Below are 230,686 nucleotides of genomic sequence, written 5' to 3'. Positions count from 1 at the left end.
CCATTGCTGTAGTCTTATTTTTATTAACTATAAAGGTAAAATCGGCAACAGTCATACAAACAAAGTCAGACTTTGGATTGCTACTGTTTAAATAATTCGTTGCGTTAGTTTGGTTTACAACTGTTTTAGAAACTCCATTAATATCATACACAGCAATACTGCCATTACTAACAACCACAATGTATCGTTCATTTAAATCCCTATTAATTGTATGAATAAAAGCATTGCCTAAAGAACTACTTGATAGCTTTGCTACATATTCTGTTGGTGGTCTTTTTTTCAATCCCTCAACTACTGAAGAAAAACCATTTATCTGTTCACCTGCTTGTGAATTAAGTCTTAATACCTCTGGTTGTTGCGAAACACCCTGTACTAAATTTGGAATGGTACGACTTACTAGAGCCATTAGTGACCTCTTATAATTGTGTAAGCCTGTTCTGGTGTATCAAATATTGAGTAATCACCAGTATGACTTTCAGCTTGTTTTAAAATACTTAAAGATTTTGCTTCGTCTTCTTGTGAAAATTTGTGAATTGTATTTGCACCTAAAGTTCTATCGTGAAATATTCTTGCACTTCTTATTGTAATATATCTTTTAGCTTGTTCAGGTATTTCATCAAAAGGTAATAAATATACTACAGTTGCATCTGTAAAATTTGTATCGAAAGTTTCTTCATTTTTAGCAAGATTATAAAGTTCATTATTTCTTTGAACAATATCATAACTTACTTTTGAATATTTTCTTGGGTCTATCTCTACTCTAACAATATTAGTTGCTAGTGGAATTTTGTTATTAGTGTCTCTACTTAAAGTCACTTTATAATGTGTATTAAAATGCCAACCTTGTGATTGCACTTCTCTACTTACTTCAGATAAAACATTTTTAGCTATTGTTCCATCTACAGGTAAAGAACCACTCAATGAGTTCAATGGACTTTCACCAATTGTAGAAAGAATTGTATTAACAGCTTCTAATTCTGAAGTTCTTGTTTGTGTTGTCATATTATTTAAAACACAGGCGGAGATTGTCTGTGTTAATCTCTCCGCCTATGATTGGTTAGTTATTATGCTTTCTTAATTGAAACAACTGACTCAGGTCTAAGAATATTAGAACCCATTAACATTCTAGCTGTCATAAGTGTTCCAATTCTTCTAGGGTCGTAAGTTGATTCCATAACTAAATCTTTTCTTTTTATGCTACCGATTCCACTATTGTGCATAACAACCGCAAAAGTATGCGTGAAGTCACCATTGTAAGTGTTATTAGTACCAGAAATTGAAGCAGATAAGTCAGTAGCAAATACTTCTTGTGCTGTGTTTGATTTTACAATCGGCACACCACCTATTGATAATACTGTACCTCTACCGAAGTCACCATTATCTCTAGAGAAGTCTCTGTTTACTAGCTTGTCTACGTTAGCTAATTGGTAGTATTGGTCTGGTCTTACGATACATACACGACCATCACTAGGTACATTATTTTCGTCTAGCTTTTGAATTGCTTCAAATACGCTGTCGATTAATGATGTAGCATTAGTGTGGCAGTCGGCATCTGTAATTTCAGAACCAACATTTCCACCAGTCACATTAGGTGTAGTCACTCTAGAAGCTAAGATAGCTAAAGATAATAAATGTTTATCTACCTTGTTCGCAAGTGCAGAACCCATCTGTCTGCTGTACTCTGCTCTCACATCGTAAGCTGATTTTAATTCCTCAACTTCAGCTACAAAGACATCTGCTAATAGCATATCGTCTAGTGAGATTACTTTTTCGTTGTGTTTAATAGCTTGACCAGTAATCTCATTACCTGCTGTATGATAACTTGCGTTAACAAAGCCTGTCACAGGGAAAGCACTTGATTTCGCACCTTGACCTAAAGTTCTTACAGTCGACATTCCTAACATCTGGTTCTCTCTTATGAACTGAGTTAAAACCTCATTACTGAAAACTTTAAGAAACAATGCGTCTGCTGTTCCTGCTGAGTTTACCTGACCAATGCTTGATATTGTTGCATTTGACATATTATTTTTCTCCTTAAATATGTTTGGTTGGTTGTTAACAAACTACTTTTCATAATCAGAAAGTTGTCACTCGTAAGTGGCTATCGTTTTTGAATTTGGTTAGCACCTCTCTTATGAGAGATGGTACTATTTATCTTTTCTATTAGTCATTATATTCCAAAAATCTTTTTCAGAAATTTTCTTAGGTTCACATTTACATTCATCACAAGTGCAAGTTCCATATTCATCTGCGTGTAAAGGCATCTGACAATGACAATCGTGATGACAAAGTTTACACTTTTTATATTTTTGTACCAAGACGCCAAGACCTCAATGCCCAATAAACTGGTGATAATTTTTTATTACCTTTTACTTTAGCCAATATTGGTTTCATTCTATCGTTAAATGCTTTTCGTCTTACTGGGTCGTCTTTTTTGATGCTCATATTTGCATCACCGAACCTTACTGTTTTAATTTTCTCACCATCTTTAACAAATACTTTAAATTTTTTGCTACCTTTCGTTTCACGAATAATTTTATTTAATGGTTTATTTTCCTTGTCCGACATATTTTTTAAAAGTTTTTTTCTTGTTCATCATTGCACTACTAGGTCGTCTACCAATGCTTGTTTTCTTAAATTTTGCTCTTGTCTCATGTGTTGTTGTATTGAGAAGATTGTTTTTCTTCTTGGCCACTTAGGCTTTCTTTGGAAAACCTTTTTTCATATTATCGTAATTCTTTTTAGAAATTGTTGAGTCTTTCTTTTTTCTAGAAATACCGAGCTTTTTGCGTCTGTTGATGTTCCTGTAAAGCGACATTATTTTTTACCTCTTATGTTTTTGATTGTTGATAAGCCAAAACTTCCTGAATAGACGATTAAAACTGCGTACCAAAATTCGGTTGTGGCGTTTGATAAAATTTCAAAACCTCTTTCCATATAAGGTTGTGTGTATGGTAAGAAGCAGAATAAAAAGATAAGTGCTATTTTAATTGTTAACACCTCATCTTTAATACTGTTATTACTAGAACGTATTTGTTCTATTGAAACCTGTTTAATACTTTCAATTTCTTTAGCTTTGATGATTTTGTCTTTTTCCATTTTATGCTGAATACCGCCAATAACCTTTGAACCAATCATTCTTGTTAAAGGATTTTTTAATAATGGTAATACAAAATTAAGCATTTCTAGACCTATTAAAACTTTTAGAAACTACTCTTAAATTAGAAGAACTATTGTTATTTGGGTTTCCATCTAAATGGTGAATATCTTTACCATTAATAGAATTACCTAATTTACGTTTCATAAGTCTTCTAGCTAAATTTCGTTTTGCTCTGTTTTTCTTTTGAAGTGGTTGAGAATGATAATTCTGGTATTCAGACTTATAATCTCTACCTGCCATTATACTGCTGTACTCCTAGCAATCTTTTCTTCTACAAGTTTTCTAAATGCAGGGTCTTTAGCGTATCTTGGGTCATTCATAGCATCTATAACTTGTGCTGAACTTTCAAATACATCTGAATTAGTTTCTATACTGTCACCATTAATCATTGATTGTGGTTGTTCAGAACTTATACCTGCTCTTGAAGCGATACCTTGTACTGCAAATTTAACTTGTTCAATACTTCCAGTTTCTAAAGTATCATTAAATGCTTCTTGTTCTACATCACTTAAATTAGTTTTAGCGTACTCAATTACTTTATTATAATTGTTTGAACCACCAACTAAATTATGAACAGCTTGTACTTCTGTGTTTGCTATTGCTTCTTGTCCAGCGATATAACCATCAACTAAACTTTTATCTAAACCCATCTTATTTAATTCTTCATAAGAATTTTCAGATAACGAACCTTGTTCTTGGTATTCAGAATAAAATTTATCCATACCTTTTTGATTAGTTTCATTTTCATAAGTTTTATCTTCAGCAGGTTGTTCTACTGGTTCAGATTGTTTCTTCTCTAACTCTGAATATGCTTTGGCCATATCTTCGGCACTTTTAAATTTTTCAGGCAACCAATCAGGTCTAACATCATCAGTAGACTTATTTGTATTATCTACTTCGCTAACCTCAACTCTTGTTTCATCATTGGCTACAACTGCTTGTGTTTCAGTTTGTAATTTAGCTTGTTCCTCTAAAGACATATTAGATTTGTCTAAAGATATTTCTTGTTTTTCTGTACTCATATTTTTTACTCCTCAGTTTCAATTTCACCATTCGCATTAACAGTAGCACCAGAGTTAGCTAAACTTTTTCCTGCTTCAATTGCTACTCTTGGGTCTGCTAACGCTTGATTAGCAAACTGTTGCTGTTGTTGTGCTTGGGCTTCTTGTTGGATTTGTTCTTGTGATTTGATTAGACCACCTGTGTCTATTCCATTTGCAACTGCAAATTTCTTAATCGCATCATCAAGGTTTATGTATTGGGCAAGTCTTTCTGCACCCAAAGTATTTGCAAGGTCAGACATAAATTGAAGCAATCTTAATCTATCTGAAGCCCTGCCTAATGCTTCCATTCCTACAATAATTTTAGTTTTAACTAATTCTTTTGGTAGGTTTGGAAGTAATTTCTGTTCCTTTAACATATTCAATTTAGTGTTTATGTAAGGAAGTTGAAATTCTGTTGTTAAAATTCCATATACACCGCCTAGTGCATCGTTTAATTCATTAGCTACTAATTGTACTTCTGTAGCTGTCACTCGTTCTGCCTGTCTTTGAACTGAAGCATTTAGTAGAAAAGCAAACTGTAATCGTTGCTCTATTCTACCCATCATTTCATAGCCAACTCTAAAGTCAGCAAACTTATTGGCCTGTAATACTGAAACATCTTGTGCATTACCCTCAATAATTGCACCATTAGGTGCTTTAGCTATGCTTGATGCTCTTGTTGAACCATTTGGTGAAATCATAAAAAGCATCTTAGAAGACGCACTACTGCCCTCTAAGATTGCTCTAGTCAAACCCTCTAAACTTCGTAAGTCTCCCTCAAAAGTTTCACAATGACCTCTCCCATAGTTCATACCATCTATTCTATTAAATCGAAGTGCGATGAATGGAAGTTTGTCTAAATCGTAATATTTTTCAAAAACTTTTTGTTTGCCACATTCTTGGTGAACGTAAAATCTTTTCTTTTCTCTATAAACACAAGTATATAAATTTAGTGTTTTGTTTTCGTCTGTAATTTTGTCTCCAATATTTCTTCTTAATTTTTCAGATAAGGTATTAGGAGATATTCCCTCTTTAATAATAATTTTTAAAATCTTTCCTTGTGGGTCTCTTTTAACTACATAATTATTTAATGGATATGTTCTCAATCCATCTTCTGACATTTTAAGTAATACATTACCTGAAACAATTAAATGTTTAAGTGCTTCGTAAACTGCTACTCTGTCATTATTACTTTCTATGCTGTCCATAACAGCTTTTTCAATTTTAGCTAACCCTTGTTCTATTGTAGCTTTTTGATTTGGGTCACCCTCAATTTGTTTGTAGACTAATTCATCAACATCTAATCTAAAGAATGGTGCTTGTGGTGGAAACAAAGCTAACATTAATTTACTAGCTAAGTTAGTGACACCTCTTGAACCTACACTTTGATATGGTGTTGGATATTCAGTTGCTTCATTAGCACCTGTTGGTGGATATAAATGTGGAATAGTTAATTTAGCTACTTCCCTTGCACGTTCCAAGTATTGTTCTCTGTCTCTTTCCATCTTTGTGTACTGACTTTCCACTAAAGATTTATCTAAAGCGACAGTAGATGTATCTAAATTATATTTTTCCATTATTAAGAAGTTGGAAAGTTAGTACCACTCTGACTTAATCCTGATGAAGTTAAAGGTATTCTTAAACTTCCTCTACCACGTCTTTTCTTCATAGCTGTATTTTGACTTACTGCTGAAGTAGATGATGCTTGTTTAGGTGCATCTTTAGTTGTAGTAGCATTTGTCACCATAGGTGGCGTTTCAGGAATAGGCTCAGGCTTAGGTGGGTCGATTCTCGGTCTAGAAAATGAACACATATTAGTCTGTCTCCTTTTGTAATTTATATTTTTCGATTAAGTGTTTAACGACTGACCTTTGTCCTGATTGATAAAATATTTCTTTATCATTCTGAGTTAGGTCAGCACATTTTTCTGGAAAAAGCGTATCCAAATAGTCGATTAGTTCTTCACTAAGAGTTGGTGTTTCTATCTTTTTTGGCATTGTTTTCTCCTAAAGTGGCACTTATTTCAGTTCGTTTCTCAGCAATCTCACCTGCAATTGCTGAGTACCCACAGGCATCTACATAATCATCAATGTTATGTTGACCTGCTTGTGTTCTAGCTATCTTCAATAATGCCATCATATTGGCGACATCTTCAGGAAGTAGCTGAATGTTTAGCTTTGTTTTGTTTTGAATAAAGCCTGACCAAAGCCTAGCAATGTTTTCGTGATTAGCTACTTTATCACCATGCTTATCTTCTCTGTCAGTACTAACTAGCTTTTTTGTCTGCTCTAGTATCTTTGTAGTGTTCATATCTATAACTCCATAGGTTAGGTTTACTTGTGCCAAAATCGTACTCATCTTTTCTAAGTATTCTGGCTAATCTTGCTTGATGGTATGCGTCTTCAAATGTTTGACCTGCACGTTCATATTCTCTAACGACAGCTTCCCACATTTCATCAACACCTTTTTTATCTAAAAGAACTCTTGATGCTTTTACTGCACCACAACCTTTCAAGCCTGAGTACCCATCACTTGCATCACCAACTAAACATTGTGTGAAGAAATTATAATTTGCTCTTTCTTCATCAACGTATTCCAATTGGTCATCACCTATAAAACAATGCCAAGATGGTATTGTTCTCATATCTTTATCGCCACTAATGATTACATTATTAGTTTTATAATGTTGCGTAGCTAGAATACCAATTACATCATCACCCTCTAAATTAGGTAAAGTATAAAAATTATAAGTTTGCTCTGCCCACTTTCTTAATGGTGCATAACAAATTGGTTTTCTAATTTTCTTACGATGTGATTTGTAAGTCTTATCAAATTCTTTTCTGAAATTATTTTTATCAGAAAATGCAATGATAACTTCTTTAGATTTTGTTTTGTCTTTATAATGATTAATAGTTTGTTGAAGTATAGTTTTACCTTTTCCTAAATCAGAATGTAAAGTCCATACGTCATCTCCCCAGTCAATAGGTTCTTCTAAACTAGAAGCAATCTTGTATATAACTAGGTCACCATCTACTATCATCACTTTGTTTGTGTTATCAAAAAAGTCATTCATATTTTTCATTCTTGCTTTATTTGCTGAATGAAGTTCAAAATGAGCTTCGTCTAACTGTGTCATAGCTTTATCTCCTTTAGTTTTAGTATGTTTGATTTTGGGATTACTGTTGAGTTCCCACCCTCATTTACTGTGCCATCATCATTGAAGTTAATGTCACCAACAAAAACAAATTTATTTTTAGATGAATGGATTAACCAACCCATCGTTATACAAATTGCTGTCTTTGATTTTTTTATTTGTTGAAGTGGCGACCAACTGCTATCGCTAATTATGTCACTCCACCAACACTTATAAAATTTATATGGAAAGTCATTTTCATCTATGTCTGGTAAGATGAGTTTATTTTTTAATAACTTCTTCATATTAATAAATTTAGTAAATCTTCTTTTGGAATGATGTGACCTCTTGAAGTCCATCTATCTCCACCTGCCTTAACTGGATAAGACTTCATTAATTTTTTGAGAATTTTTGTAGGCACTAATACCCACGTTTGGTCTTTACGTTTTTCGACCCATAAACAAATAGCGTAATACTTAGATTTAGTAGTATGTATACCTGATGGTTTTCCTCTACTTTCTATCTCTATATAAACATTGCCTGTCTTCTGACATAACCTGTCAGTCTTACATTCGACTTTACCCTCTACTGCTTCTTGAAATTCGTTTTCGTATTTCTCGCCAAATTTTAAATCTTTGTCGAAGTCAGGTTTCGCTTTAGTGAGTGTCAGACCAATTTACGCCAACTTTGATTTCACCATCTAACTGTGTTCTAAAATCAAAGAAGTCCTGTGTTTTCTTAAATATTGATTGTGCTATTGTTTTAAATTCTTCTAGTCTTTCTTTCTTAACTATGAACTGCATTTCATCATGGATATGTAAAACCATTGCATAGTCTTCTTTCCATTTAAAACCTGCTTTATGTAATTCTTCATTAAGAATGATTGTTCCCTGCTTTACCAATAAAGCCCCACAAGATTGAATCAAAGTATTAAGCGAACTGAACTCTGCTCTACAAATTAATCTTCTGCCATCAATTCCATTTAGATAACCTACGTTTCTAAATTTATGTTTTACTGCATCTATTAATGTAGCAAGTGCAGGTAAACTTTTGGTAAATCTTTGTCTTACTCTTTTGGCTTCTTCGTGAGTGACATTAAGTATTTCACCGAGCTTCTTATCTCCGCAACCATAAATGAAAGCATATATAAAAGTTTTAGCTTTAGCACGAGTGGAAAGTCCTGTAGCTTTTTGATTGGCGGTATGAATATCATCTTCAAGAAGTGTCTTCGAAAAATTCCCATTGTCATAATTATGCAAATAATGCCCCAACACACGCAACTCCAAACCAGAAAAATCAATACCACACATAACCATATCGGTAGGAGAATAAAATAAGGAACGAAATTCTTTACCATACTCCGAACTACTCGAAACACATTGTGCCAGATTTGGTGAGTGATGAGTACATCTGCCTGTGACCGCACCATTTGTAATAACCTTTCCATAAATTTTTCCTTTGTTGTTTAATTTTAAATATGCTTGTTGACCATCGCTTAACTGACCTAATCTTTTCTGTACCATCAAGTACTGTGAAATAAGTTTAGCTTCAGGATAAGGAAGTGAATTAAGAATTTTTTCGTTTACCTCTGGAACACCAGTAGGTGTGAAAGTCTTTGGCTTCCAATTTAAAACTTTAATTAATCTATCTGCTATATGTTGTCTTGAACTTGGATTAAATAATTCAGTTTTATAAATAGGTACAGGTACACCTGCTTTAATACCTTTTTTTCTATTGTCTCTTTTGTAAACTTTCTCTCCACAAAACTTTTCCCAAGCAGGAAAAGCTAGAGCAAGTTTGTCTTCCAACTCTAGTTTCCGCTTGGTTAGGATAGTATGTAGCGACTGAGCAGTCGTCTCATCAAAGTACACACCATGCTGTTCTTGTTTGATTATCCAATGTGCAAACTTATGCTCTAGTTCTATTGCATTATTAGAATAGTTTTCTTTGATTATTTTATCATAAAGTAGATGTGTGACTTCTACATCTCTTTCACAATACTCAAACATATCCTGATTAAATTCAGTAAAGTCTGAGTGTTCTTGATAATCACCTTTTCTTAAACCTAATCTATAACCCCAAGATTCTAAGGAATGTCTTCCATATAATTTTGCAGGTAATTCTTTATATTTATAATCGTGGTCTAAAAGATTAGTCCATATTAACCTACTCATTAACAAGGTATCGAATACCTTTTCTTTATAAGTAAATCCTAAGACTTTCTTAATTACTGGAATATCAAAACCTAAAACATTATGTCCAATAATTGCTTTAGCTTTCTTTAATAGGTCTAGGCAATCAGTTAAGTTATTAGGATTATATCTGTAGACTTCGTGTGTCTCTATATCCTTACAAACTATACAATGAATGACTAAGTTATCTTTATCTAGAAACCCATTGGTTTCTAAGTCTAGTACGATGTTCATAATATTAATGTATTAAATGTATTTTGATTTTCTCTACGCTTGGTAGGTATTCTGATACTGAAGCAATAGATTTTTGAATTACTTTAAATGCTTCAACATCACCACACATTATAACTGGAAAAACATTTTCATATTTTATTGCGTTATAAATTGCAGTCATAATAGTTTTACAAGTTTCGAAAACTATTGTTTGTTGTTCTTGTGTTAAAGAGAGGTAGTCTTCTTTTTCAATTAGAAATGAAAGAATGAACTTCGTAAGAAGTTTATCATTCATCAAAAGTTCCCTCTGTTAATCTTCCTGTCTCTTTGTTGTAAATTAAATTACAAGCAATCCCTGTATCACCTGAGTACCTATTCTTCAGCACTCTAACTTTCATAACATTGTTTTGAATTTCATCTTGTTGGTCACGTTCAAAGGCCACTACTGCGTCTGCTAAACTAGCAAGACTTGAACTTCCCCTCAGTTGAGAAAGTGAAACTTGTGAACCCTCCTCGTGTCCTTTACCCTCTGGTCTTTTTAAATGTGAAACAAGAAATAAAGCACAACCTAATTCTTCAACTAATTTTCTTAGTTGTGTCATTGTGTTATCTATTAATCTTCTTTCATCACCCTCACCTATTCCTGAAACTACAATTGAAATATGGTCTAATATAATTGTCTTACAATCTAATGACTGAACCATATATCTAATTCTGTTCATTAAGTCTTCGGTATCAGAACTTCCAAAGTGGTCGTAAAAGCAAATATAATTTTTTACTTTATCAAACTCCTCTAAAATTTTTTCTTCAGAAATCTTTTCTCTTACATCTGGTAAATGTATTAATTTATTTAATCCTACAGAAACAATTCCTCTGATACTTCTTTTAACGCTTTCTTCTAAAGCTATGTATCCAACCTTTTGTTTCTTACTAATTAAATGATGTGTAATTTCTCTACAAACTTGTGACTTACCTATTCCTGTACCTGCGGTAAGTAAGACAAGTTCACCTTGCCTTATCCCACCGAGTTTATTATTAAATCCATTCCATTGATATGGAACAGTCTCAACAAAGTCGTCTTTAAGTAATAGTTCTTTTGTATCAGAACCCTCAATAATTCCCTGTGGTGTGTAGCTTTTAGCTTCCCACATAGCACTAATGATTTGTTCACCTCTACCTGATTGTAATAATTCGCTTGGGTCTTTTGCAGGTAGTGTTGCTATCTTAACTTTTTTTACTGGAAGAATACTTGCACATTCGATGACAGCTTGTTTCCCTGCTTCATCTTCATCGTACATCAAAATAATACTGCTAAATTTTGAAATCCAACTAAGTTCTTTTTTAATATATTTTTTTGCTGAAGTAGCACCTGATGGTACTGAGACTACAGGATATTTATTACCCTGTACTTTACTTACACTAAGTGCATCTAATTCACCCTCAGTAATTATTAGCTTTGATTTGTCTCCACCATCTCTCCAAAGGTTTTGACCAAACAAAGTTATCTTGTCTGTATCACCAAGCCATGTAAATTTTTTATCTTGAAATCTTAATTTCTGTGCAACGATATTATAATCTTTGTCATAGTAGTTAGCTATATGAACAGGTTGTCCATTGTATTCGCCAGTCTGATAATTAAACTTCTTACAAGTTTCGCTATCTATTTTTCTACTTGGTAATGCTTCTACTATTCCATCAATCATATTTTTAAATTCTTTTGGTTTTATATATTCAGGTAATTCTCCATTTAATGTTTTGTACTGTCGGCAACCGAAACAATATGTGTGATGTAGTTCATCGTTTTCATCGACAAAAACACCAAGATTGTCTCGGCTACCACAGTTCTCACAAGGACTATGATGGAGAAACTTATTCGTCTTGGTCATCTTCCAATTCCGCTAAATCAGCTTCATCAGTCAAACCATCTTGAAATTTGTAATTAGGTATATCTTCGTGAAGTAAGTATTCTCTTACATTCATATTTGGACAAGTCTTACTTTCGTCTAACTCATAGTGTCCAACAATTCTTGCTTCAGGATATTTAGCAACAAGTTCACCTAAAACTTTATATAAACTTTCATACTGTTCTGCTGTGAAGTTATTGTCTGGTTGTTTCCAATCTTCTTCTTTAGCACCACCTATTAAACAAAGTCCATAAGCTGTGTGATTGTATCCCTTAACATGAGCCTGTACTGCATCATCTTCTCTACCTTGTTCAACAGTTCCATCTCTTTTAATAACTTTACCATAACCAATTTTAGTCCACCCAAATTCTCTATGTACTCTATCAATCTCTTTCGCACCCCACTTTTGTGATGGTCTCGTTTGAGAACAATGAATAACTATGTATTTAGTTTCTTGTCTTGCCATTTTGTTTTTCCTTAATTTCTTTGAGCCATTCTTTTGGGAATGTTTGTTGTGTTGAATAAATACAATGATAAGGAAAGTTATTAAGTTCACACCACTTGCCATAAGTAGTTAAACTTTTCTTTCCTATCTTTGTCTTTGCATTTGAAAAAATAAACCTAATATCTAATTCAGGATTTTGCTTCTTCACTAGCTTCATCTTCTTCCTATCGGCACTATTAAAAGCACCTTTAGTTTCTATGATAAATGAACCCTTGATTGGAAAATCAGGTCTATATGTTTTCTTAATTGCAGGTTGGAAGTAAGTGACTTTTAAACTTTCATATTTAAAAACACATTTAGCATTAGTTAAATAATGATAAACAACTTCTTCCAATCCTGATTTTAGAATAACGTCTTTAGAAATCTGTACTCGTTTGAACTTCTGTCTGTGGTACATTATTCATCTCCTCTGGTGACGTTGTATTTTCGTAGCCATCTTCTTTAGCAAATAAATCCATTTGCTTACCCTCGACTAACTCTATGATTTGAACTGCTTTTAATTGTGCTGTCACTCCTGCACCTAACGCAGGTGAGTAATAACTTCTTAACACATAAGCTATCTTCATCTTAGAGCCACCCCAGATATTACAAGATGATGGATTGAGAGGATTTTTCTTAGCATCGAATAACGCAGGTCTTTGACTAAATGGTTCTTTAGTCTTCCTGTTTATTCCAGTAGCTTTCATTTTATATTTGAAAACTGCAAAGCCATCTTCAACTGAATATGGTTTAGGTGCTAACTTCACCTTTTTACCATTTAGTTTTTGTTCAGCTTCAGAAATACTACTTTGTATAGCTTTCTCATATAAAGCAATCATACCTTTAGCTTTATCTTCAGGTACTTTTAGGTTTACTTTGTATTCACCATTTTCGTTAAACTTAACGTCAGGTCTATTTAAGTGTGGATAAATAGCTTCACCCAGTTCACTTATGTTTGTGGCATCATTCATTTATAACCTCCTATGGTTTATTGTTTGGTTAGCCATAGGTGGCACTTAATCAACACAGGTGTCGATGACTGAAGTTTAAAAAAACTACACACAAAAAAATACAGACTTTTTTACTAGGTCTAAATCAAGGTTTCCTTTTGCAGGTATAGGTGGAAACTTTTTCTGATTTTTTTCAGATAACATTTGTTTCATTTCCATTGCCCAATTTGCTAATACATCTTTGCTATAGATTTCACAAAATGCTTCACGCAATGCTAAAGACATTTTATCTGCATCAGGTGCAAGTACACCAAAGCTGTCATGTATTAAACTGAAGTTATCTATTCCACGTTCAGAACCTTTAACTACTGATAAACTTAATACAGAACTATCAAGTTGATGAATAAGATTTGGACATATAGATTGTTGTACTTTACGTCTATCTATTTCATCAGTCTCACTACTTACAGAAAGTTTAATTATACTGTCACCCATTTTAGTCTTAACTCTTTTACTTTCTTTTTTATAAGAACTCATAAAGATTGGTAAACCTAATGGTGAAGTCCAAGCTACAGGTAAGTTTTCATTAGCAACTAATTTAGCTACATCTTTTAAAAACTTCATAATATCTTTAGCACCAACAATTACATCATTAATACTTTTCCAAACTATAGCTGTTAACCAATGAGTAGACTTAAATAAATCATCACCAAACTCATGTTGTTTATTACGTTCAACTAATTCTTTTTCAACATGGTCTTGTATGTATTGCCTACAGGAATATTGAGTTAAACTATAAGGTAAACACATGACAGGTTTCTTACATATCTTTCTGTCTATTCCATAATCTAACCATTTCTTAGCTAGTGGGTCTGAACTTTCTTTAAGTCTTTCAATAACTTTTTCAGCAACAATACCATAGACATCATTAGGTTTATTAGATGGTACAAGATTAGTTGCTTTACCACCTACTTCATCTCTCATCATTGCTGAGTAATGTTGTAGGCCAGAATTAGAGCAATCAGAATGTATTGGTAATGTAGTTATAAACTTTGGGTCAAAATCTGTATTAGCAAAATCTCTATACTCAATGCACCATGCTAAGAAACTAAATGGTTTATCAGCTTCACACCAAAAGGTATCAGTCAATGGATTGTTAGCAGTACTAATTATTTTATCTGCATTATCAATTACCCATTGTCTTCTTATAGCTAATTCTTCTTTATCAGTTTCACCAAATAAACCTGCACCTGCTACAGCAAAATTATTAAATGCTTCTTCAGTTGCCATTGGTTTACCAAACTTAAATTTAAGTAATGCTCTTGCATAGTCAGCACTTTGTGGTGAGAGCATAGGACTTTTAGGATATATCCTACCTCTAAAGTCTAATTGATAAGGATACCAGAAACCAATATCTAAAAATAATTTAGCTTCTTCTTGTATCTGTCTTACCTGAATAAATTTAGATTTGGCCTTTGCTCTTTCCTTGTAGACATTTGATGCTTCTCTTTTCCATTTAGTCTTAGCTTCTTTGTTTGTAGCTATATCAAATGGTTTAGGCGGAAGTGGTATATCTTCAGGATTAATTGGTAGTTTACCAAGAGCAAAACTATTTTTTACACAAGCATCTAATACATCGAATACAGGTCTATTTATAACCCATTCAGTTCTCTGCATTATATTGACTGCATTGCTAACTACAGGAAACTCATGCCACCTGTTGTTAAGTTCTTCTAAATATCTTTTATTGCTTTGCTTTATGAAATTGTAGTGCATTTGCTATCTCCTCTGGGTTATTTTCTTTGTTAAATCTTTTGCCATAGTATCCGCCTGTAAATGGTGACGACCAATCTCTTGGTGGTGCGACCATCATTAAAAACTTGGGAAACAATAGTTCGTTCTTGATGTTGAAGTTCCTAATTTCTTCTATGATTTTAGGTGTAGCTTCTACATAGGTAATAGTCTTATCTTTCCTATGCTTTCTATTTTGATGTTTAACTAATCCTAGTTTCTCTAAGTAGCTAATCATCTTTACACCTAAGTGTAGCTTTTCAACATTAGTCCAATCATCAAATCTAAGGTCATTTTTATTCATCATATAAGTCCAAACTCTAGATTTATATTGATACCTATTTGCGTTTTGTGGAATGTTTTTACCTGCAAGTTTCCTAGCAGTTTTATTGTAGCTTTCTTTGTTCTGCTCTTTGAATTGAGTAATCCTTGCTTCCTGCATTAATCCAGTAGCAATTTGAATAGATAGTTTATTAATAGTTATTTCATCAGAAATACCATCAATTACATTCTTCAATATAATCAATGAACAAGTATCCCATATACTAGGTCTGTTATCTAAAAAGACACCCTTATCAAAAGCTGTAGATGGAAGACATTGACATATAATTTTAAGTGCAGTTTGGTGATTTCCTGCTTTACCAGAAGACATCAACCTGACATCTTCATTAATCATATCTGATACATCAGTTATGTATTTCTGCTGTAATACTAGGCCATATAAAGTCGTACTTTCCTGACCTTTAGCTTTTGCATCTACAACAGTCTTATTATACCTATTTGAACCACCTCTAAGCATAGCTTCTTCATGCTCTAGTTCTTCTTGTATAACTTTAATGTAATTAGCCTTATCTTTGTATTTACCACCTACTCCAACTTTGACTAATTCTTCTAATTGTAGCTGTAGTGGTGTCTTGTGAGTTTCTGCGGACATTGTGAGAACATCTCCTTATTTGATACCAACACAGGTGTGCGTCTACGAGTGGTTTTTGTAAATCGTCTACAAGACCACCACACAAGTGTTGATGAAGTTAATTTAAGAAAACACCTAGTGCTTAAAGAATAATTTGCACAAGTGTTGTTGAGATGAAAAGTGTGGTTCTTCCTAAGACCAGCGCGTCTACCAATTCCGCCATTCGCCCACAATTCTTGTGGCTTTATATAGGATAGTTTCTATTTGTCCAATGACAATAATAATGAAATATATTAATAATCAATTATATTTACTAGTAATTTAAAAAAAATGATTATTTCTCCATGTATAAGTATATGTAAAACAGATCCTCAAACAGGATATTGTTATGGATGTGCAAGAAATAATGAGGAAAAAAAAATGTGGAAAATGCAAGAAACTACAGAAGAATGGAAAAAATCAAACTTAACAATCATTCAAGCACGTCTGAGTGGCTGGCAATTAGAGAGTTTTAAAGAATCTTATGGTCATAAGATTGAAAATGGAATTTCACTTTATAAAAAGAATTTAAATAATGAGTAAATCTACTTTAGCTATATTAATTTATGTTGCGGGGTTAATCTTTGGAGCGTTGGTTTTAAATATATGGAGTGCAGAAACTGGACCCAAAGCTTTTATAGGGATAATTTGGACAGCAATTTTATTAATTGCACTTTTTTATGCTGACAAGCATGAAAAAAAATAAATATAAAAACATTAATTAAGATTAAAACAGTAATAAATAGAGAGACAGGTATCTCCAAAATTTAAAAATTAATAAGTGGGAGTTTTTATAAAAAAAATTAAGTTTTTTTATTTTTCTTATTAACTTTACTTGTAAAATTTATTTTTTTTGAACCAAATCTGCTATTAGTTATATTACTTCTATGTTTAGCGTAGGCTTGCTTTTGTGCTAACTTCATTGCTTTTTTTGATGACATTTTAAATAGTTTATATTTTTTAAAAATTTTGTCGAGCAAGAACATCAAAATTTTTATCTGAAATGATTATCTCTCCAGAAGAAGGTGAAATATTTAGTACTTCTTGAATTGTTACATAATGTGTAACTAACACCAAATTGTTATCACCGTTCCATTCGTTAATATATTTTTTTAAATCATAAATTTGTTTATTTTTATTACTTGCAAATTTTGCACTGAAAAATGAATTTAAAAAACTTTTTGTTTCATATTTATCAAAAGCATGTTGAGCTGTTTGTTTGCACCTACACCACTCACTTGATAACACCTTATCAATTTTAATATTATTTTCTGAAAAAAACTTCCCAATGTTTTTAGATTGTTCAATACCCTCTATACTTAAATTTCGTTGAGTTTCACATTTTAATATATCAAAATCTAACGGATCACCTCCACCTGGTGCAATTGCATGTCTTATAAATATTAATTTTTTACCTTCTTTTAACAAACTTTGTATTTCATCATTTGAATTTGCTTTTACTGAAATATTGAAAGATAAAAGTATTAATAAAAAAAATTTTATAAATTTCATATATGAGTATAAAATTCAAAAAATTAAATAATTCAATAGTTAAATGTAAAAGTTGTCCTAGGTTAATTGCATTTAGTAAAAAAATTTCTATAGAAAAAAGAAAACAAAATATGAAAGATACTTATTGGGCTAAACCAGTTACGGGATTTGGTGATATTAAAGCTAAATTATTAATTGTAGGTCTGGCGCCTGCAGCTCACGGAGGTACTAGGACAGGCAGAGCGTTCACTGGAGATAAATCTGGAGATTTTCTATTTAACTGTTTATTTAAAGCTAACATATCGAATATATCAACTTCTAAGCATATTGATGATGGTTTAAAATTAAATAAAACCTATATTACAAATATTCTTAAATGTGTCCCTCCAGAAGATAAACCTTTAAAAAATGAATTATCCAACTGTTCAACATTTTTTAAAAATGAATTGACCTTATTAAAAAATTTAAAAGTTATTATAGCATTAGGCAAAGTTTCATTTGATAATTGTATAGAATTTTATAAAAAAAATTATCATTTTGATAAAAAATTAATCTTCATTCACGGTGTAAAATATTTATTACCTGATAATAAAATTCTAATTCCTAGTTATCACCCTAGTCCAAGAAATGTTAATAGAAAAATAATTAATACACAAAAAATGGTAAGCTTGTTAAAGAAGGCTAAGAAAATTATTTAATTTTTATACTATCGCAAAAATAAGGTTTAAAAACTTTAAAAATGTCCTCTGGAACTTTTATAGGTTTTCCATTTTTATCTACAAAAACTAAATGTACTTTTGCCTCAACAATTAATTCGTCATCTCTAGAAATAAATTGTGACATAAAAAAAGAAGTCTTTGTAATAGATTTAACAAAGGATCTAATTTTTAACTCATCTTCAAGATAGGAGGGTTTTTTGTACTCAATGTTACAAGATTTAACAACAATTAAAGCTCCATAATCTTCTTTAATTTTTTTATTATTAAATCCGATTGTAAACAATGCTTCTGTTCTTGCTCTTTCAAGAAACCTCAAATAGTTCGCATAATAAACAACACCACCAGCATCAGTGTCTTCATAATAAACCTTTATATTGTGAAAAAAATTTTCGTGCATGAATTTATACTATCAAAAATAAATATTTTTAGCATCAAACTAAGATATAATATAACAATGAAAGTTTATATTATTTGGCTTTTAGGTGTAATTGCTTGGAATTATTTGGTCCCTAATGCTGCACCCATTGAAGATGTAATTGTTGCAGTACTTTTATCTTTTTTAAGTATTGGTCTTAAAAAAGTATTTAAATAATCTTATTCAGCTGAAAAATAAATATCTTGATAATAAGAGATAGCTTTTAATTTCGAATTATCAGTGTCAGTCATTATAGCTATACCTGAAATTTCTGTAACATCAATTTCATGAAGTTTCTTAAAATCTTTTTGCACATTTGCTTTAACAGTAACCCATGTATTTTTGTTATTTTTTGTAGTTGAGAGAACATAATCAATAGATTTTTTTGTATATGGACTTGGCCAATATTTTCCAACATCATTATTACTTGAAAAAACATAATTAATTGCCCTGTTAGATAATGGTGTAGAACCTGTTTTTTTTATTACAAAAACTCTAGCAGCATAATCGTGCCCTTTTTTACTATTTTCAATAATTCCAGATAAATCTTTCTCAACTTTCCATGTAATATTAATAATAGGAGTTTTATTAAGATCAATTCTAATTTCTTTTCCCAAGCCTGACCCAACACCTTCAGCCTCTGCTCTTATAAAGTTACCATTTTCGTTAGACCCAACAGCCCAGCTGGTCTCTCCTTTAACTTTTTTAACTTTTAATGTATTTAGCTCATCGTTAGTAAAATCAAAAACATAAACATTTTCAGCTAACAAAGGTTTTGTTATTAAAAATAAATATCCTAATAATATTAAAAAAAATTTCATCAGTCTGAGGGTATATCTAAATTTAATTTTAAAACAATATTTGAACACACTTTAAGCATTAAATTATCAATATTGGATACTATATAAATAGAATGAAATTAATTTCTATATTTGTTTTATTAATATATTGGTCCATAATTCTACTGGCACCAGTTATTTCTAAAGAAAGTAAGTCTCTTAATGTTGATTCTAAAGTGCTAGTTAGTAAGTAGAACGACCACCACTAATATCAAAAACAGCTGCTGTTGAAAATGAGTTTTCTTCTGAAGCTAGCCAACAAATTAATGAAGTAAATTCTTCTATCTCTAAAAATCTACCTCTAGGAACCTTGGAAAGCATTCTGGCAACATGTTCTTTTGACATTTGGTCTAATATTCTTGTTTTAGCTCCTGCTGGAGTGACAGCATTTACAGCTATATTCTTATCAGCCAATTCTTTTCCTAACGATTTTGTTAAACCAATAACACCCGCTTTTGCTGAGCTATAAGCGCTTGCATTTGCATTACCATCTTTTCCGGCAACCGAAGCAACATTAACTATTCTACCATAATCATTTTTAATCATGTAAGGCACCACACATTTACAACAGTTAAATGTACCCATTAAGTTAATTTCTATTATTTTATTCCATTCAGCTACATCGTAATCCCAAAGTGAAGACGTAGACCCAGTAATACCCGCATTATTAATTAAAATATCAATATTTGAAGATTTTGCTATTTCATCAACTGTATCTTTAACATTTTTGAAAACAGATACATCAACAACATTATATGAAAGATTTGGATCATTCACAGCTTTAACAGCTTTTTTTAATTCTTCTTCATCGATGTCCCAGATAATAGCTTTTGTTCCTGACTTTAAAAACCTTTTAGCAATATCTAAACCAAAACCTTGTGCTCCACCTGTGATAATTGCTGTTTTATTTTTTAAATCAAACTGATGCATGAAATTATTTACTTGTTAATAAATTGTATGTCAATGAAGAGATAAAAGCACCAATTAACCAAGAGTAAGAATTAAAATTCATTAAACTTTCATTCCAAATTGTTGAAGCAGCAAAAATAAAACCTAGGGTTATAGAGTATACGGCTTTTATATGCCATCCATTAGTGTAAAAGTAAACTCCATCAGGTTCTGCTGAAAATATATCCATATTATTTAAGTTTGATTTTTTAACTAAATAATAATCTATGATTATAACACCAAAAAGAGGTCCAAAAAATGCAGCAAATGTATCGACAAAAGATAAAATTCCTATCTGACTTAATAATGGTAACCAAAAAATACCAATTATAAATCCAAAAATAATAATTATATAAGAGGAAGTTTTTAGATTAAGTTTACTTGGAAAAAAATTTAACAAAGAATTTTGAGCAGGCACATAATTTGCAATTAGATTAGTAGATGCTGAAGCTACAATAATAAAAAATAAAACTATTACAGTTAAAATAGTGTTATCTAAAGTTCCTATAATATCTGTAGGATTTGTAAGTATCTTTCCAATTTCCTCAAGTTTCTGATGAAAAATTACATCAGCCCCGACAACTATAAATACAGCAAAAAATGAAAATATAATAAGATTTAAAAATAAACTCAAATTACCTTTTTTTAATTCCTCTTCATCTTTAACGTAACGGGCAAAGTCTCCAAAATTTACAAGAATAATTGAAAAGTAAGCAAATACTATTCCAACTACAGTAATCAAGGGAGCAATATTACTCTTAAGAAATATATTGCTATAAGTAAAAATGTCAGCAAATGATCTTGAAACCTCCTTAACATCTAAGAGAAGTACAACAAAAAAAAATAATAGCATCCCTGTGTAAACTGTTATTGCTGAATAATTAATAATTAGCTTATTAAATTTATGACTTTTACTGAATAAAAAAGATTGTAATAGAATTGCTATTAAAAAAGCAGCCCAATCAATAATGTTAAGACCTGAAACAAAAATTAAAAAAATATCATGCTGAAGGAAAGTATTATCAACAGAAAAGAAAAATATTCGAATTAAATAACTAAATGCTTTTGATAAAAAATATGTTTGAATTCCAAACATGAAGATACCAACAAGACCTCTTATTAAAGAAAAATATTTTGCCCCAAACACACCCAATGAAGTCCTTAAGATAACGGGAAATGGAAGACCATATTTTTGAGAGGGTTTTCCTATCAAGTTAGCTAAAAAATAAACTAGAAGAGAACCAATTAAACTTCCTAAAAAAACAACTGCAATGTTTAAGTCATAAACAAGATACAATGATGCTATTAAGGAAAAAGCAATAACACTTTGTATATTAATGCCCCAAAAGCAAAAAATATCCTTCCAATTCCAAGTTTTATCATTTGGGTTAACTGACACTAATTCCCAGTTAATAAGATTAATTTTATTTTTACGCTGAATCACTAATAAATAATAAACTAATAAGTTAAAATGGAATATCTTTTTTTTTCATTTGTAATAGTATTTTGGATCTAATGCTCTTTCTTAAAAAAAATATTGGTTACTTGGCAATGTTTCTTGCTGTAATTGGTTTTGGCTCAGGTCCTCCGTTTGTAAAACTTGCTCTAGAAGAATTTCAAATTGTTGATTTACTAGCTGTAAGGTTTGCAATTGCTTTTTTGCTTATGTTAACTTTTGCTTTAATAATGAGAGTTGACTTGTCAATTAAAAAAATAGGTCTAGCACCTTTCTTGATGGGTTTGCTAAACCCTTTTCTTGTAACATTAGCATTCCATGTAGGTTTAATGCTTACGTCGCCTATTAATGGTGTTGCTATTATAAGTACAATGCCAATCATGCAACCTTTTGTTGCTAAAATATTTTTAAATGAAAAAATTGAGATAAAGGTTTTAATAGGAGCTTTTATAACAATTATTGGAACTTATATCCTCTTATCAAGTCAAACTATTATTGGTCAGGGAAATTATATTGGGGACTTTATTATTTTTGCAGGAATGACTTTGGCTTCAATTAATGAAGTTATTGGTAGAAAAAAAATGCAAACTAATGTTAACCAGCTAGGTGTAAATACTTACCAATATTTTACTGGTTTCATTTTATCATTTTTAATATTATTTATTATTTGGCCTAACTCTACCTTTGGATATTCATTTCATTTAGAATTTACACCATCAGTAATAGCTGCAATCACTTTATCTTTTATAACTTTTGGTTCTTATTTATTTTATAATTATGCCTTGAGAAGGGTTCCAATAGGAAGAATTAGTCTTATGTATCCTTTAACAGGGCCCATAGGAGCTTTATCTGCCTGGGTAGTAATTGATGCAGAAATTACTTTAAAGATATTTATTTCATTGGGAATTATTTTAGTTGGAACTGTAATTCCTTATATAAATAAAAAATAAACTCTTAAGGGTACATTACACTAGGTAACCAAAGTGCAATTTGAGGAAATGCGATGATCAAAATTAAACCTAAAAGCTGTATTCCCATAAACTGCATCATACCAAGATAAATATCTTTAAGTTCCCATTCTGGCACAACACCTTTTAAAAAATACGCAGATAGAGCTACAGGTGGAGATAACCAGGCGGTCTGTAAATTCACAGCTACAAGTATTGCAAACCAAGTCAAGTTGAAGTCTAATTCTTTAATCAATGGAACAAATATTGGTAATACAATAAGAACTATTGGTACCCACTCTAAAGGCCAACCTAACAAGAAAATTACTGCCATTAGTATAGCTAAAATAACATATCTGTTAACTTCTAAGTTTAATAAAAATTCAGTTAATAAAGATGGTGTTCCTAATTTTGAAAAAACTGCTCCAAAGAAATTCGATGCAGCAACTAAAAACATTATCAATGCAGTAATCTCTAAAGTTTTAATTAAAGAATTTTTTAAAGTTTTTAAAGTTAATTTTTTATATGCTAAAGCAAGTAACAAAGATCCAATAGCTCCAATACCGGCACCTTCAGTAGGTGTTGCTAAACCAAATAATATGCTACCTAGAGCAAAAAATACTAATCCCGCAGGCGGTACTAACCCTAAAAAGAATTCTACCCAAACTTTACCCATACTTTTTGGTTGCATACTTTTTGGTAAAATTGGACCAAGTTTTGGATCAAAATAACATCTAACAGTGGTGTAAAGAGCATAAAGAACTGCCAACATTATTCCTGGAATTATTGCTGCAGCAAATAAATCTGTTACTGGGATTTCTAAAACAGGCCCCATTACCACTAACATAATGCTTGGTGGAATTAAAATTCCAAGAGTTCCTCCGGCACATATTAAGCCTGCAGATAATCTAGTATCGTATCCAGATTTAATCATAGTTTTACCTGCCATGATTCCAAGGATTGTTACTGATGCCCCAACTATTCCTGTTGCAGCAGCAAAAATTGTAGACACAAACATAACTGCATAAAATAATGCACCCCTTGTTCTAGATAGCATTAATTGTATGGCTGAAAATAGTCTTTCCATAAGACCTGCAGATTCCATTAATATGCCCATAAATATAAAGAGTGGGACGGCAACCAGCGTACTTTCCGTCATAATCATATTAAACTGTAGGGTCATTAAATAAAAAACTAACTTTCCAAAACCCCAATAACCAAACACAAGACCTAAAAATATTAATGTAAATGAAATAGGAAAACCAATAAAGATAGCAAATAGCATTACTCCTATCATTATTGCTCCAATTAATTCTTGTGAAAAAATTTCCATTATGGCCATCTACCTTTCACAAACGCATAATATGTTTTAAATAATTCTGATATCCCTTGAATTAATAACAAAAAAGCTCCAATTGGCATGCAGCTTTTTAATGGCCACATTACTGGCATCCAAGTAGTATCCATTGCTCTTTGAATTCTAACTTTTCCATCTAAGCATTCTGCTAAAATAGATCTCCCACATATAGAAGTATAAGCATAATCAAAACTTACCCAAAAGAAGACTATGAAACCTGGAAAGAAGAATAATAAATATAAGAATAGATCTACTTTTGCTTGAGTTTTAACATTCCAATTTCTATATAAAAAATCAGCTCTTATATGAATACCTTTTGATAATGCGTAACCAGCACCCAACATAAAAAATGCTCCTGCAATCATTCTGGTTACATCATAAGCCCAAAGAGTTGGTCTATTAAAAAAATGTCTACCAATAACTTCAAAAGTCATTGCAAAAATTAAAGGAATTACCATCCAACAAATTACTTTACCAATTCTCAACATGTTAAGGTCGATAAACTCTATAGTTTTTGCCATCCAAGGAACCATATCCTTAGGCATTTTTAAACTAGTTCGACGTTCTGCTATTAACTCATCAGTAATATCTAGAGTTTCTTTAACACCAGCAGAATGTGATTTTTTTTTGACCATTTTATTGATTGGTAATGTCGATTAAAATTTTTTCTATTTTAAAAAAACGGGAACTTAAAAATATTAAGTCCCCGTTTAAATTATTTATTTACTTTTGCGCTTTTGCAAATGCAGTTCCAATTGATGCATCAGATGTTTCCATTTGAGCAATAAAAGGTACTACGATTTTTGCGTGAGCAGTCATGTGCTGGTAAACTTCATCAAAGAACTTATTTTCTTTTGAGTTCTTTTGAATAGTAGCTTTAGCAGCAGCCATATACTCAACAAAGTAATCAGCTGGTGTATCATGAAGGATAACACCATGCTTAGATGTTAATTCAATTAACGCTTTTCCATTTTCAACAGCTCTGTTAGTGATGTTTCTAGTTATCATCGCTTCAGAAGCAATTTCCATTGCATATTTCTCTTGGTCAGTTAACTTATTATAAACATCCTTGTTAAAGAACACATCTCCATTTACAACGTTTTGGTGTAAGCCTTGAAGGTAGTAATTTTTCAATACCTTTTGGAAACCAAATACTAGATCTGGTTTTGGACAACACCATTCAGCAGCATCGATTGTTCCTTTTTCAAGTGCTGGTAGAATATCTCCACCACCCATTGAAACTGATGCAACACCAATGTCTTTGTATGTTTGACCAGGAATTCCCGGAGGAGTTCTAAATCTGTATTTTCTGAAATCAGCCATACTGTTGATCGGCTCTTTGAACCAACCTAAAGCCTCTGGACCAGAAGATGCCATGATGAAACCTTTTACGTTCATACCCATTTCATCCCATAGTTGATCGTATAAAGCTTTTCCACCGTTATCAAAATACCAAGCTAACCAAGATTTAGTACTTAAACCAATACCACCACCTGCAACTGGCGAACCAAATAACATTGCAGCAGGGTGATAGTTAGACCAGTAATGAGTCCAAGCAGCACCACCATCAACAAGACCCTTGTCAACAGCTTCTAATGTTTCTTTAACACCTACAACTTCTCCAGCTCCTAGAAGTTCAAATTTTAATGAACCACCAGTAAGGCCAGTAACTCTTTCAGCCCACATTCCTACGATTTGCGCATCATAAGAAGTTTTTGGAAAGGTCATTTGTATTTTTAAAGTTTTAGCAGAAGCAGAAGCAATAATAGATACTGCAAATACTAAACTTAAAATCAATGATGTGATTTTTTTCATGTTTATCCCTCTCTGTTTTTTTATTTAGTCTTAATAAATTTGAAATAAACATTATTGTAGGAGAAAAGTAAACTTAAAATAAGTTAAATATAGACGATACAACCTATAATATACTACAATCAATTGAATTGTTTGGTATACTTTTAATACTGTTAAGTAAATTTACAAATATTGTTTTTTATTTATTTCCTTTTGGATCAAATGGATAATTCCAAGCATCACCACCAATCATTTTAGATATACCTGAATAGTCAGTGTCACTATCACCCTCATCACAGAATTTTGAAAAAATTTCTAAAGCAGCTTTACCTAATGGTGTAGAGGCATCTACAGACTGAGCGGCATCCATGGCTAGCCTTAAATCCTTTCTCATCATTGATGCTGTAAAACCTGGTCGGTATTTATTATTTGAAGGAACTCCATCAGTAAGATTTGGTAAAGGTGTATAATTAGTCATAGCCCAATTATTTCCTGAAGCTGCTTTTATTATTTCATGAACCTTTTTAATATCCATTTTTAATCTTTTAGCTAACATTAAAGATTCAGATGCTGCTATCATAGAAATTCCTAAAGACATATTGTTGCAAATTTTTACACCTACTCCACTTCCTTGAACACCTGCATGTAAAATTTTTTGTCCCATAATATCAAATAAAGGTTTTGCTAATGCTACAGCTTCATCACTTCCACCAACTAAAAAATTTAATTTTCCAATTCTTGCTCCCATCACACCACCAGTAACTGGTGCATCTATCATTTTAATTCCAAGTTTTTTTGATTCATTACCTAGCTCTAGAGAAGTCTCAATATCAATTGTTGAGCAATCAATTATCAAACATTCTTTTGGAATTTTATTTAATATTCCTTTGTCTCCTAAATAAAGAGATCGAACATGCTTTCCCTCTGGTAGCATAGATATAACAGTACTAGCGCCATCTAATAATTCATCAATAGTGGATACAACGTTTAAACCTGACTCTTTTGCAATTTTTATTACCTCTGGTGAAACATCAAAAGCTTTTACTTCTTTGCCAGCTTTTACTAATTGATCAGCCATAGGGTTTCCCATATTTCCAACACCTATAAATGCAATGTGATTAGTCATCTAAATTTGATTTACCTCTATTAATTAAAACTGTTTTACTTTGTGTAAAGTGGTTAATCATACTATCAAAAGCATATTCTTTACCTAAACCACTCATTTTAATTCCTCCATAAGAAACATTGGCTCTTGGAGCAACGCATTGATTTACCTGAACAAAGCCAGCTTCAATTTCATCTACAAATTGCAATGCTCTAGATAAGTTTTGAGTCCATAAAACGGCTGATAAACCAAAAGGTGTGTCGTTAGCGCTTTTCATAACTTCATCAAAACTCTTAAACGGAATTGCGCAAGCAACAGGGCCAAATACCTCTTCTTGACATACAGGAGATTCTACAGGAACGCCTGACAATAAGGTTGGTTCATAAAAGAAACCTTCCTTATAATCTCCTCCTTTAGGTTGATTGCCACCATGTAAAACCTTTGCAGATGATGTTTTTTTAGCAATGTCCATATAATGTAAGGTTCTTTTGAGTTGTTCATTAGATATTATTGCGCCAATATCAGATTTACTATCAAGTGCATTTCCCATCTTAAGTTTACTTAATTTAGAAACTACACCTTCTAAAACTTTATCATAAATTTTTTCGTGTATATAAACTCTTGATCCTGCGGTGCAAGCCTGTCCTTGACGAGTATACCTCATACCATCAATTACGCCTGGTATTGCTATATCTAAGTCAGCATCACTCATTATAATATTTGGATTTTTTCCACCTAATTCTAATGTAACTGGACATAATTTTGGAGCAGCTTTTATTGCAATAATTTTTCCAACAGAAAACGATCCTGTAAAAGTAACCTTTCTAACTTTAGGATGATCAATTAATGGTTCACCACACTCTTCTCCATAGCCTGAAATTACATTTAAAACTCCAGGAGGAAGTTCTTGTTGTAATATTTCACATAAGAGTAAAGCACAAAGTGGTGCTTGCTCAGCAGTTTTTAACACTACAGTATTTCCCGCTACAATAGCTGGTGCAATTTTTGCAACAGTCAAAAATAAAGGAGCATTCCAAGGAATAATTGCACAAACAACTCCAATTGGATCTTTGGTTGTGTAATGAATTGTATTTGGAATGTTTGGTGGATAATTTTCACCTTTTATTTCTCCTGCAAGTCCAGCAAACATATGAGTTAATTCAATTGATGCTGCTGTCTCCGGTATGGCTTGAGTTCTAAGTGCGTTACCAGTATCTAAAGCTAATAATGTTTCAATTTCATTTTTTCTATCTTCTAATTTTCTAGCAGCAGCCGTCATTATTTTACCGCGTTCTCTCGCAGGTACTTTTTTCCATTTTTGAAATGCAGCTTCTGCTGCATCAACCGCTATATTCACATCAACCTTATTGCACTGTGGAGCTTCACCAATATTTTCACCTGTACTTGGATTTAATACGCTAATTTTAGCTTCAGCTTTAGCAGGTGACAATTTTCCATTAATTAAAATTTTATTAGATAATCTTTTTGCATTACCTAGTGCTAGTTCTAAATTATTTTTAAAATCATCACTCATTAATTACTTATTTCACCTTTTCTAGTTTTTGCTGCTAACCATCCACCATCAATTTTTATTTCAGATCCATTTATAAAATCTGCATCATCGCTAGATAGAAAAACAGCTGCACCAGATATATCAGATGGCAAACCCCAACGTCCAACTATAGTTTCTTTGCCCCAAGCTTTACCGTGAGTAGGATCTTCAGCAAATTTTTGATTGAAAGGTGTTGAAATTAACCCAGGACAAATAGTATTTACGTTAATATTTTTCCCAGTTAAATCGACCGCTAAGGCTCTCGTTAAACCTAGTATACCAGATTTTGCAGCAACATAGGCTACTCTATCAGGTCTACCCATAAAACTTGCAATAGATCCAAAATTAATAATTTTTCCTTTACCATTTTTTATCATATGAGGAATAACAGACTTACAGCATAGATATGGTCCGGTTAAGTTTACCGATATCATGTCATCCCATTGCTGTTTTGTATGATCTAGAATATTGTTAATATGTCTTATACCAGCATTATTAACAAGAATATCAATCTTACCAAATTTTTTAATAGCAACATCAGCCATGTTATTTGCACTATCTTCTTCGGCAACATTTGTTTCTACAACAATTGCTTCACCATTATTACCTTGAATTTTTTTAGAAATTTTTTCACCATTTTCAATATCCATTTCAGCTATAACAATTTTTGCTCCCTCACTTGCTAGTCTTACACAAATCTCTGCACCAATTCCTTTTCCACCACCTGTGACTATTGCTATTCTATCTTTTAGTTTCATTGAAATCCTGTTATAAAAATTTTTAATTTTAATTAAGTTATTACTTTTTAAAATATTAATCAAAAGAATTATTAAATATAAAATTTTTTTGGTATTAAAACTAAACTAGTATATTAAACATACCATGGTAAATAAATTAGAAATAAATAAAGATCCATTAAATAATGCTTTAAAATTAATTAGTGGAAAGTGGAAAATTAAGATACTTGAAAAGTTAATTAATAAACCAATAAGATTTGGTAAACTTAAGAAAGATTTAAATACGATAACTGCTCAAATGTTGTCTAAACAATTAAAAGAAATGGAGAATGACACTCTAGTAAAAAGAAAGGTTATTAAATCAAACCCAATAACTGTTGAATATTCTTTAACACAATTTGGCAGCTCTAGCTTACCAATAATTAGAGCTTTAATTAAATGGGGAAGTATTAATAAAAGGAAAATGTCAAGCGTTATTGGAAAAGACCAGGAAAGAGCAATTGATTTATTAAATGATGAAATTAGATTTAAAAACTTACAAAGAAAAAACTTTTATCGATAGAATGATATTACTTATGAGGGCCAAGTTTTTTATTTTCACTCTGCCAAGCTTTAATTCCACCTTTTAAAACCGAAACATTAGTAAAGCCCAAGTCTTCAGAAAATGAATTAGCCAACATTGATGCCGTTTCTCCATCATGACTTATAAAAATCAAATTAACATCTTGAGATTGAGAAGCAGCTAGTGCTCTAATTTTATCCATAACATACACTTGAAATTTACCATTTTTATCAAAAGCTGTTTCTGGGAATGAACCTTTGATAACACCTGTTTTATCCCACTCTTCTTCTGTTCTAATATCAAGTGCCACGGCATTATTTTCAATCATGTCTATTAACTCATCTGATGAAACTGATTTATAACTAGGATCTAAAACGTCAATTACTTCAAATTCAAATATTAGATCAGTATTAGGTGGTATAATATCTCCACCACCCTTTTTTCCATAGGCTAATTCAGCTGGAATTTTAATTTTTCTTTTAGTTCCTTTGGTAGTTCCCATTATTCCTTGTTCAAAACCAGGAATTACCTCTTTCATACTCATTTGTACTACTAAAGGTCTATCTTTACCAATATTTGTATCAAAAACTTTTCCATTTTCAAATGAGCCTGTGTATTCAAGCTGAACCCAAGAATGCTTTATAATTTTTTTTCCCGTACCAGGCTTATCATTAATAATTTCAATTTCAACAGACTGAACGTGAAATGATAAAGATAAAAAAATTGTACATATAAATATTAATATTTTTTTCATTATTTTGTAGTTGTTCAAATATCAGAAATAAATATGCTTTTCTATATATTATTAGATTATTAATAAAAATTAATTTATAAAAATATATATGGATAATTTTGACTACATTATTATTGGAGCTGGATCAGCAGGTTGTGTTCTTGCAAATAGATTATCTGAAAATCCAAAAAACAAAGTCCTTTTAATTGAGGCTGGTGGTAAAGATAATTACCCATGGATTCATATACCAGTAGGATATTTCAAAACTATGCATAACCCCAATGTTGATTGGTGTTATAATACAGAACCGGATGAAACTATGAACAATAGGTCCATAAGGTATCCTAGAGGAAAAACTCTTGGAGGTAGCTCATCAATAAATGGTCTACTTTATGTTAGGGGTCAACACAGAGACTACGATGTTTGGAGGCAGCTAGGAAATAAAGGCTGGAGTTGGGAAGATGTATTACCTTATTTCATCAAAGCTGAAAATCAAGAACGAGGAGAAAGTGAATTTCATGGTGTAGGAGGTCCTTTGTCTGTTTCTGACCAACGAATACAATTGCCTTTATTAAATCAGTTTCAAAAAGCGGCTGAGGAATTTGGAATTCCAAAAACTAAAGATTTTAATACAGGAGACAATCATGGCTGTGGTTATTTTCAAGTAACAGAAAAGGATGGCTTTAGATGTAGTACTGCTGTTGGTTATTTAAACCCAGCTAAGAAAAGACCTAATTTAAAAATAGTTACAAAAGCTCATGTTAAAAAGATTAATTTTGAAAACAAAGTTGCTAAAGAAGTTGAGTATTGGATTGAAAATGAAATATTCACTGTAAGTGCAAATAAAGAAATTGTCTTATCTTCAGGAGCAATAGGTTCTCCACAATTATTACAAGTATCTGGAGTTGGAAATTCAGATAAATTAAAGGAACTAGGAATTGAAATGGTGCATGAATTAAAGGGTGTAGGTGAAAATTTACAAGACCATTTAATGTTTAGACCAATATATAAAATACAAAATATAAAATCTCTTAATAAAAAAATTAATAGTTTATTTGGTAACTTGTTAATTGGATTGGAATATATCTTTAATAGAAGTGGGCCCATGACTATGGGTGCAAGTCAAATGTGTATGTTTGCAAAAAGTGATCCTTCATTAGAGCTGCCTGATTTACAATGGCATGTTCAGCCAATGAGTATGGATACATTGGGAGCTACCAAAAACCATGATTTTCATGGTTTTACTCCAACAGTTTCACAAATTAGACCAACTAGTAGAGGTCATATTAGTATAACAGATAAAGACTCACGAACTTACGCAAAAATAAAAATGAATTATTTGTCGACAGATGAAGATAGAAAAATTGCAGCAGCTGGTCTTAAATTAACAAGAAAAATTGTTTTAGAATCTGAGACATTTAAAAAATTTAGCCCAGAAGAATACCGACCTGGAATTCATTTAACAGAAGATGAAGATATTTTAAAAGCAGCAGCAGATTATGCTCAAACTATTTTTCATCCTGTTGGAACATGTAAAATGGGTCAAGATGATATGGCCGTTGTTGATGATCAGCTAAAAGTTCATGGAATTAAAAATTTAAGAGTAATAGATGCATCAATAATGCCCAATATCACCTCTGGAAACACTAACGCACCCACAATAATGATTGCAGAAAAAGGTGCTGATATGATACTAAGCAGCTGATGTTTGCAGAATTATTCGGGCCTGAACAACTTATAATTTTAGGCCAAATTATATTTATCGATTTAGTATTAGCTGGTGATAATGCCATTATTATTGGAATGGTTGCCTCTAAATTTCCACCCGAACAAAGAAAAAAAGTAATTTTTTGGGGGATAGGTGGTGCAGTAATTTTAAGAATTATCTTAACCATGTTAACTGCTTATTTATTACAAATAACAGGATTAAGATTAATAGGAGGATTGCTTCTTCTTTATATAGTCTACAAACTCTATACAGATGTAATCAAAGGTCAGTCAGGTGATGAAGATATTAAAGTAGATAATTCAAGCTTTATGAAGGCTATATGGACAGTTTTACTTGCTGATTTTACGATGAGTTTGGATAATGTTTTAGGTGTAGCTGGTGCTGCTGGTGATCACTATGTATTATTAATATTTGGTTTAGCTTTATCAATAATTCTTATGGCAACAGCTGCTACTGTAATATCAAGATGGATTAATGAATATAAATGGATAGCCTGGATTGGTTTAATTGCTATACTGGTTGTTGCTATCGAATTAATTTATACTGATTTAAAGTTATTTATTTAAATGTACTTACAAAAAATAAATCTTAAAAACAAATATGCATTAGTTACAGGTGCAGGTAAAGGATTGGGAAGAGCTTGCTCAATTGCTCTTGCTGAAGCTGGAGCTACAATCATTGCTTTAAGTAGAACTCAATCAGATCTTGATAAACTTGAAAAAGAAATAAAAAAGATAAAAGGTAAAGTTATCAAAGTTAATTGTGATGTAATGAATTATGAAGATCTTAAAGAAAAACTAGATAAGATTAAGATTATAGATATTTTAGTTAATAATGCTGGGACAAATATTCCAGAACCTTTTGAAAAAATTAAACAAGAAAACATGAACTACTTAGTAGATTTAAACCTTAAAGCTGCTTTTAATGTTGCTCAATTAGTTGTTAAAAAAATGTTAAAGAATAAAAAAAGAGGTGGATCTATTATTAATATGTCATCTCAACTTGGTCATGTTGGAATGTCTGGTAGAAATGTTTATAATATGACAAAATTTGGTATTGAAGGTTTGACTAAAGGTATGGGTGTTGAGCTTGCAAAAAACAATATTAGAGTAAATACAGTGGCCCCTACTTTTGTAGCAACACCGATGGTTAAAAGATTTTTTAAAAACAAAGAATTTAAAAAACTAGCTTTAGGCAATATTCCTATGGGAAAATTAGCAACAGAAAGTGATGTTGCAACAAGCGTTTGTTTTTTAGCTTCATCCGCTTCATCGATGATTACAGCCACATCAATCCTAGTAGACGGTGGATGGACAGCAAAGTAATATATAGATTACTTTCATTAGTAGCGTTATTTTTTTCAACTCAATCTTTTGCAGTAGAGTTTCAGGGAAAATTCATTCAAGGACATTACATTATTGGAAAAACTGAGCCTGGTTCATCAATTTTTGTAGATAAAAAAAAAGTTAAAGTCACAAAAGATGGTTATTTTGCATTTGGAATTGAAAAAGATAGAAAATTTGACATTACAATTACTGAAAATAATAACAAAATTATAAAAAAAATTAAAAAAAGAAAATATAATATTCAAAAAATTGAAGGCTTACCTAAAAAAAAAGTTACACCACCTGAAGAATTTTATGCAAGAATAAAAAAGGAAAACAAATTAATAGCTGATGCAAGAGAAATTGAAAGTGACTTACAGTTTTTTAAAGAAAAGTTTATTATCCCAGTTGATGATGCAATAATTACTGGTGTTTATGGTAGTCAAAGAATTTTAAATGGCATACCCAAATGGCCTCATTACGGTTTAGATTTTGCTCAAAAAAAAGGCACACCTGTTAAAGCAATGAATAACGGTGTTGTTACTCTGGCTGAAAAAGACTTATTTTATACAGGTGCAACTTTAATATTTGACCATGGTCATGGTGTTTCAACTCTCTACATGCATATGGATGAAATTTTTGTAAATGTAGGTGATCATGTTAAAAAAGGAGATATCATTGCTACAGTTGGTTCCTCTGGTAGGTCAACTGGACCACATCTTGATGTAAGACTTAATTGGTTTGGTACTAGACTAGATCCTGCAACTATATTAAACATTCAATAATGAAAAAAACCATATTAGAAAAAACAGCAGATAAATTAGTTAATGCTTTTGTTAACAATAAAATAATTGCACCACTTCCAATAAAATTTACAAAAACATTAAGTGAAGCTCAAAAGCTAAGAAAATTATGTGAGAGTAAAGTTAAAGATCCAATAATAGGATTTAAAGCTGCAGGGACAGGTATACCTGTCATGAAAAAACTTAAAGAAAAAAAACCTTTCTATGCTGCAATCTTTAAAAAGAATTTTATAAAAAGTGGAAAAAAAGTAAAAATTAATAAATCAACTTTAGGGATAGAACTTGAGGTTTGTTACCTAATTAAGAAAAACTTTTTCTCATCAAAAGGATTAATTACAACGAAAAATATAACAAAACATATTTCTCACATGGCAGCTTGTATTGAGGTTATTGGTTACAGGCAAAAGAAAAAAGGCATTACTAGTTTTGGAGATTTATGTAGTGACTTTGGTGCTAATGTTAAGTTTTTAATTGGGCAAAAGAAAAAATATAAAAAAATTAATATTGGAAATTTAAAGACAAATATTGCTAATAAAAAAATTGGACAAAGCGTTAATGGAAATACAAATACCGTTTATATAAACCCATTAAACTCACTTAGATTTGTTTTGAATGAGTTAAAAAAAGATAAAGTCACTCTTGATAAAGATTTTTATGTATTTACAGGATCGACTGTTGGTGTTGTTCCAATCCTAGGTAAAGGTCTTTATACTGGAAAAGTTGATCAACTAGGTTCAGCTAAAGCTATTATTCATTAATTTTAGATTATCATTTAAAAAACCTTAATAATTAACAATAATTTGGGTTCGTTTTACCAAAAAAAATCTTAATTTATGGCTACTTGTGATTAATATTTTTAAAAGTTATAGTTTTTATTATGGCACTTCATTTTAGCAAACAAGAATTTGAGAAAAGAAAACTGGCTACATTAAAATCAATGAAAGAGCATAATCTTGATGCTCTTTTAATGTTTCGTCAAGAGTCTATGTTTTGGCTTACAGGCTACGATACCTTTGGTTATGTTTTCTTTCAAACATTAATACTTGACAATAAAGGAGATATTATTCTTTTAACAAGGGCTCCAGATTTAAGACAAGCACAAAACACATCAAACATTGAAGACATAAGAATTTGGGTAGATAAAGACCAGTCTAACCCTACAGATGATCTTAAAATAATTTTAAATGAATTAAATCTAAAAGATAAAAAAATCGGAGTTGAATACGAAGCTTACGGTATGACAGGTCGTAATGCTTTAAGACTTAATAAATCGCTAGAAGGTTATTGTGAGGTAGAAGATCAATCAGAATTAATCACCAAACATAGGGTTGTTAAATCTACTGAAGAAATTGTTTATGTAAAAAAAGCTGCAGAACTTGCAGATCAAGCACTTGATGAGGCTTGGAAATATGCAAAAGCTGGTGTTGGTGAAGCAAAAATTTTAGCTGAAATGCAAAAAGTTGTTTTAGAAGGTGGCGGTGATTATCCAGCAAATGAATATATTATAGGCTCTGGACACAATGCATTATTATGTAGATATCAATCTGAGAAAAGAATTTTGTCAGATACCGATCAGTTAACTATTGAATGGGCTGGGACTTATAAACATTATCACTCTGCAATGTTTAGAACTATTCCTATTGGTAAAGCTGATCCAAAGCATATTAAGATGCATGAGGCTTGTCTTGAGGCTTTGACTAATTGTGCAAAAACTCTAATACCAGGAAAAACCGCAGGAGATGTATTTGATATACATGCTAAAACTTTTGATGATCTTGGGTACAATAAATCAAGAATGAATGCTTGTGGCTATTCATTAGGGACAACCTTCTCACCCAATTGGATGGACTGGCCAATGTTATACACGGGTAATCCTTATGTTATAACTCCTGGTAATGTCTTCTTTATGCATATGATCTTAATGGATTCAGATAGTAAACTTGCTATGAATTTAGGTGAGACCTATCTTGTAACCGAGAATGGTAATGAGAGATTAGGTAGGCAAAAGTTGGATTTGATTGTTCTTTAAATTAAATCATATTGATACTGTCTAGCTTTAACAACATCTCCTGGAAGACTTAACTCCACATCATCTAATCTTATAGATTGATCTTTATTAATATCTTTCTTAACAATTGCTCCATCAGTTAAACCAAGAGGTAAAATTTTTTCATCTTTTGATTTTTTAGAGGTAATTAATTTCCCTCTTGCACAAAAACCGCCCTCACCGTCTAATCGATCTCCAATTTTTAAATCTTTTTTAGCATAAGCTGCAACATCTGCATTATAATTTATAGTTTGACCTGTTGCTTTTTGATCAAGTGCAATTGCATATATTGATTGAGCAAGTTCTAAACCAATATAATGATATGGCCTCCATATAGCTGAATAACTGCCAGATGAATCGGTCACCATTCCATAATCTTTGAAACAATTTTTGACATATTGATTTTGAGCTTTAATTACTATGTAAACACCCCATCTAAGATCATTTGGAACATCTTTTTGATTTAAATCAATGCTAGATATCACCTCCACTTGACCTTCATAATCAATTAATCCTCCTTCTACTTTTGGAATTAATTTTTTAGCAATGTCATAAACCCCAACAGGTGGAAAAGTTAATCCATTACTTGGGCATTTTAAATTTGATGCATTACTGACTGCACACATTTCAATTGCAGATTTATCTCCACATAAAAAACTATTAAACATTTTAGGATTCATACCAGATTCAATTTCAGCACGTTCTTTGCTTAAACCGTAGTGACCCCAAACAGTGTCTGGTGTTGAGTATTCAAAATCTGGGTGGTACTTCGTTCCTTTTCCTGCACAAACTACAGAAAAACCGTTTAACTGAGCCCATTCAACTTGCTCCATAATTAATGAAGGTTGATCACCATATGCCATTGAACAAATAACACTGTTTTCTTTTGCAAGATCAGCAAGGTATTTTCCACAAGTAACATCAGCTTCAACATTTACTAATATGATGTGTTTCTTGTTTTTAATAATTTTTACAGCATGAACTGTTCCTATAATTGGATTTCCAGTAGCTTCTATAAAAACTTCAACATCTCTATCAAATGCCTCATCTAAAGTAGTTACAAAATTTATTTTATTAACTGTCTCTGTAGTTAAACCGCTCTTAAGACAGTTTTTTTTGGCGTTATCAATATTAATATCAACGATAGTATCAATAGTAATTTTTTGTAATTGATTGTATTGAGCAAGAAACATGCTTACAAATTTTCCACAGCCAATGAATGCAACTTTTATCGGTTTTTTTCTGGATTGTAGTTTAGTATTTAAAAACATTTGATCACGATATACTATTTTTTTATAAAATTGATGATACTTTTTGTAAGTGTATCACTTATAATTATAGTTCCTTTTTCATTTGGGTGCATACCGTCTTCTTGATTAAGTTCAGGTTTTAAAGCAACTCCCTCTAATAAAAAAGGAATTAAATTTAACTCATATTTTTGAGCTAAACTTGGATAAATATTATCAAATTTTTTTTTATAACTAATTCCATGAGTTGTTGGTGCAATCATTCCTGCTAAAATTATTTCTATATTTTTTAATTTTGCTGTTTGAATAATTTTTTCTAAATTTTTTTCAGTCTCGATTGGGCTTATTCCTCTTAACATGTCATTAGCACCCAATCCTAAGATCATTAAGTCAATATTCGGTTGAGATAAAGACCATTCAACTCGATTTAATCCTCCAGCAGATGTGCTTCCAGATACACTTCCATCAATAATTCCAAGATCATAACCACTATCATTAAGGTTATTTTGAAGGACAATGGCTAAATGTTTTTCCTGTGGAAGACCATAGCCTGCCATTAAGCTATCACCAAATAAGATAACGTTTTCTAGAGCATTGACGTTTATGCTCACTAGACAGACGGCAATAATTTTAATAATAAATCTTTTAATCATGGATAGTCTTCTTAAGCTAAAAAACGTTAATCTTAAATACCAAACTGGTAATGATACTATTAAGGTTTTAAAGAATATTAATTTAGAAACTAAAAAAAATGAGTCTATTTCAATAGTGGGTGAAAGTGGATCTGGAAAAACTAGCTTAATCATGCTTGCTGGGGGACTAGAGAAAGCAACCTCTGGTAAGATATTTTTTGAAGATCAAGAAATATCTAAAATGAGTGAAGATGAAGTTTCTAAAATTAGAAGAAAAAATATTGGTATTGTTTTTCAATCTTTCTATCTTATTCCAAATTATACTGCTGTTGAAAATGTTGCTCTAACCTTAGAGTTAAATAATTTAAAAAACCCTACTGAACGAGCCAAAGAGTTGTTGGATCGATTTGGACTAAAAAATAGATTTAATAATTTACCTAGTCAACTTTCAGGTGGTGAACAACAACGTGTAGCAATTGCTAGAGCTATAGCCATGAAACCTAAGCTAATTTTGGCAGATGAACCTACGGGAAATTTAGATAGTGAAAATTCACAAATGATTGCAGATATTTTATTCAAATATATTAAAGAAGAAAAATCATCTTTAATTATGGTCACCCATGACCCAAAACTTGCAAATAAAGCAAAAAGAAAAATTAAAATCAAAGATGGAAAAATTGTCTAAGCTTTCAGAGTACAAGTTAACTTTGATATATGCCTTAAGAGACTTGAGTAGAAATTATAAAAAAATTTCTAGTATTATTCTAACACTTTTTATCAGCCTATTTATTTTAAGTTCAATTTTCACCATTGAAGATAGTTTGAATAAAGAATTAAATAATAATTCAAGAGCACTTTTAGGTGGAGATATTGAAATTGACTATAATCGTAATGTTGGCAACTTAGAATTAATTAACCAAGTTAAAGAATTTGCTACTGTTTCACAAATGGTTGAGTTTAGCACCATGATCTCAACTACCAACCAATCTAAAAATAAATCAATATTTTCTAGAATTAAAACAGTAGATCAAAATTACCCATTATTTGGCAAGGTAGGTTATGAACCAAGTGGTGCATTTGAAAAATTACAAACTATAGAGAATACAATCCTTGTTAATGAAAACATTTTCAAAAATCTCAATTTAAAAATTAATGATAAAATCAAAGTTCAAGATCAGTTATTTACTGTAATTGGTATCGTAAAATCAGTACCTGATATTGGGGGTGCTTTTGTATTTGGTGATTTTGCTTTAGCTGGCAAACAAACATTAGAATTATTAAAACTTAATAATCTAGGGAGCTTTTTAAATTATGAGTATAAAGTAAAATTTAATGAGGGAGATAATCCAAATACTTTATCTAAAAAAATTGAGCAGTTATTCAAAAATGAAAAGAAGGTTAGAATTAGATATCACGAAAAATCTGACGGTCCTTTAAAGAGAATAATTGATAATTTCTCTCAATTCTTATCTCTTGTATCAATCAGTGCAATGTTAATTGCAGGAATTGGAATTGCTAACACTCTACTTTCATTCATTAATCAGAATAATATGTCTATTGCAGTTAAGAAGTCTTTAGGCTTTTTCTCAAAGGATATAAAGATAGTCTACTATTTACAATTGCTCATTCTACTATTCATAATATCAACTGCCGCCTACTCTTTTAGTTTCTTTCTAGTCCCTATTGTTGATGTTTATCTGTCAGCTGGTCTTGGATTAAATATTGAAGGTAGTTTTTCTATTCTTAATTATTTCAAAGTTTTTTTAGTAGGGTTATTAGTATTAATCATATTTTCTATACCAACCATTAATGCAATTGATCAAGTTAAGGCATCAAACTTATTTAGAAATGTATTTCAAAACCTTCAATTTTATTATTCAAAAAAATCAATTCTTTTAAGTCTGTTACTATTATCAATTTTAATTTCTTTATTTACCATCGGTTCTGCTCGACCTGTTTATAGTTTGGGTTATTTTGGAGCTTTCTTTGTTTGTTTATTAGTCTTCTACTTATTATCAAACTTAATCATTAAATTGTTTAAAGGACTTAAAGAGCATCCAAATATTTCAATTAAAGTATCAGTTAAAAATATTACTCAAACTAAAAGTATTACCCCTATAACTATTATGTCTTTAGGTTTGGGGGTCACTTTACTATTAACTTTAGCTTTTGTAGGTTCAAATTTTAAAAGAGAAATTGCTAAATCTATACCAGAACTTGCGCCTGATTATTTTTTCATTGGTATTCAAAGTGATGAAAGACAAATATTTGAAGATTTAATTTTTGACATGGATAAAGAAGCTAACCTTGAAATTGTTCCAATGGTTTCAACAGGTATTGTAAAAATAAATGGAATAGATCCAAATACTTATATCGATTCAAGTAATGATAGCCACTGGGTGATCAGAAATGACAGAAGGTCTTCTTGGGCTGATAAAGTTTTAAAAGATAACCCAATTGTAGAAGGCAAATGGTGGGATCTAGATAGACCTGATAAACTTCAAATTTCACTTGATAGTAAAATTGCTAAAGATTTTGATATTAAAATTGGTGATATTTTTACTCTTAATATTTATGGACGTGAAATTGAAGGTGAAATAGTAAATTTTAGATTAGTAGACTACAGAGATTTTTCTATTAACTTTGCAATGTTATTAAATCCTCAATTTGCAAAAAATATACCTCACGAATATTTGGCTACTTCAAAGTTTAAAAGTTTAGAGAATTTTAACGAAACTGCTTTACTAGATAAAATGCCTAGTCTTTCTATTATAAAAATTACTGATTACTTGGAGAAAGTAACAGATCTTTTAAACAAAGTGTTTATTGCTGTAACCGTTATCTCTGCAATAACTATAGTCATTGGTTTAATTGTCATTTCAAGTGCAATTATAGTTCAGGGTAAAATTAAAGAATTTCAAAATTTAATATTCAAAATTTTAGGTTTTTCCAAAGTTGAGGTTATACTTTCTTCAATTATTGAGTTTTTTATAATATTCACATCCATAATTCTAATAGCTCTCTTTTTTGCGGTCATAGGTTCACAATTTATCATTGAAAATATTTTTCAAATCACTTGGAAGTTTGATTTAGCAATATTTTTACAGGTAACTATTGGAATTGGGCTTGCAACATTAATCTTAATTATGATTACTAATTTTAAGTATTTAAGCCCTAAAGTTTATCCACTTATAAGAAATCAATAACTACACATCAGATCGAGATCTAAACCTCTCAAACATCAATCTTGTTTTAACCCCAATATTTAAAAAAGGCTGAGGTGGAAGCCAAGTAGGTTTAGTTCTAGATTCTATTATATTAATTTCATCACTATTTTCATTACTTGCTTTAATTGCTATCTGTTCACCAAATAAAGTTCCAACTCCAATACCAGAACCGTTATAGCAGCCTGCCACAAAAACATTGTCTTCTACTTTTTCAAAAATTTGTGAACTATTTCTAGTTCTAGATACAACCCCAGACCAACTAGATTCAATAATATTATCTGCTAAACTTGGAAATCTTTTTTTTATTCCAAGTTTTTGAGTTAAAGATCTTTCATCCAACTCTGTTTTAGACATTTTAAAAGGACTATGAACTTCAGCAGTGTTTCTAATTAAAATTCTTTTATCTTTTGTCATTCTAATGGTTGCGCCCATTGGTCTAATAGGTAGCACACCCCACTCTCTAGGCTCACCAATAGACTTAAATTCTCTATCAGTTAATGGTCTTGTCATGCTTGCAGTTAAAGTTAAGGGAAAATTATAATTTTTTTTTACACCAAGTGATTTTAAAAAACCATTAGTACAAAAAATAATCTTTTTAGTAATTATTTGATGCTTATTAAATTTACAAATAATTCTATCAGTATTTTTTGCCCATTCATTTAGCTGAGAATTCTCAAGCAACTCAACATTATCAGGTAAGGTATCAATCATAGCTCTGACTAATTTTCCCGGATGCAATAACACTCCACCTTTGGTATAAAGGGCAAGGTTATAAAAATTTGTACCTAATCTTTTACTTAAATCATCTTTTTCTAAAATATTATGTCCGAAGTTTAATTTTGACAAAGTTTTACTAAAATTTTCTAATATCTTTCTATCTTTTTGATTTGATGAGGCAAAATATTTTCCACTTTCATTCCAATCACAATCTACCTGATGTTCTTTAATAAACTTTTTTACAACATCAATTCCCAATTTATAAATGTCTGTTTTCTTTCTATATTTAGAAAGTTCTTTGTTAGACGTGAAACCATCATTAAGTGTAGTATCAACTAAATAACCAGAGTTCCTTCCACTTGCACCCTCACCTGCTAATTGGGCATCTACAACAATAATTTTTTGATCTGGATGAAGTTCTGATAATTTTCTAGCAGCAGACAAACCTGTATAACCAGCACCTACTATTAACCAGTCACAAGATTTATCTTTATCTAAATTTTTTATATTAGATCTTCTATCAAGGTCACTAATCCAGCTACAGCCTAAGTCGTTTACTATCCTCATATTTTTAGTATGTTGCTCTTCCGCCCGTAAGATCATAAACGGCACCAGTAGCAAAAGAATTTTCTTCACTAGAAAGCCAGGAAACTAAAGAGGCTAACTCTTCAACTTTAGCAAATCTTTTTCTAGGAATTTTTGAAAGCATATAGTCTATAAATTCAGGTTCCATTTCATCAAAAATTCTTGTTTTTGCAGCTGCAGGTGTAACACAATTAACAGAAATATTTTTATCAGCTAATTCTTTTCCTAAAGATTTAGTTAAAGCGATAGTTCCAGCTTTAGCAGAACTGTAACATGCTGCAGTTGGGTTTCCTTCTTTTCCAGCATTTGATGAAATGTTAACAATTCTTCCATAATTATTTTTAATCATGTGAGGAACAACAGCCTTACAGCAGTAGTATGTTGCTGTTAAATTAATTTTTAAAATCTTTTCCCATTCATCAATTGGGTAATCCCATGTATTTGCATTTATCCCATGGTATCCAGCGTTGTTAACAAAAATATCTATCTTATTACAAATCTTTAAAACTTGTTTGATGCCTTCTTTAACTTTTTTATAATTTGTTATATCAATTGGAAAAGCATAACATTTCTTTGAATTTATAATTTTTATTGCGTCTTTAGTAGCTATTGAATCTATATCCCAAATTACAACAGTTGCACCAGATTCTATAAAGCGTTTTGAAATAGCCAATCCAAAACCTTGAGCTCCTCCAGTTACTACTGCAATTTTATTTTTTAAATCAATTTTATTCATAATTATTAAATAATTTTAATGCTTATCAAAATTAAAACCTTCATAGTTTTTTAAAACAATGTCTTCACAAATCTTTTTATACTTTGGGAGTCCAGATGGGTAAGGCATAAAAACTTTGGGTTTTCCTTCAATATTACCACCATACAACCATGAGCTTTTAGACTCTGGTATTAATGTTTCTTCTACAGCTTTATCAATTACCCCTCTCCACTTTAAAGAATAATCATTATTAGTTTCAATTGTTGAATATTTATTTTTTTCCATATGTGAAATACAATCAGTTATAAACTCGACATGTTGCTCTATAGCCATTGGAACATTTGTTAATACTGAGGGACTTCCAGGTCCGGTAATGGTAAAAAAATTAGGAAATCCAGGTATCTGTAGACCTAAATAAGTTAATGGACCATTTTTCCATAATTCACTTAGTTTGATATTATTTTTACCCACCATATCAATTGATAATAGTGCACCTGTAATAGCGTCATACCCTGTTGCAAATACAATTATATCAAATTCATAGTTATTTTCTATGGTGCTGATTCCAGTTTCAGTAATTTCTTTTATTGAGTCTTTCGAGATATCAATTAATTCGACATTATCTTTATTAAAAGTTTCATAATAATCAGTATTTAAAGTTGGTCTTCTAGTTGCAAATGGATATTTAAAATCTGTCACAACTTTAGCATAATATTTATTTAGCATTGTTGTCTCTACCTTTTCTTTAATAAAATTAACAATTGTTTTATTAGCATCCAAATTTGTTGTTATATCTTTAAAAAGACCGCGAAAACCCAACCCACCCTTTTGCCACCCGTTTTCATAAATTTTTTTTCTATCTTCATTACTGACATCAAAAGTGGACTGACTTGAAAAATGAAAAGCGTGACCAGTTGGTGTTGACTTAATTAAATCTCTAATTTCTTGATAATTATCTTTTATCTTTTTCTTATATTTATCATTAACAATTTCATTTCTTGCTGGAATACTAAAATTTGGTGATCTCTGAAAAATTGAAAGCTTCTTTGCTGATTTAGCTATCTCGGGTGCCAACTGTATTCCAGTAGAACCAACACCAATTTGTGCAACTCTTTTATTTTTAAAATCTACACCAGTATGAGGCCATTTTCCTGTATGGTACCATTTACCTTTAAATTTTCTTAAACCATTTATTTTTGGAATGTTTGCTGCTGATAAACAGCCAACAGCACTAATTAAATATTTGCATAAAAAAGTTTTGTCTTTATTGGTTTTGATGTTCCATAAATTACTTTTTTCATCGAAATGTGCTTTAATAACTTTATTATCAAAAAGCATATCTTTTTTTAAACTTAATTTTTCAACAACATAATTTAAATATTCTAATATGATGTCTTGCTTTGAATATCTTTCTGGCCATGACCAATTTTCAAATATCTCTTTTGAAAATGTAAAGTTGTAAGTATGACTTTCTGAGTCACATCTGGCCCCTGGATATCTATTCCAATACCAAGTACCACCTAAGTCCTTACCTGACTCAATTACTAGAGTGTTAAGTTTTAATTTATCTCTTAAGCTATGTAATTGATAAATACCTGAAAAGCCTGCACCAATTATTATAGCATCATAACTAACCATAATAGAATATTATGGTATTTTATTTGATATTAAAACAATTTATGAAACTAGCGAAGGTTGCTTGATCATGTCTTCTTTTTTGATCCCTGCAACTTTAACTGGTCTTTTCATAGCATCTCTTCTGAAAGGCTCTCCCAGTTCTTGGTTAAGAATTACTTCAATAAATGTTGTAATCCCTTTCTTTTGATCTTCACATGATTGCTTGATAGCAACAGTAGTCTCTTCCATGGTTCGAACAGTGACACCTTTTAATCCACAAGCATCAGCAACTTTTGCATAACTTAATTCTGGATCAAGCTCTGTTCCAACGAAGTTATCATCAAACCATAAAGTAGTATTTCTTTTTTCAGCACCCCATTGGTAATTTCTAAAGATTACCATTGAAATTGCTGGCCATTCTGGTCTAGCACATGAGCTCATTTCGTTCATGCTAATACCAAATGCACCGTCACCTGCAAAACCAATTACTGGTGTATCAGGACATCCAATTTTTGCTCCAAGAATTGCTGGAAAACCGTAACCACAAGGACCAAATAATCCTGGTGCTAAATATTTTCTACCTTTTTCAAATGTTGGATAAGCATTTCCAATTGCACAGTTATTACCAATATCACTTGAGATAATTACATCATCAGGCATACCTGCTTGAATTGCTCTCCATGCTTCTCTAGGAGACATTCTATCTGCATCTCTTTTTCTTGCTTCTGCATTCCAAACTGTACCTTCATCATCATCTTCGTGATCTAAACTTGATAACTCTTGTAACCAAGCAGATTTAGTTTGGTGAATTGTATTTTTTCTCTCTTCTCTATTTGTATCTCCTGCTGTTGAAGAAAGTTGAGCTAAAATTTGTTGTGATACTAATTTTGCATCCCCACAAATACCAACTGTGACTTTTTTAGTTAAACCAATTCTATCTGAATTCATATCAACTTGAATGATACTTGCATCTTTAGGCCAGTAATCCATTCCATAACCTGGTAATGTTGAGAAAGGATTTAATCTTGTACCAAGTGCAAGAACAACATCAGCTTTCTTAATTAATTCCATTCCAGCTTTTGATCCGTTATACCCTAAAGGTCCAGCTGCTAATGGGTGACTTCCTGGAAAACTATCATTATGTTGATACCCTGAACAAACTGGAGCATCTAATTTCTCAGCTAATTTTTTACAATCTTCAATTGCCCCACCAATTACAACACCTGCGCCAGATAATATTACTGGAAACTTAGCGTTTGACAATAAGTCCGCTGCTTTTTTAATTGCATCAACACCACCTGCTTGTCTTTCAAGTCTAACAATTGGAGGAAGATCAATGTCAATTACTTGTGTCCAATAATCTCTTGGAACATTTATTTGTGCTGGAGCTGATCCTCTGATTGCTTTTTCAATTACTCTATTTAATACTTCTGCCATTCTTGAAGGGTCTCTAACTTCTTCTTGATAGCAAACCATATCTTTAAATAAGTTCATTTGTTCTACTTCTTGAAAACCACCTTGACCCATAGTTTTGTTAGCAGCTTGAGGTGTTACTAATAATAATGGTGTGTGGTTCCAGTATGCAGTTTTAATTGGTGTTACAAGACCGGTAATTCCAGGACCGTTTTGAGCAATAACCATTGACATTTTTCCAGTAGATCTTGTGTAACCATCAGCAATTAATCCACCGTTTGTTTCATGAGCAACATCCCAAAAAGTAATTCCAGCGTCAGGAAAGATATCTGAAATAGGCATAAAAGCTGAACCGATAATTCCGAATGCATGTTCAATTCCATGCATTTGTAAAACTTTTACAAAAGCTTCTTCTGTTGTCATTTTAGTCATAATAATTAGGCCTTCCTGCTTAAGTTGTTAAAAAAATCTATAAATAATTTGTTAATTTTTAAGATTAATATATAAGATTTAAAAAATTTCAAACAAACAAATCGACACAATTATGGCTACAGATATTATTATACACGACGAAAAAGACAACGTAGGAGTAGTTGTTATTGATAAAATTACTCCAAAACAAGATTGCGCATGTTGGATTATGGAGAATGATAAAACAGTTCAAATTCAATCAGTAGATGAAATTCAATTAGGACATAAAATTGCAATGGTTGACCTTAATGAAGGTGATACTATTTTAAAATATGGTCATGATATTGGAAAAGTAGTTAAATCAATCAAAAAAGGTGAGCATGTTCATGTTCACAATGTAAAAACGAAGAAGTGGTAAAAAATATGGAAATTCCAAAAAGTTTTTTAGGTTATAAAAGAGAAAATGGCAGAGTTGGTACTAGAAATCACGTAATCATCTTACCTGTAGATGATATCTCTAATGCTTGTGCTGAAGCTGTAGCAAATAATATTAAAGGTACGATTGCCCTTCCACACTCTTATGGAAGACTTCAATTTGGTGCTGATTTAGATCTACACTTTAGAACAATGATTGGGACTGGAAAAAACCCTAATGTTGCTGCTGTAATTGTCATTGGAATTGAACCTAAATGGACAAAAAGAATTGTTGATGAAATTGCTAAAACTGGAAAACCAGTTGAAGGATTTCATATTGAAAGAACTGGTGATATTGGAACAATCATGAAGGCTTCTAAAAAAGCTCAAGAATTTGCAATGTGGGCTTCTGAAAAACAAAGAGAAGAGTGTCCTTTAAGTGATTTATGGATTTCAGTTAAATGTGGTGAATCTGATACAACATCAGGTCTTGCTGCTAACCCAACAGTTGGAAACTTAATGGATAAATTAGAGCCATTAGGAGTTCATTTATGTTTTGGTGAAACCTCAGAATTAACTGGTGCTGAAAAAGTTTGTGCTACACGTGGTGCCACTCCAGAAGCTTCAGAAAAATTCATGAAAACTTGGAGCGATTACAACGACTTTATTTTAAAAGAAGCAACAGATGATCTTTCCGAAAGTCAACCAACTGCAGGAAATATAGCAGGTGGATTAACTACAATTGAAGAAAAAGCATTTGGAAATTTCCAAAAAATTGGAAATTGTAAGTTTATTGATGTTTTAGAGCCAGCTGAAGAACCTACTAAAGGAAAAGGATTATACTTTATGGATACTTCATCCGCTGCAGCAGAGTGTATTACACTTCAAGCAGCTGCTGGATTTAACATTCACTTATTCCCAACAGGTCAAGGTAATATCGTAGGTAATCCAATTGAACCTGTTGTTAAGTTAACTGCCAACCCATTAACTGTAAAAGGTATGGGTGAGCATATTGATTGTGATGTATCAAAAATTCTATCTCGTGAAATGAATTTATCACAAGCTGGTGATGAATTAATCAAATCAATGATTAGAGTTGCTAACGGTAGATTAACTTGTGCTGAAGCTTTAGGTCATAAAGAGTTTGTTATGACTAAACTTTACAGAAGTGCTTAAAAATTTATCTATAAAGTAATGTTATTTAAAAAATATCTGGTCATTTTGCCAGGTATTGTTTTAGCGTTTGTTCTCTACAGTTTATCTCAAGGATTTAATAATATTATTGGTATTGAATTATTAGGTTACGATAAAAGTCCAATATCGACAGCCATGATTGCTATTTTACTTGGAATGCTTTTTGGAAATATATTCAAAATGAGAGATAACTTTGTAAAGGGTTTGGACTTTACTCAATCATATATTCTCAAACTTGGAATAATTTGTTTAGGAATTCAATTAAAACCTTTTGAGTTTTTAGAATTTGGAGCTGTGGCTATACCTTTAATTATAATTTGTATTGTAACAGTACTAATAGTTATAAAACTGTTAATTAAAAAACTTAAAATCCCAACAAGAATGGCTTACTTAATATCTATTGGTAGCACAGTTTGTGGGACAACAGCAATTATGGCAACTGCTCCAGTAATTGGTGCAAAAAAAAATGAAGTATCATATGCAATTGCTAACATCACTTTGTTTGGAATTTTATCGATGCTTATATATCCTTATTTTGCTAATTATTACTTTGATGCTGAACCAATGTTTGTTGGTTTATTTTTAGGTACATCAATTCATGAAACATCGCAAGTTGCTGCAGCTGGACTTATTTACGATCAACAGTTTAACAGCCCAGAAACATTGAATATTGCAACAGTCACAAAATTAATAAGAAATACTTTTTTGGTAATAATGATTCCATTATTTGCATTTCTTTATAATAGAAACAATGTTGTTAAAAAAAATTACTCAATATTGGCTATTTTCCCTTATTTTGTAATAGGTTTTGTAGCTATGATAATTTTAAGAAATATTGGGGATCAATTTTTTTTAAACTCATATAATAATTTATGGCTAGAGACAGTTGATATTATCAAATCATCTTCAAAAGTATTTTTAACAATGGCAATGGCTGCTATTGGTTTATCTACAAATCTGAGAGATCTTAAAAGCATGGGTTACAAACCTTTTTTAGTCGGATTTATAGGGATGGCGACAGTAGGTTTGGTAAGTATTTTGAGTATAGAATTCTATATTAACTTTTTAAACTAAGACTTCTTCAGTAACATCTTTTTTTTGAAATTAGAGAAAATACGTCTAATAAGAGCAGCACCTACACCCAACAGAATTGCAAACATAATTGAAAATAACCCGTAAAAGAATGGCATGTCTTCTGAAAATTCTAAAATAAATAATGAGAAAAAATTCAAATCTGCATTTAAAACTTGTATTATTTCTTTTTCAGTTTGTTCTGCAAAAAAAGTTTCATAGGCAATAGCTATTCCAACTATCAATAATAAAATTGCCAGTAATGCTTTTAAACCAGAACTATCAATTTTTTCACCAAGTTTCTGTCCCGCTTGAACCCCTACAATTGATCCAATAACTAACATAAATACCAACATTAAATCTATAGAACCAAAATTAATTGAATGCAAAAAAGTAACTATGACACTGACAAAAATTGTAACAAACAAAGAAGTTCCTGGAACTAATTTTGTTGGCATTTTAATTATATAAATCATTGCGGGTACTAATATAAAAGCACCACCTATCCCCATTATAGCGGCAATAAATCCTACAACTAAACCAATTATAATTGGAGTAAAAATACTTTCGTATAATTTTGATTTTGGAAACCTCATTCTTAATGGAAGACCATGTATCCAATAATGAACGTGTAATTTTTTTTTAACTACAAGATTTCTTTTTGCTCTGTCTATTTCTCTAAGACTTTCAACCAACATTAATGTACCAATAATTGCAAGTATATACATGTAGGCTAAAGAAATAACCGTATCAATCTTTCCAATACCTTTAAAATATGTAAAAGTATAAATACCTAAAGCTGTTCCAATTGATCCACCAATTACAATCATAAGACCCATTTTGTAATCTAAAGTATTTTTTAAATAATGAGTTGTTGATCCTGATACTGATGTTGCAAGAATATTGTTAGCTTCATTTGCAACCGCATATGCAGGTGGCACACCTAAAAAAATTAAGAATGGCGTCATTAAAAAACCACCACCAACACCAAATAAACCAGAAAGTACTCCAACGATTGCACTCAATAAAAGTATTTCAATCGGGTTAACAAATACTTGAGCTATTGGTAAAAATACATCCATAAAAAATTATTAGTTGTTAAAAAACAAACTAATTAAATGTGATAAAAGTTCCAACTAAAATAACACCCCAATAAGCAGCTAAGCTAACAAAGATACCTGTTTTGATAATAGTTGCCTTAAAATCTAAAATTTTTTTTAATATTTTTATGTTGGAAATTGACATTACAACCGTCAATACACCCAGTTAATTATTTGTCAAATAAATATTTAATATAAAGTGATTTTTTTTTATTAGTAGATTGTTGCTCCAAAAACCTTAACATCATCACCCTCGATACCAAGAACCAATCTACCAAGGAACTCACCTTCAATCTCTTTACTTCTTTGTTTAAATAGAACGGTGATGTTTTGACCTCGTCTTAAACAACCAAATGCTTGGTAGTCTTCTTTTAGGCTTGTTAAAAGTTTATTATTAGCCCACTGTTTTCCAAGCTCTACTTCATTTGCTCCAAATAACATTTGAGTTCCAAAATCTTTAGTAAAACCACCATAATCTTTCATATTGGAAGTTTTAACAAGATTATCCCAAATAGGATTAGCAATTGCTATAATCTCATCATCAGATTTCTCTAAAAGACTCATAATTTAAGTTTAACTGTTTTAAGAAGCTTTTTTCTTCTCGTTCTCGTCAACTATGTGGTAAACCGGCACTTTCTCAAGAGAGAATTTACCAGTTTTAGGATCACGTCTAGAAACTGTTAAACAATGCCAATTATCATCATCAAGTTTCATATGATCACCTCTATAATAGTAACCAGGCCAACGTGTTTCTTCACGGAACATAGTGTGTTCAGTTACACATTGAGAAGTTAAAGCTCTGTGTTTTAATTCCCAAGCTCTCATAAGTTGGTGCAAATCTTCAGCTCCTACTTTTTCTAAATCTTCCTCTAACCAAGCAAGTAATTCTAGGCCTCTTTTAAGCATATTACCATTTGTCATGTAGTTAGTTGCAATACCTCCAACATATTCGTCCATAATTCTTTGTAAACGTTGAAGACCTTGAATAGGAGAAATATAACTTGGTGAAACTGTTCCACCTGTGATCTCATTTTGAGCTACTTGGTATGTCTCTAAAGGTTTGAATACAGCAGTTTTAAAGTCTTCACATTGTTTATCAGTAACTTTAATACCTTCTGCTTTTTTATCTTGAATATATTTAACAGCAGCTTTTGCAGCTAAACGACCTTCGGTAAACGATCCAGAAGAAAACTTATGGGCACTTCCACCTACAGTATCACCTGCACCAAAAAGACCATCAATTGTTAACATTCTGTTATAACCCCAGAAATATTCTGGTGGAGATAAATCTTCAGGTCCACTAACCCAAGCTCCAGAGCATGTTGCATGAGAACCCATAACATATGGCTCAGATGTAGTTAATTCTGGATTTGTGTATTTAGGATCTATGTTTTGAGATGCCCAAACAACAGCTTGACCAACGGTCATACCTAAAAAGTTTTCCCAACCAACTGTTTCTAAATGTGGATCTTGGAATGCTTCAGTAGTCACCATATGAATAGGTCCACCGCCTGCAATAGTTTCTTGTATAAATGCATGGTTTCTTAAACATGTTGGTGTTGGATGGTGATCAATATACTCACCAACTAATTCTTTAGTTTGGTCATACCATTTCTTTTCATAATTCTCTCCATTTGCATTTTGAGTATATGTTTTAAGGTGCAAGAAATATGCTCCAACTGGACCATAACCATCTTTAAATCTACATAACACAATTCTGTTTTCCATTTGTGTCATTTTAGCTCCAACAGCGATAGGTAATGCATAAGCTGAACCATTACTCCATGGTGCATACCAAGTTCTTCCCATTCCTTCTCCGACTGCTCTTGGTTTGAAAATGTGAGATGCTCCACCTGCTGCAACGATTACAGTTTTTGCTCTAAATACATGGAAATCACCAGTTCTCATATTAAAACCAACAGCTCCACCTACTCTATTTTCTTGAGCCTCATCCATTAAAAGATGAGTAATCATTATTCTATTGTAAATTTTATCAGCTGATTTTTTTGCAGCCTCTGCAACGATTGGCTTATAACTTTCACCATGAATCATGATCTGCCATTTACCTTCTCTAAGGTAACGACCTGTTTTTTCATTCTTCATCATTGGTAGACCCCACTCATCAAACATATGAACAGTTGAATCAACGTGACGAGCCATGTCATAACCTAAATCTTCTCTAACCATACCCATCAAATCATTACGTGCATATCTTACGTGATCTTCAGGTTGGTTTTCACCCCACTGCATACCCATATAACAGTTAATAGCGTATAAACCTTGAGCAACCGCTCCACTTCTATCGATGTTAGCTTTTTCAACACAAATAATTTTCATGTCTCTTCCCCAGTGCCTAGCTTCAAAAGTAGCACCAGTTCCAGCCATTCCACCACCAACAACTAGAACATCGCAATCTTCAAAATGTGTTTTATGCTTAGCCATTAGTAGTAAACCCCTTTTTTAAATGAATCTTTTGGTACTACCGGTAATTTACCATCAATATTTAAACCATTAGGCTCGGTGTAAAGCATTTGAGAATTGATCTCACCTTGATTAGGTTTTTCACCTTCTGCTAATTTAGGAATAAATTTTCCCCAAGGTTTTGTTGTAATTGGAGATACAAAATCTTTTGTAGTTCCATTTCTAAATTTAATTTTCCAAGAAATAGTTCCTTTTTCTTCTTCACGTCTAACTCTTACACTGTGACCCATAGGAGCAAAGTCAGCATAACCACGAACATCAATTGCATGATTAGGACAAGCTTTTACACAAGAATAACATTCCCAACAAAAATTTGGTTCAATATTTACTGCTCTTCTAATATTTTCATCGATGTGCATTATATCTGATGGACAAATATCCACACAGTGACCACATCCATCACATCTCGTCATGTATACAAAAGTTGACATATTATTTTACCTCTCTCTTTTTAATAATGTTTTGGTTGTTCTCTTTTAATTCCTAGTCCAAATTGTTTTGGTGCATCTGCAAGTGGAGGAAGATTGTCTCTTGATCCGTCAGCTTCTGCTAAGTTTTTTTGGATTGCTGCACCAGGTTTATAAAACATATGTGCAAATTTTGACCAATAAACTCCCCCAAATAAAACAATGTTTGAGGTAATAAATAAAATTAAAAATAAATATCCTAATCCAGCTGATCCTGAAGATTGAAAGTATGACCAAGCAAGTCCAGTAGTAGCACATGCAAGAAGTGCTAAAACAAATAAGTCAGCTTTAATAATTCTATACCAAGGATGAGCTTCGGCTAACACATCCACTCTTAAAAATAACCAAAACCAATATCCACCTACACAAGTCATAATTGCTCCGACATGCCAAATTATAGGCCAAACTGTCGGTGTGGTAGTTCCTTGTGCTGTATAACAAAAAACCATTACAACAGATGCAACCCAAAATAAAATAGTTCCATACATTCCCATAACGTGTGCAACTCTTCTTTTACCAGCTCCAAGCTCTGCAGTAGTTGCGATATCATGAGCTACAGTTTTTAAAATAATTGATGTTTTTTCTCCAGCTCCTAATTCTCTTTCAGCTGCTAATTTTGCTTTTTTTGCATTATTAAAAAAGTAAGTTACATTTTTATGATGGATCATCTGAACTATTGTTCCAATAATAATTAAAGCAATCATAGCTAAAACAAAAAATTGTATGGCTGCAGGAGATATTGTTTCAGCTAAAACTGAAAAAGGGTTAATTGACATCATAATTAGTAATACCTTTATTTAGAATCTATGTTGATTGTGATTATTTAGTACAGATGAAATAATAGATCAACCGTTTTGTATGGGTTATTTTACCATATAAGATTTTACACCTTACGCTTGTAATGCTGTTTCTTTGGTATAACCGACCGAACTCCTCCTTGTGGGTTATCAACATCGCCTTCTCTACGAGGAATTAGATGAATATGACAATGCAAGATTGATTGTCCAGCAATAACTCCAGCATTTGTTCCAATATTAAAACCTTTAACTGCCGGATCTTTTAACAATATTTCCTCTTTAATTTGTTTGATTAAATTATTGCAAGCAATCACTTCATCGTCATTTAAATCAAAATAATCCACAACATGCCGTTTTGGAATAATTAAACAATGGAATTCGGACACTGGATATGTGTCATAACTAGCATAAGCCAAATCATTTTCAGCAACTAGTCCACTTTGTTTGGAGTTGCAGAATAAACAAGGATTATTTGGGTCAAACATAATTTTATCTATAGATAGAGCATTTGTTAACTTCATTTTTATAAAAATTAGATAGTTTTTTATAAAATTTAAAACTTTTTCTCTTCCACTTGATTTCATTAATATTTTTTATTGAAGCAACACCTTTTCCAGAACCAATGAGAAGAATTTCACTAAATTCAGATAAAGTTTTTATCAATATATCTTTGTTAATAATCTTACCTAATTTTTTATTAAAAAATTTATAGGTAATGCCCTTATAAATATTATTAATTGGAGAGTACACTTTATCATCTTTTATAAACAGCATATTTGAAGTTCCACTTTCTAAAATTGTATTCTTGTAACAAAGACCAACATCTGAAGTGGTATTATCCATTTTAGATAAATGCTTTAATATAAAGTTATATTTAAGATTTTTAAATTTAGGGTCAAATCGTTTGTGACGGATAAGCTTTAAATTAAAATTTAATTTAGGAGTTTTTCTGTTTCTCAAAGAAATTGATATCATCTTTTTATTCACTGCAACTCTAAGAAGATGATTATAAGATCTTTTTTTATCAATATTCAGTTTGATTAATTTAAGAATATTTTTTTCAAGATTTGGGTTATTTAATTTATAAACTTTTAAAGATTTTATTAAATTTTTAATATGTTTTTTAAAAAAAAGTATTTTAGCAGGTTTTCCAAAAATCCACATTGTAGTGAATACACCATTATCCCCCCAAAGATCTTTAAAATTAATCTCTTTGTAAGTTTTATGCTGATAAGATTTTTTTAATAAGTAAGTTACCATTTTCAGTTAAAAAAGATTCAGGATGAAATTGAAAGCCAAATATTTTCTCTTTATTATTTTCTATTGTCATTGCTGTATTTGAAATAGCACACCTCATTGTAATTTCAAAATTTTTTGCAGCAAACGGCTCTTTTAATTTTAGAGAGTGATATCTACCTACAGTAAATTGACTATTTTTTTTAAACAATGAATTTTTGCTAGTTACTTTTATTTTAGATTGGAAACCATGGTAAATCTTTTTTTGTTCAACTATTTTTCCATTTTCACAATGAAGAATTTGTTGAAACCCAAGACAAATTCCAATAATTTTTTTTTTACCTTTAAATTTTTTATAAATCTCAGAACTAATTGGATAATCTTTTGGAGCACCTGGACCTGGTGAAAAAACAATAATATCTGCTTTTTTTAATTTATTTTGATTTATTTCATTAAAATTAGTGCAAACAACTTCATCAAAATTTTGAAATTGATGTACTACGTTTTGAGTAAAAGAGTCATGATGATCGATAATGTATATCATTTATAAAGATCCATTAATGACTTTGCTTTAATATAATTTTCATTAAATTCATGAGCTGCATTACTGTCAATTACAACACCAGATGCCACAGAAATTTCCGATTTACCTTTAAAATTTAATATTGATCTAATAATGATATTAAACCTCATATCTCCATTGAACTTTAAGTAACCAAAGCTACCTGTATAAATATTTCTACTTTGTTTTTCCTGTTTGTTTAACAAATTTAATGTACTAATTTTAGGACATCCTATTACAGATCCTCCCGGCATCATTGCCTTTATAATCTCTAATGAGGTAACTCTATTTTTGAGTTGTCCTCCAATTAAACTCACATAATGATAAAGATCTTTATATTCTTCAACTATCTTTTTTTTAAAAATTTTTACTGAACCTGGTTTACAAATTTTAGATAAGTCATTTCTTTCCATATCAACAATCATGTTGTGTTCTTTGGATTCTTTTAAGTTTTTTCTAAAAAAAGTAAGGGCTTTATTTTTATTTAATTTTTTAGTTTTCTTTAAAGTGCCTGCAATTGGTTTTGTTGTTATAAAATTATTTTTTTTTGTTATCAAATTTTCAGGAGAACAACTTATTATTGAATAATTTTTATCCTTAATCATAAATGCTTCAGGCGCCATATTGCTTTTTACAAGTCTACTAAAAAAATCTAAAGCATCTATTTTTGATTTATTACTATATTTAGTACAAATTTTAATCTGATATGTTTCTCCAGATTTTATTTTCTTTTTAAATTTATCAAATATTACCTTATAGGATTTTTTATTAATATTTATTTTGAATAAATCATTAGAATTTAATGATCTTGTTTTTTTATACTCAAGGTTGTTTGGAAGTTTTATTTTTGTTTCAGGTTTATAAAATATGCCTTTAGGGAAATTTATTGTTTTTTGTTTTTTTATTTTTACTTCAATTAAATTATTTAATATTTCATAGCCAAAAAAACCAATAAACAGATCAGTTTCTTTATAAGGAAGTTTTAACCTATTATTTTCGTTAATAAATTTTTCAATATTATTATTGTTTAAAATAATCTTTTTTGAAAAGTCTGTATAAAGATCAAACCCTTTATCTGATTTATAGATTATAAAGGGTTTCTTTGAATTATTTAAATCCAGTAAGTAGTTTTTCTTATTCAATTTTTATTCTGTTTTTAGTCTTAGAACTGCTTCTTCTTTAATTGGTAGATGTATTATTGCTGCAAAAATAGATAAAACAATTGCTAAATACCAAGCATAATCATAAGAGCCATATAAATCATGAAATAGTCCTCCAAGAAATGCTCCAAAAAATGAGCCTACTTGATGACTTAAAAAAACTATTCCATAAAGAATACCAAGATATTTTGTTCCAAAAATATGAGCAACTATTCCACTTGTAGCAGGCACTGTTGATAGCCATAAAAAACCAAAACTTGCACCAAAGATAAATGCATTAATGTTACTTGCGGGTAAAAATATGAATAAGATAATTGAAATTCCTCTTAATGCGTAAATAGAACTTAAGATAATTTTTTTACTAATTTTCGTAGATAAGTATCCACTTAATAAAGAACCAAATATATTAAATAATCCAATTAATGACAATATTGCAGCAGCCGTCCAGCTTTCTAAGCCTCTATCTATTACGTATTTTGGAACGTGTGTTCCAACTAAAGTTATATGAAAACCACATACAAAAAATCCAGAGACTAGAAGTATATAACTTTTGTTTTTGAAAGCTTCCTTAAATGCCTCTATGGCGCTTTGGTTGTTTGGTTTTTCAATAGACTGAGCAGCAGATGGAGATCTTACAAAAAAAGCTATTATAAGCCCGATAAATAAGAATATTGTGAATACAAAAAGTGTATCCACCCATCCATTTTTAATTAATGAATAGCTCGTATAAAGTGGAGAGATAAAATAGCCCAAAGAACCAACAGCTGTAACAATGCTCATTGCTATTGTTCTATTTGATAATGGAAAATGCTTTCCAACAATTGACATTGGAATACTAATTGCAGTTCCACCTAAACCAATTCCAACTAAAAGTCCTAAATCGATTTGAAAAAAAATTCCAGTATTTGGACCAGCATACAAAAAATAAATTCCCAAAATATAAAAAACAAAAGCTAAACAAATTGCTTTGTGTCCACCATATTTATCTGCAATGGCTCCAAATATAGGACCTGATAAACCCCACATTAACATTTGAATGCCTATTGCTAATCCAGATTGAGTTATTGAAATATCTAGGTCATTTTTAAAATCCATGAAAAACAAACCAAAAGTTTGTCTAACACCAAGAGAAATTAAAACTACAATACAGGCTGCGATCAGCGTTATTAAAGCTGTTTTATTTTGAATAAATTTTTCTGAACTCATTTTATATATTTAAGAGATTTTTTTAAATCATCAATGAGGTCTTTTGGGTCTTCTAAACCAATATGTAATCTTACTAAATGTTCATCTTTTGTTAATTTTAGATACTCTCTATTACCTTGTTCACGTTTATCTTGATATAAAGCAAGGCTTTCAAATCCACCCCAACTATATCCATAACCAAATAATTTTAAAGAATTAACAAACTTAATTACAGAGTTTTTGTTTTTTGATTTAATTTTCAGACCCATCAATCCTGAGGCACCAGAATAATATTTTTTCCACATTCTAAAATTAAAGGAATCTTTTTTATGCGGGTATAATAGTTTTATATTTTTATAATTAGATAAAAACTCAGCTACTTGTTTTGAGCTTTTTTCATGTTTGTCTAATCTAACATCTAAAGTTCTAAGTCCTCTTGTTATTAAATACGCATCATCAGGACCAAGTCTTAAACCTGTTATCTTATACGCTTTATCAACTTGTTTAAAAACTTTTTTATTAACAGCTAAACTTCCACCCATAACATCTGAGTGACCTGAGTAATATTTAGTAGCAGATACAATGGACATATCAAAACCAAGTTTAATTGGTTTTAAAAAATAAGGAGTTCCCCATGTATTATCAATTACAGAAAAAATTTTATTCCTTTTTGCAATTGATACTATTTTACCTAAATCTTGAAAATCAAACGTATTACTTCCAGGATTTTCAACAAAAATTAATTTTGTTTTTTTTGTAATTGCTTTTTCTAAAGTTTTCAAATCATGTGGGTCATAAAACACAGATTTTACATTAAATTCTTTTAGAAAGTCTTGAGTTAAAATTCTCGTAGGTGAATATGTTGGATCTGCCACAATAATCTCATCACCAGGACGAACAATACTAAATATAGACAAGAAAACTGATCCAAATCCAGTTGGTGTTAAAAATACATGATAGCACTCTTCCATTTCTTTAAGTATTTGTGACAAAACATGAGTTGTTGATGTTCCTTGTCTTCCATAATCAAAATGTCCACCTGTTGGATCTTTTTTGCTCTTATCCTGCATTTTTCTAATATCTTGCATGGATTTGAAGATAATAGTCGACGCTCTTACCACAGGGGGGTTAACTGACTGATTATGGTAATCTTTTGCAGTATGTTTAAGAAAAGTCTTGAATGATTTAGTCATAAAAAATTTGATAAGTTAAAGGGAGAATGCTATATCCCTCCAATAACGTCAATAAAATTATAAATAGGATAGTATGGGTTACCCAAAAAAACATAGAGGTCGAAGAAAACAGGGCTCTAAAAAAAGAAGAGCTAAAAGAAAAAATAAGAAAAAATAGTCTCTTAACTTTTATATCTCAATAATACCTAACTTTTTATCCAACCACCACCAAGAACCTTATAGCCATTATTGTTTTTTGCATAAAACACACACGCTTGACCAGGCGCAATACCGTGCTCTTCTTCCAATAAATTAACGTTTGCATTAGTATCATTGATATCTATCTTGGCTTTAATTAATCTTCCAGTAGACCTTACCTTTACGAACAATTCATTTTTAAAATCATTTTGATCGTTTGTAATGATATTCAAATCTTTTAAATTTATTTTTGTTTTAACAAGGTGTTCCTTGGCTCCAACAATAATTTCATTTTTATCAGCAATAATCTTTACTACATACAATGGGTTCTTATCAGAAACTCCAATTCCTTTTCTTTGACCAATTGTATAATTAATAATGCCGTCATGAACTCCTATCACTTCACCATTCATATTTTTAATATTACCTTTGCTAAAAGAGTTTGGTCTAAATTTTTCTATAACTGAAGCATAGTCTCCATTTGGAACAAAACAAATATCTTGACTGTCAGGTTTGTCTGCAACATTAAGATCAAGTTCTCTTGCAATATTTCTTGTTTCATCTTTAAGAAGATTGCCTAAAGGAAATCTCAAAAAATTTAATTGATCTTTTGTGGTATTGAATAAAAAATAACTTTGATCTCTATTTAAATCAATTCCTCTGTACATATCTGTATTATCTTTTTCAGTAATACTTTTAACGTAGTGTCCTGTTACTAAAGCATCAGCGTTAAGTCTTTTGGCTTCTTCAAATAAATCTGTAAATTTAACTGTCTTATTACATTGCACACATGGAATAGGTGTTTCTCCATTTAAATAGCTATCAATAAAATTATCAATAACTCCTTCTTTAAATTTATTTTGATAATATAAAATCTTATGTTCGATCTTTAATTTATCAGCTACTCTTTTTGCATCCATAATATCTTGACCTGCACAACATTGTTTTGAAGAAGCTGTCTCTTTACTGTCATTATAAAGTTTAAGAGTAATACCGATGACATTGTAACCTTCATTTTTCATCATAGCTGCAACTGTTGAAGAATCTACTCCACCTGACATTGCAACAATAACTAAGGTGTCTTTTGGGTCTTTAGCTATTCCAATAGAATTCAATTTTGTCATATTTAATGATATTTATTAGTATATTAACTATAAGTAAATTAATGATTTTAGATTTTGAACCAGGTGACAAAGTTATCAATCCGAACAACAAAGAATGGGGAACTGGACAAGTTCAATCAATAATTAATGGTAAAGTTACTGTAAATTTTGAAAACGTTGGAAAAAAAGTTATTAATTCAAAAGTAATTCAATTAGAAAAATTATATAAATGAACATTGAAGAAAAGAAGAAAATTACTCTTTCACTGATAGAAACTTTTAATAAAGCAAGTCAGGTAGCCTTAGATTTAAGAGGAGCTGGTTTAAAAAAAGAAATTAAGTCAGACAATACTCCTGTAAGTAACGGAGATATTGAAGTTAATAAAATTTTAACCAGTAAGATCCAAGAAATAACTCCAAATATCCCTATTGTTTCAGAAGAGAGTGCAAACCATAAGATGGATAATGATTTAAATACTTTTTGGTTAATCGATCCAATAGATGGCACTAGAGATTATATTAATAACCGTGATGAATTTACTTTAAATGCAGCATTAATATTGGATAAAAAACCTGCTATTGGGATCATAACAGTTCCGGCAAAAAAAAGAGTTTTTTATTCTTACGGTTTGTCTCACAGTTACGAGTTAATTAACAATCAAGAAATTTCATTAATGAATAAAGAGAAAAACTATGTTGGACATACAGCAGTAAGTTATTCTAACGATCTTAAACCTGAAATTTTAGAAATTCATAAAAAATATAAAATAAGTTCTTTTCAAAAAATGAAAAGCTCACTAAAATTTTGTGTTATTGCAGCAGGTGAATTTGATATGTATGTTGCTGAACCAAGAGCTTGTGAGTGGGATATTGCAGCTGGTCATGCAATCCTTGAGCACTCAGGAGGGAAAGTGACTGACTTTAATTATAATGAAATACTCTATGGAAAAACTGAATTTAAAAATCCAAGTTTAATTTTAAAAAGTAAAAACATATTATAATGGATGAGCAATTAAGAATAATTTTAATAATTATAGTATCAGTTTCTATCTTTGGTTTATTAGTTTTTGTATTTGTCAAAAATGTTATTAGAAATAGAATTCAGTCTCTTGTTGAACAGGAAGAAAAAGAAAAAAAATTAAAGTAATCTAATTATTTTCATATAGTCAGCTTGATCAATATCCATGATCCTTTTAGAGGTTTCAAAATCAAAACCATTTCTTGCTAGTAAAGCAATATCCTTTTTATAAAATAGGGCTCTATTATCCTCTACTCTTGCTGGTCCAATTCTCTTTTTTTTACATATTTTTATTCCAGAAAAAAAATCTTGGTCAGAATTATCCTCTTTAATCTTATCTATTGTTTCTTTAATGTAGCGATCATTAATTCCTTTAGTCATTAAATAGTTTCTAATTTTATTAACTGAACTTCCTCTTTGGATTAAGCTTCTAGATTTACTTTCAGAATAGAATTTATCATTAATAAACTTAGTTTTTTCAAGATCTTGCAAAACAACATCTATTAAATCTGTAATATCTTGTTTTTTAATATTTTCTAAATTAGCTTTTAGATACTTCTTTAATAGATAGGTTCTAAGCTGTTGTTTGGATGGTGCGTATCTTTCGATATAGGCAAATGAGAAATTTCTCATTTCCTCTACCGTCACTTGTAATGTTTTTTTTCTATTTCTCATATGAATCTTAATAGCTTGTTGTATAATACACTAAAAAATGATCGATCAAATCTATACATATTTTACAATTGAAATGATTTTTCTTTGGTTAAATCTAGGTGTCTTACCTTTTTGGTTAATATTAGTCTTCTTTCCGCAATCACAAATATGTAGAGTTTTTATTACATCTATTTTTCCTTTTATTATTTTAAGTTTCGCCTACGGTTACTTAACATATGTGCTGTTTAACGAAGGCTATGACTTTATTAGAAATTTTGAACTATATTTAGGCTTAGACTCAATTAGTTATTTGTTTAAGGATAAATCCTTCTTAATTTTATTTTGGACTCATTTTCTATCTATTAATTTATTTTGTGGTGGATGGATTGTTAAAGATTCACAAAAATTTGGTATCAATAAAATAATAATGTCTTTTCCACTATTAATAACATACTTTATTGGTCCTATTGGACTTACTCTTTATTGGATTGTAAGAATTTTTTACGCAAAAAGAATTAATCTATATGATTAAAGAAATAGATTTCTATTTTGATTTTATTAGTCCTTACGCATATTTAGCTTACAAAAAAATCCAATCGTTACCAAAAGATATTCGAATAAATTATAAACCAATTTTATTAGGTGGTCTTCATAACTTAGAAGGTATAACGGCACCAGCGTTTATTAAACCTAAATTAAAACATATGATTAATGATTGTTTGTTAATTGCAAAAAAAAATAATTTTGATTTTAGGTGGAACTCTAAATTTCCTATTAATTCACTAAATATAATGCGTGGTTATTTAAGTGTTAATTCATTAAATAGAGATCAATATATTAAAACAATGTTTGACGCTTATTGGAAAGATGATCTGGATATCTCTAAAGAAGAAATTTTAATACCACGACTTGAACAATGTAAGATTGATAAAGATATTTTTTTTGAAACAATTAAAGATCCTGCTATTAAAGAAAAGTTAAAAGATGCCACAAAAAATGCCTATGAAAAAGAAGTTTTTGGAGCGCCCACATTTATTGTTAATAATAAATTATTTTGGGGACAAGATCGATTGGAATTTGCCTTAGATGAGTATAATAAAATAGATTAAACTATTTTAAAATCACTTTGGCTAATTGCTGCAAAGCCACCATCAATGTGCGAAACATTTTCAAAACCCATTTCTTTTAATGATTTAGCTGCAAGTGCAGATCTTAAACCACCAGCACAAAATAAGACAATTTCTTTTTCCATATCCAGCTTACCATTTTTAAAATAAGGACTCTCAGGATCTAGCCAAAACTCTAACATTCCTCTTGGTATATGGTGAGAATTTTCAACACGTCCTGATTTATCAAGTTCACCCTTTTCCCTAATATCAATTAAGTTACATTTGTTCTCGTTTGATAGTTTTAAAGCCTGCTCAGGACTTATAGTTTTAATTTCTCTTAAGGCTTCAGTTACTAGAGTGTGAGATGATTTTATATTCATATGATAATAATAATATATATAAATAAATAAAAAAATACAAAAATAGTGATCAAAAATTTTAAAAATAAAAATAAAATTAATTTTTTTAAAAAAAATTTTATTAAAATTACAAGAAAACTAGGTTTTGAAATTATCGATCAAAATAATTTCACAATTCCTACAAGCAATACATCTTTAAATAATAATATCAGTGTAATAAACAAAAGAAATATAACTCTACCACTTGGTGAAGTTAAAATTACAAGAAAAGTTAAAAGCTTTTTGATTATATTCAGATCTTTTACCAATGAAAATACACTGCTCAGTCAAAATAAAAAAAGATTATTTGAAAAGCAAAAAAAAGAATACAGTTTAAGATCTTTAAATTCCATATGTATTAATATTAAAAATGCTCAAAAAAAAATGAGTAATATTAAATTTTTTTTAAAAATTATAGATGATAACTCAAAACCTAGCGTAATTAAATTACAGAAAAAAATTGCAACTCAAAACAGTATTTTATTTGAAATATCTAATCTTGATATTAATAAATATAAAAACAAAATGAAATTTTCAAATAACAAAAGAATGCTTGCTCATAATTCACATATTTACCAATCAAAAGAATTTGCTCTTAATTCAAATTATGACTTAATATATTTTGTTGAAGACGACTATTTGCATCATCACGATGCTATTGAAGAAATGATTTTTAGTTATGAGAAATTCTCAACTATCTATAAAAAAGATATAATTATGTGTCCTACTGATTATCCATTTTTATACAATAAATTTGAGCAAACAAATATTTTAGCTGGTCATAAAAAACATTGGCGTAGAGTAAACGAATCTCTTTGTACGTATTTAATTTCTCATAATATACTTAAAAAAAATTGGAAGACTTATGAAAAAATGTTTTTAAATAATTTTGATCCTTATGAAAAACCTCTTCATTTGCTTTATAAAAAAACACAATGTTTTTCACCAATACCCTCTCTATCACTGCATATGACAAATGTTAATTCTGCTTATGGATTATCACCAATGGTAGATTGGCTTGATGTTTGGAAAAAAAATAAATATTAATAATGTTTAAAATAAATTCTAAAGCACCTTTGTTTAAATTAAACTCAACAGATGGTGAGATTTATTCTTTAAAAGATTCACTTGGCAAATATGTAGTTCTTTATTTTTACCCTAAAGATGACACTCCAGGATGCACAATTGAGACTAATGATTTTAACAAATTATTACCTAAATTTAAAAAACTGAATTGTGAAATATTTGGGATTTCTAAGGATGATCTAAAAAGCCACCACAAATTTAAAGAAAAATTTAAAATCAAATTTGATCTTTTATCTGATGTAGAGCTTAATATTTTAAAAAAATACAAAGTTTGGGCTAAGAAGAAATTTATGGGTAGAGAGTTTATGGGAATAGTGAGAACAACTTTCTTAATTGATCCAAATGGTAAAATAGTAAAAATTTGGGATAATGTAAAAGTTAAGGATCACGCTAAAGAAGTGTTTGATACCCTAAAAAACTCTAGAAATTAAAAAGGCCCCAATTAAGGGGCCTATTTTCTAACTATAAGAGAGATAGTTTTTTATTAGTCTCTGATTGCGTAAGCAATAACTCCTGTTTCAGTAACATCTGTACCTTTGGCTTGAGCTTCTTTACTCAATCTAATTCCAAAGAGACTATTCATAATCGACCAGACTATGTAAGCCACTACAAAAACAAAAATATTAATTGATAAAACACCAATTAACTGTGCTCCGAATGTTGCATCTGCATTTGTGATCGGTACTATTAAAGTTCCAAAAATACCCGCAAACATGTGAGCTGGAATTGCACCCACTACATCATCAAGTTTAAATGAAAATAGTAGTTTAGTTCCAAATACAACTATCACACCACCAACAGCACCAATTAATATTGCTGCTAATGGAGATGGTGCTAATGGTTCAGCTGTTATTGCAACTAACCCACCAATTGCACCGTTTAACATTTGTATTACATCAGTTTTACCAAACAATAATCTTGTAACTACGGCTGCAGCTAATACACCACCACATGCTGCTAAATTAGTGTTAATAAAGATTGTTGAAATAGCTACTGCATCAGCAAATGAACCTAATGCTAGTTGAGAACCACCATTAAATCCAAACCAACCTAACCATAATACAAACACACCAATAGTTACTAATGGAATTGATGATGCTGCAAATGGTTGAATGGCTTTTGGATTACCTTTGCTATCAAATCTTCCAAATCTTGGACCAAGTATTATAATACCAGCAAGTGCAGCAGCACCCCCAGTTGAGTGAACTAGAGTTGATCCAGCAAAATCAGAAAATCCGATAGTTGCTAACCAGCCTCCACCCCATTGCCATCCCATTACTATAGGATAAATAACACCAGATAAAATTGCTGCAAATAAAAAGAATGGCCACAACTTAATTCTTTCAGCCATTGCTCCTGAACAAATTGAAACTGTTGTTGCACAAAATACCATTTGGAAAAACCAGTCTGATCCAGCAGAGTAACCTGCCTCCAGTGAACTAGAGTCTGACCAAGGTGTAAAAGTACCTATATATCCGCCTTCTGGTATACCGTATGCTAAATTGTAACCAACTAACCAAAACATAATTCCTGAAATTGCATACAAACCAATATTTTTTGCACAAATTACAGAAACACTTTTAGAAGTAACCATTCCCGACTCAAGCATTGCAAAGCCTGCCGCCATGAACATTACTAAAAAACCACAAATTAAAAATAGGAGTGTATTAAATACAAACCCTACTTCAGCAGAAATAGTTGTTTCTGCTATTCCAGCACTACTCATGTTTATTAAAAAAAATAAACTAATAAGTGGAACTGATATTTTTTTTATTATTTTTATCATTAAGACCTCCATGTTTAAGTTTTCACTTATATTTTAGATGAACTTAAAAACTAATGTTGATTGGGAAATTTAGGTATGCAGTGATTGCATATAGTAACAGCCTTATTACATTTCTGTAAAAGGCTGTTAATGAATTTACTATTTAATTACTTATTAAATATTTCTTTAAGTGCCTTAGCTGGTAAGAACTTAACTTTTTGAGAAGCACCGATTTGGATTTGCTCTCCAGTTCTAGGATTTCTTCCAACTCTAGCTTTTCTTTTTGCTACTTTGTAAGTTCCAAATCCAGCAATTTTCACTGTATCGTCACCTTTTAAAGCATCTAGAATAGTGTTTGTAATAGTATCAAAAGTACGCTCAGCATCAGCTTTACTTAGGTTTAAAGAACCTGAAAGTTGTGCTATTAATTGTTTTTTGTTCATTTATTTAGCTCCGGTTTTATTGGTTATTTTCACATAATTGACATTAAACCTCATAAATCAAGCTTTTTATTAGTGTCTACTAAAATAAAAACCTCAATATATAGTGATTTGTTAAATAAATGTTGATTTTAAAGGATTATTTAAAAAATATAATTATTAAAAAACTTAAATAAACCAACGTCTTTTAGATCATTAAACGTTGTAAAAAACATCAATGATAGCAATAAAAACATTCCGATTCGAAAAAAACCTTCTTGAGTTTTTTGTGATAATGGACGCCCTAATACCTTTTCAATTCCATAAAACATTAAGTGCCCACCATCTAACATTGGAATTGGGAACAAGTTTATTAAACCTAAACTAATAGAAATATAAGCCATAAGGCTTATAAAAGGTAAAATTCCAAATTCTGCAACTTGTCCGCTAATTTTTGCTATTCGAATTGGCCCACCCAACTGTGAAGTATCACCATTTCCAGTGAGCATGCTTCCAATATATTTAAGAGAAGAAGTGCTTACATAATAAACTTCATTAACCGCATAAAACAGCGCTTTGGTAGGACCGAGTTTAACGTGATTTACCTCATTGTTATAAGCACCAAGTTTAATACCAACCATTCGTTTGCTGATTTTGTTTCCAAGATTATCTTCGCCTTCAACAATATTCGGTTTTACTCTAAAGGTTAAATCTTGATCAAATCTATTTACTGTAAAATTGATAAATTCATCAGTAGACATCATAATATATTTTGAAACATCCATAATGCTTGTAACCTCGTTGCCATCAATAGAGACCACAATATCATTGTCTTTAAGACCAGCTACCATTGCAGGACTATCCTTTTGAACTTCGTTAATTACAGCTGGTGTAAAATCTTTTCCAAAAAAGGTATAAACTGAAAAAAATATCAGAATTGCTAATAAAAAGTTAGCTAAAGGACCACCAAATACAATTAAAGCTCGTTGATATAAAGGCTTTAGTACAAACAGTTTATCCTGATCTTCTTTACTATATTCTTTTATAATTTTGTCATTATCAGCTTGGCTATAAACATTTCTATCACCAAAAAACTTAACATATCCCCCAAGAGGTATGACACAAACCTTCCAACGAGTTCCTGATTTATCATTCCAACCAAACATTTCTTTGCCAAAACCAATTGAAAAATCAGTAACTCCTACACCGTATCGTTTAGCGAAATAATAATGTCCATATTCATGGATAAATACCACCACAACAATTAAAGCAATGAAAGGCAATATATAAGATAGCATAATAATTATATTCTAACTGACTTTAAGGCTGTTCTCAATAGTCAATTCATTTAAAAAATAAACAAATTAATGACAAATAAAAAAAAATTTTGTATTTAAATTTTATTAATTAATTTTTATGCAAAAAAAATTTAAAGCAATGGTTCTTTCTTGTATGGATCCAAGGTTCCAATCCCTAGTCTATAAATTTACTAAAAAAAAGAACTTAACTGGAAAGTATAGCTCATTTACTATTGCAGGTGGAGCTATCGGGGTTACTCATAATAAATTTAAAAAATGGCATCAAACATTTATTGATAATTTATCAGCTTCAATTGAGCTTCACAAAATAAGCAAACTCATTGTTATAAATCATGAAGACTGTGGGGCGATTAAAATTGCCGAAGGTAAAAAAGATTTAGATGAAGATGAAATTCACAAAACTTCTTATCAAAAACTAAAACAACTATTAAATAAAAAATTTCCTAAGCTTCGATTAGAATTTCATATCATGAAATTAAATCAAACAATTATAAAACTTTAGTAGTTATTAATCTTAAAATGAAAGCGAATTAACTTTTAATATTATAGCCTTTTTTAAGCAAGATAGACACAAGGGTAATACAAACAATTAAAAAGAAAACCATCGAACTAATACTAATCCAAATATCAAAATCAGAGACGCCGTAGAAAGAAAATCTTAAGCCATCAATTAGATAAACTACTGGATTAAAATATGAAATTGTTTGCCAAAATGGTGGCAACATATCAAGAGAGTATAAACTGCCCCCTAAGAATACCATTGGAGTAATGACTAATGATGGAATAATCGACATCTGCTCAAAGTTTTTACTAACTACACCAATTAAAAATCCAAATAAAGCAAAAGTAAAAGAAACTAATACTAATAAAAATATCATTAACATTGGATGCATAACACTCACATCAGCAAAAAAAGAGGCGGTTGCATAAATTACAGCACCAACGACTAAAGTTTTAGTGGCTCCTGCCCCTACAAAAGCTAGAACGGTTTCAAGTGTTGAAATGGGTGCTGCTAAAATTTCATTAATAGTTCCATTAAATTTTGGAAAAAAGATTCCAAACGAAGTGTTACTAATTGATTGAGTAAGGAGTGTTAACATTAATAAACCTGGTACAATGTAAGACCCATAACTAACCCCATCAATTTTTTGAATATAATTTCCAATAACTGAACCAAAAACAACAAAGTATAATGATGTAGATATTACAGGTGAGAGAAGAGATTGACCTATAGTTCTTATAAATCTATTCATCTCATGAACATAAATAGCTTTAAAGCCGTAATAGTTAAATTTCATTATTCTCCTTTACTAAATCAACAAATATTTTCTCTAATGTACTTTGTTCTGTTTTTAAATCTTTTAACTTTAAGCCAGTATCTTTTATATCTTGCAATAAATCAGTAATACCCGTTTTTTCAGCCTGAACATTATAAGTATAAATTAATGACATCTGCTCTTCACTTATTTCAAGATTATACTTAGATAAATCTTCTGGAATTTCTGTAATTTTTTTCTGCAATTCAATGGTTAGTTTTTTGTGTCCCATTTTCTTAATTAATTCTTTTTTATCCTCAACTACAATAATTTCACCTTGATTAATTACAGCTACACGGTCCGCTATAGCCTCAGCCTCCTCAATGTAATGAGTAGTTAAAATAATTGTGACCCCTTTTTTTCTAAGGTCATCAACAACCATCCACATATCTCTTCTAAGTTCAACATCAACTCCGGCTGTTGGTTCATCAAGAAATAATATTTTAGGTTCATGAGATAAAGCTTTTGCAATTAAAACTCTTCTTTTCATTCCGCCTGATAATTGTCTTAATCTTTGATCTTTTTTATCCCACAAACTTAAATCTTTTAAAATTTTTTCAATGTGTTCTGGTTTAGGTGCTTTTCCATACAGTCCTCTTGAATAAGATACGGTATCAAAAACAGTTTCAAAAGATTCTAAATTTAATTCTTGAGGAACAAGGCCTATTCTTGATCTTGTCTCTCTATAATCTTTTATAATATCATAGTTATCAATTGTGACAGTTCCTGAAGTAGGTTTAACTATTCCACAAATAATACTGATTAAACTAGTTTTGCCCGCACCATTTGGTCCAAGCATTGCAAGAATTTCACCTTGTTTTACTTTAAGGCTAACATTATTTAGGGCTTTAAAGCCATTATCATAAACTTTTGATAAGTTGTTAATGGATATTTGAATCTCAGACATTTGTAAGGGTGTATATAGTTACTTATACACCTTTTACAAATTATTAGGTCTATTTTTTAGATCCTTTTATTTTCCAAAATATTACAGGCAAAAAAGTTGCGATTATAAAAGATAAAAACAACAATGATTGAGAGACAAAAGCTGGAAAAGTATCTGCTGGTAAAATTATACCAACTAACAAACTCTTTGAAAAATCAGGAGCTGGAAATAAAAGAAACCCTCCAATTAATCCAATAATAATTGAGATGTATGCTGTTTTTTCATTCAACTTCTTATTATAGAAACTATAAAAAACAGTAAGTACAAACGCACAACAAAATAAATCGGCAAGCAAAAATAAGTATAAAACACTAAATCCTTTGGAAGCGATTGCAAAAGCTATGATTGAAAGCAATACTATAAAATATTTTGAAAGAGTTAAATAATTAGTTTTTTTATTTAAATTTAAAGTTGCTTTACCATCAACTACTATTAAGCTTGATATTGCATTGACCAATGTATCAACTGTACTAATTGTTAATGATAAACCAAGAATTACAATTATTAATGATAAAAATTCCGTCTGTTCACTTAACAATAGAGAAAAGAAACCAAGATCAGGAATAACTTTTGGATTAGCTGATACTGCAACTAAACCACTAAAACCCATAAAAAAAACAATTGGAATAATTACAATAAATGCAACAATTAAACTTTTCTTTAAAACTTCATTGTTTTTTGCAGCATAAACTCTTTGCCAATTTCCTTGGTGAAAAAGATTGGTTGCAGCAACTGCAATAAAGAAAGTTAATCCTGCAGTATAGTTTGGAATATAACTCGCACTTAGTAAGTGAGGACTTCTTTCTTTAATAAATGAGAAAGAAAACTGATCCCCTGTAAATGATGTCAGATAAAATACTGAAATTAATAATAAAGCTACAATTACCATCATTTGAATATTATCTGTAAAAATTGAAGCTCTTAATCCACCGTATAAGGTGTAAGCAAGTGTTGCGATTAGAATAATTAAAGAGGTAACCCAAAGTTCAGTGCCTGAAATATAATTTATCAATATTGCAACTGCTGTAATTTCAGCGCATAAAAAAACAAACATATAAAATACTGTCATAAGCAAAATAAGTTTAAATAAACTCTTTCCAAATCTTTTTCTTAAAAATTCAATTAACGTTGAACCTTTTGGAAAGTCAGTTCTTATTTTTTTTCCAAGTGAAATTAAAAAGATCATAGGAAATGCTGTTCCTAATGCGTAACCAATTACAGCTCCTATTCCACCCCATGTTGCAGCAGATGCTGGACCAAATAAAATCCAAGCCCCAAGCGCAGATGCAATTAGGCTTGTTGTTAGTGAAAAGAAACCAATGTTTCTATTCGCAGTTAGATAATTGTTAATCCCTTGATATTTTTTAGAGTAAATTAATCCAACAATTGTAAAGATTAAGCTTATAGTTATGACAAGTGTTAATGATGTTGATTGACTTATAAAGTATGTTTTATCCATTGTTCTCCCTTTCTGAATTACCGGACAGGTTATTAGGGTTTATTCTCAGTCAGTTACGACACCCCTTACAATTTTTATAGACTATAATTTAGATTATTAAAGAGAAACTTAGTGTTTAGTATCTAATATTTCTAGTGGTAATGGAGCTTCTGGATACTTTTCTTTACATAATTTTTCATAGTTTTTACAAAGAGTGCTTACTGTGTCGTGCGCTTCATCTTTAGAAGTTAAAAATTTAATTAAAGTATCTCTCTCAAGTTCAATTTCTTTGATATCCATTCCACTTAAATATTCACCAGTCTCTACTTCCCAGTAAGTGTCATTTAATTCTTCAATTTTTAAAGTGTTAAGCTTTCTTTGAAGTTCAATAATAATTTCATCTTCCGTTTTACTATCTTTCATTGGGGAGTTTACTAATTTTCCTAAACACTTATCTTTAAGATCATCTAAAAAAGTATTGTAGGGTTTACCTTCTGCTAAACCTGTAAAATGATTGCTTTCAAAATATTTGCTAATTGCAGCATTAGTTGAGATTTTATTTTTACCTTTAGCAACAGCTACTTGAACGTAAACTTCCTGACTAATGTATTCGTTTAAATAATCTTTAATTTTATCCGATAACATTAGTTTAAAAAAATTATAGAGTACTTAAAGGATCAACGTAATCATGTCCAAAAACATCAGCAACCGCTTTATAGGTTACTTGACCTTTGCAAACGTTTAATCCAGCAAGTAGATGTTTGTCATCACTTAATGCTTTGGCGTAACCATCATTTGCGATTTTAACTAGATACGGAAGTGTTGCGTTGTTCAATGCAATCGTTGAAGTTCTTGGAACTCCCCCTGGCATATTTGCTACACAGTAATGAATAACATCATCAATAATATAAGTTGGATCACCGTGAGTTGTTGGTTTACTTGTCTCAACACAACCCCCTTGATCAATTGCAACATCAACAATTACTGATCCTCTTTTCATTAATTTCAACATTGGTTTAGTAATTAGTTTTGGAGCTTCTGCACCTGGAATTAAAACACCGCCAATTAAAAGATCAGCTTCTGCAACTAATTTATTTAAATCAATTTTATCACTTTGTTCTGGGATAATTTTATCACCAAACATTTCAACCAGTTGTTTTAATCTTGCTTCAGATTTATCAACGATATGAACTTTAGCCCTCATACCAGTTGCAATAACTGCAGCGTTTTCACCAACAACACCGCCACCTAAAATAACAACTGTTCCTCCTTCAACTCCAGGAGCTCCTCCTAATAAAAGACCTCTACCATTTTGATTTTTTTCCAAGCAATGTGCTCCTGCTTGAACAGACATACGTCCAGCAACTGCACTCATTGGTGCAAGTAATGGTAATCTGCCATTGTCATCTGTTACTGTTTCATAAGCTATACAAACACCTTTAGATTTAATTAAACCTTCAGTTAGCTCTTTAGCTGCCGCTAAGTGTAAATAAGTGTAGATGATCTGATTTTCTCTAATCATCTTAACTTCAACTGATTGAGGCTCTTTTACTTTAACAATAATATCTGCATCATTAAAAATATCTTCAGCTTTATCAATGATTTTAGCACCAACGCTTATATATTGTTCGTTTTCAAAGCCGGCTTCATATCCACCATTATTCTCAACTAAAACCTCATGACCCTCTGATATTAAAGTCTTAACACTGTCAGGAGTTAGTCCAATACGATGCTCTTGTGGTTTGATTTCTTTAGGTACGCCGATCTTCATAACACTCTCTCCCTTTTCAGTACTTTAAATTTTATTAAAGTTTTTAGTTTTTTTGATTTTTTTGATAGTTAGTAATACCAGTTCTTAACTTTTCAATAATCTCATCAATGTGTTTTTCTTCACAAATGAATTGAGGAGCTATAATTAAACAATCTCCTGTAGCTTTAAAGTTAACACCAGCTTCATAACATGCTTTAAAACATTCATAGCCAGCTTTACCAGGTTTAGTGTTTAGCTTCATGTCTATTCCACCCATCATTCCATATCCTCTAATATTATCCACAGACTCTAGATCTTGAAGAGAGAATAATCCTTTTTGGAAATAAGGAGCTAAATTTTTTGCTCTATTAAAAATATCATCTTTTTCAAAAATGTCTTGCACCGCAAGAGCAGCTGCTACTGCAACTGGAATTCCTGAATAAGTATAACCATGAAATAATTCAACTGCACCCGTTGGTGAAGCATCCATTACCGCATCATAAATATAATCACTACAAGCAACAACACCCATTGGCACAACACCATTAGTTGTAGCTTTAGCCATTGTCATAATGTCTGGAGTTACTCCAAATTCATCAGCGCCAAATTTAGAACCTGTTCTGCCCCATCCTGTAATTACTTCATCAAAAATTAAAAGTATTCCATGCTTGTCACAGATCTCTCTTAGTTTTTGTAAATATCCTTTTGGTGGAACCAATGTTCCAGTTGATCCAGCAATCGGTTCAACAATACAAGCAGCAATGTTTTCACCACCAAAGTTTTGACAAATAGTTTCTAAATCATTTGCTAAATAGTCTCCAGTTTCTGGTTGACCACTCACAAACTTATGTTCTGGTAAATGTGTATGTCTAATGTGTTGGACACCTGGCATTAAAACGCTTGCAAACGTTTTAACATTATTTACCATTCCACCCACTGAAATACAACCAATGTTCATTCCATGATAACCACGCTCACGTCCAACAAATCTAAATCTTTCTGCATGTCCTTTTGCTCTGTGATATGCAACAGCAATTTTAATTGCAGTTTCTACAGCTGTAGATCCACAAATTGTAAAAAACATTTTATTTAAATCACCTGGTGTGTGTTTTGAAATTTTTGTAGCTAATTCAAATGAACCACCAAAACCTTGTTGAAATGGTTGTGCGTAATCTAAAGTTTCTAATTGCTTTGTAACAGCTTCTGTGATTTCTCTTCTTCCATGGCCTAGTGGGTTACAAAATAACCCTGAGCTCGCATCTATTTGTGTTTTTCCATGGTGAGTTTTTAAGTAAACCCCCTTAGCTTCTGTAATTAGTCTTGGGTTTGCTTTGAAATCTTTATTAGATGTAAACGGCATCCAATGTTCATTTAATGAATTAGGTACTGAAGTTCTGTTTTCTGAGCTCATAAATATTCTCTCTCTAAGTATGTAGTGTTATAATTTTACTCCTAACTATTAGACTAAATCAAAAGGTTTTCTATAATTATTTTTTTCTTTAAGGCTTATAATTTTACAACTTATAGGTGTATAAAAATTAAAATTTGTTTTACATCAATTCCAAATTCTATTTAAATACAGATAATTTAATTAAATTACTAACAAAGGAATAATAATGAAAAAAATAATTAGTTTTATTCTTGGTGCTGTAGTTGCTCTTAACTTATCAATGTCAGTTGCTAACGCTGCTGCTAAAGAAGTTAGAGTTGCATTCTTTTTAGAATGGCCTACTCCAAACCAAGAAGACAAAGTTAAAAAGATGTTTGATAAAGCTCTAGGTGTTCCAGTTAAATGGACTAACTTTTCAAACGGTGGTGCTATGACTGATGCTATGTTAGCTGGAGATATTGATATTTCTTACTCACAAGGCTTAGTGCCATTCATCAATGCTGTTAAATCAAAAGCTCCGCTAAAACTTGTAGATATTGCTATGGAATACGGAATGGGTGGAACAACTTGTGTTACATCTAATGCTTCTGGAATTACAAAAGCTAACGCTTCTGAATTAGAAGGTAAAAAAGTTGCTGTTCCTCTAGGAACAATGGCTGAGTATGTTTTTGATGAAAGTATGAAAGTTGTTGGCGCTGATAAAAGTAAAATGACAGTTATTCAAATGGATCCTGAAGAAGGTGCTGCTGCACTAGTTTCTGGTGATGTTGTAATGGCATGTTTATTTGGTGGAAATTCTATTAAAGCTGCAACTGCAGTTGGAAGTAGATTACTAACAGTTCAAGAAGCGCGTGATGCTGGTATCTTAGGTATTGACATTACATCTGTTACTGACAAATTTATGAAAGAGAACCCAGGTATGCTGAGAACTTTCATAGAAGTAACTCATGAAGCAAATGCTAGATATGCAGCAGGTAAAAGTGATTTAAATGTTATCGCTAAAGATGCTGAGATGAAGCTTGGTGATATGAAAGAAACTTTAAGCGGATTTAAATTTCTTACACCTGCAGAGACTGAAAAATCTATGACTTCTGGAAATCTAAGTGGATTTTTAAAAGGAATGGGTACTCCTAACGGAGCAGTTGATACAAGCTTTTTACCTCTTTAATTTAGAGAGTTAAATAAATTTAAATAGGCGCCAATTTAATAAATTGGTGCCTATTTTTTTAAAAAAATTCTAATATAGTATTATCTTATGAGTGATTTAATTTCTCAGAATTTAAACATGATCTTTAAAACTCCTAAAGGAGAAACAGTTCATGCATTAAAAGATGTAAACTTTACACTTAAAAAAGGTGAACTTTTAACTGTTCTTGGTCCTTCGGGCTGTGGAAAAACAACTTTGTTAAACATTACTGCTGGATTTCTACGACCTACTTCTGGAGTTCTCACTCTTAACGGAAATGAAATTAATGGCCCTGGTGTTGAACGGGGAATGGTCTTTCAACAAGGTGCTTTATTTGAATGGCTAACGGTTGCAGAGAATGTTGACTTTGGTTTAAGAATGAAAAAAGAAGACCCAGTTAAAACTGCTAAGAAAGTTGAAGAATGGTTAAATATAGTAGGCCTACAAGGTTTTGGAAACACTCCTACTTATCAATTATCTGGAGGTATGCAGCAAAGAGTTGCTCTTGCTAGATGTTTAATTAATGACCCTGATTTAATTTTAATGGATGAACCGTTAGGAGCATTAGATGCATTAACCAGAGAGAAGATGCAGTCTTTAGTTTTAAAAATTTGGAAAGAAACAGGAAAAACAATTATCTTAATCACCCACTCAGTTGAAGAAGCTTTACTACTAGGTGAAAGATTATATGTAATGGCACCAAGACCTGGTCGAATCCATAAAGAATATAATCTTCCTTTTGCATCAATGGGAATTGATGGTGATTTAAGAGAGATAAAAAAATCACCTTACTTTGTAAGCACTAGAGAAGAAATTCTAACTATGATTTGGAATATGGAAGAAGAAATTATGGGTAAAGATATTTAGTATGCTAACAGGTATTATAACATTCGTAGTAATTTTTGCAGTTATTGGATCTATTTTGTATGGAAGAAAATTAGCAAAAACTGAAAAATTAGATGCTGTATTTGGTAACCCTGAAAGAGCTAAAGGTGGAGTTCATTGGGTTATTGTTGGTAGTAGTTTTTTACTATTAACTTGGCTTTACTATTCTTGGGATATGGCGAAATCATTTTATCCCCAGTCTGCAAATGAACTTTGTCAGGTTGCAAAAGTAAACGACTCTTTACTTTCATTAAAATATTTATTTCCAATTGAGGAACGTGAATTTAAGAGTACTTCAATAATTAAAGGTGAAAACAAAAATATACAAAAACTAGCTAATGAAATTAAAAATTCACCTAATATAAGAGAACAAGACAAAACTACTCTTTTAAAATTTATTGCAAAAACTCAACAATCAATTCCATTGTTAACCAATATTGATCTTTTAGAAGAAGAAACAAAAAGTCAAATTCGAGATTTAACAAATAGAATTACTTGGTTAACAGAAGATTTTCAAAAAATAAGCTATCCACCAATTAAAAGTATTGAAGAAGAGAACGCAAGAATTGAAGCTTTAAAAAAACAAGGGAAATGGGGAGCCTCTGCAACCGCTGTAGAAAATACAGTTGAAATACCAACTATTCCTGAAACAAAAATGGGTTTAAAATTTGATGCAGCTGCAAAAGAATTAACTCTTATTAGTAATGACTTTTTCAAATTAAGAAATCATAACTATAAATATAAGCAGTTAATGAAAGAGATTAAGGATGAGATTAAAGCTTATCGATCTAGTTTAGATGATACCCAAGAAATAGCTTCTGCATTAGCAAAAGATGTTTTAAAAATTGCTCGAAGAATCGAATACGCAAGTATTTTCCCACCTAATACTCTTGATGATATGCAAAAATCAATAATAGAGTTTGATGAAGTTCAAAAGAAAGAGCAAGGTGTTTTAAGACTAGTTGATATTTTTTTATTTCCTGCTGGTACAATTGTTTCAAGTGGACCAAATTGTTCTGAACAAGGATCTGGAAGATGGTTACCAAAACCGTCTGATACCTTTAATAAATTTGTGCTACTCCTTAAACCCAGTATTGGATTTAAAAACGTACCTCTAATTTGGTATGAAATGATGGATGTAAGTAAAATAGTTGGTTTTATATTACCTGATTGGATTGCAGATGCTATGCCTGGGGCATATCCAATTCATAATGCTGACGGAACTGTTACTCCAAACTTTAAGAGTAAAGTCTTAAGTGTTGTTACAGGTGAGTTTAAATTATTTAAGATACCAGTTCCGATGGGTCATATCTGGGATTCTTTTTTAAGAGTTCTCCTAGGTTTAGTACTTGGAATTATTTTTGGTGTACCACTAGGATTATTTATGGGTTTAAACAGATTTGCTAAAGGATTTTTTGATCCATTAATTGAACTATATAGACCGGTACCCCCATTAGCTTGGGCTCCTCTAGTTATTACTGTATTTGGAATTGATAATGTTGGGAAAGTTTTCTTATTATTTATGGTTTCATTTTCAATTATGATCATCTCTGCTAGAGCAGGAGCTGCTGGTACGCAGTTGTCTAAAATTCATGCTTCACACTCACTTGGTGCATCTAAATGGCAAATATTAAGACATGTAATATTTCCAAACTCATTACCAGAAATTTTAACAGGGGTTAGAGTTGCTGTTGGAATGTGTTGGGGAACTTTGGTTGCAGCTGAATTTTTAGCCGGTACTACAGGTATTGGATTTGTTGAAAACGTTGCTAAAAAATACTTCCAATATGAAGTTATTTGGATCACTATTTTTGTAATGGGTATGTTAGGTTTATTATTTGATGTTGCTTTAAGAAAAATAATTGACAAAACAATTCCATGGCATGGTAAAGGTTAATCAAACTTTTATTAAACTATGAAATCTTCGAAATTAAAAGCAATCATCAAAGATATCTTTATTAAGTATAAATTAAATAAAGATCATGCCACTATTTGTGCTGAAGCCTTAATCAATGCAGAATTAGTTGGTGCTCCATCACATGGTTTATCTAGACTTAAGATGTACTGTGACCGTATTTCTAAAAAAGTTATTAATCCAAAAGCTAAAATTAAAGTTAAAAAAATTTCTCAATCCATTGCCCATGTTGATGGTAACAATAGTATTGGCTTTGTTGCAGCAGATACCGCTATTAAAACTGCTATAAACAATGCTAAAAAAACTGGAATTGGCTTAGTTGCAGTTAAGAATAGTGGTCATTATGGTTTATCTGGTTATTACGCAGAGCAAGCAGTTAAAAAAGGTTTAATGGTAATGGTATTTACTAATGCACCTCCAGCAGTTGCACCTCATGGAGCTTTAAAAAGTTTATTTGGAACAAACCCTATTTGTTTTGGAACACCTACTGGATCAAAGGTTCCTTTTATTTTAGATACTTCAATCTCAATGATTAATAGAGGAAAAATTAGAGTTGCAGCAAGAGAAGGAACTAAAATTCCTGAGGGAGTTGCTTTAGATAAATTTGGTAAACCAACAACGGATCCTAAAAAAGCATTAGAGGGTGTTCAATTACCAATAGCTGGTTTTAGGGGTTCTGGATTAGCTTGGATGGTTGATATTTTAAGTGGTGTATTAACAGGTGGTAATCATGCAGGTAGAGTTAAAGATCCATTTACTGATTTTAGTGGTCCACAAAATATTGGTCACCTATTTTTTGTTTTAAAGCCTAATTTATTTGTAGGAAAATCTTTCAATAAAAGAATAAAAGACAATATCAAAACTATAAAAAAACTACCTAAGATAAAAGGTGTTAAAGAAATTCTTTACCCAGGACAAAGTAAGTTTAATAGGTTTAAAAGTAATCTTAAAAAAGAAATTAATATTTCAAAAGCTGTTTTAAAAGACTTGGAATATTTACAAAGTATCTAACTATCGTACAGATCTTGAAAACTTTACAAGATCATTAACAAGAAGTTCAGGTTCCTCAAGGGCTGCAAAATGTCCACCCCTCGACATCTCTGTCCATTGAGTAATATTAAACATTCTATCTACATAAGATTTTGGTGGCCACTCAGACATTTCTGCTGGAAAAATTGCTGCAGCTGTTGGAATTTCTATTTTTTTAAAATCTTTAGGAAAAAAACGTCCACCCTCTTCTCTTCTTCCGTAATAAATCCAAGTAGCTGTGTTGAAAGTTTTTGTAACTACATAAACCATAATATTAGCTAAGAGTGTATCTTTTGAATAAACACTTTCAATATTGTTATCTTTTAAATCAGACCATGAGTACATTTTTTCAATAATCCATGCTGCAATTCCAACAGGACTGTCCATCATTCCATAACTTAAAGTTTGAGGTTTAGTTGCTTGTTGAGTTCTATATCCATCCTGCATTATTTGGTCTGTGTTAAATCTTTGTTGCCATTCTTCCTCTTGTTTTGTTTGTGGACCATCAGGGTGGCGCATTGTTAAACAATTAATGTGAATTGCCTTACATGATTTTGAATGATCATAACCAATCCAGTTTGCAATAGTTGCTCCCCAATCACCTCCTTGTGCTAAATATTTTTTATAACCAAGGTTTTCTGTCATCAATTTATTTAAAGTATTGGCTATTTTTCTTGGTCCCATGGGTCTTGAAGGTCTCCCAGAAAAACCAAAACCAGGTAATGATGGGACCACTACATCAAAGGCATCGTCAATGTTTCCACCAAATTTTTCAGGGTGTGCAAGTCTTTCTATAATATGTAAAAACTCAATTACCGATCCAGGCCATCCATGCATAAGAAGTAAAGGTGTTGGGTTGGACCCACTTCCCTTTTCATGAATAAAATGTATTTCGATATCATCTACAATAGTTGTGAAATTTAGAAATTGATTTATTTCTGCCTCATGTTTTCTCCAATCAAAATCTTTAATCCAATAATTTGAGATCTCTTTCATATAATCAAGATTACTTCCATATTTCCAGCCACCATCATCTGGCATTTCATGCCATGGGTAATTTTTTACTTTAGTGTATATTTCTTGAAGTACTTTATCGTGAATATCTAATTTAAAAGGCTTAATCATTATCAATTTACAGTATATACTTTTTAAAAATTCAGACTAAATATACCTCATGCTTTCAAATAAAGAAATTGTTTGTCCTAATAACCTTCTGGATCATGCACATAAGAAAAAAGGTGTTAATGCTGCAATTGTAAATGCAGGGTTGCCTTTACCAATGCTTTCAGTTCAAGATGCTGTTAATGAAAATTTAATAACACCTATCTTTATAGGGAATAAAAAAGAAATTCTTAAATGTGCTGAAGATTTAAAATGGGATATTTCAAAATTTGAAATCATTGATGAACCTATTGAAAATAATACTGCTGCTATTGCTGCAAAACTTGCTAGCCAAGATAAAGTAAAAATTATTGTTAAGGGTCATATTCATACAGATGTCTTAATGAAAGAAATTTTAAAAAGAGATTACAATTTACTTGGTAAAACTAGACTTAGTCACATATGGCATATGACAAATACTAAAGATGACAAGCCACTTATAATTACTGATGGTGCTTTAAATGTTTTACCCAACGTAAAAACAAAAATGCATATTTTAAGAAATGTAATTGATTTTTCAAACCGTATAGGAATTGAAAGGCCCAAAATTGCAGTTCTATCAGCAACAGAAGAAATTTTAGATAGTGTACCAAGCTCTATCGATGCAGATGAAATTACAAAACTTGCAAAAGAAGAAAATTTAAATGCTGATGTTTTTGGTCCCTTGGCATTTGATAATAGTATTTCAAAAAAATCTGCCGCTATAAAAGGTGTTAAAAATATTGTAGCTGGTAATGCAGATGTATTGCTAGTTCCAAGTGTTGAAACCGGAAATAGTTTGGTTAAAATGATGATTTATTTTATGGGAGCTTGTGCAGCTGGTGTAGTAGTAGGTGGTAAAGTTCCAATAGTAATTACTAGTAGATCTGATGAAGCACAAGCTAGATTAGCCTCTATTGCTGCAGCTGTTGTTGCTTTAGACTAATTCTTCATTGAAATAATGGCATTAATGTTTTAAATAAAGCTTCAAAATTAGAGAGGGAAACAATGGCTATAACGTACTTAAAAAAATCACCTAAAACATCTTCAACGGACGATACTAAAACAACTGGAATTGTTCAGGATTTATTAAAAAATATCGAAACTACAAAAGAACAAGGTTGTATCGATCTTACAAAAAAATTTGATAAGTACGATGGAGAAATCATCGTTTCTAAAGAAAGAATTGAAGAAATTAAAAAAACATTAGATCAAAAAACAAAAGATGATGTTCAATTTTCATATGAAAGAGTTAGAAAATTTGCTGAAGCTCAATTAAAAAATTATGGTCAAGATTTTGAAGTAGAGCTTTCAGATGGACTTTTTGCTGGTCAAAAATTAATACCTGTTAATACCGCTGGATGTTATGTACCAGGAGGTCGTTATGCACACATTGCATCAGCTGTTATGAGTGTAACAACAGCAAAGGTTGCTGGTGTAAAAAACGTTATTGCCTGTAGTCCTCCAAAAGAAGGAGTGGGTGCACATCCAACAATTATTTATACCGCAGATCTTTGTGGTGCTGATGTAATTTTAAATTTAGGTGGTGTTCCTGCAATTGCAGCAATGACTAATGGCTTATTTAATAACCCTCCTGCAGATATTATCGTTGGTCCTGGAAATCAATTTGTTGCTGAAGCTAAAAGAATTTTATTTGGAAAAGTGGGCATTGACTTGTTTGCTGGTCCTACTGAGATTGGAATTATTGCTGACGCTAAAGCTGACCCTGAGATAGTTGCTGTAGATTTAGTGGGTCAAGCTGAGCATGGTTATAATTCACCTTGTTGGTTATACACAACGAGTAAAGAGCTTGCAGAGAAAGTAATGAAAAGAGTTCCAGAATTAATTGCTGAACTACCAGAAGTTCCAAGAACAAACGCAGATGCAGCGTGGAGAGATTATGGTGAAGTTATCCTTTGTGATACTGATGAAGAAATGGCAACTATTAGTGATGAGTATGCTCCAGAACACTTAGAAGTTCAGACAGAAAATTTAGAGTGGTTTCACAAAAGACTTACAAACTATGGTTCTTTATTTATTGGAGAAGAAACAACTGTTGCTTATGGAGATAAATGTTCAGGAACTAATCATATACTTCCAACTAAAGGTGCGGGAAGATATACGGGTGGATTATTCGTTGGTAAGTTTGTTAAAACTTTAAGTTTTCAAAGAATGACAAAAGAATCTACTGAATTAGTTGGTGCTGCAGCTGCAAGAATTTCTAGATACGAAGGAATGGAAGCACATGCAAGAACAGGCGACGTTAGGCTTAAAAAGTACGGTTATTCTAGTTAAATTATATAATTTCCATTAGCACTGTTAAAGCCAAAATAGACATAAAAAGAATAATCAAATAATTTATTCTTTTCCACACTGTTGCACTTTTAAGATATTTAGAAAAATATTTTGAAAGATATCCTATTATAAAAAAAAATAGGAATGAAGAAATGGCTGCCCCAGCACCAAAGTAATACTTATCCACTTGACTAAGGCTTTTAGAGAAGTTTCCTAGGAAAAACACAGTGTCTGAATAAACGTGTGGATTAAGAAAAGTAAAACCTAAAGTTTTAACTACAATGTTAGATAAATTATTAGTTTTACTATCCACATCAAATGAAGTTTCTGAAACTTTAGTTTTAATTTTTCCCCAAATAAAATGTAATAAAAATATTAAAAGTAAAATATTAAAAACTAACTCAATAATTGGAGTAAAAAAATAATTCAGATACTGAAATAAAAAAATTCCTAAAAAAATTAATAAAAAGTCTGAAATTGAACAAATTAAACATACAATAAAAATATATTGTTTTTTTAAGCCTTGTTCTATGACAAATATATTTTGAGCACCTATTGCAAGAATTAAACTTAACCCAGTTAAAAAACCTAATATTAAATAATCCATTAAGTTTTATTAAACTCTTTTTTTACCCTGAACAACCCTATCAAGTATTAATGCAACAAATAAAATAGCTATACCTGCAAGTATACCTTGTCCAACATTAGCATATTGTAATGCCTCGAGAACATCTTGACCTAAACCTTTTGCACCGATTAGAGATGCTACAACAACCATGGCTAAACTTAACATTACTGTTTGGTTCACACCTGCCAAAATTGAAGGTGTAGCTAGTGGCAGATCTACTTTTCTCAGCAAATACCATTTAGTTGCACCGTATGCGATAGCAGCTTCTCGAATTGTTTCTGGCACTCCACGTAACCCTAAAACTGTAAGTCTTACAACAGGTGTACCACCAAAAATCATTGTAATAATTACTGCTGCAACCTTTCCAGTTCCAAAAAACGCTATTACTGGAATCATAAATACAAAAGCTGGCATTGTTTGCATGAAATCCATTATCGGTCTAATTAATGAATAAAATCTTTGTCGTCTTGCACAGAAAATTCCAAGCGGAATTCCAATTGCTATACTTAAAACTGCAGCAGTTCCTAATAAGGCAAGTGTAGTCATTGCTTTAACCCAGAAACCTAAAAAACCCATGTAACATAAAAATCCTGTAGAATAAATTGCAGCCCTGGGTCCTGCAGATAACCCAGTTAAAGTTACAATTGCAGTTATAATTACAATCCAAGGAGTTTTAACAAACAATAATTCTAAGAAATCTAATACGGACCTAATACCAATTGTTATAGCTGTAAAAATTAAATCTCCTTTAACAACGGCATAATCAAAAACAATTTCTATCCATTTAATTGAAAATAATCTTATTTCAGGATGTGTTGGGAACGTATCCATTATCTGAAGTAAGCCCGGAAAACTGTAATGGATAACTGTAAAAATCATTATAACAGTGGTAAAAACACCACTTAAAATGTAATTTTTCATCTGCATCCCTGGATGAATAGATTTATCGGATAACCATTCAGAATATTTCTTTTCTAAAATTGAATTTGCCAAAACACCCTGAACAATTTTAACTCCTATCAATAAAATAAAACCAAAAATTGCTATCCAAATTGCTGAAGCTTCTATTCTCGTAATTTCATCTAAATAACCTTGCATAGCATCCTCTAAGGATTTTATGTTTCTTTCAAAGACATCAATTTTGTCTGGATTATTTTCTATCGCAGCTTCTAATTGTTTATTTCTAAAGGCTATAGTGCTTTTTACTTGTTCAACTTTAGCAATGGCCTCTGCCGTAATATTACCAAATAAACCTCTGATTATTTGTACTACTGAAAAAGTTTCAATAATTAAAAAAGCTAAAGTCCAATTCCAAATATTACGCATTCCAAACCAAATTGGTCCAAATATGAATGCAAATAAATTAAATGAAAATGAGTAAGTAGGCTTGCTACCAATTTTTTTAAACTCTTTAATATAATAGTCTGGATTACTTTTTACAAAGTCAGTAATTAATTCATCTCTTGATGGGTTTCTGTTTGCTTTATTATCCATCACTACCCTCTACAACAGCTTTTAATAAGTCTGCCTGTGTTATTATACCAATATTTTTGTTTTCATTATTAATTACTAATATCGGCTCATCCTTAATAGAAGATTTTTCTATCAACTTATTTAGTAAATCATTTTCATGAACGCTTTCTAAATTTTTTGATATTAATCCAAATTCTTTTTCAAATTTATCAACAGGCTGCATAATAGATTTTGCTTGAATAATTTTTAATCTAGATATTCCTTTTACAAAATCAGCAACATAATCATCTGCTGGTTTCATTACTATTTCTTCTGGTGTTCCTATTTGGATAACTTTTCCATCTCTCATGATAGCAATTCTATGACCCACTCTTACTGCTTCATCTAAATCATGAGTTATAAATACTGTAGTCTTTTTCATTTGTTTTGAAAGTTTGATAAATTCTGCTTGAAGCTGTCTTCTTATTAATGGGTCTAGTGCACTAAAAGGTTCATCCATTAATAAAACATCAGGATCCGCTGCTAAAGCTCTAGCTAATCCTACTCTTTGTTGCATTCCACCTGAAAGTTCATGGGCAAATTTATTTCCCCAACCTTGAAGTTCCACAATATCTAAAATCTTATTAGCAGCATCCAATCTATCATTTTTACTAATGCCTCTTATTTCAAGCGGCATTGCTATATTGTCTAAAACTGATCGGTGAGGCATTAGAGCAAAATTTTGAAAAACCATACCTATCTTTTTATTCCTTAAATCTTGTAAACTTTTTGGATCAAATTTCATCACATCTTCATTATCGATCAAAATTTGTCCTGAAGTAGGTTCTAGTAATCTATTAATATGTCTCACTAAAGTGGATTTACCACTCCCTGAAAGACCCATTACACAGAATATTTCTCCTTTCTTAACGTCAAAAGAGACATCTGATACACCAATTACTGAATTATATTTTTCTAAAGCTTCTTGTTTTGAAATACGATTATTTTGAATGGCATTTAATGCTTCCACAGAAGTGTTACCAAAAATCTTCCAAACATTTTTTATTTCTATAGCAGAGTCCATCAGATCCGTTCGAAAATTTAATAATTTTTTAAAGAAATATACCCGGCAACAAATTTGGTTGCCGGGTAAAATTTAGTTTAACTTAAAGGCCTAACCAACCATCAACTTTAGACTTATTGTTTTTCATCCATGTTCTAGCAACATCAGCTGGATCTTTTTTCTCAACTGAAATTTGAAAAGCCATTAATGAAACATCGTCTGCTGACAATTGAAAGTTCTTAAAGAAATCAACAATCGCTGGTGACTTTGCTTCTAAAGAAGTTCCCCAACCGATTTGGATTTGCTTAAGAGCATCTTTTGATGCAACATAAGATTTTTTGTACCAATCAGCATCTTCTTTAGGCTGAACCATTTTGTATTTTGCTTCATCGAACTTAGGTTCGGTTAACATAACTACATCAGCCATTCCCCAAATTGCATGTGGCTTGTAACAATAAAATGCATAACCTTCACCTTTTTTAATAGAGTCAAGCACTCTTGCATTTTTTACAGCTTCAGCAGCTCTGATTGCTTCAATGCCTGCATCGTATAAACCGTAATCTCTAAGTTTTACTTGGTTTACATTTGCAGAAGCCCATCCATCAGCACCAATCCAAAACTCACCTTTACCATTTCCGTCACTGTCCATTGCTTTTACAACTTCTGGTCTAGCTAAGTCTTCAATTGCTGTAATATTCATTTTTTTAGCAAATTGTTGAGACACACAATATCCTTGGTTTCCTTCGTAAGGTTTTGAACTTAACTTAAGAGTTCCTTTAGGAACTAGATCGTTAGTATAAGCCTGTTGATTAGGTAGCCAGATATCAGGGTGAACTTCTATCTCACCTTTGCTTCTATCAATTGCCGCGTAGATTGCAGTATTATTTCCTGGAACTAATTCTGCTTCTCCACCCATTTTGTCATTAACAACTGCTGCTAATAAATTTGCAATAGCCGTAGCACCTGTCCAACCTGGATCTCCTATTTTAACTTTCTCAGCAAATGTTGAAAAAGTAGCAAATAAAGAAATTAAACCAGCTACAAGTGTAGTTTTTATTATTTTCATTATATCCCTCTCGATTAATTTAAAAAACGAAGCATAACTTATAACTTTTGAACAAGTCAAAGAAAATTAGCTACTTATTATGATTGCTATGATTAAGTTTTAAGAGTGACTAATCCAAATAGTCTTAGTTTGAAGGTATTGATCTAGTGCTTCTGTACCTTGATCTCTACTCAATGATCCTGACTGTCTGTATCCACCAAATGGTGTTTTTATATCACCTTCAGAAAAAGTATTAACTGAAACAGTTCCACATGGAAGGCTTTTAGCCATATGAAAAGCTCTATCAATATCTTGAGTGAAAACACTTGCATGCAATCCATACTTTGAATTGCTTGCAATTTTTAATGCCTCTTCATCACTATTAATTGTAAGAACCCCTAAAACTGGTCCAAAAATTTCTTCTTGGGCAATTGTCATGTTTTCTTTTAAATCATCAAATAGAGTTGGTTTTGCAAAAAATCCTTTTTGATCACCGCTTGAAATTCCTCCAAATAATAATTTAGCTCCTTCATCAATTCCTTTTTGAATATATCCATCAACTGTTGCTAGATGTTTTTTAGAAATCATTGATCCCATATTACTTTCTGGATCAAGTGGATCTCCAGCTTTAAGAGCTTTAACTTTTTTTGAAACTTTATCTAAAAATTCATCTTTAACTTTACTGTGAATTATTTGTCTCATGTTTGCAGAGCAATTCTGTCCACCATTCCAAAAAGCTGAATTAATTGCATTATCAATTAAATCATCTGTAATCTTTGCATCTTCTAAAACTATAAACGGACTTTTTCCACCCATCTCTAATCCAATTGTTTTTAAATTACTTTCTCCAGAATATTTCATGAATAGTCCACCTACTTCTGTTGAGCCTGTAAATGAAACCGCATCAACATCATCATGTCTGCCAAGTGCTTCACCCACATCGCCAAAGCCAGGTACTATATTTAAAACTCCATCAGGTATACCTGCTTCTTTAGCAATTTGAGCAACTCTAATTGCAGTTAAAGGTGTATCTTCTGCTGGTTTAATTATAACTGAACATCCAGCAGCTAATGCTGGTGCCATTTTCCAAACTGCCATCATTAAAGGAAAATTCCAAGGAACAACTCCTGCAACAACACCTATTGGTTCTTTAACAATTAAACTAGTTAGTGATGGTTCTGTTGGTCCAACTTTACCAAATACTTTATCTATTAATTCTCCATACCACTGAAAATGCATTGGAGCATCATTTGCAACCTCATTAATACAGTCTCCAATTAATTTTCCTGTATCTACGCATTCAAGAACAGAATTTTCTTCTCCAGTTTGTCTTAGTAGTTCCGCAAATTTCAGTAAGACATCTTTTCTAAATTCTGGAGATGTTCTAGACCAAACACCACTATTAAAAGCTTCTCTTGATACTTTTACAGCAAGGTCTACATCCTTATGATTACATTTTGCAACAGAACAAAGAGTTTCACCCGTTGCAGGGTTTATATTTTCAAACTTTTCACCATCAATGGCATCGACATATTTACCGTTAATAAAAGCTCTACCTTCAAATTTTAGATTTTTAGAAATTTTTTTATAGTCGATTGTCATTTAAGATTTAAAGCTAATATCTTAAGTGTGCTAAAGCAAGATTTATTTCATCTCACCAAAGAAACCAAACTTCTCTCCAGACTTTGCAAATTTTCCAGTCCAGTCTCTCCAATTGCAAGTTGGTCCAATTCTATTTGAATACCATTTATTTTTTTTCTCAGCTTTCTGCATTATCTTAACCAACTTAGGATGTGTGTATTTTCCAAGATTTCTCTCACACATTATTTCATAAGGGTTGTAAGGATCTTCTGAGGTTGGTGTTAGATAAACGCTATCTATAAGCTGAGGGCATCCTTCAATATTATGAGTGTACAAATTTCTATTAAGCTTTGTTCCATAACTTAACTGATGACCACTTTTATCATCTTTTTGATTTGAATAATGAATTTTTCCCATGCCTTTAATGCATTTAATTCCCATTAATTGAGTATGCAAAATCTCATGAAGGTTAATATTTAAAAAATCTTTTTCATGTTTCATTACATCTCCAGATCTACCATTACTTTTAACAAATATTCCACCTATTCCAACACCAGCATCTCCACCATGATTTCCTCTATCAACATCGGTCCATAGGAAATATGTTTTCTTTTTATTGTTAAAACCACCAACTTGATTGAAATAATGACCCATTTGAGTGTTAACACTTTTATCTTGTAATTCTTTCCAGTTTTTAATGGTTCTAATAAATGTGATATCTAGTTTTCCATCTTTTCTGTAATCATATCTGTATTTTTTACCTACCCCACCTGAACCCTTATTTGCTTTTGTAGCTTCAAACATTGTATTGTTTACTTTTTCTAAAATACTTTCCATGCTACCATTTATATCTAGCTCTCTGTCTTCACCATCAGATGGTAATAAATATATAAAGTGAATTTGATGTTCGTCTGTTACATCTGGCTGGTCTTCAAAAAATCTACCTGGTTTTTCGTCTGCTGATGCTAGCAATGTATTAAGAAGTAAGGAAAAAAAAAGAATTAATAAAATTTTCATTTTTATCAATAATGTTATTCTGGATTTGCAGTCAGTGTTTTAATTTCTAAAATATTTTCATTAGGATCTTTAACAAAGAATGTTTCTTGTTCATACTTCGTGCCTTTAAATCTTAAATATGGCTCATCATAATATTTGGTATTGTTGTCTGTTAATCTCTTTTTTAATGAATTAAAATTTTCTCTAGATAAATGTACACCGAAATGGGGAACAGAAACATTACCCATATCAACATCATGTCTTTCGCTTTCAAGTTTGTGCTCGCTTGCGTGAAGAGTTAATTCATTTCCCCAAAAATCTACATCTGCCCATTCTTGAGCTGAGTTATCTAATCGGCACCCTAATATTTCACTGTAAAAATGTTTTGCTTTCTCTAAATCGCCACAAGGTATTGCTAAATGAAAACAGTTGGTGTTTTTGTACATAGATTTTCCTCTTTAAATTACTTATTTAAAGCTTATATAAACCAATATAAATTTATAATCAACATTAGCAAATAATGAACGACTTTTTACAATCTATAATTGATAGAGATCCTGCGGCAAAATCTAAGCTAAGTTTAATTTTAACTTATCCTGGTGTTAAGGCAGTTTTTTTTCATAGAATTGCTAATTTTTTTCAACTAGCCAAATTTTATTTGGTTGCAAGAATGATTTCTCAACTCTCTAGGTTTTTAACAGGAATAGAAATTCACCCAGGTGCTAAGATTGGAAAAAATTTATTTATTGATCATGGTATGGGTGTTGTAATTGGTGAAACATCTGAAATTGGAAACAATGTAACTATTTATCATATGGCAACATTAGGTGGTATTGCTCCAAGTATTAATTCAAATAATCAAAGACAAGTTAAGAGACACCCAACATTAAGCGACTGCGTGGTCGTTGGTTCTGGTGCTCAAATATTAGGCCCTGTAATAATTGGTGCTAATGCTAAAATTGGAGCTAATGCAGTAGTTACAAAAGATGTTCCTGAAAATGCAGTAATGGTTGGAATACCTGCTAAAAATGTTGGAACAGCGACTGAAGAATTTAAACCTTATGCTGTAGAAGAGGTGGATAAAGATACTTCAAACTAATGAAAAATATTCAAGACAACTTTATTTCTGGAATTGGTAATACTCCTTTAATCAAACTTAGAGCTGCATCAGAAATTACTGGTTGTAATATTTATGGTAAAGCCGAATTTATGAATCCAGGTGGCTCTGTAAAAGATAGAGCGGCACTTGCTTTAATTAGAGATGCTGAAGACAAAAAATTAATCTCTAAAGGTGGAACAATTGTTGAAGGTACTGCTGGTAATACTGGTATTGGCTTATGTCTACTTGGTAATTCACTTGGTTATAAAACAATCATAGTAATGAATGACAACCAAACACAAGAAAAAAAAGATCTTCTTAGAAATATTGGTGCTGATTTAAGGCTGGTTACAGCTAAACCTTATAAAGATGATGCTAATTTTGTAAAAGTTGCAGCAAAACTTGCTGATGAATTAAGACCTTCAAATAATAATGGAGTTGTTTGGGCTAATCAGTTTGACAATGTTGCAAATGCTAAAGGTCATTATGAAGGAACAGGACAAGAAATTTGGGAACAAACCGAAGGTAAAGTTGATGGCTTTGTATGTTCATCTGGAACAGGTGGAACGATTTCAGGAGTAAGTAACGCTCTTAAAGAAAAGAATAAAGATATAAAAATATTTTTATCTGATCCAAAAGGCTCTGCTCTTTACAATTATATAAAAAATGGAGAATTAAAATCTGAAGGTGGTTCAATTACTGAAGGAATTGGCTCAAGTAGAGTAACAAAGAATTTTGAAAATGCTAAAATTGATGATGCTTATTCAATTGATGACCATGAAGCACTACCAATACTTTATGATCTAATTCAAAATGAAGGTTTAAGCCTTGGTACTAGTTGTGGAATTAATATTGCTGGTGCAATTAGACTAGGTAAAGAGCTTGGTCCTGGAAAAACTATTGTAACAATTCTTTGTGATAAAAGTGATAAGTACGCTACTAAAATGTTTAACAAATCTTTTCTTGAAGAAAAAGGATTACCTTTTCCTAATTGGATTGATTAAATTTAAATAAAATTATGACTGGTCAAAGACGTTGGTTAAAAATTTGGGCAAGAACTGTTGGAATGCCAATAGGTATTAATGACAAAGATAAACCTGAATTTTTACCTATAAAACAAACCGATGTTAAAAAAGCATTAGCTTTTAGAACATTTTGGATAGCGCTTCATGTGTTAACTTGCCTATTAATTATTGCTGGTAACGGCCGTGTAATGGGTTGGTGGTAATATCTAAATAATTATATATCTCTAACAATATTTCATTTAAGATAATTAGATGAATCTTACTGGCGGCTACATATTTCTAGTGTTAGCAATAATACTTGGTATTTCATCCAATGGTTTCTTAAAAGCTACAGAAGGCTTTACAAATATTTATCCTACTATTTTTTGCATTATTACAATTGTTGCATGTATCTTTTGTTTATCTAAGGCAATGACCATTATACCCGTTGGCTTTACTTACGCTACTTACGGGGGGCTCACTATTACAGCTGTAACAATCTTTGGTGTTGTAAAATATAATCAAACACCAAACCTTTATGCTGTTCTTGGAATATCTTTAATTATTATTGGTGTTATATTATTAAACACAATGGGAAAAACTAATTAATGAATATGACAACTTCCTACTTATTTCTAGCTTTAGCAGTAGTACTAGGTGTTGCTTCAAATAGTTTTGCAAAAAGCGCTGAAGGTTTTACTCTACTTGTTCCAAGTATTATTACGGCAATTACTATAGTTTTATGCATGTATGCCTTATCAATGGTGATGAAAAATATTCCAATGGGAATTACTTACGCATCATTTGCGGGTCTTGCGATTATCTCAACTGTAGGTGTTGGCATAATCAAATATAATCAAGTTCCAAATCTTTATTCGATAGTTGGTTTATGTTTTATTATTGTGGGTGTACTAATGGTAAATCTTTTAGGGAATAATTAATAAAATTATTTAAATAAAGCTAGTTTGGAGAGTTTCTAAAATTATCGAAATCCTACAGTTTTGCTAGGTTGCATTCAATAAATATATTTAACATAAAGTGAAATAAATATTTTGAATACAATATTCAAAAATGTTACTCTATAAATATCAATAAAGGAGGATGATTATGAATTTATCACCACCTGACACATAACTGGTGTGATTAAATAATCAAAGACTAGATAAGACCAATAAAATATGAATCTATTATTATAGATTTTAGCGTATACCGCTCACTTACAGGGGAACTCTTTTGGAGTTTACCGAAAGGGTGACCCCCTTAAAAAAGCGGTCAAAAAATATCCGGCAACACATGATTGCCATCATCATTTAAAATAATATCAAATTCATCAACTACATTAGAAATATCTAGTGGCGAATATAAATGTGGAAACATAGTTCCATCTGATGCTTGTTCCCAAACTAAATGATCTAACTTTAAAGTATCAACCTTTAATAAAATTAAATCTTTTTGATTTTGGTAAAATTTTTTAAGAGTTCCGGCAACTTGATCATCACCTGAAAAATGAATATAGCCATCTTCCAAATCTTTTTTAGAACCTGTTAATTGACCTTTGCTCTTAATTTCATGCCATTCAGATTTGGTACATATTTTATAAACAAATTTGAAATTCATTTAAAATTTATATTATTCAGTGGGGATATTAACAATAAGAAACTTCCCTCTTTCGAGGGAAGCTAATATTAACTATCTAATAGAGAGAGAAGATAATGTTAATTTTTGAATTTTGTAGGCTCCTTATAGACGGCACTTTAAGATATTAAAATGACTTATTGTCACTACAGCAATGCAGAGATTGAATAGCTTATTTTATTTGTTCATTTAGTGAACATTTTACCAGGATGAATTTGGTTGAGCTAGAAACTCTATTTCCTCAGGAGTAGATTTTCTAACTAACACTAAGTTTCGATGAGGATATCTATGAAATTTCTTTATTACTAAGGTGTGATCTTTCCAAGATTTTTTTATAGAGATTAAACCTGGATGATCTTTTAAGAATTTATCTAGTAGATAATAGGCCATATCATGATCTGTGATCTCTTCACTGTGAATTAGTGGTAATATCATAAACAATCTTTGATCTTGATCCATTTCATCTAAAAAGCCTGCATAAACAGAATCGTTAACTATCAACCTTGCTTTATGATCTTGGATAAAAGCTTTCGGATCATCTCTAAACATATTTCTTGAAAATTGATCAAATAAAATAACTAGAGCTAAAGAACCAAGGGGACTATCTTGCCAATCATCATACTCATTTGAACCTGCTAACTCATAATCTTTTAAAAAATTCTTTTTTATTAGCGCATCAAAATCTTTATGTCTTTGAAATCTTTTTTTTGGTGGGGTTTCTTTAAACCAAAAATCTAATATCTTTTTAGTTCTTGTATGCATTTATTTTGAAACTGGTTTTAAAAGCTTAAGCATTTTATTATGAATAGATTGATTAGCTGAAACTAAAATATTTCCAGCATTAACTGCGTCTCTATTATCCCATGTTGAAACAATACCTCCTGCAGCTTTTATAATTGGCATCAATGGGTGAATATCCCAAATTTTATTAGTAGCCTGAAAGACAACATCAATTTTCCCCTCACATAAATGGGAGTAACTTAATGCATCTGCAGTTGGAAATTGCATTAATTTTAAAACTTTTGGAATTGTCATTTGTTGTTTAAGAGAGACCGCTCCATGAAATGCTCCTGATACTTTTATCTGACTAAATGGTATATTTTTTGAAACAGAAATTTTTATTTTTTTACCCTTTTCAAAAACAAAAGAGTTTTTATTATCAAAATTTAAATAGTATTTATTTAGTATTGGAAAGTTTGCTAATCCTAGAACAGGGTTACCTTTAAAATTTAAAGATATCAAATTACTCCATGTTGGATTACCTATTACAAATGATCTTGTTCCATCAATTGGGTCTATGACCCATGTGTAATCACTAGTTGATTTTTTGTGACCAAACTCTTCACCTATAACTTGATGACTTGGAAATTTTTTTTTTATCTTTAATCTAATAAATTTTTCAAATGCTTTGTCAGATGTTGTTACTGGGTCATAGCCTTTACCTTTAAGTTTGTTAGATATCATGAAAGTTTTATTAAGTTTTGAAAAATAAAATTTATTTAAGTCTTTTGCTAAGGTATTTAGAAAATTAGAATATAACTTGTAATCCTTTTTATTTAATAAATTCATTAAATTATATTTTCAATTTGTTTTTCAGCTTCTTTAATTGATTTCTCATAATCTAACGCCATTTGATCAGCACTTATTACTTCAACTTTTTCAATTCCAAAGAAATTTAATATAAATTTTAACCATGGAGTTAAAAAATCCTCTGAGCTATTTAATTTAGTTCCACCTGAAGTAATTACTAAATAAGCTTGTTTATTTTTAAGTAATCCCTCTCTTCTCCCATTAGGTTTAAACTTGAAAGTTTCACCAATTCTTGCTGCTAGATCACACCAAGCTTTAAGAGTTGCTGGAGGGCCATAGTTATAAATTGGCGCTGAAATTATAATGATATCACTTTCTTTTAATTCACTTACAAGTTTATCTGATAGTTCAAACATTTTTTTATGCTCTTCAGTTTGGTCTTTTTCTGCAATCTTCATTCCAGACTCAGTTAAACCACTAACAAAAAGCATATCGTCATCTAAATCTCTATAAATTACTTCATCGCCTGGTTTTTTGATTTTATTTAATAATTTTTTTGCTAATGCTCTTGAACTTGATCCTTCTTTTCTGGCACTTGAGTCAATTTGATAAATTTTCATAAGTATAGATTGTTATTAACCTATTAACCGAAGTTTTGCAAAAAGGGTAAATAGTTTAAAATATAGTAGCCAAGAACTTGTAATTGATTTGTTAAAATTAAAATTCCTGTAATTAAAAGTATTATACCACCACCTTTTGTGACTAAATTAATATTTTTTTTGAAGTTTTTTGAAAATAATAAAAACTTTTGCATCAAATAACCTGATAAAATAAAAGGTATCGCTAACCCAAGTGAGTAAAAACTTAAAAGTAAAATTGCTTTGTAAATAGTTTCTTCTGTAGAGGCTAAGGCAAGTATCGACCCTAAAATAGGCCCAATACATGGTGTCCATCCAAAGCCAAATGCCATTCCCACAATAAATATAAAGAAAATATTATTTGATTTTTTTGTATAAAATTTCTTTTCAATGTTAAGAAATTTAATATTTAAAACACCAATTAATTGAAGAGAAAATATGATTATTATAACTCCAGCAATAATTCTTAAAATTTGAGAATTTTGTAAAAGAATTTGCCCCAAAAAAGAAGCAGTTGCACCAAAGATAATAAATACAAAAGAAAACCCTAATGAAAAAACTATCAACGGTAATAAATCAATTTTCTTTTTTTCTAGAATTTCACTTAATGTACTGCCAGTAATAAAGGAAACATAACCAGGTATTAAGGGTAAGACACATGGAGACAAAAAGCTGATTAAACCAGCCCCAAAAGCTATAATTAATTCAATCATATTACCCTGTGTTTTTCATGGCTGCAGATATACCAGCAATAGAAGTCATTAACGCATCATCAAGATATTGTTTTTTATTTTTATTTAATTTTTTTAATGTAAGTTTTTTCATAACTATTGATTGAGTTATGTGTAACACCTCAGAATAGATATTTCTAATAATAACAGATGTTCTAAATACCTTTCTTTGTTTTCTTATTTGAGATGGCGTGATTACTTTATTTAATCTTTTTAATGTTTCAAATTGCAATCTTAACTTTTTTCCTACTATTTTAAGCTTTTTATCTGCTAGTTGGTTTTCATATACTTTTGATATTTCTGGATCAACTTTAGAAATTACCATATCTAAAATATCCATTGTTGAATTAAAAAAAGGCCAGTTTTTTTCCATATCTACTAATGTTTTTTTAAATACCTTGGATGACGCATAATTTAACGCTTCTGTTGTGCCAAGCCATGCAGGTAAAAATAATCTAATTTGTGTCCATGCAAAAACCCAAGGGATAGCCCTTAAACTTTGTATGTTATCAACATTTTTTCTTTTTGAAGGTCTAGAACCAATTGAAAGTTTACCCAAAGCTTTGTGAGGGGTTACAGTTCTAAAATATCTTATAAAATCTGATTTTTCATTAATGTTACTTCTGTAAGATTTCATAGAAATTTCTGACATTTTTTCAATTAATTGTTTCCATTTTACCTTAGGTTCTGATGGAGGGTTTAATGTTGCTTGAACCACCGCACCTATATAACTACATAAATTATATTTTGCTAATGGTTCATAACCATATTTTTGCTGGATAACTTCACCTTGGTCTGTAATTCTAATTTTTCCATTAACTGAATTTGCTGGCTGTGATTTTAATGTTGCTTGAATTGGTCCTCCACCACGCCCTGCAGATCCACCTCGTCCATGAAAAAAAGTAATGTCAATTTTGTACTTCTTGGCCAATTTCAAAATTTCATCTTGTAATTTATATTGATGCCAACTAGCAGATAATTTACCAGCATCTTTACTCGAGTCTGAATAACCAATCATAATTTCTTGTTTATAATTGATCGATTTTCTATACCAAGGCAACGAAAATAAACTGTTCATTATTGATTTGGCATTTCTCAAATCATCCAAAGTTTCAAATAAAGGAACTACTCTTAATTTATTGACAATTTTGGCTTCTTTTTGCAAATAGGCAACAGATAATATATCTGATGCCGCTGAAGTCATTGAGATAACGTAGGCACCCAAACATTCTTTAGGTTGATCAACAAGTACATTAAATGTAGACCAAACTTCTTTATTTTCTTTGTTTTTAAGTAAAGAATTTTTTATTAAATTTTTTTTACTTTTAATTCTTGAAGATAGAAAAGCAAGTTTTTCACTTTCATTCCATAAAAAATAGTCTTTATTGTATTTCTTTTTTACAATTTCTGAGATTAATTTGGTATGTCTTGATGATTCTTGTCTAATATCTAATTTAGCTAAATTAATTCCAAAACATCTAGCCCTTCTAATTAAGTCCAGTAAATCACCTTCAGCAATATTTTCACTTTGGTTTTGGATTAGTGAGTCTCTTACAACTCTAAGAGGTGTTAAAATTTCACCAGTATTAGATAAAAGTTTTTTATGATCCAATGGTTCTTTATTAACCAGATGTTCTTTTATCAAAATATGTGTTGCTCGTAATTTGTCCCTCAATGGTCTTAAAAAAACCCTATAGGGTTCAAATGTTTTACCTGTTATATTTAATATTTGTGTAGAGCACTTTTTCATAGACAATGAACGTATTAAATTCGTTAATTGTTTTTCATATAGTTTTGCAGCTTCCCATCTAGATAAAAGTAAGGCTTCGCTAGTAACTTCTGCTGTAACATTTGGATTGCCATCTCTGTCACCACCCATCCATGATCCAAATTCAATTGGATTAAAGTTTCTAGGAAGTGATTTTCCCATATTTTTAAGAAAGATGTTATTTAGTCTTCTATATACTTTGGGAATAGAGTCCCAAAGACTGTCTTCTATTACTGCCAATCCCCATCTTGCTTCTTCAGACGGTGTAGGTTTCGATCTTTTAAGCTCATCAGTGTTCCATATAATGGTTATTTCATTATATAAATCTTTATCTAAGGTTTTTAATTTTGATAGATTTTTTTTATATAAATCTCTTTGTTCTAAAATTTTTATAATTTTGTTATATTTTTGTATTAGTGTTCTTCTTTTAACTTCTGTTGGGTGTGCTGTTAAAACAATTCCAATATTTAGTTTTTTTGCAACATCATAAATTTTTTTATTGGTAATCTTTTTATCTTTAAAAAGTTTTTCAAATATTTCTTCAATAAAAATATTTTTATTACTGTTTTTTTTATTATTTTCATATTCATCAAGTTTTCTTGATGCATCTGTAGTTTCTGACAGATTTATAAAGTTCATGAAATGATTAAAAGCCCTTGCTAACTTAAAGGTATTTTCAGGGTTTAGATTTTTAATTTTATTTAAAATATTCTTAAAAGGATCTTTGACATGTTTGTTGGCTAAATTTGCTTTAGAAAGTAATCTCGTATCCTCTACTAGTTTAAAAAAACTTTGTCCTTCTTGTTTTTTTATTACTCTTCCTAAAACATCACCTAGATATCTAACATCTTCTCTTAATGATTTTGTTGGTATTCGTTCGTAATAAAGGTCTCTTTTGATCATCTTGTCTTAATTATTGTTCTAAAATAACTTTTGAATTTTGAGAGCCCAAACTGTCAATATTTAGCTTCATCTCATCACCTTCTTTAAGAAAAACAGGAGGATCCATTCCAAGTCCAACTCCAGGAGGAGTTCCTGTAGTCACTATATCACCAGGCATTAACGTTATAAAACTTGTAATATGAGCTACCAAGAAGTTAAAATTGAAAATCATCTGATTGGTGTTACCTGTTTGATGTCTGTGACCATTAACATCTAGCGTTAAATTTAGATTATTAACGTCTTGAATTTCATCTTTAGTTACTAAATAAGGCCCTAAAGGTCCAAATGTATCACCAGATTTACCCTTTACCCACTGACCTCCTTTTTCTTTTTGCCATTCACGTTCACTGATATCGTTACAAATACAATAACCAAAAATATAATCTTGTGCATCTTTTTCTAAAACTCTTTTTGCTTTTTTTCCTATGACAAAAGCAATTTCAACTTCATGATCTAATTTTTTTGAAGTCTTAGGAATAATCACATTATCGTTTGGTCCAACTATAGAATGAACTGACTTATTAAATAGAACTGGGTTGTCAGGTGTTTTTGCTCCTGTTTCTTTTGCATGCTCAACATAATTTAAGCCAATTGCAAAAAAATTTCCTGGTTTAGAAATACAAGACCCTATTCTTTCATTTTGATTTACCTCTTCCAGGTTCTCTAAATTTATATCTTTAATTTTATCTAAAGTTTCAAAATTAATAGTTTCTGAATTTAAATCTTTAATAATCGATGATAGATTTCTATATTTTCCATTTCTATCTAGTGCTACAGGAATTTCTTGACCTGCCTTTCCAATTCTTAAAAATTTCATTTTTTATTTATTTTTTCTATTGCTTTATATAAAGAGCTATGATCTGTATTTCCCTGACCATCTGCTACTAAATCTTTATACATTTCTTTAACTAAACTAGAAATAGGCAAATGAGTTTCAGCTGCTTTTCCAGCATTAATAATGTTAGTCATATCTTTTAGTTGTGTTGTAGTTTTTCCTTTTGGGGTAAAATCTTTGTTGATCATTCTTTTTCCATGAGTTTGCAATATTTTACTATCAGCCCAACCCCCTGATAAAGCTTCAATCATTTTATTTGGGTTAGTGCCTGATTTCTCACATAATGTAACAGCTTCTGCTACAGCTCCAATGGTAACACCAACAATTATTTGATTTGCTAGTTTTGAAATTTGACCAGAGGAAACAGGTCCAACTAAAGTTGGGTTGCCTAATATTTTAAGAAGATCATAACATTGTTTAAATGTTTCTTCATCACCGCCTACCATAATAGCAAGAGAGGCTTCTTCTGCACCAATTGTTCCGCCAGATACAGGTGCATCTAAATAATTAATATTTTTTTCTTTTAAAATCTTAAAATATTTTTTTGTAATAACGGGGTTAACTGAGCTCATATCAATTACAGTCGCTCCCTCTTTAATATTAGATATAAACTCATCACTGCCCATTACCTTTTCTACTGCAGCATCATCTGTAAGCATCGTAATAATTACATCAGAATTTGTAACAACGTCTTTGATGGATGTGGATATTTCTGCTCCAAATTCTTTTAATCTATCTGCTTTATCTTGAGATCTATTATAAGCTCTTAAGTTAAAGCCTGATTTAAGAAGGTTTTTTGCCATTGGAAACCCCATAAGACCAATTCCAATAAAGCTAATATTCTGCATATGATTTATTATATCCTATAATATTTTTAAACTACACTTAATCACTTTGTAATTTTTATATTTTAAAGGATTTTGACTTAATCCCCTTAACATTTGTTTTAATTTTAAAAAAAGAGCCTGAAAGTTTATATTTCTTAATTTCATTTTTAGTCATACCCTTTAAGGCAGTTGATATATAAATTTCATTATTACTCAATCCACCAAACGTACAATTAGTAATATTTTTTGCTGGTAATTCAATTTTGTGAATTTTTTTACCTCTTGAATTATAAACAGAAATACATGCTCCACCATAATGACAAATCCAAACATTTTTTTTTGAATCAATTGTCATTCCATCGGGTGAGCCATCTATTTTTGAAAATTTTAAAAATTTTGTCTTTTTAATTATCTTGTGTTTTTTATTTATTCTAATTTTATAAATTGTTTTACTTCGACTATCAGTATGTAAGAAGTTTTCAGAGTTAATAAAAGCAGGACCATTTGTAATATAGTATTTTGTATCGACTTTATGAATATTAAGTTTTTTATCTAAGCAATATAAAGATCCATTTTTAATGTTTCTCTCAAGATTATCCATAGTACCAAACCACAATCTACCTTCAGGATCAATTTTTCCATCATTTATTCTATTTAGAGGTTTGTCTTCTTCAATTGGAATAGATCTAATAGTTTCTTTATTTTTTAGATTAACAATTCTAAGCTCTGATTGTAAACCAAGTATAAAGATATCTTTTTTAATGTGAGCTAGAAACCCAATTTCTTTATTAATCTTTATAATTCTTCTTTTATTAGTTTTAACATTTAAAGTAAAAATCTTTTTTTTCTTAATATCAACAAAGTAAATTGAATTATGTGATGGCACCCATAAGGTGCCTTCACCTAATATTGTTTTCGAATTCCATATAACTTTGGGCTTTGAAGTTATGATATTCAAATTATTCAGCTACAACTTTTGAGTTTTGTTCACCTAAATTATCAATTGATAATCTAATTGTGTCACCTGCTTTTAAAAATACCTGTGGTTTTTTTCCCATACCTACTCCTGGAGGTGTTCCAGTCGTAATGATATCACCCGCTTGTAACGTCATGTACTTACTTAAATATGAAACAATAAAGAACACATTAAAAATCATTTTATCTGTGTTTCCAGTTTGCATTCTTTGCCCATTAACATCTAAGCTTAAATTAAGACTGTTAATGTCGGAGATTTCATTCTTGGTAACTAAATAAGGTCCAATTGGTCCATAAGTATCATGTGATTTTCCTTTAACCCATTGTCCCATTTTTTTAAGTTGCCATTCTCTTTCACTCACATCGTTTACTAAACAATATCCAAGAATGTGATTTTCAGCCTCTTTTTCACTAATATTTTTAGTGTCTTTTCCGATAATTATTCCCAATTCTACTTCCCAATCAAGCTCTTTTGAATCTTTTGAAATTTCAATATCATCGTTAGGACCATTAATTGAGCTTGTCGCTTTCATGAATACAATAGGTTCTGATGGAGCATCCATACCAGATTCTGCTGCATGGTCAGAATAATTTAAACCAATTGCTACAAACTTTCCTGGCTTATTAATACAAGCTCCTATTCTCTCAGAATTTGAAATTTCAGTTAAACTTTCTAAATCTATACTTTCTAATTTTTTAATAGTTTCAAAATTTACAGTATCTGAATTTAAATCAGTAATATGAGAACTTAAATCTCTAAATTTTCCATTTTTATCTAATGCTGCTGGTTTTTCTTTTCCTTTAACACCTACTCTTAATAGTTTCATAATTTACCTTTTCTTAATTTATTAAATTGAAATTCCACCATCAACAGAAATTGTTGTTCCTGTAGTAAATGTTGCATCGTCTCCAGCTAAATAAACTGCTACAGCAGCTATTTCTTCTGCTGTTCCCAGTCTTCCCATTGGTTGTCTTGCTATAAAATCTTTCTTTGCTTGTACCGGGTCCGGGCTTTGATTAACTCTATCTTGCCAAGAAGGTGAAAATACTGTTCCTGGTGCAATAGAATTGCATCTAATATTTTGTTTTACAAAATCTGCAGCTATTGATTTAGTTAAGCCAATTACTGCTCCTTTTGTAGTTCCGTAAACAAATCTATTTGGAAAACCTTTAAGGCTAGAGGCGCATGACGAAACGTTAATTATACTTCCACCATTTTGCTTAACCATTAAAGGTAAAATTGCTTTACACATTTGATACATAGATTTGACATTTACATCAAAAGAAAAATCCCAATCTTTTTCTTCACATTCTAGAATAGTTCCATGGTGAACAAAGCCCACTGCATTGAACAAAACATCAACTCTATCTACACTTTTCATAAATTCCAAGATAGCATTATTGTCTGTTGAGTCTAGAGTGTGAACTTTAATTTTAGGATATTCTTTATTTAATTCAGCTAAAGTTTTATTATTTAAATCTGTTGCAGTTACATTTGCTCCTTCATTATGAAGTGCTATAGCCGTTGCTTTACCAATTCCCTGGCCTGCAGCTGTTACAATAATATTTTTACCTTCTAGTCGATTGCTCATGTTTTTCCTTTTTAATGTGAATGCCTGGGCATCCCTTTTGTGTTTGTTATATCTAAATATAAAGATTCAGTTTCTAGGCAAGCACCCGTTTCTAATTGACCTACCATTTTTCTGGAAATTTCCTGCCATGGTGTTTGGTTTGTTAATACTGGGATCTTGGTATTTTTTTTTCTGTCAGCAATCTCAGTCTCTGATACTAATAAGTCAATTCTTCTATTGTTAAGATCAATCTTAATTTTATCTCCTGTTTGAACTATCAATAAATCCCCACCAATAGCCGATTCTGGTGAAACATTCAAAATAGATGGACTTTCTGAAGTGCCACTTTGTCTGCCATCTCCTAATGTAGGAAGAGTGTTAATGCCCTTTTTCAACAATCTATCTGGTGGCTGCATATTCACAACTTCTGCTGATCCAGGATATCCAACAGGTCCACAACCTCTAATCATTAAAATTGAATTTTCATCTATATTTAACTTTTCATCATTAATTCTTGCATGATAATCTTCCGGACCTTCAAATATTACTGCATTAGCTTCAAATACATTTTTATTTTTGGGATCTGATAAGTATCTTTTTCTAAACTCCTCACTAATAACTGATGTTTTCATAACAGCAGAATTGAAAAAATTACTTCTCATAACAATATAGCCAGCATTTTCTACTAATGGATTTGCAAATGATTTAATAACATCAGTATCCACATCTATGTTAATCTTTAAATTTTCTTCTACAGTTTTTCCAGAAACTGTAAGTACGTTTTTATGTAATTTATCATTTTTTAATAGTTCTTGCATAATTGCAGGAACCCCTCCTGCTCTATAAAATCTTTCCATCAAATGTTCGCCAGCTGGCTGACAATTTACAAGTAATGGTATATCGTGACCTAGTGTTTGCCAATTTTCTATATCTAATTCTAAACCCATATGTCTCGCTATTGCGGCAAGATGTGGTGGACAATTACTTGAAGCTCCTATTGCACTCGCAACTAATATTGCATTTTCGAATGCTTCTTTAGTCATAATTTTTGAAGGTGTTAAGTCTTCATGAACCATATCAACAATTCTTTTTCCTGTTTCAAATGAAATTTGTGATCTTTCTCTATATGGAGCGGGTATCACCGCACAACCTGTTAAAGACATTCCTAATGCTTCAGCAATAGAGTTCATAGACGAAGCAGTTCCCATTGTATTACAATGTCCTACGCTTGGTGCTGAGGCAGCAACCATATCCATAAATTCATCATATGTTATTTCTCCTTTAGCATGGAGTTTTCTTGCTTCCCAAACAACAGTTCCTGATCCTACTTTTTTTCCTTTATAATTTCCATCAAGCATTGGACCACCTGACAATACTATTGCTGGAATATTTACAGTTGCCGCAGCCATCAGGGCTGCTGGTGTTGTCTTATCGCAACCAGTTGTTAAAATTACTCCATCTATAGGATATCCAAATAAAACTTCTACTAAAGACAAGTAAGATAAATTTCTATCCAAACCTGCTGTAGGTCTCTTGCCTGTTTCTTGAATAGGATGAGTTGGAAATTCAATGGGTATTCCTCCAGCTTGTCTAATCCCATCCTTAATTCTACTACTTAATTCTTGAAAATGTCTATTACATGGTGATAGATCACTACCTGATTGTGCAATTCCGATTATAGGCTTTCCAGATTGCAATTCTTGCCTTGTCATACCATAGTTTAAATATCTCTCTAGATATAAAGCTGTAAGAGCTGGATCATTTGGATTATCAAACCACTGTTTGCTTCTTAATTCTTTTTTTTTCATTTTTGTGAATTTTATTATAACCAACCTTTATCGACTACATAATCTTGATTAGTACATCCAGATGAAGCATCAGAACCAAAAAATAGAACTGTTTTAGCTATATCTGAGGGCATTAACTTATGTTTTAAACACTGTTTTTTTAACATATCTGCCTCAGACTCAGGTGTTAACCATTTCTCAACTTGTCTCTCTGTCATCACCCAACCAGGAACTACTGAATTTACTCTTATATCAAACTCACCAAGGTCTCTTGCAAAAGATCTCGTTAAACCCACAACGCCAGATTTAGCAGCAGTATAAGCAGCCATTCCACCTTGTCCAATCATCCATGAAACAGACCCAATATTTATAATGGAGCCACTTTTATTTGCTATCATTGCTTTTTTAACTGACTGAACTGTAAAAAAATAATGTCTTAAATTAATATTCATTCTTTCGTTCCAAAATTCCTCAGTTACTTCATCGATAGAATGTCTCTCATCATTTGCTGCATTATTTACCAAAACATCGATTGCTCCATTATTATCAATAATTTTTGATATAGTATTTTGTAAATCTTTTATATTTAATAGGTCACACTTTATAAAAGTAGGAACAGAAAAATTTTTATTTTTACATTCTAAAACTAATTTATTTGATGCTTTCTCATTTATATCTATAAAATATACTTCTGAACCTTGTTCACAGAAATGCTCTACGATAGAGGCACCAATACCAGAACCGCCTCCAGTTACAAAAACTCTTTTATTTTTTAAATCTTCATAAATAGCTGTCATTTAAATCCTCTTTTTTGAATCTTTATCAAATAAAGAAATTTGAGATGTATCAATATTTAATTTTAATTCTTTATTTATTTCTATATCAAATGTAGATGCAAACTTACCAAGAACTTGTTGTCCAAGATAATCAAACGTTACTATTTGCTCATGACCTGTGTATTCTAAAAGCTCCGACTTTAAATCAATTTCAAAACAATCAGGATTAATTTTATCAAAGTAAATGTGTTCTGGTCTAATTCCTAAATAAGTAGTTAGTTCAGTGTTTTCAAATTTATTTTTAAAAGAGTAGTTCCCAACTGGTATTTTAATACTATCATTTGAACCATTGGGCATAAAAATAATATTATTATCATGTTTCTTTAATTTACCTTCAATCAAATTCATTGATGGAGATCCAATAAAATCTGCAACAAAGACACTTTCAGGTTTATTGTAAATATTTTTAGGTGTATCACATTGTTGAATTAATCCATGATCCATAATTGCAATATTTGTACCTAAGCTCATAGCTTCCGTTTGATCATGTGTAACATAAACTATTGTAGTTCCAAGTTTTTGATGTAGTTTTTTTATTTCTCTTCTCATTTCAACTCTTAATTTTGCATCAAGATTTGATAACGGTTCATCAAATAGAAAAATTTTGGGGTCTCTTACTAACGCTCTACCCATTGCAACCCGTTGACGTTGACCACCAGATAATTGAGATGGTTTTCTATCTAACAGTTGTGTTATTTGTAATAAATTAGAAACATCATTTAATGCTTTTTCTATTTTTTCTTTTGGAGTTTTTCTTTGTTCCAGTCCAAAGGTAACGTTTTTTCTAACAGTCATTGCTGGATAAAGAGCATAAGACTGGAACACTAAAGCAATATCTCTATCACTTGGCTCCATATTATTTACATTATGATCGTCTATCAAAATATCCCCGCTATTGGATGTTTCTAGACCTGCAATTGTATTTAACAATGTAGATTTTCCACACCCAGATGGTCCTAAAAGTACAAGAAATTCACCGTGTTTAATATCTAGATTAATTCCTTTTAAAACTTCAGTTTTTCCAAAGTTTTTATTGATGTCATTAATTTTTAAAGTTGCCATATTATCCTTTCACTGATCCTGCTGTTAGTCCTTTAATAAAATAATTTCCAGCAAGAATATAAACTATTAATGTTGGAACACCTGTAATAATTGCTGCTGCCATATCTACGTTATATCTTTTGACAGCTGTACTTGTTAATACCAAATTATTAAGGGCTACTTGAATTGGTGCTGCTTCCCCAAATGAAAAAGTAGCTCCAAATAAAAAATCATTCCATACTTGTGTGAATTGCCAAATGACAGTTACAACTAGTATAGGAATAGAAATTGGTAGGATAATTTTAAAAAATATTTTAAAGAATCCTGCTCCATCAATTCTTGCAGCTCTTACCATTTCATCTGAAATAGATACATAATAATTTCTGCAGAATAATGTTGTAAAACAAACTCCATATACTACATGAACTAATATTAGCCCACTTATTGAATTTGACATTCCTAGGACACCTAGAGTTCTAGCCATTGGTAATAATATTGCTTGATAGGGTATAAAAGTTCCAAATAAAAATAATAGAAATATATATGAATCTCCTTTAAATCTCCATTTTGTTAAAGCGTAACCGTTAATAGCTCCAAGTAAAGTTGATATTATAACTGCTGGGACTACTAACTTAATAGAATTCCAAAAATAAGGTTTAAGAACAACATCACCTCCTGTAAATCCAGCTCCATCCCAGGCCTGTTTCCAAGCATCAAACTTAATAGATTCTGGTAAAGAAAATAAATTACCCTGTCTAATTTCTGGCATAGTTTTAAATGATGTTACAATCATTACATATAGTGGAGTTAAATAATAAAATACAAAAATTCCTAATATAAAATATAAAATCCATCTATAGATAATATTTTTTCTTTTAGAATTTGCTTCTAATCTATTAAGATTTAATTTTTCTTTATCTTGCATTTTCCCTCTTTAATTCTGAATACAAATACGGCACAACAATTGCAGATACTGTTAAAAACATCATTATCGCACTTGCAGATGCTAGTCCCACTTCACTTCTATGAAAAGCCATAGCAGTCATAAACACTGCGGGCATATCTGATGAAATTCCTGGCCCACCTGAGGTTAGTGCTATAATTAAATCATAACTCTTGATTGATAAATGAACCAAAATTACTATTGCACTCATAAAAACTGGTCTCATCATTGGAAGAATAATTTTACTATAAATTGAAAAAATTCCTGCACCATCTATTTTTGCAGCTTTAATAATTTCATCATCAACCGATCTCAGGCCTGCTAAAAAAATTGCCATAATAAATCCGGAAGATTGCCATACACCGGCTATTACTATCGTGTAGATTGACATTTCTGGTGTTACTAACCAATCAAATTTAAAGGTTTCAAAACCCATATCATTAACAAACTTTTCAATGCCTAGTGTTGGATTTAGAACCCATTTCCAAGCTGTTCCTGTCACTATGAACGATAAAGCCATAGGGTATAAATAAATTGTTCTTAAAAAACCTTCTGCTCTAATCTTTTGGTCCAGTAATATTGAAAGAAGAATTCCAATAGCAATACATAAGATTATAAATAACACTGTAAATATTAGTAAATTTTCAACTGCTACATGCCATCTTGGCATATTCCATAATCTAATATACTGATCTATCCCCCAAATTTCGTACCTTGGTAGCATCTTAGATTTTGTAAAAGAAATATAAATCGTCCAAAAAATAAAACCATACACAAACCAAGATAAAATTCCAAGTGATGGTACTAGAACTAATTTAGGTAAATTTTTTTTTAACCAAAACATATTTTTAATTAGATCTGCGCTATCATTTTTATGAAAGCGCAGATTTTAACGTACTTTTTTTTATTATAGCGAAGCCTTAACTGCTGCAGCTAGTTTTTTAGCAGCATCAGATGAAGACATATTTGAATTGAAATGCTCAGTAACTACATCTTGAATAGCACCTTTTTGTGCAAGTCTTAATGCCATACCGTGAGCAAAACTTGGTAGTAATCCACCCTTAGAACCAGCAGTTTTTAAGTCTGCGTTTGATTTTTTAGCACACATATCAAACTCATCCATAGAAACATCTAATCTTGCAGGTATCGAACCTTTATAGATGTTGAAAACTTTTTGGAAGTTTTTTCCCATCATTAAGCTAGCAAGTAGTTTTTGACCTTCAACTTTATCTTTACCTTTAACTTTGTAGAAAATAAATGAGTCTACATTGTAAAGATATCCATTGTTAGATGGAGTTGGCGCACAGATATAATCTTTTCCTGGTGCCATGTTGTTAGCAGCAAATTCACCTTTTGCCCAATCACCCATGATTTGAAAAGCAGCTTTGCCTTCCATTACCATACCAGTAGCAACGTTCCAGTCTCTACCTGGAGAACCAGCATCAGTGTAACCTTTAAGTTTTCTCATTTGATCAAACACTTTAGTCATAGTTGATCCACCTAACGTAGCAGCATCTAAATCTACAAAAGCTTTTCTGTAGAAATCATTACCACCGACACCAAGAGCTACAGCTTCAAATACTGTTGCATCTTGCCAAGGTTGACTACCATGAGCTAAAGGAATAATTCCATTTGCTTGTAGTTTATCCGCAGCAGCATTAAACTCTGCCCAAGTAGAAGGCATTTTAATACCATTAGAATCTAGAACTTTTTTATTAGCCCAGATCCAGTCAATTCTGTGAATGTTTACAGGTGCAGCACAATACGCTTTACCATCATCACATTTCATATGACTAGCAACTTGCTTACTTAAAAGATTGTCCCAACCCTCTTTTTTTGCAACAGCATCAATGTTGTAAGGTGCAACTACACCCTCTTCATCGTACTCTTGAATTGTAGGACCTTTAATTTGAGCTGCTGCTGGTGCATCGTTAGCAACTATTCTAGCTTTTAGTGTTTGCATTGCTGCATCTCCACCACCACCAGAAACAGGCATGTCTAACCAAACTCCATTTTGTGCAGCAAACTCATCTTGTAATACTTTTAAAGCTTTTGCTTCACCACCACCTGTCCACCAGTGCAATACCTCAGCCTTAGGTGCTGCAAATGAAACACTTGGAGTAAGAGCTAGAGCTATTAAAGCAACTATCAGTTTCTTCATTTTCATTTTATTTTCCTCTTTTTAGTTAATATAATTAATCGATTAATTAATTTAAAAAATTAACTTATTAAAAAAACAAAAAAACCTAAACAAAAAACTTTTTCTACAACCTAAGATTGATTTAATTATTTTTAAATTAAACTATGTTTTCTTTGAATAAAAAATTTTATAAAAAAAATTTTTTCACTTTTTGATAGATATGGAAATTTAATAGCTTGATTTTCTACCTAATCTTGCCGCACCCCTAACTCCACTGGCATCTCCATATTTGGGTTTTAAGAAAACACCTTCATATTCTTTGCCTATAACATATTTTTTAGTTAAGTTTTCTATCTCATCAAAAAAATCTATTTCATTTGTAACACCACCACCAAATATAAAAACATCTGGGTCAAGAATATTAACTATAGTGGCCAAAGACATTGCAAGATTAGTCTTAAATTCCTCTATCATTTTTTCTGCATCTAGTTCATGTCTTCTGTAGAGTTCAAATATTTCATTAGCTTTCAAATTTTTTTTATACTTTTTATTAAATCTTTTAGCTAAACCTAACCCTGATACAAAACTTTCAACCTCTGCATCTCTTAGATTTAATGTCTTAAGCTCCTCTTTTTGGGCAGCCATAAACGGTAGCTGATTATGACCCCATTCCCCAGCAACACCATTAGGACCTGAAACAATCTGTTTATCTATAACCAATCCACCTCCCGCACCAGATCCAAGAATAATTCCATATACAATTTTATAATGTTTGCCAGCACCATCTATTGCTTCAGATAATGCAAAACAATTTCCATCATTTTCACAAAAAACTTCTCTATTTAGAGCTTCACGAAGACTTTTTTGAAAAGGTTGTTTTTCAATCCAAACACAGTTAGGCGCATTTTTAACTAGTCCTGTTTGTGGAGAATGAACGCCTGGATGACATACACCAACTGGTAATGTTTTATTATGTTTTTTTTCTAGCTCAACTACAACATCTTTTATGGTTTGAACTATTGAAAGGTAATCTTTTGGACAGTCTCTTCTACTTCTGTCAACTTCTTCACCGTTATCTTTTAAAATGACACTTTCTATTTTTGTGGCACCAACGTCAAATCCAATTTGCATAACTTAATAAGTTGCTCTTCCACCACTTAAATCAAAAACTGCAGCAGTTGAAAAAGAATTCTCTTCTGCAGCTAACCAAGTAACTAATGACGCTAACTCATCAACTTTAGCAAATCTATTTCTTGGTATTTTGGATAACATATAATTTATATGTTCCTCAGTCATTTGATCGAAAATTCTAGTCTTAGCTGCTGCTGGCGTTACAGCATTAACGGCAATATTTTTATCAGCTAATTCTTTACCTAACGATTTTGTAAGTCCTATAACACCCGCTTTTGCGGTGCTATATGCACTAGCATTCGGATTACCCTCTTTTCCTGCAATAGATGCAATATTTACTATTCTTCCATAATTATTCTTAATCATGTGAGGTGCTATTGCTTTACAGCAATAAAAGACTGAATTTAAATCTAAGTTCATTACTTTTAACCATTCATCATTTGGATAATTCCAAACTTGTGTATTTTTACCGGCCATACCCGCATTATTTACAAAAATATCTACATTTTTTTCTTTAGTACTTAGTTCAATATTTTTTGTTATGTCACCGAAGTTAGTGACATCAACTATTTGATGGCTACATTTTTCAGATGAAAGCTCTTTTAATGCTTCATCAACAGCTTTTTGATCAATATCCCAAATTACAACTTCAGCACCAGATTCTAAAAATCTTTTTGTAATTGCAAAACCAAAACCTTGTGCGCCACCTGTTACTATTGCTCTTCTACCCTTTAAATTATAATTATTCATAAATAAAACTTTTAATTTAGGATTTATTTAATTCAACCTTATTTACTAGCCCTTAATACCCATATGAGTATATTTAACATTTAGATAATCTTTAATTGCGTTAGAGCCACCTTCTCTACCATAGCCAGTTTGTTTTATTCCACCAAATGGAGCTTCTGCAACTGCTACAACACCAGTATTCACACAAGCAATGCCTGCTTCCATTAATTCAGAGGCTCTATAAGCTTTATCCATTGAATTAGTACAAATATAACTACAAAGACCTAAATCATTATCATTTGCTCTTTCAATAACTTCATCAAAAGATTTAAATGACAGCATTGGAACTAATGGCCCAAATGGTTCTTGTTTCATGATCGTAAAGTCATCTTTAACATCATCAAAAACAGTTGGCTCATAATAAAAACCTTTATTAAATCCTGCAGGCCTCTTACCTCCCAATAAAACTTTAGCTCCTTCTTGTTTCGTTTTTTCAACTAGCTCTTCAACTTCATTTAGTCTTTTTTGCGTTGTTAACGGTCCTAGTTGTGTATCTGGATCCATACCATTACCAATCTTAAGTTTTTTAGTTTTTTCAATAAATAAACCAACGAACTCATCTTTTTTACTTTCCTGAATGTAAAATCTATTAGGTGAAATACAAACTTGACCATTATTTCTAAATTTAGCAGCAATAGCTATGTCCGTTGCTTTATTTAAATCAGCATCATCAAATACAATGAAAGGAGAATGACCACTTAACTCCATTGTTACTCTTTGTAATTTATCTGCAGCTTGTTTTAAAATTATTTTACCAACTCTAGTTGAGCCTGTAACTGAGATTTTTTTAATAATATCAGATGAAATTAATTGTGACGCAATTGCAGGTGGATCACCTGACAAAAGATTAACTACACCAGCGGGTATTCCGCATTCCCTACAAATATCGACTAATTCCATAACCACACCTGGTGTAATTGTGTCTGGCTTGATAATTACTGAACAGCCCGCAGCTAATGCTGTAGAAATTTTTCTAGCAGCTAATACAAGTGGAAAATTCCAAGGTGACAAAGCAGCCACTACTCCAATCGGTTGATAATAAACATGCACTCTCGTGTCTTCAAATCTACTTTCTACAATTTGTCCATAAATTCTTTTTGTCTCTTCAGCATTCCATTCAAAAATATCTGCAGCACCATTCGTTTCACCAACACCTTCTGCTAAAGGTTTTCCATTTTCTAAAGTCATCCATTTAGCAAGTACATCTTTTTTTTCTCTTACCATGTCAGCAATTTTTCTAAGCGTATAAGCTCTTTGCCATGGTGGAGTTTTTCTCCAAATAGCTAATCCCTTTTCTGCAGATTTTAATGCTCTATCCACATCAACAGGTGTTGCTTTTGAAGCGTGGCCTAAAACTTCTTCTGTTGCAGGATTGATAACTTTATAAGTTTCCTTGTTAGAAGAGGGCGACCAATTGCCATCGATAAATTGTCCAAATTTTTCGTACATAATTTGCTAAACCTTGAGTTGATTTTTAAAAAATAAATTTTTAAATTTTTAACAAATATGATTAGATCTTACAAATTAATAAAGGAGAAAGTTATGAAAAAATATATTGTAATGGGTAATTATACAGCAAAGGCCTTCCAAGGTTTTATGAAGGACCCTAAGCAAGATAGATCAACTGCGGTAAAAGCATTAACTGAAGCAGTAGGAGGGAAATTTGAATCTTTTTATATTACGAGAGGTCCTTATGATTTCGTTGCTGTCACTTCAGGAGATATGCCTTATGAAAATTTTGCTGGTATAAAATTAGCTGTGGAAGCAAGCGGAACAGTAGAGAATATGGTTATTCTTGAAGAGATGAATATGAATAAAGCTGCCGAGATTGCCGCTAAAGCTATGGCTGGCTACAAACCTGCTGGTTAATTATTTATGTTAACTCTTTCTTCTCTGGCCCAATCTCCTCTATAAATAATTCTAGAATTTTCTTTTGCCATTCTTAGTGTGTATCTATGAATATCTTTTTTGGGTGTGACAGTATTTAATCCTCCATGTAGTGTTCTAATATCAAAATAAATACAGTCACCAACTTCCAGATCCCATTGTAGAAATTCATAATTATCTTTATTTTCTAATATGTTAGGAGTTAATTCATATTTTTTTCCATTAACAATCCCTGGTTCACCATCAACTTCATGGCCGTCATTAAACCGCGTTCTTAGGAATAATTTATCCCATAAATGTGAACCTTTAACCCATGCTATACCATCCTCTTTTTTTATTGGTTCAAGTGGTAACCACAATACACACATAGATCCTTCAAAATCGAAATATGATATATCATGATGAAAAGGTGGTGATGACTTCGACCCAGCTTCCCTGAAAAACCAATTATCCATCACTAAGTTAATCTTTTGTGCTTCTAAAAGTTCTGCTGCAATTTTTGGAGTTGGTGAATTAAATATAAAATCTTTGAATTCTTCATGTAAATTCCAGGTCCAAAAATCCTCATAATATCCTGGTAATTTTTGATCTTTTGTATGATTTACAAATCTTGGACTAGGACTTTCTTTACCTTTTTTGATTCCTTTTTTTAACTTTTCAATCCATGCGTTATCAAATTTACCTTTGATTAAGACAGCTCCGTCTTTTTTAAATAGATCCAGTTCCGATTTGGTAATAATTTTGCTCATATATTATTATTATAATATAATATAATAAATATAAGATGAAATTACTAAGTGATACTTTTGGAAGAAAATTTCCCTACATAAGACTATCGATCACAGACGTCTGTAATTATAAGTGCTCCTACTGCTTGCCACAAGGTTATAAAAAAACGCCTGGAGACACGAGAAGTTTTATGTCTGCTCAAGAAATATCCAGATTAACAAAAGCATTGTCTGAATTAGGTGTTTGTAAAATTAGATTAACTGGTGGAGAACCAACAGTTAGAAAAGACTTTTTTGATATCTTAAAAGATATGAAGCAAAATTCCAATATACCCAAAGTAACAATGACAACTAATGGTTATCGTTTGGACAAAATTGCAGAACAATTATTTGAAGCTGGTTTAGATGGAATAAATATTAGTATTGACAGTTTAAATAGAGAAACTTTTAAAAAACTAACAGGACATGACAGGCTTAATGAAATTTTAGAAGGCATAAAGATTTTACAAAAACTAGATTTTAAAAATATAAAAATTAATGCCGTTTTACTCAAAGGTATTAATGATACCCATGAAGAGTTTAAAAAATTTGGAAATTTCATAAAAGATAACAATATTGATTTTAGATTTATAGAATTGATGCAAACTGGTGATAATTTAGAATATTTTAAAAAAAATCATGTTTCCTCTAAATTATTCAAAGATTATTTAGAGAAAAATAACTGGATACCGCAAACTTATGGGAAAGATGCGGGTCCTTCATTAAATTTTATACATCCAAATTTTAAGGGTAAATTTGGATTAATTGCTCCTTATACTAAAGATTTTTGCCAAACTTGTAATAGATTAAGAGTTACCTCTAGAGGTGATTTAAGATTATGTTTGTTTGGTAATACCGGAATTAGCATCAGGCATTTATTGCAAGATGATGCTCAAAAAGATGAACTTGTAGATCTTATCATAAAACAATTGCATCTTAAAAAAGAGTCACATTATTTAGAACTTGGAGATACTGGAATTACTCCAAATTTATCTAGTACTGGAGGATAAATGGCAAACTTAAAAGTGATAAACGAAGAAAAATTAAAAGACTGGGCTAAAGAAATTTTTAAAAAAAATTCTTTTAACATGATTGATGTTTCATCAAAAAAAGAAACATTTAGAAGAGCGTTAGCTTCTGGTAAAATTTATGTAGGAAAAGAAGTTTTTAATCTAATTAGAAATAAAGAAATGCCTAAAGGTGATCCGATCACTTTAGCTGAAGTTTCAGCAATTTTAGGTGTTAAAAAAACTAGTGAATTAATTCCATTATGTCACCCACTTCCAATAGATCATACTGCAACAAAAATTATCATGCATGAAGATGATAGCTCTTTAGAGGTTTTTTGTGTTGTGTCAGCTGTTGCAAAAACTGGTGTTGAAATGGAAGCTATTATGGGAGTTAATGCTGCATTAATTACAATCTATGATCTTAGTAAAATTGTAAACCCACATCTTAGAATTGATAATGTGAAATTATTAATTAAAGAAGGTGGAAAAAGTGGTCTATGGATCAATCCTGATGGACTACCAGAGTTTTTAAAAGATATTTTTTAAACATGAAAATTAAACTTGAGTTATTTGGAGCAAGTAGAGATTTTAGCAATAAAGATTACTTAGAATTTGATCTTAAAGAAAAAATTGAAATCAAAGATTTAAGAAGAGAAATCATCGATTACTTGGATATTAATTTTAAAGGTAATGAAGATTTTATAAAAATAGTTAAAAGCTCTGCTTTTTGCTCTGAAGATAATAATATTGTTAATGATAATTTTAAAATTACAAAAGATCAAAAAATTGGGATTATACCTCCAATAGGCGGTGGCTGATGTTACATGCAAAAATTATAGATATTGAAAAAAATAAAATAAAAACTTCTGAAGCAGAAGCATTTATCAAATCATCTACATACGGAGCTTCAATTATTTTTACAGGAAATGTAAGAAATATTAATGAAAATAAAGAAGTTATTGGTATAGCTTATGATAGTCATGACGAACTAGTACTAAAAAGTTTTGAAGAAATTTATAAAGAGACTACAGAAAAACTTAAAATTATAGATAAAGCAGTCTTTATAGAGCATATAAAGGGCTATGTGGGGCTTGGAGAAACTAGTATAATTATCGCAGTTGCCTGCAAACATAGAGATGAAGCTTACGTATTATCTAGGTATATAATTGAAGAAATCAAAAAAAGATCACCTATTTGGAAAAAAGAACATTATAAAAATGATGAAAGTGAATGGTTAAAAGGTAATCCTATTAAAAAATGAAAAAATATAAACATTCAGAAATTACACCAGAATTAATTTACAATAAAAGAAGAAAATTTATTAAATCAATTGGGCTTGGTGTTGGTTCAATATCTTTGAGCAGTATACCATTCTTAAACAATGCTTATTCACAAAATAAAACTAAGCTAACATCATATGAAGATATTACGACGTATAACAATTATTATGAATTTGGTACCAGTAAAAGTGATCCTTATAGAAATTCACAAGAATTTATTACTAAACCTTGGAGTGTAACTATTGAGGGGGAAGTAGAAAATCCAGTTACGATTTCAGCTGAAGAAATAATTTCTTTATTTCCTTCGGAAGAAAGAATCTACAAACTAAGGTGTGTTGAGGGTTGGTCAATGGTTATTCCTTGGATGGGATTTTCTCTAAGTAGGTTACTTAGTAAAGTATCTATTAAAAATACTGCAAAATTTGTTGAATTTGAAAGTGTTTATGACCCTGAACAAATGAATGGCCAAAGATACCCTGTTCTAAATTGGCCTTATAGAGAAGGATTAAGAATTGATGAAGCTATGCATCCTATAACAACAGTTGTTACTGGGCTTTATGGAAAAACATTGCCTAATCAAAATGGAGCTCCATTAAGAATTTTTGTTCCTTGGAAGTATGGTTTTAAAAGTGCAAAAGCAATTGTTAAAATAAAATTAGTTGAAAATATGCCTACATCATCTTGGATGAGATCGTCCCCAAGAGAATATGGATTTTATTCAAATGTTAACCCAAATGTTTCTCATCCAAGATGGTCACAAGCAACAGAACGTGTCATAGGTGAAGGTATTTTAGCTCCTAGGATTGAGACTGAAATGTTTAATGGGTATGGTGATGAAGTTGCACATTTATATTCAGGTATGGATTTAAAGAAAAACTTTTAGATACATAAATTTGTTTTATAAAACATGCAGAAATATATAAAAATACCAATTTTCTTTTTTTGTTTACTGCCAATATTAATCATTGTTTATCAAATTATTTTTAATCAATTAGGTCCAGAACCTGTGAAAAAAATAACACATGTAACTGGTGAGTGGACACTTCGTTTTATCATAATAACTCTTGCAATGACTCCTTTACAAAAATTTACTGAATTAAATTTTTGGATTAGCTATAGGAGAATGTTTGGGTTGTTTGTTTTTTTTTATGCATCAGCACACATGATGACATATGTTGGCATAGATTATCGTTTTGATTGGTCTAGTATTGGAGATGATATTATAAAAAAAAAATTTATATTTGCTGGATTTTTAGCTTGGCTTTTATTAGTGCCACTTGCTCTTACTTCATCTAAACGAATGATAAGGTTGTTGAGAGATAAATGGAAAAAACTACACAAGCTTGTTTATATAATTTCTTTATTAGGAATTATTCACTACTTATGGTTAGTTAAAGTAGTTACAGTTGAACCCTTAATCTATCTTATTATTATAGTAATTTTACTTACACTAAGAGTTAAAATGAAATTTAATTAATTAATTGATTTTTTTTCAGGAACGCAAATCTCAGATCTTGTTAAAAATCTTCTGCCAGTTCCATTGTCTAAAGAAAACATTCCACCCATACCTTGAATGCAATCAATAATTAAATCTGTATTTTTCCATGCTTCATGTTGAGTTTCACTTATGTAAAAAGGAATACCACCAATTTTTCCAACTAAAACATCGTCATCACTTACTAAAAATTCTTTAACAGGGTAACACATTGGAGCACTTCCATCACAACATCCACCAGATTGATGAAAGAGTAATTCTTTACCATGATCTTTCTTTAGATCTTCAATTAGTTCTAAAGCTGAAGGGGTTGCTGAAACTTTCATAGTTATATGGCCTGTAGTTTAATACAGGCCATTATAATATATCTGTTAAAAGAAGCCTAATTTTTTCTCACTGTAAGACACGTGTAAGTTTTTCACCTGTCTATAATGATTAAGCATCATTTTATGTGTTTCTCTACCGATTCCAGATTGTTTGTATCCTCCAAAAGCAGCATGAGCTGGATAAGCATGGTAACAGTTAGTCCAAACTCTACCAGCCTGGATTCCTCTTCCCATTCTATAAGCAATATTCCCATTTCTAGTCCAAACACCTGCTCCTAAACCATAAAGAGTATCATTAGCTATTTCTAATGCATGAGCTTCATCTTTAAATTTAGTAACAGATACAACTGGTCCAAAAATTTCTTCTTGGAAAACTCTCATAGAGTTATTGCCTTCAAAAATAGTAGGTTGGATATAATTTCCTTTTTCCAAACCACTGTTTAAGTTAGCAACTTCACCACCACATAGAACTTTGGCACCTTCTTTCTTACCTAAATCTAAGTAAGATTTTATTTTTTCCATTTGTTCTAATGATACTTGAGCACCAATCATAGTTTCCATTTTTAGAGGATTGTCCTGCTTGACTGCTTTCGTTCTAGCAACTGCTCTTTCCATGAACTTATCATAGATAGATTCTTGGATTAACACTCTACTAGGACAAGTACAAACTTCACCCTGATTAAGAGTAAACATTGCAAAACCTTCAAGACATTTATCAAAGAAATCATCATCTTGATCCATAACATCTTCAAAGAAAACATTTGGAGATTTTCCACCTAATTCTAAAGTTATTGGAATTAAGTTTTGTGATGCATATTGCATGATCAAACGTCCAGTTGTAGTCTCACCTGTAAAAGCAATCTTTCTAATTCTTTTAGAAGAAGCTAATGGTTTACCTGCTTCAAGACCAAAACCACTTACAACATTAACAACTCCTGGAGGCAATAAGTCTCCAATAAGTTCCATTAATAGTAAGATTGATGCAGGTGTTTGTTCAGCTGGTTTTAAAACTACACAGTTACCTGCAGCAAGTGCTGGTGCAAGTTTCCATGTTGCCATTAATAATGGAAAGTTCCATGGTATAATCTGTCCAACTACACCAAGTGGTTCAGGTATATGATAAGAATATTCACTATTACTTATCTCTGAAACCGAACCTTCTTCTGCCCTGATTACTCCAGCAAAATATCTCCAATGATCAACAACTAATGGTAAGTCAGCTGCCATACACTCTCTAATTGGTTTTCCATTATCTAAACATTCAGCAGTAGCTAATAGTTCTAGATTTTTTTCAATAACATCAGCTATTTTAAGTAGCATGTTAGATCTTTCAGTTATTGATGTAACTCCCCAAGTAGGAAAAGCAGCATGTGCAGCATCTAATGCAGCCTCAACATCTTTTGCATCTGACCTTGGAACGGAACATATAACTTCATTATTGATTGGACTTACGTTGTCAAAATATTTACCTGATTTTGGTTCAACGAATTTTCCTCCTATAAAATTTCCATATTTTTCTTTAAATGGAAATTTGACATTTAAGTGAGACGTATCTAGTAACGGAGATCGTCCACCTTTTACTGTTTCTGTGCTCATTTTTATCCTCTCTCTTTTATTATTATTCTTAAGCTTATTTTTTTTGATTGGTTTGTGTAACTTCTTTTTAGTCACACTCTTTTTAACTTTTTTAATAATTTTAGATTTTTTTTTAACTTTAGGTTTTGACTTTTTGGCTGTTTTCTTTTTTTTACCAGCCATCTTTTTTTTAATAGCCATAAAATATTTAAACAAAAAAAGATGATAATATCTATATTTTAAACATTAATTTTTCTACTTAAGATTGAATACAGCCTACATCTTGTGCTTAATTGAAATGTGTCTAATATTTTAATTATGAGAGAAGATAAAAAACAAGAATTACAGTCTGCTACATTTGAAAGATTGCTCAAACATCTAGATAAACGAAAAGATGTTCAAAATATAGATATTATGAACCTTGCTGGCTTTTGCAGAAACTGTTTATCAAAATGGTATCGAGAAGAAGCAGAGAAAAAAGGTATTGAAATTTCAGACTTAGATGCACGTGAGCATGTTTATGGTATGCCTTATTCTGAGTGGAAAGAAAAATATCAAAAATAATTATTTTTCCTTAAGTCTTGGAAATAGTTCTACAAAATTACAAGGTTTATGATTTATATCTAACTGATGTTTTAAAATTCCATCCCAGGCATCCGTTACTCCCCCTGAAGAACCTGGCAAAGCAAATACATATTTGCCATTAGCTAGTACTGCACAAGCCCTAGATTGAATGGTCGATGTACCAACTGTTTTTAAACTTATTGTTCTAAACACCTCTCCAAAACCTGGTATATGTTTGTCAGCTATCTCGTTTACTGCCTCTGGTGTAATATCTCGACCTGTAAGCCCAGTGCCCCCTGTTGTAATTACAACATCTATTTCAGATTGATTAATCCAATCTTTAAGGATTTTAATAATGTCATCTTTGTTATCTTTACAAATTTTTCTATCTATTAATTTATGTTTAGCCTCCTCTATTTTTTTTACTAAGATCGCACCAGACTTATCGTTCTCAAAAGTTCTGGTGTCCGTAACAGTTAAAAGTGCTATATTTACAATCATAAATTTAAAATAATTTTCATGATTATATTATCATTTTTATTTCTTCTAACAGCAACTTTATATTCAAGTGTTGGCTTTGGTGGTGGCTCTACCTATCTAGCCCTTCTATTAATTTGGGATATTCCTTACTTGATCTTTCCTGTAATTGCTCTCTTTTGTAATATTATTGTCGTATCAGGAAATTGTATAAATTATATTAAAGCTGGAAATATCAATTTTAAGATCCTTACCCCATATTTGATATCATCTGTGCCACTTGCATTCATAGGAGGATCTTTATCAGTAGATAAAGAAATTTTTGAAATTTTACTTTTTTTAGTCTTAGCACTAGCAGGAGTTCTACTTCTCATGAAATTTCAATCTTTTGATCAAAAAATTGAAGTTTATAAAAAGATACCAAAAATATTATCAATATTAATTGGTGCATCTATTGGATTTGTGTCTGGTGTAGTTGGAATTGGTGGTGGAATTTTCTTAAGCCCTATATTGTTATTAATTAGAGTAGATAAAGCAAAAAACATTGCAACAGCAGCATCATTATTCATACTGATTAATTCTTTATCAGGACTTGCTGGCCAATTTACAAAGGCATCAACAATAAATGGAATTTATGATTATTGGCCATTATTTTTTTTTGTTTTAATAGGCGGCCAGCTTGGAAACTATTTAAATCTTAAAATTTTTCCTGCAAGAATATTAGCTCTAGTGACATCAGGACTTGTCATATTTGTCGCTATTCGAATGGGACTGAAGTTGTTTGCATAACAGAAGTATTAAATTATTATAGAAAGATTATGAAAATATTTAGAGCATTTGGACCCACTATAGGAAAAACAAAGTTATCCAAAAAAATTATTACTATATTAAATAATCACATTGATAAGTCTCAATTATCTAAAAAAAATGATTATAGCTCTAAACTTGCAAGTCAAATTAGGAATGAAATTAAGATACCCAAAACTTTAATTAATAAGAGTTTGTCTAAAGAATTACTAAAAAATATTAAAGTTTACCTTGATAAGTCAGGCGTTAAAAAAATTAAAGAAATTAAGATAATAAATCTATGGGTGGTTAGGCAATTAAAAAATGAATATAATCCAATTCATTATCATGAAGGACAACTGTCAGGTGTTGGATATCTTAAAATCCCAAAAGATATGAATCAAAATAAATTAGTTAAGAATAAAAAGATTAAAACTAATGGAACTATTGATTTTATTAATGGTCAAAAAAACTTTTTAAGTAAAAGTATCTATAATTTAAACCCTAAATTAGGAGACCTATTGATTTTTCCAAATTATTTAATGCACACAGCTTATCCATTTAACGTTGATGGTGAGAGAAGATCCTTCTCATTTAATGCTAAAATATTATTCAAGAAGTGATTTACTAATCAGTCTAATAGATATATAAATATTTTACCGATTTGATCCATATTGCAGGTGCTAACTGCTAAAAAGGAAATCATTATATAATTGGTAAAGGTAGTTGAACTGTATTGTGCACCTTGCATAGAGCTAAAGCACTAAAAAAGTAAGGAATAAAAATGGATATTAATTTTTTTAAAACAACACGAATTTTAGATGGTGGTATGGGACAAGAATTGTTAGCTCGTGGTATGAAGCCAAACGGCACATTGTGGAGTGCAAATGCTGTTTTAAAAGAAGAATACCATCAACTCTTACTAGACACACATTTAGACTTTATTAAAGCGGGTGCTGAAGTTATTGTTACAGCAACCTTTACTACTAGACGAATAAGATTACGTGATAATAAAATTGAAGATAAGTTTGAATACTTAAACAAAAAAGCTGGTGAAATAGCTCAGAAAGCTAAAGAACAACATCCTAACGTGTTAATTGCAGGCGGTCTTCCACCTCAATATTTAACATACGAAGAAGATACAAGACCAGATGATGAAATTAAGCAAAATTTTTATGATCAAGCAAAATTATTAGATCCTTATATTGATTTTTTTTACTTAGATGTTTTGTCTAGTGTAAAAGAGTTTAAATTAGCAATTGAAGCAATTGAAGAATTTAATAAGCCATACTTAATAGGTGCTCACATTTCTGAAGGAATAAATCTTCCAAGTGGTGAAAAAATATCAGATATTATTAACAATATTAAACATAATAATTTACTAGGATTAATTTTATCCTGTGTTTCACCTGAAAACTTTTATGAAAATTTAGAAGAAGTAAAAAATTTAGGTGTTCCGTTTGGATTTAAGCTTAATGCTTTTGTGACAACTAATCCTAAAGATGGTTATACTAATAGTTATAATGTCAGTAAAACTGGTAACCCAAATGAATTTTTGGGTCAAAGAAAAGATTTAACACCCGAATTGATGGCAAATTTTGTTAAAAAATTTAAAAATGCTGGTGCTACTATTTTAGGTGGATGTTGCGAAACAAGACCATCTCATATTAAAGAAATGGTTCAGTTTAAGTAGTTTTTTTTTGATCTGCTTTTTTAACAAAGTAAATTCCAACAACAACTGCTAATAAAGATAATAAAATTTTAGGTGTTATTATTTCTTTTAAAAAAATATAACTCAATATAGTACCGAATATTGGAATTAAGTAAGAGACTTGTGATTGAAATATAAGACCATTATCTTTTAGAATTTTAAATCTTAGCAACCAAGCAACACCTGTTGAAACCATTCCTAAATAAACTACTGATATTGTAGATTCAATGCTTGGAATTGAATTCCATGGTTTTTCAATAAAATAAACAAATGGTATTAAAATTAGGATAGCCCAAATTAATATAGAGCCTGTTACATTTTCATTTTTTTTCTTACTAATTTTAAGAGTTAAAACTCCTCCAATAACATAACAAGTTGACCCAAGCAATATTAATAACGCAGAAATAAAATTACTATCATTTATTAATAAATTATCTGAAAACAAATAAATAATACCTGAAAAACCAATTAGTATTCCAAAAGTTTTAACTAAATTGAACTTTTCATTTTTTGTATAAAAGTGACCCAATATTGTTGAACTCAAGGGTGTTGTTGACATTAAGATTGCTGCCAAATTACTTTGTACAGATTTTACACCGTAAGCTATTAAGAAAAAAGGTAATACCAAATTGACAAATCCTATTATAGCAAACCAATACCAATCTTTGGAAAATGCTTCAATCTTAATTTTTTTATAAAAGCATAATAATAATACTGGAATTGATCCAAAAAAAACTCTCAAGAATGCAATTGTAATTGGTCCAAAAGATTCTGTTGCAATTTTGATATTAAAAAAAGCTGATGCCCATATTAAAGCTAAAACTACTAATAATGTATAATCAATTAATCTAGGTTGTCTCATTCAATTATATCTTCAACTTTTCCATTCGTAATCTTTTGAATATCGTTATAGTTTGTTTTAAATACACAGTTTGGATGTCCTGCTGCAGCAAACAATTCATTAAACCTTTCTAAAGAATTGTCTATTATAATTTCAATTCTCTCTAAATGCCCAACAGGTGAGACACCCCCTATTGTATAGCCCGTTTGTGTCTTAACTTCTTCTGGTGATGCCATTGAAATATCTTTTTTATCTTTAACTTTTTTTAGTTTATTTAATGAACACCTCTTATCGCCTGCTACTAAGCATAATATAAAAGTATTTTCCGCTTTAAATAATAAGCTTTTGACAATTGCACCTACATCACAAGCTAAAGCTGTTGCTGCATCCTGTGCTGTTCTTGCTGAATTTTCTAAAACTATTACCTCTAAGGATTGGTCAAAGTTTTTAAGAAATTTTTCAGCTCTTTTAACAGGTTCTTTATCTAATAAGCTCATATTTCAACTAATAATTGATTGATAATTTAACAAATAATGTTGTAATTCATATGTAAAAAACGCATAGGTGATATTTATTATTCAAGCAATATTATTAAAGAAACATTTGTTATTAATTGACCACAAAATTTAAAAAAGGAGAAACTATGACTGCTGCCAATGTTCTAAAATTCATGAAGGAAAAAGAAGTTGAATTTGTTGATTTAAGATTTACTGACCCTCGAGGAAAACTTCAACATTTAACAATGGATCACACTATCGTTGATGAAGAAATGTTAAATGAAGGTGTATTTTTTGATGGTTCATCTATTGCTGGTTGGAAGGCAATTAACGAGTCTGACATGATTTTAATACCTGATACTTCTAGAATGATTATGGACCCTTTTACATCTCATAATACTCTAATCCTTTTTTGTGATATTTTAGATGCTGTTAAAAGATCTCCTTATGAGAGAGACCCAAGAGGAACAGCTAAAAAGGCAGAAGCATATTTAAAAAAATCTGGCATTGGTGATAAAGCTTTTTTTGGTCCTGAACCTGAATTTTTTGTTTTTGATGATGTTAGAATTAATAATGATCCAAACAACACTGGTTTTAAAATAGATAGTAAAGAAGGTCCTTATAATTCTGGAACAGAGTATGCAAATGGAAATATGGGTCATAGACCTCCAGTAAAAGGTGGTTACTTTCCAGTCCCTCCAGTTGATAGTGAACAAGATATGAGAGGTGAATACTTAAAAAGTTTAAAAGAGGTAGGTATTAAAGTTGAAAAACATCACCATGAAGTAGCACCAAGTCAACATGAACTTGGTATGTACTTTGGAACACTTGTTGATCAAGCTGATAATGTTCAATTATATAAATATGTAGTTCAAATGGTTACACATTCATTTGGAAAAACAGCAACTTTTATGCCAAAGCCGATTGCAGGAGATAACGGTTCAGGTATGCACATTCATCAATCAATTTGGAAAGACGACAAACCAGTTTTTTCTGGTGATGCTTATGCAGGGTTATCTGAAACAGCACTTCACTATATTGGTGGAATTTTAAAACATGCAAAAGCAATTAATGCTTTTTCAAATGCTACAACAAATAGTTATAAAAGATTAATTCCAGGTTTTGAAGCCCCTGTTCTGCTTGCTTACTCTGCAAGAAATAGATCTGCTTCATGTCGTATACCAATTTCATTAAGTAAAAATGGTGCAAGATGTGAAATAAGATTTCCTGATGCTTCAGGAAATCCATATTTAACTTTTGCTGCTATGCTTATGGCTGGTTTAGACGGAATTAAAAATAAAATACATCCAGGCGAATCTTTTGATAAAGATCTTTATGAATTACCTCCCGAAGAAGTTAAAAACATTCCAACTGTTTGTGGATCATTAAGAGAAGCAATGGAAAGTTTAGATAAAGATAGAGAATTTTTAACTGAAGGTGGTGTATTTACTGATGATCAAATTGATGCTTACATTGCATTAAAATTTGAAGAGATACATAGATTTGAACACGCACCTCATCCTGTAGAGTTTGAGATGTATTACAGCAGCTAAAACTAATTACTGTCTAGTTGTTGCGATTGTATCTTTGTTAATTCCTTTTTTAACAACGTAATCCTGAGTGCCATTAGCACCAGTGTTTACTTCTTTTCTAAGAGTCTTGAAAAAAGTTCTTTCTTTCAGTGACTTTTCTAGAGATTTAACAAGATTTTTAAATTCAAATTTATTCATAACTATTTAATACCATAGATATGTGATATTTGCAATACTGATATGCGTTTAGGTAATGTTATACTTTAAATGACTCGCCACAACCACAACGTTCAGATTCATTGGGGTTATTGAATACGAATGATGATGAAAATTCTTCTTTTTTATAGTCCATTTCAGTGCCTAATAAGTACATAACAGCTGCAGCATCAACAAAAACCTTAACACCCTTATCTTCAATTATTTCATCTGAAGGATTTATTTCTTTTGCATATTCCATTACATAAGACATGCCAGCACAACCACCAGATTTAACTGCAACTCTAACACCAATTGAATTCGACTCAACTCCAGACATAATTTCTTTAATACGACTTGCAGCATTATCACTTAATTTAATGATAGGGTTCATTATAGATTTAACTCCAATTTAGCAGCTTCAGACATCATTGATTTTTCCCAAGGTGGTTCAAAAACTAAATCTAGATCAACCTCTTCAATGCCTTCTACTTGAATTGCACTATCCTTAACTTCCTGAGGTAAACTTTCTGCAACAGGACAATTTGGTGTAGTCAAGGTCATTATAATTTTAGCTTTAGACTCGTTTACTTTAACATCATAAATTAAACCTAATTCATAAATATTGACCGGTATCTCTGGGTCATAAATTTTTCTAATTTCAGCTATTACTTGTTCTCTTAAATCCATAATTTAATCTAATTTTTCAGTATTAATTTCTTCTTGAGTATTGTCAATTGCAGAAATTAAAGTATGCCATGATAAAGTCGCACATTTTACTCTCATTGGATATTGTTTTACTCCAGACAAGCACATTAATTTAGTTTTTTCATCTTCTTCTAGGTTTTTTGATTTTAATTCAGGATTCTCCTTAATCATACCTAAGAAGTCATTTACAATTTCTTTAACTTCTACTTCTTCTTTGCCTTTAATTAAATCAGTCATAATTGATGCTGAGGCCATTGAAATTGCACAGCCACTACCTTCAAATGAAATATCTTCTACTTTTTTATTTTCATCAAGTTTTAAAAATATATGTACATTATCACCACATAATGGATTCTTACCCATTGCATCTTTATTAAAATTTTCAGTTTTTCTTAAGTTGCGTGGATTTTTACCATGCTCTAAAATTATTTCTTGATAAAGTTCTTTTATATTCATTAGAGATTAAAAATTTTCTTACAGTTATTGATAGAATTATTAAGTTGATCTAAATCATCTTTTGTATTGTAAACACCTAATGAAGCACGTGCACTTGCAGGTATTCCTAATTTGTCATGTAGGATTTGACAACAATGATGACCTGCTCTAATAGCAACACCATCTTCATCCAATATTGTAGCTATGTCATGTGGATGAACACCTTCTATAGTAAAAGACAAAACTGCTGACCTATGTTTTGGGTTACCAATTAATTTAACTGAATTATTTTTTCTTAAAATTTCTTGACCATACTGGATTAATTCTTGCTCATGTTTAATCATGTTTTCAATTCCGATTTTTTCTAAAAATTTTATAGATTGATCAAATGCTATAACTTGTGCTGTAGCCATTGTTCCAGCTTCATATTTATTAGGTAAATCTCCATATGAAATGCTATCTTTTTTTACATCTTGAATCATTCCACCACCACCTTGATAGGGTGGTAATTCCTCTAGCCACTTTTTCTTTGCATATAAAACACCAAGACCAGTTGGCCCGTACATTTTATGGCAAGAAATAGCATAAAAATCACAGTCTATGTCTTGCATATCAAGTTTTAAATGAGGAGCACCTTGGCATCCATCTACTAAAACCGCAATACCTTTTGAATGAGCAAGTTCTGTTATTTCTTTAACTGGTAAAACTGATCCCGTTACATTTGATAAGTGTGTAATAGCAATTAATTTTGTTTTTGATGTAATTTTTTTTTCAATGCTTTCTAAAGTAATCTCTCCATCATCATTAATTTCTGCAAACTCAATCTTTATACCTTTAGATTGTCTTAAAAAATGCCAGGGCACGTAATTAGAATGATGTTCAAGTTCTGTTATAAGTATTTCATCCCCTTCATTTAAAAATTTTTGACCATAGGTATTAGCTACAAGATTAATTGCCTCAGTCGCACCTTTAGTGAATACAATTTCATTTTTATCTTTAGCATTAATATATTTTTGAACAGAAGATCTTGTATTTTCATAAAGATTAGTTGCAGCTACCGCTAAGTAATGAACGCTTCTACCTGTGTTTGAAAATTCATTTGTATAAAAATCATTAACTCTATCAATTACAGATTGTGGTTTTTGAGATGAGTTAGCACTATCAAGATATACAAGATCATTATTATGAACTTTATTATTAAATATTGGAAATTCTTTTTTAATATTTTCTATACTCACTCTACAACTCCCATCATCTCTTTGATTAAATTTTTGATTTCTAAATCAGTAATTTTTTCAACTGCATCCATTAGAAAACCATTAATCAATAATTCTTTTGATTGCTGATAACTTAGACCTCGAGACATTAGATAAAATATCGAGTCTTCGTCTAAGTTACCTGAAGTTGATCCATGCGAGCATTTTACATCATCGGCGTAAATTTCAAGTTCAGGTTTACCATCGAATTCTGTATTTTCATTTAAAAGTAAAGCTTTACTTAGTTGATACCCATTTGTTTTCTGTGCTTTTTGATCAACAAAAATTTTACCTTGATAAATACCTTTAGAATTGTCATTTAAAACTGTTTTGATTAATTGATAGCTTTTTGTATTTTCTGCTAAATGATTTATATTCGTTTTAATTTCATGATGTTGTGAGTTTTTTAAATTTATCACACCATTAATAAATGCTGAACTGTATTGATCATTTAAATTACAATTTACTTCATTTTTGATAAATTTAGATCCTGTCGAAAAAATAAAATTTTCAGAGATGCTATTTTTTTCAAGATTAATATTATTATAAAAATATTTAATATTAGAATTGGTTTTATGATCAATTTTGTAACTTTTAAGGATTGCATCTTGAGCAATATCAAAATTTTGATTTATATTAATGAAATTATTTTGAGACTGATCATCAAATATAGTAACTAATTTCAAGTTACTATTTTTTTCTAACGTAATATCTGTTCTTAAATTGAGTGCAGTTGAATTAACATCCTCAGTAGTAATATTGTATAAAACCAAAGGTTTATTTAATGAATAATTCTCTTTAACGATAATACCAATATGCGCACTAACAAGAGCATGGTTTAAAGATACTAATGGATTAATTCCATTCGAATTGTTGCTTAAATCTAAATCATTATTAATTAAAACTTTAGTGTCATCCTCATACTTGATGTCTACTTTTGAAATAACTCCATTAATAAAAATAATCTTATTATGTTCAAACTTATTAATTAAAGATACTTGATCTTTAGGTTCGTAAGTTTTATCGTTATAAAAACTTAAATTTTTAATATTAGATGATATTATTTGATTTAAATCTGAAAATTTCCAATCTTCAATTCTTTTATTTGGAAAGCCTTTATCAATAAAATTGATTAAATTTTTTTTTCTAAACTCAATATTGTTTTCAGAAAATTTTAAATTTTCTGTCATCTTATTGAAATCTGATTTTAGTTGTTCAATCATTTAACTAAGAGTTTCGTAACCTTTGCTTTCTAATTCCATTGCTAATTCTGAACCTCCAGATTTAACGATTTGACCATTAATTAGAACGTGAACAAAATCAGGTTTAATATAATCAAGTAATCTTTGATAGTGGGTAATAATTAAAAAAGAACTATCTTTACTTCTTAATGCATTCACACCCTCAGATACTATTTTTAAAGCATCAATATCAAGTCCAGAATCTGTTTCGTCTAAAATCGACAGCTTAGGATTAAGGATAGACATTTGAAGTATTTCATTTTTTTTCTTTTCTCCACCAGAAAATCCTACATTTAATTGTCTACTTAATATTTTTTCATCAAATTTTAATTCTCCGGCTTTTTGTTTAACTAATTTTAAGAATTCAATAGCATCTAATTCTTTTTCACCTTTAGCTTTTTTAATTGCATTTAAAGATGTTTTTAAGAATATATTGGTATTTACCCCTGGAATTTCTAATGGATATTGGAATGCTAAAAATATTCCTTTATGAGCTCTTTCTTCAATTTCTAATTCTAAAAGATTTTCATTAAAATACTTTACTTCACCAGTTACGGTGTATCCTTTTTTCCCTGAAAGAACATTTGATAGAGTGCTTTTTCCAGATCCATTAGGCCCCATAATTGCATGCACCTCTCCTGGTTTAATTTCTAAATTTAAACCTTTTAAAATTTCTTTATTATCAATATTCGCTTTAAGATCTTTAATTGTTAACATTAACCAACACTCCCTTCTAAACTGATTCCTACTAATTTTTGAGCTTCAACAGCAAATTCCATTGGTAATTGTTGCAGAACCTCTTTGCAAAAACCGTTAACAATTAAACTAACAGCCTCTTCTTGATTTAAACCTCTTTGATTGCAATAGAACAATTGTTCATCGCTAATTTTGGATGTTGTGGCTTCATGCTCAATATTTGAGCTAGAATTTTTATTCTTTATGTATGGAACAGTATGCGCTCCACACTTGTTACCCATCAAAAGAGAGTCACATTGAGTAAAATTCCTTGCATTATCAGCATTTTTTGAAATATCCACTAAGCCTCTATAAGTATTATCTGCAAATCCAGCTGAAATACCTTTTGATATTATTTTGCTTTTTGTATTTTTACCCAAATGAATCATTTTAGTACCTGTATCTGCTTTTTGATGATTATTTGTTATTGCTATTGAGTAAAATTCTCCTACAGAATTATCACCCATCAATATACAACTTGGATATTTCCATGTAATTGCTGAACCTGTTTCAACTTGTGTCCAAGATATTTTTGAATTTTTTCCTTTGCATAAACCTCTTTTAGTTACAAAATTATAAATTCCACCTTTTCCATCTTTGTCTCCTGGATACCAATTTTGTACTGTTGAATATTTTATTTCAGCATCATCTAGTGCAACTAATTCTACATTTGCTGCATGTAATTGATTTTCATCTCTCATTGGTGCTGTACATCCTTCTAAATAACTTACATAACTTCCTTTATCAGCAATGATCAAAGTTCTTTCAAATTGACCTGTTTCTGTAGCATTAATTCTAAAATAAGTTGAGAGTTCCATCGGGCATCTTACACCTTCAGGAATATATACAAATGACCCATCGGTAAATACTGCTGAATTAAGTGTTGCAAAATAATGATCTGATATTGGAATTACAGATCCTAAATATTTTTTTACTAATTCAGGATGATCTTGTATAGCTTCAGACATAGAACAAAAAATAATTCCTTTTTTATTTAACTCACCCTTAAAAGTGGTTGCAACAGAAACTGAATCAAATACAGCATCAACTGCTATTCCATTAAGTCTTGCTTGTTCTTGAAGAGGTATTCCAAGTTTATTATAAGTTTCTAATAATTTTGGATCTAACTCGTCTAAACTTTTTGGTTTGTCATCCATGCTTTTTGGTGCTGAATAATAATAAAGGTCTTGATAATCTATTTTCGGATATTTAGGTTTTTGCCAATTAGGTTCTTTTAATTGCTTTAATCTTTCAAAGGCTTTCAATCTCCAATCAAGCATCCATTGTGGTTCTTTTTTAATATTTGAAATAAACTTAATTACCTCTTCATTTAAACCCTTGGGTGCTCTAGTATTTTCAATATCAGTTGAAAATCCATATTTATAATCTTTTAATTTTTCTATTTCTTTTTCTCTTGCATCCATTTTAATTTCTACTTTCTGAAGAATTGCTTATAAGATCTTTTAAATTTTTTTGTTCGAAAAAATGATTGATATGAACTTCAAGTTCGTCCCATAAATTATGAGTGATGCATTTCGTAGTCTTACTATTGCATCCTTTTTTAGATTCCTTCTTGCATTGAACAGTTTTGACTTCTTCATCTACGGCACTAAGTATGTTTGCTAATTTAATTTCTTCTGGTTCTTTGTTTAAGATATAACCTCCATTAGTACCCCTAATACTTTTTACGATATTATATTTTTTTAACTTAGAAAAAATTTGTTCTAAAAAATCCAAAGAAATACCTTGTCTTAACGATATATCTCTTAAAGATACTGGATTAACACTATTGAACTTAGCAAGATCAGCTAAAGCCATTACTGCGTATCTACCTTTTGAAGTTAATTTCATATTATCCTTATTTAAGTGGGCTTTTTATACAAACCTGACTAAATTAGTCAAGTATACAATACATAAAAAAGATAACATATTGTCGCTTAGTTATGATATGTGTATTTTTTTTGAGAATAATAATCAATATCATTTATGGACAATAAAATAGTTGAAGTTTTTATACCTGGGCCTGCTGGAAGAATGGAGGCCAAGTATTACAAAAGTGAAAAAATTACATCACCAATAGCGTTAGTATTACAACCTCATCCTCAATATGGAGGAACAATGAATAATAAAGTTGTAGTTGATACATTTCATACTTTTATGGAAAATGGATTTTCTGTATGTAGAGTAAATTTTAGAGGTGTTGGAAAAAGTGATGGTGAGTTTGATAATGGTCAAGGTGAACTGGCTGATGCTGCTGCAGCACTAGATTGGTTAGAGCGTGAAAATTTTGATAACTCACAATGTTGGGTTTCAGGATTTTCTTTTGGGTCTTTAATTGCAATGCAATTGTTAATGAGAAGACCAGAAATAAATAGATTTATTGCAATTTCGCCACAACCAAATGTTTATGACTTTTCATTCTTATCTCCATGTCCTACTTCAGGTTTAATGATTTATGGAAAAAAGGATGAGTTAGTTCCCTTAGAACATATTACAGATCTAGATAAAAGATTGAGTGCCCAAAAAGGTATTAAAGTTGACTTTCAGGCTATAAATGATGCTAATCATTTTTTTACTAAAACAGAAGACGTATTAGTAAAATGTTTAGATAAATATATCAAAAAAGAATCTGCTTTATTTTAATCTTAATAGTTTTTAACTAAAACTCCACCTATTGACGGTTTTTTGACATTTGTAGTATTGGGGAATGAAATTACTTTTTTAAGTGCAGACCTAATTGCAAGATATGCAAAAGCTTGAGACTCGATGAAATCACCGTCAATTTTATAATCATCAATTATTTTTAAATAAATATTTTTTGGTAGTCTTTTTCTTATGCTCTCCATTAATGAAAGGTTTTTTCTTCCACCACCACAAACTATTATTAATAACTTTTTATTTTCTTCACTGTTGATTGATTTTAAAATTGATTGATAAATTATTATTGCTGTAAAATCTACTAATGTAGATAAGCCATCCTCATATGTGAGACCTTTTACAAAACTTAAATCAAAATCTTTTATATCAAATGAAAGTTTTTTTTGATTACTTATATTGTCAAAATTATCAATCGCTTGATTTAGAATAACTTCACTTGTTTTTCCTATATTTGATGCTTTTCCATTTTCATCATATTTCATTTGTGTGTGTCTTCTAACCCATTCATCTAAAAGACAATTACCAGGACCTACATCAAAACTTTTTAAATCTTCATTATTTTTTGAGATAACAAGAGTAATATTTGCGATACCTCCTATGTTTAAAACACAAGCAGGTTTTTCTATTTTATTCTGGTTTATAAGTAAGTTGTGAAAGATTGGAGCTAATGGAGCTCCTTGGCCGCCATTATGAATGTCATTTTCTCTAAAGTTATAAACTACATTTTTTTTTAAAAGACTTGATAGTAAATTGCCATCTCCTATTTGTTTTGATATTTTTTCCTGAGCATTGTGAAAAATTGTTTGACCGTGAAACCCAACTATATCTACATCCACTCCTGCATTCTTTATAATTTCTTTGCTAATTTTTGCATGAAATAAGGTAATTTTTCTCTCGAGCTCGTTAATTTGATAAGAATTATTTTGTAAATCTTTTATTGAATTTATCTTATCTCTTAGATTTAGTAAGTTTGAGTAAATTACTCCATCATACTCAAAATATTTATCAAATATAGGTTCATAGTTACTTTCACCATCTGATCTAATAATTGACGCATCAACCCCATCCATAGATGTGCCACTCATTAACCCTAAAGAAGTATAAAATTTTTCCATTCTTATTTTTAAAGTAAATATTGTATATTCTAGATAGCATATTTATGAATAAATTTTTAAAAGAATTTAAAGATCGTGGTTTCTTTTACCAGTGTACAGGTGAAGAAAATCTATCTCAATTATTAGATAAAGAAAAAATCAGAGCTTATATTGGTTTTGATTGTACAGCTGAAAGTCTTCACGTTGGTAGCTTACTTCAAATTATGTGTCTTAGATTGCTCCAAAAACATGGCCACCAACCAATTGTTTTATTAGGAGGGGGTACTACTAGAATAGGTGATCCATCCGGAAAAGATAAAACTAGGACAATTTTATCTGAAAAAGAAATAGAAAAAAATATAAATAATATTGAAAAAATTCTAAAAAATTTTTTAGATGATAAAGATCCAGAGACAAAACCTATATTTGTTAATAACTACACATGGCTTAAAAATTTAAATTATATTTCTTTTCTAAGAGATGTTGGAAAACATTTTACAATTAACAAAATGTTGAGTTTTGATAGTGTCAAAATTAGATTAGAGAGAGAGCAGTCATTAAGTTATATGGAATTTAACTATATGATTTTACAAGCATACGATTTTTTAGAATTGAACAAAAAAGAAAAATGTATGCTTCAAATTGGTGGCTCTGATCAATGGGGTAATATTGTTAATGGAGTTGATCTTATAAAAAGATATTCAAATAATCATGTTTACGGTTTAACGACACCTCTTATTACATTGGCATCAGGTGCAAAAATGGGTAAAACTGAATCTGGAGCTGTTTGGCTAGATAAAAAGTTTCTTTCGTCATATGACTACTGGCAATTTTGGAGAAATATTGATGATCGAGATGTCTTAAAGTTTTTAAAAATTTTTACAGATATTAATGTTGATGAAATTGAAAATATTAAAGATGACAATATTAATGAGTTAAAAATTTTACTTGCCAACAAAGCTACTTCTATGTTGCATGGAGAAGATGAGGCAAGAAAATGCCAAGAAACAGCCAAACAAACATTTTCTGAAAATTCATTAGGTGATAATCTACCAACCACTCAAATTAATAAAAAAATGTTAGATGATAATATAAGTATTCTAGATTTGGTAATTTTATCAAAATTAGAAAGTTCTAAAAGTGAAATTCGAAGATTAATTAAAGGGAATGGAATTAAAATAAATGGTCAGGCTATTTCTGATGAAAAGTTTTTAATTACTGAAGATTTATTTAAGAGTAGTTTAATTAAACTTTCACTTGGCAAGAAAAAACATATTAAAGTTGAGTTAATTTAGTTCTTTTTAATTTTTTCTAAGGTTCTTGTTATAAATCTAGGTGTTAGTGTTTTAATTGGATTAACTGTTGTTGATAAATTCTTTGGAGGTCCTTTTATTTTAAAACTTACACCAAAAACACCTTCACCTGTTTTTTCTCCTATTAGTATTTTACCCAGTAGTGGAATTGAAGCTATAGATCTATTTATAGTGGTTGCAGGAACCAATGTTCCTCTCAAGCTAACCAATTTCTTTGATTCAATATAACCATCCATTAATATAGAAATAGCAGGTCCAATAGCATACATTTCTTCAATATTAGTAAGACCTTTTTGACTTGAATATCTCATTTCAAAATCGGTAAATCTTATTCCCTCACCCGTTAAAAGATCTGCAATACCCTGAAGTGACGCTAGGCTTAAAAGCTTAGCAAAAACAGGTACCTCTTTAACTTTAAAGTTATCAATAATTAATACAGAATTAGAAACACCATCTTTTTTTATAGAATTAAAATTTAGATAACCTTCTTCAAATCCTTTAATAAAGTCATATCTTTTAATCAAAGGTTTCGGGTAGTTTGAAAAGAATTTTGTAATTGTTTCATTCTGGTTATTAGTTTCAATAGATAAGTTCATTTTTTTTTTGTTAGGAAAAGTAGATGCTAGATTTAATTTATCTAATTTATTATTTTTAAAAGTGAAGTATCCAGCTAAGTTTTTAGTATAATCGTTTTTATTTATATAAGCTGTGCCTATTTTAATATCAAATTTAGAATTAAAATTTTCAAAAATTGTAGTACTTTCATCATCACTCATACTATTGCTAATTAACTGTGTTGCATCAAAACTTTTACCATTTATGGAAAAATTAGATTTATTTTTTTTTAGCTCTAAATTGTTAAGAAGATCATTTTTATTTCGATAATTAAGTTTAATGTAACTTAAATCTTTAACTTTAAAATTTTTACTAAACATTAAATCTTTAATTAAAATTTGATTATTTTTTTCTGTTAAAGAGATATCTTTTAATATCAATTCTTTATTTTTTTTGTAAATACCTTTTAATAAAATTTCTGAACTGTTTCCTTTTTTCTTTTTATAATCTAAAAAATTTATTGTTAATGGATTATTTTTAATATTAAGGTTTGTATCAAATGTTATTTCTCCCGCATCTTTAATAACGTTGTAAGATAATTGTTCAGACTCGTCTCCAATATAGATATCTCCATCTCCCCTAATATCCAATATACCTTTTATTAATTTAATTTTAATTTTATGATCTTTAAATTTAATTTGCTCTGCATAATTAGGTAAAAAAGTTTTTAAATTAAGGGGATTTTTAACTATTTGAAAATTTTCTAAGTTCAAGTTGGTCTCTAGTTTTAAATCTTTTAATTTTAATTTTCTGTTAACATTAAAAGAAAAAATATTTATAGAATTAAAGTCAATTTTTTCTATCTCTATATTATTTAGTAAGTCTCCAAATATAGGTTTTAATTTGTTTATATCGAAATTTTGTTCTTCATTTGCCACCTCTCCATCAACAAAAAATATATCTTTCTTTTTTTCGATTTTGATTAAAGGCGATTTTAATTTTATACTATTAAGATTTGTTTCTATCTTTTTTAATGTTAGCTGATTGTTGCTTATATTAAATAAAAGGTTTAAATCATCAATTTCAACCTTATTAAAAATATTAAATTTTGCTTTTTTGACATTCCCAGTTATTTGATAGTTGTTTTTTATTTCTCCATCTAAATCAAATTTAAGATTTATATCTGTAGAAATTAATCCCTCTTTAGTAATACTATCTAAAACAAAAAGTTGTGGTGACCCTTCAACTGCTCTTGTTAATGAGATTAAATCTTTGATTTTAATTTCTTTTGTTGAAATTTTTAAATCATCAATAGAAAACTGATTACTTATAAAAGATTTTAATGAAATATTGCTAGTAATGTCTTTTAAATCTAGACTTTTATCTTCCAATAATATTTTAGGGTTTTTTGTTGAAATATTAATACTAAAATTCAGTGGGTTTAATAGATAATTAACCTCATTTAATGAAAGATTAATTTTTTTATTAATTTTTGAAACATTCTTTATAATTTCTTTATTAAACTTGTCAGTTTTTACTCCATAGATGCTCAAGTAAATAACAATTGCCGCAAGGGTTATTATTAATATTGCAAGAATTTTAACTATTCTTTTCATTATTTCACTTTATATAACGAACTTTCTAAAAAATCATCAATCTCACCGTCTAAGACTTTATCAGGATTTGAGCTTTCAAAGTTAGTTCTATTATCTTTTACCATTCTGTATGGGTGAAGTACATAAGATCTAATTTGATGACCCCAGCCAATTTCTGACTTGGAAGACTCTACTGTTTGGCTTTCTTGTTCTTTTTTTTTTAATTCAAAATCATATAGTCTTGCCTTAAGCATATTCATACAGGTATCTTTATTTTTATGTTGTGATCTTTCATTTTGACATTGAACTACTATTTTAGAAGGTAGATGGGTTATTCTTACCGCACTATCTGTAGTATTCACATGCTGCCCTCCTGCTCCACTTGATCGATAGGTGTCAATACGTAAATCTTTTTCATTAATTTCTATTTCAATATTTTCATCTACGACTGGATAAATCCAGATACTTGCAAAACTAGTGTGTCGTCTAGCTCCAGAATCAAAAGGAGATATTCTAACCAACCTATGAATTCCTGACTCAGCTTTTAACCATCCAAAAACATAATCACCCTCAATTTTAATAGTTGATGATTTTATGCCTGCTTCCTCTCCCTTATGTTCACTAATTAATTCTGATTTAAAATTCTTAATATCTGACCATTTTAAATACATTCTTCTTAACATTTCTGCCCAATCCTGGCTCTCTGTTCCACCAGCACCGGCATGAATTTCTATATAGCAATCTAAACTGTCAGTTTCATTTGACAAAAAACATTTAGTTTCATTTTTTTTAGCTAATTTTTTTAAATTTTTAATACTCTCAAGAACTTCGTTTATGACAGATTGATTTTTTTCTTCTAAAGCAAGTTCGTTCAATTCATCAAGATCAATTATTGATTTAGATGAATTTTCATATGAATTTATTAATTCTTCATATAATTTTTTTTCTTTAATAACTTTCTGAGAATTTGCTTTATCTTGCCAAAAATTAGCTTCTAATATTTTTTGGTTATTCTTTTCTAATTTTTTATGAATATCGTTTTTTTCAAAGGTACTCCTTAACTCTTTGATTGATTTTTTCTATTTCAGATTTGTAATTTAAATATTCGTTGTCCATTAGTAGAACCTTAATATATTATTATTTTTTAATCTATTATTAATATCTTTATTTGATAAATTTTCTACTTTCACTTCTTTATAAGCTTCAATAATTGTTCTTCTTGTACCAATTTCAGCTTTTTCTCCTGTAACAGGATCAATAACTTTCATTAAAATATTTTTTGCAACTTTAAACGGTCTTGCATCTTCTTTTTTTACAGCTTTTTTTACAAAACTTTTAAAAATTGGTAATGCTGTTTTTGCTCCTGTTTCATACCTTCCAAGTGATCTTGGATTATCTGAACCTACATAAACTCCTATTACTAATTTTGAAGTAAATCCTATAAACCATGTATCTGTATTTCCATTTGTTGTGCCTGTTTTTCCAGCCAAATCCAAATTTAAATCTTTTAAATTTTTTCCTGTCCCATTTTGAACAGTTCCCTCCAATATCGAGGTCATTTGATATGCTGTTTCTGGCGAAAATATTTGCTCAAAACTGTCCTTTATATTTGGATAATTGTTACTTAAGTGAGATATTTGATCACAATTTATACACTCTCTCATTTCATTATTAAAAATTGTAATCCCTTCACTGTCTTGAATTCTATCTATCATTATTGGTTTAACTAATTTTCCTCCATTAATAAATGAAGAGTATGCAGATGTTAGTTTCAATAAAGTCGTCTCTGCAGAGCCTAATGAAATTGATAAAAGCTCGCTGGGATTTTCATAAATACCAAGTTTTTTTGAAAAATTAACAATTTTTTTAACTCCAAGATCTTGTGCAATTCTGACAGTCATCAAGTTTCTAGATTTTTCTAACCCCATTCTAAGTGTTGATGGTCCATAAAATTTTTTACCGTAGTTTTCAGGTTTCCACATTTTTAAATCAGATCCTTGCTCTAAAACTAGTGGTGCATCTAGAATTAAAGTTGATGGTGTATATCCATTCTCAAGAGCTAAAGCATAAACAAAAGGTTTGAAAGCAGAACCTGGCTGCCTTAGTGCTTGTGTGGCTCTATTAAATTCACTTTTTTTAAAGCTAAATCCTCCGCTTAGAGCTAATACCCGTCCAGTAAAAGGGTCCATAACAACAATCCCTCCATTAACTTCTGGCAGTTGCCTTAAGGCAAATATATTTTTATTTATGTTTTCAGTATAAATAACATCCCCAATTTTCAATATTTCTTTAAAATCTTTTTTTATCCACGAGATGTTTTCGTACTTAATAATTCCTTTTTTTTCATATTCCGTTTCAATTTCTATTGAAAATTTATCTATCTTTTTAACTATTGCTAAATCCCAATTAATTGATCTTTCTAATCTAAATTTATCTAAATCTTTATTCCATTTTTCTAAATTTTTAACATTAGTCAATGGACCACGCCACCCTTTTCGTTTATCGTATTCAATAAGACCTTGTCTCAATGAGTCAGTTGCAATTTTTTGCAAGCTAATATTAATAGGTGTACTTATATTTAATCCTTGTTTGTAAACTTTATCAAATCCTAATTTTTCAACCACATCTTTTCTAATATCTTCTACGTAGTAACTCGTATCTTCTGTAAAAATTTTTTTTCTTTTTTTTAATATTATTTTTTTTGACAAAAGTTCTTTTTGATTTTGTTTGCTTATATAATTATTTTCAAACAAATTGTTTATAACGAGATCTCTTCTAAATTTTGCGAGTTCTATATTTTTATACGGGTTATATCTACTTGGAGCCTTTGGCAGAGCTGCTAATAAAGCTGCTTCTTCATAATTCAATTCACTAATTGATTTGTCAAAATATTCTAAGCTAGCAGATGCAACGCCATAAGTACCTTCACCCAGATATATTTGATTTAAGTATAGTTCTAATATTCTTTCTTTTGAAAGAGCTCTTTCTATTCTAAAGGCAAGAATTGCCTCTTTAATTTTTCTATTTAAACTTACTTCGTTTGTTAATAAAAAATTTTTTGCCACTTGTTGAGTTATTGTTGATGCACCCTCCAATCTTCTTGATGCAACTACATTGGAAATGTTATTAATTATTGCTCTTAACACTCCTTTGGCATCTACTCCTGGATGTGAATAGAAATTTTTATCTTCTGCAGATAAGAAAGCATTAATCACTTTTTCTGATATTGATTTGTAGGGTACAAATATTCGTTTTTCTGATGAAAAATCATTCACCAACTCACCATCCCCTGAGTAAACTTTACTAGAAACTGATGGTTTATAATTTTTGAGGAATTTATAATCTGGTAAATTGTTAGAAAAAGCCCACAAAACAGCTAATACAGAAAATGCAGATAACAAACCAACACTTAAAACTACTATAAATATATTTTTAATTATTCGATGCATTTTAGTTTAATATATATAAGAATTTGTTAAAGTTAAGGCATCAGAATTCAAACAAAATTTAAAATTATTTAAATATAAAATGAAACAATTAATCAAAAATATATGGAAAAAAATTTATACATTGATGCTTCGCATCCAAATGAAACAAGAGTTGTACTTAAGTCTGGTGAAAACATTGAAGACTACGAGTACGAAGGCTTAAAAAACAATTTAATAAAAAATAATATCTACCTTGGCAAGGTAAGCCGAGTAGAGCCATCTTTACAAGCTGCATTTATTGATTTTGGAAGAGATAGACACGGTTTTCTATCCTTTAACGATATTCAATCTGACTATTATCAAATACCTCAGAGTGATTTAGCAAAAATAAAAGAAGAAGAAGAAAAAGCCAGAGAAGAACTATTAAAAAAAAGTGAGCTAGAAGAACAAAAGAATATTAACGAGGGTAATCTTGATATTAATGATCCAGTTGAAGTAAAACTTGAGTCTGAATTTGAAACAAATGATCAGATAACAGAAGGGAGTGATACTCCAATTACAGATACCACTCAAGTAGATGAAGATAAAGAACAACCTTCGCCTGTATTACATGGTAGAAAACCTGAAACAAGATTTAGATCTAAAAGGTATAAGATTCAAGAAGTTATAAAACCTAACCAAGTAATTTTAATACAAGTTTTAAAAGATGAAAGAGGACAAAAAGGTGCTGCGTTGAGTACTTTTATTTCTATAGCAGGTAAATATATTGTACTAATGCCCAATACACCAAAAGGTGGTGGCATATCTCGTAAAATATTTAACCCAGGAGAAAGAAAAAAAATTAGAACTATTTTAAACGATATAGTTATTCCAAAAGAAATGGGGCTTATTGTAAGAACTGCAGGATCAAACAAAACAAAAAATGATATTGATCATGATCTTCAAACTTTGATTAAAACTTGGAATGAGATTAAAGAAAATGCATTAAACTCTATAGCTCCATCATTAATCCATCAAGAAAGTGATATTATAAAAAGAACTTTGAGAGATATGTATGATGAAAGCACAAATAGTATCGTCATTGAAGGTAATGAAGGTTACAAAAAAGCCCAAAACTTTATGAAGTTAATGATGCCCTCTCATGTAAAAAAAATAAAAAAATATAGAGAAAAAGTTCCTTTATTTTTTAAAGAGAACATTGAAGAAAAATTAAATCAAATTTATGACTCAGAAATAAAACTAAAATCAGGAGGTTACCTAGTTATAAATCCAACTGAAGCACTAGTTTCAATTGACATAAATTCAGGAAGCTCTATTAAACAAAAAAATGTAGAAAGTACTGCTTTAGACACTAATCTTGAGGCAGCAGAAGAGATATCTCGACAAATAAAAATAAGAGATCTGTCTGGTCTAATTATTATTGATTTTATTGATATGCTGAGTTTTGGAAATAGAAGGTTGGTTGAGAGAAAACTTAAAGAACAATGCAGAACTGATAGGGCAAGAATTCAAATTGGAAGAATTAGTACATTTGGACTTTTAGAAATGTCTAGACAAAGATTAAGGGAAAGTGCTGTAAAATGGAAAGTTACACTTACAGATGAGTCTTTTGCGATGAAGATTCTTAAATTAGTCGAGGTTAAAGCTGTTTTAACAAAAGCAAAATTTGTAGAACTTAAGATTTGCGAAAAGATATCGGACTTTATGAAAGAAAACTTTATTGAAGATTTAAAGTATTTTGAAGAAAAAAACTTAATTAAGATCGATATAATTGCAGATAACAATCTTATTATTCCTGAATACATAATTGATCTTCAAAACAAAACTAAAAAAACAATAGAAATAGTTCAACATATAGAAAAGTTAAAAAATCTAGAAGAGCAAAAAAAAGAAGTTAAATCTTTTGAAAGTTCTATTAAAAAAAAGCCTTATAAAAAACCTTTTTTTAAAAAGAAATTTTTTAAAAAACCAGTAGCCTAGATAATTCCAGTTTTTGGAGAAGATGCGCTACCATAAATAGATTTTTCTATACGACCTGCTAAATAAGATTGTCTTCCTGCAATTACTCCATTTTTAAATGCCAATGCCATTTGAAATGGTTTTTTAGCTTTAGCAATTGCAGTATTAGCCAATACTCCATCACAACCTAACTCCATGGCAATAGCTGCGTCTGACGCTTGTCCTAAGCCAGCATCAATTATCAAAGGAAGTTTTGTTTGGCTTCTTATTATTTTTATATTTGTTGTATTTTGAATTCCAAGTCCAGATCCTATAGGTGCTGCGAGAGGCATAATTGCACAAGCTCCTACATTCTCTAATCTTTTAGCCATTAAAGGATCATCATTACAGTAAACCATTACTCTAAATCCTTCTCTAGTTAAAACTTCTGTAGATTTTAATGTTTCAATCATATCAGGAAATAAATTTTTTTTATCTCCTAAGACCTCAAGTTTTACCAGTTTCCATCCACCAATTTCTCTTGCTAAACGTAATGTTCTAAGAGCCTCTTCAGAATTAAAGCAGCCAGCAGTGTTTGGTAAGTAAGTTATTTTTTTTGGATCAATGTAGTCCATCAATAAAGGTTTTTTTTTATCAGAAATGTTTACTCTTCTCACAGCAACAGTAACAATTTCTGCTCCAGATAATTTAATAGCTTTTGCACATTCTGCCATACTTTTATATTTTCCAGTTCCAACTATTAATCTGGAATTAAATTTTTTTTTATCAATTATTAATTTATCGTTAACCAATTTTATCCACCTCCAATAAAATGAACAATTTCTATTTTGTCATTATTTTTTAGTTTTATAGTTTTTAAATTATTTTTATCTATTATTTCTTGATTTAATTCAATTGCTACTTTTTTAAGAGGTATTTTTAGTTCTTTTAAAAAAATTAAGAGGCATAAATTTTCATTTATTGTTGAAAATTTACCATTTAATTTAATTTTTATTTTTTTTATTTTTTTCATAATGTATAAGAATTTGATGAGTAATAATATTATAATTATTAATGGTCCTAATCTTAATCTATTAGGTGAAAGAGAACAATCACAATATGGATCAATAACGTTTGATAAGTTAAAAGAAAATTGTTTAGATAAAGCTAAAGATTTAAATATTAATTTAGAATTTTCCCAGTCAAATATAGAAGGTGAAATAGTTACAACCATCCAAGAGGCTAAAAGTAAATTTGATGGTATAATTATTAATGCTGCAGGTTTTACGCATACATCTGTAGCTATCAGGGATGCTTTAGATATTTATAAAAAACCAATTATTGAACTTCACATATCAAATATATATAAAAGGGAAGAATTTAGACACAAATCTTTAATCAGCGATATTGCTACTGGTGGAATTTTTGGTTTAGGTGATAATGGTTATATTTTAGCCATAATTGCAATGCAAAACATGTTACAAAATGAAAATAGATAAAAACATTATTAAAGAATTAACTGACTACTTAAATGAATTCAATTTAACTGAAATTGAATACACTGATAAAGATACTAAGATAAAAGTATCAAAATCTAATCCAACTAGTTCAAATCAAACTGTAAGTGTTGCCGCTTCAACACCAGCCCTTGATACAGTTAAGTCGACTGTTGTGTCTGGAACTGAAGTTAAATCTCCTATTATTGGCACAGCTTATCTTGCGGCAGAACCTGGTGGTAAAAAGTTTGTAGAAGTTGGTAAAAAAATTAAAAAAGGTGAAACGGTTATGATAGTTGAGGCTATGAAAACTATGAACCATGTTCCATCAACAGCAGATGGAATTATAAAAGAAATCTGTGTAGAAGATGGGCAACCTGTTGAATACGGCCAAACTATTATCATCGTAGAGTAATGTTTAAAAAAATTCTAATTGCAAACCGAGGGGAAATTGCAGTCAGAGTTATAAGAGCTTGCAAAGAATGGGGTATAGCAACTGTCGCTGTTCATTCTGATGTTGATAAAGATAGTATGCATGTAAGACTGGCGGATGAAAGTGTATGCATTGGCTCACACCAACCTGCAAATAGTTATTTAAATATCCCAGCTTTGATGTCAGCAATAGAACTTACAAAAGCAGAAGCAGTTCACCCTGGATATGGTTTTTTATCTGAAAATGCAAATTTTGCTAAAGTACTAGAGGAAAATAATATTAAATTTATTGGTGCTTCTTCAAAACTCATAGAGATGATGGGAGATAAAATTCAAGCAAAAAAAATTGCAAAAGAACATGGTCTACCTGTTATTGAAGGTTCTGAAGGCGGAATAACAGACGTAAAGACAGCCAAAGAACTTTGTAAAAAAATAGGCTTTCCAGTTCTAATTAAAGCATCCGCCGGTGGTGGGGGCAAGGGAATGAAAATCGTTCGTAAAGAAGAAGAATTTGAAACATTATTTTCAACAGCAAAGTCTGAAGCACAAAAATATTTTGGCAATGATGAAATTTATATTGAGAAATTTTTCCAAAATCCAAGACATATTGAAGTTCAGGTATTATCTGGAACAAATAGAACAGTACATTTACATGAAAGAGACTGCTCAGTTCAAAGAAGACATCAAAAATTAATAGAAGAAACTCCTAGTCCAGTTTTAACTGATCAGATCAGAAAAGATCTTTTTGAAAGAACTGTAAATATGGTTAGTAAAATTGGTTATGAGGGGGCTGGAACTGTTGAATTTATATATGAAGATGGAAAATTTTATTTTCTAGAAATGAATACCCGAGTTCAAGTGGAGCATCCTGTAACTGAAATGGTAACTGGTATTGATATTATTAAAGAGCAAATTTGGATAGCATATACTGGTGAAACAGCTTTAAAACAAAGTGACATTAATCCTAGAGGGCATGCAATAGAATGTAGAATTAATGCAGAGGATGCGAGTAAAAATTTTCAACCTTCTCCTGGAACTATAGGAATGTGTCACCAACCATCAGGTTTTAGAACAAGAGTAGATGGTGCAATTTTTCAAGGTTATAAAGTTACACCATTTTACGATAGTATGATTTGTAAAGTTATCACACATGGCAGAAATAGAACTGAAGCAATACAAAGAATGAATCGATCTTTAGATGAATTTGTCATTGAAGGAATAACAACAACAATACCTCTTCATAAAATTTTACTAAATCATAAAAAATTTATTGAGTCAGACTTTAATGTTAGCTGGCTAGATAATGAAAAAGTATTCTAATAACATCTTGTTAACCAAATATCATACACTGGGTGATCAAAAGGATTTACTGCAGGACTAGATGAAAAAGTCCACCCATTAAATATAAACACTTCGTTGTTATCATTTTTAATCGTGTCTTTAACTTGAATATAAGCTGTAATTTCTGGGTTGTCATCAAATTCAGAGTTTTTGCATTTGAGACTTTTTATTAATAAACTTTTAAATCTTAGCTCCTCTCCTGTCTTTAATTTTAAAAGATCGGTCTTTGAACTTACTTTATCTAAAATTTTTATTTCAACAAATTTTCCTTCGTTATTTTCATTAGCTACTAGGGGTGATGATAAGCTTGTTAAAAAAAAATAAATTAAAAGAAATAAGAAACTAACTTTTCCAGATTGTATATTTTTTTTTAATAGGATCATTATTTTTATTAGGATGATAGGCATTCTCAGTACCCGTTTGATTTGATTGATGCGGTTTTTGCCAATCATATTTTTTCAATTCATGATTGTTTTCAATTCTATTATTAGTGAAATGCATCCAAGAGTACCATTCATTAGGGATTTTTGATGCATCAATTTCATCATTATAAATCACCCATCGTTTTCCAGATTTACTTTCGTAATATTTGTTGCCACTAGAATCTTTTCCAGCAAGTTTTCCATAAAAAATAGTTTTTAATTTTGTACCTAGTGTTTCTTGGTTCCACCAAATGAAAATTTTTTTTAAAAGTGTCAACATATTATTTTATTAATTCTTCAATCCTAAATTGTATTATTTAAATTAGACTAAAGTAAGGATTTGTATATAAATTAATTATCTTACGATTCAAAATAAAAAATTAATTAAAGGAAAAATGGCAAAATATTTAGTAGAAACTTATTATACTTGTAGCTTTAAAGTTAATCATTATCTAGATGATATTAATGAAACAGAGTTGGCAAATCTTGAAAAACGGGACGATGGAAAATTTGAAGTTTTAGACGTTAAACTTGATACAAGAAAAACAAAAAGTTTAGATGCAAATAATAAAGTAACCGAAACTAAAAAAATAGATATTATTACTGAACAAAGCAAACCTAAGGTCATTTCAAAAGAAAATAATACTAATTTTGTTAAAAAAATTAACGAGGGAGTCAGTAAAAGATTTAGTATGCCTGATAGAAGAAAAGGCTATATCCAAAAAGCGACAATTGGTGACCATAAAGTTTATCTCCACACTGGTGAATATGAAGATGGTAAAATTGGAGAAATTTTTATAGACACAAGTAAAGAGGGTGAACTGGTAAAAGCTTTGATGAACAATTTTGCAATAGCAATTTCACTTGGTCTTCAATATGGCGTTCCTTTAGATGAGTTCATCAGTGCTTATGTTGATACTAAATTTGAACCATCTGGAAAAGTACACGGTAATGACAGAATAATGAGTGCTTCTTCAATACTTGATTATATTTTTAGAGAATTAGCAATTTCATATCAAAATAGAGAAGATCTTGCTCACACTCCATCAATTGGTGGATCAGATAGATCTTTACCTGAGGAAGAAAATACTGAGGATCAAAATCAATTACTTAAAATTATAAAAGATGTTACTAGCAAAGGTTTTGTTAGAAATAACTACAAAAAAAATCTTGTTGATTTATCTGACGTTAAGATAAGCTTAAAAGGTAAAAAGTAATATTATTTTTTCAGTTTTAAAGCTAAACCAAGCTCTTTAAGTTGCTCTTCGTTAACGTTTGATGGAGCGTTCATCATTAAGTCTTGAGCATTTTGATTCATTGGGAACATTGTAACTTCTCTAATATTCTTTTCATTTGCTAATAGCATTACAATTCTATCGATACCAGGTGCTATACCACCATGAGGTGGGGCTCCATAACTTAAAGCATTGATCATTCCACTAAATTTTTCATCAACTTGTTCTTTTTGATATCCAGCAATCGAGAAAAGCTTATACATTAATTCTGGCACGTGATTTCTAATTGCACCTGAAGATAGCTCTATCCCATTGCAAACAATATCGTACTGGTAGGCTTTAATATTAAGAGGATTATCAAAATCAATATCTTTTAAGTCTCCTTGAGGCATTGAAAATGGATTGTGACTAAATTCAATTTTGTTAGTTACTTCATTTTTTTCAAACATTGGATAATCAACAACCCAACAAAATGCGAAAGTATTTTCATCAATTAATTTTAAATCTTTAGCAATTTTATCTCTAGCTAAAGAGGTTATTTTTTCAACATCATTTATTTTTCCACAAGCAAAAAATATACTATCCCCTATTTCAGCTCCAGTGATTTTCATAATTTCCTCTAGTGCTTCTTTAGAAAAAAATTTTCCCACCGGTCCTCTTGCTGAAATATTTTCTTCTTTTTCAATTGTAAAATAAGCAAGACCAGACGCCCCTTGTTCTTTTGCCCACTTATCAATATTATCAAAAAAACTCCTAGGTTTATCTTTTGTATTTTTTGTTACTATACATCTCACTTTAGAACCAGATTTTACAAGCTTTTTAAATATCTCAAACGTAACATCATCACGTGTAAAAATGTTTGATAAATCTGAAATTATTAATGGGTTTCTTAAATCTGGCTTATCTGATCCATACTTAAGCATAGATTCCTCATAAGGTATTCTTGGAAATTTTTCATACATCAATTTTTTTTCAGAAAATTTTTTAAAAACATTGACTATTAGTTTTTCAACAACTTGAAAGACATCTTCTTGTTCAACAAAAGACATTTCTAAATCAAGCTGATAAAATTCACCTGGACTTCTATCTGCCCTTGCATCTTCATCTCTAAAGCATGGAGCTATTTGAAAATATTTATCAAAACCAGAAACCATTATAAGTTGTTTAAATTGTTGTGGCGCTTGTGGCAGTGCATAAAATTTTCCAGGATTTAGTCTACTTGGTACTAAAAAATCTCTTGCACCTTCAGGGCTAGAGGATGTTAATATTGGTGTTTGGAATTCCAAAAACCCAAGTTTAGACATCTCGCTTCTAATAAAAGAGATAACTTTTGACCTTAAGATAATATTGTCATGAATTTTTTTTCTTCTTAGATCTAAGAATCTATACTTGAGTCTAATTTCTTCAGCATACTCTTGATCACTAAAAACTGGCATTGGTAACTCCTTGCAAGTACCCAACACTTCAAATGAATTTATATCAACTTCTATCTCTCCAGTTTGAAGATCGGTGTTAATAGTTTCTTTTGTTCTCTCTACAACCTTACCATTTATCTTAATTACGCTTTCTAATTGAATTTTTTCTAATGAATTAAAATTTTCGTTACTTTTATCTATAATACATTGAGTCATTCCATAATTGTCTCTTAAATCTATGAATAGTAAATTCCCATGATCTCTTTTTTTGTTTATCCAGCCTGATAAAACAACGTCTTTACCACTACTATCTATTGTTAACTCACTACATGTATGTGTTCTATATTTATTCACTTATTCCTCAAGAGCTTCATTAATAATTTTAAAATCGATAGATTTCTTTTTTTTTAAACTAATCTTGTCAATTTTATATATGAATTCAAATATTTTGCCATACGATCTCTCAATTCTTTTAATAATAAAGTTAATCAGCTTTTTATCTAAAGTAATTTGTCTGTCTGATAAATTTTTTAATATTAATGCAAACATTAGCTCATCGTCAGGGTTTTGAATATTTGCAAAAAGACAGTTCTTTGTTCTAGATCGAAGATCTTCAAGTTTAAAATTGATCTCAGATATTGGTTTCATTGATGTGACTATCAAAAACTTATTATCTTGATCTATTATATTAAAAAGTGAATAAATCAGGTTCTCATTTATATTTAAATTTAAATCCTCTAAAACAATATTTTGGTAAGGTTTAATGGATTTAATGTTTTCGTCATTTAATAAATTAATATCAATCCTAATGCCATTAAATTTTTTCAAAAAAATATTAACCAGGTGACTTTTTCCTGAAAATTTTTCACCATTAATATTTAAAAAATTTTTTTCCCACTTTGGCCATTTGTTAATCATTTCAAAAGCATAAAAATTACTCTTTCCAACATAAAAATCATCATCTTTAAAGTTTTGTTCATAATTAAAATCTAATAATAATTGATTTAAATTTTTCATTTTAATATCCACATATTATTCTTCATTTCTAATTCAAGGTTTTTTTCTTTCATGTCATTTAAAAATATATTAGGAGCGCCATTATAAGTAATTTTATATTGAATAATCTCACTATTAAAATTCAAAATACTAAAGTCAGAAACTAGATCTAAACTATAAAGCACCTGTTCCAACTCTATAATTTTTTTAGTTTTTTTGGAATTAATAGATATTGTTATAGGAAGTTTTATGGAAGTATTAATTTCATTATTTTTTTTCCATTGATCTTCATAAAGCTGTTTTAAATTTTCAACAATATTAGAAAAGTCATTATTATTTAAAATATCTAATTTGGGGTAGTTCTTATTTTGAATTTTCAAGCTGTTATTTAAATTAATTTTTGAAAGTGTTCTTATTCTGTTGCTTTCTTTATATATTATTAAAATTATATTATCTTTAATATCATATTTATTAATTAGATTTGAAAAATCATAAGTTTCAATATCTTTTGAGATTTTTTGCAACTCTATCAAATCTTCAATATCTTCACTTGGTAATAAATAATCTAACAAATCATAAGAGTTTTTTTGTTCATTCCATTTATCGTAAAAAATATTGTTATTAAAAAGATATATATTGTTATTTTTATTTTCTATAAGGATAGGAAATAATAGGACTTTATTTCTTTGGGGTATTGATGGAAAAATATTTTTATTTTCTAAAAATTTAAGAATTTTTTTTTTATTAAATATTGTTTCTAAATTTGCAAAATACTCATTATTTATAAATTTTTCATCACTAATTGTGAAAGAATCAATCATGCCCTTAATTTCTTTTATAGAAACATTTTTAATCTTTTTTCTATCACCAGAGGTTGTAATCATTGAAATCAAATCAAAAAAGGAAGTTTGAAATCCTTTGTCAATAACGTTATTTTTTTTAAAATTTAATTCAAATGGAGAGGATATTTCAATTTTAGATACCCTAAATGCATTTGCATTTGAATAAGTTGTGGAAAAAAATACTATTAATAGAGAGAATGAAATAAAATAAATATATACATTCAGTAATTTATAAAATTTATTAATTATTTGCATATACTATACTAATGAAAAAAGAAAAATTTACCTATGAAAAAAGTGGTGTAAACATAAATGCTGCTGATAATTTTGTTAAATTTATATCGTCAATATCATCAAACAAAAAAGGCCAAAAAAAGTTTAATAATATTGGTGGCTTCGGCTCTATAACTAATATTCCAAAAAATCTTAAAAATCCTAAAATTGTAGCTTGCACCGATGGTGTTGGTACAAAAGTAGAGATTGCCAATTTACTCAATAAATATGACACAATTGGCATTGATTTAGTTGCTATGAGTGTAAACGACCTAATTGTTCAAGGAGCAAGACCACTTTTATTTTTGGATTATATTTCTATTAATAAAATTGATTTAAATAAATTAAAATTGATCCTCAAAGGAATAATAAGAGGCTGTAAAGTTTCAAACTGTGAATTGGTTGGTGGCGAAACAGCAGAAATGCCAGGTACCTATGAAAAAGGTAAATTCGATATAGCAGGTTTTGCAGTAGGTTTGGTTGATGAAAAAGAAAATACTATCAAAGAAGAATATAAAAAAAAATGACTTGGTATTGGCTATACCATCAAGTGGTGTGCACTCAAATGGTTATTCTTTAGTTAGACATGTGCTTAATAAAAAAAAGATTAATTTAAAAAATAATTCATTTTTAAAAAAAGAATTACTAAGACCTACAAAAATTTATGTCAAAGAAGTTCTAAATTTAATTGATAACAATCTTTTAAATGGATGTGCAAACATTACTGGAGGTGGCCTAGCAGATAATATTAAGAGAGTTATTCCAGATAAATTAGTCGCTGATATAGATTTAAATAAAGTTAGAACTAAAAAAATTTTTAAATGGTTGAAGCAAAATAACATTGATGATGAGGAAATGTTAAAAACATTCAACTGTGGAGTTGGTTTTTGTTTAATAGTTAATCCTAAAAACTTAAATAAAATTACTAAATTTTTTACAAAGGAATTTAAACCCTATGTTATTGGAAAAATAACTGCAGGAAAATATAAAGTTAAACTTAATGGTAAAATTGACTGGTCCTAAAAAGATTAAAACAGCAGTATTTATATCTGGAACTGGAAGTAATTTAAAAAATTTAATAAAATTTTCTAAAATAAAAAATTCACCTATATCTATAGATTTAATTGTTTCAAATACTTCAAAAGCCAAAGGTTTAAAATTTTCAAGTCAATTTAATATTAAAAAATATGTATCAAGCTTTAAAAACTATAAAATAGCTGAAACAAAAATATTAAATTTATTAAAAAAAGAAAATATAAAGTTTATTTGCCTTGCAGGCTTTATGAAGATTTTATCTAAAAGTTTTATTAAAAAATTTAGTGGAAAAATAGTTAATATACATCCTTCTTTACTGCCAAAGTATAAGGGGCTTGATACTCATTTTAAAGCAATACAAAATAAAGATAAGGTAGCTGGTTGTACTGTTCATTTTGTAACAGCAAAACTTGATTCAGGAAAAATAATTCTGCAAAAGAAAGTTAAAATTTCAAAAAATGATACTTCTATTTCTTTAGCTAAAAAAGTTTTAAAACAAGAGTACAAGCTCTATCCAGCGGCTATAAAAAAAATATTTAATTAATCTTTAAAGAAAAAATTAATTTCAATTTTAGCGTTTTCAACACTATCAGAACCATGTACAGAGTTTTTATCAATAGAAATTCCATATTTTTTTCTTATAGTTCCTTCTGCAGCATCTTCTGGTTTAGTTGCACCCATTAATTCTCTGTTTCCTAAAACTGCATTTTCTTTTTCAAGTATCATCACGACAATTGGGCCTGAAGACAAATAAGCGCATAAATCATTATAAAAAGGTTTAGTTTCATGAACTTTATAAAATTGTTCTGCTTCTGCTTTTGTTATCTGAATTTTTTTATCTTTGATAATTTTAAAACCTTTATCTGTAAACATTTCTTTGATTTCGTTATCTAAATTTCTTTCAACAGCATCAGGTTTAATGATTGATAGTGTTTGTTCTATATTACTCATAATTATCCTCTATTAGTTGGTTTAATAATCTTACTCCATAGCTAGTCGCACCACCTGAATTTAAAGCACCACCATATTTTGAAAATGCCATACCAGCTATATCTAAGTGAGCCCAAGGCGTTTTATTTAAAATAAATCTTTGTAAAAATTGTGCTGCAGTTGTAGATCCTGCACCACCTACATAATTAATATTTTGCATATCTGCATTTTTTGAGTCTATAAGTTTGTCAAAGTTTTTATGCAATGGCATTCTCCATAATTTTTCTTCAACTTTATCACCTGCTTCTAATAATTGTTTTGACAATTTGTCATCGTTTGAAAATAGACCTGCATATTCAGAGCCTAATGAAACTATAATAGCACCTGTTAAAGTTGCTAGATCAACCATAAACTTAGGTTTAAATTTTTTCTCAGTAAAAGTTAAAGCATCAGCCAAAACTAATCTACCTTCAGCATCTGTGTTTAGTACCTCTATTGTTTTACCACTATATGATTTTACAATGTCACCAGGTCTTTGAGCGTTTCCACTAACCATATTCTCAACAAGCCCTACAACACCAACAGCATTTATTTTTGCTTTTCTTATTGCTAAATTTTTCATTAAACCCACCACAGTAGCTGAGCCTGCCATATCATAAGTCATATCTTCCATAAACTTTGCTGGTTTTAAAGAGTAACCTCCAGTGTCAAAACAAACACCTTTTCCAACAAAAGCTAAAGGATTAGAATTATTTTTTGCTCCATTCCATTCCATTGTTACAAGATATGATCCTCTAATACTACCTTGCCCTACACCAAGTAACGCATTCATTCCAAGTTTTTTTAATTTTTTTTCATCATAAATATTTATTTTCAATCCAAATTTTTTAAGTGTATTTATTCTTTTTGCATATTCATCAGGGTGTAAAACATTTCCTGGTTCAGACACAAGGTCTCTTGCAAAAAAACTTCCTTCTTCTAGAGCTTTAAATCTTAAATGATCTTGAGTAGATATTTTATTTTTGTTTCCTATAACATTTATGAGAACAGTTTCTTTGTTTTTTTTAGATTTATAAATATTAAATTCATATGATTTTAATTTAAGTCCATGCAGAAAGTAACCAACAAAATTTTTAATTTTATTATTAATTGTATCTGAATTTACAAAGTATTCTTTTTTCTTATCATTATTAATATAACTATGAAATTTAGCTCCTAGATTTTCTATATCTGATATTTTTATATCTTTCTTAATGGATACTAAAAATACTGTCTTTTTTGAATTAATTTTAAAAGAAAGTAAATCTTTTTTCAAATCACTATTTTTTAATAAATCAGATATGTAAGAAAATTCTAAATTTGATAGATATTTTTTTAAATTGTTAATATTGAATTTTTCATCAACAAATAAGACAAGGTTGGCTAAGTCTTTTTTTGAACTTATTTTTTTGTAATTAATTTGAATAGTCATAAATTTTAAATACACTCTATGCGAGTTGAGTGGTATATAAGAGCTAATTTACTGTATTTCAATGAAAAAAATTGTTTATAAAAAATTATCTAAAGATTGTGTAAATTTTTTCTTATTAGTTGTATTTACCATCAGTATAATTATTTGGGTATTACAGGCAGTTAATTATCTCGATTTTGTTATAGAGGACGGCCACGGTTTTCTCGTATATTTTAAATATACATTACTTAGCTTTCCTAAAATAATTAGTAGAATTTTTCCCTTTGCTATATTTTTGGCATTTTCATACATATTATTAAAATATGAGAATAAAAATGAGCTAGTTATATTTTGGAATTTTGGAATTAAAAAAATTAATTTTATAAATTTTTTTATAAAATTTTCTCTCTGGTTTGTACTTATTAGTTTATTTTTAAATGCTGTAATAACTCCTTTTGCTCAAGATAAAGCTAGATCCTTTATAAGATCATCTAACTTAGATTTTTTTGAAAGTGTTCTCAAACCTAAAAAGTTTATAGATGTTGTTGAAAATTTGACAATCTACTTTGATGAAAAAAATAAAAATGGTGAATTAATAAATATATTCTTAAATGAAAAAACAGATGTTAATAACTCACAAACTACTTTTGCTAAAACTGCAATAGTAAATATAGACAATAATAAAAAAGTATTAACATTATATGATGGCAAATCTATCAATGTCGTAAATGGGAAAATTTCAGAATTCAAATTCTCAAAAACTGATTATAATATTTCAAAATTTTCTACAAAAAGTATGCTAACAAAAAAAAATCAAGAAACTGCAACTAAAGATTTAATTAAATGTGTGCTGATTTTTCACAAATCAACAAATAAAATAAATTTTCCTGAAGACTCTTTGGATAGAAACTGTGGTCTTAAAAACTTAAAAAATATTCATCAAGAATTATATGTTAGATTGATAAAACCTCTATATATAACTTTTCTAATTTCAATTTCACTTTTATTTATATTAAAATCTAAAAGTGACCATTCATTTAATATTAATAAATTTAAGATTTATTCATTTGCTTTTCTTTTTATTATTTTTTTAGAATCATCTTCAAAATTGATAAGCACAAATTTAATACAGAACATATTTCTTTCAATTTTTCCATTAATCTTAACATTAATTATTTATCTCTATTTTGTAATAAAACTAAAAGTTAATAAAGTATGAAAACCTATATTAAATTTTTAATTAACCTTTTTAACATCTCATTATTAAAAATTTTTATTACTTTTTTTATTATCATTTTAATTACAAATATCCTTGAACAAATTGAATTTTTTAAAAATATAGATTTAAGTTTTTTTTATCTTTTCTTTTTGTCTTTATTAAATACACCTTCGGTCTTATTTGAAATACTTCCTTTTATTTTTTTGTTGGGCACTCAAGTATTTTTTATTCACCTTATTGACAAAAATGAACTACAGGTCTTTAAGTACTCTGGTTTAAATAATATAAAAATCATAAAAATTTTAGGTTTATATTCATTCATTCTTGGCATTATTATGGTTATTTTTTTTTATAACGGATCATCTATTTTAAAAAACTCATATCTATTAATTAAAAATAACTATTCAGATGATAATAAATATTTAGCTGTTATCACTGAAAATGGTCTTTGGATCAAAGATGAAATAAATGACAATATAAACATAATTAATGCCCGCCAAGTCAACAATGAATTTTTACTTAATGTTTCCATAACAAAGTTTAATAAAGATTTTGATTTAGTTGAAGTATTACAAAGTGAAAGAGTTGATATTACATCAAAAAAATGGAAAATATTTAATCCAATAACTCTAAAGGGTAATTCACAAAATAATTTGAATGAATTGATATTACATTCAAATTTTGACTTACAAAAAATAAATAGCTTATTTTCAAACCTTTCTTCTTTAAGTATAATTGATTTAATTACATTAAGAAAAAGTTATATGTCTTTAAATTATTCTGTAACTGATATAAATTCTCACTTATTGAAAATTGTCTCTTATCCGCTTTACTTAACTCTAATTACAATTTTTTCTGCTATTATTATGTTTAACATTGGCTACCAAAAAAATACCTTTTTTAAGATTACATTAGGAATTTTTTTGTCTGTAATTATTTACTATATTAATAATTTTTTAAGTGTCCTAGGCACAAATGAAAAAATTCCTGTAACACTTTCAATTTTTTTGCCTTTAATTATATTATCAATAATAAATTTCATCTCTATAATAAAGTTAAATGAAAAATAAATTTATAACTTTCTTTCTTGTGATCTTATTTACTCTATCTAACTTTAGTCGTGTACTTGGAGAAGAATTTATTTTTGAAATTACTGATTTAGAAATTACCGAAAATGGAAATATATATAAAGGCAATAACAGAGGTACAATTAGAACTGATAGTCAGCTTAAATTAATATCAGACAACTTTGAGTATTTAAAAAAAATTAATAGACTGGAAGCAAATGGTGATGTTCAGCTTTTTGATTTAAATAACAACATAACTATTAACGCTCAACAAATTTTTTATCTTAAGAATGAAGAAAAAATTTTCACAATAGGTAAAACATTAATTAAAATTTCAAATAAATACAATATTGAAGGTTTTGATTTAATTCTTTTTAAAAATAAGATGATTTTATCATCTAAAAAAAATGCAATTATTACAGATAATGAGTCTAATACTTATAAACTTGAGCAGTTTCAATACTCTATTAATCAAGAAATTCTTAAGGGTGAAAATATAGTAGCTATAACTAGTGATAAAGAAAATAAAAGTGATAAATTTTTTCTTAAAACTGGTTTTTTTGACTTAAAAAAAAATGAATTTTTAGGAAAAGATATTACTGCAAACTTCCACAAAGATTTATTCGGGGATAACGAGAATGATCCAAGAATAAGTGCAGTTTCAGGATTTGGAGACAAGGTTAATACCTACTTTAAAAAAGGTGTTTTTACATCATGTAAAAAAACAGATAAATGTCCCCCCTGGAAAATTACATCAGATGAAATTCACCATGATAAAATTAAAAAACAGATTAATTATAAAAATGCTTGGTTAGAAATATATGATTTTCCTGTTGTTTACTTTCCTAAATTTTTTCATCCAGACCCATCAGTAAAAAGACAATCTGGTCTTTTAATGCCTGAATTTGGTAGCTCAAATAATCTTGGTAGCTCAGTTTATGTGCCGTATTTTTTGGCCATATCTGATGATAAAGACCTAACAATAAAACCAAGGCTCTTTGAAGATAATAAATTTTTATTTCAAAATGAGTATAGACAAAAAACAAGGAATTCACTTACAATAGCCGATTTTAGCTTTGTTAATGGCCATGACTCTAGTCCTCAAGACAGGGGGGGTACAAGGTCTCATCTTTTCACTAATACGTTAGTAGATTTATCGTTAGACAACTTCAAAAAAAGTATGCTTCAAATTAACTATCAAAAAGTATCGAATGATAACTATTTAAAGCTATTTGATTTAGAATCCCCTCTTCTACTAGATGATAACAGTGTGCTTGAGTCTCAAATTCAATTTGATCTAGAACATGAAAACTATGATCTAACAACCTCATTTGAAATGTACGAAACTTTAAATGGCTCCAATAGCGATAGATATCAATATGTGCTACCTAGTTATGATTTTTCAAAAAATTTTAGTTTGGATAATATTGATGGCAGTTTTAATTTCAATTCATATGGAAATAATACTTTAACTAATACGAATGTTGTTGGATCTACAATTTCAAATGATTTAATTTACTCTGCTTTAAGTAAATTCTTTGATAATGGAATTAAAACAAATTTTGAAATTGCTTTGAAAAATATCAATACTGTTGGTAAAAATAACCCTACATATAAAAATAGTCCACAATCAGAATTAATGAGTGCATATACATACAATGCTTCATTGCCACTAATTAAAAAAAATTCCACAACATTCAATACTTTAGAACCAAAGCTGTCTTTAAGGTTTAGTCCCCATGAAATGAAAAATAATAGAAACGAGTCTAGAAGAATTGATATTAGTAATATTTTTTCTTCTAATCGATTAAGTTTAGGAAACTCATTTGAGTCCGGTGAGTCTGTTACATTGGGCTTAAACTTTAAAAAAGAAAAAGTTAATGTTGATAATAAAATAGATAAAATTGAAGAATATATTGATTTTAAACTTGCTTCAGTTTTTAGATTAGATGAAGAAAAAAATATACCTACAAATAGTACTTTAAATAAAAAAAACTCTAATATATTTGGGGAATTTAATTTTAAACCTACTAGAAATATTTCATTAGGCTACAATTTTTCTTTAACAGATGATTTGAATACTTTTGAATATAATTCATTAATAACTAAAATGGAATTTGGAAACTTTATTACTCAGTTTGATTATTTAGAGGAAAGAGGCGCTGTTGGCAGTACCAATATAATTCAAAATACAACAAAATATAACTTTGATAATCAAAATTCTATATCATTTAATACAAGAAGAAATCGAAAGCTTGATTTAACAGAGTACTATGATTTGGTATATGAGTATAAAAATGATTGTTTGGTTGCAGGTGTAAAATATAAAAAGAATTATTATAACGATGCTGATATTAAACCAGTTGAAGAATTATTTTTCTCTATAACAATTGTTCCACTTGGAACTTTTTCACCAGATAAAATGGCTTTAAAATAAGATTATATGAAAAAGAAAATTTTAATATTTTTATTTGTCACAATATGTGTGCATGCTCAGTCAATTGAAACAAAAATAATTCATAATATTCAAGACGAAATTATAACTAACATTGATATTAAAAATGAATTTAAATATCTTGTGGCTCTAAATAATTCTTTAAAAGAGTTAGATCAAGACAAGATATTAAATATTTCTAACGAATCAATAATAAGAGAGAAGATAAAAAAAATAGAAATATCAAAAAATTTTAAAGAAATAAAATTAAATGAAGACTATTCTGAACTTTTACTAAAAAATATTTATTCAAGGTTAAATTTAAAATCAATAAATGAATTTGAAATTTATTTAAAAGATTATGATTTAAAAATAAGTGATATCGAAAAAAAAATTACTATTGATGCTTTGTGGAATGAACTGATTATAAATAAATATTCATCTAAAGTTGTAATTAATGAGACTGTATTAAAAGAAGAGCTTCTAAAAAATAGCAAAATTCAATCAAAAGAATATCAATTATCTGAAATTATCTTTGAAGTTAAAAACAAAGAAGAGATCGAAAAAAAATATAAAGAAGTTGTTAAAAGCATAAATGAAATAGGTTTTGAAAATAGTGCTGCAACATACAGTTTTTCTGATTCAGCTAAAATTGGTGGTGATATTGGTTGGATCAATGAAAATTCACTTAATAATAATATTAGAAAAAATATAAGCAGCTTAAAAGTGGGAGAATTTACAAAACCTATAATTTTATCAAATGGTATATTAATATTAAAATTAATGGATATAAAAAATTCTGAAACTGCTATTGATATTGAAAATGAATTAAAAAAAGCCATTAACTATGAACGTAACAGGCAGTTGAATCAATATTCAAAAATTTATTATAATAAGATCAAAAAGAATCTAGATTTTAATGGGTAAGGAACCAATAATAATAGTGGGTGGTGAGCCCAACAGTGTTTTTTTAGAAATTTTTTTTAAAAGTTTAAAAACTAATATTTATAAATCACCCTTAATAATCATTATTTCTAAAAAATTACTTCAAGAACAGATGAAAAAATTAGATTTTTATTTCAAAATAAATGATATTGACAAGGAGTTAAAAGATTTCTCCAAACTAACTAATAAAAAAATTAATTTAATTAATGTTGATTATAAATTTAAAAAATGCTTTGAAAAAATTACTAGTAAGTCAAATAAGTATATAGATGAAACTTTTAAAGTTGCTTTAAATTTTATGAAACAAAATAATTTATCCAAATTTATTAATGGTCCTGTTTCCAAAAAGTCTTTTTTAAAAGGAAAAACCTTAGGTATCACTGAATATCTTGCAAAGAAAACCAAAAAAAAAGATTTTGCGATGTTAATATTTAATAAAAATTTATCTGTTAGTCCTCTTACAACCCATCTTGCTTTAAAAGATGTTCATAAAAAAATAACAAAACATAAGATGTTCTCTCAAGTTAACCTGATTAATAAATTTTATAAAACAAAATTTAATAGACTGCCAAGGATTGCTATAACTGGGCTAAACCCCCACTGTGAAAGCAATTTTAAAAATTCTGAAGAAGATAAAGTGATAATTCCAGCTATTAAGAAATTACGATTAAAAAATAATAAAATTAATGGTCCATTTCCAGCTGATACTATCTTTACAAAATTTTTATTAAATAAATATGATGTAATTATCGGCATGTATCATGATCAAGTACTTTCTCCTATGAAGGCTTTATTTGGTTTTGATGCAATTAATATTACTTTAGGCCTACCATTTACTCGTATTTCTCCAGATCATGGACCAAATTATTCAATGCTGGGTAAAAATTTATCTGATCCAAAAAGCTTAATTCAGGCCTTAAAGTTTTTGGATAAATAAGTGTTCGTAAAAGCAAAAAAAAGCCTTGGACAAAACTTCTTAATAGATAGAGAAGTGCTTGAAAAAATTGTATCTATAACCGATATTACTAACAAGGAAGTCTTAGAAATTGGACCAGGTAGTGGAAATCTAACCACATACATTTTAAAAAAGAAACCAAAGAAACTCTATGTTGTAGAAAAAGATGATGATTTAGCCATATTGCTAAAAGAAAAGTTTGATACTGAAATCGAAATCATCAATGATGATATCTTAAAAGTATCTGAAAGTAATATCTCGGAACAAAAACTATCTGTCTTTGGTAATTTGCCTTATAACATTTCAACAGAAATCTTATCTAAATGGATTCTTAATATTGGCTCGAATTTTTGGTTCGATAGTCTCGTTTTAATGTTCCAAAAAGAAGTTGCTGATAGAATTATATCTGAATTTAATAACTCTAATTATGGTAGATTATCAATTTTATCTAGCTGGAAATTAAATGTAAAAAAGATATTAGATATTAAACCACAAAGCTTTTCACCAAGACCTAAAATAGATAGTTCTTTACTTTTATTCACTCCCAAAGAAAATTTTTTTAAATTAAACGATCCTAAAAACCTTGAAAAAATTACTAGGATATTCTTCAGCCAAAGAAGAAAAATGTTAAAAAAACCCTTTAACCAAGTTTTTGATAATGGAAAAGAAATTGCAGAAAAATTTGGTATTGATCTTAATCTTAGACCTCAAAACCTTGAGCCAGAAGTATATTTTAAACTTGTAAAAGAATATGAAGACTTAAGAGGTTAGTTTTTCAACATGTTTTCTAATGAAATCTTTATCGTAGTCTTTCGAGCCATTGTTAATTTCGGCATCAATTAAACTGCTAATTTTAGAATAACATTCTTCTAGATTGTCATTAATAATTACGTAATCATAATTAATCCAGTGCAAAACATCTCTGCTAAATTCTTTCATGCGTTCTTCTACTATCAGTTTATCTTTCATGTCTCTATTTGATAGTCTTTCAAATAGTATTTCTTTACTAGGAGGTAGAATAAAAAAAGTGATTAATTTATAATTTAATTTTTTATTCTTGATTTGATCAGCTCCTTGCCAATCAATGTCAAATATTACATTTTCACCTTTTTCTAATTTTTCAATTACTGGTGTTCTAGTTGTTCCATAAAGGTGATTAAATACTTTTGCATACTCTAAGAATTCTTCATTTTTTATTAAATTTTCAAATTTATCATGATCAACAAAGTAATAATCTTTGTCTGCAATTTCGTTTAGTCTAGGTTTTCTTGTGGTATGAGAAATAGAAATATGAAAATTTTTATTCTTAGAGAGGAGTTTTACTAAAGTTGTTTTACCTGCCCCAGATGGGGATGATAAAATTACCATTATCCCATCTTTTTTTATGGACATTTAATTTCTAGTTTGCTTTTCCTGCTATAAAGTTAACAGCGTCACCTACAGTAAGAATTTTTTCAGCTTCACTATCTGAAATTTCTGAACCAAATTCCTCTTCGAAAGCCATTACTAACTCAACTGTATCTAAACTATCTGCTCCAAGGTCATCTATGAAGCTTGAATCGTCTAATACTTTAGCTTCATCAATACCTAAGTGATCTGCTACAATTTTTTTAACTTTGCTTGAAATATCTTCTGACATAATGTTCCTTTTTGTTATATTTCGTTATTAGTTCAAAAAGTAGTTTTGTCAACCCAAATACATGCCTCCATTAACATGTAATGTTTCTCCATTAATATAGTCTGACTGATCTGAGCTTAAGAAATTAACTGCATTAGCAATATCTTCAGGTTTACCCAGTCTATTAGATGGAATTTTAGCAATTATTGTTTCTTTAAATTTTTCATCTATTTGATCTGTCATAGCAGTGCTTATAAAGCCTGGGGATATGCAATTAACATTAATATTTTTTTTTGCATATTCAATAGCTAAGCTTTTTGACATTGCAACTATACCTGCTTTAGATGCAGTATAGTTAGCTTGTCCAACATTACCAGTATGCCCAACAACAGAAGTTATATTGATAATTTTTCCAGATTTATTTTTAAGCATTTTTTTAATCGAATATTTACACATTAGAAATGTAGAAGTTAAATTAATATTTATCACTTTTGACCACTCTTCTAAGCTCATTCTAATTGTTAAATTATCTTTTGTAATGCCTGCATTATTAACAATACAATCTAATGATCCACCTAGCTCTTTGGTAGCATTTTCTATAAATTCTTCGATTTTATCATGTTGAGAAATATCAAATTTAAGTATTTTTATATTATTAAATTTTTCTTTTAACTCTTCTAGTTTTTCAATTCTTGTACCAGTAGCTAAAATATTTGCACCATTTTGGTTTAACTTCTCAACTATTGAATTGCCAATTCCACCTGAAGCACCTGTGACTATAATATTTTTATCTTTTAAACTACTCATTGATATTAATTAACTTTATATCTTCTTCTGAATTTATTGCACTAACTTTAACATTTTTATCAATTCTCTTTATTAATCCTGATAAAACTTTGCCTGGTCCTATTTCAATAAACTCTGTAACACCCTTCTCAATCATTAATAAAACACTCTCACGCCAACGAACACTACTTTCTATTTGCTTAACTAGTAATTCTTTTAGTTCATTCGAATTAGATATTTCTTTTCCTGTTACATTTGAAATAAGGATGTTTTTAGGTTCATTAAAATTTAATTTTGCTATTTCTTCTTTCATCACAAGTGTTGCATTATTCATCAATTTACAATGAAACGGAGCACTAACTGGTAATTTAATATTTTTAATATTTGAAGCTTTCAAATCAACCATAATTTTCTCCAGGTCTTCAATTTTTCCACTTAAAACGATCTGACCTACAGAATTGTCATTTGCTATAAAGCATTCGTATTTATCTTTATTCTCATCAATAATTTTTTTTATTATTTCAATTTCAGAGCCCAAAACTGCAACCATTCCACCCACTCCTTTTGGAACAGAGTTTTGCATCGCACTACCTCTAATTTTTAATATCTTTAAAGTATCTGAAAATGACAATGACCCAGCTGCAGTTAATGCCGAATATTCTCCTAAAGAATGTCCTGCATAAAATTTTGCTTTATCTAAATCGATTTTAAACTCTTCTTTGATTAACCTAAATATTGAATAACTGAGCAAAAATATTGCTGGCTGTGTATTTTCAGTTAAGTCTAATTCTTCCTTAGGACCATTTAAGATAAGGTTTGATATTGAGAAACCAAGAGTATCATCTGCTTCCTTGAATAGATCTTGAACTAAGCTATATTTAGCATGTAGGTCTTTACCCATTCCTACTAATTGTGAGCCTTGACCTGGAAAAATAACAGAAAACATTTAAATATCTAAAGTTTATTATGGTTTTAAGTGTTGTAATTCAATAATTATAATAGTATATCCTCACTTTTTATTAAAGAACAATTATGAATTTATACGAACACACAATAGTTGCTAGACAAGATACTAGCCCAGCACAAGTTAAGCAATTAACTGAAAAATATTCTAAAATAGTTGAAAAAAATGAAGGAGAAATAGTGCAAACTGAAGATTGGGGTTTGTTAAATTTAGCTTACATTATTAAAAAAAATAAAAAAGGCATCTATATGCACTTTAAGATTAAAGGTCCTGGAAAAATTATTGATGAATTAGAAAAAAATGAAGCAATTGATAAAAATCTTCTAAGATATATGACAGTAAGGGTTAAAAAATTTAATTTAGAGGCTAAATATTTTTCAAAGAAAGATGAATACGAAAAAAAAGAATATAAAAAAGAATTTAATAGAGACTAATTATGCCATCAAAAAAAAGAGCAGGAAATAAAAAAAAAGGAAGTCAAAGTAACTTTGCAAAACTAAGTATTTTTCAACCTAATAAATACAAATTTAAGAAAACTTGCCCTTTATCTGCAAAGGGTGCTCCAGAAGTTGATTATAAAAACATCAGATTGTTAAAAAAATATATGTCTGAAAATGGTAAAATTTTACCATCAAGAATTACGAATGTTTCACAAAAAAAACAAAGAGAGCTTTCTCTATCTATTAAGAGAGCTAGAAATTTAGCGTTAATTTAAATGAAAGTTATACTTTTAGAAAATTTAAGAAGAATTGGATCTATTGGAGAAATTATAGATGTTAAAAGAGGGTTTGCTAGAAACTTCTTAATATCAAACAAAAAAGCTCTTTATGCCTCAAAAGAAAATATTGCAGAAGTTGAAAAGATTAAATCTGAGCTAAGTAAAAAAGATACTGAAAAGAAAAAAGAAGCTCAAAAAATTTCTGAACAAATTAACAATAAAGAATATGAAATTAAAAAATTAAGTACTGAAAATAAAGAATTGTATGGATCAGTTAAACCAACTGAAATTTCAAAACTGATATTAGAAAATGACAAACTAGATATTAAACCTTCAATGATACAACCAATAACTGAAATTAAATCAATTGGTAAATTTAAGGTTAAAATTATTCTACACTCTGAAGTAGATTCTGAAATTACTATTAATGTAGTTACAGCTGATACTATTCAATAATTATACAATTTTTTCCCCAGCATATATTTGTTATTTTTTTAAATCTTAATTGAGATAAGATTTCTTCATGGAAAATAACCTCAGCTTAGTTAAAGATACTTTTAAAGAACTTCCAAACAATATTGAAGCAGAGCAGGCTGTAATTGGATCTATACTAGTTCAAAATGAAACATTTGATGAAATAAATACTATTGTTTCTAGTGTTAACTTTTATGACCCAATGCATCAAAGTATTTTTTCAGCAATTGAAAGCCTAATTTATAAAGGGATGCTTGCAAACCCCATAACTTTAAAAAATTATTTTGAAAATGAAAAGGATGAATTAAATGTTCCTGAGTATTTAGTAAAAGTTACAAAATTTTCTACTCCTCCAAGACAAGCAATAGAATATTCAAGAATAATTTATGATATGTTCGTGAGACGTGAATTAATTAAGATATCTGAAAATACTATTGACGCTGCAAAACTAAATGCACTTGATGTTAATGGGCAAAATATAATTGAAAATTCAGAAAGGTTATTATTTGATCTTGCTGAAAAAGGTTCTTTCAATTCATCACTTATTAAATTTGATGAAGCGATGAAACAAACTATTGAGATGGCCTCAGCTGCTTATCAAAATGATGAAGGCATTGTGGGTGTTCCTACTGGTCTAAGAGACCTAGATGATAGACTGGGTGGGCTTCATAATTCAGATTTAATTATTATTGCAGGTAGACCTTCAATGGGTAAAACTGCTTTAGCAACAAATATAGCTTTTAATGCTGCTCAAAAACTACAAGAAAGTGGAAAGAAATCTGCAGTAGCTTTCTTCTCATTAGAGATGTCTTCTGAACAATTATCAACTAGAATTTTAGCAGAACAATCTAGAATTAAATCAAACGATATAAGACGTGGAAGAATTTCTGATGAGCAATTTGATAAATTTATTGAGACATCAAAGAATATTTCTGAACTTCCTTTGTATATAGATGAAACGCCAGCTATCAGTATCGCTGCTATGAGCAACAGAGCAAGACGTATTAAAAGATTATTTGGTTTAGATTTGATTGTTGTAGATTACATTCAATTGATGAGAGGATCTGGAAATAATAGAGATGGTAGAGTTCAAGAAATTTCTGAAATAACTCAAGGACTTAAGGCAATGGCAAAAGAACTTAAGCTTCCAGTAATTGCTCTATCACAGTTGTCAAGAGCAGTAGAACAAAGAGATGATCATAAGCCCCAGTTATCAGATTTAAGAGAGTCTGGATCAATTGAACAAGATGCTGACGTTGTAATGTTTGTATATAGAGAGGCCTATTACTTAGAGAGAAAAGAGCCTAGACCTGCAACTGTTGAGCATGCTGAATGGCAAGCAAAAATGAATGAAGTATCAAATCTAGCAGAGCTAATTATTGGAAAACAAAGACACGGTCCAACGGGTAATGTTATGGTAGAATTTGAAGCAATGTTTACCAAATTTAAAGATACTCAAATTAACTAATATCCAATATATTAGCTGTGAATGCTTTCTCTATTTTATCAAAATATTGTTTTAAAAAATCCTAAATCAATTTTTATATTACTGTTAATTACTCTCTTAAGTTTTGGGTATTTTTCTAAAGATTTTAGACTAGATGCCTCATCTGATACTTTGTTAATTGAAGGGGATCCCGATCTTGAATACTTGAAAGAAGTCACTGAAAGATATGGCTCTAAAGAGTTTTTAATCTTAACTTATTCTCCCAATGAGGGAATGGTTACTGAATCTTCTATTAATAATCTTTTAAGTTTAAAATATAAAATCCAAAGTCTAGATTGGGTTCATAGTGTTATTACACTACTTGATATCCCTTTATTAAATAATTCAGAAGCACCTCTTCAAGAGAGACTAGAAAGTTTTAAAACTTTAAAAGATGAAGGTGTTGATACTGAAAGAGGATTTAATGAAATATTAAATAGTCCAGTTTTTAGAAATTTTGTAATAAGTGAGGATGGTAAAACAAGTGGCATTATTGTTTATATAAAAAAAGATGAACTAAAAGATATTGAAAATAAATCAGCTCAAGAAATTGAAGAATATAAAAATACTTTAAAAAAGAAAAATCATGAAAATATCACCCAAATAAGAGAGGTTATTAAGTCCTATGGAGATGTTGGAAAAATATACTTAGGAGGTATTCCAATGATCACTGATGACATGATGTCATTTATTAAAAGTGATATTATTGTTTTTGGTCTAGGAGTTCTTTTATTTATTATTGCTACTCTGTGGTTTATATTTAGAAAACTAATATGGATTATTGTTCCAATTAGTAGTTGCTTTTTTTCAGTTTTAATTATGACAGGTCTACTTGGCCTTCTAGGCTGGAAGGTTACCGTTATATCCTCAAACTTTATTGCTTTAATGTTAATTCTAACTATGGCAATGAATATTCATATGAGTACCCGGTTTCTACAATTAAGAGAAGATTTTCCAAATTTAGATAATTTAAAAATTATTATAATGACAACTAGCAAGATGTTTTGGCCTATTATTTATACAGTTCTTACAACTATATGTGCTTTTCTATCTTTAGTATTTAGTGGAATAAAACCTATTATTGATTTTGGCTGGATGATGACCTTAGGATTAATAACCTCTTTTATAATCACATTTACTTTACTCCCTACTCTATTGAGCTTTATGTCTAGTAATAAAGTAAAAATTAAAGAAGATGCAGACTCTAAAATTACTTCTTTTTTTGGTAAAATTTCTATTAACAATAAAAGTATAATTTTTTTAGTAACAGGTTTGGTTATTGCCTTAAGTGTTGTTGGCATAAGTAAGCTTGAAGTTGAAAATAGTTTTATAAATTATTTTAATAAAAATACTGAGATTTACAAAGGTATGAAACTTATTGATGAAAAACTGGGTGGCACGACACCTTTAGAAATTATATTAAAATTTCCAGAAAATATCATAGTAGAGACTACCGAAGATGATGAATTTGAAAGCTGGGATGATGAAGGTAGTAAAGATGATGAAAAATACTGGTTTACAAAAGACAAAATTGAAAAAATTCAAAATATTCATAATTATTTAGATAATCTTCCTGCAGTTGGAAAGGTTTTATCATTTAGTTCAATTATTGAAGTTGCTACACAGTTAAATAATAACAAGCCCCTTGGAACCTTAGAAATGGGTGTGCTTTATTCAAAAATTCCAGAAACTATAAAAAAAGATATTATAGACCCTTATATATCCATAAAAGATAATGAAGCTAGGATAAGCCTTAGAATTATTGACTCACAGGATGGTTTAAGAAGAAATGATTTAATAAACCAGATAAATTTTGATCTAGAAAATAAGCTAAAACTTAACAAAGAGGAATTTAAGTTAGCTGGAGTTTTAATTTTGTTTAATAATTTACTCCAAAGTCTTTTTAAATCTCAAATACTCACATTAGGTTTAGTAATGGTTGGAATTTTTGCAATGTTTATGATTTTGTTTAGAAATTTCAAACTATCTCTTATTGGTGTTGTTCCTAATTTTATTGCAGCTTTCTTTATTTTAGGAATTATTGGCCTGCTTGGAATACCCCTTGATATGATGACTATTACTATTGCTGCAATCACAATAGGGATCGCAGTAGATAATAGTATTCACTACATTTATAGGTTTAAAGAAGAGTTTTTAAAAATTAAAGACTATAACAAAACACTAAAAGTTTGTCATTCAACAGTGGGTGTTGCAATCCTAAATACTTCAATAACCATTGTCTTTGGGTTTTCAATTTTGGTTTTCTCTAAATTTATACCCACAATTTATTTTGGTGTGTTTACTGGTTTAGCAATGTTACTTGCAATGATTTCAGTATTAACTTTACTGCCCTCTCTTATTTTAATAAGTAAACCATTCGGAAAATAATATTATTATGCTTGATGCTTTAAAAGATTTTTATCAAGCAGTGTCTTTAATAGATCTAATATTTCTAATCATTACAATTTTTTCAGTTATCAAGTGTTATAGTAAAGGTTTTGTTTTAAGTTTATTGTCAGCTTCAAAATGGGTATTGGCTTATGTTGTAACTTTACTTCTTTTTCCAAAAGCTAAGCCTTATTTTAAAAACATAATCGATAATGAATATGTTTTAGATATTGCGCTCGGCATAACTATCTTTATTTTAGTGATCTTTGTTATTCTTATTACAAATAAAGCTATTAGTAAGACGGTAAAATTTGTTGGTCTTGGAAGACTCGATTCCTTATTTGGGTTATTTTTTGGATTTATCCGAAGTTATGTAATCTGTATTTGTTTATTTTCAGCTGTAGATATTGTGTATAATTATAGTAAATGGCCAATTAATACTGATAAATCATACACCTTCCCATATATTGAAAAAGGTAGTAATTATTTATTGAAAGAGTTTCCAAATGAAAAAAACTATCAAGATTCCAAAGAAAAAATTCAAGATTTATAATCCCAAATTAAAAGAAGAATGTGGTGTCTTTGGTGTAAGTAACAATAAAGATTCAGCCGCACTAACCGCTTTAGGATTGCATGCTCTACAACATAGAGGTCAAGAAGGTTGTGGAATAGTTACATTTGATGGAAAAAAATATTATTCTGAAAAAAGATTTGGCTTAGTTGGAGATAATTTTAATAAAGAGAAAGTGTTAAATAGTTTGCCTGGTGATTATGCTATTGGTCATAACAGATATAGTACAACTGGTGAAAACACTTTAAGAAATATACAGCCTTTTTTTGCAGATACAAATGCTGGAGGTATCGGTGTAGCTCATAATGGAAATTTAACTAATTCAATAACTCTTCGAAATAGATTGGTTCAAGATGGTGCAATATTTCATACTACATCTGACACAGAAACAATTGTTCAATTAATTGCTAAATCAAAAAGAAACAAAACAATTGATAAAGTTATAGATGCCATATTCCAAATACAAGGTGGTTACGCGCTTGTCATGTTAACACAAAATACTTTAATTGGTGTAAGAGATCCTCATGGTATCAGACCATTAGTGATTGGGAAAATCAAAGATAGCTATGTCTTTGCTTCTGAAACATGTGCGCTAGATATAATTGGTGCAAAATATATTCGAGATGTAGAAAATGGTGAGGTTGTTTATATAGAAAATAATGAACTAAAAAGCATTAAACCCTTCCCTGCTAGAGAAGTTCGTCCGTGTGTTTTTGAGTATATTTATTTTGCAAGACCAGACAGTTTACTAAATGGTAAATCTGCTTATGAACATAGAAAGCAATTTGGAATTGAACTTGCAAAAGAAAACAAAATCAAAGCAGATATTGTAGTTCCTGTACCAGACTCTGGTAATGCAGCAGCCCTTGGTTTTGCTCAACACTTAGGAATTAACTTTGAATTAGGTTTGATTAGAAATCATTATGTTGGTCGAACCTTTATTGAACCTAGTCAAAAAATTAGAAGTCTTGGTGTGAAATTAAAATTAAATGCAAATCAATCAACTATTAAAAATAAAATAATTATTTTAATAGATGACTCGCTTGTAAGAGGGACAACTTCTCATAAAATTGTGAAAATGTTATATGATGCAGGAGCCAAAGAAGTTCATGTAAAAATTGCCTGTCCGGAAATTAGATTTCCTGATTTTTATGGTGTTGATACTCCTACTAAAAAAGAGTTACTTGCTGCAAATAAAACTAATGATGAAATTTGTGAATATATTGGTGCTAAATCATTAGATTTTTTATCTTTAGAAGGTGTTTATAGAGCAATGGGTTTTAACAAAAGAGATAATAATTATCCTCAATTAACAGATCATTATTTTACAGGTGAATATCCTGTTAAACCTATAGATGAATTAGGGGATGATAAAATTACTCAATTATCATTACTAAGCACCGCTTCAAACAACTAAAGCAACCAATACAAAATTTTCAAACAGAAGAGTTAAACATAAAGACTTTAAAATGAACTTTAAATCCTTATATATAAATCAATGATCACTCATAAAGAACATATAATCAAATATTTTGAGTCTGGAATTAAAGATGTTAAAAATTTTAAAATTGGCATTGAACATGAAAAATTTTTATTTGATGAAAAAACAAACAAAAGAGTAGATTACCCTACTATCCTTAAAATGTTTTCACTTCTAAGTGAATTTGGCTGGAAGCCAATAATGGAAAAAGAAAATATTATTGGGTTACAGAAACAAGGAAAAAGTATTACTCTTGAACCTGGAAATCAAATTGAGTTATCAGGTGATAAACTAAATAATATCCATGAAGCATGTGCTGAGTCTCATGATTATTTATTTGAGTTACAGCAAGTAACAAAAAAATTAAATTTAAAAATTGTTAGTGCTGGTTTTGATCCAATTTCAACCCTTAGTGAAGTTCCTAATAATCCAAAACAAAGATATCAAGTAATGACTAAGGATATGCCTAATGGTGGTTCTTTAAGCTTAGATATGATGTATAGAACTTGTGGTACGCAACTTAACCTGGATTACGATTCTGAAAAAGATTTTATTAAAAAGTTTAAGATAGTTAATTCTATAGTTCCAATATCTATTGCCCTTTTTGCAAATTCTTCAATAATTGAAAAAAAAAATAGTGGTTTCAGTTCTTATCGTTCTAAAGTTTGGCAAGAAACATCGAGAGGAGGTTTACCTGAAGTTTTTTTTGATAATATGGATTTTGAAAAATATGCAGATTTTTCAATAAACTTTCCTTTATTATTTATTCAAAACGAAAAAGAATATTTATCAGGAAGCAATTATTCATTTTCAGATTTCATGAATGGAAAAATTAGTGAAATTAATAACAGGCTTCCAACCGAAGACGATTTAACCACTCACCTAAGTACAATTTTTACAGAAAATAGACTTAAGAAATATATAGAGTTAAGATCAATGGACACTTGTGGTTGGGATTGTTTGTGTTCTGGACCTGCTTTTAATACTGGAATATTATATGGAAATTTAGATGAGGCTTACGAATTAATTTCTAAGTGGGATAAGAATAAAATAATTAATGCCTACCTAGAAGCACCTAAAAAAGGGTTTAACACTGAGTTGATGGGAAAAGACCTATTACATTGGTCATCCTTGCTCCTTGGGATTTCTAGAAAAGGATTATTAAACAGAGACATTTTGAGTAAATCTAATGATAATGAGGCTAAGTTTTTAAATCACTTAGATAAACTGATTGATAATAAGACAACAAACGCAGATCATATGATAGATAAATTTTCTAAGAATGAAAATTTAAACGATTTATATGACAAATAAGATAGTTGCAATTCAAGGTGATCATCCTTCAAAACTAAAGCCTCTAACGGATACTAGTATATTTCTAGCCATTGAAGCACAAAGGTTAAAATACAAAATTTTTTATTATGAACCTAAAGACCTCTCAATTATTAACGATAAGGTCGTAGCGAATGGATTTTACGTAGAGTTTAATTATTCAAATAAGCGTTTTTTTAAAATATTAAACCAACAAAAACTAGAACTTGCACAATGTAAGTATATTTTAATACGTCAAGATCCTCCTTTCAATTTAGAATATATTTCAACAACTTACATTTTAGATAAGATAAAAAATAAAGTTAAAATTATTAATAATCCAACCTCTATTAGAAATATCTCTGAAAAACTATACTCAACATCTTTTCAAAAATATATGCCAGATACAATTTTCACAAAAGATATAAATGAAATTAATAAGTTTTTTTCTAAAAATAAAAAAATGATTATAAAACCTATTCATAGTTTTAGTGGCAATGATATTCACTTATTTCAAAATAAAATAAATACGAAATTGATTACAAATTTCATAAAAAAACATGGACATATTATGTGTCAAAAGTTTTTACCTAAAATTAAGTTTGGAGATAAAAGAGTTTTTATAATTAATGGCAAAGTTTGTGGTGCGATCTCTAGAGTTCCAAAAAAAGGATCTTTCTTAAGCAACATGAGTAAAGGAGCGATACCTATCTCAGTTAAATTAACAAAATTAGAAAATAAAATTTCAAATATAATTGGTAAAGATCTTAAAAAAAATGACATCTATTTTTCTGGTATTGATTTTATCGACCAAAAATTAAATGGAGATATTAATGTAACCTCTCCTACAGGATTAAAATCTTTTTATGATCTTACAAGCATTAATCTTGCAAAAACATTTTGGAAAGGATTAAAAGCTTGAACAAATTATCCGACCAGCAAAAAGGATCTTTACTCGCATTTGTTGCAGTAATGTTTATTACTCCCGATAGTTTATTTATAAGACTTTCTAATGTTGATACTTGGGGGCTTGTTTTTTATCGAGGCCTTATTCCTTTCATCACTGTATTTTTAGGAATGTTATTAATTTATAAATTAAATTTCTTTAAAATGCTTTTTTCAAGTGGCTATCATGGCTTACTTTATATTGGTACTTTCTCTGTAACCAATATTACCTTTGTTGTTTCAATACAAAATACCAATGTTGCAAACACATTAGTTATGATTGCAATGGCTCCTATGTTATCTGCAGTGCTTGGTGCAATATTTTTAAAAGAATTGCCTGATAGAAAAACATGGATTACAATATTTGTAACTTTTACTGCTGCTATTTATATATTCTACGATTCAATACAATTAGGTAACTTTTTTGGAGATATATTAGGCCTAATAACTGCTTTAGGTTTGGCAGTTGGAGCAGTTACTATTAGATCCGCAAAGGATAAAAACTTAATCCCAGCAGCTGTTGTTGGAAAATTAATTGTAGCAATGTTTGCACTTCTGTTCATTGAAAGCTTTGCACTAGTTGATAGTGATCTAATTATTGTTCCTTTAATGTGTGTTATGTGTGTTGCTATACCTTTTGTGCTAGTGACTATAGCTCCAAGGTTCATACCTGCAGCTGAAGTAAACCTATTCTTCTTACTAGAGACTATAATTGGTCCTATTTGGGTGTGGTTAATTATTAAAGAACAACCCAGCCTTGAGACTATCCAGGGTGGTGCCGTTATCATCACAGCGATTGCCATTCACTCTTTTATTAAACTAAGAAATTCATAATTTTATCATAATAAAGACTTGATTTACATCTAGATCGCAAATAAGTACGGTCAGTTTTATGAATAAAGTTTTAAAGAACTCTTGGGCATTGTTTTTAGGTATTGGGTTCTTAATGATGGCCTATGGATTTCAAGGGTCCCTATTAGGTGTAAGGGCTGTTCAAGAACAATTTAGTCTAACGGCAACTGGGTTTATGATGTCAGGTTATTTTGTTGGGTACTTTATAGGTGCAATGACAATTTCTAATCTTATTTCCAAAGTAGGTCATATTAGAGTTTTTGCAGCTTTTGCGTCTTTAGCATCTTTGGTTATCTTGGTTCACTCAATATTTATTAATCCTTATGTATGGTTTATTCTAAGAGTTTTAACAGGAATAAGTATGGTTTGTATTTATACTGTTGCTGAAAGTTGGTTGAATGACAGATCAAGCAATAAAAATAGAGGAAGTATTTTATCGATTTATATGGTTATTTTATATGGATCAATGGGTATAGGAATGTTTTTATTGAACTTTAGTAGACCTGAAAATTATCAACCCTTTATATTGGTTTCAATTATTACGTCTCTTGCCCTTATACCTATTCTCTTAACTAAAAAAAAACCACCTACATTTAAAAAAATTCAAGGTATGCCTTTAAAAGAACTTTATGAAACTTCACCATTTGGAATGGTAAGTGCTCTTTTTTATGGAACAATCCAGTCTGCACTATTTACATTGTTAGCAGTATATGCGGCCTCAATGAATTTTACTATTTTTCAAATATCACTTGTGACTTTTCTTTTAGCAATTTCTGGTGCTATCTCTCAATATCCTATTGGAAAACTTTCTGATAAATATGATAGGAGAAAAGTAATAATAATTTCAACATTTGGTGCATCTTTATTTGCTTTACTTGCTATTCTATCATCAGGTCAGATGTACTTACCTGGTGAACTTGCCACAAGTAAAGTATGGTTTTTTATTTTTTTAATTTTATTTTCAATTTGTAGCTTACCAATGTTCTCTTTGATTTGTGCGCACACTAATGACTATATACCAAAAGAAAAATTTGTAGCAGCTGGAGCTGGTATACAATTTACATTTGGCTTGGGTGCTATGAGTGGTCCATTCCTTTGTTCAATATTTATGAATATTGTTGGCTCTAATGGTTTTTTTGTATTTTTACTTTTCTTTCATGCTTTAATAGGTGTGTTTGGTATCTACAGAATGAGGGTTAGAGAAACAGTTGAAAATCCTGATTCTCAGTTCGTTGCTATGCCATCTACTATCACGCCAGCCGGAATCGAATTAAATCCTACTACCGAACATATTGATGAACCTTATTCTGATAAAGTAAAAGAAATACTGGATAGAAAAGGTGTTGAATATAAAAAAAACTGAGATAATTCCACCAATAACTAGTCTTTAAGCATATTGACCTGCCACATATCCAGAAGACCAAGCCCATTGAAAATTATAACCACCTAAATGACCAGTAACATCTACAACTTCTCCGATAAAAAATAATCCAGGGTGTTTATTGGACATCATTGTTTTAGAAGAAATTTCTTCAGTATCAATACCACCCAAAGTTACTTCAGCAGTTCTATAACCTTCGGTTCCTATTGGATTTATCACCCACGCGTTTATAGAATTACTCAAACTAGTTAATACTTTGTTGGATAATTCACATATATTTCCATTAACATTATTTTCATTACAAATTATATGAGCTAACCGTTTAGGGAGAATTTCAGAAACTATAATGCCTATATCTTGTTTAGGACTAGAGATCTTTCTATCATTTAGAAATTTATCTACATCAAGTTTTGGTGATAAATTAACTTTGATATTATCTCCTAATTTCCAATAAGAAGAGATCTGCAATATAGAAGGTCCACTCAAACCTCTATGAGTAAATAACATTCCTTCCTCAAAAAAAGTTTTTTTAAATGAAACAACTGCTTCAACAGATAATCCAGTAAGTTCCTTACAAATTGCTAGTATTTTTTCACTAAATGTTAAAGGAACTAGTGCAGGTAATGTTTCAATAACTTTTAAACCAAATTTTTGAGCAATATCATAGCCAAATTTACTTGCTCCAATTTTTGGAATAGATAAACCACCTGTTGCAACAATTAATGACTGACAGAAGTATTTATCACTTCCAACAACTATAAAATATTTATCATCTTGTTTGTCTATATCATCAATAGTTGTATCTTTTTTTAAAACTACTTTTGCCATCTCACATTCTAAAAGTAGCATATCTATAATTTGTTGAGCACTTTCATCACAAAAGAGCTGTCCTAATTTTTTTTCATGAAATTTAATATTATGTTTCTTTATTAAATCTATGAAATTATTTTGGGTGTATTGTTTTAAAGCTGATATTACAAATTTAGGATTGTTTGAAATAAACTTACTAGGATGAGTATGTATGTTGGTAAAATTACATCGTCCACCACCTGATATTCTAATTTTTTCTCCTATCTTTTTTGCATGATCAACTAAAAGTACTTTACGTCCCCGTTTGCCAGCTTCTATGGCACTCATCATACCAGCGGCACCCGCACCTACTACAATAACATCAAATTGTTCTGTCATGGATTAATAATAAAGTTTAATAATGTGGGGGTTTTTTATCAATCATAACCATACCCGCTTCATCACTGCTCTCTAATTCGTTAATTCTTTTTTCAAGATTTGAAACTTGTTTTTTTAAAACTGATACTTCTTTTTGTTGAGAATACATTTCATCACTCATTTGCGATATTTCATTTTGAAGAAAGCTGATCTGTTCTTCTAATTTTTTGACTAAATCTTCCATATAATTACAACTTAAAAGAGTTTCAAAATAAATCAAATAGTCAATTATGAAAATTTTTGTTAAGGTCAATTCATTAGATAATAAAAAATTATGCCTTCATTTGATGTAATCAGTAAAGTTAGTTACCCAGAGTTTGATAACGCTCTTGCAAACTGCCTTAGAGAAATTGGTAATCGATTTGACTTTAAAGGACTTCATATCTCAATTGAAAGAAAAGATAAGATTATCACCACCTTAGCTCCCGATGAGCTAAAATTAAAACAAGTTAATGAATTATTACAGGTTCATCTTATACGACGAAAGGTAGATCCAAGAGTATTATCAGTTAAAAATTCAGAAAATGCTGCAGGTTCATCAATTAGACAAGTTAGTGAACTCCAAGAAGGTATTAGCCAAGAAAATGCTAAAAAAATTATTGCTGAAATAAAAAAACTAAAACTTAAAATTCAGATAAAAATTCAAGGTGAAGAGTTACGTGCTGAAGGAAAAAAAAGAGATGATCTTCAAGAAACAATGTCAGCAATAACTGCTATTGATATTGGTCTTCCCGTAGAATTTGTAAACTTTAGAGATTAATCTCATTTTGATGAACAAAGAAAACGCAAGTAAACTCTGGAAAATTATTCAGGAAGCTGGCGATTATTTACGGGAGCAGCGGTTCAACCTATCCCACATTAACCTACACTAAACTACAGTACTTATGCGGATAATAAAAAGTTAGCTTAAAATAAATCGCTTAAAGACTCATCAATTTAATTAAAAAACTTGATCTTAAACTTGTAGAAAAAGAGATAAATCAAATAGTCAATTCTAGAGGTTTTTGATAACATTTTATTATGAAAAATATTATAGGTTTAATATTGCTTGCCTTATTTTTACAAGGTTGCGAAACAACTAATACTTCAGGTGGAAATATAAATATTACTGGAGAAACCAGTAGAATAGCAGCAGTTAATATAAATTTTGTAAAAAACAAGAATTGTAAGTACATTAAATCTACAAAGCACACACACGCTGGCTGGTCATCGTTCAACGCTGACATAATAAAAAATAGAATTAAAATTGCAAATGAAGTTGTAAGTTTAAATGCTACTCATTTTGTGGTAACTGGAGAATTTAAAGATGGTATGTTGCCTGACTCGAGGACAAAAGTATCATCGACAGCGGATATCTATGATTGTAAGCAAAAAGAAAAAATTCTAATCGCTGAAAAGGAAGAACCAAAAGAAGTTGAACCTAAAGAAAGTAAACCAAAGATAAGTCTTGACGATAATAAGATTGTACCAGCAGGATCTGGATCAGGTTTTTTTATATCTAAAAATGGTTATTTGATAACCAATTATCATGTAGTAGATGGGTGTGATTTTAATAAAGTCCATTTAAATGGTGAACAGCTTGAAACAAATATAGTTGCCGTTGATAAGGCTAATGATATAGCTTTATTAAAAATAAATAGAAATTTTGATACTTTTTTTTCAATTTCTAATCAAGATGTTTCGTTACTAGAAGATGTGATTGTAGCAGGTTATCCATTAGGTAAAAGCATCAGCTCTTCAATTAAAACTCACAAAGGTGTCGTAACATCTTTATCGGGGGTAGGAGATAATTTTTCAAATTTTCAAACAGATGCATCTATTAATCAAGGCAATAGTGGAGGACCAATAATAAATCAAAATGGTAATATTGTAGGAATTGCTGTTGCAACTTGGGTAGAAGAAGGTGTCCAGGGTGTTCATTTTGGAATTAAATCCTCAACATTAAAAACTTTTGTACGCTCTAATAACGTAAGTCTTTCTCCACAAAAAAATAAAGAGCTTACAAATAAAGAATTAGGAAGTTTAATTTCAAAAAGTACAGTGTATTTGGAATGTCACATGACAGTTGCAAAGATTAAAAAAATGATTGCAGAAGCAGAAAATCAAAAAGCATTTTTTAAGGATTATCAATAGCCACGCCTTAGGCTTCTTGAATATTGTTATAGGATTTTATAGGATAACTTGTAGAAAACTTGTAGCAGAAGAGATAAAACAAAAAATAGGTTAATGTGAATAAAGAAAACGCAAGTAAACTGTGGAAAATGATACAGGAAGCTGGCGATTATTTACTAGGTCAGTTACCAAGCCATCCAAATCATCCTAAAGGAAGAAACCCCTACGCTCATGTTGCTTTATGTGTCAAAGAGAAGTTTGAGAACTCTTATAAAGATATACCTGACGAACAATTTGATGAAGTTGTTAAATATATTGAATTTTTAAAACAAAATCCTAGTTAGATTTTTTTAAGGTCTCTAATAATTGATCCACATCGCTCTCTTGAGTATTCCAGGCAGCAACTAATCTTACTGCTTGTCCATCAAGCTCATCTTCATTCATTTTGTAGCCTTCAGAATTTAAATGCTCAATCATATTTCTTGGAAATTTTGCAAAAACTTCGTTTGCTTCTGTTGGGTATGCTAGTTTGATACTATTATGTTTTGCTAATCCTTCACTTAATTTTTTTCCCATCTTATTTGCATGTCTTGCATTTCTTAGCCAGACATCATTTGAAATATATGCATCAAGCTGAGCAGATACAAAACGCATCTTAGACAATAAATGCCCTGCTCTTTTCATTAAAAAAGCAATATTACCAACTAGATCTTTATTAAAAAAAATAATTGCCTCTGCTGCAAGACAACCATTTTTGGTTGCTCCAAATGATAAAACATCAATGCCTGATTTCCAGGTCATCTCAGCAGGAGTACAATTTAATGCAGTTAAAGCGTTTGCAAATCTTGCTCCATCCATGTGCATGTTTAAGTTATGCTTATGTGTAATTTCAGAAATCTTTTTAATCTCATCTAATTGGTATACTTCTCCAGTTTCACAAACTTGAGTAATGCTTACTGAAGCAGGTTGAGTATGATGCACAATGCCTTTACCAGTAATAGCTTTATCTAATTCTTCGGGTGTTATTTTTCCATTAATCCCATTTAAAGTAACTAATTTTCCACCCCCTGTATAAAACTCAGGTGCCCCACATTCATCTGTATTAATATGAGAAAGTTTATGACAATAAATATTACCATATGACGGTGTCATTGTTGCTAAAGCTAAAGCATTAGCAGCTGTTCCTGATGCAGTTGGAAAAACAATTACATCTTTTTCAAATAGTTCTGAAAACTTCTTTTGTAATTCAGCTGATATTTGGTCATTACCGTATGGCGTGCTGTCACCATCATTAGCTTTCAATACTGCATCTAATACCTCAGGACATGCGCCTGCTACATTGTCAGAAGCAAATTTTATTCGCTCTCTTTTTGTTTTAACTGTTGCCATATTTATTGTTTTGGAAAATAATCTTTTAATTCACCTTCACGGTAAACATCTGCTGTACAACAATGAAGACCTCCACCAAATGCATAAGCATCTCTTAATTCAACAGGGATTACTTCCATTCCTAATTTATCTAATTGTTCTGCCTGATATACTTCACTTTTTTCAACACAAACAGTTTTTGGATCCAATACTAGGACGTTCATTGATAACCAAGTTGAAGAATAACATAATGGTGGTGGCTCATTATGTGCGGGTTGTGCGCTATCAATAATTTCCCATCCATTATTTTCAAATAATTTTCTTTGTTCTTTTGGCAATCTTCTTTGAGGATTATTAATGATTAATCCTTCTTTAATAGGAGTAAAGGTTGCATCGATATGAATTGGATAAGGATCACCTGGAAAATTAACAGCATGAACTCTATGATCTTTAAAATGTCTTTTAAGCCAATCAATTCCTTTAAGATTGGTAGTAAATCCATGTTGAACTACTAAATCTTTTCCAAATCTTAAAACATCTGCTGCATCAAATAATGGTTCTTCTTCAGTTGTTACAAAAAACTTATCTTCAGTCCACTCTAATCTTTTTTGAATACCAATTTTATCTGATAAATAATCTTTCCTATAATCTGCATCAGTTAATCTTGGTTTTGGCGCAGACTCGTGTCTCATATTAGGGTCTTCATTATAATATTTCTGTAATAATGGTCGGTAACAAAGGTACTCAAACCATCTACATCTATAACTCATAGTGGCTTCTAAAATTTCACTACCCACAGTTAACAATACATCTCGTGGTGGCATGCAGCCAAACATTGTTTCCGCTTCCCAGTCTGGTGTAGATGTTTTTTGGCTAAAATCTATTGGGTCTGGTCTATCGACCTTGATACCTCTTTTTTCAAGCATGTTTGAAAAATTGTCTAAAAGTTCATTTGCCTTATCAACTGTATCTTTTGTTCTTGGTCCAAACTGACCTCGCATGTCACTGTCCTCTGGAACTTTTGCATCTAATGCAGGTTCTGGTGCTGGAATACAAGTGCCATCAGCTTTGCCAACAATTACATGTTTTAAAGGATCCCATTCATTCCAACTATTTACTACAGTTTTTTCACTCATAATTTATGATTTGATAATATTATGTTCTGGACCAAAAGGAAACTTAGTAATGTTTTCTGCATTATCTTTTCCTATAACCAAGATATCATGCTCTCTATATCCACCAGCTCCTGGTTTACCCTCTGGTATCATGATCATTGGTTCCATAGAAACCACCATGTTTTCCTCTAATACGGTATCTATATCTTCACGAAGTTCTAGTCCTGCTTCTCTTCCATAGAAATGAGATAAGACACCAAATGAATGACCATAACCAAATGTTCGATAATGAAGATAACCAAGCTCAGCAAATAGTTCATTCAACTCATGACAAATATCAGAACATTTTACACCTGGTTTAATTAACTCTAGTCCTCTTTTATGAACTTTAACATTTGCTTCCCAAGCTTTTAAGGATGCATCATCTATTTTATCTAAAAAAAGAGTTCTCTCTAAAGCTGTGTAGTACCCTGAGATCATAGGGAAAGTATTTAAAGAAAGAATATCACCTGATTTTAATTTTCTGTTGGTTTTTGGGTTATGAGCACCATCCGTATTAAGTCCCGACTGAAACCAAACCCAGGTATCCATATATTCAGCATCTGGATACGTTTTTGCAATTTCACGCTCCATTCTATCTCTACCGGCTATTGCAATTTCAAGCTCGCTTTCTCCAACCTTAATATTTTTGACAATCTCTTCGCCCCCAAGATCAGCAATTCTTGCACCATTTTTAATAATTTCTATTTCTTCAGCAGATTTAATCATTCTAAGTTGCATTAAATCTTTTGAAACATCGCTGAAAACTGAAAAAGTAAAAATAGACGTAAGCTTTTCTTTAACATCTAAGGTTACATGATCATTTTCAATACCAATATTCTTAGGGGGTTCATCTCTTCCAATAATTGAAACAATTGCTTTTAAAAAATTATCTCTTTTCCAATCAGTATAAATAACATTATCACTATGAGATCTACGCCAAGGTTGACTAGCATCAATGTTTGCTGAAATTGTTGAAATTTTATTAGCCGTTACTACACAGCCATAAGGTCTACCAAAAGAACAATAAATAAATCCTGTATAGTAAGCAATGTTGTGCATTGAAGTTAAAATAATCATATCAAGATTATTTTTACTCATTGTGGTTCTTAATTTAGTTAATCGACTTTGATATTCTTGATCTGTAAAAGGTAGTTTAGCCTTTTCACCATTCTTTAGAGTAAAAAAATTAGGTCTTTCCATTATAATTAATTAAGAGCAATAAACCGTCTATTAGTTTTAATTGTAAGACTATAATAAATGATAGACATAAAAAGAAAGAAGCCACCTATTATCGTATTAGTCGACGGAATTTCATTAATTCCTAAAATTGGAATCCATACCCAAAATATTCCACCTATAACCTCAGTAAGTGATAATAAAGTAAGTTCTGCAGCGGGGATTGCTTTTGATCCAATAGAATATAAAATTAAACCCATACAAACTAACGTTCCATGTATAGAAAATAATGCTCCATTATAACTTGAAGACAAGAAAACCATATCATTAGATAAAATAACTATTGCAGCAACTACAAAGCAAAAAAGACCTGCAAAAGCTACTGTTGTAAATTTTGGAGTTTCTTTTTTCCATCTTAAAGTCACTGAAAAAACAGAAAACCCAATTGAAGAAGTCATTCCAAAAATAAGCCCTAATAAAGAATTTTTTTCAGTATTACCAATGGCTATGATTATTATTCCAACAGTTGCAATAAATATAGCTATCCAAACATTAAGTGAAATTTTTTCTTTTAAAAATAAGAAACCTAATAAAGCTGTAAAAAATGGCATTGCAGCTAAACAAAGTAAAGTAACAGCCGCACTAGTATTTGTTATTGAATAAATAAAGGTAATCATTGCAATACCTAGTCCAGTTCCACCAATAACACCCGACATTCCAATTTTTAAATAATTCTTATAAAAGTCTTTTCCTTCTTCAAAAAAAAGATAAAGATTTAAAATCAAAAAAATTGTTAAGCCTCTTGCAAAAATATATTGCCATGGAACTAAATTGGGTTGATCCATGTATCTTACAACCAAAGGTCCAAAGGACCATATAAGACCTGCTAATAAAACTACTGGAATTGCAATTTTTTCATTTTTTAGCTCAATCATAATTCGATACTTAATGCTTATTAATTGGCACTACAATAAAAATGAGATCTATTTAAAAATATTAATATTTGAACCAATTGGAGAATAGCAATCAATAAGTTCGCTCTTTTTAAAATTTGACTGACCATGTTTAAATAGGCCCCAAATATTAGACTCTACAAAAGATTTTATTCTAAAAGATTCCTGACCTTTGAGTACCTTGATTTCTAAATTTCCATTATGAGTTGTAGTAAGCCTTGCTTTTATAAATCTAGTAAAATTTTTTTTCTTAAAGAAAGAATTTTTTAACTTAGCTTTAAAAGGTTTTTCCTCCTTAACTCCAAGGATATTTAAAATATAGGGATATACAAAAAATCTAAAGCAGGCGGAAGAAGAAATAGGATTACCTGGAAGCCCAAAAAAAGCCTTTTCACTTCCTTTAAATTTAGCAAATAAAATTGGTTTACCCGGTCTAATGGCCACCCCTTTGAAAAAATTTGATAAATTAAATTTTTTTACTACAGAGGGGATAAAATCATGTTTACCTGCTGAAACAGCACCTGAGGTAATTATGATATCTATTTTTGATCTAAGATTTTTATCAATTTGTTTTTTAAAAAACTGTTCATCTTTATCTCTCAAAATTCCACCTTCTATATAATTAAACAAAAAATTATTAGATAAAGATTTTATATAATGACTATTTGAATTTCTAACCTTCCAATCAGCAATATCTATGTTATTTGAAATTTCATTTCCTGTGGAAAAAAATAAAATATTAAGCTTCTTTTTAACCTTAATGCTTTTAATACCTAATGTTTTAAAGGCTAAGATATGCGATGGCTGAATAATAGTTCCTTTATTAATAACTAATTCCTTTTTTTTATAATCAGATCCTGCATGTCTTATATGTTGATTAGTTTTAATCTTTTCATTTATTACGATAGACTTTTTATTGTTAGTAAACACAATTTTTTCTATGGGAATAATGGTGTCAAAATATTTAGGAATTAGAGCACCCGTCATCACTTCAACAGCTTGAAATTTTTTTACTTTATTTAATTTAGGATTATCACCTGCTGATATTGATTTTAAAATTTTAAATTCTTTAGGACTTTTTTTATTAATCGTAGATGTATCTTTAGAATTAATGGCAAACCCGTCAAATGCAGCATTAGTTCCTGCAGGATAATTCACAGGACAATAAATATCTTGAACATTAATTCTATTTAATGATTTTGATGTGTTTATAACTTCATCTTTAATGTTTATTTTTGATTTTATTAAAATACTTTTTGCTTTTTTGTAATCAATCATTTTTATCAAGATTTAAAATAGTTTGAGCAACATCAAGGTCTTCTTTGGTATTTATATTAAAAAAAGGATCGTAATTTTTTATTTTAATATCAATTGTGCTCACACCAACTTTATTAGCCCATTCCTCAACTTTTCGATAATTATTTATTATTAAATCTTCTTCTAATTTTTCCATTAAATCAATTGACCATAAACCAAAAATATTATGTCTTTTTTCGTTAGATTTAACAAAATATAAACTACTTTTACTTTGTTCAATTCTTGCTTTGTATTCTTCAATAATAATTGGATCAAAAAATGGAGTATCAGATGGAAAAGTTGCAATCCATTTGTATGATTTTTTATTTTCTTTTACCCACTTCATGGAACTTAGCACTCCTGCTAAAGGTCCTAGATCATTAAAACAATCTGGAATTACTGTGGTATTTTTTGCTTCTTCTATCTTCAATGGATTACTTGAGACAATCAATATTTCTTCAAATTTATTGCTAATTTTGAACAAAACATGCTCTAGCAATGTTTTGGATCCAAGTTTTACGCAATTTTTATCTTGCCCAAATCTTTTTGATTTTCCACCTGCTAGTACAACAGCTAAAATATTGTTATCATTCATAAATCAAAATATAAAACATTAATCTCTTAATTAAAGAATTATAATGGACCTAAGAATTCTCGAAATTGCATCTAACACAGCAAATCACAAAATAGTTAAAAATCATACCCATCACTCAAAAAATAAAAACCCCTTGTGTGGTGACGAAATGGAAATCAGATTAATTGTGAAAAATGATAAAATTAAGGATATGGGTTACCAGTGCCGTTCATGTGTATATTGTCAGGCATCAGTTAGTATGCTGTCTCAAAAGATTATTGATCAAAATATAAGTGATATTAAGTCTCTTATTATTTCAATTGAAGGTTTGTTTAATGAAACAGATATTAAAATTGAAAAAAAATGGAATGATTTCAAAGAAATTATGAATAAAGATAATATCTCAAGAAAAGAATGTCTTTTATTACCGTTTAAAACAATATCGAAGGCATTGAAGTTTTAATCATGATTAACATTACTAAAGATAAACTTTTAAAAGCATCTATCGCAGGAGTTTTATCAACTATTACTATTGGGTTTCTTACGCTGCTCACATATAAAACTACAATGGGGTTATTTTTAGCAGCCTCTTTTGGTTCTTCAATGGTATTACTATACGGATTTCCTGAAAGCCCATTCGCTCAACCTAAAAATATATTCTTTGGTCATTTCTTAACTGCACTAATAGGAATTTTGTTTATAAACTATGTTGATCTGCCAATATTTATAAATATTGCCTTGGCAGTTGGGTTCGGTATTTTTTTTATGATTGTGTTAGATGTTGTTCATCCACCAGCAGGTGGAAACCCTATTATGGTCATCATTGGAGGTGTTTCATTTGAATATTTAATAAATCCTATAATTTTTGGTTGTCTAATAATTTTAATTTTTGGAATAATCTTAAATAAATTTATTTTAAAAAAGAACTACCCCTTAAGTTAATCCAATGAACTCAAAATATAAAATACAAAAATATAAGTCTAATAATTTAAATAATGTAGAAGACTTAATCTCTATTGAAGAACCTTTAGAAATTTCAATTAAATTTAAAACTAAAGAAACTTGGATACAAAATATAATCTCTATAACAATGAGAACGCCAGGTAATGATGAAGACCTAGTTAGAGGTTTTCTTTTCAACGAAAAAATTATTGAAAAAAATGAATATATTGAGAAAATTGAGAGTGTTGGAGATTATGTAGGTGAATATAAACTTCAAAATAAAATTGTTGTCACATTAAACAATTCTGAAAACATAGATATTGATAAGATTAAAAGAAATTTTTTAACAAATTCATCTTGTGGTGTTTGTGGTAAAACCTCTTTAGATTCATTAGAGATTATCAAAAAAGATAAGGTCTTAAAATCTTTACCTAAAATCTCTAAAGAAATAATTATCAAATCTCCTTCTGTGCTAAGGGATAATCAATCAGAGTTTTCTAAGACAGGTGGCATTCATGCTAGCGGTCTATTTACAAACGATGGTGGAATAGTGTGTATAAAAGAGGATGTTGGTCGACATAATGCTCTTGATAAATTAATTGGTTATTCATTAAATAAGGGATTATTAACCCCCTCTTCACAATTTATAACATGCTCTGGAAGACTAAATTTTGAGCTAGTTCAAAAGGTTTTAATGACCAATATTGGTATTCTAATTGGAGTTGGTGCGCCAACTAGTCTAGCGATCGATTTAGCTAATAAGTTTGACATTACATTGATAGGTTTTGTAAAAGAAGATAGTTTTAATATTTATAGTAACGAAGACAGAGTGATAATTAAAGGTTAATAAGTGTCAAAAAATATAAGTAATTTATCCGGCAGAATAGGTTTAAAGAATAATCTGTTCGAAAAAATATCTGAACGATCATTAAAATCAAATAATGCTGATGGTATTAAGGAAATTGCAAAAGAATATAACATGGGTGTCTCAACTATTCATGGTGCAGAAAGTTTTTATGAATTTTTAAGACCCTCTCATAGAGAAAAAAAAGCTTTTGTTTGCAATGGAAGTGCTTGCATGTGTGCTGGTACTCAAGAGCCGCTTAAAAAAAAATTACAAGAAAAATTAGGTGACGATAAAGTTGGTGAAATGTTTTGCCTTGGTCACTGCTATGAAAATAATGCTTTTCATTATGATGGTGAGAATTATGCCGGAAACGATATTAATAAGATTGATCAAATAATTAAAGGTGAAGACATAGTTCAAGAAAAATTCTTTTCTAAAAGTTATGCCTCAACTAGTTTTTTAATGGATAACAAACTTTCTAATTTAGATCAATTTAAGGAACAATTAAAAAAATTTATTGCTACTGACAAACAAGAAATAACTAAATCCCTTCTAGACTCTAATTTAACTGGCAGAGGTGGTGCTGGTTTTCCTACTGGTATGAAATGGGATTTTTGTAGAAAAGCTCCTTCTGAAAAAAAATATGTTATATGTAATGCCGATGAAGGTGACTCAGGTGCTTTCTCTGATAGGTATTTATTAGAAGATCAACCATTAAAAGTTTTATTTGGAATGGTTATTTGTGGTTATGTTATTGGTAGTGATGAAGGTGTTTTATATATAAGAGGAGAGTACCCAAAATCTATAGAAGCAATTAATGGAGCAATTAATTCTTTAAAAAAAGCAGGCTTACTTGGTGAAAATATTTTAGGAACTAAATTTTCTTTTGATTTAAATATTTGTATTGGTCAAGGTGCTTATATTTGTGGAGAAGAAACAGCATTGATTGCATCAATTGAAGGAAGAAGAGCTGAAGTAGATGTAAGACCTCCCTTCCCTGTCACTGAAGGTCTTTACAAGAAACCAACAGTTGTAAATAATGTTGAAACATTAGCTGCAGCTACGGGTATACTTATTAATGGAGCTGATAAGTTTTCTGCAATTGGAAATAAAAAATCTGCTGGAACCAAATTAGTTTGCTTTGATAGTTTTTTCAATAATCCAGGTGTTTATGAAGTTGAAATGGGAACACCAATGAAAAAAGTTTTAAATGATATTGGTGGTGGTTTTAAAGAACCCATTAAAGCATTACAAATTGGAGGTCCATTAGGAGGTGTAATTCCTATTACCGAGATTGAAGAATTAAATTTAGATTTTCAAGAATTTACTGCTGCAGGTTTTATGTTAGGACACGCAAGTATAGTAAGTATTCCAAAAGACTTTCCTATGATTGAATATATCCATCATTTATTTGAGTTTACTGCCGAAGAATCATGTGGAAAATGCTTTCCTGGAAGACTTGGTTCTTACAGAGGTAAGGAAATGTTTGATCAAGCAAAAAATAAAACTGCTAAGATTCCATTAAAATTACTAAATGAGCTGCTTGTAACTATGCAAAAAGGCTGTTTATGTGCTTTGTGTGGAGCAATTCCTACTCCCATCATGAATATATTAAAATATTTTGGTGATGAAATGAAGGATGATATGGTGAAAGATAATTAATGAGCTCAGAAAAAAGAAAAATCGCCTACATAGATGGAAAGCCATATGAAATTGGTCCAAACCATACCTCTGTTTTAAATTTTGTAAAAAGTTATTTGGGTGAAAAAAAAGTTCCAACCCTTTGTGATGATCCAAATTTAGCCCCTTATGGTGCTTGTAGAGTTTGTTCTGTAGAGGTGGCTCTTGTAAAAGATGGTCCAACTAAAGTTGTAGCATCATGCCATACACCAGTTGGTGAAAACCAATACATCTTTACAAATAATGAAAATTTAACGGCTTTAAGAAAAAATATTGTCGAACTAGTTTTAACTGACCACCCAATGGAATGTGGAACTTGTGAAGTAAATAATAATTGCGAACTACAAGATGTTGCAAATGATTTAGGTATATCAGATCATAGATATAACAGCCCAAAACAACACAAGGGTATTGCTAAAGATACATCTCACGATTATATGAGAATGAATTTAGATAACTGTATTAACTGTGGAAGATGTGTTCGTGCTTGTGACGAAATTCAAGGATCTTTTGTTTTAACAATGAGTGGTAGAGGATTTGAGTCTAAAATCACAACTGACAACGATGCATTGTTTGGAGATTCGTCTTGCGTATCTTGTGGTGCTTGTGCACACACATGTCCAACAGATGCTATCTCTGATGTTTACCAATCAAAATCTGTTGCAGTAGATAAAAAAGTTAGAACAACTTGCTCTTACTGTGGTGTTGGATGTAATTTAGAAGCATCAATTAAAGATAATAAAGTTGTTGCAATATCTACGCCTAAAGAATCTGAAGTTAATGCAGGTCACACTTGTATTAAAGGAAGATATGCATTTGGATTTTACGATCATCCAGATAGGTTAAAAACTCCTCTAATTAAAAGAAATGGAAAATTTGAAGAAGCATCATGGGATGAAGCATATGACTTTATTAAAAAAGAATTAAATAGAATTACAAAAGAAAGTGGTCCTGATGCTGTAGCTGGAATTTCTTCTGCAAGATGTACTAATGAAGAAAATTATGTATTTCAAAAAATGATTAGAGCTGCAATTGGAACTAATAATATTGATTGTTGTGCAAGAATTTGTCACTCACCAACAGCTTGGGGAATGCAACAAACTTTTGGAACTGGTGCTGCAACTAATTCTACAGAAGATATTTATCACGCAGATTTATTTATGGTTATAGGAGCAAATCCTACAAATGCTCACCCAGTTACCGGAGCAAAAATTAAACAACAAGTAATGAAAGGAAAAAAACTAATAGTTTTAGATCCAATTACTACTGAGCTTGCTAAACTTGCTGATTATCATATTAAACTTAGACCAGGAACAAATGTGGCTGTTTTAAATATGATGTTACATTTTATATTAAAAGCAAACCTTTATGATAAAGATTTTGTTAGAGATAGAACTGAAGGTTTTGCGAATTTCATTAAAGAAATTGAGACACAAGATATGGATCATCTAGCGAAAGTCGCTGGTGTTGATAAACAGTTAGTTAAAGAAGCAGCAATTGCTTATGCGACAGCTAAAAACTCTATGGAATTCCACGGTTTAGGAGTTACTGAACAAGAACAAGGATCTAAGACGGTGATGTTAATTGCTGATCTTGCAATGATTACTGGAAATATTGGTAGAAAAGGTGTTGGAGTTAACCCATTAAGAGGACAAAATAATGTCCAAGGTGCAGCTGATATGGGTTGTCAACCTCATCAAGGTGCAGGTTATTTTGAAGTAGCTGATGAAAAAGTTCAAAATTTCTACACTGAAAAATATGGAGTGGTTCACCCAACCAAAGCAGGATTAAAAATTCCAGAAATGTTTGATGGTGCTATTAATAAAGAAGTTAAAGCAGTCTGGATTATTGGAGAAGATATTGTTCAAACAGATCCAAATAGTGCACATGTGGTTCAGGCAATGAACTCGTTAGAATTATTAGTTGTTCAAGAAATTTTTATGAGTGAAACAGCAAAACTTGCAACAGTAGTATTACCTGGAACAACTTTCTTAGAAAAAAATGGAACCTTTACTAATACCGAAAGAAGAATTCAAAGAGTTAATCGAGCTGTTCCTCCATTACCTGGTACTAAAACTGATGGAACAATTGTAACAGACATGATGCAAAAATTAGGCTTTGACCAACCTGAATATGACGCTGATCAAGTTCTAGCAGAAATAGCTGATATTGTTCCTTTCTTTAAAGGGGTAACAAGAGAAAGACTTGGTAAAATGGGATTACAATGGCCAGTTCAAGAGGATGGAACAGATACACAAATTTTACATAAAGAAACTTTTAAGCTTGGAAAAGGACGTCTTAAAAACTTTGATTGGAAAGAGTCTGCGGAAATTGAAACAAATAAAAAAGAATACCCATTAATTTTAACAACTAGTAGAGTTCTACAGCACTACAATGCTGCTACGATGACAAGACGTACAAGTAACATCAATATAGTTTCTGAAGATTTATTATTAGTTCATCCAAATGATGCCAACAAAAGAGAGTTAAATACAGGTGACATAGCAAGACTTTATTCTAGACGAGGAGAAGTTGCTCTAAAAGTAGAAGTTACAGATAAAGTTAAAGAAGGCATAGTATTTACAACATTCCATTTTCCAGAACATATGGTCAATATGGTAACCGGTCATGGTAAAGATGAAGAAACAATGTGTGCAGAATATAAAGTTTCAGCAGTTGAAGTTCAAAAAATCTCAAACCAATTTAAAACTGAAATCAAGCCAAAAGAAAATCAAGCAGAAGTTAACTAATCGATAAAATGACAATTGGTTGGCATTTCGACAATAGTTATTCAAGATTACCAAAAACATTCAAAGAAGATATCAACCCTGTTGCAGTAAGTGCACCAGAAATATTAATATTAAATAAAGATCTGGCAAATAAATTAGATCTAGATTTTTCAAATATTAATGATGACGACTTATCAAAAATTTTTTCAGGAAATCTATTGCCTGAAGGATCTAACTCTATAGCGCAAGCCTACGCTGGTCACCAATTTGGTCATTTTACAATGCTTGGTGATGGAAGAGCCGTTTTAATTGGTGAACACTTAACCAAAAATAATGAACGATTTGATATACAATTCAAAGGTTCTGGTAGAACCCCATTCTCACGAAGTGGTGATGGTAGGGCTGTTTTAGGCCCAATGTTGAGAGAATATATAATAAGTGAAGCAATGCATTCTTTAAAAATACCTACTACTAGAAGTTTAGCAGTAGTTAAAACTGGCGAAGATGTGGTTAGGGAACAAATTTCACAAGGTGCAATTCTTACAAGGGTGGCCTTAGGCCATCTAAGAGTTGGAACATTTCAATACATTGCTGCAAAACAAAATATTAATGATTTAGAAATTTTGATTAATTACACAATTGAAAAGTACTACCCCAATATAAAATCATCAAAGAATAAAACATTAGACTTATTAAATGTTTTAATCGAAAAACAAACCCAACTTGTAATTGACTGGATGCGTGTCGGTTTTATTCATGGAGTTATGAATACTGACAATATGTCTATCTCTGGTGAAACAATAGATTATGGTCCTTGTGCATTTATGGATACTTATGATCCTAAAACAGTTTTTAGTTCAATAGATCAATTAGGTAGATATGCTTATGATAATCAACCAAAAATTACCAAATGGAATTTAACAAGGTTTGCTGAATGTCTCATTCCTCTTATTAGTAAAAACGAAGATGAAGCGATTAAATTAGCTACAGAAGCTTTAGATAAATTTGAACAAAATTATGAAACAAAATGGTTAAATATGATGAGAGATAAACTTGGATTATATGGTGAAGATAAAGAAGATAAAAATTTAATTATGGAATTATTAAATTGGATGTATGAAAATAAAGCAGATTATACAAATACTTTTATTTTTTTGATGGATAAAACAATTAAAAATTCTGAAGTTTATGATAATGCGGACTTTGATTTGTGGAAAACTAAATGGATGAAAAGATTAGTAATGTTTGGTAACACTCATGATAAATCTATGGAATTAATGAATTCATCTAATCCAATGATAATACCTCGTAATCACAAAATTGAAGAGGCTTTAATGTTAGCTAATAATGGTGATTTAACCTTGTTTAATAAATTGACTGAAATTTTGAAAAATCCATATCAGGTTAAAGAAAATGATTTAGAATTAATGTCCCCTGCTCCTCATAGTCATGTGAAGTATCAAACTTTTTGTGGAACTTAAATTATTTATAAAACGTAAGGTTCTGGTCTAGCATTATTATCAAGAACTCTTTCAACAGAAAAATCACTAATATCAATCGTTTGATAAGATCCTGTAGAAATTAATTCAGTTAATGCTCTTCCTATTCCAGGGGCTTGCATTAATCCTCTACCGGTAAAACCTGAAGCCATATATACATTTTCATATTTAGGGTGTTTGCCAACTACGGCATTGTTGTCTAATTTATTACAATCATAATAACCAGCCCATCCACCAGTTAATTTTAATTCTTCAAAAGCAGGAATTCTTTGTGCTAATGCAGGCCATACTAATTCTTCAAAATCATTCCAAGCTGGTTCTAGATCAGTAGCATCAAATACTGAATTAGGTGAACCTGCTAAATACTCTCCACCCTCAGGTCTCCAGTAAACACCCGTTGTTAAATCTCCTGTTAATGGCATTTCTTTAATATATTTAGGACATTTAACTCTAAAAACTGTGTGTTTTTGGGGAACTACCGGAATATCTTTTAATAATTCTTTAGTCCAACATCCTGCTGCCGATATAATTGTTTTTGCTTTGATATCAGAAATATTTTTTACTTCGCCTTTAATAAATTCAGCACCTAATTCAATTGCCTTACTTTTTAAGGCGCTATGAAACATGAAAGGATCAATCCATCCCTCACTTTGGTTGTCAGTATAAGTTGCTGTTTCAATACCTTCACTATTTATATAAGGAAATATTTTTGATAGTTCAGAACCTTTGATATTTTTAGTTCCAGCTTCACAAGCTTCATGATTTTTTAAGGCTTCATATTGTTCCTCAGCATGCTCTGGACCAAACATTAACAAGTATCCATTTGTAACCATGCTTGCTGTAGGGTTTGGATTTTTTTCAGTTTTAAGTAATTCTGGTATTTGAAAAATAAATTCTCTAGCAAACTTTCCAAGTAATATGTTTTCTTTTTGAAAAAACTGTCTTCTAAATCCACCAAGGGACAATGGAAATGAAGCTGTTTTATAAGTTGGGTCTCTTTCTATAACTTTTACTTTTCTACCTTCTTTAGATAAAAAATAAGCTGTAGCAGTTCCAATTATTCCACCACCTACTATTACAACATCATCCATAATTTATTTTAATTTAATATGATTAAACTTATATTAAGAAGTAAAGCAAAGAGACACCAAAGTAAATAAGGAATCATTAAATAATAACTATACAAGTTGACACGCTTAAATCTAATTATGAGAATAATTATCAATAAAATTAAAATTACTAATACAATCATAGCTAAAACTATTTTATGAAAAACAAAAAAAACTATACTCCAAGTTGTATTAAAAATTAAATGAATGAAATAAAGGTAAATAGTGTTCATGTCTCTATTTTTACTATGCCAAAATTTCCAGATAGCAATTGTCATAAAAAAATAGAGTGTTGTCCAAACTGGTGCAAAAATCCAATCTGGTGGATTAAATGAAGGTTTGATGATTAAAGAATACCAAGGCTCTTTAAAACCTACAGTAGCTAAACCTCCTATTGCAGATGCAGAAAAAGTTACAAGAGCAAACAATAAAAAAGATAAGAATTTGTTTTTTAACATATTTCTATTATACAATAGAATATGGAAGATAAAAAAGTTATTTGGATAACAGGTGCAAGTAGTGGAATTGGTAAGGCTCTTGCAATCAAATTTGCAGAAAATGGGTGGATGGTTGCTGCATCTGCAAGACGTGAAAATTTATTAAATGAACTTAAAAAAATTAATCAAAATATATTTCCTTTTCCTTTGGATGTTACTGAAGTCGATGCATGTAAATTAGTCGCAAAAGACATAATCAAACAATTTAATAATATTGATATCTGTGTGTTCGGTACTGGCATGCATGATCCAAAATCAGAAAAAAAATTTAATTTAGACAAGATAAGAGAAATAATGGAAGTTAATTATTTTGGAACCATGAATTCAATTAATTCAATCTATGATTATTTTTCTGAGAAAAAAAATGGCCAAATATCTATAATTTCTTCAGTTGCGGGCTATAGAGGATTACCTGCAGCTGGTGCATATTGTGCTTCAAAATCAGCACTTACTAGCTTTGCTGAAAGCTTAAACTTTGATATGAGAATGAAGAATGTGCGTGTTTCGTTAATCAGCCCCGGTTTCATAAAAACGCCTATGACTGATCAAAATGATTTTCCAATGCCCATGATCAAAACTCCAGAATTTGCTGCAGATGAAATTTATAAAGGATTAGTAATCAAAAAAAGTTTTGAAATACATTTCCCCAAAGCCTTTACCTATTTTTTAAAATTCCTTCAAATGCTACCTAGTAGTTTATATTTTAAACTAGTTGCTAGAGGTATGAAGAAGATTGATTATTAATTTTTTTTAAAGAAAACTGTCAATTCACCAACTTTAAATCCAAACTTTGTAAGTGTAGCTCGATTAATTGCAACATCTTCATCCTGTTTAAAAATCCAATCATCAAAAGAAACTTTAATATTCTTTCCTTTAAATGGGACCATTAAATCGTACTCAAATTTAAAAGCTGATCCATATTGATAACCTTTAGCTGTACCCACGACATCGGGTGCCGTTCCTTCGTAATAATTTTGATCAATCTTTTTGATTTTCCATATACGATTTTGTTTTTCTCCGTCTGTCCAATAAAAATCTTCTTTAAGAGTTAAAATATCTCCCTCAAAACTACCTGTCATATCAGCTTTAAACTGTCTAGTAACTTTACCACTACGGTCTTGTAGTAGACCCCATGCTTTAACCGGACCATTAAAATATTGCTCTATAGTCATAGTTGGTTCAGTGTTTTTAAAATCTGTCGGTTTCATAGAGTTATTGTTTATACAACTTGCTGTAAAGAATAAAGCAAATATTAATACTGTTAATCTAATTATCTTTAAGTTTATCATGTAGCTCCTATAGTTATTTATTTTGTAGTGAAAATTGAATTAAGTCTATGTTTTTTGATTTAAAACCAGCTTCACAATATGAAAGGTAAAATTCCCACATTTTTTTAAATTTTAAATCAAAGCCTTGTTTTTTAATTAAGTCCCATTTTTTATTAAATATTTCTCTCCAAATAATCAAAGTCTCGGAGTAATGATTTGCATATGAATTATACTCACCAAATTTTAATCCATTTTTATCAACATAATTTTGTAATTCACTTTTTGAGGGTAAAAAACCACCTGGGAAAATATATTGTTGTATAAAATCTTTTTTATTTTTATATCTATTAAATAAACTATCATCGATAGTTATGGCTTGAATGCCCACGGTACCCGAGGGTGTTAAATTATTTTTAATTGTATTAAAATAACTATCTAAATAGTTTTGACCTACAGCCTCAATCATTTCTATTGATGCAATATGATCATATTTATCCTTTAAATCTCTATAATCTTTAATTTGAATATTTACTTTTTCATTAAGTCCACATCGATGAATTCTCTCTTTAGCAAATTCATATTGTTTTTTGGAAATAGTAATACAATCTAATTTAACATCATAATTAGTACCTAAATACTCAGCAAAACCACCCCAACCACAACCAATTTCTAAAATTTTATTACCACTTGAGGGTCTTATAAGATCAATTAGTTTTTGATATTTATTGTTCTGAGCTTCAAAAAGTTCTTGTTTGGGGCTTTCAAATATAGCACTGGAATAGGTTAAAGTTTTATCAAGCCATAATGAAAAAAAGTCATTTCCTAAATCATAATGTTTGGCAATATTTTCTTTACTTCTATTTTTAGTATTTTTTATAATTTTATTTTTAATAAAATTAATAAAAGGCAAATCGAAGATTCCAGAAAATTTATAAATGGTTTTTATATTCTTTGCTGTTAACTCAATCAAATCAGAAAGATTATTTGTTATAAAAAGATCTTTCATATAAGACTCTCCCAAACCAATACTTCCACTTTTAATCAAATTATAATTTAGGCTTTCATCTTTAATTTCTAAAAAAACTTTTAAATTTTCATCAGGGTTGCCAAACTTTAAAACTTCACCATTTACTTTTTTAATTTCAAGAAAACCATGTTTAATATTTTTTAATGCACTAAACACAATCAAATCTGAAATTTTGTAAATTAACATTAGTTTTCGATAGTAATATTATTCTTAATATTTAATTTTTTTTTTATAAATTTAATTCCTTTTGTCCATAATTTAAATGCCTCATAATGTATCGCTATAATGATTTTGAATGTCATTAATGGATGTTTTAAATAAGATTTAAGTAGGTTTCTATTGGTCAATTCACTTTTAATACCATCTTGTGAAGCGTATAATACTTTGCCAACTGGATCATTCAGATCAATTATTACAGATATTTTATTACCAGGTTTCAATAGTCTAAAAAAATAAATACAATTCATTTCTATAAATGGAGATACATGAAATTTCTTCTTACACATATGTTGAATCAGATTTTGGTCTTTTTTAGTTTTAAAAACATAAACATGTTGCTCGCCAAATGTGTTTTTTACTTCATATAAAATAGATATTAGATCAAAATTTTTGTCGTAGACATAAAAAACACTTAATGGATTAAATACATATCCAAATATTCTTGGGTAACATAAAAGTTTAATATGAACATCGTTAGTTTCAATATTATTTTTTCTAAGATTATCTAAAACCCATTCCTTAAGAGAGCTCCCATCTCTTGCTCCATGGTCTTTATCAAAGAAACTAATAATATTTAGTTTATTGTATGAAAATATCTTTAAAGTTTTGTGTAGTAAATCTATTTCCGATAAATCTATAAGAAGTGAAAATACATTGTAATTAAAACTATGAATTTTGGGCTTAAATCTTTTATGAATTACATTTCCTGTATAAATATAAGAATTTTTAATCATTAAGTGTTTTTAGCATATCAATAGAGGACTTTATTCCATCCTCGTGAAAACCATAACCAAAATAACTACCACAAAATAAAATATGTTTTTTATTTTGAATTTTATGCAGGTTACTTTGATTGGTTAATGCTTCTGTATCGTAATAAGGGTGAGTAAATGCTACTTTTTTAAATATCTTATCATTTGGAATTTCTTTAAATGGATTAATTGTTAAAAAAATATTTCTATCTATCTTTAAATTTTGTAACTGATTTATCCAATATGTTACAGCTGTCTTTTCATTATTATTTGAGTCCATTGAAGAATTCCAAGCACACCATGCTTTTTTATTTTTAGGCATAACACTTTCATCAAAATGTATTACTGCAGTGTTTGCTCTATATTTAAATTTTCTTAATATTGACTTCTCGTCTAGTGTTGGATTATCAATTATCTTTAATGCTTCGTCTGCATGAGTTGCTATTACAACTTTATCATATTCAAAGAACTCATTTTCCTCCCCATAAAAAATTTTAGCACCTAAATCATTTCTAGTGATTTTATTTATATTGTAATTCTTAAAATGTTCTCCACTAACTTGGCCTATTATCTTATCGACATAAGTTTTGCTTCGATTTGTAACCGTAAACCATTGAGGTCTATCTTTAATTTTAAACAGTCCATGATTCTTGAAAAAGCTTAGAAAAAAAGATAATGGCATTTGTTTTGCTTCATATGGAGGCATCGACCATATAGCAGATACCATTGGTATAATATGATAATTAATAAAATATTCTGAAATTTTTATTTCTGTTAAATACTCCCCTAATGTTATTGAACTAATTTTTTTAATTTCTATTTTTTCACAGTTTTTATAAAAGCTTAAAATTTCAAAAAACATTTTTAAGAATTTTGGATTAAATAAATTTTTTTTATTAGAAAAAATTCCACCTAATCCTTTTCCACAATATTCTAATCCACTATTTTCTACAGTAACAGAAAATGACATATCACTTTTTTCAATCTCTATTTTATTTTCTAAAAAAAAATTAATTAAATTTGGATATGTTTGCTTATTAAAAACCATAAATCCAATATCTATTGGAATTTCTTTGTTGGGGTTGTAAGCAACCTTTATTGTATTTGCGTGACCCCCAAATTGATTTTCTTTTTCAAATAAATCAACTTTATGTTTTTTAGATAGGTAATAAGCAGCACTTAATCCTGATATACCAGCACCTACTACAGCAATTTTCATCTTAGTAAATATCTAAGCAGCTGTGTCTTCGTACTCTTCCATAGATGGACATGTGCAAAACAAGTTTTTATCTCCATAAACATTATCTACTCTACCAACTGGAGGCCAATATTTATTTGTTCTTAAAAACTCTGAAGGATAAGCGGCCTCTTCTCTTTCATACTTATGATCCCACTTATTGGATGTTAATTCAACGTGAGTATGTGGCGCATTCTTCAATGGGTTGTCAGTCTTATCATATTCACCAGACTGAATTTTATCTATTTCTTGTTTTATCTTTATAAGAGTAGAACAAAACTTATCAATTTCACTCAAACTTTCGCTTTCTGTAGGTTCAATCATCATTGTACCAGCAACAGGCCAAGACATTGTTGGAGCATGGTAGCCAAAATCAATCAATCGCTTTGCAATATCTTCTTCAGTGATCCCTGTTTCACTTTTTATCGTTCTAATATCAATGATACATTCATGAGCTACATTGCCACTTTTACCCTTATATAAAATTGGAAAAGAGTCTTTTAATTTATGGGCAATATAATTTGCATTTAGTATTGCAACTTGTGATGCTTTTCTTAGGCCTTCAGAACCCATCATCTTTATATACATCCATGAAATTGATAAGATACTTGAGCTACCCCAAGGAGCTGCAGATACCGCTCCCATTCCAGTCACTGGACCACAATCTTTTATCACAGAATGTTTTGGCAAAAATATTTCTAAATGTTTTTTACACGCTATTGGTCCCATACCAGGCCCACCACCACCATGAGGTATACAAAATGTTTTATGCAAATTTATATGACAAACATCTGGTCCAAAATTTCCAGGTTTAGCAATACCTACTAATGCATTTAAGTTAGCTCCATCCATGTAAACTTGCCCACCATGATTATGAATTAACTCACATATGTCAGTTATTTTCTCTTCAAATACACCATGTGTTGATGGATAAGTGACCATAAGGGCCGCTAAATTTTCTGAATGTTCTTCAGCTTTATTTTTTAAATCTTCATAGTCTACGTTTCCATATTGATCACATTTAACAACAACTACTTTCATACCAACCATTTGAGCACTAGCCGGGTTTGTGCCATGCGCTGAACTTGGAATTAAACAAACATTACGATTTGTTTCACCATTTTTTTCATGAAATTTACGTATTACCATTAGACCAGCAAACTCTCCTTGAGCACCAGCATTTGGTTGCAATGAAACTCCAGAAAATCCAGTAATTGATCTCAACCAGTTTTTTAAATCTGTAAATAATTCTCTATAACCATCCATTTGCTCTACAGGAGAAAAAGGATGTGGCTGTGAAAATTCTTTCCAGGTAACTGGTATCATTTCTGCAACTGCATTAAGTTTCATAGTGCACGAGCCTAAGGCAATCATAGATTTATTTAAAGCAATGTCAGAGTCTTCTAATTTTTTTAAATATCTAAGCATTTCTGTTTCCGAATGATAACTATTAAAAACTGGATGATCTAAATAAGTTGAAGTTCTTAATAGGTTTTTTGGAATATTAGATAAACTTTCATTCATATTTTCTTTAATTGTTTCTGAACAATTAAAGATTTTTAGTAACTGATTTGCTCTATAAAGATTTTTTCTCTCATCAAAAGATACTGCTAACATTTCAGAATTCACTTTTCTGATGTTTACTCCTTGATCTAAAGCATTTTTGTATATCTTCTCTGTTTTATCTAGAGTTTTTATTGTAACCGTATCAAAAAATTCATTTGAATAAAGTTCATAACCAGATTGCTTTAATTTATCTGCAAAATTTTTAGTTAATTGAGAAACACTTTCTGCAATTTTTTTAATTCCTTGTGGACCATGATAGACCGCATAAGCTGCAGAAACTATTGCCAATAATGCTTGTGCAGTACAAATATTACTTGTAGCTTTGTCTCTTCTTATATGTTGCTCTCTTGTTTGAAGGGCAAGTCTATATGCTTTTTTCCCATGTCTATCTACTGACACACCTACTATTCTGCCTGGCATTGATCTTTTATATTCATCTTTTGTAGCAAAAAATGCAGCATGGGGACCACCATAACCCATTGGAATTCCGAAACGTTGTGAGCTACCGACAGCAATATCGGCACCTAACTCAGCAGGTGTTTTTAGTTTAGCGAGTGCTAACAAATCACATGCTAAAACTGCTTTTCCATTAAATTTATGTATTTTACTAATAGCCTCACTTGGGTCTTTAATATCTCCAAGAGTTCCTGGATATTGAATGATACCACATATAATATTTTCTTTAATATCTTTATCTTCGTCACCAACTATTATTTCTAGGCCTAAAGGTTCAGCTCTTGTTTTAATCACATCAATTGTTTGAGGATGACAATTTTTTGAAACAAAAACTTTTTTAGATTCAGACTTAGATATTCTATAACTCAATCCCATAGCTTCCGCTGCAGCTGTTCCTTCATCTAAAAGAGAGGCATTAGCGATATCCATTCCAGTAAAGTCAATTATCATTTGTTGAAAATTTAATAACATTTCCAATCTGCCTTGTGCTACTTCTGGCTGATAAGGGGTATAAGAAGTATACCATCCTGGATTTTCTAAAATATTTCTAAGTATTACATAGGGAGTATAAGTTCCATAATAACCCATTCCTATAAAGCTAGAATAAATCTTATTTTTTTTAGAAATATCTTTTAATTTTCTAAGTGCTTTATATTCAGAATTTGGATCACCAATATCCAAATCATCTTTAAGAAGAATTTTTTCTGGTACAGTATCTTTTATTAAATCATCAAGATTTTGGTATCCCAACTCTTTAAGCATAACATTTTGTTCATCAATAGATGGACCTATATGTCTTTGTATAAAATCTTTTTGAGCATTCTTTAACATTTAACTACCACTTTCTTTTGAAAATTTTTCGTATTCTTCTTTATTCATTAATGAATCCATTTCAGACTTATCAGTAATTTTTAATTTAAAAAACCATGCTTCATTTTCTGGATCAGAATTAACTTTTGCAGGATCGTCAACAATGGCTTGGTTATTTTCGATAATTTCTCCAGATACAGGAGTATAAATATCACTTGCAGCCTTTGTAGATTCTACAACTCCAGCATTGCCATCTTTAACTACAGAAGATCCTATTTCTGGTAACTCTACGAAAACTATATCTCCTAGCATTTCGGTTGCATGTTGTGTAATTCCTACAACAGCAGTGTCTCCATCTAACTTTATCCACTCGTGTTCTTTAGAATATTTTACTTCACTCATTTACTAGCTCCTTTCACATAACTTTTTTTATAAAATGGCAAATTACTTATAATTGCCGGATATTTTTTTCCTCTCACTTCTAAAAAAACCTTAGTATCAATTTTAGAAAATGAATTTTCTACATAACCCATTGCAACTGGGGCCTGAACGCTGGGTCCAAAAGTTCCACTTGTAATTTCCCCAATATTTTTATCATCCTCACTAAATATTGAAGTTTTTTCACGTGCTATAATTCTTCCTTCTGGCTTAATACCTACGCGGATTTTGCTTACTCCTTTCTCGATTTGAGATTTAATTTTTTCACATCCAATAAACCCACCCTCAAGAATTCTATTTTTTGATATCGCCCATTTTAAATTTGCTTCTACTGGGCTTTTATTAATATCCATGTCATGACCATACAAACAAAGTCCCGCCTCTAGTCTCAAGGTATCTCTGGCACCTAATCCAATTAAATTAGCCCCTTCATCTATGAGTTTTTGCACAAACGCTTCTGCGTTCTCATTTTTGATAGATATCTCAAATCCATCTTCGCCGGTATAACCTGATCTTGTGATATAAATATCCTCTTTAAGATAATTAAACGTATCACCATTCATAAATTTTAGATCTGATACTCCATTGATTATCTTTTCTAATATTTGGACTGCTTTAGGGCCTTGAATTGCTATAAGCGATAGCTCTTCACTTAAAATCATTTCATACTTATCTTCTAACAATTTAGTTAAAAGTTTAAAATCTGTATTCTTACAAGCAGCATTTAATACAATGTTAAAACCACCTTCAACTTTTGTGATAATCAAATCATCATAAATTCCTGCTTCATCATTCATTAAAAAACTATATTTGGATTGATTTAATTTAGCCTTACTCAATTCAGCTGGAAAAATTTTTTCAAGATCTTTTGCCAACTTATCATCTCCTTTAATGAATAACTGACCCATATGGGACACATCAAAAATACCTGCATTTTCTCTTGTACTTTTGTGTTCCTCAATAATTCCTTTAGAATATTGAATTGGCATTTGATACCCAGCAAATGGAACAAACTTAGCTCCATGCTTTTGATGTAAACTGTAAAGTGCGGTTTTTAAAATATCCATATTAACTTACTGTACCCATCTGTATGTTTGCCTGAGAGTTTTATTCCGTCGGCGAGAACTTAATCTCTTTCCAGAGTTAATATGTTACGGTCCTTTTGCCTGAGAGATTCCTGGGTGGTTGCTCCTTCGGCGCTACGATTGTTTGTAGTCTCTCCCGTATATAAGAATAATCTACCAGATATGTAACAGAGTCAATTAATAATTTTTTCTTTTTTATTTGAAAAAAGTAGTGAGTAAAATTGCAATAATACTGCAAAAAGAATTACTCCTCCTCCGATTAAAGTAAATAAAGAAGGTCGTTCAGCTGCAAATAAAAAGGCCCACATTGGCCCCAACACAGATTCGGATAACATGATTATACCAACCATTGCAGATGGTGTACTACGTGCACCCATAGTTATAAATATAAAACCAAATCCTACTTGAAAAAAACCTGCTGTAAAACCTAAAAATATATCATGTGAAGAAATCATAAGCTTCTCAGATAATAAAAATCCAATAAAGCATGAACTCACACCAGCTATAAATTGAGCTGGCACCATGTCAACTGTAGGAAATTTTCTAACAATTATAATTAAGACTGCAAATGTAATTGGCATGCTAAAAGCCGCTAAGTTTCCAGACATCTCTCCTGGTGATAAAGAATTACCTACCATTAATAGGACACCCGTAATTGCTAAAATAATTGAAGCTAAAGTAATAGATGAAATTGTTTCTTTTAAAAATAAATAACCAAATATTGCTAAAAAGAGTATTTGCGTCGAAATAATAAAATTAGTATTGGCAACAGTTGTATTATACATCGCAAAGACGTACCCACAAAAACCAAATGATAAAATAACTCCGCCAATAAGTCCTGGTAAACCTGAATCGTAAAACGCTTTAAATAATTTTTTTTTATAAGTAATTATTAAAAAAAGTAAGACTGTAAGCGAAAAAAATAAAGATCTCCAAAATAATATTTGCCATAATGTTGATCCTTCAAATGATTTAACAATTAAGCCTCCAAAGCTTAAGCAGCAAGCTCCCATAAAAACTAATATAGGACCTGGAATTTTATTAATTACATTCATTTAAATATTTATTTGTATCTTCTGTGTATGCTTTAAATATATTCTGAGCTTCTTCAAGACTTACTTCCTTAAAATTTATAATAGTGCCTGGTGTCAATTGACCTACTCGATCTAAGTCTGCTGAAATAACAACACCTATTTTGGGATATCCACCTATAGTTCCGTGATCAGACAACATAACAATAGGGTTTCCATCAGCAGGTACTTGTATTACTCCTTTTACAAGACCTTCAGATTTTATATTAGAGCTAACAATGTTTTCTAACTTGGGACCACTTAGTCTAATACCCATTCTATCTGCTAATTTAGTAACTGAAAATTCTTTGTTAAAAAAATTATTTTGAGCCTCTGTTGAAAAATAATCAAAATTAGTACCCTTAATAACTCTAATTATATTATCTGGAACTTCTTTATAATTAATTTCTGTTTCTTCAATTTTTTTAAAATCTGAATTTTTTATAAAAATTTTATCTTTTATAGAATATTTTTTTCCATTATTTGGACCAACATTTGCCTTGGTATTTATAGAATAACTATTCCAAGTTTTGTTCAATTCTAAACCCCCTCTAATTGATAAATATCCATAAGCAGTATTTTTTGTTGATATTAAATCAATTTGATCTTCGTCTTCTAAAATATAGTTTTTATAACAAACACCATTTTCAATGTTTGAATTTTTTCTAATTATCTTGAAAAGCACATCCCCAGTAACACTAAGATTAATTTTCCCATTTTTTAATTTTAGAAGTGGACCCTGATAAGCAAATTCAATAACAGCTTCATCTAAATTATTACCAACTAACTTATTGCTTAGTTTATAATTTCTTTGATCAATTGCCCCACTTACAGTAATACCCACATAATACATGTGATTTCTTCCTCTATCCTGAATGGTTGTGTTAACTCCTGATCTTATAATTTCAAAATATGAATTACTCATTCCAGTCTAGATACTCCTCCTTAGAAATTTGATAAAAGATCACTTTGTTACCTGGTTTAATTAAGGTTGGATCTAATAAATTTGATTTATCAAAAACCTTTTTTGGTGTGTTGCCGATAATATTCCAGCCACCAGGGCTTTCAAAAGTGTAAATATTTGTAAATTGTTCGGTTATGGCCACAGAGCCTTTTGGAACTTTTACTCTTGGCGTTTCCAATCTATCGCATCTGATACCTTTATTAATATCTCCTAGAAAAGGCATGCCAGCAATAAATCCTGTCATGTAGCAAAAATATTCCTTACCAAAATATAGTTCTAATATTTTATCTTTATCTATATTCAATTTTTTAGTTAGCCTCAAAAAATCTAGTCCATACTCATCATCACAACAAACTGGTATTCTAATTTTTTGATTATTATCTTTAATATCTCTACTAATAGTTAAACCTTCTATAAAATTTTTGATTTTTTTATAATTGGTTATAGATAAATCAAAATTAATGATTAATTTATTATAAGAAGGTGTTAAATTAATTATTCCTTCAATTTTTTTATCTTTTATTAATTTTGATATATGGTGAAAATAATCTATGACATTTGCATTTATTTTTTCATTAACCTCTGAGCCAAAATCACAATATACTGCCGCATCACCAAGATTTGATATATTTTTAACCATGCCATGTTATACTAGAGAGTAAAGAGTATGGAAATTAATATCAATTGTGATTTAGGAGAAAAATCTAAGTTTCATTCTATCGAGAATGATCCAGAATTACTCAATATTGTAAATTCTGCCAACATTGCATGTGGTTACCATGCAGGTGATGAACAAACAATGGAGATGGTTATTCAAATTTCAAAAAGAAATGGTGTTAGCTTGGGTGCCCATCCATCATTTAAAGATCCTGAAAACTTTGGAAGAAAAAGAATGAATTTAAGTTCCTTAGAAATAAAAAAACTAATTTTCGACCAATATGAAATATTACAAAAAATTGCTCAGAAATATAATGAAAATGTTACTCATATTAAACCCCATGGGGCTCTTAATAATATGGCTTGTGAAGACCTGGAATTAGCCACAACTCTAGCTGTGGCCATTAAAGAGATTAATAAAGATATTATTTATCTGGTACCAACGGGTTCACAAATGGAAGTTGCTGCTAAGAAAAATGGTTTGAAAATAGCTTGTGAAATTTTTGCAGATAGAAATTATGAAGATAATGGAAATTTAATTTCTAGAAGTAAACCAAACGCTTTAATCACTGACCCTCAATTAGCAAAAAACCATGTGTTGAACATGGTTAAAAATCAGGCAATAAATTGTCTCAGTGGTAAACAGATACCTTGTGAGATTGACTCGGTTTGTATACATGGTGATAATGAAAGCTCATTGGCAACTGCAAAATCTATCAGAGATAATTTAGTTGATAATGGCTTAGAACTAAAACCTTTAAATAAAATGGATAAATTTAATTAAAATATGAAAAAACTTATTTATACTTTACTAATAATTATAGCACTCACTAATAATTTATTTGCAGCAGGAAGTAGCAGTGATAGCGATTCTACTCCTAAAGCTTCAGACTACACAAAAGCAAAAAATTTAATTAACTCAGCTAAGAAATATGAAAAAAAAGGAAAAATTGACAAAGCACAAGAAAGATATGCTAAAGCACAAAAGCTTCTTTTAAAATCCAATGATGAAAAACCACTGCAGGCAGATACTTTAAATTATTTAGGTTTTACTACTAGAAAACTTGGAGATTTTGAAGGAGGTGAAAAATTTTACTTACAAGGCCTAGAAATTGAACCTAATCATAATGGAATAAATGAATACCTTGGTGAGCTTTATGTGGTTACAAACCGAATAGATATGGCTAAAGAAAGGTTAGAAGTTTTAAAAACTTGTAATTGTGAAGAATATGAGGAGCTAAAAGAAATTATCGACGGTTCAAAGAAGTCTAAATATTAAAACATTGAATTAAAATAATTATTTAATATTATAAAAAAATCTTGATCGAAGAATTCATAATTTTAACCCAAATCATCTTTATTGATATCATCTTAGCTGCTGATAATGCTATTATTATTGGATTAATTGCTGCTAACTTTGTACCAAAAAATAGAAAGCAAATAATTCTCTGGGGTGTAGCTGGAGCTTTAGTTTTTAAAATTATTTTTGCTCTTTTTGCTACTTACTTATTTGAATTTTATTATATTAAAATTTTAGGTGGACTACTTCTAATTTGGATTGTTAATGATTTAAGGAAAGATTTAGTTGAAATGAAAAATAAGATTAAATCACCAGTAAAAAAATCAACAGAACCTTCATTTGTAAAAAGTATTTATAAAGTTTTATTTGCAGATATTACAATAAGTTTTGATAACGTTATCGGGGTAGTTGGTGCTGCAAAAGGTCATTTTGGCTTCATGATATTTGGCCTTGTTTTATCTGTAGTATTAACTGGAGCATTAGCTACTTATTTAGCTAATTATATTCAAAAAAACTTATGGATAGCCTATGTAGGGTTAGGTTTTATTTTAATTGTAGCTCTTCAATTAATAATTGGTGGTTTAAATGATTATGGCGTCTTATCAATTAACGAAACATTCAAACAATATTTTTAATTTAGTATGAATGTTTTTTAGTAGGAAACTTACTTCTTATTACATCTTTCTTAAACTTTAGTGCAGCATCATTTATTTGTTTTTCAATATTTGAATACCTTTTCACAAATCTAGCTTTAATTTTATTCAGACCTATCAAGTCGTCAGTAACTAAAACTTGACCATCACAATGTACTGATGCCCCAATTCCAATTGTAGGAACTTTAACAGTTTTAGTAATTTCTTTTGCTAATGAGCTTTCAACACACTCTAAAACTATTGAAAATACACCAGCATCTTCTAAAAGTTTAGAATCTCTTAAAATAATTTTTCTTTCTGTTATTTCTTTTCCTTTAAATTTAAAATTTGTTGCAGATTGTGGCAGAACACCAAGATGTCCCATCACAGGAATTTTATTCTTAATTAAAGTTTTAATTATTTGAATTACTTTTTTACCCCCCTCAAGCTTGATTGCATCACACTTCGTTTTAGAGATTATTTTTTTTGCATTACTTAAGGCTTCTTTTGAGTTACGGTAAGTGTTATGAGGCATGTCTACTACCATTAAACTTTTTTTAACACCCATTCTTACACTTTTAGAATGTTCAATCATCATATCCAGTGTCACTTTTTTTGTAGAAGAAAAGCTATAAAGAACAGAGCCAAGGGAGTCGCCTACCAATACAAGGTCACAGTGTCTATCTATTATTGATGCTATATTTTTAGAGTAAGCAGTAAGACTTATAATTTTAGTTTTATTTTTTTTTTTAATAAAGTTTAAGATTTTTTTATTCATTTTTTACCAAACACCTTCATTTTTCATTGAGGCCCAAGGTTCTTTAATTTCTAAATTACCCTCTTGTAAGATTTCTATAGAAATATTGTCTGGAGATCTGACAAATGCCATATGACCATCTCTAGGTGGTCTATTAATTGTATATCCCATATCTTGAAGTCTCTCACAAGTTTGATAAATATTTTCAACACGGTATGCTAAGTGACCAAAATTACGAGATCCATCACCTAACTCATCACCATCCCAATTGTAGGTTAGCTCTAGTTCGGCTTTTTCATCGCCAGGTGCTGCTAGAAAAATTAAGGTAAATCTACCTTGCTCATTTTCCATTCTTCTAGTTTCAATTAAACCTAATCCCTTACAGTAGAAATCTAATGATTTTTCCACGTCTGAGATTCTGATCATGGTGTGTAAATATTTCATAATATTATGTACTCTATAGTAAAGTATTACTCTAATTCAATGGTACTAGGTGGTTTTGAAGTAACATCATAAACAACTCTGTTTATACCTCTAATATTATTAATAATTTGATTAGAGATTGATTGCATAAAACCTTTAGGAAAATCAAAAAAATCAGCAGTCATTCCATCTTCAGAGGTAATTGCTCTTAACAAACAAATATGTTCGTAAGTTCGATTATCACCCATAACACCCACAGTTTTTACTGGTAGGAGTGCAGCATATGCTTGCCAAATTTTATCATATAACCCATGCTCTCTTAAAGCTTTTATAAAATAGAAATCAGCCTCTTTTAAAATTTTAATTTTTTCATTGGTTATAATACCGGGCATTCTAATAGCTAGACCAGGACCGGGAAATGGATGTCTAGAGATTATGTCATTAGATAAATTAAGTTCTAATCCTAATTTTCTAACTTCATCTTTAAATAAAAATTTAAGAGGTTCTACTAATTTTAATTTCATTCTTTTAGGAAGGCCCCCTACATTATGATGTGATTTTATTTTTGAAGTTTGACTACCAGTCACAGATTTACTTTCAATTAAGTCTGGATAAAGAGTGCCCTGAGCAAGAAATTTAACATTCTTAATTCTATTAGCATATCTTTCAAATATTTTAATAAATAGATTACCAATGATTTTTCGTTTTTTTTCAGGATCAGATACATTTGTTAATTTTCTAATAAATTCTTTTTCTGCATTAACATAAATCAAATTAATTTTTAATTTTTTCTTAAAAGTATTAACTACTTGTATTTCTTCATTTTTTCTTAAAAGGCCATTATTAACAAAAATACAAGTTAAATTTTTTCCAATTGCTTTGCTTAATAATTGTGCAACCACACTACTATCCACACCACCCGACAATCCACAAATTACTTTGTTGTCACCTACTTGGTCTTTAATTTCATTAATTAATTTTAATTTTTGATCTTTTGATGACCAGTTTTTTTTAATTTTACAAATAAGAAAAACAAAATTTCTTAATAAAATTTTACCTTTATTAGTGTGTGTTACTTCAGGGTGAAATTGTACACCATAAAAATTTTCTTTAATATTTTCAATAATTGTTAATTTAGAGTTTTTTGTAGAAGCTATAATTTTAAAATTTTTTGGCATCTTTGATACTTGATCAGCATGGCTCATCCAAACATCACTTCTATTATTTTTATTAAAAAAATTCTTAGTTAAAGTACTATTGGATACTTTGTTTATAGTGGCTAAACCAAATTCTCTATGTTTTGATTTTTTAACTTTGCCACCTAATAGTTTTGACAATATCTGATGTCCAAAACATATACCCAGGATTGGAATTCCAAGTTTTAATATCTTCTTATCAAATTTAAATTTATCATTTTCATAAACATTAAGAGGTCCACCAGACAGTATTATTCCAGCAATATTATCTTTTGTAATTTGAGCTATTTTTATTTTTTTATGACTTACAATTTCTGAAAAAACCCCTAATTCCCTTACTCTTCTTGCAATTAATTGTGTAAATTGAGAACCAAAATCGATTATTAAGATTTTACTTAAATTATTACTAAGACTCATTTTTAGGTTCCAAATTCTTTAAGGATTCTAAAATAGAATTTTTCTTATCACACAATTTATTGCAAATTTTTGAAAAATTATCTGCTAGTTCTTTTACTTTGGAATAATTAGATCTTTTTAACTCTATTTCCATAAGCATGTAGTTTGCTTCTTCATTTTTTGGATCAAGTAATAACACTGTATCTATATTTTTTTGTTCTTCTCTTTTGTTCTCTTCAAAATTATAAATTTTTGCTAAATACAAATATGAATCTTTGTCCTTAGGGTTAAAAACAATACTTCTTTGAAATAAAAATTTAGATTCTTCATATTTTTGTTCATCGTATTTATTTTTTCCTTCTTCAAAAAAGTTATTTTCTGCAAAAGAAGAGCTTCCAAAATTTAAAATTAAAAACAGGACAATTATTAATTTATTTATTGTTTTCATTAATACTTACTCTCATTTTTAACTTGATCAACGTTATGAACCATACTTTCATAAAAACCCGCCTTAGTTATTTTTACAAAATTTGGTTTATTTTTAAGGTTTGGTACTTTTTTTGCACCTAGATATCCCATAGATGATTTTAATCCTCCAATTAATTTATAAATAATACTTTTAACATCACCTTTATATTTCACAAAACCTTCTACTCCTTCTGGAACATATTTAGATATATCTTTTTGTTTGGTTTGAAAATATCTATCAGCTGATCCTTTATTCATCGCACCAACTGATCCCATTCCTCTAAAACTTTTAAATAACTTACCATTTTTTTTAATTAGTTTTCCAGGTGTTTCTAAGCTTCCTGCAAACAAAGATCCAATCATTATAGCATCGGCACCTGCTGACAATGCTTTAGCTAAATCACCTGAATATTTAATTCCACCATCTGAAATTATTTTTACTTTATTGTTTTTAACACCTTTTTTAACTGCAAGGATCGCACTTAATTGTGGTACACCAATGCCTGCGACTAGCCTAGTTGTACAAATTGATCCTGGCCCTATTCCAACTTTAATAATATCTACTCCTAATTTTATTAAAAATTTTGCTGCTTCAGCTGTTGCAATATTTCCAGCACATAGAGTTGTTTTGTTTGTTTTTAATTTTTTTATAGCTTTAATAATTTCAGCTACTTTTTTGCTATGTCCATGAGCTGTATCCACAACAATTAAATCAACTTTTTCTTTTAAAATTGCTTTTGCTCTTTTAAGTTCTAAAGGACCAGCTCCAACTGCCGCACCAACTAATAAGTTTAATTTTTTAACTTTTTTAATTTCTTCAACTTGTTTTTTAATATCCAAATTTCTATGAATTACACCAATGCCTCCTGCTTTAGCTATTGCTATAGCCATTTTACTCTCAGTAACTGTATCCATTGCAGAGGATAATAAAGGTATTTTTAATGTTAAATTAGATGATAATTTAGTGCTGGTATCAACTTCAGAAGGTAAAACTTCTGAGTATTTTGGTGCCATTGTAACATCGTCAAAAGTGAGAGCTTCTTTTATAGGATCCATAATCATTTATATATGATTCCCCTCAAAAAAAAAGTCCCTATCTTAAGATTTTACAAATAATAAAACTTTCCTTAGATTCTTTTCTGCTAGACTTGGGTTTAAACACCTTCACTTCTTTAAATAATTTTTTGCCCAAAGCAACAATTTCGTTAAATGATGAGCCTAGAAAAATCTTAGAGACAAATCGTCCTTCTTTAACCAACATTTCTTTGGAAAAATTCATAGCCTCCATTGCAAGTTCACCAGTATAAATTGCATCTATATCTTTTATACCCGTTGTATTTACAGCCATATCAGAGACAACAACATCCACTTTTGATTTGAATAAAGCTTTTATTTTTTCTTGAGATTCTAAATCAGTAAAATCACCTTTGATTTGGATTGTATTCTCAATTTCTTCCATACCTTTTAAGTCGATTGAAACCAACCTTCCACTTTTTACTGTTCTTGAAATATATTGAGACCAGCTACCAGGTGATGCCCCTAAATCGATTACAGATATTCCATTTTTAAATATCTTAAATTTTTCATCTATTTCTATTAATTTATATGCTGATCTGGCTCGATACCCGTCTACCTGAGATTGTCTAACATAAATATCTCTTTTTTGTTTATTAATCCAGTTTTTAGAAATTCTATTTTTTTTCAATTAATGACCAAACCTTAAGCTTTTTGATAAAATTTTACCCTCTAAAGTTTTTATATCTATCTTTACTTCTCTATGTAATCTCATGTCTTTATCTCCATCCCAAATCCCAGATGCAAGATGTATTATACCCAGTTTATGATTGGGCAAGTAAGGCTCCACAAAGCTTTTTTCTTTTTCATTAAATTTTGGTAAAAGATTACTAACTAACCAATTGCAATTATGAGGTAGGAACTCTGTTTCTAAATCGTCAATGTAAACTGACATGTTAATAGCCAATTGTTCTGAACCAAAAATATTTCCAGCTTTAAGTGTTTGTTCTAAATTTTTTTGCCAAGTCGTCCAGCCAACTGAATTTTTTTCTAAAGAAAAAACACCAATATTAATATGTGGGGCAAAAGCAAGCTTCCGCGCTTTATCTATTCCAATTTTTGACTTTATTGCATGTTTAAAATTTTGAGATTTAATTATTGCTAATTGTCCAAATATCCATTTAACTTTGGACATTATTTTATATCCTGGTGTAAAGGTTTGAGTAATTCCTAATTTTCCATCTTCACAGGCCTTAAAATAAAGCTCTATTGAATTCCAATCCCCTACCCAAGCGTCACAATCTATCCATAAGAATTTTTCATAACTAGGAAAATATTTTGGTAAGAAAGCTCTAGATACCTGACTCTTTAACCATTCTCTTCCTTTAACTTTAAATGCTGGAACATCAATATCCCATTCGGCTGATTTAATTTCGTCTACTTTTTTAGATAATATATCTCTTTGTTGCTCGGATAAACCTGCATCTAGAATGCAAATTGCTGTATCTTTGCTTTGTTCAAAACTTTTAATAGAATCGACCAATTCATTAAGTAATTCAAAGTAATTTGAGTCTGCCAGAGATACAATTACATTTTTTTTCATCTATAGAATGTCTTCAAGGTCTTCTTTAGTGTCACTTTCACCATTTAAAATTTTCTGTTTATAAATTTTTTGATAACTAAAGTAACCAATCGGTATTAAGCAAATATAGATTAATCCACAAATTACCAAAACTTTAAATGTGTATATTAACAAAAGTCCAAAAAATAAAACAACACCAAACAATGCAAAAATTGTCAAGTGACGAGGAATAGAAATTTTTTTAAATGCAAATGTAGGTACTTTACTGATCAATAAAAATGATATCAAAATAAACAGTATTGGTACTACTATATCGTAATTAATTTTGACTAAATTTATTTCGCTTAGACTTAATATTAAAGGCATCAATACCAAAATTCCACCTGCAGGTGACGGCACACCCTCAAAGTAATTATCTTTCCATGATGGCTCAGAGTTTGAACTTACATTAAATCTTGCAAGTCTAAGGGCAACACAAACTACAAAAATCATTGTGAGTAACCAGCCAAATTTACCTAAATTATTTAAAGACCAAAAATACATTATAAAAGCTGGAGCTACTCCAAAGCTAATTAAATCTGCTAATGAGTCTAATTCTTTTCCAACTAAAGAAGTTCCTTTTAACATCCTTGCAACTCTGCCATCTAATGCATCAAAAATTGCGGCAAAAATAATAGCTATAATAGATAATTCAAACTTTTCATCTAATGCAAATTTAATGGAACTTAATCCAATACACACATTTATTAATGTCAGTGCATTAGGCAAAAGCATTCTAGCTTTTTTATCTGATACTATTTTAAAATTATTTTTTGGTTGTTCCATAAGCTACTTTTTAGCTAATAGTGTTTCACCAGCAATTGTTTTTTGTCCAACTTTAACTAACGGTTCATAATTCTCAAAATAAACGTCCGCTCTACTTCCAAATCTAATCATACCAATTCTTTCACCTTGTTGTAATTGTTGATCCTTTGAAGATTCGCAAACAATTCTTCTGGCAATTAAACCGGCGATTTGAACAACTATTATTTCTTCGCCATGAGTATTTGTTATCTTGTAATAGTTTCTTTCATTGTCTTCACTTGCTTTATCAAGTGATGCATTTAAAAATTTTCCAGGCTTATAAAGTATTTCTGAAATTTTACCTTCACAAGGAGTTCGATTTACGTGACAATCAAATACGTTCATAAAGATACTAATCTTAGTAAATTTTCTATCTTCTAAACCTAATTCTTTTGGACCATCTACTTCATGGACCATCAAAACTTCACCGTCAGCAGGACTGGTTAGATAGTTTTCATCATTTATTGAAATTCGCTCTGGATCTCTAAAAAAATAATAAACCCATATCGATAATACTAGACCAATTAATCCTAGAAAAGTGCTCAGGACATATAAAAATATTGTTACAATGATAGCTATCGCTAAAAATTTGTAACCTTCAGAATGAATTTTTGGGAAAATTTTCTCTAACATAAGCTTCTATTTGATAATTTTTTATTAATATGTATATAAAGCACTAAATTACAATTACTAATATATATTATTCATTTATGGCTAAAATAAAGGTTAAAAATCCAGTTGTTGAACTAGACGGTGATGAGATGACTAGAGTCATTTGGGAATTCATCAAAAGTAAACTGATTTTGCCTTATTTAGATTTGGATATTAAATACTACGATCTTGGTATGAAAAGTCGTGACGATACCGATGATCAAATAACAATAGATTCTGCTAACGCAATTAAAGAACATAGTGTTGGTATAAAATGTGCAACAATTACTCCGGATGAAGCACGAGTTGAAGAGTTTAAATTAAAAAAAATGTGGAGATCTCCAAACGGAACGATACGAAATATTCTTGGAGGTACAGTTTTTAGAGAGCCTATAATTTGTAAAAATATTCCAAAACTTGTTCCAACTTGGACAGACCCCTTAATTATTGGAAGACATGCTTTTGGCGATCAATATAGAGCAACAGATTTTAAAGTACCCGGTAAAGGTAAAATGGAAATAAAATGGACCGCAGAAGATGGCAGTGATGAAATTAAATATGAGGTCTTTAACTTTCCTGGACCAGGAATTGCTTTATCGATGTACAATTTAGATAAATCTATAGAAGACTTTGCAAGATCTTGCTTTAACTATGGAATAATTAAAAAATGGCCCGTTTATCTTTCTACTAAAAATACTATTTTAAAAATTTATGATGGTAGGTTCAAAGATATCTTCCAAGATATTTTTGATAAAGAGTTTAAATCTGATTTTGATAAACTTAACATTACTTATGAGCATAGACTAATTGATGACATGGTTGCTTGTGCTATGAAATGGAGTGGTAAATATATTTGGGCTTGTAAGAATTATGATGGAGATGTTCAATCTGATACTGTGGCTCAAGGTTATGGATCATTAGGGCTAATGACAAGTGTTCTTCTTGCACCAGATGGAAAAACTATGGAAGCAGAAGCGGCTCACGGAACTGTAACTAGACACTACAGAATGCATCAAGAAGGTAAAGAGACTTCTACAAATCCAATTGCTTCAATTTTTGCTTGGACTAGAGGTTTGGCACATAGAGGAAAATTAGATGGTAATGAAGATTTGATTAAATTTTCAACTACATTAGAAAAAGTTTGTATTGATTGTGTTGAAAATGGATCAATGACAAAAGATTTGGCAATTTTAATTGGGCCCTCAAGTAATTATCTAACGACTAATCAATTTTTAGATGAATTAGATGGTCAGCTTAAGAAAAAGCTTAATTAATTAATTTTTTAATATTTTCGAAAGACTCTTCAATTTTATCTGGCAAAGTTCCACCAGCTTGTGCAAAGTCAGCTCTGCCACCACCGCCTTTACCCCCAATAACTTCTGAACCAGCTCTAACAATTTTAACAGCATCAAACTTTTCTTCTAATGTTTTGGTAACACCTACAGCTAAGCCAACTTTATTATCATTGATTGCATAAATTATAACTAACCCTTCACCAATTTCTTTTTTGCCTTCATCGATTAGCTTACGTAAATCCTTAAATGGTAAATCCATAATATTTTGAAATCTAACTTTAAATCCATTAATAGTTTGATCGTTGATTTTATTTTTATCTTTATCTTTTAATATTGAAATAACTGAAAGTTGATCAAATTGTTTATTAAGGTCTTTTATTAAAGTTACTTGATCCTTGTTTTGAAGATTAGGTTTTCCTCCTAATTTAATAATCTTTGTCTCTAATTCTTTTATAACTGCCTCATTTTTTTGATCCGACAAATTGGATTGGTTTTCTTTTTCTTTTAAAAAATCAGTTAACTGCACATCTCTTAATGCTTCAACTCTTCTTACGCCTGCAGCAATAGATGATTGGCTAATAATCTTAAATTTTCCAATATCAGCTGTGTTTACAACGTGAGTTCCTCCACATAATTCAGTTGAGAAAAATTTACCTTCTTCATCTCCCATAGACAAAACTCTAACTTCATCGCCATATTTTTCTCCAAATAAAGCTAAGGCACCATTTTCAACAGCTTCTTTAGGTGTCATTATTCTTGTTTTCACCTCTGACTTTTTTTCAATTATTGAGTTTACATAATGTTCAATTTTTCTAATCTCTTCGTCTGAAATAGGTTTCATATGACTAAAATCAAATCTTAATCGATCAGATTGAACTAAAGATCCTTTTTGGGTTACATGCTCACCCAAAACTCTTCTTAATGCTTCGTGCAACAAATGAGTGGCAGAATGGTAAGCTCTAATATTATTTCTTCTCTGTGTATCTATTTTTAATTCAACACTGTCTTTTAGTTTAACTGAACCTTTTTTAACTTTTCCGTAATGAGCAAATAAATCCCCTAATTTTTTTTGAACATCAGACACTTCAAATTCAAAAATCTCTTTAGAGATTATTCCAGTATCTGCAACTTGTCCTCCTGACTCTCCATAAAATGGTGTTTGATTTGTTATTATAATGCCTTCATCGTTTTCTTGTAGATCTTGAACCTCTTTATTATTTTTAAGAATTAAAGTGACTACACCTTCTGCTTTATCTGTAGAATATCCTAAAAAATCAGTTGCCCCTAAACGATCTTTTATATCAAACCAAATTTGATCTACCGAACTATCCCCTGATCCTTTCCAATTTTTTTTTGCTAATTTTTTACTTTCTTTCATTAATAAATCAAACTTCTCCCCATCGACAGTCATTGATTTATTTTTCAAAATATCTTCTGTTAAATCTAATGGAAAACCAAATGTATCATAAAGCTTAAATGCCACTTCACCAGGCAATATCTTTTCTACTTTCTCTAGCTCTTCATTTAATATTTTTATTCCTCTATCTAATAAAACCAAAAACTTTTCTTCTTCTGTTTTTAATGTTTCTTTTATTAAAGATTGTGCTCTTTCAAGCTCTGGATAATTGTTAGACATTTCTTCTAGAAGCGTTTTAAAAATATTATAGAAAACTGGTTTTTTAGAACCTAGTAAATGTGAGTGTCTCATTCCACGTCTCATAATTCTTCTAAGCACATATCCTCTGCCTTCATTAGAAGGTAAAACTCCTTCTGCTAATAAAAATGAACTTGCTCGTAAATGATCTGCTATTACTCTAAAGCTTGATTGATTGTCATCAGTTACTTTAACGTTTAATGTGTCAGATGCTGATAGTATTAGTTTTTTAAAATGATCTGTTTCGTAGTTATCGTGTGTTCCTTGTAATAGTGCCGCTATTCTCTCAAGACCCATACCCGTATCCACAGATGGTTTTGGTAAATTTATTCTCTTATCTTTTGAAATTTGCTCATATTGCATGAATACTAAATTCCATATTTCTATAAACCTATTACCATCTTCGTTTTTAGTGCCAGGTAAACCACCCTCTAGATGATCACCGTGATCATAAAATATTTCAGAACATGGTCCACAAGGCCCTGTATCACCCATTGACCAAAAGTTATCTGACGTTGCTATCTTGATTATTCTATCATCGCTAAAACCAGCTATTTTCTTCCAAAAATTAAATGCTTCTTCATCGTCATGATAAACTGTTACATAGAGGCGATTTTTATCAATTCCGAACTCTTTAGTTATTAAATTCCATGCGTAACTAATGGCCTCTTCTTTAAAATAATCTCCAAATGAAAAATTTCCAAGCATTTCAAAAAATGTATGGTGTCTTGGTGTATAGCCTACATTTTCAAGATCGTTATGCTTACCGCCTGCCCTTACACATTTTTGCGAAGTTGTTGCTCTTACATAGTCTCTTTTTTCTAATCCAGTGAATACATTTTTAAATTGTACCATTCCTGAATTTGCAAACATTAATGTTGGATCATTATTTGGAACTAAATTACTAGACTCAACTATCTTGTGATCATTCTTTTCAAAATAATCTAAAAAAGTTGTTCTAATTTGATTTAGTGTTTTGTCAGCCATATATTTAAAATACAGCTTTTTTATTTGTTGTCTAGATAAGTGTAGGGAAAAAAGGTGCTTAAATTAGGGGTGTGAGGTTCACACTACCTTACACTAGCTAACACTAGCTCACACTAGTTATGCGAATGATTTAAAATTTATAAAAAATTAATCACATAAAGATTAACTAAAATATCTCTTAAACTAACTAACAAACTAGCAACAAAAGAGATAAATCAAATAGCTAATTCCATCACCTAGACACCTGATTTGAGGTTTGATAAAGTCCTGTTCATGAAAAAAATCGATGTTAATTTTAAAAAACCATCCCAACAACAATTAAATAGTCTCTTAGAATTATATCAAACTGGACGATATGTTGATGCTGAGAAATTATCAGTATCCATCACTGAAGAGTTTCCCAAACACCCATTTGCCTGGAAAGTGCTTGCCGTTGTATTAAAACAAAATAAGAGGTTAAATGAATCGTTAGTTGCTAGTCAAAAATCTGTACAACTAAATCCACAGGATGCCGAAGCCCACAGTAACTTGGGTGTCACGCTCAAAGAACTAGGAAGATTGAACGAAGCTCAAGCAAGCTATAAACAAGCGATAACATTAAAACCTGACTTAGCAGTAGCCCACAACAACTTGGGTAACATACTCCAAGAACTTGGTAGATTAAATGAGGCTGAAGCAAGCTATAAACAAGCGATAACATTAAAACCTGATTATGCCGAGGCCCACAGTAACTTGGGTCTCACGCTCAAAGAACAGGGCAGATTAAAAGAAGCATGCTCTGCTTATATTAAAGCAATAAATTTAAATCCAGATTTCACTGGTGCCTATCAAAATCTTGGTATGGCTATCAAAAATGTAAAGTTCAATTCATCGAACGTTAAGCTCTACCCACTTTTAATCCGACTGTTAAGTGCTGGGAATTTTGAGCGCCCTAATGATTTGGCTCCCAGTATTTTAAGTCTCTTAAAACATGATCCTCTGATCAAGAATTTACTGCTTGACGAAAATTTTGCTACGAGCCTCAAAGAGGCAAATTCCATAATTGGCAGTCTAGATAAGCTTAAGCTTCTTCATCATCTGATGCGTGTATGTCCACTTCCTGATCTTCAGTTTGAAAGATTCTTTGTGACTGTGCGAAGTTTACTTCTTACAAATCTGGATAATATCGAGGCATCTCCTGAACTCATCTATTTTTTATCTACGCTTTCTCTTCACTGTTTTACTAATGAATATATCTACTTTGAAAAAGATGAAGAGACTGAATTGGTTGAGAACTTAGAAACTGAGATTATGCAAACCATTTCGAAATCAGAGCAACCAGAAGCCATAAAAATATTGTGCCTCGCCTCCTATCGCCCGTTACATCAATACAATTGGAGCAAAAAGCTAGAAGCGCTCGATAATTTGGAGGAGGTAAAGTTACGATTGATTGAAGAGCCTTATACTGAGAGAGCAATAATGGCAGAAATTCCTATGTTGGGCAAAATATCAGACGATGTCTCTAGCAAAGTAAAAGCGCAGTATGAAGAAAACCCCTACCCAAGATGGGTTAAAATACAAATACCCACAAAAGCGAAATCAATCTCTGAGATTTGTGCTGATGTAAATCTTCATCTCCATTCCGAAAGTATTAAAAACGTAATTGCTCCGGCTATACTTATTGCTGGTTGTGGTACGGGGAAACATTCGATAGGAACTGCCTCTGGCTTTTCTGACTGCCAGGTCACCGCAGTGGATTTAAGTCTTGCCAGTCTCGCTTACGCTAAGAGGAAGACAGCTGAGCTTGGAATTACTAACTTGGAATATTTGCAAGCAGATATCTTAAAACTAGATCAACTGGAGCAAGAATTTGACATCATTGAAAGTGTAGGTGTTCTTCATCATATGAATGAGCCCATGACTGGGTGGAGAGTTCTAACGGATCTCCTGAAGCCCAGTGGCTTGATGAGAATAGGTTTGTATAGTGAGTTGGCTCGACACAATATTGTAAAGGTTCGAAAAGAAATCACATTACAGAAAGTGGGTACATCTGAATCTGAAATCAGAGAATTCAGACATTCACTAACAGAATCGAATGACGAGAATCATCAGCAATTAACTAATTGGAATGATTTTTTTAGTCTCAGTATGTTGAGAGACTTAATTTTTCACGTGCAAGAGCATCGTTTTACCCTCCCACAGATTAAAAAATGTCTCGACGAGTTGGGGCTAAAGTTCTGCGGATTTGAAAATAAAGATGCTATTTCAAGTTTTAGAGAGCTCCATGGGCAAGAAGCGAATATCTATGATTTAGCACTGTGGCATCAGTACGAGAAAAACAACCCTCGAGCTTTCGCTGCGATGTACCAATTTTGGTGTCAAAAACTATAAGTATAATCATCCATTGCCAATCTCACATTCAACAACAGTAAAACACTAAGTTTTGAGATTTACTTAAAAGCAAAAGAGATGAAACAAGTTTTGTTGGCGAGTGTCTTTAAATGAAGCGCTGTTTTCCTAAACTTACTTGGGGAAAAAAGGCGCTTAAATTAAGCGCCTTTTAATAATTAAAGATGACTTTAACTAATTCTTTTTAGATGGAGGTGTTACTTCTTCCTTTGTTTCCAATTTAGGCTCCTCTATTTGATCTTTTGCTGCTTTTTCTGGATCTAGTGGATTACCTTCAATTTTTTTTGCTATCACTCCAGCCTTTTCTCTAATTGCCATTTCAATTTCTGCAGCAATTTGAGGATTTTGCTCTAAATAAATTTTAGCATTTTCTCTTCCTTGGCCAATTTTTTCACCTTTATAAGCATACCAAGCTCCAGCTTTTTCAACAATGTCAGCTTTTGCACCAAGGTCAACTAATTCACCCACTTTACTAATACCTTTGCCGTACATTAGGTCAAATTCAACAACTTTAAATGGTGGTGCTACTTTATTTTTAACCACTTTAACTCTTGTTGAGTTACCAATAATTTCATCTCCATTTTTAATGGCACCAATTCTTCTAATGTCCATTCTAACAGATGAATAAAACTTAAGTGCATTTCCACCAGATGTAGTCTCTGGACTTCCAAACATAACCCCAATTTTCATTCTAATTTGGTTAATAAAAATCATCATTGTGTTCGTGCTTGAGATTGAACCTGTTAGTTTTCTTAAAGCTTGACTCATTAATCTTGATTGAAGTCCTACATGGTGATCTCCCATTTCTCCTTCAATTTCAGCTCTAGGTGTTAGTGCTGCAACAGAGTCAATTACGATAACAGAAATCGATCCTGATTTAACTAAAGTATCAGCTATTTCTAAAGCTTGTTCGCCAGTATCAGGTTGTGAAATTAATAATTCTTCAGTATCTACACCAAGTTTTTTTGCATAAATTGGATCTAAAGCATGTTCTGCATCTATAAACGCACAAATTCCTCCAGCTTTTTGGGCTTCTGCTAATACTTGCAATGCTAAAGTTGTTTTACCAGATGATTCTGGTCCATAGACTTCAATAACTCTTCCTTTTGGTAAGCCACCAATTCCAAGCGCTACATCTAAACTTAATGATCCAGTTGAAATAGACTCGACGTCCATCGCTCTTCTTTGGCCAAGTTTCATTACTGATCCTTTTCCAAAATTATCGATAATTTGGCTCATTGCTGCGTCCAAAGCTTTGTTTTTTTCGTTGCCTTCTGATTGTTGCGCTTTTGTAGATTTAACTACTTTTAGGTTGTTTTTAGTCATTTTATGCCTTTTTTATTAAATAATTAGTGTTCGAATCGTCTTTTAAATGTACACATTTTGTTCTTATTTTCAATAGTTATTTTTTTTATAATAAAATGGCTTAATTACTGTATTTTTAAGTAATTGCTATTCAGCAAACCAATGGCTTGAAGAAGTTTAAATTGTGAAAGTAAATAATTTCTTTCAGAATTTGCTAGGCTTATTTTTGAGTTTAATAAAATTGAGTTTGACTGAATAACATCAAGTGTAGATCTTCCAAGACCTGTTTCATATTCAACTGTTATTCCTTCGTTTGCCGTTTCTGCAGCTTTAACTTGCGCAGTAACTGAATTCAATAAACTTTTTGATACTTGAAAGCTTGACCATGCACTTGCAATATTTGCATCATTTGTTTTTAAGGTATTATCTAATAATAATTTTTTTCTATTTTTCAAATTTTTACTTTTATTTAATGAGGCAGTATTTTTTCCACCATTAAAAATTGGCCATGAAATAGTTGCTTTTAATATTTCTTTATCACGCTCTCCAATACTTGAACTTACATTGTCTGATTTTGAACTATTAAAGGATAAAGATGCAGACGGTGATAGATCAGATCTGGCTATAGTTACATCTTGTTCAGATTGTTCATACTCTAACCTTGAAATAATTAAATTTGGATTAGTTGTTTTTGAAATTTCAATTGCTTCATTTAAATCTTTTGGTAATTCAAAAGTTAAATCTGAATTCTTGCTCAAAGTATTAGTATTTACAATTGGGCCTATAATTTTTTCATAGGTTAGCTTAGCTGTAATTGTTTCATTTTTTGCTTGTAAAAATTGTGCTTGCGCACCTGCAAGTGAAGACTCAGATTGTGCTAAATCAGATATAGTAATTTGACCTCTTTCTAATCTTGCTTGATTGGTCTCAACTTGCCTCTTTAACAGGTTAACGTTATCTTGATTAATCTTAAGTTTTTCATCAGAAAAAACTAAACCTGAATAAGCTTCAATAGCTTGGTACAAAATCTCCTGTTCAGTTTTTAAAAGTTTTGCCTCAGCTAAAGTTAATCCAATTTTACTTTTTTCCATGCTGGCTATACCTGCAAATCCTTGGAATAATTTTTGCTCAATATTTATTGATTGAGTTTTTGGATCGACTTCAGTAAAAGATGAATTAGCACCTGTTCCATCAGTTAGCTTTTCTGTATTTTCTTGGCTCTTAGAACCTGACAGTGTTACACTTGGTAAAAATTCACTTCTTGATATTTTTACATCTTCTCTAGAAACTTGAATATTTTCACGTTCTGCATTTAATACCGGGTTTTCATTGTACGCTTGTAACAATGCTTTTGATAAAGGTACTGAAAAAGCTTTTCCATTAAAAAGAATAATAGCTAAGGATATTAATATTATTTTTTTCATTATTTTTTAAATTTTATTTTTTCAATCTGATGATTACTATTTAAATTCATTATAACTGATGAGCTTTTTATCGCATCTTTAAACATTTGTTGAGTAATTCTTTGATAAGTCTGCATAAAGTTTATCACATCTCCACTGCTCATAATCTTTAGGTTTTTCTTGTTTTTTGTTTGAACCCAGAGCTTTCGCTCCTGTTTTAATCTCCATTCTCTTAATAAGCTAAAGTTTTTAGCCTTTAGATACAGTAATCCATCTAATTGTTTGAATAAGGTTTTATATTTAGTTTTTAATTGATTGTTAACATGGGTTCTCCATTTAGTTCCTTGATCATAAACTTTTTCAAGTGAGTTAATTGGTTTTTTAAGTTGGCTACTTGATTGAGCTCTTGCTCCAACACACCAACCTTCAAAAATGACCACATCAGGCTTTGTTTTGATTTTATACCACAAACTCTTTTGGCACCTATCATCTATTGCTTTATTAAATGTTGGAATTTGTAAACTTTTAAAGTTTTTATCTTTAATCTGTTTAAAAAAATTTAACATTAAATCTACATCGTGAGTTCCTGGTACTCCTCTTGTCATTAATAAAGGGTGTTTATTTTTAGACAATAATGTTCTGTCTTTTCTTGTTTTATAAAAATCATCGATAGAAACTTTAAAAACATTTAACTTAAAATATTTTTTTAAAATTAAAGTTAAAATTGATGAGATAGTTGTTTTGCCTGACCCTTGTCCTCCAGCTAAACCTATCATTAATGGTTTTTTTTTATTAACTTTTTTTGCTATCCAAAAACTAACAGGTATTAAAAAAGATTTGATCATCTTATCTTTATTTTTAAATTTATCCTTCTTTGTTTCTTGAGAAGAGATAAATTTAAAACAATCTTTTTTTACTTTTTTAAAACAATCATTAACTGCTTGCATAAAAAATTACTTATTGTCTAGAGGATGATTTTGCCCATCGTTGACCGCAACATTTTCTAATTCAAAAGTATTTATCTCATCTACGCATCCAAGATTAAATCCTGTCATAGCTGGGTTGGCTCTTGGATTATGATGTGTGTAAATTCCACAGTTCGAACAAAAATAGTGTTTCGCAATTTTTGAATGAAATTGATAAAGTTTTAACTTATCCTCACCTTTAATTATTTTAAAATTTTCGTTCTTAACCATAGACATTATTGCTCCTTTTCTTTTACAAATAGAACAATTACATTTTAAAACTTTTTCTAAGTTATCAGGCACGTTTATTTCTGCTTCTACTTCTCCACAGTGACATGTTAGTTTTTTCATTTATATTTCTCCTTTATTTTTTATATTTATTTCAAACATTGCTTCATTTCTTCTATTCATAGGTAGCGTGAAAGGTCCATCGTAAGTTGCTTTAATAGGTGGGCTCAAAATTATCATATTATCTTTTTTTAATTCATTTTCTAAAATGCTTTTATGTTTAATAAAATTTTTATCAGAAACCCTTCCTGAGTATCTAATAACTGCATAATAACCACCTTTAATATTTAATATTTTAACATCTGGATTAGACGGGCTCGGTATGTTTTCTTTATTAAATCTTGAAGGTAAATAAAATTGCATGGTCATATTTCCTTTTTTTTGCATTTGGGTGACTGGTGTTGTCATCTTAATTTCTTCATTTTTATCATTGTTGCCTGATATGTAGTTAAATAATTTTCTAAAACTGTTGCCTTCATTTGATATATCTGTTTCGATTGCTAAACGATCAGAATATTTTCTGATTTCATAAACTTCATTTTTTTTCACTACTTCATAGTTTGCTTCTTCATATGACATACTGTTAGAAGTTATAATTAAGCCAAGAAACACAATTGATAGAAATTTTTTCATTTTAATATGAAGCTTAAACTATCTCTGGTTGAAGTTATCCACAAGAGCACAAAATGTAGTTTCAATGTTCACGTTTTGATTCACCTTTGATTCAGTTACAGACTCAAAATACAACCTATTGCGTGTACTGTATAACTAGTCTATAAATTAGAACAAAACAAGAACATGAAACTAACTATTCCCTTTTACTTGCATAAAGCTGGAGCTGGCTTTCCCTCTCCTGCAACAGATTACATTGAAGAAGATGTAGATCTTAATGTTCACTTAATCAAAAATGTTCCTGCAACTTTTATCATTAGAGTTCAGGGAAAATCGATGACTGATGTTGGTATTTATGATGGTGACTTATTAGTTATTGATAGAAGCTTAAAACCTAAAAATTTTTCAACAGTGGTTGCAAATGTTCATGATGAGTTAGTTGTTAAAAGTTTTGTTAAATCAAAAGATGGTCAATTTTTAACATCAGGTTCAAAAAATATTGAAGATAAAATAATTATTGGAGATGAAACTGAAGTGTTTATTTGGGGGGTTGTGACTTATGTCATCCATTCAACGTACTAAGAAAATAGCATTAGTAGACTGTAATTCATTTTATGTTTCCTGTGAAAGATTATTCAATCCTAAGATTAGAAATAAGCCAGTTGTCGTATTGTCGAATAATGATGGCTGCATTATTGCAAGATCAAATGAAGCAAAGTTTCTTGGTATTAAAATGGGCGAGCCTTACTTTAAAGCTAAAGAAATAATACTTAAAAATAAAGTTTATGTATTTTCTTCAAATTATTCTTTGTATGGAGATTTATCTAGAAGAGTGATGAGAACTTTAAAAAGATTTAATCCTGAATTAGAAATATATTCAGTAGATGAAGCTTTTTTAGATTTGAGTAATTATCCAGATGATGAGGTAGAAGATGTGGGAAAAGAAATTAGAAGCATTGTTTTGCAATGGACAGGAATTCCAACTAGCATTGGTATTGCTAAAACAAAAACACTAAGCAAAATTGCAAATCATATAGCAAAGAAAAAACAATCTGGTGTTACAAACTTGATAGGAATTGAAAATATTGATCCACTATTAGAAAAAATAGATATCAACGATGTGTGGGGAGTTGGTAAACAGATGACAAAATTTTATCATCAAAATGGAATTTATAATGCTAAGCAATTAAAAAATATGTCAAATACTTGGATTAAAAAAAGTTCTAATGTTTTAAGTTCTAGAACTGCCTTAGAACTTAGAGGCATTCCTTGTATCCCACTAGAAACTAAGACTTCAAAAAGAAAAAGTTGTGTAGTGTCAAG

The 230,686-nt window shown here is 30.2% G+C and carries 250 protein-coding genes, 1 pseudogene and 2 riboswitches (2 of these 253 running past the window's edge); of the genes and pseudogenes, 91 read left to right on the top strand and 160 right to left on the bottom strand.

What is annotated here, in order from left to right:
* The 22 genes from AC5SML_RS02500 to AC5SML_RS02395 form a co-directional block, all read right to left on the bottom strand.
* Positions 1-406: the 5' end (the start) of a phage nozzle protein gene (locus tag AC5SML_RS02500; protein ID WP_494617483.1), read on the bottom strand. The gene continues 1,964 nt to the left of window position 1, outside the view; only the first 406 of its 2,370 coding nucleotides appear in the window; the start codon lies at positions 404-406; its stop codon lies off the left edge, out of view.
* The gene (locus AC5SML_RS02495) at positions 406-1,002 is read right to left on the bottom strand and encodes a phage tail tubular protein A (RefSeq protein WP_494617481.1); all 597 of its coding nucleotides are present in this window, start codon (positions 1,000-1,002) and stop codon (positions 406-408) included. The genes AC5SML_RS02500 and AC5SML_RS02495 overlap by 1 nt, the downstream gene beginning before the upstream one ends.
* Before the next feature lie 62 nt (positions 1,003-1,064).
* Entirely contained in the window at positions 1,065-2,021 is a 957-nt protein-coding gene (locus AC5SML_RS02490) for a major capsid protein (protein WP_494617480.1), read from the bottom strand.
* Positions 2,022-2,301: 280 nt separating this feature from the next.
* Positions 2,302-2,568, bottom strand: a complete 267-nt coding sequence (locus AC5SML_RS02485; RefSeq protein ID WP_494617478.1) for a hypothetical protein — start codon at positions 2,566-2,568, stop codon at positions 2,302-2,304.
* Positions 2,549-2,695: a hypothetical protein gene (locus tag AC5SML_RS02480; protein WP_494617477.1), complete on the bottom strand. Its 147-nt coding sequence runs from the start codon at positions 2,693-2,695 to the stop codon at positions 2,549-2,551. The genes AC5SML_RS02485 and AC5SML_RS02480 overlap by 20 nt, the downstream gene beginning before the upstream one ends.
* 122 nt (positions 2,696-2,817) lie before the next feature.
* Complete coding sequence (locus tag AC5SML_RS02475) at positions 2,818-3,183, bottom strand: hypothetical protein (protein ID WP_494617476.1); 366 nt, start codon at positions 3,181-3,183, stop codon at positions 2,818-2,820.
* A complete protein-coding gene (locus tag AC5SML_RS02470; protein WP_494617475.1) occupies positions 3,176-3,400 on the bottom strand; it encodes an HNH endonuclease in 225 nt (74 codons plus the stop codon). Before AC5SML_RS02470 ends, AC5SML_RS02475 begins: the two co-directional genes overlap by 8 nt.
* Positions 3,400-4,182 carry a capsid assembly protein gene (locus AC5SML_RS02465; RefSeq protein WP_494617474.1) on the bottom strand — a complete coding sequence of 261 codons (783 nt, stop codon included), beginning with the start codon at positions 4,180-4,182 and terminating at the stop codon, positions 3,400-3,402. The genes AC5SML_RS02470 and AC5SML_RS02465 overlap by 1 nt, the downstream gene beginning before the upstream one ends.
* A 5-nt stretch (positions 4,183-4,187) precedes the next feature.
* Positions 4,188-5,780 (bottom strand): portal protein, encoded by a 1,593-nt coding sequence (locus AC5SML_RS02460; RefSeq protein ID WP_494617472.1) that lies wholly within the window; start codon positions 5,778-5,780, stop codon positions 4,188-4,190.
* Between the two features lie 2 nt (positions 5,781-5,782).
* Positions 5,783-6,016 (bottom strand): hypothetical protein, encoded by a 234-nt coding sequence (locus tag AC5SML_RS02455; protein ID WP_494617471.1) that lies wholly within the window; start codon positions 6,014-6,016, stop codon positions 5,783-5,785.
* A 1-nt stretch (position 6,017) separates the two neighbouring features.
* On the bottom strand, positions 6,018-6,200 hold the full coding sequence (locus AC5SML_RS02450; protein WP_494617470.1) for a hypothetical protein: 183 nt from the start codon (positions 6,198-6,200) through the stop codon (positions 6,018-6,020).
* The gene (locus AC5SML_RS02445) at positions 6,169-6,513 is read right to left on the bottom strand and encodes a DUF6378 domain-containing protein (protein WP_494617469.1); all 345 of its coding nucleotides are present in this window, start codon (positions 6,511-6,513) and stop codon (positions 6,169-6,171) included. The genes AC5SML_RS02450 and AC5SML_RS02445 overlap by 32 nt, the downstream gene beginning before the upstream one ends.
* A complete protein-coding gene (locus AC5SML_RS02440) occupies positions 6,470-7,339 on the bottom strand; it encodes a hypothetical protein (RefSeq protein ID WP_494617467.1) in 870 nt (289 codons plus the stop codon). The genes AC5SML_RS02445 and AC5SML_RS02440 overlap by 44 nt, the downstream gene beginning before the upstream one ends.
* Positions 7,336-7,641 carry a hypothetical protein gene (locus AC5SML_RS02435; RefSeq protein WP_494617466.1) on the bottom strand — a complete coding sequence of 102 codons (306 nt, stop codon included), beginning with the start codon at positions 7,639-7,641 and terminating at the stop codon, positions 7,336-7,338. Before AC5SML_RS02435 ends, AC5SML_RS02440 begins: the two co-directional genes overlap by 4 nt.
* Before the next feature lie 351 nt (positions 7,642-7,992).
* A complete protein-coding gene (locus AC5SML_RS02430) occupies positions 7,993-9,762 on the bottom strand; it encodes a DNA polymerase (protein WP_494617465.1) in 1,770 nt (589 codons plus the stop codon).
* 4 nt (positions 9,763-9,766) lie between these two features.
* Positions 9,767-10,036 carry a hypothetical protein gene (locus AC5SML_RS02425; RefSeq protein ID WP_494617463.1) on the bottom strand — a complete coding sequence of 90 codons (270 nt, stop codon included), beginning with the start codon at positions 10,034-10,036 and terminating at the stop codon, positions 9,767-9,769.
* A complete protein-coding gene (locus AC5SML_RS02420; protein WP_494617462.1) occupies positions 10,029-11,627 on the bottom strand; it encodes a DnaB-like helicase C-terminal domain-containing protein in 1,599 nt (532 codons plus the stop codon). Before AC5SML_RS02420 ends, AC5SML_RS02425 begins: the two co-directional genes overlap by 8 nt.
* Positions 11,611-12,111: an N-acetylmuramoyl-L-alanine amidase gene (locus AC5SML_RS02415; protein WP_494617461.1), complete on the bottom strand. Its 501-nt coding sequence runs from the start codon at positions 12,109-12,111 to the stop codon at positions 11,611-11,613. The genes AC5SML_RS02420 and AC5SML_RS02415 overlap by 17 nt, the downstream gene beginning before the upstream one ends.
* On the bottom strand, positions 12,092-12,484 hold the full coding sequence (locus tag AC5SML_RS02410; RefSeq protein ID WP_494617460.1) for an endodeoxyribonuclease: 393 nt from the start codon (positions 12,482-12,484) through the stop codon (positions 12,092-12,094). Before AC5SML_RS02410 ends, AC5SML_RS02415 begins: the two co-directional genes overlap by 20 nt.
* 22 nt (positions 12,485-12,506) lie before the next feature.
* The gene (locus tag AC5SML_RS02405; protein WP_494617458.1) at positions 12,507-13,100 is read right to left on the bottom strand and encodes a DUF2815 domain-containing protein; all 594 of its coding nucleotides are present in this window, start codon (positions 13,098-13,100) and stop codon (positions 12,507-12,509) included.
* Positions 13,101-13,184: 84 nt separating this feature from the next.
* Positions 13,185-14,855: a DNA-directed RNA polymerase gene (locus AC5SML_RS02400; RefSeq protein ID WP_494617457.1), complete on the bottom strand. Its 1,671-nt coding sequence runs from the start codon at positions 14,853-14,855 to the stop codon at positions 13,185-13,187.
* On the bottom strand, positions 14,824-15,804 hold the full coding sequence (locus AC5SML_RS02395; RefSeq protein ID WP_494617456.1) for a hypothetical protein: 981 nt from the start codon (positions 15,802-15,804) through the stop codon (positions 14,824-14,826). Before AC5SML_RS02395 ends, AC5SML_RS02400 begins: the two co-directional genes overlap by 32 nt.
* Before the next feature lie 309 nt (positions 15,805-16,113).
* Here AC5SML_RS02395 and AC5SML_RS02390 point away from each other — a divergent pair, with 309 nt between their 5' ends.
* On the top strand, positions 16,114-16,365 hold the full coding sequence (locus tag AC5SML_RS02390) for a DUF1289 domain-containing protein (RefSeq protein WP_006997041.1): 252 nt from the start codon (positions 16,114-16,116) through the stop codon (positions 16,363-16,365).
* Positions 16,358-16,528 carry a hypothetical protein gene (locus tag AC5SML_RS02385; RefSeq protein ID WP_006997042.1) on the top strand — a complete coding sequence of 57 codons (171 nt, stop codon included), beginning with the start codon at positions 16,358-16,360 and terminating at the stop codon, positions 16,526-16,528. The genes AC5SML_RS02390 and AC5SML_RS02385 overlap by 8 nt, the downstream gene beginning before the upstream one ends.
* A 97-nt stretch (positions 16,529-16,625) precedes the next feature.
* Here the strand turns inward: AC5SML_RS02385 and AC5SML_RS02380 are convergent, their stop codons facing one another.
* Together AC5SML_RS02380 and AC5SML_RS02375 are read right to left on the bottom strand one after the other, a co-directional pair.
* Entirely contained in the window at positions 16,626-16,763 is a 138-nt protein-coding gene (locus AC5SML_RS02380; protein WP_196218403.1) for a hypothetical protein, read from the bottom strand.
* Between the two features lie 19 nt (positions 16,764-16,782).
* On the bottom strand, positions 16,783-17,334 hold the full coding sequence (locus AC5SML_RS02375) for a histidine phosphatase family protein (protein ID WP_006997044.1): 552 nt from the start codon (positions 17,332-17,334) through the stop codon (positions 16,783-16,785).
* Between the two features lie 2 nt (positions 17,335-17,336).
* Here AC5SML_RS02375 and AC5SML_RS02370 point away from each other — a divergent pair, with 2 nt between their 5' ends.
* Positions 17,337-18,011: a uracil-DNA glycosylase gene (locus AC5SML_RS02370; protein ID WP_006997045.1), complete on the top strand. Its 675-nt coding sequence runs from the start codon at positions 17,337-17,339 to the stop codon at positions 18,009-18,011.
* On the opposite strand, the gene AC5SML_RS02365 is transcribed toward AC5SML_RS02370, so the two are convergent.
* Positions 18,004-18,429, bottom strand: coding sequence for a YbgC/FadM family acyl-CoA thioesterase (locus AC5SML_RS02365; RefSeq protein ID WP_006997046.1), 426 nt, complete (start codon positions 18,427-18,429; stop codon positions 18,004-18,006). The two genes, AC5SML_RS02370 and AC5SML_RS02365, sit on opposite strands and share 8 nt — an antisense overlap.
* 57 nt (positions 18,430-18,486) lie before the next feature.
* Here AC5SML_RS02365 and AC5SML_RS02360 point away from each other — a divergent pair, with 57 nt between their 5' ends.
* Complete coding sequence (locus tag AC5SML_RS02360; protein ID WP_006997047.1) at positions 18,487-18,624, top strand: hypothetical protein; 138 nt, start codon at positions 18,487-18,489, stop codon at positions 18,622-18,624.
* Between the two features lie 2 nt (positions 18,625-18,626).
* Here AC5SML_RS02360 and AC5SML_RS02355 read toward each other — a convergent pair whose 3' ends face one another.
* The 3 genes from AC5SML_RS02355 to AC5SML_RS02345 all read right to left on the bottom strand — a co-directional run bounded on the left by AC5SML_RS02355 (position 18,627) and on the right by AC5SML_RS02345 (position 21,633).
* On the bottom strand, positions 18,627-19,268 hold the full coding sequence (locus AC5SML_RS02355; protein WP_006997048.1) for a DUF3047 domain-containing protein: 642 nt from the start codon (positions 19,266-19,268) through the stop codon (positions 18,627-18,629).
* Positions 19,269-19,469: 201 nt separating this feature from the next.
* Positions 19,470-20,216 carry an SDR family NAD(P)-dependent oxidoreductase gene (locus AC5SML_RS02350; protein ID WP_006997049.1) on the bottom strand — a complete coding sequence of 249 codons (747 nt, stop codon included), beginning with the start codon at positions 20,214-20,216 and terminating at the stop codon, positions 19,470-19,472.
* A 4-nt stretch (positions 20,217-20,220) separates the two neighbouring features.
* Positions 20,221-21,633, bottom strand: coding sequence for a cytosine permease (locus AC5SML_RS02345; protein WP_006997050.1), 1,413 nt, complete (start codon positions 21,631-21,633; stop codon positions 20,221-20,223).
* A 116-nt stretch (positions 21,634-21,749) separates the two neighbouring features.
* Between AC5SML_RS02345 and AC5SML_RS02340 the strand changes: the two genes are divergently transcribed.
* The gene (locus AC5SML_RS02340; RefSeq protein ID WP_041185786.1) at positions 21,750-22,640 is read left to right on the top strand and encodes a DMT family transporter; all 891 of its coding nucleotides are present in this window, start codon (positions 21,750-21,752) and stop codon (positions 22,638-22,640) included.
* A 4-nt stretch (positions 22,641-22,644) separates the two neighbouring features.
* On the opposite strand, the gene AC5SML_RS02335 is transcribed toward AC5SML_RS02340, so the two are convergent.
* The 6 genes from AC5SML_RS02335 to AC5SML_RS02310 all read right to left on the bottom strand — a co-directional run bounded on the left by AC5SML_RS02335 (position 22,645) and on the right by AC5SML_RS02310 (position 29,203).
* The gene (locus tag AC5SML_RS02335; protein ID WP_006997052.1) at positions 22,645-23,970 is read right to left on the bottom strand and encodes a TRAP transporter large permease; all 1,326 of its coding nucleotides are present in this window, start codon (positions 23,968-23,970) and stop codon (positions 22,645-22,647) included.
* On the bottom strand, positions 23,970-24,629 hold the full coding sequence (locus AC5SML_RS02330) for a TRAP transporter small permease subunit (RefSeq protein ID WP_006997053.1): 660 nt from the start codon (positions 24,627-24,629) through the stop codon (positions 23,970-23,972). The genes AC5SML_RS02335 and AC5SML_RS02330 overlap by 1 nt, the downstream gene beginning before the upstream one ends.
* A gap of 88 nt (positions 24,630-24,717) precedes the next feature.
* Complete coding sequence (locus AC5SML_RS02325; protein WP_006997054.1) at positions 24,718-25,809, bottom strand: TRAP transporter substrate-binding protein; 1,092 nt, start codon at positions 25,807-25,809, stop codon at positions 24,718-24,720.
* A 178-nt stretch (positions 25,810-25,987) separates the two neighbouring features.
* Complete coding sequence (mmsB, locus tag AC5SML_RS02320; protein WP_006997055.1) at positions 25,988-26,914, bottom strand: 3-hydroxyisobutyrate dehydrogenase; 927 nt, start codon at positions 26,912-26,914, stop codon at positions 25,988-25,990.
* A complete protein-coding gene (locus tag AC5SML_RS02315) occupies positions 26,907-28,427 on the bottom strand; it encodes an aldehyde dehydrogenase family protein (protein ID WP_006997056.1) in 1,521 nt (506 codons plus the stop codon). The genes mmsB and AC5SML_RS02315 overlap by 8 nt, the downstream gene beginning before the upstream one ends.
* A complete protein-coding gene (locus tag AC5SML_RS02310) occupies positions 28,427-29,203 on the bottom strand; it encodes an SDR family NAD(P)-dependent oxidoreductase (protein WP_006997057.1) in 777 nt (258 codons plus the stop codon). Before AC5SML_RS02310 ends, AC5SML_RS02315 begins: the two co-directional genes overlap by 1 nt.
* A gap of 124 nt (positions 29,204-29,327) precedes the next feature.
* Between AC5SML_RS02310 and AC5SML_RS02305 the strand changes: the two genes are divergently transcribed.
* On the top strand, positions 29,328-29,744 hold the full coding sequence (locus AC5SML_RS02305) for a winged helix-turn-helix transcriptional regulator (RefSeq protein ID WP_006997058.1): 417 nt from the start codon (positions 29,328-29,330) through the stop codon (positions 29,742-29,744).
* 7 nt (positions 29,745-29,751) lie between these two features.
* Here AC5SML_RS02305 and AC5SML_RS02300 read toward each other — a convergent pair whose 3' ends face one another.
* Positions 29,752-30,498: an FKBP-type peptidyl-prolyl cis-trans isomerase gene (locus tag AC5SML_RS02300; RefSeq protein WP_494574280.1), complete on the bottom strand. Its 747-nt coding sequence runs from the start codon at positions 30,496-30,498 to the stop codon at positions 29,752-29,754.
* A gap of 88 nt (positions 30,499-30,586) precedes the next feature.
* Here AC5SML_RS02300 and AC5SML_RS02295 point away from each other — a divergent pair, with 88 nt between their 5' ends.
* From AC5SML_RS02295 to AC5SML_RS02270, 6 genes are all read left to right on the top strand, one after another.
* The gene (locus AC5SML_RS02295; RefSeq protein ID WP_006997060.1) at positions 30,587-32,182 is read left to right on the top strand and encodes a GMC family oxidoreductase; all 1,596 of its coding nucleotides are present in this window, start codon (positions 30,587-30,589) and stop codon (positions 32,180-32,182) included.
* Positions 32,182-32,772 (top strand): TerC family protein, encoded by a 591-nt coding sequence (locus tag AC5SML_RS02290; RefSeq protein ID WP_011281998.1) that lies wholly within the window; start codon positions 32,182-32,184, stop codon positions 32,770-32,772. Before AC5SML_RS02295 ends, AC5SML_RS02290 begins: the two co-directional genes overlap by 1 nt.
* A complete protein-coding gene (locus AC5SML_RS02285) occupies positions 32,773-33,531 on the top strand; it encodes an SDR family NAD(P)-dependent oxidoreductase (RefSeq protein WP_006997062.1) in 759 nt (252 codons plus the stop codon). It abuts the gene before it with no gap.
* Positions 33,516-34,316, top strand: coding sequence for a M23 family metallopeptidase (locus AC5SML_RS02280; protein ID WP_018414037.1), 801 nt, complete (start codon positions 33,516-33,518; stop codon positions 34,314-34,316). Before AC5SML_RS02285 ends, AC5SML_RS02280 begins: the two co-directional genes overlap by 16 nt.
* The gene (locus tag AC5SML_RS02275) at positions 34,316-35,092 is read left to right on the top strand and encodes a fumarylacetoacetate hydrolase (RefSeq protein WP_278387130.1); all 777 of its coding nucleotides are present in this window, start codon (positions 34,316-34,318) and stop codon (positions 35,090-35,092) included. Before AC5SML_RS02280 ends, AC5SML_RS02275 begins: the two co-directional genes overlap by 1 nt.
* A gap of 119 nt (positions 35,093-35,211) precedes the next feature.
* On the top strand, positions 35,212-36,363 hold the full coding sequence (locus tag AC5SML_RS02270) for a M24 family metallopeptidase (protein ID WP_494617455.1): 1,152 nt from the start codon (positions 35,212-35,214) through the stop codon (positions 36,361-36,363).
* Here AC5SML_RS02270 and AC5SML_RS02265 read toward each other — a convergent pair.
* A complete protein-coding gene (locus AC5SML_RS02265) occupies positions 36,360-37,652 on the bottom strand; it encodes an NAD(P)H-dependent oxidoreductase (RefSeq protein WP_494617453.1) in 1,293 nt (430 codons plus the stop codon). The genes AC5SML_RS02270 and AC5SML_RS02265 overlap by 4 nt on opposite strands.
* 14 nt (positions 37,653-37,666) lie before the next feature.
* Positions 37,667-38,281, bottom strand: coding sequence for an arylesterase (locus AC5SML_RS02260; protein WP_011281993.1), 615 nt, complete (start codon positions 38,279-38,281; stop codon positions 37,667-37,669).
* Here AC5SML_RS02260 and AC5SML_RS02255 point away from each other — a divergent pair.
* Positions 38,280-38,945 (top strand): ABC transporter ATP-binding protein, encoded by a 666-nt coding sequence (locus AC5SML_RS02255; RefSeq protein WP_011281992.1) that lies wholly within the window; start codon positions 38,280-38,282, stop codon positions 38,943-38,945. The two genes, AC5SML_RS02260 and AC5SML_RS02255, sit on opposite strands and share 2 nt — an antisense overlap.
* A complete protein-coding gene (locus AC5SML_RS02250) occupies positions 38,881-41,466 on the top strand; it encodes an ABC transporter permease (RefSeq protein WP_006997069.1) in 2,586 nt (861 codons plus the stop codon). The genes AC5SML_RS02255 and AC5SML_RS02250 overlap by 65 nt, the downstream gene beginning before the upstream one ends.
* Here AC5SML_RS02250 and AC5SML_RS02245 read toward each other — a convergent pair whose 3' ends face one another.
* Genes AC5SML_RS02245 through xsc form a run of 4 tightly spaced genes read right to left on the bottom strand, consistent with a single transcriptional unit; the run spans position 41,467 to position 46,966 of the window.
* On the bottom strand, positions 41,467-42,771 hold the full coding sequence (locus tag AC5SML_RS02245; protein ID WP_011281990.1) for an NAD(P)/FAD-dependent oxidoreductase: 1,305 nt from the start codon (positions 42,769-42,771) through the stop codon (positions 41,467-41,469).
* A gap of 4 nt (positions 42,772-42,775) precedes the next feature.
* Positions 42,776-43,525 carry an SDR family NAD(P)-dependent oxidoreductase gene (locus AC5SML_RS02240; RefSeq protein ID WP_006997071.1) on the bottom strand — a complete coding sequence of 250 codons (750 nt, stop codon included), beginning with the start codon at positions 43,523-43,525 and terminating at the stop codon, positions 42,776-42,778.
* Between the two features lie 15 nt (positions 43,526-43,540).
* Positions 43,541-45,142, bottom strand: coding sequence for a flavin-containing monooxygenase (locus tag AC5SML_RS02235; protein ID WP_494617452.1), 1,602 nt, complete (start codon positions 45,140-45,142; stop codon positions 43,541-43,543).
* Positions 45,143-45,181: 39 nt separating this feature from the next.
* Positions 45,182-46,966 carry a sulfoacetaldehyde acetyltransferase gene (xsc, locus tag AC5SML_RS02230; protein WP_494617451.1) on the bottom strand — a complete coding sequence of 595 codons (1,785 nt, stop codon included), beginning with the start codon at positions 46,964-46,966 and terminating at the stop codon, positions 45,182-45,184.
* A 112-nt stretch (positions 46,967-47,078) separates the two neighbouring features.
* Between xsc and AC5SML_RS02225 the strand changes: the two genes are divergently transcribed.
* Genes AC5SML_RS02225 through AC5SML_RS02215 form a run of 3 tightly spaced genes read left to right on the top strand, consistent with a single transcriptional unit; the run spans position 47,079 to position 49,627 of the window.
* Entirely contained in the window at positions 47,079-47,363 is a 285-nt protein-coding gene (locus tag AC5SML_RS02225; RefSeq protein ID WP_006997074.1) for a UxaA family hydrolase, read from the top strand.
* Positions 47,364-47,368: 5 nt separating this feature from the next.
* On the top strand, positions 47,369-48,535 hold the full coding sequence (locus tag AC5SML_RS02220; protein ID WP_006997075.1) for a UxaA family hydrolase: 1,167 nt from the start codon (positions 47,369-47,371) through the stop codon (positions 48,533-48,535).
* 18 nt (positions 48,536-48,553) lie between these two features.
* A complete protein-coding gene (locus AC5SML_RS02215) occupies positions 48,554-49,627 on the top strand; it encodes a YeiH family protein (RefSeq protein ID WP_271564761.1) in 1,074 nt (357 codons plus the stop codon).
* Here the strand turns inward: AC5SML_RS02215 and AC5SML_RS02210 are convergent.
* The 13 genes from AC5SML_RS02210 to mnmA form a co-directional block, all read right to left on the bottom strand.
* Positions 49,624-50,706 carry a sulfite exporter TauE/SafE family protein gene (locus AC5SML_RS02210; RefSeq protein WP_011281987.1) on the bottom strand — a complete coding sequence of 361 codons (1,083 nt, stop codon included), beginning with the start codon at positions 50,704-50,706 and terminating at the stop codon, positions 49,624-49,626. The genes AC5SML_RS02215 and AC5SML_RS02210 overlap by 4 nt on opposite strands.
* Before the next feature lie 28 nt (positions 50,707-50,734).
* A complete protein-coding gene (locus AC5SML_RS02205) occupies positions 50,735-50,869 on the bottom strand; it encodes a hypothetical protein (RefSeq protein ID WP_011281986.1) in 135 nt (44 codons plus the stop codon).
* Positions 50,870-50,937: 68 nt separating this feature from the next.
* Positions 50,938-51,288 carry a hypothetical protein gene (locus tag AC5SML_RS02200; protein ID WP_011281985.1) on the bottom strand — a complete coding sequence of 117 codons (351 nt, stop codon included), beginning with the start codon at positions 51,286-51,288 and terminating at the stop codon, positions 50,938-50,940.
* An 18-nt stretch (positions 51,289-51,306) separates the two neighbouring features.
* Positions 51,307-53,166, bottom strand: coding sequence for an adenylyl-sulfate reductase subunit alpha (gene aprA, locus AC5SML_RS02195; protein WP_006997080.1), 1,860 nt, complete (start codon positions 53,164-53,166; stop codon positions 51,307-51,309).
* The gene (aprB, locus tag AC5SML_RS02190) at positions 53,166-53,636 is read right to left on the bottom strand and encodes an adenylyl-sulfate reductase subunit beta (RefSeq protein ID WP_011281984.1); all 471 of its coding nucleotides are present in this window, start codon (positions 53,634-53,636) and stop codon (positions 53,166-53,168) included. Before aprB ends, aprA begins: the two co-directional genes overlap by 1 nt.
* A 20-nt stretch (positions 53,637-53,656) precedes the next feature.
* Positions 53,657-54,451 (bottom strand): hypothetical protein, encoded by a 795-nt coding sequence (locus AC5SML_RS02185; RefSeq protein ID WP_011281983.1) that lies wholly within the window; start codon positions 54,449-54,451, stop codon positions 53,657-53,659.
* A 104-nt stretch (positions 54,452-54,555) separates the two neighbouring features.
* A complete protein-coding gene (locus AC5SML_RS02180; RefSeq protein WP_494617450.1) occupies positions 54,556-54,990 on the bottom strand; it encodes an HIT family protein in 435 nt (144 codons plus the stop codon).
* A complete protein-coding gene (locus AC5SML_RS02175; RefSeq protein ID WP_041185785.1) occupies positions 54,959-55,729 on the bottom strand; it encodes an aminotransferase class IV in 771 nt (256 codons plus the stop codon). The genes AC5SML_RS02180 and AC5SML_RS02175 overlap by 32 nt, the downstream gene beginning before the upstream one ends.
* The gene (locus AC5SML_RS02170) at positions 55,692-56,249 is read right to left on the bottom strand and encodes an aminodeoxychorismate/anthranilate synthase component II (protein WP_011281980.1); all 558 of its coding nucleotides are present in this window, start codon (positions 56,247-56,249) and stop codon (positions 55,692-55,694) included. The genes AC5SML_RS02175 and AC5SML_RS02170 overlap by 38 nt, the downstream gene beginning before the upstream one ends.
* Positions 56,246-57,409: a chorismate-binding protein gene (locus AC5SML_RS02165; protein ID WP_494617448.1), complete on the bottom strand. Its 1,164-nt coding sequence runs from the start codon at positions 57,407-57,409 to the stop codon at positions 56,246-56,248. The genes AC5SML_RS02170 and AC5SML_RS02165 overlap by 4 nt, the downstream gene beginning before the upstream one ends.
* 3 nt (positions 57,410-57,412) lie before the next feature.
* Complete coding sequence (locus AC5SML_RS02160; RefSeq protein ID WP_494617447.1) at positions 57,413-58,633, bottom strand: MFS transporter; 1,221 nt, start codon at positions 58,631-58,633, stop codon at positions 57,413-57,415.
* Positions 58,630-59,805: a trans-sulfuration enzyme family protein gene (locus tag AC5SML_RS02155; RefSeq protein ID WP_494617446.1), complete on the bottom strand. Its 1,176-nt coding sequence runs from the start codon at positions 59,803-59,805 to the stop codon at positions 58,630-58,632. Before AC5SML_RS02155 ends, AC5SML_RS02160 begins: the two co-directional genes overlap by 4 nt.
* Before the next feature lie 185 nt (positions 59,806-59,990).
* Positions 59,991-61,106, bottom strand: a complete 1,116-nt coding sequence (mnmA, locus tag AC5SML_RS02150) for a tRNA 2-thiouridine(34) synthase MnmA (RefSeq protein WP_006997090.1) — start codon at positions 61,104-61,106, stop codon at positions 59,991-59,993.
* Positions 61,107-61,147: 41 nt separating this feature from the next.
* On the opposite strand from mnmA, the gene AC5SML_RS02145 reads away from it, so the two are divergent.
* Genes AC5SML_RS02145 through AC5SML_RS02135 form a run of 3 tightly spaced genes read left to right on the top strand, consistent with a single transcriptional unit; the run spans position 61,148 to position 62,231 of the window.
* Positions 61,148-61,318 (top strand): DUF3553 domain-containing protein, encoded by a 171-nt coding sequence (locus tag AC5SML_RS02145; RefSeq protein ID WP_494587507.1) that lies wholly within the window; start codon positions 61,148-61,150, stop codon positions 61,316-61,318.
* Positions 61,315-62,085, top strand: a complete 771-nt coding sequence (locus AC5SML_RS02140) for a 3'(2'),5'-bisphosphate nucleotidase CysQ (RefSeq protein WP_018414020.1) — start codon at positions 61,315-61,317, stop codon at positions 62,083-62,085. The genes AC5SML_RS02145 and AC5SML_RS02140 overlap by 4 nt, the downstream gene beginning before the upstream one ends.
* Positions 62,085-62,231: a hypothetical protein gene (locus AC5SML_RS02135; protein ID WP_018414019.1), complete on the top strand. Its 147-nt coding sequence runs from the start codon at positions 62,085-62,087 to the stop codon at positions 62,229-62,231. Before AC5SML_RS02140 ends, AC5SML_RS02135 begins: the two co-directional genes overlap by 1 nt.
* Here AC5SML_RS02135 and AC5SML_RS02130 read toward each other — a convergent pair.
* On the bottom strand, positions 62,223-62,777 hold the full coding sequence (locus tag AC5SML_RS02130) for a regulatory protein RecX (protein WP_006997094.1): 555 nt from the start codon (positions 62,775-62,777) through the stop codon (positions 62,223-62,225). The genes AC5SML_RS02135 and AC5SML_RS02130 overlap by 9 nt on opposite strands.
* Before the next feature lie 37 nt (positions 62,778-62,814).
* On the opposite strand from AC5SML_RS02130, the gene AC5SML_RS02125 reads away from it, so the two are divergent.
* Both AC5SML_RS02125 and AC5SML_RS02120 read left to right on the top strand, forming a co-directional pair.
* Positions 62,815-63,288: an ABA4-like family protein gene (locus AC5SML_RS02125; protein ID WP_020169300.1), complete on the top strand. Its 474-nt coding sequence runs from the start codon at positions 62,815-62,817 to the stop codon at positions 63,286-63,288.
* Positions 63,281-63,865, top strand: coding sequence for a 2-hydroxychromene-2-carboxylate isomerase (locus tag AC5SML_RS02120; protein ID WP_494617444.1), 585 nt, complete (start codon positions 63,281-63,283; stop codon positions 63,863-63,865). Before AC5SML_RS02125 ends, AC5SML_RS02120 begins: the two co-directional genes overlap by 8 nt.
* Here the strand turns inward: AC5SML_RS02120 and AC5SML_RS02115 are convergent.
* On the bottom strand, positions 63,862-64,245 hold the full coding sequence (locus AC5SML_RS02115; protein WP_018414016.1) for a rhodanese-like domain-containing protein: 384 nt from the start codon (positions 64,243-64,245) through the stop codon (positions 63,862-63,864). The two genes, AC5SML_RS02120 and AC5SML_RS02115, sit on opposite strands and share 4 nt — an antisense overlap.
* Before the next feature lie 45 nt (positions 64,246-64,290).
* On the opposite strand from AC5SML_RS02115, the gene AC5SML_RS02110 reads away from it, so the two are divergent.
* Both AC5SML_RS02110 and bcp read left to right on the top strand, forming a co-directional pair.
* Complete coding sequence (locus AC5SML_RS02110) at positions 64,291-65,310, top strand: rhamnosyl transferase (protein ID WP_494617442.1); 1,020 nt, start codon at positions 64,291-64,293, stop codon at positions 65,308-65,310.
* A gap of 2 nt (positions 65,311-65,312) precedes the next feature.
* Positions 65,313-65,780 carry a thioredoxin-dependent thiol peroxidase gene (gene bcp / locus AC5SML_RS02105; RefSeq protein ID WP_006997100.1) on the top strand — a complete coding sequence of 156 codons (468 nt, stop codon included), beginning with the start codon at positions 65,313-65,315 and terminating at the stop codon, positions 65,778-65,780.
* A 53-nt stretch (positions 65,781-65,833) separates the two neighbouring features.
* Here the strand turns inward: bcp and AC5SML_RS02100 are convergent, their stop codons facing one another.
* The 3 genes from AC5SML_RS02100 to rseP form a co-directional block, all read right to left on the bottom strand.
* A complete protein-coding gene (locus AC5SML_RS02100) occupies positions 65,834-67,135 on the bottom strand; it encodes an ammonium transporter family protein (protein ID WP_018414013.1) in 1,302 nt (433 codons plus the stop codon).
* A gap of 146 nt (positions 67,136-67,281) precedes the next feature.
* Positions 67,282-67,557 carry an HU family DNA-binding protein gene (locus AC5SML_RS02095; protein ID WP_006997102.1) on the bottom strand — a complete coding sequence of 92 codons (276 nt, stop codon included), beginning with the start codon at positions 67,555-67,557 and terminating at the stop codon, positions 67,282-67,284.
* 140 nt (positions 67,558-67,697) lie between these two features.
* Entirely contained in the window at positions 67,698-68,831 is a 1,134-nt protein-coding gene (rseP, locus tag AC5SML_RS02090) for an RIP metalloprotease RseP (RefSeq protein ID WP_494617441.1), read from the bottom strand.
* A 118-nt stretch (positions 68,832-68,949) separates the two neighbouring features.
* Between rseP and AC5SML_RS02085 the strand changes: the two genes are divergently transcribed.
* Positions 68,950-69,354 (top strand): carbonic anhydrase, encoded by a 405-nt coding sequence (locus tag AC5SML_RS02085; RefSeq protein ID WP_018414011.1) that lies wholly within the window; start codon positions 68,950-68,952, stop codon positions 69,352-69,354.
* 28 nt (positions 69,355-69,382) lie between these two features.
* On the opposite strand, the gene AC5SML_RS02080 is transcribed toward AC5SML_RS02085, so the two are convergent.
* The 6 genes from AC5SML_RS02080 to aptA all read right to left on the bottom strand — a co-directional run bounded on the left by AC5SML_RS02080 (position 69,383) and on the right by aptA (position 75,713).
* Positions 69,383-70,150, bottom strand: a complete 768-nt coding sequence (locus AC5SML_RS02080; protein ID WP_006997105.1) for an ABC transporter permease — start codon at positions 70,148-70,150, stop codon at positions 69,383-69,385.
* On the bottom strand, positions 70,140-71,075 hold the full coding sequence (locus AC5SML_RS02075; protein WP_006997106.1) for an ABC transporter ATP-binding protein: 936 nt from the start codon (positions 71,073-71,075) through the stop codon (positions 70,140-70,142). The genes AC5SML_RS02080 and AC5SML_RS02075 overlap by 11 nt, the downstream gene beginning before the upstream one ends.
* Positions 71,076-71,124: 49 nt before the next feature.
* Complete coding sequence (locus tag AC5SML_RS02070) at positions 71,125-72,573, bottom strand: sodium:solute symporter family transporter (RefSeq protein ID WP_494617440.1); 1,449 nt, start codon at positions 72,571-72,573, stop codon at positions 71,125-71,127.
* A gap of 108 nt (positions 72,574-72,681) precedes the next feature.
* Positions 72,682-73,197, bottom strand: a complete 516-nt coding sequence (locus AC5SML_RS02065) for a hypothetical protein (protein WP_011281964.1) — start codon at positions 73,195-73,197, stop codon at positions 72,682-72,684.
* 13 nt (positions 73,198-73,210) lie between these two features.
* Positions 73,211-74,323: an alanine dehydrogenase gene (ald, locus tag AC5SML_RS02060; protein ID WP_011281963.1), complete on the bottom strand. Its 1,113-nt coding sequence runs from the start codon at positions 74,321-74,323 to the stop codon at positions 73,211-73,213.
* A 43-nt stretch (positions 74,324-74,366) separates the two neighbouring features.
* The gene (aptA, locus tag AC5SML_RS02055; RefSeq protein ID WP_494599005.1) at positions 74,367-75,713 is read right to left on the bottom strand and encodes an omega-aminotransferase AptA; all 1,347 of its coding nucleotides are present in this window, start codon (positions 75,711-75,713) and stop codon (positions 74,367-74,369) included.
* 205 nt (positions 75,714-75,918) lie between these two features.
* Between aptA and AC5SML_RS02050 the strand changes: the two genes are divergently transcribed.
* The 4 genes from AC5SML_RS02050 (at position 75,919) to AC5SML_RS02035 (ending at position 80,689) form a co-directional block, all read left to right on the top strand.
* Entirely contained in the window at positions 75,919-76,860 is a 942-nt protein-coding gene (locus AC5SML_RS02050) for an ABC transporter substrate-binding protein (RefSeq protein ID WP_006997112.1), read from the top strand.
* A gap of 87 nt (positions 76,861-76,947) precedes the next feature.
* Complete coding sequence (locus tag AC5SML_RS02045) at positions 76,948-77,745, top strand: taurine ABC transporter ATP-binding protein (protein ID WP_494617438.1); 798 nt, start codon at positions 76,948-76,950, stop codon at positions 77,743-77,745.
* A gap of 1 nt (position 77,746) precedes the next feature.
* On the top strand, positions 77,747-79,660 hold the full coding sequence (locus AC5SML_RS02040; protein WP_494617437.1) for an ABC transporter permease: 1,914 nt from the start codon (positions 77,747-77,749) through the stop codon (positions 79,658-79,660).
* Positions 79,661-79,678: 18 nt separating this feature from the next.
* Positions 79,679-80,689 (top strand): Ldh family oxidoreductase, encoded by a 1,011-nt coding sequence (locus AC5SML_RS02035; RefSeq protein WP_494617436.1) that lies wholly within the window; start codon positions 79,679-79,681, stop codon positions 80,687-80,689.
* Here AC5SML_RS02035 and AC5SML_RS02030 read toward each other — a convergent pair whose 3' ends face one another.
* A complete protein-coding gene (locus AC5SML_RS02030) occupies positions 80,690-81,832 on the bottom strand; it encodes an epoxide hydrolase family protein (protein WP_494617435.1) in 1,143 nt (380 codons plus the stop codon). It abuts the gene before it with no gap.
* Between the two features lie 49 nt (positions 81,833-81,881).
* Here AC5SML_RS02030 and AC5SML_RS02025 point away from each other — a divergent pair, with 49 nt between their 5' ends.
* Both AC5SML_RS02025 and hisD read left to right on the top strand, forming a co-directional pair.
* Positions 81,882-82,793: a bifunctional enoyl-CoA hydratase/phosphate acetyltransferase gene (locus AC5SML_RS02025; protein WP_271627144.1), complete on the top strand. Its 912-nt coding sequence runs from the start codon at positions 81,882-81,884 to the stop codon at positions 82,791-82,793.
* A 62-nt stretch (positions 82,794-82,855) separates the two neighbouring features.
* Complete coding sequence (gene hisD / locus AC5SML_RS02020) at positions 82,856-84,142, top strand: histidinol dehydrogenase (RefSeq protein WP_011281955.1); 1,287 nt, start codon at positions 82,856-82,858, stop codon at positions 84,140-84,142.
* A 1-nt stretch (position 84,143) separates the two neighbouring features.
* Here hisD and AC5SML_RS02015 read toward each other — a convergent pair whose 3' ends face one another.
* From AC5SML_RS02015 to AC5SML_RS01985, 7 genes are all read right to left on the bottom strand, one after another.
* Complete coding sequence (locus AC5SML_RS02015) at positions 84,144-84,749, bottom strand: LysE/ArgO family amino acid transporter (protein ID WP_018414003.1); 606 nt, start codon at positions 84,747-84,749, stop codon at positions 84,144-84,146.
* 9 nt (positions 84,750-84,758) lie between these two features.
* On the bottom strand, positions 84,759-86,264 hold the full coding sequence (locus tag AC5SML_RS02010; RefSeq protein WP_020169283.1) for an ABC transporter permease: 1,506 nt from the start codon (positions 86,262-86,264) through the stop codon (positions 84,759-84,761).
* Positions 86,257-87,306, bottom strand: a complete 1,050-nt coding sequence (locus AC5SML_RS02005; RefSeq protein ID WP_020169282.1) for a quaternary amine ABC transporter ATP-binding protein — start codon at positions 87,304-87,306, stop codon at positions 86,257-86,259. Before AC5SML_RS02005 ends, AC5SML_RS02010 begins: the two co-directional genes overlap by 8 nt.
* A gap of 82 nt (positions 87,307-87,388) precedes the next feature.
* On the bottom strand, positions 87,389-88,351 hold the full coding sequence (locus AC5SML_RS02000) for an ABC transporter substrate-binding protein (protein ID WP_006997122.1): 963 nt from the start codon (positions 88,349-88,351) through the stop codon (positions 87,389-87,391).
* Between the two features lie 99 nt (positions 88,352-88,450).
* Complete coding sequence (locus AC5SML_RS01995) at positions 88,451-89,932, bottom strand: aldehyde dehydrogenase (RefSeq protein WP_494617433.1); 1,482 nt, start codon at positions 89,930-89,932, stop codon at positions 88,451-88,453.
* 42 nt (positions 89,933-89,974) lie between these two features.
* Positions 89,975-90,928, bottom strand: coding sequence for a hypothetical protein (locus tag AC5SML_RS01990; RefSeq protein ID WP_494617431.1), 954 nt, complete (start codon positions 90,926-90,928; stop codon positions 89,975-89,977).
* A 14-nt stretch (positions 90,929-90,942) separates the two neighbouring features.
* Positions 90,943-91,353, bottom strand: a complete 411-nt coding sequence (locus tag AC5SML_RS01985; protein WP_494577153.1) for a VOC family protein — start codon at positions 91,351-91,353, stop codon at positions 90,943-90,945.
* Positions 91,354-91,427: 74 nt separating this feature from the next.
* Between AC5SML_RS01985 and epsC the strand changes: the two genes are divergently transcribed.
* Genes epsC through AC5SML_RS01960 form a run of 5 tightly spaced genes read left to right on the top strand, consistent with a single transcriptional unit; the run spans position 91,428 to position 93,951 of the window.
* Positions 91,428-92,006, top strand: a complete 579-nt coding sequence (gene epsC / locus AC5SML_RS01980; protein ID WP_494617430.1) for a serine O-acetyltransferase EpsC — start codon at positions 91,428-91,430, stop codon at positions 92,004-92,006.
* Entirely contained in the window at positions 92,006-93,010 is a 1,005-nt protein-coding gene (locus AC5SML_RS01975) for a cysteine synthase A (protein WP_494617429.1), read from the top strand. The genes epsC and AC5SML_RS01975 overlap by 1 nt, the downstream gene beginning before the upstream one ends.
* A gap of 14 nt (positions 93,011-93,024) precedes the next feature.
* Positions 93,025-93,234 carry a hypothetical protein gene (locus AC5SML_RS01970; protein ID WP_006997128.1) on the top strand — a complete coding sequence of 70 codons (210 nt, stop codon included), beginning with the start codon at positions 93,025-93,027 and terminating at the stop codon, positions 93,232-93,234.
* A 49-nt stretch (positions 93,235-93,283) separates the two neighbouring features.
* Positions 93,284-93,619, top strand: coding sequence for a DMT family transporter (locus tag AC5SML_RS01965; protein ID WP_006997129.1), 336 nt, complete (start codon positions 93,284-93,286; stop codon positions 93,617-93,619).
* A 5-nt stretch (positions 93,620-93,624) separates the two neighbouring features.
* The gene (locus AC5SML_RS01960; protein WP_494575529.1) at positions 93,625-93,951 is read left to right on the top strand and encodes a DMT family transporter; all 327 of its coding nucleotides are present in this window, start codon (positions 93,625-93,627) and stop codon (positions 93,949-93,951) included.
* A gap of 331 nt (positions 93,952-94,282) precedes the next feature.
* On the opposite strand, the gene AC5SML_RS01955 is transcribed toward AC5SML_RS01960, so the two are convergent.
* The 20 genes from AC5SML_RS01955 to AC5SML_RS01860 form a co-directional block, all read right to left on the bottom strand.
* Positions 94,283-94,627 (bottom strand): DUF952 domain-containing protein, encoded by a 345-nt coding sequence (locus AC5SML_RS01955; protein WP_494617427.1) that lies wholly within the window; start codon positions 94,625-94,627, stop codon positions 94,283-94,285.
* A gap of 219 nt (positions 94,628-94,846) precedes the next feature.
* Complete coding sequence (locus tag AC5SML_RS01950) at positions 94,847-95,407, bottom strand: DUF924 family protein (RefSeq protein WP_011281941.1); 561 nt, start codon at positions 95,405-95,407, stop codon at positions 94,847-94,849.
* Complete coding sequence (locus AC5SML_RS01945; protein WP_494617425.1) at positions 95,408-96,214, bottom strand: inositol monophosphatase family protein; 807 nt, start codon at positions 96,212-96,214, stop codon at positions 95,408-95,410.
* Complete coding sequence (locus AC5SML_RS01940) at positions 96,214-96,795, bottom strand: FMN-dependent NADH-azoreductase (protein WP_011281939.1); 582 nt, start codon at positions 96,793-96,795, stop codon at positions 96,214-96,216. The genes AC5SML_RS01945 and AC5SML_RS01940 overlap by 1 nt, the downstream gene beginning before the upstream one ends.
* Before the next feature lie 23 nt (positions 96,796-96,818).
* Entirely contained in the window at positions 96,819-97,526 is a 708-nt protein-coding gene (locus tag AC5SML_RS01935) for a cytochrome c biogenesis CcdA family protein (protein ID WP_011281938.1), read from the bottom strand.
* A gap of 1 nt (position 97,527) precedes the next feature.
* Positions 97,528-100,215: a phosphoenolpyruvate carboxylase gene (gene ppc, locus AC5SML_RS01930; RefSeq protein WP_494617424.1), complete on the bottom strand. Its 2,688-nt coding sequence runs from the start codon at positions 100,213-100,215 to the stop codon at positions 97,528-97,530.
* Positions 100,216-100,225: 10 nt separating this feature from the next.
* On the bottom strand, positions 100,226-101,071 hold the full coding sequence (locus AC5SML_RS01925; RefSeq protein WP_011281936.1) for a fumarylacetoacetate hydrolase family protein: 846 nt from the start codon (positions 101,069-101,071) through the stop codon (positions 100,226-100,228).
* Entirely contained in the window at positions 101,068-101,937 is an 870-nt protein-coding gene (locus tag AC5SML_RS01920) for an NAD(P)-dependent oxidoreductase (RefSeq protein WP_006997137.1), read from the bottom strand. Before AC5SML_RS01920 ends, AC5SML_RS01925 begins: the two co-directional genes overlap by 4 nt.
* Before the next feature lie 55 nt (positions 101,938-101,992).
* A complete protein-coding gene (locus AC5SML_RS01915) occupies positions 101,993-102,874 on the bottom strand; it encodes an SMP-30/gluconolactonase/LRE family protein (RefSeq protein ID WP_011281934.1) in 882 nt (293 codons plus the stop codon).
* Position 102,875: 1 nt separating this feature from the next.
* The gene (locus tag AC5SML_RS01910; protein ID WP_006997139.1) at positions 102,876-103,718 is read right to left on the bottom strand and encodes a fumarylacetoacetate hydrolase family protein; all 843 of its coding nucleotides are present in this window, start codon (positions 103,716-103,718) and stop codon (positions 102,876-102,878) included.
* A gap of 21 nt (positions 103,719-103,739) precedes the next feature.
* The gene (locus AC5SML_RS01905) at positions 103,740-104,483 is read right to left on the bottom strand and encodes an SDR family oxidoreductase (RefSeq protein WP_494617423.1); all 744 of its coding nucleotides are present in this window, start codon (positions 104,481-104,483) and stop codon (positions 103,740-103,742) included.
* A gap of 11 nt (positions 104,484-104,494) precedes the next feature.
* A complete protein-coding gene (locus tag AC5SML_RS01900; RefSeq protein WP_494617421.1) occupies positions 104,495-106,270 on the bottom strand; it encodes an IlvD/Edd family dehydratase in 1,776 nt (591 codons plus the stop codon).
* A 14-nt stretch (positions 106,271-106,284) separates the two neighbouring features.
* Complete coding sequence (locus AC5SML_RS01895) at positions 106,285-107,046, bottom strand: SDR family NAD(P)-dependent oxidoreductase (RefSeq protein WP_006997142.1); 762 nt, start codon at positions 107,044-107,046, stop codon at positions 106,285-106,287.
* A complete protein-coding gene (locus AC5SML_RS01890; protein WP_006997143.1) occupies positions 107,047-108,147 on the bottom strand; it encodes an ABC transporter ATP-binding protein in 1,101 nt (366 codons plus the stop codon).
* A 1-nt stretch (position 108,148) separates the two neighbouring features.
* Positions 108,149-109,051, bottom strand: coding sequence for a carbohydrate ABC transporter permease (locus tag AC5SML_RS01885; protein ID WP_006997144.1), 903 nt, complete (start codon positions 109,049-109,051; stop codon positions 108,149-108,151).
* Positions 109,041-109,913, bottom strand: coding sequence for a carbohydrate ABC transporter permease (locus tag AC5SML_RS01880; protein ID WP_006997145.1), 873 nt, complete (start codon positions 109,911-109,913; stop codon positions 109,041-109,043). Before AC5SML_RS01880 ends, AC5SML_RS01885 begins: the two co-directional genes overlap by 11 nt.
* Positions 109,914-109,976: 63 nt before the next feature.
* Positions 109,977-111,236 (bottom strand): ABC transporter substrate-binding protein, encoded by a 1,260-nt coding sequence (locus AC5SML_RS01875; protein WP_006997146.1) that lies wholly within the window; start codon positions 111,234-111,236, stop codon positions 109,977-109,979.
* Positions 111,237-111,437: 201 nt separating this feature from the next.
* Positions 111,438-112,340, bottom strand: coding sequence for an ROK family protein (locus tag AC5SML_RS01870; RefSeq protein WP_011281931.1), 903 nt, complete (start codon positions 112,338-112,340; stop codon positions 111,438-111,440).
* A 3-nt stretch (positions 112,341-112,343) separates the two neighbouring features.
* Complete coding sequence (locus AC5SML_RS01865) at positions 112,344-113,090, bottom strand: SDR family NAD(P)-dependent oxidoreductase (RefSeq protein WP_494617420.1); 747 nt, start codon at positions 113,088-113,090, stop codon at positions 112,344-112,346.
* A gap of 45 nt (positions 113,091-113,135) precedes the next feature.
* Positions 113,136-114,578 carry an NAD-dependent succinate-semialdehyde dehydrogenase gene (locus AC5SML_RS01860; RefSeq protein ID WP_011281929.1) on the bottom strand — a complete coding sequence of 481 codons (1,443 nt, stop codon included), beginning with the start codon at positions 114,576-114,578 and terminating at the stop codon, positions 113,136-113,138.
* Between the two features lie 57 nt (positions 114,579-114,635).
* On the opposite strand from AC5SML_RS01860, the gene AC5SML_RS01855 reads away from it, so the two are divergent.
* Complete coding sequence (locus AC5SML_RS01855) at positions 114,636-114,998, top strand: GYD domain-containing protein (protein WP_236608312.1); 363 nt, start codon at positions 114,636-114,638, stop codon at positions 114,996-114,998.
* Here AC5SML_RS01855 and AC5SML_RS01850 read toward each other — a convergent pair.
* Positions 114,995-115,765 carry a phytanoyl-CoA dioxygenase family protein gene (locus AC5SML_RS01850; RefSeq protein ID WP_494617419.1) on the bottom strand — a complete coding sequence of 257 codons (771 nt, stop codon included), beginning with the start codon at positions 115,763-115,765 and terminating at the stop codon, positions 114,995-114,997. The two genes, AC5SML_RS01855 and AC5SML_RS01850, sit on opposite strands and share 4 nt — an antisense overlap.
* A gap of 35 nt (positions 115,766-115,800) precedes the next feature.
* On the opposite strand from AC5SML_RS01850, the gene moaA reads away from it, so the two are divergent.
* The 6 genes from moaA to msrQ are packed head-to-tail and all read left to right on the top strand — an operon-like array spanning position 115,801 to position 119,550.
* Positions 115,801-116,793, top strand: coding sequence for a GTP 3',8-cyclase MoaA (gene moaA, locus AC5SML_RS01845; protein ID WP_011281926.1), 993 nt, complete (start codon positions 115,801-115,803; stop codon positions 116,791-116,793).
* Positions 116,794-117,339: a cyclic pyranopterin monophosphate synthase MoaC gene (moaC, locus tag AC5SML_RS01840; RefSeq protein ID WP_011281925.1), complete on the top strand. Its 546-nt coding sequence runs from the start codon at positions 116,794-116,796 to the stop codon at positions 117,337-117,339. It begins immediately after the preceding gene.
* A 2-nt stretch (positions 117,340-117,341) separates the two neighbouring features.
* Positions 117,342-117,611, top strand: a complete 270-nt coding sequence (locus AC5SML_RS01835; protein WP_011281924.1) for a hypothetical protein — start codon at positions 117,342-117,344, stop codon at positions 117,609-117,611.
* Positions 117,611-118,054 carry a molybdopterin synthase catalytic subunit gene (locus AC5SML_RS01830; protein WP_011281923.1) on the top strand — a complete coding sequence of 148 codons (444 nt, stop codon included), beginning with the start codon at positions 117,611-117,613 and terminating at the stop codon, positions 118,052-118,054. Before AC5SML_RS01835 ends, AC5SML_RS01830 begins: the two co-directional genes overlap by 1 nt.
* The gene (msrP, locus tag AC5SML_RS01825; RefSeq protein ID WP_011281922.1) at positions 118,051-118,956 is read left to right on the top strand and encodes a protein-methionine-sulfoxide reductase catalytic subunit MsrP; all 906 of its coding nucleotides are present in this window, start codon (positions 118,051-118,053) and stop codon (positions 118,954-118,956) included. The genes AC5SML_RS01830 and msrP overlap by 4 nt, the downstream gene beginning before the upstream one ends.
* Positions 118,957-118,980: 24 nt before the next feature.
* Positions 118,981-119,550 carry a protein-methionine-sulfoxide reductase heme-binding subunit MsrQ gene (gene msrQ / locus AC5SML_RS01820; RefSeq protein WP_011281921.1) on the top strand — a complete coding sequence of 190 codons (570 nt, stop codon included), beginning with the start codon at positions 118,981-118,983 and terminating at the stop codon, positions 119,548-119,550.
* Here msrQ and AC5SML_RS01815 read toward each other — a convergent pair.
* Positions 119,547-119,894 (bottom strand): DUF779 domain-containing protein, encoded by a 348-nt coding sequence (locus AC5SML_RS01815; protein WP_006997157.1) that lies wholly within the window; start codon positions 119,892-119,894, stop codon positions 119,547-119,549. The two genes, msrQ and AC5SML_RS01815, sit on opposite strands and share 4 nt — an antisense overlap.
* A 45-nt stretch (positions 119,895-119,939) precedes the next feature.
* Positions 119,940-121,490 carry an aldehyde dehydrogenase gene (adh, locus tag AC5SML_RS01810; RefSeq protein WP_011281920.1) on the bottom strand — a complete coding sequence of 517 codons (1,551 nt, stop codon included), beginning with the start codon at positions 121,488-121,490 and terminating at the stop codon, positions 119,940-119,942.
* 297 nt (positions 121,491-121,787) lie between these two features.
* Between adh and AC5SML_RS01805 the strand changes: the two genes are divergently transcribed.
* Entirely contained in the window at positions 121,788-122,033 is a 246-nt protein-coding gene (locus tag AC5SML_RS01805) for a DUF1244 domain-containing protein (protein WP_011281919.1), read from the top strand.
* Here the strand turns inward: AC5SML_RS01805 and AC5SML_RS01800 are convergent, their stop codons facing one another.
* Positions 122,034-122,534 carry a molybdenum cofactor synthesis domain-containing protein gene (locus AC5SML_RS01800; RefSeq protein WP_011281918.1) on the bottom strand — a complete coding sequence of 167 codons (501 nt, stop codon included), beginning with the start codon at positions 122,532-122,534 and terminating at the stop codon, positions 122,034-122,036. It abuts the gene before it with no gap.
* Positions 122,535-122,552: 18 nt separating this feature from the next.
* Here AC5SML_RS01800 and AC5SML_RS01795 point away from each other — a divergent pair, with 18 nt between their 5' ends.
* The 3 genes from AC5SML_RS01795 (at position 122,553) to AC5SML_RS01785 (ending at position 124,989) form a co-directional block, all read left to right on the top strand.
* Complete coding sequence (locus tag AC5SML_RS01795; protein WP_011281917.1) at positions 122,553-123,299, top strand: sulfite exporter TauE/SafE family protein; 747 nt, start codon at positions 122,553-122,555, stop codon at positions 123,297-123,299.
* A 29-nt stretch (positions 123,300-123,328) separates the two neighbouring features.
* Positions 123,329-123,919 (top strand): 2OG-Fe(II) oxygenase family protein, encoded by a 591-nt coding sequence (locus AC5SML_RS01790; protein WP_494617417.1) that lies wholly within the window; start codon positions 123,329-123,331, stop codon positions 123,917-123,919.
* Positions 123,920-124,007: 88 nt separating this feature from the next.
* Positions 124,008-124,071, top strand: a riboswitch (SAM riboswitch).
* Positions 124,072-124,080: 9 nt separating this feature from the next.
* Entirely contained in the window at positions 124,081-124,989 is a 909-nt protein-coding gene (locus tag AC5SML_RS01785) for a homocysteine S-methyltransferase family protein (RefSeq protein WP_011281915.1), read from the top strand.
* On the opposite strand, the gene AC5SML_RS01780 is transcribed toward AC5SML_RS01785, so the two are convergent.
* Both AC5SML_RS01780 and AC5SML_RS01775 read right to left on the bottom strand, forming a co-directional pair.
* Positions 124,982-125,869, bottom strand: a complete 888-nt coding sequence (locus tag AC5SML_RS01780; protein ID WP_011281914.1) for a DMT family transporter — start codon at positions 125,867-125,869, stop codon at positions 124,982-124,984. The two genes, AC5SML_RS01785 and AC5SML_RS01780, sit on opposite strands and share 8 nt — an antisense overlap.
* Positions 125,866-126,345, bottom strand: a complete 480-nt coding sequence (locus AC5SML_RS01775; protein WP_011281913.1) for a YbaK/EbsC family protein — start codon at positions 126,343-126,345, stop codon at positions 125,866-125,868. The genes AC5SML_RS01780 and AC5SML_RS01775 overlap by 4 nt, the downstream gene beginning before the upstream one ends.
* Before the next feature lie 146 nt (positions 126,346-126,491).
* On the opposite strand from AC5SML_RS01775, the gene glnA reads away from it, so the two are divergent.
* Positions 126,492-127,898: a type I glutamate--ammonia ligase gene (glnA, locus tag AC5SML_RS01770; RefSeq protein WP_011281912.1), complete on the top strand. Its 1,407-nt coding sequence runs from the start codon at positions 126,492-126,494 to the stop codon at positions 127,896-127,898.
* A gap of 6 nt (positions 127,899-127,904) precedes the next feature.
* Here the strand turns inward: glnA and AC5SML_RS01765 are convergent, their stop codons facing one another.
* Genes AC5SML_RS01765 through AC5SML_RS01725 form a run of 9 tightly spaced genes read right to left on the bottom strand, consistent with a single transcriptional unit; the run spans position 127,905 to position 134,298 of the window.
* Positions 127,905-128,075: a hypothetical protein gene (locus AC5SML_RS01765; RefSeq protein ID WP_006997167.1), complete on the bottom strand. Its 171-nt coding sequence runs from the start codon at positions 128,073-128,075 to the stop codon at positions 127,905-127,907.
* Positions 128,076-128,133: 58 nt separating this feature from the next.
* A complete protein-coding gene (locus tag AC5SML_RS01760) occupies positions 128,134-128,466 on the bottom strand; it encodes a HesB/IscA family protein (RefSeq protein WP_020169243.1) in 333 nt (110 codons plus the stop codon).
* Positions 128,466-128,762 carry an iron-sulfur cluster assembly protein gene (locus tag AC5SML_RS01755; protein ID WP_494617416.1) on the bottom strand — a complete coding sequence of 99 codons (297 nt, stop codon included), beginning with the start codon at positions 128,760-128,762 and terminating at the stop codon, positions 128,466-128,468. The genes AC5SML_RS01760 and AC5SML_RS01755 overlap by 1 nt, the downstream gene beginning before the upstream one ends.
* Positions 128,763-128,765: 3 nt before the next feature.
* Positions 128,766-129,236: a Fe-S cluster assembly sulfur transfer protein SufU gene (sufU, locus tag AC5SML_RS01750; RefSeq protein WP_006997170.1), complete on the bottom strand. Its 471-nt coding sequence runs from the start codon at positions 129,234-129,236 to the stop codon at positions 128,766-128,768.
* Positions 129,236-130,453: an aminotransferase class V-fold PLP-dependent enzyme gene (locus AC5SML_RS01745; RefSeq protein ID WP_494617414.1), complete on the bottom strand. Its 1,218-nt coding sequence runs from the start codon at positions 130,451-130,453 to the stop codon at positions 129,236-129,238. The genes sufU and AC5SML_RS01745 overlap by 1 nt, the downstream gene beginning before the upstream one ends.
* On the bottom strand, positions 130,450-131,694 hold the full coding sequence (locus AC5SML_RS01740) for a SufB/SufD family protein (protein ID WP_494617412.1): 1,245 nt from the start codon (positions 131,692-131,694) through the stop codon (positions 130,450-130,452). Before AC5SML_RS01740 ends, AC5SML_RS01745 begins: the two co-directional genes overlap by 4 nt.
* Positions 131,695-132,429, bottom strand: a complete 735-nt coding sequence (gene sufC, locus AC5SML_RS01735) for a Fe-S cluster assembly ATPase SufC (RefSeq protein WP_011281907.1) — start codon at positions 132,427-132,429, stop codon at positions 131,695-131,697.
* Positions 132,429-133,871: a Fe-S cluster assembly protein SufB gene (gene sufB / locus AC5SML_RS01730; protein WP_011281906.1), complete on the bottom strand. Its 1,443-nt coding sequence runs from the start codon at positions 133,869-133,871 to the stop codon at positions 132,429-132,431. The genes sufC and sufB overlap by 1 nt, the downstream gene beginning before the upstream one ends.
* A 1-nt stretch (position 133,872) precedes the next feature.
* Entirely contained in the window at positions 133,873-134,298 is a 426-nt protein-coding gene (locus AC5SML_RS01725; protein WP_006997175.1) for an RrF2 family transcriptional regulator, read from the bottom strand.
* Positions 134,299-134,433: 135 nt separating this feature from the next.
* Here AC5SML_RS01725 and AC5SML_RS01720 point away from each other — a divergent pair, with 135 nt between their 5' ends.
* A complete protein-coding gene (locus AC5SML_RS01720) occupies positions 134,434-135,090 on the top strand; it encodes an alpha/beta hydrolase (RefSeq protein ID WP_011281905.1) in 657 nt (218 codons plus the stop codon).
* A gap of 2 nt (positions 135,091-135,092) precedes the next feature.
* Here the strand turns inward: AC5SML_RS01720 and AC5SML_RS01715 are convergent, their stop codons facing one another.
* Positions 135,093-136,220, bottom strand: a complete 1,128-nt coding sequence (locus AC5SML_RS01715; RefSeq protein WP_271564105.1) for an anhydro-N-acetylmuramic acid kinase — start codon at positions 136,218-136,220, stop codon at positions 135,093-135,095.
* Between the two features lie 44 nt (positions 136,221-136,264).
* Between AC5SML_RS01715 and tyrS the strand changes: the two genes are divergently transcribed.
* A complete protein-coding gene (gene tyrS, locus AC5SML_RS01710) occupies positions 136,265-137,494 on the top strand; it encodes a tyrosine--tRNA ligase (protein WP_271564104.1) in 1,230 nt (409 codons plus the stop codon).
* On the opposite strand, the gene AC5SML_RS01705 is transcribed toward tyrS, so the two are convergent.
* Genes AC5SML_RS01705 through AC5SML_RS01695 form a run of 3 tightly spaced genes read right to left on the bottom strand, consistent with a single transcriptional unit; the run spans position 137,491 to position 143,111 of the window.
* Positions 137,491-139,683: an AsmA family protein gene (locus tag AC5SML_RS01705; RefSeq protein ID WP_494617411.1), complete on the bottom strand. Its 2,193-nt coding sequence runs from the start codon at positions 139,681-139,683 to the stop codon at positions 137,491-137,493. The two genes, tyrS and AC5SML_RS01705, sit on opposite strands and share 4 nt — an antisense overlap.
* Entirely contained in the window at positions 139,683-140,732 is a 1,050-nt protein-coding gene (prfB, locus tag AC5SML_RS01700) for a peptide chain release factor 2 (protein WP_080502256.1), read from the bottom strand. The genes AC5SML_RS01705 and prfB overlap by 1 nt, the downstream gene beginning before the upstream one ends.
* Before the next feature lie 45 nt (positions 140,733-140,777).
* The gene (locus tag AC5SML_RS01695) at positions 140,778-143,111 is read right to left on the bottom strand and encodes a penicillin-binding protein 1A (protein WP_494617409.1); all 2,334 of its coding nucleotides are present in this window, start codon (positions 143,109-143,111) and stop codon (positions 140,778-140,780) included.
* 102 nt (positions 143,112-143,213) lie between these two features.
* Between AC5SML_RS01695 and AC5SML_RS01690 the strand changes: the two genes are divergently transcribed.
* Positions 143,214-145,070, top strand: coding sequence for an Rne/Rng family ribonuclease (locus tag AC5SML_RS01690; protein WP_494617408.1), 1,857 nt, complete (start codon positions 143,214-143,216; stop codon positions 145,068-145,070).
* On the opposite strand, the gene AC5SML_RS01685 is transcribed toward AC5SML_RS01690, so the two are convergent.
* Positions 145,067-145,840 carry a thiazole synthase gene (locus AC5SML_RS01685; protein WP_006997183.1) on the bottom strand — a complete coding sequence of 258 codons (774 nt, stop codon included), beginning with the start codon at positions 145,838-145,840 and terminating at the stop codon, positions 145,067-145,069. The two genes, AC5SML_RS01690 and AC5SML_RS01685, sit on opposite strands and share 4 nt — an antisense overlap.
* A 2-nt stretch (positions 145,841-145,842) precedes the next feature.
* Positions 145,843-146,061 carry a sulfur carrier protein ThiS gene (gene thiS / locus AC5SML_RS01680; protein WP_011281898.1) on the bottom strand — a complete coding sequence of 73 codons (219 nt, stop codon included), beginning with the start codon at positions 146,059-146,061 and terminating at the stop codon, positions 145,843-145,845.
* A gap of 16 nt (positions 146,062-146,077) precedes the next feature.
* Here thiS and aroQ point away from each other — a divergent pair, with 16 nt between their 5' ends.
* Genes aroQ through accC form a run of 3 tightly spaced genes read left to right on the top strand, consistent with a single transcriptional unit; the run spans position 146,078 to position 148,276 of the window.
* Positions 146,078-146,527, top strand: a complete 450-nt coding sequence (gene aroQ, locus AC5SML_RS01675; protein WP_011281897.1) for a type II 3-dehydroquinate dehydratase — start codon at positions 146,078-146,080, stop codon at positions 146,525-146,527.
* Positions 146,514-146,939 (top strand): acetyl-CoA carboxylase biotin carboxyl carrier protein, encoded by a 426-nt coding sequence (locus AC5SML_RS01670; protein ID WP_011281896.1) that lies wholly within the window; start codon positions 146,514-146,516, stop codon positions 146,937-146,939. The genes aroQ and AC5SML_RS01670 overlap by 14 nt, the downstream gene beginning before the upstream one ends.
* Positions 146,939-148,276 (top strand): acetyl-CoA carboxylase biotin carboxylase subunit, encoded by a 1,338-nt coding sequence (gene accC / locus AC5SML_RS01665; protein WP_494617407.1) that lies wholly within the window; start codon positions 146,939-146,941, stop codon positions 148,274-148,276. Before AC5SML_RS01670 ends, accC begins: the two co-directional genes overlap by 1 nt.
* On the opposite strand, the gene AC5SML_RS01660 is transcribed toward accC, so the two are convergent.
* Together AC5SML_RS01660 and AC5SML_RS01655 are read right to left on the bottom strand one after the other, a co-directional pair.
* Positions 148,273-148,680 carry a DUF2155 domain-containing protein gene (locus AC5SML_RS01660; RefSeq protein ID WP_494617405.1) on the bottom strand — a complete coding sequence of 136 codons (408 nt, stop codon included), beginning with the start codon at positions 148,678-148,680 and terminating at the stop codon, positions 148,273-148,275. The two genes, accC and AC5SML_RS01660, sit on opposite strands and share 4 nt — an antisense overlap.
* Complete coding sequence (locus AC5SML_RS01655) at positions 148,640-148,999, bottom strand: NADH-ubiquinone oxidoreductase subunit NDUFA12 family protein (protein WP_006997189.1); 360 nt, start codon at positions 148,997-148,999, stop codon at positions 148,640-148,642. The genes AC5SML_RS01660 and AC5SML_RS01655 overlap by 41 nt, the downstream gene beginning before the upstream one ends.
* Before the next feature lie 115 nt (positions 149,000-149,114).
* Here AC5SML_RS01655 and AC5SML_RS01650 point away from each other — a divergent pair, with 115 nt between their 5' ends.
* The gene (locus AC5SML_RS01650) at positions 149,115-149,936 is read left to right on the top strand and encodes a TSCPD domain-containing protein (RefSeq protein WP_006997190.1); all 822 of its coding nucleotides are present in this window, start codon (positions 149,115-149,117) and stop codon (positions 149,934-149,936) included.
* Positions 149,937-149,938: 2 nt separating this feature from the next.
* Here AC5SML_RS01650 and aspS read toward each other — a convergent pair whose 3' ends face one another.
* Genes aspS through AC5SML_RS01635 form a run of 3 tightly spaced genes read right to left on the bottom strand, consistent with a single transcriptional unit; the run spans position 149,939 to position 153,462 of the window.
* Positions 149,939-151,723 (bottom strand): aspartate--tRNA ligase, encoded by a 1,785-nt coding sequence (gene aspS, locus AC5SML_RS01645; RefSeq protein WP_494617404.1) that lies wholly within the window; start codon positions 151,721-151,723, stop codon positions 149,939-149,941.
* Positions 151,724-152,386: a P-loop NTPase family protein gene (locus AC5SML_RS01640; RefSeq protein ID WP_494617403.1), complete on the bottom strand. Its 663-nt coding sequence runs from the start codon at positions 152,384-152,386 to the stop codon at positions 151,724-151,726. It abuts the gene before it with no gap.
* Positions 152,383-153,462, bottom strand: a complete 1,080-nt coding sequence (locus AC5SML_RS01635; RefSeq protein ID WP_494617401.1) for a hypothetical protein — start codon at positions 153,460-153,462, stop codon at positions 152,383-152,385. Before AC5SML_RS01635 ends, AC5SML_RS01640 begins: the two co-directional genes overlap by 4 nt.
* Before the next feature lie 11 nt (positions 153,463-153,473).
* On the opposite strand from AC5SML_RS01635, the pseudogene purM reads away from it, so the two are divergent.
* Positions 153,474-154,503, top strand: a pseudogene (gene purM / locus AC5SML_RS01630) (phosphoribosylformylglycinamidine cyclo-ligase).
* Entirely contained in the window at positions 154,481-155,059 is a 579-nt protein-coding gene (gene purN, locus AC5SML_RS01625; RefSeq protein WP_494617400.1) for a phosphoribosylglycinamide formyltransferase, read from the top strand. The pseudogene purM and the gene purN overlap by 23 nt, the downstream one beginning before the upstream one ends.
* Here the strand turns inward: purN and ndk are convergent.
* Positions 155,056-155,466 carry a nucleoside-diphosphate kinase gene (gene ndk, locus AC5SML_RS01620; protein WP_006997196.1) on the bottom strand — a complete coding sequence of 137 codons (411 nt, stop codon included), beginning with the start codon at positions 155,464-155,466 and terminating at the stop codon, positions 155,056-155,058. The two genes, purN and ndk, sit on opposite strands and share 4 nt — an antisense overlap.
* Complete coding sequence (locus AC5SML_RS01615) at positions 155,459-156,916, bottom strand: leucyl aminopeptidase (protein WP_494575471.1); 1,458 nt, start codon at positions 156,914-156,916, stop codon at positions 155,459-155,461. The genes ndk and AC5SML_RS01615 overlap by 8 nt, the downstream gene beginning before the upstream one ends.
* Positions 156,917-156,977: 61 nt before the next feature.
* Between AC5SML_RS01615 and AC5SML_RS01610 the strand changes: the two genes are divergently transcribed.
* From AC5SML_RS01610 to rsmA, 6 genes are read left to right on the top strand one after another with little or no spacing between them, the layout of a single operon-like run.
* Positions 156,978-158,114 (top strand): LptF/LptG family permease, encoded by a 1,137-nt coding sequence (locus AC5SML_RS01610; protein ID WP_494617398.1) that lies wholly within the window; start codon positions 156,978-156,980, stop codon positions 158,112-158,114.
* Entirely contained in the window at positions 158,111-159,184 is a 1,074-nt protein-coding gene (locus AC5SML_RS01605) for an LptF/LptG family permease (RefSeq protein ID WP_494617397.1), read from the top strand. Before AC5SML_RS01610 ends, AC5SML_RS01605 begins: the two co-directional genes overlap by 4 nt.
* Positions 159,174-161,618: an LPS-assembly protein LptD gene (locus AC5SML_RS01600; RefSeq protein ID WP_494617396.1), complete on the top strand. Its 2,445-nt coding sequence runs from the start codon at positions 159,174-159,176 to the stop codon at positions 161,616-161,618. Before AC5SML_RS01605 ends, AC5SML_RS01600 begins: the two co-directional genes overlap by 11 nt.
* Positions 161,619-161,624: 6 nt before the next feature.
* A complete protein-coding gene (locus AC5SML_RS01595) occupies positions 161,625-162,542 on the top strand; it encodes a peptidylprolyl isomerase (protein ID WP_494617395.1) in 918 nt (305 codons plus the stop codon).
* Complete coding sequence (locus AC5SML_RS01590; RefSeq protein WP_494617394.1) at positions 162,535-163,497, top strand: 4-hydroxythreonine-4-phosphate dehydrogenase PdxA; 963 nt, start codon at positions 162,535-162,537, stop codon at positions 163,495-163,497. Before AC5SML_RS01595 ends, AC5SML_RS01590 begins: the two co-directional genes overlap by 8 nt.
* Positions 163,498-164,286 (top strand): 16S rRNA (adenine(1518)-N(6)/adenine(1519)-N(6))-dimethyltransferase RsmA, encoded by a 789-nt coding sequence (gene rsmA, locus AC5SML_RS01585; protein ID WP_271625806.1) that lies wholly within the window; start codon positions 163,498-163,500, stop codon positions 164,284-164,286.
* On the opposite strand, the gene gmk is transcribed toward rsmA, so the two are convergent.
* From gmk to fabD, 4 genes are read right to left on the bottom strand one after another with little or no spacing between them, the layout of a single operon-like run.
* Entirely contained in the window at positions 164,275-164,907 is a 633-nt protein-coding gene (gmk, locus tag AC5SML_RS01580) for a guanylate kinase (protein ID WP_271625805.1), read from the bottom strand. The genes rsmA and gmk overlap by 12 nt on opposite strands.
* Positions 164,908-164,914: 7 nt before the next feature.
* On the bottom strand, positions 164,915-165,154 hold the full coding sequence (locus tag AC5SML_RS01575) for an acyl carrier protein (RefSeq protein ID WP_006997205.1): 240 nt from the start codon (positions 165,152-165,154) through the stop codon (positions 164,915-164,917).
* Between the two features lie 48 nt (positions 165,155-165,202).
* Positions 165,203-165,940, bottom strand: a complete 738-nt coding sequence (fabG, locus tag AC5SML_RS01570; RefSeq protein ID WP_011281882.1) for a 3-oxoacyl-[acyl-carrier-protein] reductase — start codon at positions 165,938-165,940, stop codon at positions 165,203-165,205.
* Positions 165,933-166,865 (bottom strand): ACP S-malonyltransferase, encoded by a 933-nt coding sequence (gene fabD, locus AC5SML_RS01565; protein WP_271617137.1) that lies wholly within the window; start codon positions 166,863-166,865, stop codon positions 165,933-165,935. The genes fabG and fabD overlap by 8 nt, the downstream gene beginning before the upstream one ends.
* An 86-nt stretch (positions 166,866-166,951) precedes the next feature.
* On the opposite strand from fabD, the gene rpsF reads away from it, so the two are divergent.
* The 11 genes from rpsF (at position 166,952) to AC5SML_RS01510 (ending at position 178,471) form a co-directional block, all read left to right on the top strand.
* Positions 166,952-167,317, top strand: a complete 366-nt coding sequence (gene rpsF, locus AC5SML_RS01560; protein ID WP_494617392.1) for a 30S ribosomal protein S6 — start codon at positions 166,952-166,954, stop codon at positions 167,315-167,317.
* A 2-nt stretch (positions 167,318-167,319) separates the two neighbouring features.
* Positions 167,320-167,598: a 30S ribosomal protein S18 gene (gene rpsR, locus AC5SML_RS01555; RefSeq protein WP_006997209.1), complete on the top strand. Its 279-nt coding sequence runs from the start codon at positions 167,320-167,322 to the stop codon at positions 167,596-167,598.
* Positions 167,599-168,057, top strand: a complete 459-nt coding sequence (rplI, locus tag AC5SML_RS01550; RefSeq protein ID WP_006997210.1) for a 50S ribosomal protein L9 — start codon at positions 167,599-167,601, stop codon at positions 168,055-168,057.
* Between the two features lie 67 nt (positions 168,058-168,124).
* Complete coding sequence (locus AC5SML_RS01545; RefSeq protein WP_006997211.1) at positions 168,125-169,543, top strand: replicative DNA helicase; 1,419 nt, start codon at positions 168,125-168,127, stop codon at positions 169,541-169,543.
* 21 nt (positions 169,544-169,564) lie between these two features.
* On the top strand, positions 169,565-171,949 hold the full coding sequence (locus AC5SML_RS01540) for an efflux RND transporter permease subunit (RefSeq protein ID WP_494617391.1): 2,385 nt from the start codon (positions 169,565-169,567) through the stop codon (positions 171,947-171,949).
* Positions 171,950-171,956: 7 nt separating this feature from the next.
* Entirely contained in the window at positions 171,957-172,502 is a 546-nt protein-coding gene (locus tag AC5SML_RS01535; RefSeq protein WP_494574211.1) for a CvpA family protein, read from the top strand.
* Entirely contained in the window at positions 172,456-173,937 is a 1,482-nt protein-coding gene (purF, locus tag AC5SML_RS01530; protein ID WP_494617390.1) for an amidophosphoribosyltransferase, read from the top strand. Before AC5SML_RS01535 ends, purF begins: the two co-directional genes overlap by 47 nt.
* An 81-nt stretch (positions 173,938-174,018) precedes the next feature.
* Entirely contained in the window at positions 174,019-175,314 is a 1,296-nt protein-coding gene (locus tag AC5SML_RS01525; protein ID WP_494574210.1) for a glutamate--cysteine ligase, read from the top strand.
* Positions 175,304-176,233, top strand: a complete 930-nt coding sequence (gene gshB / locus AC5SML_RS01520) for a glutathione synthase (protein WP_494617389.1) — start codon at positions 175,304-175,306, stop codon at positions 176,231-176,233. The genes AC5SML_RS01525 and gshB overlap by 11 nt, the downstream gene beginning before the upstream one ends.
* A complete protein-coding gene (locus tag AC5SML_RS01515; protein WP_011281877.1) occupies positions 176,230-177,090 on the top strand; it encodes a DMT family transporter in 861 nt (286 codons plus the stop codon). Before gshB ends, AC5SML_RS01515 begins: the two co-directional genes overlap by 4 nt.
* Positions 177,091-177,148: 58 nt before the next feature.
* Positions 177,149-178,471: an MFS transporter gene (locus AC5SML_RS01510; RefSeq protein ID WP_011281876.1), complete on the top strand. Its 1,323-nt coding sequence runs from the start codon at positions 177,149-177,151 to the stop codon at positions 178,469-178,471.
* Positions 178,472-178,495: 24 nt separating this feature from the next.
* Here the strand turns inward: AC5SML_RS01510 and AC5SML_RS01505 are convergent, their stop codons facing one another.
* Positions 178,496-179,677 (bottom strand): BaiN/RdsA family NAD(P)/FAD-dependent oxidoreductase, encoded by a 1,182-nt coding sequence (locus AC5SML_RS01505; RefSeq protein WP_494617388.1) that lies wholly within the window; start codon positions 179,675-179,677, stop codon positions 178,496-178,498.
* Between the two features lie 16 nt (positions 179,678-179,693).
* Complete coding sequence (locus AC5SML_RS01500) at positions 179,694-179,900, bottom strand: SlyX family protein (protein ID WP_027306671.1); 207 nt, start codon at positions 179,898-179,900, stop codon at positions 179,694-179,696.
* 90 nt (positions 179,901-179,990) lie between these two features.
* On the opposite strand from AC5SML_RS01500, the gene AC5SML_RS01495 reads away from it, so the two are divergent.
* The 3 genes from AC5SML_RS01495 (at position 179,991) to AC5SML_RS01485 (ending at position 182,172) form a co-directional block, all read left to right on the top strand.
* A complete protein-coding gene (locus AC5SML_RS01495; protein ID WP_494587477.1) occupies positions 179,991-180,476 on the top strand; it encodes a YajQ family cyclic di-GMP-binding protein in 486 nt (161 codons plus the stop codon).
* Positions 180,477-180,736: 260 nt separating this feature from the next.
* Entirely contained in the window at positions 180,737-181,849 is a 1,113-nt protein-coding gene (locus tag AC5SML_RS01490) for a S1C family serine protease (protein WP_494617387.1), read from the top strand.
* Positions 181,850-181,944: 95 nt separating this feature from the next.
* Positions 181,945-182,172, top strand: coding sequence for a hypothetical protein (locus tag AC5SML_RS01485; RefSeq protein WP_271564172.1), 228 nt, complete (start codon positions 181,945-181,947; stop codon positions 182,170-182,172).
* Here the strand turns inward: AC5SML_RS01485 and AC5SML_RS01480 are convergent.
* The 6 genes from AC5SML_RS01480 to AC5SML_RS01455 are packed head-to-tail and all read right to left on the bottom strand — an operon-like array spanning position 182,165 to position 188,373.
* Positions 182,165-183,217 (bottom strand): threonine aldolase family protein, encoded by a 1,053-nt coding sequence (locus tag AC5SML_RS01480; RefSeq protein WP_018413944.1) that lies wholly within the window; start codon positions 183,215-183,217, stop codon positions 182,165-182,167. The genes AC5SML_RS01485 and AC5SML_RS01480 overlap by 8 nt on opposite strands.
* Positions 183,218-183,219: 2 nt before the next feature.
* Positions 183,220-184,332 (bottom strand): serine/threonine protein kinase, encoded by a 1,113-nt coding sequence (locus tag AC5SML_RS01475; protein ID WP_011281870.1) that lies wholly within the window; start codon positions 184,330-184,332, stop codon positions 183,220-183,222.
* Between the two features lie 3 nt (positions 184,333-184,335).
* A complete protein-coding gene (locus AC5SML_RS01470; protein WP_006997225.1) occupies positions 184,336-185,553 on the bottom strand; it encodes an aminopeptidase P family protein in 1,218 nt (405 codons plus the stop codon).
* A gap of 5 nt (positions 185,554-185,558) precedes the next feature.
* A complete protein-coding gene (locus AC5SML_RS01465) occupies positions 185,559-186,464 on the bottom strand; it encodes a DMT family transporter (RefSeq protein ID WP_006997226.1) in 906 nt (301 codons plus the stop codon).
* Positions 186,465-186,512: 48 nt separating this feature from the next.
* Positions 186,513-187,760, bottom strand: coding sequence for a molybdopterin molybdotransferase MoeA (locus tag AC5SML_RS01460; protein WP_494617385.1), 1,248 nt, complete (start codon positions 187,758-187,760; stop codon positions 186,513-186,515).
* Positions 187,753-188,373, bottom strand: coding sequence for a molybdenum cofactor guanylyltransferase (locus AC5SML_RS01455; protein WP_271626524.1), 621 nt, complete (start codon positions 188,371-188,373; stop codon positions 187,753-187,755). The genes AC5SML_RS01460 and AC5SML_RS01455 overlap by 8 nt, the downstream gene beginning before the upstream one ends.
* 43 nt (positions 188,374-188,416) lie before the next feature.
* Between AC5SML_RS01455 and AC5SML_RS01450 the strand changes: the two genes are divergently transcribed.
* The 6 genes from AC5SML_RS01450 to AC5SML_RS01425 are packed head-to-tail and all read left to right on the top strand — an operon-like array spanning position 188,417 to position 196,031.
* Positions 188,417-188,815 (top strand): iron-sulfur cluster assembly scaffold protein, encoded by a 399-nt coding sequence (locus AC5SML_RS01450; RefSeq protein ID WP_006997229.1) that lies wholly within the window; start codon positions 188,417-188,419, stop codon positions 188,813-188,815.
* A 2-nt stretch (positions 188,816-188,817) separates the two neighbouring features.
* Entirely contained in the window at positions 188,818-189,294 is a 477-nt protein-coding gene (locus AC5SML_RS01445) for an HPP family protein (RefSeq protein ID WP_006997230.1), read from the top strand.
* Between the two features lie 4 nt (positions 189,295-189,298).
* Positions 189,299-190,141 (top strand): formate dehydrogenase accessory sulfurtransferase FdhD, encoded by an 843-nt coding sequence (gene fdhD / locus AC5SML_RS01440; RefSeq protein WP_006997231.1) that lies wholly within the window; start codon positions 189,299-189,301, stop codon positions 190,139-190,141.
* A 3-nt stretch (positions 190,142-190,144) separates the two neighbouring features.
* Positions 190,145-191,803: an NADH-ubiquinone oxidoreductase-F iron-sulfur binding region domain-containing protein gene (locus AC5SML_RS01435; protein ID WP_494617383.1), complete on the top strand. Its 1,659-nt coding sequence runs from the start codon at positions 190,145-190,147 to the stop codon at positions 191,801-191,803.
* Positions 191,803-194,571, top strand: coding sequence for a formate dehydrogenase subunit alpha (gene fdhF, locus AC5SML_RS01430; protein ID WP_494617382.1), 2,769 nt, complete (start codon positions 191,803-191,805; stop codon positions 194,569-194,571). The genes AC5SML_RS01435 and fdhF overlap by 1 nt, the downstream gene beginning before the upstream one ends.
* 8 nt (positions 194,572-194,579) lie before the next feature.
* A complete protein-coding gene (locus tag AC5SML_RS01425; protein WP_494617380.1) occupies positions 194,580-196,031 on the top strand; it encodes a protein adenylyltransferase SelO in 1,452 nt (483 codons plus the stop codon).
* A 5-nt stretch (positions 196,032-196,036) separates the two neighbouring features.
* On the opposite strand, the gene AC5SML_RS01420 is transcribed toward AC5SML_RS01425, so the two are convergent.
* Positions 196,037-197,140, bottom strand: a complete 1,104-nt coding sequence (locus AC5SML_RS01420; RefSeq protein ID WP_011281860.1) for an NAD(P)/FAD-dependent oxidoreductase — start codon at positions 197,138-197,140, stop codon at positions 196,037-196,039.
* Between the two features lie 8 nt (positions 197,141-197,148).
* Complete coding sequence (locus AC5SML_RS01415) at positions 197,149-197,616, bottom strand: TspO/MBR family protein (protein WP_011281859.1); 468 nt, start codon at positions 197,614-197,616, stop codon at positions 197,149-197,151.
* A 21-nt stretch (positions 197,617-197,637) separates the two neighbouring features.
* On the opposite strand from AC5SML_RS01415, the gene AC5SML_RS01410 reads away from it, so the two are divergent.
* Positions 197,638-198,399 carry an SDR family NAD(P)-dependent oxidoreductase gene (locus AC5SML_RS01410; RefSeq protein WP_011281858.1) on the top strand — a complete coding sequence of 254 codons (762 nt, stop codon included), beginning with the start codon at positions 197,638-197,640 and terminating at the stop codon, positions 198,397-198,399.
* Here the strand turns inward: AC5SML_RS01410 and AC5SML_RS01405 are convergent.
* From AC5SML_RS01405 to AC5SML_RS01360, 10 genes are all read right to left on the bottom strand, one after another.
* Complete coding sequence (locus AC5SML_RS01405) at positions 198,396-198,944, bottom strand: DUF3833 domain-containing protein (RefSeq protein ID WP_018413933.1); 549 nt, start codon at positions 198,942-198,944, stop codon at positions 198,396-198,398. The two genes, AC5SML_RS01410 and AC5SML_RS01405, sit on opposite strands and share 4 nt — an antisense overlap.
* 13 nt (positions 198,945-198,957) lie before the next feature.
* Positions 198,958-200,136, bottom strand: coding sequence for an SAM-dependent methyltransferase (locus tag AC5SML_RS01400; protein WP_020169185.1), 1,179 nt, complete (start codon positions 200,134-200,136; stop codon positions 198,958-198,960).
* The gene (locus tag AC5SML_RS01395) at positions 200,136-200,903 is read right to left on the bottom strand and encodes a DUF1365 domain-containing protein (protein ID WP_271479803.1); all 768 of its coding nucleotides are present in this window, start codon (positions 200,901-200,903) and stop codon (positions 200,136-200,138) included. The genes AC5SML_RS01400 and AC5SML_RS01395 overlap by 1 nt, the downstream gene beginning before the upstream one ends.
* On the bottom strand, positions 200,896-202,140 hold the full coding sequence (locus tag AC5SML_RS01390) for an NAD(P)/FAD-dependent oxidoreductase (RefSeq protein WP_271564715.1): 1,245 nt from the start codon (positions 202,138-202,140) through the stop codon (positions 200,896-200,898). Before AC5SML_RS01390 ends, AC5SML_RS01395 begins: the two co-directional genes overlap by 8 nt.
* Positions 202,141-202,152: 12 nt before the next feature.
* On the bottom strand, positions 202,153-205,011 hold the full coding sequence (gene gcvP, locus AC5SML_RS01385) for an aminomethyl-transferring glycine dehydrogenase (protein ID WP_494617378.1): 2,859 nt from the start codon (positions 205,009-205,011) through the stop codon (positions 202,153-202,155).
* Positions 205,012-205,392 carry a glycine cleavage system protein GcvH gene (gene gcvH / locus AC5SML_RS01380; protein WP_006997244.1) on the bottom strand — a complete coding sequence of 127 codons (381 nt, stop codon included), beginning with the start codon at positions 205,390-205,392 and terminating at the stop codon, positions 205,012-205,014.
* On the bottom strand, positions 205,389-206,495 hold the full coding sequence (gene gcvT, locus AC5SML_RS01375) for a glycine cleavage system aminomethyltransferase GcvT (RefSeq protein ID WP_271479812.1): 1,107 nt from the start codon (positions 206,493-206,495) through the stop codon (positions 205,389-205,391). The genes gcvH and gcvT overlap by 4 nt, the downstream gene beginning before the upstream one ends.
* Before the next feature lie 77 nt (positions 206,496-206,572).
* A riboswitch (glycine riboswitch) is annotated at positions 206,573-206,662 on the bottom strand.
* Between the two features lie 24 nt (positions 206,663-206,686).
* Positions 206,687-207,568 (bottom strand): DMT family transporter, encoded by an 882-nt coding sequence (locus AC5SML_RS01370; RefSeq protein ID WP_011281851.1) that lies wholly within the window; start codon positions 207,566-207,568, stop codon positions 206,687-206,689.
* The gene (locus tag AC5SML_RS01365; RefSeq protein ID WP_494617376.1) at positions 207,555-208,508 is read right to left on the bottom strand and encodes a 5-oxoprolinase subunit C family protein; all 954 of its coding nucleotides are present in this window, start codon (positions 208,506-208,508) and stop codon (positions 207,555-207,557) included. Before AC5SML_RS01365 ends, AC5SML_RS01370 begins: the two co-directional genes overlap by 14 nt.
* Entirely contained in the window at positions 208,501-209,187 is a 687-nt protein-coding gene (locus tag AC5SML_RS01360) for a 5-oxoprolinase subunit B family protein (protein WP_006997248.1), read from the bottom strand. Before AC5SML_RS01360 ends, AC5SML_RS01365 begins: the two co-directional genes overlap by 8 nt.
* Before the next feature lie 27 nt (positions 209,188-209,214).
* On the opposite strand from AC5SML_RS01360, the gene AC5SML_RS01355 reads away from it, so the two are divergent.
* From AC5SML_RS01355 to AC5SML_RS01345, 3 genes are read left to right on the top strand one after another with little or no spacing between them, the layout of a single operon-like run.
* The gene (locus AC5SML_RS01355; RefSeq protein ID WP_271626814.1) at positions 209,215-209,988 is read left to right on the top strand and encodes a 5-oxoprolinase subunit PxpA; all 774 of its coding nucleotides are present in this window, start codon (positions 209,215-209,217) and stop codon (positions 209,986-209,988) included.
* A gap of 3 nt (positions 209,989-209,991) precedes the next feature.
* Positions 209,992-210,483, top strand: a complete 492-nt coding sequence (locus AC5SML_RS01350; protein ID WP_271626813.1) for a tetratricopeptide repeat protein — start codon at positions 209,992-209,994, stop codon at positions 210,481-210,483.
* A 41-nt stretch (positions 210,484-210,524) separates the two neighbouring features.
* Positions 210,525-211,139: a YjbE family putative metal transport protein gene (locus tag AC5SML_RS01345; protein WP_006997251.1), complete on the top strand. Its 615-nt coding sequence runs from the start codon at positions 210,525-210,527 to the stop codon at positions 211,137-211,139.
* A 1-nt stretch (position 211,140) separates the two neighbouring features.
* Here AC5SML_RS01345 and panB read toward each other — a convergent pair whose 3' ends face one another.
* Genes panB through AC5SML_RS01300 form a run of 9 tightly spaced genes read right to left on the bottom strand, consistent with a single transcriptional unit; the run spans position 211,141 to position 218,448 of the window.
* Positions 211,141-211,914, bottom strand: a complete 774-nt coding sequence (gene panB / locus AC5SML_RS01340) for a 3-methyl-2-oxobutanoate hydroxymethyltransferase (protein ID WP_020169176.1) — start codon at positions 211,912-211,914, stop codon at positions 211,141-211,143.
* Positions 211,915-211,917: 3 nt separating this feature from the next.
* Positions 211,918-212,337 (bottom strand): VOC family protein, encoded by a 420-nt coding sequence (locus AC5SML_RS01335; protein ID WP_011281839.1) that lies wholly within the window; start codon positions 212,335-212,337, stop codon positions 211,918-211,920.
* 26 nt (positions 212,338-212,363) lie between these two features.
* Positions 212,364-213,929: a glutamine-hydrolyzing GMP synthase gene (gene guaA / locus AC5SML_RS01330; RefSeq protein WP_011281838.1), complete on the bottom strand. Its 1,566-nt coding sequence runs from the start codon at positions 213,927-213,929 to the stop codon at positions 212,364-212,366.
* Positions 213,919-214,356 (bottom strand): tetratricopeptide repeat protein, encoded by a 438-nt coding sequence (locus AC5SML_RS01325; RefSeq protein ID WP_494617374.1) that lies wholly within the window; start codon positions 214,354-214,356, stop codon positions 213,919-213,921. The genes guaA and AC5SML_RS01325 overlap by 11 nt, the downstream gene beginning before the upstream one ends.
* On the bottom strand, positions 214,356-215,432 hold the full coding sequence (gene guaB, locus AC5SML_RS01320) for an IMP dehydrogenase (protein WP_011281837.1): 1,077 nt from the start codon (positions 215,430-215,432) through the stop codon (positions 214,356-214,358). The genes AC5SML_RS01325 and guaB overlap by 1 nt, the downstream gene beginning before the upstream one ends.
* A gap of 37 nt (positions 215,433-215,469) precedes the next feature.
* Positions 215,470-216,081 carry an RlmE family RNA methyltransferase gene (locus tag AC5SML_RS01315; RefSeq protein ID WP_006997257.1) on the bottom strand — a complete coding sequence of 204 codons (612 nt, stop codon included), beginning with the start codon at positions 216,079-216,081 and terminating at the stop codon, positions 215,470-215,472.
* Positions 216,082-216,993, bottom strand: coding sequence for a glycosyltransferase (locus tag AC5SML_RS01310; protein WP_006997258.1), 912 nt, complete (start codon positions 216,991-216,993; stop codon positions 216,082-216,084).
* On the bottom strand, positions 216,994-217,797 hold the full coding sequence (gene pssA / locus AC5SML_RS01305) for a CDP-diacylglycerol--serine O-phosphatidyltransferase (protein ID WP_018413920.1): 804 nt from the start codon (positions 217,795-217,797) through the stop codon (positions 216,994-216,996).
* 3 nt (positions 217,798-217,800) lie between these two features.
* Positions 217,801-218,448, bottom strand: a complete 648-nt coding sequence (locus tag AC5SML_RS01300) for a phosphatidylserine decarboxylase (protein ID WP_271479831.1) — start codon at positions 218,446-218,448, stop codon at positions 217,801-217,803.
* Positions 218,449-218,525: 77 nt separating this feature from the next.
* Here AC5SML_RS01300 and AC5SML_RS01295 point away from each other — a divergent pair, with 77 nt between their 5' ends.
* Positions 218,526-219,740 carry an NADP-dependent isocitrate dehydrogenase gene (locus tag AC5SML_RS01295; protein ID WP_006997261.1) on the top strand — a complete coding sequence of 405 codons (1,215 nt, stop codon included), beginning with the start codon at positions 218,526-218,528 and terminating at the stop codon, positions 219,738-219,740.
* On the opposite strand, the gene alaS is transcribed toward AC5SML_RS01295, so the two are convergent.
* Entirely contained in the window at positions 219,733-222,402 is a 2,670-nt protein-coding gene (gene alaS, locus AC5SML_RS01290; RefSeq protein ID WP_494617372.1) for an alanine--tRNA ligase, read from the bottom strand. The genes AC5SML_RS01295 and alaS overlap by 8 nt on opposite strands.
* Before the next feature lie 273 nt (positions 222,403-222,675).
* On the opposite strand from alaS, the gene AC5SML_RS01285 reads away from it, so the two are divergent.
* Positions 222,676-224,772 carry a tetratricopeptide repeat protein gene (locus AC5SML_RS01285; protein ID WP_494617371.1) on the top strand — a complete coding sequence of 699 codons (2,097 nt, stop codon included), beginning with the start codon at positions 222,676-222,678 and terminating at the stop codon, positions 224,770-224,772.
* A gap of 192 nt (positions 224,773-224,964) precedes the next feature.
* Here AC5SML_RS01285 and recA read toward each other — a convergent pair whose 3' ends face one another.
* The 5 genes from recA to AC5SML_RS01260 form a co-directional block, all read right to left on the bottom strand.
* Entirely contained in the window at positions 224,965-226,116 is a 1,152-nt protein-coding gene (gene recA / locus AC5SML_RS01280) for a recombinase RecA (RefSeq protein ID WP_006997263.1), read from the bottom strand.
* A gap of 104 nt (positions 226,117-226,220) precedes the next feature.
* Positions 226,221-227,519 carry a TolC family outer membrane protein gene (locus AC5SML_RS01275; protein WP_011281831.1) on the bottom strand — a complete coding sequence of 433 codons (1,299 nt, stop codon included), beginning with the start codon at positions 227,517-227,519 and terminating at the stop codon, positions 226,221-226,223.
* Entirely contained in the window at positions 227,519-228,445 is a 927-nt protein-coding gene (locus AC5SML_RS01270; RefSeq protein ID WP_494617369.1) for a uridine kinase, read from the bottom strand. The genes AC5SML_RS01275 and AC5SML_RS01270 overlap by 1 nt, the downstream gene beginning before the upstream one ends.
* A 6-nt stretch (positions 228,446-228,451) precedes the next feature.
* Positions 228,452-228,814: a GFA family protein gene (locus AC5SML_RS01265; RefSeq protein ID WP_006997266.1), complete on the bottom strand. Its 363-nt coding sequence runs from the start codon at positions 228,812-228,814 to the stop codon at positions 228,452-228,454.
* Positions 228,815-229,384 carry an SOUL family heme-binding protein gene (locus AC5SML_RS01260; RefSeq protein ID WP_494617367.1) on the bottom strand — a complete coding sequence of 190 codons (570 nt, stop codon included), beginning with the start codon at positions 229,382-229,384 and terminating at the stop codon, positions 228,815-228,817.
* A 165-nt stretch (positions 229,385-229,549) separates the two neighbouring features.
* Here AC5SML_RS01260 and AC5SML_RS01255 point away from each other — a divergent pair, with 165 nt between their 5' ends.
* The gene (locus tag AC5SML_RS01255) at positions 229,550-229,945 is read left to right on the top strand and encodes a LexA family protein (protein WP_018413913.1); all 396 of its coding nucleotides are present in this window, start codon (positions 229,550-229,552) and stop codon (positions 229,943-229,945) included.
* Positions 229,923-230,686, top strand: partial view of a Y-family DNA polymerase gene (locus tag AC5SML_RS01250; protein WP_006997269.1) — the 5' portion only. Its footprint extends 517 nt past the window's final position; the window shows 764 of its 1,281 coding nt (coding positions 1-764); the start codon lies at positions 229,923-229,925; its stop codon lies beyond the right edge, outside the window. The genes AC5SML_RS01255 and AC5SML_RS01250 overlap by 23 nt, the downstream gene beginning before the upstream one ends.

This window comes from Candidatus Pelagibacter sp. PS_17 (assembly GCF_059417945.1).
Note: the sequence above shows the minus strand (reverse complement) of the source record. Positions and strands in the feature narration are given on the sequence as shown.

Coding starts and splice junctions, on each gene's coding strand:
- AC5SML_RS01660 (WP_494617405.1), bottom strand. CDS start 148,680: ATGATCCTATTAAAAAAAAATATACAATCTGGAAAAGTTAGTTTCTTA.
- AC5SML_RS01640 (WP_494617403.1), bottom strand. CDS start 152,386: ATGAAAAATTTAAATCAATTATTATTAGATTTTAATTATGAACAAAAC.
- AC5SML_RS02050 (WP_006997112.1), top strand. CDS start 75,919: ATGAAAAAAATAATTAGTTTTATTCTTGGTGCTGTAGTTGCTCTTAAC.
- AC5SML_RS01965 (WP_006997129.1), top strand. CDS start 93,284: ATGAATCTTACTGGCGGCTACATATTTCTAGTGTTAGCAATAATACTT.
- AC5SML_RS02475 (WP_494617476.1), bottom strand. CDS start 3,183: ATGCTTAATTTTGTATTACCATTATTAAAAAATCCTTTAACAAGAATG.
- AC5SML_RS02220 (WP_006997075.1), top strand. CDS start 47,369: ATGGAAATTCCAAAAAGTTTTTTAGGTTATAAAAGAGAAAATGGCAGA.
- AC5SML_RS01705 (WP_494617411.1), bottom strand. CDS start 139,683: ATGAAAAGAATAGTTAAAATTCTTGCAATATTAATAATAACCCTTGCG.
- AC5SML_RS01650 (WP_006997190.1), top strand. CDS start 149,115: ATGGCAAAATATTTAGTAGAAACTTATTATACTTGTAGCTTTAAAGTT.
- xsc (WP_494617451.1), bottom strand. CDS start 46,966: ATGACTAAAATGACAACAGAAGAAGCTTTTGTAAAAGTTTTACAAATG.
- AC5SML_RS02430 (WP_494617465.1), bottom strand. CDS start 9,762: ATGAACATCGTACTAGACTTAGAAACCAATGGGTTTCTAGATAAAGAT.
- AC5SML_RS01940 (WP_011281939.1), bottom strand. CDS start 96,795: ATGAAAATTTATCAAATTGACTCAAGTGCCAGAAAAGAAGGATCAAGT.
- AC5SML_RS02275 (WP_278387130.1), top strand. CDS start 34,316: ATGAAAAAAACCATATTAGAAAAAACAGCAGATAAATTAGTTAATGCT.
- AC5SML_RS02100 (WP_018414013.1), bottom strand. CDS start 67,135: ATGATAAAAATAATAAAAAAAATATCAGTTCCACTTATTAGTTTATTT.
- AC5SML_RS01935 (WP_011281938.1), bottom strand. CDS start 97,526: ATGATTGAATTAATTATAGCTTTTGGGGCTGGTTTAATCAGCTTTTTG.
- AC5SML_RS01795 (WP_011281917.1), top strand. CDS start 122,553: ATGATTATATTATCATTTTTATTTCTTCTAACAGCAACTTTATATTCA.
- AC5SML_RS01285 (WP_494617371.1), top strand. CDS start 222,676: ATGAAAAAAATCGATGTTAATTTTAAAAAACCATCCCAACAACAATTA.
- AC5SML_RS02115 (WP_018414016.1), bottom strand. CDS start 64,245: ATGAATATAAAATCATCTCACACTCTAGTAACTGAAGCCTTAAGAGAA.
- AC5SML_RS02425 (WP_494617463.1), bottom strand. CDS start 10,036: ATGAATGATAAACTTCTTACGAAGTTCATTCTTTCATTTCTAATTGAA.
- AC5SML_RS01540 (WP_494617391.1), top strand. CDS start 169,565: ATGCTTTCTCTATTTTATCAAAATATTGTTTTAAAAAATCCTAAATCA.
- AC5SML_RS01695 (WP_494617409.1), bottom strand. CDS start 143,111: ATGCATCGAATAATTAAAAATATATTTATAGTAGTTTTAAGTGTTGGT.
- AC5SML_RS01425 (WP_494617380.1), top strand. CDS start 194,580: ATGACAATTGGTTGGCATTTCGACAATAGTTATTCAAGATTACCAAAA.
- msrP (WP_011281922.1), top strand. CDS start 118,051: ATGAAAAAATATAAACATTCAGAAATTACACCAGAATTAATTTACAAT.
- panB (WP_020169176.1), bottom strand. CDS start 211,914: ATGAATAAAAAAATCTTAAACTTTATTAAAAAAAAAAATAAAACTAAA.
- AC5SML_RS02465 (WP_494617474.1), bottom strand. CDS start 4,182: ATGAGTACAGAAAAACAAGAAATATCTTTAGACAAATCTAATATGTCT.
- AC5SML_RS02395 (WP_494617456.1), bottom strand. CDS start 15,804: ATGTCCGCAGAAACTCACAAGACACCACTACAGCTACAATTAGAAGAA.
- guaB (WP_011281837.1), bottom strand. CDS start 215,432: ATGGATCCTATAAAAGAAGCTCTCACTTTTGACGATGTTACAATGGCA.
- AC5SML_RS01415 (WP_011281859.1), bottom strand. CDS start 197,616: ATGTTAAAAAACAAATTCTTATCTTTTTTATTGTTTGCTCTTGTAACT.
- AC5SML_RS01395 (WP_271479803.1), bottom strand. CDS start 200,903: ATGATTAAAAATTCTTATATTTATACAGGAAATGTAATTCATAAAAGA.
- AC5SML_RS02225 (WP_006997074.1), top strand. CDS start 47,079: ATGGCTACAGATATTATTATACACGACGAAAAAGACAACGTAGGAGTA.
- rplI (WP_006997210.1), top strand. CDS start 167,599: ATGAAAGTTATACTTTTAGAAAATTTAAGAAGAATTGGATCTATTGGA.
- fabD (WP_271617137.1), bottom strand. CDS start 166,865: ATGTTTTCTGTTATTTTTCCAGGTCAAGGCTCACAATTAGTAGGAATG.
- AC5SML_RS02385 (WP_006997042.1), top strand. CDS start 16,358: ATGAGTAAATCTACTTTAGCTATATTAATTTATGTTGCGGGGTTAATC.
- gcvP (WP_494617378.1), bottom strand. CDS start 205,011: ATGTTAAAGAATGCTCAAAAAGATTTTATACAAAGACATATAGGTCCA.
- AC5SML_RS01295 (WP_006997261.1), top strand. CDS start 218,526: ATGGCTAAAATAAAGGTTAAAAATCCAGTTGTTGAACTAGACGGTGAT.
- AC5SML_RS01780 (WP_011281914.1), bottom strand. CDS start 125,869: ATGAGACAACCTAGATTAATTGATTATACATTATTAGTAGTTTTAGCT.
- AC5SML_RS01360 (WP_006997248.1), bottom strand. CDS start 209,187: ATGGTTAAAAATATATCAAATCTTGGTGATGCGGCAGTATATTGTGAT.
- AC5SML_RS02030 (WP_494617435.1), bottom strand. CDS start 81,832: ATGATTAAGCCTTTTAAATTAGATATTCACGATAAAGTACTTCAAGAA.
- AC5SML_RS02135 (WP_018414019.1), top strand. CDS start 62,085: ATGGATGAGCAATTAAGAATAATTTTAATAATTATAGTATCAGTTTCT.
- AC5SML_RS01760 (WP_020169243.1), bottom strand. CDS start 128,466: ATGAACCCTATCATTAAATTAAGTGATAATGCTGCAAGTCGTATTAAA.
- AC5SML_RS02170 (WP_011281980.1), bottom strand. CDS start 56,249: ATGATATACATTATCGATCATCATGACTCTTTTACTCAAAACGTAGTA.
- AC5SML_RS01475 (WP_011281870.1), bottom strand. CDS start 184,332: ATGAGTGAAAAAACTGTAGTAAATAGTTGGAATGAATGGGATCCTTTA.
- AC5SML_RS02025 (WP_271627144.1), top strand. CDS start 81,882: ATGCTTTCAAATAAAGAAATTGTTTGTCCTAATAACCTTCTGGATCAT.
- AC5SML_RS01615 (WP_494575471.1), bottom strand. CDS start 156,916: ATGACTATTCAAATTAATTACAAAAAAATAAGTTCAAAAAAAGACTTA.
- AC5SML_RS02145 (WP_494587507.1), top strand. CDS start 61,148: ATGATTTTAGATTTTGAACCAGGTGACAAAGTTATCAATCCGAACAAC.
- AC5SML_RS01265 (WP_006997266.1), bottom strand. CDS start 228,814: ATGAAAAAACTAACATGTCACTGTGGAGAAGTAGAAGCAGAAATAAAC.
- AC5SML_RS02180 (WP_494617450.1), bottom strand. CDS start 54,990: ATGAAGTTAACAAATGCTCTATCTATAGATAAAATTATGTTTGACCCA.
- AC5SML_RS01880 (WP_006997145.1), bottom strand. CDS start 109,913: ATGTTTTGGTTAAAAAAAAATTTACCTAAATTAGTTCTAGTACCATCA.
- guaA (WP_011281838.1), bottom strand. CDS start 213,929: ATGAGTCTTAGTAATAATTTAAGTAAAATCTTAATAATCGATTTTGGT.
- AC5SML_RS01765 (WP_006997167.1), bottom strand. CDS start 128,075: ATGAATAAATTTGAATTTAAAAATCTTGTTAAATCTCTAGAAAAGTCA.
- AC5SML_RS01995 (WP_494617433.1), bottom strand. CDS start 89,932: ATGACAATCGACTATAAAAAAATTTCTAAAAATCTAAAATTTGAAGGT.
- AC5SML_RS02265 (WP_494617453.1), bottom strand. CDS start 37,652: ATGTTTTTAAATACTAAACTACAATCCAGAAAAAAACCGATAAAAGTT.
- AC5SML_RS02045 (WP_494617438.1), top strand. CDS start 76,948: ATGAGTGATTTAATTTCTCAGAATTTAAACATGATCTTTAAAACTCCT.
- purF (WP_494617390.1), top strand. CDS start 172,456: ATGAAAAAAACTATCAAGATTCCAAAGAAAAAATTCAAGATTTATAAT.
- AC5SML_RS02200 (WP_011281985.1), bottom strand. CDS start 51,288: ATGAGTCTTTTAGAGAAATCTGATGATGAGATTATAGCAATTGCTAAT.
- AC5SML_RS01370 (WP_011281851.1), bottom strand. CDS start 207,568: ATGAATGTAATTAATAAAATTCCAGGTCCTATATTAGTTTTTATGGGA.
- AC5SML_RS01260 (WP_494617367.1), bottom strand. CDS start 229,384: ATGAAAAAATTTCTATCAATTGTGTTTCTTGGCTTAATTATAACTTCT.
- AC5SML_RS02075 (WP_006997106.1), bottom strand. CDS start 71,075: ATGTCTGAGATTCAAATATCCATTAACAACTTATCAAAAGTTTATGAT.
- AC5SML_RS01460 (WP_494617385.1), bottom strand. CDS start 187,760: ATGATTGATTACAAAAAAGCAAAAAGTATTTTAATAAAATCAAAAATA.
- AC5SML_RS01775 (WP_011281913.1), bottom strand. CDS start 126,345: ATGAGCTTATTAGATAAAGAACCTGTTAAAAGAGCTGAAAAATTTCTT.
- AC5SML_RS02450 (WP_494617470.1), bottom strand. CDS start 6,200: ATGCCAAAAAAGATAGAAACACCAACTCTTAGTGAAGAACTAATCGAC.
- AC5SML_RS01900 (WP_494617421.1), bottom strand. CDS start 106,270: ATGAAAAAAAAAGAATTAAGAAGCAAACAGTGGTTTGATAATCCAAAT.
- alaS (WP_494617372.1), bottom strand. CDS start 222,402: ATGGCTGACAAAACACTAAATCAAATTAGAACAACTTTTTTAGATTAT.
- AC5SML_RS01325 (WP_494617374.1), bottom strand. CDS start 214,356: ATGAAAACAATAAATAAATTAATAATTGTCCTGTTTTTAATTTTAAAT.
- AC5SML_RS02315 (WP_006997056.1), bottom strand. CDS start 28,427: ATGAGTGATGATTTTAAAAATAATTTAGAACTAGCACTAGGTAATGCA.
- AC5SML_RS02495 (WP_494617481.1), bottom strand. CDS start 1,002: ATGACAACACAAACAAGAACTTCAGAATTAGAAGCTGTTAATACAATT.
- AC5SML_RS02435 (WP_494617466.1), bottom strand. CDS start 7,641: ATGAAGAAGTTATTAAAAAATAAACTCATCTTACCAGACATAGATGAA.
- fdhD (WP_006997231.1), top strand. CDS start 189,299: ATGAACTCAAAATATAAAATACAAAAATATAAGTCTAATAATTTAAAT.
- thiS (WP_011281898.1), bottom strand. CDS start 146,061: ATGAAAAAAATAAAAAAAATAAAAATTAAATTAAATGGTAAATTTTCA.
- AC5SML_RS02205 (WP_011281986.1), bottom strand. CDS start 50,869: ATGTCAATTTCCAACATAAAAATATTAAAAAAAATTTTAGATTTTAAG.
- aprB (WP_011281984.1), bottom strand. CDS start 53,636: ATGTCAACTTTTGTATACATGACGAGATGTGATGGATGTGGTCACTGT.
- rseP (WP_494617441.1), bottom strand. CDS start 68,831: ATGCTATCTTATATATTGCCTTTCATTGCTTTAATTGTTGTGGTGGTA.
- AC5SML_RS01985 (WP_494577153.1), bottom strand. CDS start 91,353: ATGTACAAAAACACCAACTGTTTTCATTTAGCAATACCTTGTGGCGAT.
- AC5SML_RS02365 (WP_006997046.1), bottom strand. CDS start 18,429: ATGCACGAAAATTTTTTTCACAATATAAAGGTTTATTATGAAGACACT.
- AC5SML_RS02140 (WP_018414020.1), top strand. CDS start 61,315: ATGAACATTGAAGAAAAGAAGAAAATTACTCTTTCACTGATAGAAACT.
- AC5SML_RS01990 (WP_494617431.1), bottom strand. CDS start 90,928: ATGAAAATTTTATTAATTCTTTTTTTTTCCTTACTTCTTAATACATTG.
- AC5SML_RS01500 (WP_027306671.1), bottom strand. CDS start 179,900: ATGGAAGATTTAGTCAAAAAATTAGAAGAACAGATCAGCTTTCTTCAA.
- AC5SML_RS02015 (WP_018414003.1), bottom strand. CDS start 84,749: ATGGATTATTTAATATTAGGTTTTTTAACTGGGTTAAGTTTAATTCTT.
- AC5SML_RS01800 (WP_011281918.1), bottom strand. CDS start 122,534: ATGATTGTAAATATAGCACTTTTAACTGTTACGGACACCAGAACTTTT.
- AC5SML_RS01905 (WP_494617423.1), bottom strand. CDS start 104,483: ATGAGCAATCGACTAGAAGGTAAAAATATTATTGTAACAGCTGCAGGC.
- AC5SML_RS01950 (WP_011281941.1), bottom strand. CDS start 95,407: ATGCATACAAGAACTAAAAAGATATTAGATTTTTGGTTTAAAGAAACC.
- AC5SML_RS01605 (WP_494617397.1), top strand. CDS start 158,111: ATGAAAACCTATATTAAATTTTTAATTAACCTTTTTAACATCTCATTA.
- AC5SML_RS01410 (WP_011281858.1), top strand. CDS start 197,638: ATGGAAGATAAAAAAGTTATTTGGATAACAGGTGCAAGTAGTGGAATT.
- moaC (WP_011281925.1), top strand. CDS start 116,794: ATGGCAAACTTAAAAGTGATAAACGAAGAAAAATTAAAAGACTGGGCT.
- AC5SML_RS02370 (WP_006997045.1), top strand. CDS start 17,337: ATGAGTATAAAATTCAAAAAATTAAATAATTCAATAGTTAAATGTAAA.
- AC5SML_RS02490 (WP_494617480.1), bottom strand. CDS start 2,021: ATGTCAAATGCAACAATATCAAGCATTGGTCAGGTAAACTCAGCAGGA.
- AC5SML_RS01545 (WP_006997211.1), top strand. CDS start 168,125: ATGGAAAATAACCTCAGCTTAGTTAAAGATACTTTTAAAGAACTTCCA.
- msrQ (WP_011281921.1), top strand. CDS start 118,981: ATGCAGAAATATATAAAAATACCAATTTTCTTTTTTTGTTTACTGCCA.
- adh (WP_011281920.1), bottom strand. CDS start 121,490: ATGAGCACAGAAACAGTAAAAGGTGGACGATCTCCGTTACTAGATACG.
- rpsF (WP_494617392.1), top strand. CDS start 166,952: ATGAATTTATACGAACACACAATAGTTGCTAGACAAGATACTAGCCCA.
- AC5SML_RS01505 (WP_494617388.1), bottom strand. CDS start 179,677: ATGACAGAACAATTTGATGTTATTGTAGTAGGTGCGGGTGCCGCTGGT.
- AC5SML_RS01390 (WP_271564715.1), bottom strand. CDS start 202,140: ATGAAAATTGCTGTAGTAGGTGCTGGTATATCAGGATTAAGTGCTGCT.
- AC5SML_RS01255 (WP_018413913.1), top strand. CDS start 229,550: ATGAAACTAACTATTCCCTTTTACTTGCATAAAGCTGGAGCTGGCTTT.
- AC5SML_RS02445 (WP_494617469.1), bottom strand. CDS start 6,513: ATGAACACTACAAAGATACTAGAGCAGACAAAAAAGCTAGTTAGTACT.
- AC5SML_RS01420 (WP_011281860.1), bottom strand. CDS start 197,140: ATGGATGATGTTGTAATAGTAGGTGGTGGAATAATTGGAACTGCTACA.
- AC5SML_RS01535 (WP_494574211.1), top strand. CDS start 171,957: ATGCTTGATGCTTTAAAAGATTTTTATCAAGCAGTGTCTTTAATAGAT.
- ppc (WP_494617424.1), bottom strand. CDS start 100,215: ATGATCAAAAGAGACCTTTATTACGAACGAATACCAACAAAATCATTA.
- gshB (WP_494617389.1), top strand. CDS start 175,304: ATGACAAATAAGATAGTTGCAATTCAAGGTGATCATCCTTCAAAACTA.
- AC5SML_RS02310 (WP_006997057.1), bottom strand. CDS start 29,203: ATGAAACTAAAAGATAGAATAGCAATAGTCACAGGTGGTGGAAAAGGA.
- AC5SML_RS02000 (WP_006997122.1), bottom strand. CDS start 88,351: ATGAAAATAATAAAAACTACACTTGTAGCTGGTTTAATTTCTTTATTT.
- AC5SML_RS02010 (WP_020169283.1), bottom strand. CDS start 86,264: ATGGATAATAAAGCAAACAGAAACCCATCAAGAGATGAATTAATTACT.
- AC5SML_RS01300 (WP_271479831.1), bottom strand. CDS start 218,448: ATGTTAGAGAAAATTTTCCCAAAAATTCATTCTGAAGGTTACAAATTT.
- AC5SML_RS02040 (WP_494617437.1), top strand. CDS start 77,747: ATGCTAACAGGTATTATAACATTCGTAGTAATTTTTGCAGTTATTGGA.
- AC5SML_RS01720 (WP_011281905.1), top strand. CDS start 134,434: ATGGACAATAAAATAGTTGAAGTTTTTATACCTGGGCCTGCTGGAAGA.
- AC5SML_RS02420 (WP_494617462.1), bottom strand. CDS start 11,627: ATGACCAAGACGAATAAGTTTCTCCATCATAGTCCTTGTGAGAACTGT.
- AC5SML_RS02080 (WP_006997105.1), bottom strand. CDS start 70,150: ATGAAATTTAACTATTACGGCTTTAAAGCTATTTATGTTCATGAGATG.
- aprA (WP_006997080.1), bottom strand. CDS start 53,166: ATGGCTAAGCATAAAACACATTTTGAAGATTGCGATGTTCTAGTTGTT.
- AC5SML_RS02355 (WP_006997048.1), bottom strand. CDS start 19,268: ATGAAATTTTTTTTAATATTATTAGGATATTTATTTTTAATAACAAAA.
- AC5SML_RS02160 (WP_494617447.1), bottom strand. CDS start 58,633: ATGAGTTCAGAAAAATTTATTCAAAATAAAACAGCTTTAATAACGCTG.
- sufB (WP_011281906.1), bottom strand. CDS start 133,871: ATGGATGCAAGAGAAAAAGAAATAGAAAAATTAAAAGATTATAAATAT.
- AC5SML_RS01925 (WP_011281936.1), bottom strand. CDS start 101,071: ATGAAATTTTTAAGAATTGGAAAGGCAGGTCAAGAAATTCCTGTAGCA.
- AC5SML_RS01805 (WP_011281919.1), top strand. CDS start 121,788: ATGAGAGAAGATAAAAAACAAGAATTACAGTCTGCTACATTTGAAAGA.
- AC5SML_RS02405 (WP_494617458.1), bottom strand. CDS start 13,100: ATGAATGATGCCACAAACATAAGTGAACTGGGTGAAGCTATTTATCCA.
- AC5SML_RS01755 (WP_494617416.1), bottom strand. CDS start 128,762: ATGGATTTAAGAGAACAAGTAATAGCTGAAATTAGAAAAATTTATGAC.
- AC5SML_RS01670 (WP_011281896.1), top strand. CDS start 146,514: ATGAAAATAGATAAAAACATTATTAAAGAATTAACTGACTACTTAAAT.
- AC5SML_RS02185 (WP_011281983.1), bottom strand. CDS start 54,451: ATGATGTCAATTAACCCTTTTTCAGTTTTAGCTGAAACAATATCTCCT.
- AC5SML_RS02065 (WP_011281964.1), bottom strand. CDS start 73,197: ATGTTATCGGATAAAATTAAAGATTATTTAAACGAATACATTAGTCAG.
- AC5SML_RS02120 (WP_494617444.1), top strand. CDS start 63,281: ATGATTAAAGAAATAGATTTCTATTTTGATTTTATTAGTCCTTACGCA.
- AC5SML_RS02340 (WP_041185786.1), top strand. CDS start 21,750: ATGCTCTTTCTTAAAAAAAATATTGGTTACTTGGCAATGTTTCTTGCT.
- AC5SML_RS01465 (WP_006997226.1), bottom strand. CDS start 186,464: ATGATTGAGCTAAAAAATGAAAAAATTGCAATTCCAGTAGTTTTATTA.
- AC5SML_RS01910 (WP_006997139.1), bottom strand. CDS start 103,718: ATGAAACTATTAAGAGTAGGTGTTAAAGGAAAAGAAAAACCAGCAGCA.
- AC5SML_RS02470 (WP_494617475.1), bottom strand. CDS start 3,400: ATGGCAGGTAGAGATTATAAGTCTGAATACCAGAATTATCATTCTCAA.
- fabG (WP_011281882.1), bottom strand. CDS start 165,940: ATGAGTAGTTTAAAAGATAAAAATATTATAGTCACAGGTGCTTCAGGT.
- AC5SML_RS02375 (WP_006997044.1), bottom strand. CDS start 17,334: ATGAAATTTATAAAATTTTTTTTATTAATACTTTTATCTTTCAATATT.
- AC5SML_RS01715 (WP_271564105.1), bottom strand. CDS start 136,220: ATGGAAAAATTTTATACTTCTTTAGGGTTAATGAGTGGCACATCTATG.
- glnA (WP_011281912.1), top strand. CDS start 126,492: ATGACTGCTGCCAATGTTCTAAAATTCATGAAGGAAAAAGAAGTTGAA.
- AC5SML_RS01870 (WP_011281931.1), bottom strand. CDS start 112,340: ATGCAAATTGGATTTGACGTTGGTGCCACAAAAATAGAAAGTGTCATT.
- AC5SML_RS01955 (WP_494617427.1), bottom strand. CDS start 94,627: ATGAATTTCAAATTTGTTTATAAAATATGTACCAAATCTGAATGGCAT.
- AC5SML_RS01575 (WP_006997205.1), bottom strand. CDS start 165,154: ATGTCAGAAGATATTTCAAGCAAAGTTAAAAAAATTGTAGCAGATCAC.
- AC5SML_RS01600 (WP_494617396.1), top strand. CDS start 159,174: ATGAAAAATAAATTTATAACTTTCTTTCTTGTGATCTTATTTACTCTA.
- epsC (WP_494617430.1), top strand. CDS start 91,428: ATGAACGACTTTTTACAATCTATAATTGATAGAGATCCTGCGGCAAAA.
- rpsR (WP_006997209.1), top strand. CDS start 167,320: ATGCCATCAAAAAAAAGAGCAGGAAATAAAAAAAAAGGAAGTCAAAGT.
- moaA (WP_011281926.1), top strand. CDS start 115,801: ATGAAATTACTAAGTGATACTTTTGGAAGAAAATTTCCCTACATAAGA.
- AC5SML_RS02070 (WP_494617440.1), bottom strand. CDS start 72,573: ATGGATAAAACATACTTTATAAGTCAATCAACATCATTAACACTTGTC.
- AC5SML_RS01830 (WP_011281923.1), top strand. CDS start 117,611: ATGTTACATGCAAAAATTATAGATATTGAAAAAAATAAAATAAAAACT.
- AC5SML_RS01875 (WP_006997146.1), bottom strand. CDS start 111,236: ATGAAAATGAAGAAACTGATAGTTGCTTTAATAGCTCTAGCTCTTACT.
- AC5SML_RS02295 (WP_006997060.1), top strand. CDS start 30,587: ATGGATAATTTTGACTACATTATTATTGGAGCTGGATCAGCAGGTTGT.
- AC5SML_RS02280 (WP_018414037.1), top strand. CDS start 33,516: ATGGACAGCAAAGTAATATATAGATTACTTTCATTAGTAGCGTTATTT.
- sufC (WP_011281907.1), bottom strand. CDS start 132,429: ATGTTAACAATTAAAGATCTTAAAGCGAATATTGATAATAAAGAAATT.
- AC5SML_RS02240 (WP_006997071.1), bottom strand. CDS start 43,525: ATGAATAAAATTGATTTAAAAAATAAAATTGCAGTAGTAACTGGAGGA.
- AC5SML_RS02255 (WP_011281992.1), top strand. CDS start 38,280: ATGGATAGTCTTCTTAAGCTAAAAAACGTTAATCTTAAATACCAAACT.
- AC5SML_RS01655 (WP_006997189.1), bottom strand. CDS start 148,999: ATGTTGACACTTTTAAAAAAAATTTTCATTTGGTGGAACCAAGAAACA.
- AC5SML_RS01945 (WP_494617425.1), bottom strand. CDS start 96,214: ATGAATTTATTAAATAAAAAGGATTACAAGTTATATTCTAATTTTCTA.
- AC5SML_RS02360 (WP_006997047.1), top strand. CDS start 18,487: ATGAAAGTTTATATTATTTGGCTTTTAGGTGTAATTGCTTGGAATTAT.
- AC5SML_RS01865 (WP_494617420.1), bottom strand. CDS start 113,090: ATGAATAATTATAATTTAAAGGGTAGAAGAGCAATAGTAACAGGTGGC.
- AC5SML_RS01495 (WP_494587477.1), top strand. CDS start 179,991: ATGCCTTCATTTGATGTAATCAGTAAAGTTAGTTACCCAGAGTTTGAT.
- AC5SML_RS01975 (WP_494617429.1), top strand. CDS start 92,006: ATGAAAAATATTCAAGACAACTTTATTTCTGGAATTGGTAATACTCCT.
- AC5SML_RS01855 (WP_236608312.1), top strand. CDS start 114,636: ATGATTAGATCTTACAAATTAATAAAGGAGAAAGTTATGAAAAAATAT.
- AC5SML_RS02485 (WP_494617478.1), bottom strand. CDS start 2,568: ATGTCGGACAAGGAAAATAAACCATTAAATAAAATTATTCGTGAAACG.
- accC (WP_494617407.1), top strand. CDS start 146,939: ATGTTTAAAAAAATTCTAATTGCAAACCGAGGGGAAATTGCAGTCAGA.
- AC5SML_RS01480 (WP_018413944.1), bottom strand. CDS start 183,217: ATGGCAACAGTTAAAACAAAAAGAGAGCGAATAAAATTTGCTTCTGAC.
- AC5SML_RS01725 (WP_006997175.1), bottom strand. CDS start 134,298: ATGAAATTAACTTCAAAAGGTAGATACGCAGTAATGGCTTTAGCTGAT.
- ald (WP_011281963.1), bottom strand. CDS start 74,323: ATGAAGATCGGCGTACCTAAAGAAATCAAACCACAAGAGCATCGTATT.
- aptA (WP_494599005.1), bottom strand. CDS start 75,713: ATGAGCTCAGAAAACAGAACTTCAGTACCTAATTCATTAAATGAACAT.
- AC5SML_RS01400 (WP_020169185.1), bottom strand. CDS start 200,136: ATGTTAATTTACAAAATTTCAGATTTGATTGTGTTTAGTGCATTAAAA.
- AC5SML_RS02005 (WP_020169282.1), bottom strand. CDS start 87,306: ATGGACTCTGCTATAGAAATAAAAAATGTTTGGAAGATTTTTGGTAAC.
- AC5SML_RS01690 (WP_494617408.1), top strand. CDS start 143,214: ATGGAAAAAAATTTATACATTGATGCTTCGCATCCAAATGAAACAAGA.
- AC5SML_RS02325 (WP_006997054.1), bottom strand. CDS start 25,809: ATGAAAAAAATCACATCATTGATTTTAAGTTTAGTATTTGCAGTATCT.
- AC5SML_RS01740 (WP_494617412.1), bottom strand. CDS start 131,694: ATGATTGAACAACTAAAATCAGATTTCAATAAGATGACAGAAAATTTA.
- AC5SML_RS01270 (WP_494617369.1), bottom strand. CDS start 228,445: ATGCAAGCAGTTAATGATTGTTTTAAAAAAGTAAAAAAAGATTGTTTT.
- AC5SML_RS02380 (WP_196218403.1), bottom strand. CDS start 16,763: ATGTCATCAAAAAAAGCAATGAAGTTAGCACAAAAGCAAGCCTACGCT.
- AC5SML_RS01850 (WP_494617419.1), bottom strand. CDS start 115,765: ATGAGCAAAATTATTACCAAATCGGAACTGGATCTATTTAAAAAAGAC.
- aroQ (WP_011281897.1), top strand. CDS start 146,078: ATGAGTAATAATATTATAATTATTAATGGTCCTAATCTTAATCTATTA.
- AC5SML_RS02245 (WP_011281990.1), bottom strand. CDS start 42,771: ATGAGGATAGTAAACGACTTAGGCTGTAGCTGGATTAGTGACCTTGAT.
- AC5SML_RS02335 (WP_006997052.1), bottom strand. CDS start 23,970: ATGGAAATTTTTTCACAAGAATTAATTGGAGCAATAATGATAGGAGTA.
- AC5SML_RS02305 (WP_006997058.1), top strand. CDS start 29,328: ATGGTAAATAAATTAGAAATAAATAAAGATCCATTAAATAATGCTTTA.
- gcvH (WP_006997244.1), bottom strand. CDS start 205,392: ATGAGTGAAGTAAAATATTCTAAAGAACACGAGTGGATAAAGTTAGAT.
- bcp (WP_006997100.1), top strand. CDS start 65,313: ATGTTTAAAATAAATTCTAAAGCACCTTTGTTTAAATTAAACTCAACA.
- AC5SML_RS02130 (WP_006997094.1), bottom strand. CDS start 62,777: ATGAGAAATAGAAAAAAAACATTACAAGTGACGGTAGAGGAAATGAGA.
- ndk (WP_006997196.1), bottom strand. CDS start 155,466: ATGAGTAATATAGAACAAACACTATCAATCATTAAACCTGATGCTGTT.
- AC5SML_RS02330 (WP_006997053.1), bottom strand. CDS start 24,629: ATGGTCAAAAAAAAATCACATTCTGCTGGTGTTAAAGAAACTCTAGAT.
- AC5SML_RS02250 (WP_006997069.1), top strand. CDS start 38,881: ATGACCCAAAACTTGCAAATAAAGCAAAAAGAAAAATTAAAATCAAAG.
- AC5SML_RS02175 (WP_041185785.1), bottom strand. CDS start 55,729: ATGGTAACTTACTTATTAAAAAAATCTTATCAGCATAAAACTTACAAA.
- AC5SML_RS01490 (WP_494617387.1), top strand. CDS start 180,737: ATGAAAAATATTATAGGTTTAATATTGCTTGCCTTATTTTTACAAGGT.
- AC5SML_RS01885 (WP_006997144.1), bottom strand. CDS start 109,051: ATGCAAGATAAAGAAAAATTAAATCTTAATAGATTAGAAGCAAATTCT.
- AC5SML_RS02215 (WP_271564761.1), top strand. CDS start 48,554: ATGTTATTTAAAAAATATCTGGTCATTTTGCCAGGTATTGTTTTAGCG.
- AC5SML_RS01970 (WP_006997128.1), top strand. CDS start 93,025: ATGACTGGTCAAAGACGTTGGTTAAAAATTTGGGCAAGAACTGTTGGA.
- hisD (WP_011281955.1), top strand. CDS start 82,856: ATGGCTATAACGTACTTAAAAAAATCACCTAAAACATCTTCAACGGAC.
- AC5SML_RS01835 (WP_011281924.1), top strand. CDS start 117,342: ATGAAAATTAAACTTGAGTTATTTGGAGCAAGTAGAGATTTTAGCAAT.
- AC5SML_RS02440 (WP_494617467.1), bottom strand. CDS start 7,339: ATGACACAGTTAGACGAAGCTCATTTTGAACTTCATTCAGCAAATAAA.
- AC5SML_RS01470 (WP_006997225.1), bottom strand. CDS start 185,553: ATGGAAAGACCTAATTTTTTTACTCTAAAGAATGGTGAAAAGGCTAAA.
- AC5SML_RS02300 (WP_494574280.1), bottom strand. CDS start 30,498: ATGAAAAAAATATTAATATTTATATGTACAATTTTTTTATCTTTATCA.
- AC5SML_RS01895 (WP_006997142.1), bottom strand. CDS start 107,046: ATGACAGCTATTTATGAAGATTTAAAAAATAAAAGAGTTTTTGTAACT.
- fdhF (WP_494617382.1), top strand. CDS start 191,803: ATGAGCTCAGAAAAAAGAAAAATCGCCTACATAGATGGAAAGCCATAT.
- AC5SML_RS01355 (WP_271626814.1), top strand. CDS start 209,215: ATGGAAATTAATATCAATTGTGATTTAGGAGAAAAATCTAAGTTTCAT.
- AC5SML_RS02155 (WP_494617446.1), bottom strand. CDS start 59,805: ATGACTAAATCATTCAAGACTTTTCTTAAACATACTGCAAAAGATTAC.
- AC5SML_RS01445 (WP_006997230.1), top strand. CDS start 188,818: ATGATTAACATTACTAAAGATAAACTTTTAAAAGCATCTATCGCAGGA.
- AC5SML_RS02455 (WP_494617471.1), bottom strand. CDS start 6,016: ATGTGTTCATTTTCTAGACCGAGAATCGACCCACCTAAGCCTGAGCCT.
- AC5SML_RS01275 (WP_011281831.1), bottom strand. CDS start 227,519: ATGAAAAAAATAATATTAATATCCTTAGCTATTATTCTTTTTAATGGA.
- AC5SML_RS01310 (WP_006997258.1), bottom strand. CDS start 216,993: ATGAAAAAAAATGTAATTGTATCTCTGGCAGACTCAAATTACTTTGAA.
- AC5SML_RS01595 (WP_494617395.1), top strand. CDS start 161,625: ATGAAAAAGAAAATTTTAATATTTTTATTTGTCACAATATGTGTGCAT.
- AC5SML_RS01510 (WP_011281876.1), top strand. CDS start 177,149: ATGAATAAAGTTTTAAAGAACTCTTGGGCATTGTTTTTAGGTATTGGG.
- AC5SML_RS01635 (WP_494617401.1), bottom strand. CDS start 153,462: ATGCAAATAATTAATAAATTTTATAAATTACTGAATGTATATATTTAT.
- pssA (WP_018413920.1), bottom strand. CDS start 217,797: ATGGAACAACCAAAAAATAATTTTAAAATAGTATCAGATAAAAAAGCT.
- AC5SML_RS02290 (WP_011281998.1), top strand. CDS start 32,182: ATGTTTGCAGAATTATTCGGGCCTGAACAACTTATAATTTTAGGCCAA.
- AC5SML_RS02285 (WP_006997062.1), top strand. CDS start 32,773: ATGTACTTACAAAAAATAAATCTTAAAAACAAATATGCATTAGTTACA.
- AC5SML_RS02270 (WP_494617455.1), top strand. CDS start 35,212: ATGGCACTTCATTTTAGCAAACAAGAATTTGAGAAAAGAAAACTGGCT.
- AC5SML_RS02350 (WP_006997049.1), bottom strand. CDS start 20,216: ATGCATCAGTTTGATTTAAAAAATAAAACAGCAATTATCACAGGTGGA.
- AC5SML_RS01455 (WP_271626524.1), bottom strand. CDS start 188,373: ATGAATGATAACAATATTTTAGCTGTTGTACTAGCAGGTGGAAAATCA.
- AC5SML_RS01350 (WP_271626813.1), top strand. CDS start 209,992: ATGAAAAAACTTATTTATACTTTACTAATAATTATAGCACTCACTAAT.
- AC5SML_RS01815 (WP_006997157.1), bottom strand. CDS start 119,894: ATGAAAGTTTCAGCAACCCCTTCAGCTTTAGAACTAATTGAAGATCTA.
- mmsB (WP_006997055.1), bottom strand. CDS start 26,914: ATGACTAATCACATTGCATTTATAGGTGTTGGAAATATGGGAAACCCT.
- AC5SML_RS01610 (WP_494617398.1), top strand. CDS start 156,978: ATGAAAAAAATTGTTTATAAAAAATTATCTAAAGATTGTGTAAATTTT.
- AC5SML_RS01890 (WP_006997143.1), bottom strand. CDS start 108,147: ATGGCAACTTTAAAAATTAATGACATCAATAAAAACTTTGGAAAAACT.
- AC5SML_RS01960 (WP_494575529.1), top strand. CDS start 93,625: ATGACAACTTCCTACTTATTTCTAGCTTTAGCAGTAGTACTAGGTGTT.
- AC5SML_RS02095 (WP_006997102.1), bottom strand. CDS start 67,557: ATGAACAAAAAACAATTAATAGCACAACTTTCAGGTTCTTTAAACCTA.
- recA (WP_006997263.1), bottom strand. CDS start 226,116: ATGACTAAAAACAACCTAAAAGTAGTTAAATCTACAAAAGCGCAACAA.
- gcvT (WP_271479812.1), bottom strand. CDS start 206,495: ATGGATATTTTAAAAACCGCACTTTACAGTTTACATCAAAAGCATGGA.
- AC5SML_RS02260 (WP_011281993.1), bottom strand. CDS start 38,281: ATGATTAAAAGATTTATTATTAAAATTATTGCCGTCTGTCTAGTGAGC.
- AC5SML_RS02085 (WP_018414011.1), top strand. CDS start 68,950: ATGCAAAAAAAATTTAAAGCAATGGTTCTTTCTTGTATGGATCCAAGG.
- AC5SML_RS01790 (WP_494617417.1), top strand. CDS start 123,329: ATGAAAATATTTAGAGCATTTGGACCCACTATAGGAAAAACAAAGTTA.
- AC5SML_RS01335 (WP_011281839.1), bottom strand. CDS start 212,337: ATGAAATATTTACACACCATGATCAGAATCTCAGACGTGGAAAAATCA.
- AC5SML_RS01860 (WP_011281929.1), bottom strand. CDS start 114,578: ATGTACGAAAAATTTGGACAATTTATCGATGGCAATTGGTCGCCCTCT.
- AC5SML_RS01365 (WP_494617376.1), bottom strand. CDS start 208,508: ATGAGTAATTCATATTTTGAAATTATAAGATCAGGAGTTAACACAACC.
- AC5SML_RS02235 (WP_494617452.1), bottom strand. CDS start 45,142: ATGGTTAGTTATGATGCTATAATAATTGGTGCAGGCTTTTCAGGTATT.
- gmk (WP_271625805.1), bottom strand. CDS start 164,907: ATGTCCATAAAAAAAGATGGGATAATGGTAATTTTATCATCCCCATCT.
- AC5SML_RS01450 (WP_006997229.1), top strand. CDS start 188,417: ATGGACCTAAGAATTCTCGAAATTGCATCTAACACAGCAAATCACAAA.
- purN (WP_494617400.1), top strand. CDS start 154,481: ATGGTAAAATTGACTGGTCCTAAAAAGATTAAAACAGCAGTATTTATA.
- AC5SML_RS02400 (WP_494617457.1), bottom strand. CDS start 14,855: ATGCACTACAATTTCATAAAGCAAAGCAATAAAAGATATTTAGAAGAA.
- AC5SML_RS01525 (WP_494574210.1), top strand. CDS start 174,019: ATGATCACTCATAAAGAACATATAATCAAATATTTTGAGTCTGGAATT.
- AC5SML_RS01590 (WP_494617394.1), top strand. CDS start 162,535: ATGGGTAAGGAACCAATAATAATAGTGGGTGGTGAGCCCAACAGTGTT.
- AC5SML_RS02415 (WP_494617461.1), bottom strand. CDS start 12,111: ATGGCAAGACAAGAAACTAAATACATAGTTATTCATTGTTCTCAAACG.
- AC5SML_RS01405 (WP_018413933.1), bottom strand. CDS start 198,944: ATGATAAACTTAAAGATAATTAGATTAACAGTATTAATATTTGCTTTA.
- AC5SML_RS02210 (WP_011281987.1), bottom strand. CDS start 50,706: ATGGATGTATTTTTACCAATAGCTCAAGTATTTGTTAACCCGATTGAA.
- AC5SML_RS01785 (WP_011281915.1), top strand. CDS start 124,081: ATGGATATTAATTTTTTTAAAACAACACGAATTTTAGATGGTGGTATG.
- AC5SML_RS02125 (WP_020169300.1), top strand. CDS start 62,815: ATGATCGATCAAATCTATACATATTTTACAATTGAAATGATTTTTCTT.
- AC5SML_RS02035 (WP_494617436.1), top strand. CDS start 79,679: ATGAAATCTTCGAAATTAAAAGCAATCATCAAAGATATCTTTATTAAG.
- AC5SML_RS02390 (WP_006997041.1), top strand. CDS start 16,114: ATGATTATTTCTCCATGTATAAGTATATGTAAAACAGATCCTCAAACA.
- tyrS (WP_271564104.1), top strand. CDS start 136,265: ATGAATAAATTTTTAAAAGAATTTAAAGATCGTGGTTTCTTTTACCAG.
- AC5SML_RS01920 (WP_006997137.1), bottom strand. CDS start 101,937: ATGCAGAATATTAGCTTTATTGGAATTGGTCTTATGGGGTTTCCAATG.
- mnmA (WP_006997090.1), bottom strand. CDS start 61,106: ATGACAAAATTGAATTCTATTGGAATAGCTAAAGACCCAAAAGACACC.
- sufU (WP_006997170.1), bottom strand. CDS start 129,236: ATGAATATAAAAGAACTTTATCAAGAAATAATTTTAGAGCATGGTAAA.
- AC5SML_RS02460 (WP_494617472.1), bottom strand. CDS start 5,780: ATGGAAAAATATAATTTAGATACATCTACTGTCGCTTTAGATAAATCT.